This window comes from Bordetella avium, assembly GCF_034424645.1.
Classification (GTDB): Bacteria; Pseudomonadota; Gammaproteobacteria; order Burkholderiales; family Burkholderiaceae_B; genus Bordetella; species Bordetella avium.
Genome location: NZ_CP139969.1, coordinates 3,434,115 through 3,657,889, shown reverse-complemented (window position 1 = coordinate 3,657,889; position 223,775 = coordinate 3,434,115). Strand labels below are relative to the sequence as shown.

Annotated in this window: 223 protein-coding genes and 1 riboswitch (2 of these 224 cut by a window edge); of the genes, 128 read left to right on the top strand and 95 right to left on the bottom strand. The window is 61.8% G+C overall.

Features of this window, described 5'->3' with window-relative positions; all coding sequences use genetic code 11:
• On the top strand, positions 1-214 hold the end of the coding sequence (locus U0029_RS16940; protein ID WP_162790319.1) for an IclR family transcriptional regulator. It extends 530 nt beyond the left edge of the window; the window shows 214 of its 744 coding nt (coding positions 531-744); its start codon lies beyond the left edge, outside the window; its stop codon occupies positions 212-214.
• Positions 215-548: 334 nt separating this feature from the next.
• Here U0029_RS16940 and U0029_RS16935 read toward each other — a convergent pair whose 3' ends face one another.
• Complete coding sequence (locus U0029_RS16935; RefSeq protein WP_012415749.1) at positions 549-1,976, bottom strand: NAD-dependent succinate-semialdehyde dehydrogenase; 1,428 nt, start codon at positions 1,974-1,976, stop codon at positions 549-551.
• A gap of 304 nt (positions 1,977-2,280) precedes the next feature.
• Here U0029_RS16935 and U0029_RS16930 point away from each other — a divergent pair, with 304 nt between their 5' ends.
• The 19 genes from U0029_RS16930 to rplQ all read left to right on the top strand — a co-directional run bounded on the left by U0029_RS16930 (position 2,281) and on the right by rplQ (position 12,420).
• A complete protein-coding gene (locus tag U0029_RS16930; protein ID WP_249037533.1) occupies positions 2,281-3,036 on the top strand; it encodes an aspartyl/asparaginyl beta-hydroxylase domain-containing protein in 756 nt (251 codons plus the stop codon).
• A 413-nt stretch (positions 3,037-3,449) separates the two neighbouring features.
• Complete coding sequence (gene rplN, locus U0029_RS16925; RefSeq protein ID WP_005017313.1) at positions 3,450-3,818, top strand: 50S ribosomal protein L14; 369 nt, start codon at positions 3,450-3,452, stop codon at positions 3,816-3,818.
• A gap of 10 nt (positions 3,819-3,828) precedes the next feature.
• Complete coding sequence (gene rplX, locus U0029_RS16920) at positions 3,829-4,149, top strand: 50S ribosomal protein L24 (protein ID WP_012415751.1); 321 nt, start codon at positions 3,829-3,831, stop codon at positions 4,147-4,149.
• Between the two features lie 12 nt (positions 4,150-4,161).
• Positions 4,162-4,701 (top strand): 50S ribosomal protein L5, encoded by a 540-nt coding sequence (rplE, locus tag U0029_RS16915; protein WP_012415752.1) that lies wholly within the window; start codon positions 4,162-4,164, stop codon positions 4,699-4,701.
• A gap of 9 nt (positions 4,702-4,710) precedes the next feature.
• On the top strand, positions 4,711-5,016 hold the full coding sequence (gene rpsN / locus U0029_RS16910) for a 30S ribosomal protein S14 (protein WP_039051807.1): 306 nt from the start codon (positions 4,711-4,713) through the stop codon (positions 5,014-5,016).
• A gap of 10 nt (positions 5,017-5,026) precedes the next feature.
• Complete coding sequence (rpsH, locus tag U0029_RS16905) at positions 5,027-5,422, top strand: 30S ribosomal protein S8 (RefSeq protein WP_012415754.1); 396 nt, start codon at positions 5,027-5,029, stop codon at positions 5,420-5,422.
• A 10-nt stretch (positions 5,423-5,432) separates the two neighbouring features.
• On the top strand, positions 5,433-5,966 hold the full coding sequence (gene rplF / locus U0029_RS16900; RefSeq protein ID WP_012415755.1) for a 50S ribosomal protein L6: 534 nt from the start codon (positions 5,433-5,435) through the stop codon (positions 5,964-5,966).
• An 18-nt stretch (positions 5,967-5,984) separates the two neighbouring features.
• Complete coding sequence (rplR, locus tag U0029_RS16895; RefSeq protein WP_012415756.1) at positions 5,985-6,350, top strand: 50S ribosomal protein L18; 366 nt, start codon at positions 5,985-5,987, stop codon at positions 6,348-6,350.
• 15 nt (positions 6,351-6,365) lie between these two features.
• On the top strand, positions 6,366-6,887 hold the full coding sequence (gene rpsE, locus U0029_RS16890) for a 30S ribosomal protein S5 (RefSeq protein WP_012415757.1): 522 nt from the start codon (positions 6,366-6,368) through the stop codon (positions 6,885-6,887).
• Positions 6,888-6,890: 3 nt separating this feature from the next.
• Positions 6,891-7,076 carry a 50S ribosomal protein L30 gene (gene rpmD, locus U0029_RS16885; protein WP_012415758.1) on the top strand — a complete coding sequence of 62 codons (186 nt, stop codon included), beginning with the start codon at positions 6,891-6,893 and terminating at the stop codon, positions 7,074-7,076.
• Positions 7,077-7,085: 9 nt separating this feature from the next.
• Entirely contained in the window at positions 7,086-7,526 is a 441-nt protein-coding gene (gene rplO / locus U0029_RS16880) for a 50S ribosomal protein L15 (protein ID WP_012415759.1), read from the top strand.
• 14 nt (positions 7,527-7,540) lie between these two features.
• Positions 7,541-8,866, top strand: a complete 1,326-nt coding sequence (gene secY / locus U0029_RS16875) for a preprotein translocase subunit SecY (RefSeq protein WP_039051808.1) — start codon at positions 7,541-7,543, stop codon at positions 8,864-8,866.
• 9 nt (positions 8,867-8,875) lie between these two features.
• A complete protein-coding gene (gene infA / locus U0029_RS16870) occupies positions 8,876-9,094 on the top strand; it encodes a translation initiation factor IF-1 (protein WP_003806927.1) in 219 nt (72 codons plus the stop codon).
• A gap of 35 nt (positions 9,095-9,129) precedes the next feature.
• Positions 9,130-9,243 carry a 50S ribosomal protein L36 gene (gene rpmJ, locus U0029_RS16865; RefSeq protein WP_003806928.1) on the top strand — a complete coding sequence of 38 codons (114 nt, stop codon included), beginning with the start codon at positions 9,130-9,132 and terminating at the stop codon, positions 9,241-9,243.
• 42 nt (positions 9,244-9,285) lie between these two features.
• A complete protein-coding gene (gene rpsM, locus U0029_RS16860) occupies positions 9,286-9,651 on the top strand; it encodes a 30S ribosomal protein S13 (RefSeq protein ID WP_012415761.1) in 366 nt (121 codons plus the stop codon).
• 15 nt (positions 9,652-9,666) lie between these two features.
• Complete coding sequence (gene rpsK / locus U0029_RS16855; protein ID WP_003806930.1) at positions 9,667-10,068, top strand: 30S ribosomal protein S11; 402 nt, start codon at positions 9,667-9,669, stop codon at positions 10,066-10,068.
• An 11-nt stretch (positions 10,069-10,079) separates the two neighbouring features.
• Positions 10,080-10,703 carry a 30S ribosomal protein S4 gene (rpsD, locus tag U0029_RS16850; protein WP_012415762.1) on the top strand — a complete coding sequence of 208 codons (624 nt, stop codon included), beginning with the start codon at positions 10,080-10,082 and terminating at the stop codon, positions 10,701-10,703.
• Between the two features lie 172 nt (positions 10,704-10,875).
• Positions 10,876-11,862: a DNA-directed RNA polymerase subunit alpha gene (locus U0029_RS16845; protein WP_012415763.1), complete on the top strand. Its 987-nt coding sequence runs from the start codon at positions 10,876-10,878 to the stop codon at positions 11,860-11,862.
• A 162-nt stretch (positions 11,863-12,024) separates the two neighbouring features.
• On the top strand, positions 12,025-12,420 hold the full coding sequence (gene rplQ / locus U0029_RS16840) for a 50S ribosomal protein L17 (protein WP_012415764.1): 396 nt from the start codon (positions 12,025-12,027) through the stop codon (positions 12,418-12,420).
• Positions 12,421-12,467: 47 nt separating this feature from the next.
• On the opposite strand, the gene U0029_RS16835 is transcribed toward rplQ, so the two are convergent.
• Entirely contained in the window at positions 12,468-12,902 is a 435-nt protein-coding gene (locus U0029_RS16835) for an HIT family protein (RefSeq protein ID WP_012415765.1), read from the bottom strand.
• A gap of 90 nt (positions 12,903-12,992) precedes the next feature.
• Here U0029_RS16835 and cutA point away from each other — a divergent pair, with 90 nt between their 5' ends.
• Together cutA and dsbD are read left to right on the top strand one after the other, a co-directional pair.
• A complete protein-coding gene (gene cutA / locus U0029_RS16830) occupies positions 12,993-13,328 on the top strand; it encodes a divalent-cation tolerance protein CutA (protein WP_012415766.1) in 336 nt (111 codons plus the stop codon).
• Between the two features lie 20 nt (positions 13,329-13,348).
• Positions 13,349-15,229 (top strand): protein-disulfide reductase DsbD, encoded by a 1,881-nt coding sequence (gene dsbD, locus U0029_RS16825; RefSeq protein ID WP_370510834.1) that lies wholly within the window; start codon positions 13,349-13,351, stop codon positions 15,227-15,229.
• 81 nt (positions 15,230-15,310) lie between these two features.
• Here the strand turns inward: dsbD and hemB are convergent, their stop codons facing one another.
• On the bottom strand, positions 15,311-16,327 hold the full coding sequence (hemB, locus tag U0029_RS16820; RefSeq protein ID WP_012415768.1) for a porphobilinogen synthase: 1,017 nt from the start codon (positions 16,325-16,327) through the stop codon (positions 15,311-15,313).
• Positions 16,324-16,947, bottom strand: coding sequence for a ribosome biogenesis GTP-binding protein YihA/YsxC (gene yihA, locus U0029_RS16815; protein WP_114851570.1), 624 nt, complete (start codon positions 16,945-16,947; stop codon positions 16,324-16,326). Before yihA ends, hemB begins: the two co-directional genes overlap by 4 nt.
• Before the next feature lie 183 nt (positions 16,948-17,130).
• Between yihA and U0029_RS16810 the strand changes: the two genes are divergently transcribed.
• The 3 genes from U0029_RS16810 to ccsB all read left to right on the top strand — a co-directional run bounded on the left by U0029_RS16810 (position 17,131) and on the right by ccsB (position 21,294).
• Positions 17,131-17,805 (top strand): c-type cytochrome, encoded by a 675-nt coding sequence (locus U0029_RS16810; protein ID WP_114851571.1) that lies wholly within the window; start codon positions 17,131-17,133, stop codon positions 17,803-17,805.
• Between the two features lie 82 nt (positions 17,806-17,887).
• A complete protein-coding gene (locus U0029_RS16805; protein WP_114851572.1) occupies positions 17,888-19,969 on the top strand; it encodes a cytochrome c biogenesis protein ResB in 2,082 nt (693 codons plus the stop codon).
• Complete coding sequence (gene ccsB, locus U0029_RS16800) at positions 19,966-21,294, top strand: c-type cytochrome biogenesis protein CcsB (protein ID WP_012415772.1); 1,329 nt, start codon at positions 19,966-19,968, stop codon at positions 21,292-21,294. The genes U0029_RS16805 and ccsB overlap by 4 nt, the downstream gene beginning before the upstream one ends.
• Before the next feature lie 40 nt (positions 21,295-21,334).
• Here ccsB and lysA read toward each other — a convergent pair whose 3' ends face one another.
• Both lysA and lptM read right to left on the bottom strand, forming a co-directional pair.
• On the bottom strand, positions 21,335-22,624 hold the full coding sequence (gene lysA / locus U0029_RS16795; protein WP_012415773.1) for a diaminopimelate decarboxylase: 1,290 nt from the start codon (positions 22,622-22,624) through the stop codon (positions 21,335-21,337).
• A complete protein-coding gene (gene lptM / locus U0029_RS16790; RefSeq protein ID WP_039051810.1) occupies positions 22,621-22,815 on the bottom strand; it encodes an LPS translocon maturation chaperone LptM in 195 nt (64 codons plus the stop codon). Before lptM ends, lysA begins: the two co-directional genes overlap by 4 nt.
• 31 nt (positions 22,816-22,846) lie before the next feature.
• Between lptM and cyaY the strand changes: the two genes are divergently transcribed.
• On the top strand, positions 22,847-23,176 hold the full coding sequence (cyaY, locus tag U0029_RS16785; RefSeq protein ID WP_012415774.1) for an iron donor protein CyaY: 330 nt from the start codon (positions 22,847-22,849) through the stop codon (positions 23,174-23,176).
• 10 nt (positions 23,177-23,186) lie between these two features.
• Here the strand turns inward: cyaY and U0029_RS16780 are convergent, their stop codons facing one another.
• Entirely contained in the window at positions 23,187-25,631 is a 2,445-nt protein-coding gene (locus tag U0029_RS16780; RefSeq protein WP_012415775.1) for a penicillin-binding protein 1A, read from the bottom strand.
• 114 nt (positions 25,632-25,745) lie between these two features.
• On the opposite strand from U0029_RS16780, the gene U0029_RS16775 reads away from it, so the two are divergent.
• Genes U0029_RS16775 through U0029_RS16765 form a run of 3 tightly spaced genes read left to right on the top strand, consistent with a single transcriptional unit; the run spans position 25,746 to position 28,607 of the window.
• On the top strand, positions 25,746-26,375 hold the full coding sequence (locus U0029_RS16775) for a shikimate kinase (protein WP_012415776.1): 630 nt from the start codon (positions 25,746-25,748) through the stop codon (positions 26,373-26,375).
• On the top strand, positions 26,372-27,454 hold the full coding sequence (gene aroB / locus U0029_RS16770) for a 3-dehydroquinate synthase (protein ID WP_012415777.1): 1,083 nt from the start codon (positions 26,372-26,374) through the stop codon (positions 27,452-27,454). Before U0029_RS16775 ends, aroB begins: the two co-directional genes overlap by 4 nt.
• Positions 27,455-27,479: 25 nt before the next feature.
• Positions 27,480-28,607: a deoxyguanosinetriphosphate triphosphohydrolase gene (locus tag U0029_RS16765; protein ID WP_039051811.1), complete on the top strand. Its 1,128-nt coding sequence runs from the start codon at positions 27,480-27,482 to the stop codon at positions 28,605-28,607.
• A gap of 143 nt (positions 28,608-28,750) precedes the next feature.
• Here the strand turns inward: U0029_RS16765 and U0029_RS16760 are convergent, their stop codons facing one another.
• The 3 genes from U0029_RS16760 to uvrA all read right to left on the bottom strand — a co-directional run bounded on the left by U0029_RS16760 (position 28,751) and on the right by uvrA (position 33,493).
• A complete protein-coding gene (locus U0029_RS16760) occupies positions 28,751-29,824 on the bottom strand; it encodes a helix-turn-helix transcriptional regulator (protein WP_012415779.1) in 1,074 nt (357 codons plus the stop codon).
• 127 nt (positions 29,825-29,951) lie between these two features.
• Complete coding sequence (locus U0029_RS16755) at positions 29,952-30,611, bottom strand: glutathione S-transferase family protein (protein WP_114851573.1); 660 nt, start codon at positions 30,609-30,611, stop codon at positions 29,952-29,954.
• A gap of 23 nt (positions 30,612-30,634) precedes the next feature.
• On the bottom strand, positions 30,635-33,493 hold the full coding sequence (uvrA, locus tag U0029_RS16750) for an excinuclease ABC subunit UvrA (protein ID WP_114851574.1): 2,859 nt from the start codon (positions 33,491-33,493) through the stop codon (positions 30,635-30,637).
• A gap of 180 nt (positions 33,494-33,673) precedes the next feature.
• On the opposite strand from uvrA, the gene U0029_RS16745 reads away from it, so the two are divergent.
• The 11 genes from U0029_RS16745 (at position 33,674) to U0029_RS16695 (ending at position 46,734) form a co-directional block, all read left to right on the top strand.
• Positions 33,674-34,852, top strand: a complete 1,179-nt coding sequence (locus U0029_RS16745) for an MFS transporter (protein ID WP_114851750.1) — start codon at positions 33,674-33,676, stop codon at positions 34,850-34,852.
• Between the two features lie 254 nt (positions 34,853-35,106).
• Positions 35,107-35,607, top strand: a complete 501-nt coding sequence (gene ssb, locus U0029_RS16740; RefSeq protein ID WP_012415783.1) for a single-stranded DNA-binding protein — start codon at positions 35,107-35,109, stop codon at positions 35,605-35,607.
• Between the two features lie 225 nt (positions 35,608-35,832).
• Complete coding sequence (locus U0029_RS16735; protein WP_012415784.1) at positions 35,833-37,302, top strand: lipopolysaccharide biosynthesis protein; 1,470 nt, start codon at positions 35,833-35,835, stop codon at positions 37,300-37,302.
• 37 nt (positions 37,303-37,339) lie between these two features.
• On the top strand, positions 37,340-38,734 hold the full coding sequence (locus U0029_RS16730) for an ArnT family glycosyltransferase (protein WP_127811888.1): 1,395 nt from the start codon (positions 37,340-37,342) through the stop codon (positions 38,732-38,734).
• Complete coding sequence (locus U0029_RS16725; RefSeq protein WP_012415786.1) at positions 38,731-39,759, top strand: hypothetical protein; 1,029 nt, start codon at positions 38,731-38,733, stop codon at positions 39,757-39,759. The genes U0029_RS16730 and U0029_RS16725 overlap by 4 nt, the downstream gene beginning before the upstream one ends.
• A gap of 9 nt (positions 39,760-39,768) precedes the next feature.
• Complete coding sequence (locus U0029_RS16720; RefSeq protein WP_114851575.1) at positions 39,769-41,088, top strand: oligosaccharide flippase family protein; 1,320 nt, start codon at positions 39,769-39,771, stop codon at positions 41,086-41,088.
• Positions 41,085-41,696, top strand: a complete 612-nt coding sequence (locus U0029_RS16715; RefSeq protein WP_012415789.1) for a YdcF family protein — start codon at positions 41,085-41,087, stop codon at positions 41,694-41,696. Before U0029_RS16720 ends, U0029_RS16715 begins: the two co-directional genes overlap by 4 nt.
• A 248-nt stretch (positions 41,697-41,944) precedes the next feature.
• Positions 41,945-42,895, top strand: a complete 951-nt coding sequence (locus tag U0029_RS16710; RefSeq protein WP_012415790.1) for a glycosyltransferase family 2 protein — start codon at positions 41,945-41,947, stop codon at positions 42,893-42,895.
• Between the two features lie 79 nt (positions 42,896-42,974).
• The gene (locus tag U0029_RS16705) at positions 42,975-44,918 is read left to right on the top strand and encodes a hypothetical protein (protein WP_114851576.1); all 1,944 of its coding nucleotides are present in this window, start codon (positions 42,975-42,977) and stop codon (positions 44,916-44,918) included.
• 5 nt (positions 44,919-44,923) lie between these two features.
• Positions 44,924-45,691 carry a polysaccharide deacetylase family protein gene (locus U0029_RS16700; protein WP_012415792.1) on the top strand — a complete coding sequence of 256 codons (768 nt, stop codon included), beginning with the start codon at positions 44,924-44,926 and terminating at the stop codon, positions 45,689-45,691.
• Positions 45,692-45,693: 2 nt separating this feature from the next.
• A complete protein-coding gene (locus U0029_RS16695) occupies positions 45,694-46,734 on the top strand; it encodes an acyltransferase (RefSeq protein WP_114851577.1) in 1,041 nt (346 codons plus the stop codon).
• Here the strand turns inward: U0029_RS16695 and U0029_RS16690 are convergent.
• The 9 genes from U0029_RS16690 to U0029_RS16650 form a co-directional block, all read right to left on the bottom strand.
• Entirely contained in the window at positions 46,687-48,615 is a 1,929-nt protein-coding gene (locus tag U0029_RS16690) for a polysaccharide biosynthesis protein (RefSeq protein WP_114851578.1), read from the bottom strand. The two genes, U0029_RS16695 and U0029_RS16690, sit on opposite strands and share 48 nt — an antisense overlap.
• Positions 48,616-48,680: 65 nt before the next feature.
• Positions 48,681-49,907: a hypothetical protein gene (locus U0029_RS16685; protein WP_114851579.1), complete on the bottom strand. Its 1,227-nt coding sequence runs from the start codon at positions 49,905-49,907 to the stop codon at positions 48,681-48,683.
• Between the two features lie 107 nt (positions 49,908-50,014).
• Positions 50,015-51,223, bottom strand: coding sequence for a glycosyltransferase family 4 protein (locus U0029_RS16680; RefSeq protein WP_012415796.1), 1,209 nt, complete (start codon positions 51,221-51,223; stop codon positions 50,015-50,017).
• Between the two features lie 89 nt (positions 51,224-51,312).
• The gene (locus U0029_RS16675) at positions 51,313-51,912 is read right to left on the bottom strand and encodes a sugar transferase (RefSeq protein ID WP_039051813.1); all 600 of its coding nucleotides are present in this window, start codon (positions 51,910-51,912) and stop codon (positions 51,313-51,315) included.
• Complete coding sequence (locus U0029_RS16670; protein WP_012415798.1) at positions 51,909-53,087, bottom strand: DegT/DnrJ/EryC1/StrS family aminotransferase; 1,179 nt, start codon at positions 53,085-53,087, stop codon at positions 51,909-51,911. The genes U0029_RS16675 and U0029_RS16670 overlap by 4 nt, the downstream gene beginning before the upstream one ends.
• Positions 53,088-53,231: 144 nt before the next feature.
• Complete coding sequence (locus tag U0029_RS16665) at positions 53,232-54,428, bottom strand: glycosyltransferase family 4 protein (RefSeq protein ID WP_012415799.1); 1,197 nt, start codon at positions 54,426-54,428, stop codon at positions 53,232-53,234.
• 17 nt (positions 54,429-54,445) lie between these two features.
• Positions 54,446-55,546 (bottom strand): DegT/DnrJ/EryC1/StrS family aminotransferase, encoded by a 1,101-nt coding sequence (locus U0029_RS16660; protein WP_114851580.1) that lies wholly within the window; start codon positions 55,544-55,546, stop codon positions 54,446-54,448.
• A 10-nt stretch (positions 55,547-55,556) separates the two neighbouring features.
• Positions 55,557-56,126: an acyltransferase gene (locus U0029_RS16655; protein WP_012415801.1), complete on the bottom strand. Its 570-nt coding sequence runs from the start codon at positions 56,124-56,126 to the stop codon at positions 55,557-55,559.
• A 7-nt stretch (positions 56,127-56,133) separates the two neighbouring features.
• Positions 56,134-57,180, bottom strand: coding sequence for a Gfo/Idh/MocA family protein (locus U0029_RS16650; protein WP_012415802.1), 1,047 nt, complete (start codon positions 57,178-57,180; stop codon positions 56,134-56,136).
• 361 nt (positions 57,181-57,541) lie between these two features.
• Between U0029_RS16650 and U0029_RS16645 the strand changes: the two genes are divergently transcribed.
• The 6 genes from U0029_RS16645 (at position 57,542) to U0029_RS16620 (ending at position 65,490) form a co-directional block, all read left to right on the top strand.
• Entirely contained in the window at positions 57,542-58,213 is a 672-nt protein-coding gene (locus U0029_RS16645) for a response regulator transcription factor (protein WP_012415803.1), read from the top strand.
• On the top strand, positions 58,200-60,674 hold the full coding sequence (locus U0029_RS16640) for a sensor histidine kinase (RefSeq protein WP_039051814.1): 2,475 nt from the start codon (positions 58,200-58,202) through the stop codon (positions 60,672-60,674). Before U0029_RS16645 ends, U0029_RS16640 begins: the two co-directional genes overlap by 14 nt.
• A 125-nt stretch (positions 60,675-60,799) precedes the next feature.
• On the top strand, positions 60,800-61,891 hold the full coding sequence (locus U0029_RS16635; protein ID WP_012415805.1) for an ABC transporter substrate-binding protein: 1,092 nt from the start codon (positions 60,800-60,802) through the stop codon (positions 61,889-61,891).
• A 90-nt stretch (positions 61,892-61,981) separates the two neighbouring features.
• Positions 61,982-63,760: an ABC transporter permease gene (locus tag U0029_RS16630; RefSeq protein WP_012415806.1), complete on the top strand. Its 1,779-nt coding sequence runs from the start codon at positions 61,982-61,984 to the stop codon at positions 63,758-63,760.
• Positions 63,753-64,820, top strand: coding sequence for an ABC transporter ATP-binding protein (locus tag U0029_RS16625; RefSeq protein ID WP_012415807.1), 1,068 nt, complete (start codon positions 63,753-63,755; stop codon positions 64,818-64,820). Before U0029_RS16630 ends, U0029_RS16625 begins: the two co-directional genes overlap by 8 nt.
• Before the next feature lie 211 nt (positions 64,821-65,031).
• Positions 65,032-65,490: a hypothetical protein gene (locus tag U0029_RS16620; protein ID WP_012415808.1), complete on the top strand. Its 459-nt coding sequence runs from the start codon at positions 65,032-65,034 to the stop codon at positions 65,488-65,490.
• Here U0029_RS16620 and U0029_RS16615 read toward each other — a convergent pair.
• From U0029_RS16615 to U0029_RS16600, 4 genes are all read right to left on the bottom strand, one after another.
• Positions 65,474-67,630: a malate synthase G gene (locus U0029_RS16615; protein WP_012415809.1), complete on the bottom strand. Its 2,157-nt coding sequence runs from the start codon at positions 67,628-67,630 to the stop codon at positions 65,474-65,476. The two genes, U0029_RS16620 and U0029_RS16615, sit on opposite strands and share 17 nt — an antisense overlap.
• Positions 67,631-68,070: 440 nt before the next feature.
• The gene (locus U0029_RS16610) at positions 68,071-68,451 is read right to left on the bottom strand and encodes a DUF4148 domain-containing protein (RefSeq protein ID WP_012415810.1); all 381 of its coding nucleotides are present in this window, start codon (positions 68,449-68,451) and stop codon (positions 68,071-68,073) included.
• Between the two features lie 229 nt (positions 68,452-68,680).
• Positions 68,681-69,637, bottom strand: a complete 957-nt coding sequence (gene ubiA / locus U0029_RS16605) for a 4-hydroxybenzoate octaprenyltransferase (protein ID WP_049794104.1) — start codon at positions 69,635-69,637, stop codon at positions 68,681-68,683.
• 44 nt (positions 69,638-69,681) lie between these two features.
• On the bottom strand, positions 69,682-70,881 hold the full coding sequence (locus U0029_RS16600; protein WP_012415812.1) for an aminotransferase-like domain-containing protein: 1,200 nt from the start codon (positions 70,879-70,881) through the stop codon (positions 69,682-69,684).
• 140 nt (positions 70,882-71,021) lie between these two features.
• On the opposite strand from U0029_RS16600, the gene U0029_RS16595 reads away from it, so the two are divergent.
• The 9 genes from U0029_RS16595 to clsB all read left to right on the top strand — a co-directional run bounded on the left by U0029_RS16595 (position 71,022) and on the right by clsB (position 81,244).
• Positions 71,022-71,510, top strand: a complete 489-nt coding sequence (locus U0029_RS16595; protein WP_012415813.1) for a GAF domain-containing protein — start codon at positions 71,022-71,024, stop codon at positions 71,508-71,510.
• Positions 71,511-71,784: 274 nt separating this feature from the next.
• Complete coding sequence (gene dapA, locus U0029_RS16590) at positions 71,785-72,714, top strand: 4-hydroxy-tetrahydrodipicolinate synthase (RefSeq protein ID WP_114851581.1); 930 nt, start codon at positions 71,785-71,787, stop codon at positions 72,712-72,714.
• Positions 72,715-73,163: 449 nt separating this feature from the next.
• Positions 73,164-74,786: a GMC family oxidoreductase gene (locus U0029_RS16585; RefSeq protein ID WP_114851582.1), complete on the top strand. Its 1,623-nt coding sequence runs from the start codon at positions 73,164-73,166 to the stop codon at positions 74,784-74,786.
• 93 nt (positions 74,787-74,879) lie between these two features.
• Positions 74,880-76,142 carry a putative Na+/H+ antiporter gene (locus U0029_RS16580; RefSeq protein WP_114851583.1) on the top strand — a complete coding sequence of 421 codons (1,263 nt, stop codon included), beginning with the start codon at positions 74,880-74,882 and terminating at the stop codon, positions 76,140-76,142.
• 172 nt (positions 76,143-76,314) lie between these two features.
• Positions 76,315-76,623, top strand: a complete 309-nt coding sequence (locus U0029_RS16575; protein ID WP_012415817.1) for an FmdB family zinc ribbon protein — start codon at positions 76,315-76,317, stop codon at positions 76,621-76,623.
• Between the two features lie 2 nt (positions 76,624-76,625).
• Positions 76,626-77,261 carry a DUF502 domain-containing protein gene (locus U0029_RS16570; protein WP_039051815.1) on the top strand — a complete coding sequence of 212 codons (636 nt, stop codon included), beginning with the start codon at positions 76,626-76,628 and terminating at the stop codon, positions 77,259-77,261.
• 39 nt (positions 77,262-77,300) lie between these two features.
• A complete protein-coding gene (aspS, locus tag U0029_RS16565; protein WP_012415819.1) occupies positions 77,301-79,091 on the top strand; it encodes an aspartate--tRNA ligase in 1,791 nt (596 codons plus the stop codon).
• Between the two features lie 102 nt (positions 79,092-79,193).
• Positions 79,194-80,054 carry an endonuclease/exonuclease/phosphatase family protein gene (locus U0029_RS16560; RefSeq protein WP_012415820.1) on the top strand — a complete coding sequence of 287 codons (861 nt, stop codon included), beginning with the start codon at positions 79,194-79,196 and terminating at the stop codon, positions 80,052-80,054.
• Complete coding sequence (gene clsB / locus U0029_RS16555; protein WP_039051816.1) at positions 80,051-81,244, top strand: cardiolipin synthase ClsB; 1,194 nt, start codon at positions 80,051-80,053, stop codon at positions 81,242-81,244. Before U0029_RS16560 ends, clsB begins: the two co-directional genes overlap by 4 nt.
• Before the next feature lie 6 nt (positions 81,245-81,250).
• On the opposite strand, the gene U0029_RS16550 is transcribed toward clsB, so the two are convergent.
• From U0029_RS16550 to U0029_RS16540, 3 genes are all read right to left on the bottom strand, one after another.
• Positions 81,251-82,138, bottom strand: coding sequence for a DMT family transporter (locus U0029_RS16550; protein ID WP_012415822.1), 888 nt, complete (start codon positions 82,136-82,138; stop codon positions 81,251-81,253).
• A gap of 11 nt (positions 82,139-82,149) precedes the next feature.
• Positions 82,150-83,496 (bottom strand): MFS transporter, encoded by a 1,347-nt coding sequence (locus U0029_RS16545; protein WP_039051817.1) that lies wholly within the window; start codon positions 83,494-83,496, stop codon positions 82,150-82,152.
• An 87-nt stretch (positions 83,497-83,583) separates the two neighbouring features.
• Entirely contained in the window at positions 83,584-84,147 is a 564-nt protein-coding gene (locus tag U0029_RS16540) for a CoxG family protein (protein ID WP_012415824.1), read from the bottom strand.
• A gap of 198 nt (positions 84,148-84,345) precedes the next feature.
• Between U0029_RS16540 and U0029_RS16535 the strand changes: the two genes are divergently transcribed.
• A complete protein-coding gene (locus U0029_RS16535; protein ID WP_162790320.1) occupies positions 84,346-86,076 on the top strand; it encodes a two-partner secretion domain-containing protein in 1,731 nt (576 codons plus the stop codon).
• A gap of 35 nt (positions 86,077-86,111) precedes the next feature.
• Here the strand turns inward: U0029_RS16535 and U0029_RS16530 are convergent, their stop codons facing one another.
• Positions 86,112-87,374, bottom strand: coding sequence for an O-antigen ligase family protein (locus tag U0029_RS16530; protein ID WP_012415826.1), 1,263 nt, complete (start codon positions 87,372-87,374; stop codon positions 86,112-86,114).
• A gap of 219 nt (positions 87,375-87,593) precedes the next feature.
• Between U0029_RS16530 and rfbD the strand changes: the two genes are divergently transcribed.
• The 4 genes from rfbD to U0029_RS16510 all read left to right on the top strand — a co-directional run bounded on the left by rfbD (position 87,594) and on the right by U0029_RS16510 (position 91,475).
• Positions 87,594-88,469: a dTDP-4-dehydrorhamnose reductase gene (rfbD, locus tag U0029_RS16525; RefSeq protein WP_012415827.1), complete on the top strand. Its 876-nt coding sequence runs from the start codon at positions 87,594-87,596 to the stop codon at positions 88,467-88,469.
• A gap of 29 nt (positions 88,470-88,498) precedes the next feature.
• On the top strand, positions 88,499-89,071 hold the full coding sequence (gene rfbC / locus U0029_RS16520; protein WP_012415828.1) for a dTDP-4-dehydrorhamnose 3,5-epimerase: 573 nt from the start codon (positions 88,499-88,501) through the stop codon (positions 89,069-89,071).
• Between the two features lie 115 nt (positions 89,072-89,186).
• Positions 89,187-90,194: a lipopolysaccharide heptosyltransferase I gene (gene waaC / locus U0029_RS16515; protein WP_012415829.1), complete on the top strand. Its 1,008-nt coding sequence runs from the start codon at positions 89,187-89,189 to the stop codon at positions 90,192-90,194.
• Positions 90,195-90,203: 9 nt separating this feature from the next.
• Complete coding sequence (locus U0029_RS16510) at positions 90,204-91,475, top strand: 3-deoxy-D-manno-octulosonic acid transferase (RefSeq protein WP_169507396.1); 1,272 nt, start codon at positions 90,204-90,206, stop codon at positions 91,473-91,475.
• Here U0029_RS16510 and U0029_RS16505 read toward each other — a convergent pair.
• Genes U0029_RS16505 through U0029_RS16495 form a run of 3 tightly spaced genes read right to left on the bottom strand, consistent with a single transcriptional unit; the run spans position 91,472 to position 93,266 of the window.
• Positions 91,472-91,648 carry a hypothetical protein gene (locus U0029_RS16505; protein ID WP_012415831.1) on the bottom strand — a complete coding sequence of 59 codons (177 nt, stop codon included), beginning with the start codon at positions 91,646-91,648 and terminating at the stop codon, positions 91,472-91,474. The genes U0029_RS16510 and U0029_RS16505 overlap by 4 nt on opposite strands.
• A 14-nt stretch (positions 91,649-91,662) precedes the next feature.
• Positions 91,663-92,442, bottom strand: a complete 780-nt coding sequence (locus U0029_RS16500; RefSeq protein ID WP_012415832.1) for a type III pantothenate kinase — start codon at positions 92,440-92,442, stop codon at positions 91,663-91,665.
• Positions 92,439-93,266 carry a biotin--[acetyl-CoA-carboxylase] ligase gene (locus tag U0029_RS16495; protein ID WP_012415833.1) on the bottom strand — a complete coding sequence of 276 codons (828 nt, stop codon included), beginning with the start codon at positions 93,264-93,266 and terminating at the stop codon, positions 92,439-92,441. The genes U0029_RS16500 and U0029_RS16495 overlap by 4 nt, the downstream gene beginning before the upstream one ends.
• Positions 93,267-93,355: 89 nt before the next feature.
• On the opposite strand from U0029_RS16495, the gene U0029_RS16490 reads away from it, so the two are divergent.
• The 10 genes from U0029_RS16490 (at position 93,356) to lipA (ending at position 101,941) form a co-directional block, all read left to right on the top strand.
• A complete protein-coding gene (locus U0029_RS16490; RefSeq protein ID WP_012415834.1) occupies positions 93,356-94,489 on the top strand; it encodes an MlaE family ABC transporter permease in 1,134 nt (377 codons plus the stop codon).
• Positions 94,489-95,313 carry an ABC transporter ATP-binding protein gene (locus U0029_RS16485; protein WP_114851585.1) on the top strand — a complete coding sequence of 275 codons (825 nt, stop codon included), beginning with the start codon at positions 94,489-94,491 and terminating at the stop codon, positions 95,311-95,313. The genes U0029_RS16490 and U0029_RS16485 overlap by 1 nt, the downstream gene beginning before the upstream one ends.
• Positions 95,300-96,226 carry an MlaD family protein gene (locus U0029_RS16480; protein WP_012415836.1) on the top strand — a complete coding sequence of 309 codons (927 nt, stop codon included), beginning with the start codon at positions 95,300-95,302 and terminating at the stop codon, positions 96,224-96,226. Before U0029_RS16485 ends, U0029_RS16480 begins: the two co-directional genes overlap by 14 nt.
• Positions 96,227-96,230: 4 nt before the next feature.
• Positions 96,231-96,821, top strand: a complete 591-nt coding sequence (locus U0029_RS16475; RefSeq protein WP_012415837.1) for an ABC-type transport auxiliary lipoprotein family protein — start codon at positions 96,231-96,233, stop codon at positions 96,819-96,821.
• 32 nt (positions 96,822-96,853) lie between these two features.
• Positions 96,854-97,501 carry an alpha/beta hydrolase gene (locus tag U0029_RS16470; RefSeq protein WP_012415838.1) on the top strand — a complete coding sequence of 216 codons (648 nt, stop codon included), beginning with the start codon at positions 96,854-96,856 and terminating at the stop codon, positions 97,499-97,501.
• Between the two features lie 132 nt (positions 97,502-97,633).
• Positions 97,634-98,893 carry a D-alanyl-D-alanine carboxypeptidase family protein gene (locus tag U0029_RS16465; protein WP_012415839.1) on the top strand — a complete coding sequence of 420 codons (1,260 nt, stop codon included), beginning with the start codon at positions 97,634-97,636 and terminating at the stop codon, positions 98,891-98,893.
• 151 nt (positions 98,894-99,044) lie between these two features.
• Positions 99,045-99,911: a D-amino acid aminotransferase gene (locus U0029_RS16460; RefSeq protein ID WP_012415840.1), complete on the top strand. Its 867-nt coding sequence runs from the start codon at positions 99,045-99,047 to the stop codon at positions 99,909-99,911.
• Between the two features lie 51 nt (positions 99,912-99,962).
• Complete coding sequence (locus U0029_RS16455; protein ID WP_012415841.1) at positions 99,963-100,235, top strand: YbeD family protein; 273 nt, start codon at positions 99,963-99,965, stop codon at positions 100,233-100,235.
• A gap of 3 nt (positions 100,236-100,238) precedes the next feature.
• Entirely contained in the window at positions 100,239-100,892 is a 654-nt protein-coding gene (gene lipB, locus U0029_RS16450) for a lipoyl(octanoyl) transferase LipB (protein ID WP_012415842.1), read from the top strand.
• A gap of 53 nt (positions 100,893-100,945) precedes the next feature.
• Positions 100,946-101,941 (top strand): lipoyl synthase, encoded by a 996-nt coding sequence (lipA, locus tag U0029_RS16445; protein WP_012415843.1) that lies wholly within the window; start codon positions 100,946-100,948, stop codon positions 101,939-101,941.
• Between the two features lie 60 nt (positions 101,942-102,001).
• Here the strand turns inward: lipA and U0029_RS16440 are convergent, their stop codons facing one another.
• Entirely contained in the window at positions 102,002-102,565 is a 564-nt protein-coding gene (locus U0029_RS16440) for a cob(I)yrinic acid a,c-diamide adenosyltransferase (RefSeq protein ID WP_114851586.1), read from the bottom strand.
• A gap of 122 nt (positions 102,566-102,687) precedes the next feature.
• Between U0029_RS16440 and U0029_RS16435 the strand changes: the two genes are divergently transcribed.
• Positions 102,688-102,993 (top strand): copper-binding protein, encoded by a 306-nt coding sequence (locus U0029_RS16435; RefSeq protein ID WP_012415845.1) that lies wholly within the window; start codon positions 102,688-102,690, stop codon positions 102,991-102,993.
• A gap of 107 nt (positions 102,994-103,100) precedes the next feature.
• Here the strand turns inward: U0029_RS16435 and hslU are convergent, their stop codons facing one another.
• The 5 genes from hslU to U0029_RS16410 form a co-directional block, all read right to left on the bottom strand.
• Complete coding sequence (gene hslU, locus U0029_RS16430; protein ID WP_012415846.1) at positions 103,101-104,435, bottom strand: ATP-dependent protease ATPase subunit HslU; 1,335 nt, start codon at positions 104,433-104,435, stop codon at positions 103,101-103,103.
• A 26-nt stretch (positions 104,436-104,461) separates the two neighbouring features.
• Positions 104,462-105,001, bottom strand: coding sequence for an ATP-dependent protease subunit HslV (gene hslV / locus U0029_RS16425; protein WP_012415847.1), 540 nt, complete (start codon positions 104,999-105,001; stop codon positions 104,462-104,464).
• A gap of 281 nt (positions 105,002-105,282) precedes the next feature.
• Complete coding sequence (dksA, locus tag U0029_RS16420; protein ID WP_012415848.1) at positions 105,283-105,747, bottom strand: RNA polymerase-binding protein DksA; 465 nt, start codon at positions 105,745-105,747, stop codon at positions 105,283-105,285.
• A gap of 118 nt (positions 105,748-105,865) precedes the next feature.
• Positions 105,866-106,963, bottom strand: a complete 1,098-nt coding sequence (locus tag U0029_RS16415) for a CobW family GTP-binding protein (RefSeq protein ID WP_012415849.1) — start codon at positions 106,961-106,963, stop codon at positions 105,866-105,868.
• A gap of 340 nt (positions 106,964-107,303) precedes the next feature.
• Positions 107,304-107,795, bottom strand: coding sequence for a Fur family transcriptional regulator (locus tag U0029_RS16410; protein ID WP_012415850.1), 492 nt, complete (start codon positions 107,793-107,795; stop codon positions 107,304-107,306).
• A 223-nt stretch (positions 107,796-108,018) separates the two neighbouring features.
• On the opposite strand from U0029_RS16410, the gene U0029_RS16405 reads away from it, so the two are divergent.
• The 6 genes from U0029_RS16405 to U0029_RS16380 all read left to right on the top strand — a co-directional run bounded on the left by U0029_RS16405 (position 108,019) and on the right by U0029_RS16380 (position 114,205).
• Positions 108,019-108,732 carry a metal ABC transporter ATP-binding protein gene (locus U0029_RS16405; RefSeq protein ID WP_012415851.1) on the top strand — a complete coding sequence of 238 codons (714 nt, stop codon included), beginning with the start codon at positions 108,019-108,021 and terminating at the stop codon, positions 108,730-108,732.
• Positions 108,729-109,610, top strand: coding sequence for a metal ABC transporter permease (locus U0029_RS16400; RefSeq protein WP_012415852.1), 882 nt, complete (start codon positions 108,729-108,731; stop codon positions 109,608-109,610). Before U0029_RS16405 ends, U0029_RS16400 begins: the two co-directional genes overlap by 4 nt.
• Positions 109,611-109,612: 2 nt before the next feature.
• Complete coding sequence (locus tag U0029_RS16395; protein ID WP_039051819.1) at positions 109,613-110,539, top strand: metal ABC transporter substrate-binding protein; 927 nt, start codon at positions 109,613-109,615, stop codon at positions 110,537-110,539.
• Positions 110,500-111,165 carry a DUF1007 family protein gene (locus U0029_RS16390; protein WP_039051820.1) on the top strand — a complete coding sequence of 222 codons (666 nt, stop codon included), beginning with the start codon at positions 110,500-110,502 and terminating at the stop codon, positions 111,163-111,165. The genes U0029_RS16395 and U0029_RS16390 overlap by 40 nt, the downstream gene beginning before the upstream one ends.
• Positions 111,162-112,079, top strand: coding sequence for a nickel/cobalt transporter (locus U0029_RS16385; RefSeq protein ID WP_012415855.1), 918 nt, complete (start codon positions 111,162-111,164; stop codon positions 112,077-112,079). The genes U0029_RS16390 and U0029_RS16385 overlap by 4 nt, the downstream gene beginning before the upstream one ends.
• A gap of 95 nt (positions 112,080-112,174) precedes the next feature.
• Entirely contained in the window at positions 112,175-114,205 is a 2,031-nt protein-coding gene (locus tag U0029_RS16380; protein ID WP_012415856.1) for a TonB-dependent receptor domain-containing protein, read from the top strand.
• Here the strand turns inward: U0029_RS16380 and xerC are convergent.
• From xerC to U0029_RS16355, 5 genes are read right to left on the bottom strand one after another with little or no spacing between them, the layout of a single operon-like run.
• Positions 114,199-115,176: a tyrosine recombinase XerC gene (gene xerC / locus U0029_RS16375; RefSeq protein ID WP_114851588.1), complete on the bottom strand. Its 978-nt coding sequence runs from the start codon at positions 115,174-115,176 to the stop codon at positions 114,199-114,201. The genes U0029_RS16380 and xerC overlap by 7 nt on opposite strands.
• The gene (locus tag U0029_RS16370; RefSeq protein WP_114851589.1) at positions 115,176-115,850 is read right to left on the bottom strand and encodes a DUF484 family protein; all 675 of its coding nucleotides are present in this window, start codon (positions 115,848-115,850) and stop codon (positions 115,176-115,178) included. Before U0029_RS16370 ends, xerC begins: the two co-directional genes overlap by 1 nt.
• A gap of 32 nt (positions 115,851-115,882) precedes the next feature.
• Positions 115,883-116,779 (bottom strand): diaminopimelate epimerase, encoded by an 897-nt coding sequence (gene dapF, locus U0029_RS16365; RefSeq protein ID WP_114851590.1) that lies wholly within the window; start codon positions 116,777-116,779, stop codon positions 115,883-115,885.
• Positions 116,780-116,817: 38 nt separating this feature from the next.
• Entirely contained in the window at positions 116,818-117,711 is an 894-nt protein-coding gene (locus U0029_RS16360; protein WP_012415860.1) for a lysophospholipid acyltransferase family protein, read from the bottom strand.
• Complete coding sequence (locus U0029_RS16355; RefSeq protein ID WP_012415861.1) at positions 117,708-118,550, bottom strand: lysophospholipid acyltransferase family protein; 843 nt, start codon at positions 118,548-118,550, stop codon at positions 117,708-117,710. The genes U0029_RS16360 and U0029_RS16355 overlap by 4 nt, the downstream gene beginning before the upstream one ends.
• Before the next feature lie 262 nt (positions 118,551-118,812).
• Here U0029_RS16355 and metK point away from each other — a divergent pair, with 262 nt between their 5' ends.
• The 10 genes from metK (at position 118,813) to U0029_RS16305 (ending at position 126,341) form a co-directional block, all read left to right on the top strand.
• On the top strand, positions 118,813-119,976 hold the full coding sequence (metK, locus tag U0029_RS16350; protein ID WP_114851591.1) for a methionine adenosyltransferase: 1,164 nt from the start codon (positions 118,813-118,815) through the stop codon (positions 119,974-119,976).
• A gap of 197 nt (positions 119,977-120,173) precedes the next feature.
• Positions 120,174-120,398, top strand: a complete 225-nt coding sequence (locus U0029_RS16345) for a DUF1289 domain-containing protein (protein WP_012415863.1) — start codon at positions 120,174-120,176, stop codon at positions 120,396-120,398.
• A 76-nt stretch (positions 120,399-120,474) separates the two neighbouring features.
• Positions 120,475-121,512 (top strand): glycosyltransferase family 4 protein, encoded by a 1,038-nt coding sequence (locus U0029_RS16340; protein ID WP_012415864.1) that lies wholly within the window; start codon positions 120,475-120,477, stop codon positions 121,510-121,512.
• A 50-nt stretch (positions 121,513-121,562) separates the two neighbouring features.
• Positions 121,563-121,665: riboswitch (S-adenosyl-L-homocysteine riboswitch) on the top strand.
• A 94-nt stretch (positions 121,666-121,759) separates the two neighbouring features.
• Positions 121,760-123,181 carry an adenosylhomocysteinase gene (gene ahcY, locus U0029_RS16335; protein ID WP_039051844.1) on the top strand — a complete coding sequence of 474 codons (1,422 nt, stop codon included), beginning with the start codon at positions 121,760-121,762 and terminating at the stop codon, positions 123,179-123,181.
• Positions 123,182-123,241: 60 nt separating this feature from the next.
• The gene (locus U0029_RS16330) at positions 123,242-123,577 is read left to right on the top strand and encodes a phage holin family protein (RefSeq protein ID WP_012415866.1); all 336 of its coding nucleotides are present in this window, start codon (positions 123,242-123,244) and stop codon (positions 123,575-123,577) included.
• Positions 123,577-124,419, top strand: a complete 843-nt coding sequence (gene metF / locus U0029_RS16325; protein ID WP_012415867.1) for a methylenetetrahydrofolate reductase [NAD(P)H] — start codon at positions 123,577-123,579, stop codon at positions 124,417-124,419. The genes U0029_RS16330 and metF overlap by 1 nt, the downstream gene beginning before the upstream one ends.
• A 171-nt stretch (positions 124,420-124,590) precedes the next feature.
• The gene (locus U0029_RS16320; protein WP_039051822.1) at positions 124,591-124,875 is read left to right on the top strand and encodes a hypothetical protein; all 285 of its coding nucleotides are present in this window, start codon (positions 124,591-124,593) and stop codon (positions 124,873-124,875) included.
• On the top strand, positions 124,860-125,669 hold the full coding sequence (locus U0029_RS16315) for a DUF692 domain-containing protein (RefSeq protein ID WP_236824187.1): 810 nt from the start codon (positions 124,860-124,862) through the stop codon (positions 125,667-125,669). The genes U0029_RS16320 and U0029_RS16315 overlap by 16 nt, the downstream gene beginning before the upstream one ends.
• A gap of 8 nt (positions 125,670-125,677) precedes the next feature.
• Positions 125,678-125,905: an HvfC/BufC family peptide modification chaperone gene (locus tag U0029_RS16310; RefSeq protein ID WP_231838554.1), complete on the top strand. Its 228-nt coding sequence runs from the start codon at positions 125,678-125,680 to the stop codon at positions 125,903-125,905.
• Positions 125,868-126,341, top strand: coding sequence for a DoxX family protein (locus U0029_RS16305; RefSeq protein ID WP_039051824.1), 474 nt, complete (start codon positions 125,868-125,870; stop codon positions 126,339-126,341). Before U0029_RS16310 ends, U0029_RS16305 begins: the two co-directional genes overlap by 38 nt.
• On the opposite strand, the gene U0029_RS16300 is transcribed toward U0029_RS16305, so the two are convergent.
• Positions 126,338-127,003 (bottom strand): 5-formyltetrahydrofolate cyclo-ligase, encoded by a 666-nt coding sequence (locus U0029_RS16300; protein WP_114851592.1) that lies wholly within the window; start codon positions 127,001-127,003, stop codon positions 126,338-126,340. The two genes, U0029_RS16305 and U0029_RS16300, sit on opposite strands and share 4 nt — an antisense overlap.
• Positions 127,004-127,047: 44 nt before the next feature.
• Here U0029_RS16300 and U0029_RS16295 point away from each other — a divergent pair, with 44 nt between their 5' ends.
• On the top strand, positions 127,048-129,129 hold the full coding sequence (locus U0029_RS16295) for a lytic transglycosylase domain-containing protein (RefSeq protein WP_012415872.1): 2,082 nt from the start codon (positions 127,048-127,050) through the stop codon (positions 129,127-129,129).
• The gene (locus tag U0029_RS16290) at positions 129,126-130,193 is read left to right on the top strand and encodes a tRNA CCA-pyrophosphorylase (protein WP_012415873.1); all 1,068 of its coding nucleotides are present in this window, start codon (positions 129,126-129,128) and stop codon (positions 130,191-130,193) included. The genes U0029_RS16295 and U0029_RS16290 overlap by 4 nt, the downstream gene beginning before the upstream one ends.
• Here the strand turns inward: U0029_RS16290 and U0029_RS16285 are convergent.
• The 5 genes from U0029_RS16285 to U0029_RS16265 all read right to left on the bottom strand — a co-directional run bounded on the left by U0029_RS16285 (position 130,190) and on the right by U0029_RS16265 (position 135,728).
• Positions 130,190-131,368 carry a class I SAM-dependent methyltransferase gene (locus U0029_RS16285; protein ID WP_114851593.1) on the bottom strand — a complete coding sequence of 393 codons (1,179 nt, stop codon included), beginning with the start codon at positions 131,366-131,368 and terminating at the stop codon, positions 130,190-130,192. The genes U0029_RS16290 and U0029_RS16285 overlap by 4 nt on opposite strands.
• A gap of 75 nt (positions 131,369-131,443) precedes the next feature.
• Entirely contained in the window at positions 131,444-133,063 is a 1,620-nt protein-coding gene (locus U0029_RS16280; RefSeq protein ID WP_162790321.1) for a DEAD/DEAH box helicase, read from the bottom strand.
• A gap of 260 nt (positions 133,064-133,323) precedes the next feature.
• The gene (locus tag U0029_RS16275; protein ID WP_012415876.1) at positions 133,324-134,082 is read right to left on the bottom strand and encodes a uracil-DNA glycosylase; all 759 of its coding nucleotides are present in this window, start codon (positions 134,080-134,082) and stop codon (positions 133,324-133,326) included.
• 42 nt (positions 134,083-134,124) lie between these two features.
• Positions 134,125-134,898, bottom strand: a complete 774-nt coding sequence (locus tag U0029_RS16270; protein WP_114851595.1) for a 5'-methylthioadenosine/adenosylhomocysteine nucleosidase — start codon at positions 134,896-134,898, stop codon at positions 134,125-134,127.
• A complete protein-coding gene (locus U0029_RS16265; RefSeq protein WP_039051827.1) occupies positions 134,856-135,728 on the bottom strand; it encodes a LysR family transcriptional regulator in 873 nt (290 codons plus the stop codon). Before U0029_RS16265 ends, U0029_RS16270 begins: the two co-directional genes overlap by 43 nt.
• 87 nt (positions 135,729-135,815) lie before the next feature.
• Here U0029_RS16265 and U0029_RS16260 point away from each other — a divergent pair, with 87 nt between their 5' ends.
• Positions 135,816-137,291 carry an MFS transporter gene (locus U0029_RS16260; RefSeq protein WP_012415879.1) on the top strand — a complete coding sequence of 492 codons (1,476 nt, stop codon included), beginning with the start codon at positions 135,816-135,818 and terminating at the stop codon, positions 137,289-137,291.
• A gap of 176 nt (positions 137,292-137,467) precedes the next feature.
• On the opposite strand, the gene nhaA is transcribed toward U0029_RS16260, so the two are convergent.
• The 12 genes from nhaA to U0029_RS16200 form a co-directional block, all read right to left on the bottom strand.
• A complete protein-coding gene (nhaA, locus tag U0029_RS16255) occupies positions 137,468-138,640 on the bottom strand; it encodes a Na+/H+ antiporter NhaA (RefSeq protein ID WP_114851597.1) in 1,173 nt (390 codons plus the stop codon).
• A 158-nt stretch (positions 138,641-138,798) separates the two neighbouring features.
• A complete protein-coding gene (locus U0029_RS16250) occupies positions 138,799-139,263 on the bottom strand; it encodes an HIT family protein (protein ID WP_012415881.1) in 465 nt (154 codons plus the stop codon).
• Positions 139,260-139,709 (bottom strand): GNAT family N-acetyltransferase, encoded by a 450-nt coding sequence (locus tag U0029_RS16245; protein WP_012415882.1) that lies wholly within the window; start codon positions 139,707-139,709, stop codon positions 139,260-139,262. The genes U0029_RS16250 and U0029_RS16245 overlap by 4 nt, the downstream gene beginning before the upstream one ends.
• On the bottom strand, positions 139,706-141,208 hold the full coding sequence (gene pap / locus U0029_RS16240; protein ID WP_012415883.1) for a polyphosphate:AMP phosphotransferase: 1,503 nt from the start codon (positions 141,206-141,208) through the stop codon (positions 139,706-139,708). Before pap ends, U0029_RS16245 begins: the two co-directional genes overlap by 4 nt.
• A gap of 79 nt (positions 141,209-141,287) precedes the next feature.
• Positions 141,288-142,130: an MBL fold metallo-hydrolase gene (locus U0029_RS16235; protein ID WP_012415884.1), complete on the bottom strand. Its 843-nt coding sequence runs from the start codon at positions 142,128-142,130 to the stop codon at positions 141,288-141,290.
• Positions 142,131-142,204: 74 nt separating this feature from the next.
• Positions 142,205-143,470 (bottom strand): phenylacetate--CoA ligase family protein, encoded by a 1,266-nt coding sequence (locus U0029_RS16230; RefSeq protein ID WP_012415885.1) that lies wholly within the window; start codon positions 143,468-143,470, stop codon positions 142,205-142,207.
• A 25-nt stretch (positions 143,471-143,495) separates the two neighbouring features.
• Positions 143,496-144,320, bottom strand: a complete 825-nt coding sequence (locus U0029_RS16225) for an ABC transporter ATP-binding protein (RefSeq protein WP_114851598.1) — start codon at positions 144,318-144,320, stop codon at positions 143,496-143,498.
• Between the two features lie 47 nt (positions 144,321-144,367).
• Positions 144,368-145,699 carry an ABC transporter substrate-binding protein gene (locus U0029_RS16220; protein ID WP_012415887.1) on the bottom strand — a complete coding sequence of 444 codons (1,332 nt, stop codon included), beginning with the start codon at positions 145,697-145,699 and terminating at the stop codon, positions 144,368-144,370.
• Between the two features lie 65 nt (positions 145,700-145,764).
• A complete protein-coding gene (locus U0029_RS16215; RefSeq protein WP_012415888.1) occupies positions 145,765-146,829 on the bottom strand; it encodes a branched-chain amino acid ABC transporter permease in 1,065 nt (354 codons plus the stop codon).
• Positions 146,830-146,841: 12 nt separating this feature from the next.
• Positions 146,842-147,771 carry a branched-chain amino acid ABC transporter permease gene (locus tag U0029_RS16210; RefSeq protein ID WP_114851599.1) on the bottom strand — a complete coding sequence of 310 codons (930 nt, stop codon included), beginning with the start codon at positions 147,769-147,771 and terminating at the stop codon, positions 146,842-146,844.
• A 17-nt stretch (positions 147,772-147,788) separates the two neighbouring features.
• Positions 147,789-148,589 (bottom strand): ABC transporter ATP-binding protein, encoded by an 801-nt coding sequence (locus U0029_RS16205; RefSeq protein ID WP_012415890.1) that lies wholly within the window; start codon positions 148,587-148,589, stop codon positions 147,789-147,791.
• Positions 148,590-148,591: 2 nt separating this feature from the next.
• The gene (locus tag U0029_RS16200) at positions 148,592-150,556 is read right to left on the bottom strand and encodes an AMP-dependent synthetase/ligase (RefSeq protein ID WP_039051937.1); all 1,965 of its coding nucleotides are present in this window, start codon (positions 150,554-150,556) and stop codon (positions 148,592-148,594) included.
• Positions 150,557-150,723: 167 nt separating this feature from the next.
• Here U0029_RS16200 and U0029_RS16195 point away from each other — a divergent pair, with 167 nt between their 5' ends.
• Positions 150,724-151,422, top strand: coding sequence for a Crp/Fnr family transcriptional regulator (locus U0029_RS16195; RefSeq protein ID WP_012415892.1), 699 nt, complete (start codon positions 150,724-150,726; stop codon positions 151,420-151,422).
• A 277-nt stretch (positions 151,423-151,699) separates the two neighbouring features.
• On the opposite strand, the gene U0029_RS16190 is transcribed toward U0029_RS16195, so the two are convergent.
• The gene (locus tag U0029_RS16190) at positions 151,700-152,338 is read right to left on the bottom strand and encodes a LysE/ArgO family amino acid transporter (RefSeq protein ID WP_012415893.1); all 639 of its coding nucleotides are present in this window, start codon (positions 152,336-152,338) and stop codon (positions 151,700-151,702) included.
• Between the two features lie 121 nt (positions 152,339-152,459).
• On the opposite strand from U0029_RS16190, the gene U0029_RS16185 reads away from it, so the two are divergent.
• From U0029_RS16185 to U0029_RS16175, 3 genes are all read left to right on the top strand, one after another.
• Positions 152,460-153,374: a LysR family transcriptional regulator ArgP gene (locus U0029_RS16185; protein ID WP_012415894.1), complete on the top strand. Its 915-nt coding sequence runs from the start codon at positions 152,460-152,462 to the stop codon at positions 153,372-153,374.
• A gap of 287 nt (positions 153,375-153,661) precedes the next feature.
• Positions 153,662-154,378 (top strand): TonB-dependent receptor plug domain-containing protein, encoded by a 717-nt coding sequence (locus U0029_RS16180; RefSeq protein ID WP_236824188.1) that lies wholly within the window; start codon positions 153,662-153,664, stop codon positions 154,376-154,378.
• Positions 154,351-155,886: a TonB-dependent receptor domain-containing protein gene (locus U0029_RS16175; RefSeq protein WP_236824189.1), complete on the top strand. Its 1,536-nt coding sequence runs from the start codon at positions 154,351-154,353 to the stop codon at positions 155,884-155,886. Before U0029_RS16180 ends, U0029_RS16175 begins: the two co-directional genes overlap by 28 nt.
• A gap of 4 nt (positions 155,887-155,890) precedes the next feature.
• On the opposite strand, the gene U0029_RS16170 is transcribed toward U0029_RS16175, so the two are convergent.
• Positions 155,891-156,856, bottom strand: a complete 966-nt coding sequence (locus U0029_RS16170) for a Bug family tripartite tricarboxylate transporter substrate binding protein (protein WP_012415896.1) — start codon at positions 156,854-156,856, stop codon at positions 155,891-155,893.
• Between the two features lie 100 nt (positions 156,857-156,956).
• Positions 156,957-157,655: a YggS family pyridoxal phosphate-dependent enzyme gene (locus U0029_RS16165; RefSeq protein ID WP_012415897.1), complete on the bottom strand. Its 699-nt coding sequence runs from the start codon at positions 157,653-157,655 to the stop codon at positions 156,957-156,959.
• Positions 157,656-157,874: 219 nt separating this feature from the next.
• On the opposite strand from U0029_RS16165, the gene U0029_RS16160 reads away from it, so the two are divergent.
• A complete protein-coding gene (locus U0029_RS16160; protein ID WP_012415898.1) occupies positions 157,875-159,107 on the top strand; it encodes an aminotransferase-like domain-containing protein in 1,233 nt (410 codons plus the stop codon).
• A gap of 136 nt (positions 159,108-159,243) precedes the next feature.
• Positions 159,244-160,260, top strand: coding sequence for an amino acid ABC transporter substrate-binding protein (locus U0029_RS16155; RefSeq protein WP_114851601.1), 1,017 nt, complete (start codon positions 159,244-159,246; stop codon positions 160,258-160,260).
• 77 nt (positions 160,261-160,337) lie between these two features.
• Here the strand turns inward: U0029_RS16155 and U0029_RS16150 are convergent, their stop codons facing one another.
• From U0029_RS16150 to U0029_RS16130, 5 genes are all read right to left on the bottom strand, one after another.
• A complete protein-coding gene (locus U0029_RS16150) occupies positions 160,338-160,793 on the bottom strand; it encodes a hypothetical protein (RefSeq protein ID WP_114851602.1) in 456 nt (151 codons plus the stop codon).
• Positions 160,794-160,803: 10 nt separating this feature from the next.
• Positions 160,804-161,712, bottom strand: coding sequence for a hydroxymethylglutaryl-CoA lyase (locus tag U0029_RS16145; RefSeq protein WP_012415901.1), 909 nt, complete (start codon positions 161,710-161,712; stop codon positions 160,804-160,806).
• Between the two features lie 39 nt (positions 161,713-161,751).
• Positions 161,752-162,873, bottom strand: coding sequence for a DNA-processing protein DprA (gene dprA / locus U0029_RS16140; protein WP_114851603.1), 1,122 nt, complete (start codon positions 162,871-162,873; stop codon positions 161,752-161,754).
• 75 nt (positions 162,874-162,948) lie between these two features.
• Entirely contained in the window at positions 162,949-163,572 is a 624-nt protein-coding gene (locus U0029_RS16135) for a response regulator (RefSeq protein WP_012415903.1), read from the bottom strand.
• A gap of 170 nt (positions 163,573-163,742) precedes the next feature.
• Complete coding sequence (locus U0029_RS16130) at positions 163,743-164,234, bottom strand: Lrp/AsnC family transcriptional regulator (RefSeq protein WP_012415904.1); 492 nt, start codon at positions 164,232-164,234, stop codon at positions 163,743-163,745.
• A gap of 138 nt (positions 164,235-164,372) precedes the next feature.
• On the opposite strand from U0029_RS16130, the gene kynU reads away from it, so the two are divergent.
• The 3 genes from kynU to fmt all read left to right on the top strand — a co-directional run bounded on the left by kynU (position 164,373) and on the right by fmt (position 167,292).
• Positions 164,373-165,623, top strand: a complete 1,251-nt coding sequence (gene kynU / locus U0029_RS16125; RefSeq protein WP_012415788.1) for a kynureninase — start codon at positions 164,373-164,375, stop codon at positions 165,621-165,623.
• Between the two features lie 103 nt (positions 165,624-165,726).
• A complete protein-coding gene (def, locus tag U0029_RS16120; RefSeq protein ID WP_012415905.1) occupies positions 165,727-166,239 on the top strand; it encodes a peptide deformylase in 513 nt (170 codons plus the stop codon).
• 117 nt (positions 166,240-166,356) lie between these two features.
• Positions 166,357-167,292 (top strand): methionyl-tRNA formyltransferase, encoded by a 936-nt coding sequence (gene fmt, locus U0029_RS16115; RefSeq protein ID WP_114851604.1) that lies wholly within the window; start codon positions 166,357-166,359, stop codon positions 167,290-167,292.
• On the opposite strand, the gene U0029_RS16110 is transcribed toward fmt, so the two are convergent.
• The 6 genes from U0029_RS16110 to U0029_RS16085 all read right to left on the bottom strand — a co-directional run bounded on the left by U0029_RS16110 (position 167,289) and on the right by U0029_RS16085 (position 172,576).
• The gene (locus U0029_RS16110) at positions 167,289-167,915 is read right to left on the bottom strand and encodes a pyridoxamine 5'-phosphate oxidase family protein (RefSeq protein WP_012415907.1); all 627 of its coding nucleotides are present in this window, start codon (positions 167,913-167,915) and stop codon (positions 167,289-167,291) included. The two genes, fmt and U0029_RS16110, sit on opposite strands and share 4 nt — an antisense overlap.
• A gap of 11 nt (positions 167,916-167,926) precedes the next feature.
• A complete protein-coding gene (locus U0029_RS16105) occupies positions 167,927-168,562 on the bottom strand; it encodes an HAD family hydrolase (protein WP_012415908.1) in 636 nt (211 codons plus the stop codon).
• A 63-nt stretch (positions 168,563-168,625) separates the two neighbouring features.
• Entirely contained in the window at positions 168,626-169,201 is a 576-nt protein-coding gene (locus U0029_RS16100) for an LOG family protein (protein ID WP_012415909.1), read from the bottom strand.
• Between the two features lie 344 nt (positions 169,202-169,545).
• Complete coding sequence (locus tag U0029_RS16095; protein ID WP_012415910.1) at positions 169,546-170,736, bottom strand: CaiB/BaiF CoA transferase family protein; 1,191 nt, start codon at positions 170,734-170,736, stop codon at positions 169,546-169,548.
• A 124-nt stretch (positions 170,737-170,860) separates the two neighbouring features.
• Positions 170,861-172,189 carry a 30S ribosomal protein S12 methylthiotransferase RimO gene (gene rimO / locus U0029_RS16090; RefSeq protein ID WP_114851753.1) on the bottom strand — a complete coding sequence of 443 codons (1,329 nt, stop codon included), beginning with the start codon at positions 172,187-172,189 and terminating at the stop codon, positions 170,861-170,863.
• Between the two features lie 147 nt (positions 172,190-172,336).
• Entirely contained in the window at positions 172,337-172,576 is a 240-nt protein-coding gene (locus tag U0029_RS16085; protein ID WP_012415912.1) for a helix-turn-helix domain-containing protein, read from the bottom strand.
• Between the two features lie 475 nt (positions 172,577-173,051).
• Between U0029_RS16085 and U0029_RS16080 the strand changes: the two genes are divergently transcribed.
• From U0029_RS16080 to U0029_RS16050, 7 genes are all read left to right on the top strand, one after another.
• A complete protein-coding gene (locus U0029_RS16080; RefSeq protein WP_114851605.1) occupies positions 173,052-174,401 on the top strand; it encodes an MmgE/PrpD family protein in 1,350 nt (449 codons plus the stop codon).
• The gene (locus U0029_RS16075) at positions 174,398-175,168 is read left to right on the top strand and encodes an IclR family transcriptional regulator (RefSeq protein WP_114851606.1); all 771 of its coding nucleotides are present in this window, start codon (positions 174,398-174,400) and stop codon (positions 175,166-175,168) included. Before U0029_RS16080 ends, U0029_RS16075 begins: the two co-directional genes overlap by 4 nt.
• Before the next feature lie 140 nt (positions 175,169-175,308).
• Positions 175,309-176,058 carry an SDR family NAD(P)-dependent oxidoreductase gene (locus U0029_RS16070; protein WP_012415915.1) on the top strand — a complete coding sequence of 250 codons (750 nt, stop codon included), beginning with the start codon at positions 175,309-175,311 and terminating at the stop codon, positions 176,056-176,058.
• A gap of 37 nt (positions 176,059-176,095) precedes the next feature.
• On the top strand, positions 176,096-177,064 hold the full coding sequence (locus U0029_RS16065; RefSeq protein WP_012415916.1) for a Bug family tripartite tricarboxylate transporter substrate binding protein: 969 nt from the start codon (positions 176,096-176,098) through the stop codon (positions 177,062-177,064).
• A 13-nt stretch (positions 177,065-177,077) separates the two neighbouring features.
• Positions 177,078-177,917, top strand: coding sequence for an alpha/beta fold hydrolase (locus tag U0029_RS16060; RefSeq protein ID WP_114851607.1), 840 nt, complete (start codon positions 177,078-177,080; stop codon positions 177,915-177,917).
• Between the two features lie 15 nt (positions 177,918-177,932).
• Positions 177,933-179,432 (top strand): flavin-containing monooxygenase, encoded by a 1,500-nt coding sequence (locus tag U0029_RS16055; protein ID WP_114851608.1) that lies wholly within the window; start codon positions 177,933-177,935, stop codon positions 179,430-179,432.
• On the top strand, positions 179,429-180,328 hold the full coding sequence (locus tag U0029_RS16050; protein ID WP_114851609.1) for a 3-hydroxyacyl-CoA dehydrogenase family protein: 900 nt from the start codon (positions 179,429-179,431) through the stop codon (positions 180,326-180,328). The genes U0029_RS16055 and U0029_RS16050 overlap by 4 nt, the downstream gene beginning before the upstream one ends.
• A 257-nt stretch (positions 180,329-180,585) precedes the next feature.
• Here U0029_RS16050 and U0029_RS16045 read toward each other — a convergent pair whose 3' ends face one another.
• The 3 genes from U0029_RS16045 to U0029_RS16035 are packed head-to-tail and all read right to left on the bottom strand — an operon-like array spanning position 180,586 to position 183,330.
• Positions 180,586-181,566: a tripartite tricarboxylate transporter substrate binding protein gene (locus tag U0029_RS16045; protein ID WP_236824192.1), complete on the bottom strand. Its 981-nt coding sequence runs from the start codon at positions 181,564-181,566 to the stop codon at positions 180,586-180,588.
• A 38-nt stretch (positions 181,567-181,604) separates the two neighbouring features.
• Entirely contained in the window at positions 181,605-182,573 is a 969-nt protein-coding gene (locus U0029_RS16040; protein ID WP_114851611.1) for a ketopantoate reductase family protein, read from the bottom strand.
• A gap of 4 nt (positions 182,574-182,577) precedes the next feature.
• Positions 182,578-183,330: a class II aldolase/adducin family protein gene (locus U0029_RS16035; protein WP_012415922.1), complete on the bottom strand. Its 753-nt coding sequence runs from the start codon at positions 183,328-183,330 to the stop codon at positions 182,578-182,580.
• Between the two features lie 120 nt (positions 183,331-183,450).
• On the opposite strand from U0029_RS16035, the gene U0029_RS16030 reads away from it, so the two are divergent.
• On the top strand, positions 183,451-184,362 hold the full coding sequence (locus U0029_RS16030; RefSeq protein ID WP_012415923.1) for a LysR family transcriptional regulator: 912 nt from the start codon (positions 183,451-183,453) through the stop codon (positions 184,360-184,362).
• 52 nt (positions 184,363-184,414) lie between these two features.
• Here the strand turns inward: U0029_RS16030 and U0029_RS16025 are convergent, their stop codons facing one another.
• Genes U0029_RS16025 through U0029_RS16010 form a run of 4 tightly spaced genes read right to left on the bottom strand, consistent with a single transcriptional unit; the run spans position 184,415 to position 188,539 of the window.
• Complete coding sequence (locus U0029_RS16025) at positions 184,415-185,170, bottom strand: GntR family transcriptional regulator (protein WP_012415924.1); 756 nt, start codon at positions 185,168-185,170, stop codon at positions 184,415-184,417.
• Positions 185,171-185,181: 11 nt separating this feature from the next.
• The gene (locus U0029_RS16020) at positions 185,182-186,756 is read right to left on the bottom strand and encodes an AMP-binding protein (RefSeq protein WP_012415925.1); all 1,575 of its coding nucleotides are present in this window, start codon (positions 186,754-186,756) and stop codon (positions 185,182-185,184) included.
• Positions 186,757-186,768: 12 nt separating this feature from the next.
• Positions 186,769-187,809, bottom strand: coding sequence for a cyclase family protein (locus tag U0029_RS16015; protein ID WP_012415926.1), 1,041 nt, complete (start codon positions 187,807-187,809; stop codon positions 186,769-186,771).
• A gap of 16 nt (positions 187,810-187,825) precedes the next feature.
• On the bottom strand, positions 187,826-188,539 hold the full coding sequence (locus tag U0029_RS16010) for an SDR family oxidoreductase (protein WP_039051985.1): 714 nt from the start codon (positions 188,537-188,539) through the stop codon (positions 187,826-187,828).
• Between the two features lie 202 nt (positions 188,540-188,741).
• Here U0029_RS16010 and U0029_RS16005 point away from each other — a divergent pair, with 202 nt between their 5' ends.
• The gene (locus tag U0029_RS16005; RefSeq protein ID WP_012415928.1) at positions 188,742-189,692 is read left to right on the top strand and encodes a tripartite tricarboxylate transporter substrate binding protein; all 951 of its coding nucleotides are present in this window, start codon (positions 188,742-188,744) and stop codon (positions 189,690-189,692) included.
• 2 nt (positions 189,693-189,694) lie between these two features.
• A complete protein-coding gene (locus tag U0029_RS16000) occupies positions 189,695-190,858 on the top strand; it encodes an acyl-CoA dehydrogenase family protein (RefSeq protein ID WP_012415929.1) in 1,164 nt (387 codons plus the stop codon).
• On the opposite strand, the gene U0029_RS15995 is transcribed toward U0029_RS16000, so the two are convergent.
• The gene (locus U0029_RS15995) at positions 190,843-191,454 is read right to left on the bottom strand and encodes a LysE family translocator (RefSeq protein WP_114851612.1); all 612 of its coding nucleotides are present in this window, start codon (positions 191,452-191,454) and stop codon (positions 190,843-190,845) included. The two genes, U0029_RS16000 and U0029_RS15995, sit on opposite strands and share 16 nt — an antisense overlap.
• Before the next feature lie 89 nt (positions 191,455-191,543).
• Between U0029_RS15995 and rsmB the strand changes: the two genes are divergently transcribed.
• The 7 genes from rsmB to U0029_RS15960 all read left to right on the top strand — a co-directional run bounded on the left by rsmB (position 191,544) and on the right by U0029_RS15960 (position 200,936).
• Positions 191,544-192,872, top strand: a complete 1,329-nt coding sequence (gene rsmB, locus U0029_RS15990; RefSeq protein ID WP_012415931.1) for a 16S rRNA (cytosine(967)-C(5))-methyltransferase RsmB — start codon at positions 191,544-191,546, stop codon at positions 192,870-192,872.
• A 42-nt stretch (positions 192,873-192,914) separates the two neighbouring features.
• The gene (locus tag U0029_RS15985) at positions 192,915-193,499 is read left to right on the top strand and encodes a DUF4390 domain-containing protein (RefSeq protein ID WP_012415932.1); all 585 of its coding nucleotides are present in this window, start codon (positions 192,915-192,917) and stop codon (positions 193,497-193,499) included.
• Positions 193,496-195,793, top strand: coding sequence for a sensor histidine kinase (locus U0029_RS15980; RefSeq protein ID WP_012415933.1), 2,298 nt, complete (start codon positions 193,496-193,498; stop codon positions 195,791-195,793). The genes U0029_RS15985 and U0029_RS15980 overlap by 4 nt, the downstream gene beginning before the upstream one ends.
• An 11-nt stretch (positions 195,794-195,804) precedes the next feature.
• Positions 195,805-196,488, top strand: a complete 684-nt coding sequence (locus U0029_RS15975) for a response regulator (RefSeq protein WP_012415934.1) — start codon at positions 195,805-195,807, stop codon at positions 196,486-196,488.
• Positions 196,485-197,864, top strand: coding sequence for a Trk system potassium transporter TrkA (trkA, locus tag U0029_RS15970; protein WP_012415935.1), 1,380 nt, complete (start codon positions 196,485-196,487; stop codon positions 197,862-197,864). Before U0029_RS15975 ends, trkA begins: the two co-directional genes overlap by 4 nt.
• A 23-nt stretch (positions 197,865-197,887) precedes the next feature.
• On the top strand, positions 197,888-199,357 hold the full coding sequence (locus tag U0029_RS15965; RefSeq protein ID WP_012415936.1) for a TrkH family potassium uptake protein: 1,470 nt from the start codon (positions 197,888-197,890) through the stop codon (positions 199,355-199,357).
• A gap of 367 nt (positions 199,358-199,724) precedes the next feature.
• The gene (locus U0029_RS15960) at positions 199,725-200,936 is read left to right on the top strand and encodes a YbdK family carboxylate-amine ligase (RefSeq protein WP_012415937.1); all 1,212 of its coding nucleotides are present in this window, start codon (positions 199,725-199,727) and stop codon (positions 200,934-200,936) included.
• A 6-nt stretch (positions 200,937-200,942) separates the two neighbouring features.
• Here U0029_RS15960 and U0029_RS15955 read toward each other — a convergent pair whose 3' ends face one another.
• Positions 200,943-201,872, bottom strand: a complete 930-nt coding sequence (locus tag U0029_RS15955; protein ID WP_012415938.1) for a methyltransferase domain-containing protein — start codon at positions 201,870-201,872, stop codon at positions 200,943-200,945.
• Positions 201,873-201,925: 53 nt separating this feature from the next.
• Between U0029_RS15955 and U0029_RS15950 the strand changes: the two genes are divergently transcribed.
• Entirely contained in the window at positions 201,926-202,693 is a 768-nt protein-coding gene (locus U0029_RS15950; protein WP_367158537.1) for a ComF family protein, read from the top strand.
• Positions 202,694-202,743: 50 nt separating this feature from the next.
• Complete coding sequence (locus tag U0029_RS15945; RefSeq protein WP_114851613.1) at positions 202,744-203,214, top strand: tRNA (cytidine(34)-2'-O)-methyltransferase; 471 nt, start codon at positions 202,744-202,746, stop codon at positions 203,212-203,214.
• A 14-nt stretch (positions 203,215-203,228) separates the two neighbouring features.
• Here U0029_RS15945 and U0029_RS15940 read toward each other — a convergent pair whose 3' ends face one another.
• The 5 genes from U0029_RS15940 to U0029_RS15920 all read right to left on the bottom strand — a co-directional run bounded on the left by U0029_RS15940 (position 203,229) and on the right by U0029_RS15920 (position 206,655).
• Positions 203,229-204,218 carry a Bug family tripartite tricarboxylate transporter substrate binding protein gene (locus U0029_RS15940; RefSeq protein WP_114851614.1) on the bottom strand — a complete coding sequence of 330 codons (990 nt, stop codon included), beginning with the start codon at positions 204,216-204,218 and terminating at the stop codon, positions 203,229-203,231.
• A 36-nt stretch (positions 204,219-204,254) separates the two neighbouring features.
• On the bottom strand, positions 204,255-205,319 hold the full coding sequence (locus U0029_RS15935) for an NAD(P)H-dependent glycerol-3-phosphate dehydrogenase (RefSeq protein WP_012415942.1): 1,065 nt from the start codon (positions 205,317-205,319) through the stop codon (positions 204,255-204,257).
• A gap of 16 nt (positions 205,320-205,335) precedes the next feature.
• Positions 205,336-205,854: a protein-export chaperone SecB gene (secB, locus tag U0029_RS15930; protein WP_012415943.1), complete on the bottom strand. Its 519-nt coding sequence runs from the start codon at positions 205,852-205,854 to the stop codon at positions 205,336-205,338.
• Between the two features lie 56 nt (positions 205,855-205,910).
• The gene (gene grxC / locus U0029_RS15925; protein WP_114851754.1) at positions 205,911-206,168 is read right to left on the bottom strand and encodes a glutaredoxin 3; all 258 of its coding nucleotides are present in this window, start codon (positions 206,166-206,168) and stop codon (positions 205,911-205,913) included.
• A 64-nt stretch (positions 206,169-206,232) separates the two neighbouring features.
• Complete coding sequence (locus U0029_RS15920) at positions 206,233-206,655, bottom strand: rhodanese-like domain-containing protein (RefSeq protein WP_039051984.1); 423 nt, start codon at positions 206,653-206,655, stop codon at positions 206,233-206,235.
• Between the two features lie 183 nt (positions 206,656-206,838).
• Here U0029_RS15920 and gpmA point away from each other — a divergent pair, with 183 nt between their 5' ends.
• The 6 genes from gpmA (at position 206,839) to U0029_RS15890 (ending at position 213,595) form a co-directional block, all read left to right on the top strand.
• Entirely contained in the window at positions 206,839-207,591 is a 753-nt protein-coding gene (gene gpmA, locus U0029_RS15915; RefSeq protein WP_012415946.1) for a 2,3-diphosphoglycerate-dependent phosphoglycerate mutase, read from the top strand.
• A 4-nt stretch (positions 207,592-207,595) separates the two neighbouring features.
• On the top strand, positions 207,596-209,182 hold the full coding sequence (locus U0029_RS15910; RefSeq protein ID WP_012415947.1) for a murein hydrolase activator EnvC family protein: 1,587 nt from the start codon (positions 207,596-207,598) through the stop codon (positions 209,180-209,182).
• Between the two features lie 27 nt (positions 209,183-209,209).
• The gene (locus tag U0029_RS15905; protein ID WP_039051983.1) at positions 209,210-210,658 is read left to right on the top strand and encodes a S41 family peptidase; all 1,449 of its coding nucleotides are present in this window, start codon (positions 209,210-209,212) and stop codon (positions 210,656-210,658) included.
• Entirely contained in the window at positions 210,655-211,404 is a 750-nt protein-coding gene (locus U0029_RS15900; RefSeq protein ID WP_012415949.1) for a HesA/MoeB/ThiF family protein, read from the top strand. Before U0029_RS15905 ends, U0029_RS15900 begins: the two co-directional genes overlap by 4 nt.
• 79 nt (positions 211,405-211,483) lie before the next feature.
• Positions 211,484-212,176: a FadR/GntR family transcriptional regulator gene (locus U0029_RS15895; RefSeq protein ID WP_039052000.1), complete on the top strand. Its 693-nt coding sequence runs from the start codon at positions 211,484-211,486 to the stop codon at positions 212,174-212,176.
• A 6-nt stretch (positions 212,177-212,182) separates the two neighbouring features.
• Positions 212,183-213,595: an FAD-binding oxidoreductase gene (locus U0029_RS15890; protein ID WP_114851615.1), complete on the top strand. Its 1,413-nt coding sequence runs from the start codon at positions 212,183-212,185 to the stop codon at positions 213,593-213,595.
• 18 nt (positions 213,596-213,613) lie between these two features.
• On the opposite strand, the gene U0029_RS15885 is transcribed toward U0029_RS15890, so the two are convergent.
• Positions 213,614-214,585, bottom strand: a complete 972-nt coding sequence (locus tag U0029_RS15885) for a TerC family protein (RefSeq protein ID WP_012415952.1) — start codon at positions 214,583-214,585, stop codon at positions 213,614-213,616.
• Between the two features lie 107 nt (positions 214,586-214,692).
• Between U0029_RS15885 and U0029_RS15880 the strand changes: the two genes are divergently transcribed.
• Complete coding sequence (locus tag U0029_RS15880; protein ID WP_114851616.1) at positions 214,693-215,574, top strand: LysR family transcriptional regulator; 882 nt, start codon at positions 214,693-214,695, stop codon at positions 215,572-215,574.
• A 90-nt stretch (positions 215,575-215,664) separates the two neighbouring features.
• Here U0029_RS15880 and thiC read toward each other — a convergent pair whose 3' ends face one another.
• On the bottom strand, positions 215,665-217,578 hold the full coding sequence (gene thiC, locus U0029_RS15875) for a phosphomethylpyrimidine synthase ThiC (RefSeq protein ID WP_012415954.1): 1,914 nt from the start codon (positions 217,576-217,578) through the stop codon (positions 215,665-215,667).
• Positions 217,579-217,868: 290 nt separating this feature from the next.
• Between thiC and U0029_RS15870 the strand changes: the two genes are divergently transcribed.
• Positions 217,869-218,423 (top strand): SecDF P1 head subdomain-containing protein, encoded by a 555-nt coding sequence (locus tag U0029_RS15870; RefSeq protein ID WP_012415955.1) that lies wholly within the window; start codon positions 217,869-217,871, stop codon positions 218,421-218,423.
• A gap of 18 nt (positions 218,424-218,441) precedes the next feature.
• Here U0029_RS15870 and U0029_RS15865 read toward each other — a convergent pair whose 3' ends face one another.
• Positions 218,442-218,837: a helix-turn-helix domain-containing protein gene (locus U0029_RS15865; RefSeq protein WP_082011715.1), complete on the bottom strand. Its 396-nt coding sequence runs from the start codon at positions 218,835-218,837 to the stop codon at positions 218,442-218,444.
• A 146-nt stretch (positions 218,838-218,983) separates the two neighbouring features.
• On the bottom strand, positions 218,984-219,394 hold the full coding sequence (locus U0029_RS15860) for a helix-turn-helix domain-containing protein (RefSeq protein WP_082011714.1): 411 nt from the start codon (positions 219,392-219,394) through the stop codon (positions 218,984-218,986).
• An 87-nt stretch (positions 219,395-219,481) separates the two neighbouring features.
• Between U0029_RS15860 and U0029_RS15855 the strand changes: the two genes are divergently transcribed.
• Positions 219,482-220,255, top strand: a complete 774-nt coding sequence (locus U0029_RS15855; RefSeq protein WP_012415958.1) for a response regulator transcription factor — start codon at positions 219,482-219,484, stop codon at positions 220,253-220,255.
• Between the two features lie 16 nt (positions 220,256-220,271).
• On the opposite strand, the gene proB is transcribed toward U0029_RS15855, so the two are convergent.
• The 4 genes from proB to rplU form a co-directional block, all read right to left on the bottom strand.
• Positions 220,272-221,405 carry a glutamate 5-kinase gene (gene proB / locus U0029_RS15850; protein WP_012415959.1) on the bottom strand — a complete coding sequence of 378 codons (1,134 nt, stop codon included), beginning with the start codon at positions 221,403-221,405 and terminating at the stop codon, positions 220,272-220,274.
• Positions 221,406-221,483: 78 nt separating this feature from the next.
• Complete coding sequence (gene obgE, locus U0029_RS15845) at positions 221,484-222,602, bottom strand: GTPase ObgE (protein ID WP_114851617.1); 1,119 nt, start codon at positions 222,600-222,602, stop codon at positions 221,484-221,486.
• Between the two features lie 182 nt (positions 222,603-222,784).
• Entirely contained in the window at positions 222,785-223,045 is a 261-nt protein-coding gene (gene rpmA, locus U0029_RS15840) for a 50S ribosomal protein L27 (protein ID WP_012415961.1), read from the bottom strand.
• Between the two features lie 32 nt (positions 223,046-223,077).
• A complete protein-coding gene (gene rplU / locus U0029_RS15835; RefSeq protein WP_005016713.1) occupies positions 223,078-223,389 on the bottom strand; it encodes a 50S ribosomal protein L21 in 312 nt (103 codons plus the stop codon).
• A 344-nt stretch (positions 223,390-223,733) separates the two neighbouring features.
• On the opposite strand from rplU, the gene ispB reads away from it, so the two are divergent.
• Positions 223,734-223,775, top strand: the 5' portion of a protein-coding gene (ispB, locus tag U0029_RS15830) for an octaprenyl diphosphate synthase (protein ID WP_114851618.1). The gene runs 924 nt beyond the window's last position; 42 of the gene's 966 nt are visible here — the first part of the coding sequence; the start codon lies at positions 223,734-223,736; its stop codon lies beyond the right edge, outside the window.

The following is a 223,775-nucleotide window of genomic DNA, read 5'->3' as shown; positions in this document are numbered from 1 at the left end:
TGCCACCAGCCTCGGCGCATTGGACCCTCATAATGCAGGCATAGCAATTGCCCTAGAAGTTCCAGACCAATCTATTTATGCAGGGCTGGGTTTGGTGATGTCGTCTGAGCGCTTTCGCTTGCTTGAAACAGAAAAAGCAGCGGAGTGGCTAAAACAATGCAGCAAACAAATTTGCCACCGCTTGGAAATACCACCTGCGCGGTATATTGCCTAGCGAAGAGAGGTTAATCAGATGCAAACCTTGGGCCATTCGCTGCGATAACGTTCGCCCTGCCTATCGTCCAGTTTGCGGCTGTCTGGCCTATCCGGCTCCAATGCCGTCTGCCTGGCGCAGCACAAGGCCTATGCGGAACGGTTCAAGACGATCTTCGGAATGCCGGTTCCGGTATCGCAGGGATGATCCTGCCCAGCGCCATCTAGCATATGGGGCGCTAGGGAGGACGAGCGCTCGATGATGGCCTTGGGCGGATGTATCCCAAACGGCGGACCACGCGCGAGTTCCGGGCCGGCCTGCCCATCACTCGCGCCTGGACTTATCGCCCAGTCGGTCAGACGTGGGTGATGTACTTGGTCACCAGGTAACCATCAAAGGTTTCCTGGCCGCCTTCGCTACCGATACCGCTATCCTTGACACCGCCAAAAGGCGTTTCGGCCAGGGCGCTGCCAAAGTGGTTGATATTGACCATGCCGGCCTCCAGCGCATTGGAGACCTTGGTGGCCGTTTTCAGCGATTCCGTGAACACATACGAAGACAGGCCGAAGGGCAGGCTGTTGGCGCGTTTGATGACTTCGTCGGTGTCTTTGAAACGCACAACGGGCGCCAGCGGGCCGAAGGGTTCTTCGGTCATCAGCATGGCGTGGTCGGGCAGATCGGTGATCACGGTGGGGCTGAAGAAAAAGCCCTGGTCGGAGGGGGCGTCGCCACCGAGCAAAACCTTCCCGCCGTGCTTGCGGGCATCATCCACGAATTGGGTCATGGTGGAGACGCGGCGTTCGTGCGCCAGCGGGCCCATTTCCACGCCTTCGTCTAGGCCATTACCGACCTTGATGCCGGCCAGCACCTCGGTGAATCGAGCCACGAATTGGTCGTAAGCGCCTTCCTGAACATAAAAGCGGGTTGGCGAAACGCAGACCTGGCCGGCATTGCGGACCTTGAAACGGGCCAGCAGTTCAGCCGCGCGGTTGACATCGGCGTCGTCAAAGACCAGCACCGGCGAGTGACCGCCGAGTTCCATCGTGACCCGCTTCATATGGGCGCCGGCCAGCGCGGCCAGATGTTTGCCCACTGGCACCGAGCCGGTGAACGATACCTTGCGCACGATGGGCGAGCGGATCAGGTAGTCGGAAATTTTGGCGGGTTCGCCCCAGACGATATTCAGGCAGCCCTTGGGCAGGCCGGCTTCATGGAACAGACGGGCAATGGCCATCACTGCGCTGGGCGAATCTTCCGGGCCTTTGAGCACCATCGTGCAGCCTGCGCCCAGCGCCGCGCAGATTTTGCGGATGGCCTGGTTGTACGGGAAGTTCCAGGGCGTGAAGGCGGCGCAGACGCCGATGGGCTCGCGCACAACCAGTTGGCGGGCATCGGGGTTGCGGGGAGGCACGATGCGACCGTAGATGCGGCGGCATTCTTCTGCGTGCCAATCGGCATGTTCCGAGCAGCCCATCACTTCACCCACTGCCTCGGCGAGCGGCTTGCCCTGATCCAGGGTCATGTTGCGCCCGATGTCCTTGGCGTGTTCGCGCGATAGCGCACCCACTTTGCGCAAAATGGCCGCGCGCTCCATCGGCGAAGTGCGTTTCCAGGTTTCAAAGGCGCGCGCGGCCGCTTCCAGGGCGCGGTCCAGGTCGGACTGGGTGGCGTGCGGTAGCTGGCCCAGTACTTCGCGCGTAGCGGGGTTGATCACGTCCTGGGTTTTACGGCCGTCTCCGGCCAGAAACTCACCATCGATATACAAAGCCAGCTGTTCGTACATGCCAGTCATTCCTTGGGGGGCAAAAGTGGGTATAAGGTGAAGCGGAAGAGGGTGAAACAGCATGGGCGCGCGCCGCGCCCGCGAGATAGGACGAGTCTAAACTAGCTTGGCCTGATGCGCAGGGGCCACTCCGGCTTTACATGAGGGAGCCAATAGGGCGCAATGCCGCGAGGCGGCGGGTGCGTCTACCACTCAGCGCCTAACTCGGTATGATCTTTGACCGAGCTACCGTAAAGCAGAGAATGGGGTCCGCGCCAGACGCCTGGCCGGGAATAACAACAACTTTGTCAGCCGACGTCAGACCGTGCAGCCAGCATCCCAAAGCAGCCAGAGCTTTTTTTCCAGAATTCTTTTCCGTTTCATTGATTATTTGCGTGTACGGATTGCCCGGGCCTCCAAAGTTGGCGACAGGCCCATTTTCGATAACCGTCAGTTCCCTTGGGTGTCGGCGCTGGAAGCGCAGACACCCGCGATCCAGGCCGAGCTGGATGCGCTGCTGACTGAGCGGGATCGCTTGCCGGCTTTCCATGAAATATCGCCAGATGTCGGCATGATCACAGACGATGATCAATGGAAAACCTTTGTTTTCATAGGGTATGGCATGCGCTCGGCGCGTAATCTGGCGCGCTGTCCGGCTACTGCGAAGGCCTTGCAGGGTATTCCTGGTATCCGCACTGCCTTTTTCTCCATTCTTGAGGCGGGTAAGCGGATTCCCTTGCACAAAGGGCCTTACAACGGCGTATTGCGTCTGCACCTCGGTTTGCGGGTGCCCGAGCCGCGCGAGCACTGCTGGATTGAGGTGGATGGGCAGCGCTATGTCTGGCGCGAAGGCGAGGCAGTGGTGTTTGATGACTTGTACCCGCACCAAGTCCACAACGATACTCAGGGTTTGAGAGCGGTCTTGTTTGTCGATTTCGAACGGCCCTGCCGCGCGCCCGTGAGCTGGCTCAATCGCCTGGTGCTGGCCGTCGCGCCCATGAGTGATGAGATACGCCGAGGCAAAGCCAATCACGATGCTTGGGAGCAGACCTACTACGCCAAAAAGCGGGGCCGCACTTGATACGGACCGCCGTATTGCAGCCCAGAGAAATCCCCGTTGCAAGGCAGATACAAGCCTTTGTTTTTTCGCCTAAAAGCGGCTTGCATTACTAAGCTTGATGCGATAGAATGAACAGCTTTCCCAAATTGTTGGTTGGGTTGGCTCAGGCCTCACACCAGATAGCCCCGAGAAAACCTTGAGCGTAAAACCTCGAGAGCGCCCAAGGGCAAGGCTGGCAACCCAGGAAGTTTCCTGGGAAGCAAGGCTTGGCGCCGGTTTGACCGACTTGAAGGGAAATCCTCAGCAGGATTTCAACCCAGGGTCGTTGCTGCCAGCAGGCAGCGCGGACCTGACGGGACCAAAACTGGCAGGAAACGCGGGCCTATCCAACCGGGAAAGGACGTGTTTTCAGTTAAGTTGGAACAGGAAAAATCATGATCCAAATGCAGACCACGCTGGACGTGGCCGATAACACTGGTGCGCGTGCTGTCATGTGCATCAAGGTGCTCGGTGGCTCCAAGCGCCGCTATGCCGGTATCGGCGACATCATCAAGGTGAGCGTCAAAGATGCGGCCCCGCGCGGGCGCGTCAAAAAAGGCGAAATCTACAACGCTGTGGTGGTTCGTACCGCCAAGGGCGTACGCCGCAAAGACGGTTCGCTGATTCGTTTTGGCGGCAATGCCGCCGTGTTGCTCAATGCCAAGCTGGAGCCCATCGGCACCCGCATCTTCGGACCCGTTACGCGTGAACTGCGTACCGAGAAGTTCATGAAGATCGTGTCGCTGGCCCCGGAAGTGCTGTAAGGAGCCTACGATGAACAAGATTCTCAAAGGCGACGAAGTCATCGTTCTGACCGGTCGCGACAAGAAGCGTCGCGGCGTTGTGCTGGCTCGCGTTGACGCCGACCACGTTCTGGTCGAAGGCGTGAACGTCGTGAAAAAGCACCAGAAGGCCAATCCCATGGCCAACAACCCCGGTGGCATCGTCGAAAAGACGCTCCCGATTCATATCTCGAACGTGGCACTCTTCAACCCCGCTACCGGCAAGGCCGATCGCGTGGGCTTCAAAGAAGAAGATGGCCGCAAAGTTCGTGTGTTCCGTTCCAATGGTGCCGCTGTCGGCGCCAAGGCGTAAGGGGCGAAAGACATGTCTCGTTTGCAAGATTTCTACAAGAGCAAGGTCGCTGTCGACCTGCAAGCCAAGTTTGGCTACAAGAGCGTGATGGAAGTCCCCCGCATCACCAAGATCACCCTGAACATGGGTGTCTCGGAAGCGGTGGCTGACAAGAAGGTCATCGAGCACGCTGTCTCGGACCTGACCAAGATCGCCGGTCAAAAGCCCGTCATCACCAAGACGCGCAAAGCTATCGCGGGTTTCAAGATCCGTGAAAACTACCCGATCGGTTGCATGGTCACGCTGCGTGGTCAACGCATGTACGAATTCCTGGATCGCCTGGTCGCGATCGCGCTGCCGCGCGTGCGTGACTTCCGTGGTATCTCGGGTCGTGCATTTGACGGCCGCGGCAACTACAACATCGGGGTGAAAGAGCAAATCATTTTCCCCGAAATCGAGTACGACAAGATCGACGCGCTGCGTGGGCTGAACATCAGCATCACCACCTCCGCCAAGACCGACGAAGAAGCCAAGGCGCTGTTGACTGCCTTCAGCTTTCCGTTCCGCAACTAAGGGGCTGACGTGGCTAAACTCTCCCTCATCAATCGCGACATCAAGCGCGCCAAGCTGGCTGACAAGTTCGCCGCTCGCCGCGCTGAACTGAAAGCGATCATCGACGACCAGTCGAAGACTGACGAAGAACGTTACCAGGCTCGGCTGAAGCTGCAACAGCTGCCGCGCAATGCCAACCCGACGCGCCAACGCAATCGCTGCGTGGTGACCGGTCGTTCGCGCGGTGTGTTCCGCAAGTTCGGCCTGACCCGTCACAAACTGCGTGAAATGGCCATGAAGGGCGAAGTGCCCGGCATGACCAAGGCCAGCTGGTAGGAGAACGAATATGAGCATGAGCGATCCCATCGCCGATATGCTGACCCGCATTCGCAATGCGCAGCAAGTTGATAAGACTACGGTGAACATGCCCTCCTCGAAGCTGAAAGTGGCTATTGCCACCGTGCTGAAGGACGAAGGCTACATCGACAGTTTTGAAGTTAAGGGCAGCCAGGCCAAGCCTGAGCTCGAAATCACCCTGAAGTACTACGCCGGTCGTCCGGTTATCGAGCGCATTGAACGCGTCTCGCGCCCCGGTCTGCGTATCTACAAGGGCCGCAGCAACATTCCTCAGGTCATGAACGGCCTGGGTGTGGCTATCGTTTCGACCTCGCGCGGCGTCATGACCGACCGCAAGGCTCGCGCCAATGGCGTGGGCGGCGAAGTGCTGTGCTACGTGGCCTAAGGAGAACCGAATGTCACGTATCGCTAAGTATCCGGTCGAGCTGCCGAAGGGTGTTGAAGCCAGCATCCAGCAGGATCAGATCACCGTCAAGGGCCCCTTGGGCACCTTGGTGCAAGCCCTGACGGGCGACGTCAACATCGTTGAAGACGCCGGCAAACTGACTTTCGCCGCCGCCAACGATTCGCGTCACGCCAACGCCATGTCGGGCACCGTGCGCGCTCTGGTCGCCAACATGGTGACCGGTGTGAGCAAGGGCTTCGAACGCAAGCTGACGCTGGTGGGCGTGGGTTACCGCGCCTCCGTGCAAGGTGAAGCCGTCAAGCTGCAGTTGGGCTTTTCGCACGACATCCTGCACAAGCTGCCCGCTGGCATCAAGGCCGAGTGCCCGACCCAGACGGAAATCGTCATCAAGGGCGCCAACAAGCAAGTCGTCGGTCAGGTGGCCGCTGAAATCCGCGCTTACCGCGAACCCGAACCCTATAAGGGCAAGGGCGTGCGTTACGCCGATGAACGCGTCGTCATCAAAGAGACCAAGAAGAAGTAAAGGCGACAAGGACGAATCATGGACAAAAAAGTTACCCGTTTGCGTCGTGCGGTTCCGACCCGCCGGAAGATTACGCAGCTGGGCGTTCATCGCCTGTCGGTCTTCCGCTCGAACCAGCACATTTACGCCAACATCATTTCGCCGGAAGGCGATCGTGTGGTCGTCAGCGCTTCCACGCTCGAAGCCGAAGTGCGCACGCAGCTGGCTGGTCAGTCCGGTGCGGGTGGCAATGCCGCCGCTGCCGCTCTGATTGGCAAGCGCGTGGCAGAAAAGGCCAAGGCTGCCGGTATCGAACTGGTTGCCTTCGATCGCTCGGGCTTTCGTTACCATGGCCGCGTCAAGGCGCTGGCCGATGCCGCGCGTGAAGCCGGCCTGAAGTTCTAAGCGAGGATCAGTCAAATGGCTAAAGTACAAGGCAAGAACGCCGCGGAAAAAGAGAACGACGACGGTCTGCGCGAAAAGATGATCGCGGTCAACCGCGTGAGCAAAGTGGTCAAGGGTGGTCGCACCATGAGCTTTGCCGCGCTGACCGTGGTGGGCGATGGCGATGGTCGTATCGGTATGGGCAAGGGCAAGGCGCGTGAAGTGCCGGTGTCGGTCCAGAAGGCAATGGAACAGGCCCGTCGCGGCATGTTCAAGGTTGCCCTGAAGAACGGCACGCTGTATCACACCGTGGTGGGCAAGCATGGCGCCTCGACGGTGCTGATTTCGCCCGCCGCTGAAGGTACTGGCGTGATCGCCGGTGGCCCGATGCGCGCTATTTTTGAAGTGATGGGCGTGCGCAACGTCGTTGCCAAGAGCCTCGGCTCGAGCAACCCGTACAACATGGTTCGCGCCACGTTGAACGGTCTGCGCAATTCCCTGACCCCGTCGGAAGTTGCTGCCAAGCGCGGCAAGTCCGTCGAAGAGATCCTGGGGTAAATCATGGCTCAGAAGCAGATCAAAGTTACGCTCGTGCGCTCGGTGATCGGTACCAAGCAATCCCATCGCGACACCGTTCGCGGTCTGGGCCTGCGCGGTCTGAACAGCAGCCGCGTCCTGATTGACACGCCGGAAGTGCGCGGGATGCTCCGTAAGGTTGACTATCTCGTCACCGTTTCGGAAGCCTAAGGAATCACGATGTCGGATATTCAACTCAATTCGCTGAAGCCCGCTGAGGGCGCTAAGCACGCCAAGCGCCGCGTCGGCCGTGGCATCGGTTCGGGTCTGGGTAAGACCGCCGGCCGTGGTCACAAGGGTCAGAAGTCGCGCTCCGGTGGCTTTCATAAGGTTGGCTTCGAAGGCGGTCAAATGCCGCTGCAGCGTCGCCTGCCCAAGCGTGGTTTCACCCCGCTCGGTCAGCATCTGTACGCCGAAGTCCGTTTGTCGGATCTGCAGCGTCTCGACGTCGAGGAAATCGACGTCCAGGCTCTGAAGGCCGCAGGCGTGGTTGGCCAAGGTGTTCGTTACGCCAAGGTCATCAAGTCGGGTGAACTCTCGCGCAAGGTGGTGCTGCGTGGCATCACTGCGACGGCCGGCGCTCGCGCCGCTGTCGAGGCCGCGGGCGGCTCGCTCGCTTGATCGTGAGGTGAAGCGTGGCTAAAGCGCAGGCACTGGGCAAGACGGGTTCCCGATACGGCGATTTGAAACGTCGTCTCGTGTTTCTGGTCCTCGCCCTCGTGGTTTACCGTCTCGGTACACACATCCCTGTTCCGGGCATCAATCCGGACGCGCTGGCGGACTTGTTCCGCCAGAACCAGGGCGGGATCCTGGGCCTGTTCAACATGTTCTCGGGCGGTGCGCTTTCGCGCTTTTCGATTTTTGCCCTGGGGATCATGCCGTATATCTCGGCATCCATCATCATGCAGTTGATGTCGGTGGTGGTGCCGTCGCTGGAAGCGCTCAAGAAAGAGGGCGAGGCCGGCCGGCGCAAGATCACCCAATACACCCGCTACGGCACGCTAGTGCTGGCGCTGGTGCAGGCTGTGGGCATTTCGGTAGCGCTGGAATCACAACCCGGGCTTGTCGTCGATCCAGGCATGTTGTTCCGCTTCACTACGTTGGTGACGCTGGTCACCGGCACCATGTTCGTCATGTGGCTGGGTGAACAGATTACCGAACGTGGTCTGGGCAATGGTATTTCGATCTTGATCTTCACGGGTATCGTCGCGGGCTTGCCCTCGGCTTTGGCCGGGCTGCTGGACCTGGTGCGCACCAACTCTATGTCGGTGGTGTCCGCCCTGTTCATTCTGGCTCTGGTGGTGCTTGTGACGGCGTTTGTGGTGTTCGTTGAACGCGGGCAGCGCAAGATCACGGTCAACTATGCCAAGCGTCAGGTGGGCAACAAGGTCTACGGCGGTCAGAGCTCGCATCTGCCGCTCAAGCTGAACATGGCCGGGGTGATTCCGCCGATCTTTGCATCGTCGATCATTCTGTTCCCGGCTACGATCACCAGTTGGTTCTCCACTGGCGAGCGGATGGTCTGGCTGCGTGACCTGGCTGCTGCGCTCGAACCTCGTCAACCGCTCTACATCACGCTGTACGCGGCTGCGATCATCTTCTTCTGCTTTTTCTACACGGCTCTGGTGTTCAACAGCCGCGAAACGGCAGATAACTTGAAGAAGAGCGGTGCGTTCGTTCCAGGGATTCGTCCCGGTGAGCAAACCGCGCGTTACATCGACAAGATTCTGATGCGGCTTACGCTGGCGGGTGCCCTCTACATCACGCTGGTGTGCTTGTTGCCTGAGTTCTTGGTGATGCGCTGGAACGTACCGTTCTACTTTGGCGGAACGTCCCTGTTGATCATTGTGGTGGTGACGATGGATTTCATGGCGCAGGTTCAGGCCTACATGATGTCTCACCAGTACGACTCGCTGCTCAAGAAGGCTAACTTCAAGGGCTCGAGTTTGCCGATGCGATAGGCAAAGAGAATGTCAAAGGACGACGTCATCCAGATGCAAGGAGAGGTTCTCGAGAACCTCCCCAACGCGACATTTCGCGTCAAGCTCGAAAACGGCCACGTGGTGTTGGGGCATATTTCCGGCAAGATGCGCATGCATTACATCCGGATTCTGCCCGGAGACAAGGTCACAGTGGAGCTCACGCCCTATGACCTGACACGAGCAAGAATTGTTTTCCGCTCCAAGTGATGCGGAACCGGATTACGGAAAATTAGGAGTCAACCATGAAAGTAATGGCATCGGTTAAGCGGATCTGCCGCAACTGCAAAGTTATCAAACGTCACGGCGTGGTACGCGTCATCTGCACCGACCCGCGTCACAAGCAGCGTCAAGGCTAACCCCGGTTAGCTGTACGCAACGGATTAAATCAAGGAACAGTCATGGCCCGTATTGCTGGCATTAACATTCCGCCGCAACAGCACGCCGAGATCGGCCTGACCGCCATTTTTGGCGTCGGTCGTACGCGCGCCCGCAAGATCTGCGAAGCTGCTGGTGTACCCGTTACCAAAAAGGTCAAAGATCTGACCGACGCTGAGTTGGAACGCATCCGTGAACACCTGGGTGTGTTCACTGTTGAAGGCGACCTGCGTCGTGAAGTACAGCTCTCGATCAAGCGTTTGATCGACCTGGGAACCTACCGCGGTATGCGTCATAAGCGCGGTCTGCCCGTGCGCGGCCAGCGCACTCGCACCAACGCTCGCACCCGTAAGGGCCCGCGTCGTGCTGCTGCGTCCCTGAAGAAATAATCGAGGATTTAGATTATGGCGAAAGCTTCCACCAGCGGCGCTTCACGCGTACGCAAAAAGGTTAAGAAGAACGTCTCGGACGGCATCGCGCACGTTCACGCGTCGTTCAACAACACCATCATCACCATCACCGATCGCCAAGGCAATGCGTTGTCTTGGGCGACTTCGGGTGGTGCCGGCTTCAAGGGCTCGCGTAAATCGACCCCCTTCGCTGCTCAGGTTGCCGCTGAAACGGCTGGCCGCGTCGCGATGGAATACGGCATCAAGACCCTCGAAGTTCGCATCAAGGGACCTGGTCCTGGCCGCGAATCCTCGGTGCGCGCTCTGAATGCGCTGGGCATCAAGATCTCGAGCATTGCCGATATCACGCCCGTGCCGCATAACGGCTGCCGTCCGCCGAAGCGTCGTCGTATCTAAGGGGAACCTAAATGGCTCGTTATACTGGTCCCAAGTGCAAACTCTCGCGCCGCGAGGGCACTGATCTGTTTCTGAAGAGCGCTCGTCGCTCGCTGGATTCCAAGTGCAAGCTGGATTCCAAGCCCGGCCAGCATGGCCGTACCTCGGGTGCTCGCACCTCTGACTACGGTCTGCAACTGCGCGAAAAGCAAAAGCTCAAGCGTATGTACGGCGTGCTGGAAAAGCAGTTCCGCAAGTACTTCGCTGAAGCCGAGCGCCGCCGTGGCAACACGGGTGAAACGCTGATTCAGCTGCTGGAATCGCGTCTGGACAACGTCGTTTACCGCATGGGTTTCGGTTCGACCCGCGCTGAAGCCCGCCAACTGGTGAGCCACCGCGCTATCGAACTGAACGGCCACACCGCCGACATCGCTTCGATGCTGGTCAAGGCCGGTGACGTCATCACCGTGCGTGAAGGCGCCAAGAAGCAAGCCCGCATCCGCGAATCGCTGGATCTGGCTGCGAGCATCGGCATCCCCCAGTGGGTTGAAGTTGACTCGAACAAAATGACCGGCACGTTCAAGTCGCCCCCGGATCGTGCTGATGTCGCCCGCGACGTCAACGAATCCATGGTCGTGGAACTGTACTCGCGTTAATCGCCTGTCCGCCGTTTGCCTGCCCTGTGCCTGCAAACGGTTATACTTGCGAACTCAGCCCGCCCAGGCCTGTTTGGCCCTGGCGGGCTTTGCGATGTTTTACATCGCTTGTTTAACTTCCATCAGCCTTATCGGTGTAACGAGCCGAGGGTATTGAAAAGGAAATGCTCATATGTCTACCCAGGGTTTTCTGAAGCCGCGTTCTATCGAAGTCGAACCGGTTGGTCCCAATCACGCCAAGATCGTGATGGAGCCGTTCGAGCGTGGTTATGGCCACACGCTGGGCAATGCCCTGCGCCGCATTCTGCTGTCGTCGATGACCGGCTACGCGCCGACCGAAGTGCAGATGACGGGTGTGGTGCATGAGTATTCGACCATCCCCGGTGTTCGCGAAGACGTCGTCGACATTCTGCTGAACCTGAAGGGCGTGGTTTTCAAGCTGCACAACCGTGATGAAGTCACGTTGATTCTGCGCAAGAACGGTTCCGGTCTGGTGTTGGCCAGTGATATCGAGTTGCCGCACGACGTTGAAATCGTCAATCCCGAGCACCCCATTTGCAATTTGACCGATGCCGGCAAGTTGGAAATGCAGATCAAGGTCGAGAAGGGCCGTGGTTATGTGCCCGGTAACGTGCGCGCCTTGTCGGAAGACCGCACCCACACGATTGGCCGCATCATTCTGGACGCGTCGTTCAGCCCCGTGCGCCGTGTGAGCTATGCTGTGGAAAGCGCTCGCGTCGAGCAGCGTACCGATCTGGACAAGCTGGTGTTGGACATCGAAACCAACGGCGTTATTTCGCCCGAGGAAGCGGTGCGCCAATCGGCTCGCATCCTGATGGACCAGATCTCCGTGTTCGCCGCCCTGGAAGGCGCTGGCGACTCGTACGAGGCCCCGGTCCGCGGCACGCCGCAGATCGATCCGGTTCTGCTGCGTCCGGTCGACGATCTGGAACTGACCGTGCGTTCGGCCAACTGCCTGAAGGCCGAAAACATCTATTACATCGGCGACCTGATCCAGCGCACCGAGAACGAGTTGCTCAAGACCCCCAACCTGGGTCGCAAGTCGCTCAACGAGATCAAGGAAGTCCTGGCCGCACGCGGCCTGACGCTGGGCATGAAGCTCGAAAACTGGCCCCCGCTGGGCCTGGAGCGTCCGTAAGTCATTCGGCGCCGCGGGCCGTAAAGCCTGCGGCTGCCAAACTGAGGCATCTTCGGATGCCATGTTTCACCGGACCGCGCGACGCCAGATTAAAGCGTCCCGATAGAAGAGCCGGCTAACCCGGCGGCGGAAACGCCGTCTTTAGATTCAAAGGAAATCACCATGCGTCACGGTAACGGTCTGCGTAAACTCAATCGCACCAGCAGCCATCGTCTCGCCATGTTCCGCAACATGGCCGTTTCCTTGATCACTCACGAAGCGATCAAGACCACGCTGCCGAAGGCGAAAGAACTGCGCCGCGTCATCGAACCCCTCATCACCCTGGGCAAGGAACCCACCCTCGCGAACAAGCGTCTGGCTTTTGCCCGTCTGCGCGATCGTGATGCCGTGGTCAAGCTGTTCGCTGAAATCGGTCCGCGCTTCGCGAACCGCAACGGCGGCTACACCCGTGTCCTGAAGATGGGCTTCCGTCAGGGCGACAATGCTCCCATGGCCTACATGGAGCTGGTTGACCGTCCGGAAGTGGATGCTTCCGAAGCGGACGGCGCTGCTGAATAAAGCACTGCCTTAAGCGGCAAAAGCGGACCTTCGGGTCCGCTTTTGCTTTATGAATTCAAGCCTTGGCGTAGCTCTTGGGCGGTAGCGCGCAGCGCCTCATCGCTGGCCTGCGGCGGCATGATGAAGGTCAGGTCCTTCTCGGCGATGTATTGCGTGGATGTGATGTCCTGCGTATGGTGCATCGGAACGATATGCGCGTGGGCGTGCGCCACATGGATACCGGTAAAGGCAAACCCGACCCGTTCGACCCCATAGAGCGGTTTCATGTAACGGGCCAGGCGCTGGCCGATATGGGTGATGCGCCCGACCAGATCGACAGGCATGTCTTCGAAATAGGGGTAGTGCTGCTTGGGAATGATGAGCACGTGCCCGCGCCTGACCGGATGAATGTCCAGAAAGGCGAAAATGCGCAGATCTTCGTAAATAGCGTGTGCGGGAAGCTCGTGCCGCGCGATACGGCAGAACAGGCAGTGATCGGGCATGGCGGGTCTCCTGGTGGCTGGTCCTTGGAGGCCGGCCCTTCCCATAAAATACCCTGAGTTGTCGGGCACATGTCTTAATCAGGAGGTCTTATGTTGCGAGACGACGACGTTGTGCTGATCATCAGCAACGCTCCAGACATGCTGCTGGCCAAACGTATTGCGCATGAGTTGGTCAAAGATGGAATGGCGGCCTGCGTGAACCTTGGTCAGCCTGCCTTGTCTGTCTATCGCTGGAAGGACGAAATCGAAAGCGCGGAGGAAATCCCGCTGACCATTAAAACCACCTGCGGCAGGCAGTCGGCGGTCGTGAGCACGTTGCAGCGCCTGCACCCCTACGAGGTTCCCGAAATCATCATGGTTCCCGTGATCGGTGGCGCGTCTTCGTATCTGGACTGGGTGCGTGAACAGGTATCAGTGCAAGATTGACAAGAGGATTTATGCAGGCAATGAATCGCATCCAAAGAACAGAGGTCTTGCTCTGGGGCCTTCTGTTTTCGCTGTGCCTGCTGTTGTCGTTCGGACGCGCGGCTCAGGCGGCATCCGAAGCCGATTTTCTGGCGCCGGAACGTGCTTTCCAATTCAGCGCGACCCAGCCCGAGCCCGATTGGCTGGACCTGCATTTCAAGGTGGCGCCCGGCTATTACATGTACCGGGAGCGCTTCGAGCTCGTCGGGCAACCAGGCATTGACACGGCTGCAGCGGTTTTTCCAGCGGGTGAGGTCAAATACGACTCGACCTTCGAGAAAGACATGGAGGTCTATCACAACGACGTGCTGATCCGTGTCCCGCTTAAGCTGACAGGCGAACCGGCTCGTATGCGCGTAACCAGTCAGGGCTGCGCCGATGCGGGTCTGTGCTATCCCCCGATGTCCCATCTGGTGACCTTGACGCCGCAAGCGGGCGCTTATGCCATTACAAGCTCTCTTATCGAGCCAGGGCAAGAGGAGGCCGCGCTGGCGAGCGCCGTATCCACCGCGCCGGCTACGCCGGCGAAAGGCAGTTTGAGCGCCTTGCTCGATGCGGGCGATCTCGGTCTGGCTGGGGCCATCGGCAGTTTGGGCATTGCGGGAACGGCAGGGGTGTTCTTCCTGCTGGGCCTGCTGTTGGCTTTCACGCCCTGCGTCTTGCCCATGATTCCGATTCTGTCGTCCATCATCGTGGGACGTGGCGAGGCGCCCTCGCGTGGGCGCGGCTTGCGTCTGGCGCTGGCTTATGTCTTAGGCATGTCGGTGGTCTATACGGCCCTGGGCGTAGCGGCCGGCCTGAGCGGCGCAGGCCTGTCTGCCTGGCTGCAAACTCCCTGGGTGCTGACCTTATTCGCCGTCTTGCTGGCGCTGCTGGCGCTGGCCATGTTTGATGCCTACACGCTCCAGTTGCCGGCCTCCTGGCAGGCGGGTCTCTCCGCACGCTCGAATCGCATTCCGGGCGGGCGCTATACCGGCGCTTGGCTGATGGGCGCAATCTCTGCGCTTATTGTGGGGCCCTGCGTGGCTGCGCCGTTGGCCGGCGCTTTGCTCTATATCTCTCAGACCGGCGATGTATTGTTGGGCGGCTCGGCGCTGTTCTCGATGGCCTGGGGCATGGGCGTGCCCTTGCTGGTGGTCGGCGCGTCTTCGGGAGCCTTGCTGCCCAAGGCGGGGCCCTGGATGGATGGCGTCAAGCGCCTGTTTGGCATGTTGTTGCTGGCAACGGCATGGTGGATGCTGATCCCGATCCTGCCTGTGTGGGTCCTGATGTTGGGTTGGGCCTTTCTGGCCTTGGTGGCGGCTGTCATGTTGTGCGCCTTTGAGCCGCTGCCTGCCGCTGCAGGCGCGGTTCGGATGTTCGCCAAGGGTCTTGGTTTGCTGTTGGCATTGGGGGCGCTGGTATGGGTGGTGGGTGTTGCCAGCGGCGGGCGCGATGCCTTTGCGCCCTTGGCCCATCTTGCCGCGCGCGGGCAGGCCGCGCCCGCAGCTACCCCTCATGAGCCGTTCACCCGGATACGTTCGATCGCCGAACTGGATGCCGCACTGGCTGCCAGTACGCGACCGGTGATGCTGGATTTCTACGCTGACTGGTGTGTGTCTTGCCGCGAGATGGAGCGCTTTACCTTTACGGACCCGGCAGTGGCGCAACGCATGGCCGGCATGTTGTTACTGCAAGTCGATGTCACGCAGAACAACGCCGAAGACCGGGCCCTGCTTAAGCGCTTTAATCTGTTCGGGCCTCCGGGCATCATGTTTTTCGCGCCAGGCGGGCGGCTGCTCGAGCAGCCCCGCGTGGTGGGTTTTCAGGATGCAGCGCGCTTTTCCGCCTCGCTCGATGAGGCGCTGGCCGAGGCGCGCTAAGCGCGCGCCAGCAGCGTCTTGGGCGGGGGCGGGTATGAAAATGGCGGCTCGAGGCCGCCATTTTTTGGTTTACCGCCGTCGTTAACGTGTCGTGTTCAACAGCTCGGCGGCCTCGATGGCAAAGTAGGTCAAAATGCCGTCGGCGCCTGCGCGCTTGAAGGCCAGCAGGGCTTCCATCATGACCTTGTCGTGGTCCAGCCAGCCATTGGCCGCGGCCGCTTTGATCATGGCGTACTCGCCGCTGACCTGGTAGGCGAAGGTCGGTACGCGGAAGGCGTCTTTTACGCGGCGCAGCACGTCCAGGTAGGGCATGCCGGGTTTGACCATCACCATGTCGGCGCCCTCGGCGAGATCGCCGGCGACTTCGCGCAAGGCCTCGTCAAGATTGGCCGGGTCCATCTGGTAGGCCATTTTATTGGACTTGCCCAGATTGCTGGCCGACCCCACGGCATCCCGGAAAGGGCCGTAGAAGGCGCTGGCGTACTTGGCCGAGTAGGCCATGATGCGGGTATGGATATGGCCCGTGTCTTCGAGCGCCTGGCGCACTGCGCCGATACGCCCGTCCATCATGTCGCTGGGCGCGACGATATCCACGCCGGCCTGCGCCTGAACCAGGGCCTGGCGCGTGAGGATTTCGACCGTGGGCTCATTCAGGACATAGCCGTCTTCGTCGATCAGGCCATCCTGCCCGTGGCTGGTGTAGGGGTCCAGCGCGACATCGGTCAGCACCCCCAGCTCGGGAAAGCGCGATTTCAACTCGGCCACCACACGCGGAATCAGGCCATCGGGATTCGTGGCTTCGATACCGTCGGGCGTTTTCAGGCTGGGATCGATCACGGGGAAGAGGGCCATGACCGGGATGCCAAGCTGTACGCAGCGTTCGGCGACGGCGAGCAAGGTGTCGGGCGAGTAGCGGACCACACCGGGCAAAGACGGCACTGCCTGCTGCAATCCTTTTCCCTCGGCAACAAAAACCGGGTAGATCAGGTCGTTGACGGTGAGCGCGTTCTCACGCACCAAGCGGCGCGTGAAGTCATCGCGGCGCAGTCGACGCGGGCGGGAGGCAGGGAAAGCAGGCGAAATGATATGGGGAGTCATGGCACTACCTTGGGAGAGATCCAGTTCTCGATCTGTGCAGTGGCGTCTTCGAGGCCAATGCGCTCGGTCGCCGAGAAAGGCACCGTATTGAGGGCACCGATATAGGCCAATTGTTTGCGCACCTCGAATACGGTGCGCACGCGGTGGCCATAAGGCAGTTTGTCCGCTTTGGTCAGCAATGCCAGGACCGGCCGGCCGGTCGGGGCGATGAAGTCTGCAAGACGGCGATCCAGCTCGGTGACGCCGCGCCGGATGTCGATCATCAGCACGATGCCCACCAATGAGCTGCGATCGCGTAGGTAACCGCCCAGAATGTCCGCCCACTTTTCCTTTTCACGGTGGGCAACCGATGCGTAGCCATAGCCGGGCAGGTCAACCAGAAAGCCCAGAGGCTGTTGCGGGTTGAGCGGGTCCGGCAGGCCGAACATATTGATCAGGCGCGTGCGTCCGGGCGTTTTACTGGAGAAGGCCAGGCGGCGCTGATTACACAGCACATTGATGGAGGAGGATTTGCCGGCGTTGGAGCGGCCGACGAAGGCCACTTCGGGCGCGCCGGCGGGCGGCAGCTGATCCAGGCGGGCTGCCGAAACAAAGAAAGAGGCGCGATGGAGAAGGGACACGGATTGTTCTGGGGGGGTGATATCAACCCCTATTGTATAATCGCCCGTTACCGACCGTGGCAATGGCCAATGGCTCTTGGCGGTTCGAACCGCAGCCATCACCGCATCTGGTGGCGTATCGACTCCGCCTGTTCGACACTGAGTTGCCGAGGTCTCCATGAAGCGTATGTTGTCGTGGCTTGTATGTCCTGGCTTGTAAATGGCCTGTTGGGGCTGCTGCTGGTCATTGCAACATCGGCTTTCGCTGCGGCGCCAGCCAAGCCCGATATGGAAAGAGGTGCTCGCCTCTTTGATCAGGGCGATCCCTCCCGAGGTATTGTTGCCTGTGCGTCCTGTCATGGCGCGGGCGGCAACAGTGAAATCCCGGTTTATCCCAATCTTGCCGCGCAGCCTCACGAGTATCTCGCCAGGCAGTTGCATGATTTTCAAATTCGGCCCGGTGCGACGCAGCCTCGGCGTATGGCTGCGGATGGCGAGGTCTCGGTCATGACTCCGATGGTCGAGGCGTTGACCCCGGCCGACATCCAGGACATCGCGCTTTATCTGGCGCAACAAGCCTTGAGCGCGCCGGCCAGCGCGGCCCTGCCTGAGTTGTTCGAACCTGGGCAGAGACTCTGGCGTGCGGGAGCCGCAGATCGGGGTGTACCAGCCTGTGCGGCCTGCCATGGCCCGAATGGCGCGGGTCTGCCAGCGCAATATCCCCGGCTGGCAGGCCAGTTTTCGGACTATCTCAAAGAGCAACTCACATTGTTGCGCAGCGGCGCCCGCTCGAACAGCCCGGTCATGCAGGATATTGCCGGCCGTCTGACCGACGACGATATCAAGGCTGTGGCAGACTATGGGGCAGGCTTGCGTTGATTGACGGTCATCGCATCAGTGTGAGAGCCCGGCCATATCGTCCGCGAGGGTATTCCGTCGGCCCGACCTTTTCCGCATATCGATGACCGCTACTGCTACCCGTACCGCTTCACCCAGCTTGCTGCGCGATTTGTTCGAGCTTCTGGGCTCGATGCGTTTTGCCATCAGTCTCCTGGTTTTCATCTGTATTGCCAGTCTTGTCGGCACCGTGTTGCCGCAGAATCGGCCGGCCAATACTTATATCGATCAATTCGGACCCTTCTGGTACGAGGTGTTCGACAAGTTTTCCCTCTGGCATGTCTATAACAGCTGGTGGTTTCCGCTCACCATGGCGTTTCTGGTGTTATCCACCAGTATCTGTCTGATCCGTAACACGCCCAAGATGCTGCGTGATGCGGCCTCTTTTCGCGAGCATGTGCGTGAGAGCAGCCTGCGCGCCTTTCCCGAGCGGGTGCAACAGATCACCGAGGAAAGCCCGCAGGCGGCCTTGACACGCGTGCGCGCTCTGCTGCGCGGGCAGGGGTATGCCGTGCGAGAGCGCCAGGATGCGGGGGGCGTGCTGCTGGCCGCCAAAAAAGGCAGCAGCAATCGTTTAGGTTATGTTTGCGCGCATGCTGCGCTGATCATTATCTGTATCGGCGGGCTGCTCGACAGTGAGCTGCCGGTGCGTTTGCAGGTCATGTTCGGTGGCAAGCAGCCGATCATCGAGAACATGCTGATTGCACAAGTGCCGCCCAGCGGCCGGCTTTCGCCATCGAACCCGAGTTTCCGTGCCAATGTGCTCGTGCCTGAGGGGGCGGAGCGCAATACCGCGCTGGTCATGGTGGGCGACGGGGCGCTTGTGCAGCCTTTGCCGTTTACGATCAAGCTCAAGAAGTTCGACGTGGAGTATTACTCCACGGGCATGCCTAGCCGTTTTGCCAGCCATGTGGAGGTCACCGATCCCGAAACCGGCAAGACCTTTGAGCGCCTGATCGAGGTCAATGAGCCGCTGTGCTACAAAGGCGTGACGGTCTATCAAGCCAATCTGGCCGATGGCGGCAGCAAGGTCACCCTGACCGGCTATCCCTTGCGTGGTGCCGCCAATGACACGTTCACGGTGCATGGCACCGTGGATGAAGGTAATGATCTGAAGGCCAGTATTGCAGGGCACCAGACTGATAGCTATAAGCTCAACATAACGGCTTTGCGGCCCATCAATGTCGAGGATATCGGCAATGGCGATCCTCAGCCCACTCAGCAAAGCTTTATGGACCATGTCGCGTCCGTGACAGGCAGTGCGGCGGGCCGCAAGAATGAGCGCCTGCGTAATCTGGGGCCTGTTGTCGAATATCAATTGGTGGATGAGGCGGGTCAGTCACGCGATTTCCGGGTGTACATGGCCCCGGTCGAGCTCAATGGCCTGCCGGTCATTTTGGCCGGCGTACGCGACAACCCTTCACAGAACTACGCCTATCTGCGAATTCCCGCTGATGCCGACGGCACGCCAGGCGAATTCATGAAGCTGCGCGCGGCGCTGGCCGATCCGCAGGTGCGGGCGGAGGCGGTACGGCGTTTTGTGGAGCGTAATCTGCCGGCAGGCACCGACCGTCAGGCGCTGACCATTGCGGCCAGCCGGGGTTTGGATACGTTTGCTGCGGGTGGCTTGCGTGCGGTATCCGAGCTGTTGCAGACGGGGGCAGGCCAGGCCGATGCCGAGCGTGCGGCGGGCGTGGTGCTGCGTTTGCTCAACAGCACTTTGTACGATGTGCACGCCATCATGCGCGAGCGCGAGCACTTGCCGCCCCTGCCGGACAGTGGCCCGCAGGCTGAAGCTGCGGCGGCCTGGCAGCAGGCTGCAATGGGGGCGCTTTCAGATCTGTCCTTGTATCCGGCGCCGGTGTTGCTGACGTTGAGCGATTTCCAACAGATTCAGGCCAGCGGGTTTCAGGTTGCGCGTACGCCAGGCAAGAACGCGGTCTATCTGGGTTGCTTGTTGCTGATTCTGGGCATTTTCGCCATGTTCTATATTCGAGACCGGCGGATCTGGGTCTGGATCAAGCCCCATGGGTCCGGCAGCGAGATCCAGGCCGCCATGACGTCGCAGAAGCGCACCCTGGATTTCTTCCAGGAATTCGAACGTTTCCGGGCCATGCTGATTGGCCCCACCCGAGGTGAACGATGAACACCACCACTCGTGGTCAGATGTGGCAGGACGGCTTTTCGCAGACGGGCGACAGCCGCAAGGTGCGGGGCCGTCCCGATTGGACTGATATGGTTTTCTTCCTGCTGCTGGCAGCGGGGGCGGGCTATGCCCTGGTGCAGTTCAGCCAGTCCATGGATTACTACGAGCAAATCATTCTCTGTGGGACCGTGCCCGCACTGACCTGGTTGGGATGGCTGTGGCGTCCGTTGCGCCGTTTGATGATCGCCTGTGCGCTGGCGGCCGGGCTGGCCATCCTGCTCTATCAGCAGGATCTCGGACGCGCCGAGCAGGTTTTCTTCCTGAAGTATCTGTTTTCGTCGCAATCGGCCATTTTGTGGATGAGCGCGCTTTTTCTGCTCGCCACAGCCTGTTATTGGATTGGTATCGTGAGTCCAACGGCCGCCTGGCTGGGCACGGCGCTGACCTGGGGCGCCGTATTCGCCGGTTTGACCGGGCTCTTGGTCCGCTGGCGTGAAGGCCATCTGATGGGGCCTGATCTGGGCCATATTCCGGTCAGCAATCTCTACGAAGTGTTTGTGCTGTTCGCACTGATCACGGCGCTTTTCTATCTCTATTACGAGCGCAAGTACGCGACGCGCGCCTTGGGCGGTTTCGTGTTGCTGGTGATTTCCTCGGCTACCGTGTTTTTGCTCTGGTATGCCTTCACGCGTGACGCCGGCCAGATTCAACCCTTGGTCCCTGCGCTCAAAAGTTGGTGGATGAAGTTGCATGTGCCGGCTAATTTCATCGGCTATGGCACCTTCTCCTTAGCGGCGATGGTGGGCTTTGCCTATCTGGTCAAGCAACATGGGCAAACGGCTTCCTGGGCCCGTCTCGCACCGTTGTTCGTGCTTGGCGTGCTGCTGTGCATAGAGCCGATGGTCTTTCGCACCGACGGGCTGTCAGCGACCTGGATGATTTATGGCGGCGTGAGCGTGGTGGTGGTGGGGGCGATCTTGCTGGCGCGCCGGCCTATTGCGCAAGCCTTGCCCTCGCTGGAGGTGCTTGACGACATCATGTACCGTGCCATCGCCATCGGTTTTGCCTTCTTCACCGTGGCGACGGTGCTGGGCGCGTTGTGGGCGGCCGATGCCTGGGGAGCGTACTGGCAATGGGACCCGAAGGAAACCTGGGCACTCATTGTGTGGTTGAACTACGCGGCCTGGCTGCATATGCGCCTGATCAAGGGCCTGCGCGGCACGATGGCGGCTTATTGGGCGCTGATTGGCCTGTTGATTACTGGTTTTGCCTTTCTGGGCGTGAATATGTTTCTGTCTGGCCTGCACTCTTACGGCGAGCTATGACAACACGGCGCTGCCTTGATCTGGGCAGCGCCGTATTCACTCAGGGCAGCGTGGACTCGCCGCGCAGCAGGTCGTCCAAAGATTCGCGTTGACGCACGACATGATATTGCGCGCCGTCGACCATGACTTCGGCCGCGCGCGCACGGGTGTTGTAGTTGCCCGCCATGACCATGCCATAGGCGCCTGCGGATTCCAGCGCCAGCACATCATCCTGTTCGATCGCGAGCGCGCGTTCCTTGGCAAGCCAGTCGCCGCTTTCGCACACCGGGCCGACGACGTCATAGACGCGTGCTTCGCCCGCGCGCGGCACGACCGGGCGCACACCGTGATAAGCCTGGTAGAGCGTCGGGCGCAGCAGGTCATTCATGGCGGCATCGACTATCGCGAAATTACGGGCGTCGTTGTGTTTGAGGAATTGCACCGTGGTGAGCAGCAGACCCGCGTTGCCGACCAGTGAACGACCCGGTTCCAGCACCAGATGCAAATGGCCGTAGCCACGGGCTTGCAGACGATTGAATACCTCATCGAGCAGAGCCTTGGGCGAGGGCGGCACTTCGTCGGTATAACGGATGCCCAAGCCGCCGCCGAGGTCCAGATGTTCGATGCGGATGCCCGTTTCGGCCATGCGGTCGATGAGGTCGAGCAATTTGTCCAGCGCATCGAAATAGGGGCTGATGTCGGTCAGCTGGGAGCCGATATGGCAATCCACGCCGACGACCTGCAGGCCGGGCAGGCTGGCTGCCGTCTGGTAGGCTGCGAGCGCCTCTTCGATGGCGATGCCGAACTTGTTTTCTTTCAGGCCGGTAGAGATATAGGGATGAGTCTGGGCATCCACATCCGGGTTGACGCGCAGCGACACCCGGGCCACTTTACCCGTGGCCTGCGCGACCTTGGACAGGCGGTGCAGCTCTGCGGTGGATTCGACGTTGAAGCACTTGACCCCGGCTTCCAGAGCCTCGCGCATTTCCCACGCCTGCTTGCCCACGCCCGAGAACACGATCTTGGCAGGGTCGCCACCCACGGCCAGCACGCGTTTGAGTTCGCCGCCCGACACGATGTCAAAGCCTGCGCCCATGCGCGCGAATTCTTTCAAGACAGCCAGGTTGGAATTGGCCTTCATGCCGTAGCAGACCAGAACCGGCCGTTCGCCGATGGCCAGACGATAGCTGTCGTAGGCGGCGCGCAGGGCCGCGCGCGAGTACACATACAGAGGCGTGCCGAGTTTGGCCGCCAGGATATCCAGGGCGACGTCTTCAGCGTGAAGCACGCCATGCTTGTAATGGAAGTGCGGATGGCCAGCCAGTTGGGGCTGAGAGGAGGGCGCGGTCATGGCAGGCTGGGATTGGGAGGGATACGGAGCTGATTTTCGTTGTCGATTTTTTGCGCGTCAGGGTTTTTCGCGCCGGAGTTGCCGGGCGGCATGTACAGCGGTCCTTTGTAGCCGCAGGCCGCGACCAGACTGGCGGCTGCGAGCGTGGCTACAATGCGAAGAACCCTTTGGCTGAAGGCCTTGTGGGACACTGGTAACTCCGTAATCGTTGCAGGTTGGATTATGACCGAAACCGAATTTCTTGCGTTGGTCGAGCAGGTGCTCGACAGCGTTGAACGTATGGCCGATGACTGGGCCGCTGAACAGGATCTAGACATCGAGGCCAATCGTAGCGGCAATGTCCTCACCCTGGTTTTTGAGGATGGCACGCATGTTGTCATCAACAGCCAGGCCGCCATGCAGGAGCTGTGGCTGGCATCGCGCAGCGGTGGCTTTCATTACCGCTTCGACGGTCAGCGCTGGAACGATACCCGCGGCGGCCCGGGTTTTGTCGACGCCTTGTCGCAGGTGTGTTCGGCCGCCGCAGGCGTACCGCTGACGGTACGCCTGTGAGCTTCTGGACTTAGAACTGGATGTTCTGAGTCCAGGGCTGCTGTGAATTGCGTTTGGCGTCTGGCGAGACACGCGGTCCGTCCAGACCATTCAGGAAGTCGCCCAAGGCATCGTTGCCGCTTTGTGGCGGTGTTTGCAGGCCCAGGCTGGCAATCGCCTGCCCAGGCGGGAACTCCGAAAAGTAGTAGTCGCCATTTTCGGCCAGCAGGCCTTCCGGTTTCGGGCGCTGCTTGCCTTCGGGCACGCCTTTGAGCACGTCCTGCATGTAATCAAGCCAGATGGGCATCGCCACGCCACCGCCCGTTTCACGCGAGCCCAGCGACTTGGGCTGATCGAAACCCAGCCAGGCCGTGGCGACCAGGCTCGGCGTATAGCCGGAGAACCAGGCATCGACCGACTCATTCGTCGTGCCGGTCTTGCCGGCCAGATCATTGCGTTTGAGCGTGGCGCGTGCGCGCGCCGCCGTGCCGCTGGTGACCACGCCGCGCAACATGTCGTCCATGACCCAGGCCGTGCGCGGATCAATGGCGCGGGCGGCTTCGTCACCTGCCACCATCGGCCGCGCCTGCATCAGGACTTTGCCGTTGCTGTCCGTCACGCGATCGATCAGGAAGGGGGTGATGCGATAGCCGCCGTTGGCGAACACGGCGTAGGCGCCCGCGAGCTGCATCGGTGTGACCGATCCGGCGCCCAGCGCCAGTGGCAGCACCGCAGGCTGACGGGATTTATCGAAGCCGAAACGCGTCAGGTAGTCCTGCGCATACTGAGGGCCAATGGCTTGCAAAATGCGGATGGATACCATGTTCTTGGACTTGTACAGCCCTTGACGCATGGTAAGCATGGGTTCGTATTGATTGCCGTAGTTCTTGGGATTCCAGGCCTTTGAGCCGGTTTGCGCGGCGGTCAGTTCGAAGGGCTGGTCAGAGATCTGGGTGCCCGGCGTCAGGCCGCGCTCGAGCGAAGCGGCGTAGATGAAGGGCTTGATGTTCGAACCGGGCTGGCGCCAGGCTTGGGTCACACGGTTGAAGTTGCCGCGATAGAAATCAAAACCGCCCACCATGGCGCGGATGGCGCCGTCTTGCGGCGACAGCGCTACGAAGGCGGCTTGCACCGCCGGCATATTGATGACTTCCCAATTGCCGTCGCCAAGTTTGTGGAGATAGACCACCGAGCCGCGCTGCAGGCGCTGTTCGGGCTTGGCCTTGTCATTGAGCGCGCGCGCCACCACTCCCAGGGCTTTTTTGTCGTTGATGGTGATGATCTCGCGCGAACTGCGCGCCACCTTGATTTCGTTAGGCGAGGCCGAGAGCACCAGCCCCGTGAGCAGATCTCCGCTATCGGCGTATTTGTCGAATACCCCGTCCAGAAAGTCGTCCAGCGCCTGCGGGCTATTCTCGATCCCTGCGGGCATGTCGAGCTGGTCTTCGGGGCCTGGGTAAGGCGCGCGCCGAGTGTATTCCAGCACGCCGTCGCGCACGGCGCGATAGGCCGCTTCCTGGTCTTTGGAGAGCACCGTGGTGTAGACGTTGATGCCACGCGAATACAGATCGTCTTGGTAGACCCCGTAGAGCAATTGGCGGGCCAGTTCGGCGACATACTCTCCGTGAACGGCATAACCGCCTGCGGGCGTGCCCTCGGCCGATTTCAAGACGAGGTTCTGCGCCATGGCGGCCTTGTATTCGGGCTCGGTGAGGTAGCCCAGGGAATACATACGGCCCAGCACATAGCGCTGGCGCAGTTCGGCGCGGGGGCGGTTAGAAAGCGGATTGAAGCGCGACGGGGCCTTTGGAATACCCGCCAGCATGGCGGCCTCAGCCGGTGTGACCTGCGACAACGGTTTGCCGAAGTAGGTTCGCGCGGCGGCGGCAAACCCGTAGGCGCGATGACCCAGGTAAATCTGGTTCATGTAGAGCTCAAGGATCTGATCCTTGGTGAGCTCCGATTCGATCTTGAAGGTGAGCAGCAGTTCGTAGAATTTGCGCGAATAGGTCTTCTCGGATGACAGGTAGAAGTTGCGCGCCACCTGCATGGTGATGGTGCTGGCCCCCTGCGTCTTGGACATCTTGACGAGGTTGGTCAGGCCGGCGCGCGCCACGCCTATCCAGTCAATACCGCCATGCTGATAGAAACGGTCATCCTCAGCCGCCAGCACCGCCGATTTCATGACATCGGGAATTTCGTTGAAACGCAGCACGTTGCGGCGTTCTTCGCCGAATTCGCCGATCAACACCTTGTCGGCGGTGTAGACGCGCAGGGGCACACGCGGCCGATAATCGGTCATGGCGTGCAGATCGGGCAGATTGGGCCAGGCCAAGGCCAGCGCCATGCCGGCCAGTACCAGGCCGCACAAGGCCAGGCCGCCCAAAAGAATGCTGGTTTTGACCAGAAATCGCAAAAACATGGAGCCGCCAGGGGCGGGCTGATCCTGCTTGGAAGAATTCGGACGCTTACTCATCGCGGCGATTTTACGGTGATCTGCTGTGAGCCTTCGGCGGTCTGAGCCGAGGCGATGTAACAAAATAATTCTTTGTGGTAAGCGGGCAACTTGCAGCAGTGGGATAATGCCGCCATGACTCTTTCCGTTAACTTATGCTCCGGCGCCGAAGCGCTGCCGACCGAACAAGAAGCGGCCTCGTTGGCCGTCGAATGCATTGAGCCTTTGGCGCAGCTGCCTCATGATCTGCCGATCTTTCTGGTTGGCATGATGGGGGCGGGCAAGACGACGATCGGACGCGGCCTGGCGCGGGCGCTGGGACGCGAATTTATCGATCTGGATCATGAACTGGAGGCGCGCTGCGGTGTACGTGTGCCCGTCATTTTTGAGATCGAAGGTGAGGCCGGCTTTCGCAAACGGGAATCCACCGCTTTGCAAGAGTGTACTCAACGCCGCGGGATAATTCTCGCCACCGGCGGTGGCGCGGTGCTGGCCGAAGAGAACCGCCGCTTACTGCGCGAGCGTGGCATTGTCCTGTATTTGCGTGCCAGCGTCGATGAATTGTTCCGTCGTACGAGTCGTGACCGAAACCGGCCCCTGCTCGCTACCGCCGATCCGCGGGGAACACTGAATGATCTGATGATCAAACGCGAACCGCTCTACAAAGAAGTGGCCGATCTGGTGATCGAAACCGGCGCCATGCCGATCACGACCCTTATCAAGGCCATTCTGCCCAAGTTACAAGCCTACGAGAAAAAGCTATGAATGTCGTTGAGGTTGACACCCCGGGCGGACGCTACCCCATCCGCATCGCGCCCGGGCGCTTGGATCGTCTGGACGAAAGTATTCCGGCTGATGCCACGGCGATCGCCATTGTCACCAACCCCACGGTCGGCGCGCTGTACGCCGAACGGGCTGAGGCGGCGCTGGCGCGCACCGGCCTCAAGGTGTTGCGCATCGAGTTGCCTGATGGCGAAGTCTACAAAGACTGGCAGACCCTGAATCTGATTTTCGACGCCTTGCTCGAGCATCGTCTGGATCGCCGTGCAGTGCTGGTGGCTTTGGGCGGCGGCGTGGTCGGTGACATGACGGGTTTTGCTGCTGCGGTGTATATGCGCGGTATTCGTTTTGTGCAGGTGCCGACCACTTTGTTGGCGCAGGTTGATTCGTCGGTGGGCGGCAAAACCGCCGTGAATCATCCCTTGGGCAAGAACATGATCGGCGCTTTCTACCAGCCGGTGGCGGTCGAGATCGACACCGACGTGCTGGCTACGCTGCCAGCCCGGGAGGTCTCTGCCGGTCTGGCCGAAGTGATTAAGTATGGCCTGATCCTCGATGCGGCGTTCTGGGAATGGTGCGAGTCCCATGTCGGCGAATTGCGGGCCTTGCAACCCGAGGCACTGACCTACGCCATTCGCCGGTCCTGCGAACTCAAGGCGCAGGTCGTGGGCAAGGACGAACGCGAATCGGGTTTGCGCGCCATCCTCAACCTGGGCCACACCTTTGGTCATGCCATCGAATCCGGTCTGGGCTATGGCGAATGGCTGCATGGCGAGGCCGTGGGCTGTGGTCTGGTGCAAGCCGCCGAATTGTCGGCCGAGACCGATGGGTTTGCGCGCGCCGATGTCGTTCGTGTACGCCAATTGGTCGCGGCCATCGGCTGTCCCGTCGTGGCGCCCGATCTGGGGTTCGAACGCTGGATTTCTCTCATGATGGTTGACAAGAAATCTGAAGCAGGTGAAATACGGTTTGTCTTGATGCCGCATATCGGACGGGCCGGTATGCGCACAGCGCCGCAGGAGGCCATCCGCGCGGCGCTCGATAGAACGGTTCAGGCCAGTTAAGGCAAAGGGCGGGACGGCGGTGCAAATGCGGGGATTGGCTTCTTATGCGTGCGACCCGGCCCAAACGCGTGGCAGACAATATATCGAGCCTGCTGCGGGGAACCGCAGTGAGTTCCAGCGCGACCGGGACCGCATTATCCATTGCAGCGCCTTTCGCCGTCTGGAATACAAGACTCAGGTTTTCGTCAACCATGAAGGCGATCTGTTTCGCACCCGGCTCACGCATAGCCTTGAGGTCGCGCAGATCGCCCGTACGCTGGCGCGCAGCCTGCGGCTGTCTGAAGACCTGACAGAAGCCATTTCCTTGGCTCACGATCTCGGGCACACGCCTTTTGGTCACGCGGGGCAGGATGAGCTCAATGCCTGCATGCGCGAGCTTGCGCCACAGGCGGGGGGTTTCGAACACAACCTGCAAAGTCTGCGAGTGGTTGATGAGCTCGAAGAGCGCTATGCCGATTTCAATGGCTTGAATCTTTGCTTCGAAACGCGCGAAGGCATACTCAAACATTGCTCGGTGGCGCATGCGCGCCAGCTTGGCGATGTCGGGGCGCGCTTTCTCAGCCGAACCCAGCCTTCGCTAGAGGCTCAGGTGGCCAATCTGGCCGACGAAATTGCCTATAACAATCACGACATCGACGACGGTCTGCGGTCCGGCCTGCTGACCCTGGAGCAAATGGGCGAGGTGGCTTTTTTCGCTCGTCATTATCACGAGGTTCGTGCCCGCTATCCGGACTTGGCGCCGCGCAGGGCCACCGCAGAAACCGTGCGGCGCATGATCAACACCCTCATCATGGATCTGACGGCGACGTCGCAGGCGCGCATCCAGGATGTCGCGCCTGCCAGCGTTGATGACGTTCGCCAGGCATCGCCGCTGGCCGCTTTTTCCGACCCGGTGCGACGTGAAGCCGAGGCCCTGAAGAAATTTCTCTTCGACAACCTGTATCGCCATTACAAGGTGATGCGCATGACGACCAAGGCGCGGCGCATTGTGCGCGAGCTGTTCGAGGCGTTTTTGGGTGATCCGCGCTTGTTGCCGCCGGATTACCGTCGCGACGATGATCGTGAGCAGGCGCGGGCAATCTCGGACTACATCGCCGGAATGACTGACCGTTACGCGATCAGCGAGCATCGGCGGCTGTTTGAGATGGGCTGAGGGGTTTTGTAGGGGCTTTTCCCCCTAAGGGGGGATGCGTCCGAGTCGGCAAAGCCTTTATATTTGTCTTGCACATTTGCCGTGCTTTCCCGCTTACTGCAATGCGATCCGGGGCAACCGTCGCATTAGAGTTAGCGGGTCTTTTATTTGGCCGGCATGGGATTTTCCAGCGCGCTGACCAGCAGCATCAGGCTTGCCTGACGAGGCGTACCGGTTTTTTGCAGCAAGGCCTTGCTTTGGCTGCGTACGGTTTCCAGCGCAATGCCCAAGTGCCGTGCCGCCTGCGGCAGCGTAGACCCGGTCATCAGCACTTCAAGCAGCCGGTACTCGGCCGTGCTCAGGCCGAACAGCGATTTCAACATGCTTTTTGCCGGCGGCGTGGCATTCAAATGGGTATGAACCAGCACGAGCGCCAGACCTTCACCATGGGTGCTGCGGTAGGCGGGCGGGGCGGGTAAGGCCACGATATGGCTGCCGTCGGCCAGCCGCAGGCCCTCGGCCATGGCGGGACCGATACCGCCCGTGGCGACGGCCAGCACCCGCGCCCATTGCGCGCTGCGTCCAAGTTCGGCGCCATGGCGCGCGTACCAAGACTCGCCGGCCAGATTGGCCAGCAGCAGGCGGCCGGAAGAACCGATGAAGAGCAGGGGGGTGCCAAAGGTATCCAGCACGGCCGAACCCAGGCAGGCGCGGCGTTCCAGCTCGCGCAGGCGCAGACGCAGCTGCAGCGACTTCTGTAGATGCGGGGTCAGCCGCTGTAGCTTCTGTTCGTGTTCGGTGTCGAAAAGCCCGCGATCGGGGCTACGCTGAAAGGCGATAGTCCATTCCATATCGGGCTCACGCAGCGCCTGTGTCAGCATCAGGGAGCCGATATCGTGGCGGTACAGAAAATCGTTGTAGAAGGGCGAGTGGCGGATGGTGCTGGCGTCAATGGCGCGGTGATCCAGCATGCTTGCGCCGGTCTGAACGGCGCGGGCCGCCTGCATGACGTTATCGACGCTGTGATAATACTTTTCGTACTCATCGACCGTGTCGGATTCCAGTCCCGCGTTGTCGACCACCATGATGGCATCCGTGGAGACGCTGCGCGCGAGCACGGCGCAGCGGTCTGTATCTACGGCTTGCGCAGCCAGGTTGAGCGCCTTGTGCCATTGCTCCGTGTCGGCGATGCCTGCGTAGAGCGCACTGGCAATGTGTAATTCCTGATCGGCGTCCATGAGGCGACATGCATGTTGGGCATCGGAATGCCGGCAGGCGCCTGGTGCGGCCCCATTTCAGCTAACCATACTCGATTTCTGCACCAGCTGTAACCGGGTTTACACAGGGGGAAACACCGGCCTGGCCTCAGCGGTGGCTGCGGTAGGGCTCGTCTTGCGCGACGAATGTCGCTTCGGCCAAGGCATCGCGGGTCCACTCGCGCATGGCGGGCAGGGCCTGGATGGCGTCCATATAGTTGCGCACTGGGCCGTTGGCCGCCACGCCATAGGTGGTGAAGCGGGAGACGACCGGCGCAAAAAAAGCATCTGCAATACTGAAGCGGCCAAACAAAAAAGGGCCTCCGTCACCGAACTCGGCGCGTGTGTTCTGCCAGAGGGTTTGAACGCAGGCGATTTCCGGTTTGGCCGCTTCGATGTCGATGTTGGGCAAATGGGCTTCGATATTCATCGGCAACAGCGTGCGCAGCGTGGTAAAGCCGCTGTGCATCTGCGAGGCCAGTGACCGGGCCCGGGCCCGGGCGCGGCTGCACGCTGGCCAGAGGTGGCGATCGGGATGCTGCTCGGCGGCGTACTCGCAAATGGCCAGAGAGTCCCAGATGACCAGATCGCCATCCCGCAGCACGGGCACTAGCCCGGCCGGTGTCAGACTGCCCAGGTGCTGGGAGAAGCTATCGGTAAACAGCGCCAGCTTTTGCTCTTGAAAAGCGATCCCCGCCACGCGAAGCGCCAGCCAGGCCCGTAACGACCAGGAGGAGTAATTTTTGTTGCCTATCCACAGCGTATACATGGTGTCAGCCTGTGCGAGCAGGGTCAGGGGTTTCGATGGCGTGCCAGCACCTGTGCGAGATAGTGGCCGGTATGGCTTTCGGGAGAGGCTGCGACGGCCTCCGGCGTGCCCTGCGCGATGACACGTCCGCCGCCATCCCCCCCCTCGGGACCCATGTCGATCAGCCAATCGGCTGTTTTGATGACGTCCAGATTATGTTCGATGATCAGCACCGTGTTGCCGCTCTCGACCAGCTGATTCAACACGGCGAGCAGCAGTTCGATATCACGGAAGTGCAGCCCGGTTGTCGGCTCATCGAGGATATAAAGCGTGCGGCCGGTGCTGCGGCGAGACAGTTCCAGCGAGAGTTTGACGCGTTGCGCCTCTCCGCCCGACAGCGTGGTGGCGGATTGCCCCAGCCGGATATACGACAGGCCCACATCGATCAGCGTCTGCAGCTTGCGCGCGATGGCCGGCACGGCCTCGAAATAGGTCAGGGCCTGCTCCACGGTCAGGTCTAGGACCTCGCTGATATTGCGGCCGCGGTAGCGGATTTCGAGGGTTTCACGGTTGTAGCGCTTGCCGTGGCAGACGTCGCAGGGCACGTACATGTCGGGCAGAAAGTGCATTTCCACCTTGACCACGCCATCACCCTGGCAGGCCTCGCAACGGCCGCCCTTGACGTTAAAACTGAAGCGGCCCGGATCATAGCCCCGTGTACGGGCCTCGGGCACACCGGCGAACAGCTCCCGAATCGGCGTGAACAGGCCGGTATAGGTGGCGGGATTGCTGCGCGGGGTGCGGCCGATGGGGCTTTGATCCACGCTGATGATTTTGTCGAAATGCTCCAGGCCGCTCAGGCTTTCATAGGGGGCGGCGTCGCCTTGCGCATGGTTGAGCTGTCGTGCGAGCGCGACGGCCAAGGTGTCATTGACGAGCGTGGATTTGCCTGAGCCGGACACCCCGGTCACGCAAACCAGGCGGCCCGCCGGTATGCGCAGATCGACAGACCGCAGATTGTTGCCGGTGGCGCCCTTGAGTTCGAGCCAGGGTTGTTCGAGGCTGACCGGCCGGCGTTCCGGAATGGCGATGGCGCGCCTGCCGCTGAGATATTGGCCAGTCAGTGAGGCGGGGTCGGCCTGCACGGCTGCTGGCGTGCCTTGCGCCACCACCTGGCCCCCGTGTTCGCCTGCGCCCGGCCCCATATCGACCACCCAGTCGGCCAGACGGATCATGTCCTCATCGTGTTCGACCACGATGACGCTGTTGCCCAGGTCGCGCAGGTGCTGCAAGGTGGCGATCAGGCGGTCGTTGTCGCGCTGATGCAGCCCGATGGAGGGTTCGTCCAGCACATACATTACGCCAGTCAGGCCGGAGCCGATCTGGCTGGCTAGCCGGATACGCTGCGCCTCACCGCCGGAAATCGTGTCGGCGCTGCGATCCAGGGAAAGATAGGTCAGGCCCACATTGTTGAGAAAGCTCAGGCGGGCTTCGATTTCACGCACGATGCGTTGCGCGATCTCTTGTTTGGCGCCCGTCAGGCTCAGGGCCTGAAACCAGGCCAGGCAGGCCGACAGCGGCATGGCTTCGACCTCATAGATCGCCCGCCCTTGCTCCTGGCCGCGGCCGGGCTCATCTCCAATCAAGACATGCCGGGCTTCGGCGCGCAGACGTGAGCCGTTGCAATCCGGGCAGGTCTTGATATTGCGGTATTTGCTGAGTTCTTCGCGTACGGTGGCCGAGTCGGTCTCACGCCAGCGCCGCTCCAGATTGGGAATCACGCCTTCGAAGGGGTGGCGCTTGACGTTGCTGCGGCCTTTCTCATTGAGATAGAAGAAAGAAATATCTTCCTCGCCGGAGCCATATAGCACCTTGTCGCGTATCTCCTGAGAGAGCGCTTCGAAGGGCGTGTCGATATCAAATTCGTAATGAGTCGCCAGACTGGTCAGCAGCGAATGCGTGAAGGCGTTGCGCTTATCCCAGCCGCGGATGGCGCCCGCTGCCAAACTGAGTTCAGGAAAGGCGACGACACGCTTGGGATCGAAAAAGCCGACCTGGCCAATGCCATCACAACTGGGGCAGGCGCCCATCGGGTTGTTGAAGCTGAACAGACGCGGCTCGAGTTCGGGCAGGCTATGGCTGCATACCGGACAGGCATAACGGCTGGAGAACACCTGTTCCCGGCCGCTGTCCAGATCCAGCGCCAGGGCGCGGCCTTCGGCTAGTTGCAAGGCCGTTTCGAAGCTCTCGGCCAGGCGTTGCTTGCTTTCGGGACGGGCGCGCAAACGGTCGATCACCACGTCGATGTCGTGCTTCTCGGTCTTTTTCAGGGGCGCCATCTGGTCAATCTCGACCAGTTTTCCGTCCACGCGCAGGCGAACATAACCCTGGGCCTGGAGGCTGGCGCACTCGTCTTCGAAGCCGCCTTTGCGCGCCCGCGCGATAGGCGCGAGCACGGCCAGGCGCGTGTCGGCTGGCCAGCCCAGCACGGCATCCACCATCTGGCTGACGCTTTGCGCCTGCAAAGGCAAGCCATGCTCGGGGCAATAGGGTGTGCCCACCCGCGCGAACAACAGGCGCAGATAGTCGTGAATCTCGGTAATCGTCCCAACCGTTGAGCGAGGATTATGCCCGGCCGCTTTTTGCTCGATCGAAATCGCTGGAGACAGCCCTTCGATGAGATCGACGTCGGGCTTGTCCATCAATTGCAGGAACTGTCGCGCGTAGGCCGAGAGGCTTTCGACATAACGCCGCTGGCCTTCAGCGTAGAGCGTATCGAAAGCCAGCGACGACTTGCCCGAGCCGGACAGGCCCGTAATCACGACCAGTCTGTGGCGGGGCAAATTCAGCGAGACATTCTTGAGATTGTGGGTACGGGCACCGCGTATGCGTATTTCGTCCATCCTCTCGTCCATCCTCGCGTTCCTCCGCAAAATCGGAGGGTTTAAGCAGTTTCAAAGGTCAACTTGGTACTATAGCGCGCCGAGTCATTCCCAGTGATGGCCCCCTGCCGTTAGATGGCCGGGCGCCTCATCTTTTCCAAAATATTCTTCCGTGCCTGCCGGACGCATCACGAAACACACATGGCCCAGAAGCTCAAACTGACATCGCCGGAGCGCCGCGCCAGCATTGCGCTGGCCGGGCTGTTCGCCTGCCGGATGCTGGGTCTGTTCCTCCTCTTGCCGGTCTTTGCCGTGGCAGCCCAGGGCCTGCCGGGCGGAGACGATCCTACGCGTGTCGGTCTGGCGCTGGGCATGTATGGCCTGACCCAGGCCGTCATGCAGATCCCTTTCGGGCTGGCTTCGGATCGTTGGGGGCGCCGCCCTGTGGTCATTCTGGGGCTGCTGCTCTTTATCGCCGGCAGCATCGTCTGCGCCCAGGCCGATGATGTGTTCTGGATCACCATCGGACGCGCCATCCAGGGCGCCGGTGCGATTTCCGCTGCCGTAACGGCCTGGCTGGCCGATGCAACCCGCGATGAGGTGCGCACGCGCACCATGGCTATGGTTGGCGCATCGATAGGCCTGTCTTTCGCGCTATCGCTGGTGCTGGCGCCCGTGCTGGTGGGCTGGTGGGGGCTGCACGGGCTGTTCTGGACCATTGCCTGTCTGGGGCTGGCCAGTCTGGCTGTGGCCCGCTGGGTGGTGCCCGTCGTGCCGCGCACCGGGGCGCGCAGCATGCAGCCCGCACGCGCCGGCGAAGTGCTAAAGCATGTCGAACTGCTACGGCTGAACTTCGGCGTTTTCGTGCTGCATCTGACGCAGGTTGCGCTGTTCGTTGTGCTGCCGGCCATGCTGGCGCGCCTGGGCGGCCTGGATATCCGCGCACTCTGGCATGTTTACCTGCCGGTCATCCTGGTGTCTTTCGTGTGCATGGTGCCGGTGATCTTTCTGGCGGAAAAACGCCGCGCGCATCGCGCCGCGCTGCGCGCGGCCGTGGCCGGTCTGGTGCTAGTCTGCGGCCTGTTGCCGCTGGCTTCGCAGTCCTTTTTCCCCCTGACGCTCGCCTTGACTGGTTTTTTCGTGGCTTTCAACATTCTGGAGGCCTTGCAGCCTTCGCTGGTGTCGCGGGTGGCGCCTCAGGAATACAAAGGTCTGGCCCTGGGTTTTTACAACACCGCTCAGGCGGCAGGGCTGTTTACCGGCGGGGCATTGGGTGGCTGGCTGGCCTCGCGTGGCGGCCCGGATGGCGTGTTTCTGGCCGCTGCCGCGCTATGCCTGGTCTGGCTGGTCCTGACCCGTGGCATGAAACCTTTGCGCTAAGCTTGGCTTTCGCGGTCTGCGACAGCGCGCTGGAACGATTTCCTCACAGCCGCGCATGGCGCAGGCCGCCGTTATCGTCGATAATGCAGGTTACTCCAGGCTTTAACTAGACTTCATCAAGTCATTGTCGGCGCCGGTCCTCTCTGCGGCCGGCGTATTTGTTAAGGTCTTAATTTTTAACGGATTTACGTTGCGTGCTGCCGGGCGCCGCCTTTCGGGGCGGGCTGGCAGGCCACAACAATAGGGGCATCGTCATGGCATCTGTCAACAAAGTCATTCTCGTCGGCAACCTGGGGCGTGATCCCGAAGTTCGCTATAGCCCGGACGGCGCCGCCATCTGCAATCTCTCGCTGGCCACCACCTCTCAATGGAAGGATAAGGCCAGCGGCGAGCGCCGCGAAGAAACCGAGTGGCACCGTGTCGTCATGTACAACCGCCTGGCTGAAATCGCGGGCGAGTACCTGAAAAAAGGCCGTTCGGTCTACATCGAAGGCCGCTTGAAAACCCGCAAGTGGCAAGATAAAGACACGGGCGCTGACCGCTACAGCACTGAAATCGTCGCCGACCAGATGCAAATGCTGGGTGGCCGTGACGGCGGTGAAGGGGGCGGCTTTGGTGGCGGCGGCTACGACGAAGCGCCGCGCCAGCAACGCGCACCCGCGCAACGCCCGGCCCCGCAGCAGCAACGTCCTGCCGCGCCGATGGGTGGCGGTGCGGCCAATCTGGCCGACATGGACGACGATATTCCGTTCTGAAACGGCTTCACGCTCGGTCTGTAAACCTCGGCAGGCCCCCGCTTTCCGAGGTTTTTTATTTGCGAGGCGCTGTGATCTGGCCAGACAGCGCTGCAGGGCACAACGATTTGCCGTCGCTTTTGGCTTGCTGCGGATGCTTGTCATAAAGCGATTCAGCACAGCTTTTAATCAGGTTTCGCGCCGGTTGCGCAGGGGCATCGGCAGCGTTCAATCAAGGAAGGTCTGATGGCCGCAGGGCTCTTGAAGTCCATCGTCACGCTGGCTGGCGTTACTGCGGCTTCGCAGGCGATGGCGATATTGCTGTCGCCGGTTCTGTCTCGTTTGTATACGCCTGCGCAATTTGGCGCCTACGGCGCCATCATTGCTGCCGGGACCTTGTTGAGCATTGTTGCAAGCTTGCGTTTCGAGATGGCTATCGTGATGCCGGAGGATGAACTTGCGGCGCAGAGTATCGCCACGGATACCGCCTATCTGAGTTCATTGCTTTGTTTGGTGCTGGCACTGCTTTGGTGGGCCACTGATGGTCTGGCCGCCTGGGTGCCGGGCGATCCCTTCCCCCTGTGGGTCGGCTATTGCGCAATCCTCTTTGCCTGGCTGACCAATTTTCTGCAAATCGGCAATTTGTATGCAAGCCGGCAACGGCGCTACGGCCGGCTGGCCGTAAGCAATGTCGTGCAGCAGGCCGGAACGGCGCTGTGCTCGATCCTGCTCGGTATGGTGACCCTGCCGCTCAATGGCCTGGTATGGGCGCGTATGGTGACGCAGGCCTTGGCTGCCGGCTTGTTTATTCTCAGCCCCCGGGCCATTGTTGCTTCGATCCGGCGGGTGGGCGCCTTGCCCTGGTCTGTCCGGGCGGCAACGTTGTGGCGTTATCGCGGTTTCGCTTTCTATACGACGCCGGCGACCTTGCTGATCGCGCTTTCACGCGAGTTCTTGATTTTGATCTTCACAGGCTTTGGCCTGCCTGCGGCTGCGGGCGCGTATGCCTTAACCCGTATGGCGCTCCTGGCCTCGCCACAGTTTCTTTCGGCCGCGATAGGGCAGGTTTTTTATCGTGAAGCGATTGCCCGTAAAGAAGATGTGCAGTTTCAGCAACTAACGATTTATTTCTTTCAGGCGCTGGCTACGCTTATCTGCCCATTTCTCGTTCTGCTGATGCTTTGGGGGCCGACACTGTTCGGCTTTGTGTTTGGCGTGCAATGGCGGGAGGCCGGCCTGTACGCGGCCTGGATGGCGCCCTCGGCCCTATTCGCCATTCTGAATAGCTGGTCCGGGCGGATGTTCGAAGCCTGCGGTCAACAAAGACTGGCGTTCAAGATTCAGGTGGCGTTCGACGTGCTGTCCATGCTGGTGGTTATCATCGCCCTGTTTCAGGGAGCCGATGCCGTACTGGTCGTGGCCTTGTATGCGACGTTTCAGCTATTTTATCAACTCACCTTGACTGACGCCATTTTGCGTCTAGTCCGGCCCGATAGAGGGGCTTTCGCAGGCGTGCTGCTGCGCATCCTGGGTCTGGCGGGTTTGATGCTGCCGGTGCATTTTTTGGCCGACAAGCTGACCGCGTTTTCATTGTTGATGCGTCTGGGCCTGGATTTCGGTTTGGCGCTTGTGTTGACGTCTGTGCTGTTGCCGTCGCTTTATCGTCAAGCGCGCCACTTGCTCGACAGCCGTCAGCGTTTTACGACAGGAAGTTAAGTTGCCCATTTTTTCAACGATTTGTTGGTTTGCGGCCTTGGCCATCGCTTATGGCATCGCGCTGACACCTTGGTGGTCCTGTGCCTTGCCGCGTTCGCTACCGCAACGCGGCTTTGTGTTGAGCACGGCGGTCCTGACCACGATTTGCTATCTTTGTGGTCTGGTGTCGGTGGCGGGGCTGGCGCTGTTTCCGCATCGTTCGGATCTGTTCTATCTGGGCTTGCAATTCGCCGTTGCCCTGCTCATATTTTGGGCGGCAAGGCGTTTGCCCGGGGCTGCGCGGGTGGGGCCCACATGGTTTGTGCAGCATGGGCCCTGGCGCCGGCTGGATATCCTGCTTGCCGCTTTGGTGTTTACGGTGGCCCTGGTCCTGGTCGCGATGGCCGTCCTGCTGCCCTTGAGCAGTAATGATCCGCTGGAATACGCCCTGGTGGGCCGCGAGATGTATAGCCTTCGCGCCTTGGCCGACTATCCTTTGCTCAACACGGACACCCCGTCTGGAATGTACGCGCCCTGGACGCATCCGCCGCTGTACATTGGTTTGATTTTCCTGGCCAATGTCATCAGTGGGGGTGCCGAACTGCCGGGCTTGATGCGGCTTGTCGCGCCTATGTTGACGGTGATGAGCACGGCTTTGATCTATTGGCTGGGCTGTGCGGGCGGGCGCCGTGTCGGTCTATTGTCCGCCCTGATTTTTATCACCACCCCCTTTATTTTCGCTCAGGCCATGTACGGCGCGATCGACGCCTTGGTCATCAGCGCCTTGTTGCTGGGTATGGCGGCGGTGTTCGCCTGCCAGCCTGAAACGCTGCGAGGCAGGCTCACCATTGGTGTGGTGATGGGGCTGGGGCTATGGAGCCATTCGCAGGCCATCCTGTTTCCATTCTTATTGGGCGGCAGTTTTCTGGTGGTCTGCGGCGGTTTGAATAAACGCATGCTGACAACCGCGCTTGTGGTGGTCTTGGTGGGCGGGGCCATCGGTTGTTGGCCCTATCTGCGCAATGTCTTGATATTTGGCAGCCCTATTTCCGATAACAACCTGGTTTTCGCCTTGTCCTCCCTGGACTGGCAAGGCTACTTCCGCTTGAGCAGAGGTTACGCCTTGATGGCGGATCGCCTGCAATATGGTTTGTTCAAAGGTTGGTTCACGCTGCATCTCTATGGGCTGACCTGGTGGTGGATGCTGCTCGGATTGATTTTCCTTCCCCGGCGCGGATCGCCTTCTCCCGCTTGGCGGCAGATCACCCATCTTTGCGTTGCCATTATTGCGATTTATCTGGCCGGCATGGGCTTGAGCCTGTTTGCCGGAACGGATCTGATGATCCGCAATGATCGCTATATGTTGGTGCTTATGCCCTATGTCTCGCTGTTGGCGGGCTGGGGCGTTTTTCGCCTGGCGGGTAATCGCCAGGTAACGGCGGAGGCAGCATGACGCGCCGTATTTCCCCCAAGGGTTGCTGGAATGGCCTGATCATGGTTTGTCTGATCGCGGCAGTGATGCTTCCCCTTGCCTGGTTTGTGAAAAACTCGACATTTATTTACTTCAGTGCCGTGCAAAGAAATCAGGGGAGTGCCCCCGTTTTGGTGCCAAGCACGATATGCCGCTTTGGCTTGGTGGATTACCTATCCCACTTGCCCCCTGGGGAGACCGTGCTTGCTTTGCGGCCCTCCGATATGTATTACGCCAAACAGCGCATGATCAGCTATCTGGACCCCCGGCTGATCCCCTTCTATGAGGCAGACAGCAAGCAGGAGGGTTTGCGTATCCTGCGCGCTCTGGGTATCCGTTACGTTCAGGGCATCGCCTATTCGCTTCCCGTGGACTATCACTCGGTGCTGAAGGATATTCTTGCAGACCCCGAGATGGCGAGCGTGGTCATTTCAACCGGCCGCGAAATGCTTTATGAACTCGCGCCGGCCGCGCCCATGCAGTTTGGGCCGCCTGAGCAGGTGGGGCCGACTGTGCAGACATGGAGTGAAGGGTTTGCTTTATCTCTTGCCCCAGGCGTCGTGGTGATGCGGGATGAGCATGAGATGGCCGCAGATTTTTCGCCCAGCGGCCCGGTATATCCGGTGTTTGTGCGGGCGCAGGAGTTTTTTCAGCACAATGATGGGTTCATCAAGATTGATCCCGACTATGAATATCTGATCACCTTCAAGGTAGAGGGAACGGGTTTCGGTAGTTTGATGGCGGTCGAGTACAAAGAGGGCCGTCCCCCTGGCGATGATCCTGATCGGCGTGTCCGTTTGAAAGTCACGCTGGCGCAGACTCATGCCGACAATGACAGCCAGACGGTCACGGTGCGCTTGACGCCATTCGCCGGTGTCAACGAAATCGAGCTTGGCTTGCTGCAGCTCGGTGGCTCCCGCTTGCGGGTGCTCGAGGTCTCGATGCGAAAAGCCTTGCGGAAAATGCCGTTGCCGCCGATGCACATCGATGTGGCCAAGGCCTGTTGAGGATTGACCATGCTTGTTCGTATTAAACAGCTGGTGGGGCGAGTCGCGTCTGGCAAGCTTTCCCTGGATATCGCCTGGAACCTGGGCAGCTTTGCGATTCTTGCCCTCAGCGGCGTGATCATCAATTTCATCATTGCGGCGGTCTGGGGGCCGCAGGCGCTGGGTGTCTTTAACCTGGTTTTCGCTGTCTATATCGTGCTGTCCCAGGTCTTCACGCTGGGCGTGCATTATTCCGTGCTACGTCATAGTGCGCACTATGCCCAGCAGGGCAGGGAATTGGCGCAAATGACCGGTTCTGCCGTGGTGTTGGGGATTGTTGCGGGTGCGTTGGCCGCCGCCGTGGCCTATGCGGGCGCGCCATTGGCGCAGAAACTGTTTTCCAGCGCCCGTGTGGCGGAAGGGCTGCAATGGGCGGCGGGAGGCCTGTTGCTCTTCCCATTGAACAAAATCCTGCTGGGGATGGCGAATGGCCTGCGCCTGATGCGCTTCTTTGCCGTCGCTCAGGCCGCACGCTATCTGGCGATATTGGCCTGGGTCGGCATCGTGGCCGCCGCCGGTATGGACCCGCAGCGCATGGCGGCGGCGTTTGCTATCGCGGAGTTGTTTGTTCTGCTGCTTTGTTTTGCCTATTTGCCTGGCCGCCTGCCGTTCGGGCGGCCTAGCGCGCAGTGGTACCGCCTGCATCTGAGCTTTGGTATTCGCGGTATGCCGGCGGGGATGTTCGTCGAACTCAATTCGCGCGTCGATGTGCTGGTGCTGGGTTTGTTCATGTCCGAGACCGAGGTCGGGATCTATAGTTTCGCGGCCATGTTGGTGGATGGCTATTACGCCATTCTTACCGTCATTCGCAACAATTTGAACCCGCTGCTGGTGCATTGCCTGCGTGACAATGATCAGACCGGCTTGCAAGGCCTGATACGTGGCACTCGGCGCCTTGTCTATCCGGTCATGTTGTTGCTTGGCTTGGTATTGCTCGCCGGTCTGGCTATTCTCGTGCATGGCTTTCTGCCCGAGAGAGGGTTGAGCCAAAGCGTTCCCGTTCTTGCCCTGCTGTTGAGCGGTATATGGCTATGCTCGGCTTTTATCCCGTTGGATAACTTGTTGATGCAATCTGGCCAGCCCGGTTGGCAGACGGTGCAGCACGGTACGCTGGTCATCTCGAATCTGGCCTTCAATCTTTTGTTGATACCGGTATTGGGCCTTTACGGCGCTGCGCTGGGTACCACCCTGGCCTATGTCGCCGGAACGGCAATGCTGTTTTTTCTGGCGCGCAATCGGCTGGGTATCGATATTTTGCGCAGCCGCTTTATCGACCGACCCCTTTCATGAGGCGGGTATTCGCGGCCGGCATAACGCTGGCGCTGCTCAGCGTGCTGGCTGCTGGCGTGTTGTTGGGGTGGTCTGATCGAGAGGACGCCGGCCATCGCCTGGGGCCACTGGATCAGGCCTCGGCTGCAATCGTTTTCTATACGCCAGACGAGGCGGTTCGCGCCACTTATGTGCGCAGAGCCCATGATCTGTATCGGGCGGGGCAGGTGGGCATGATCGTCTGTGTCGGCGGGGCTCGTCCGGGACGGAATTATTTTGGTTCGGCGGTCATGGCCGATGAGCTGGAGCGCAGCGGTGTTCCCGCTGGGGCCTTGCATTGTGGCGATCGCGTGTCCGACGACTCGAGATCCAATATTCAAGCCGCCTGGGCGGTGCTGAATGCGCGGGACTTTCAGGATGCGGTGCTCGTTGCCGACCGGCTCCACGGATTTCGGCTGCGATATTTGGCGCACATGCTGACTGGACAATCGCCTCGCTGGGCGGCGGCTCCTGACTATCTGTCATGGGAGCAGGCGCTGCTTCGCGCTTACTGGGAGCTTCTGGCCTGGGCGGTGGATGTCATGCCGCAACCGCTGCGCCGCTGGGCCATTTCTTCAAGCCGTGGTTGATATATTCGCCAAATCGGCAAGAAAAGGCTGAATCTGAGTTAAAAATCCTACACAATACGCATCTTGATCGCGTTGGCATCGACGCGATTTCTTGCGCCTGTAGCAAGCAACGCCGTGATCCATGGCAATTGTCACCAAGCATAACTAGGTACGGCTTCGTCGCTTAGGTTCGACGCTTTTACCTACTCGATTGTGTATGTGAGTCGTGCCTGCCCAGACAAATAATAGCAATACGCAAATCAATTCATATGTATCGAAATAACAGAATCTCTGTAGTGGTGCCAGCATACAACGAAGAAACGCAGATCAGCAGAGTGATTCTCACGATGCCTGATTTTGTGGATGACATTGTCATTGTCGATGATTGCAGCCCGGACAAGACCTGTGAAGTTATCGAGAGCTATCAACGGGAGCATCCCCGGGTCGTGCTGCTCAGGCACAAAAAGAACCAGGGCGTGGGTGGCGCTATTGCCACGGGTTATGAGTGGGCTCGTGATAACGGTACAGATATTGCCGTCGTGATGGCGGGAGACGGCCAAATGAACCCTGCGGACCTGCCTGGCCTGCTGGACCCGGTTGTCGAGGGGGTGGCCGATTACACCAAGGGCAATCGCCTGGTAAGCGGCGATGCCTTCAGGAAAATTCCCAAGATCCGGTATTTCGGCAATGCCGCGCTTTCTTTGTTGACGAAGATCGCTTCGGGATACTGGAAGGTCGCCGATTCGCAGACGGGTTATACGGCAATCAATCGGGCTGCGTTGACGGCGATTGACTGGCAGACGATGTATAAGCGTTACGGTCAACCCAACGATCTGTTGGTGAAGTTGAACGTTTTCGGTTTTCGCGTCAAGGATGTGCCGGTCGAGCCGGTATACAACATAGGCGAAAAATCAGGTATTCGCGTTCGAAAGGTGATTTTCACCATCGGATGGCTGATCGTGAAATTGTTCTTCTGGCGAATGAAGCAGAAGTACATCATTCGTGACTTTCACCCCTTGGTCATATTCTATGCGGCGGGTTTTCTGCTTGCCGGTTTGTCCGTGCTGATGTTTGTACGGCTGCTTGTGCTCTGGGGAACGCATGGGACAGTGCCAGAAATAACGCTGCTCTTCTGGTTCTTTCTTACCAGCATGGGCTTTCAGTCCACCGTATTCGCCATGTGGCTGGACTATGAAGATAACAAGAAATTAAATACTTGATTTTTAGGGGCGAGTGGCACCGTCGTGGGTATTCAAGCTTTAGTCGTTAGTGGGCAGTCTGGCCCGGAGATTTCATAGCATGTGCGGAATATTTGGTCTGGTCGTTGCCAGGCAATCCACTCTGAAGACCGATGATATTTCGAAGCTGTTGAAGCGGCTGTTCCTGTTGTCGGAGTCCCGTGGCAAAGAGGCTGCCGGGCTTGCCGCGGCTGCCGGACAAACCCTCCGCGTACTGAAATATCCGGTGCCTGCTTCCGAATTGCTCAAGATGCAGGAGTACAAGCGCCAGGTCGAGCAAGCCGTTTCGCAGCGAGACCAGACCGGACTTGGAATCGTTGGTCATGCACGTCTCGTGACGAACGGTCAGCAAGGCGTGGATGCCAATAATCAGCCGGTTGTCCGGGATTCTGTGGTGGTGGTGCATAACGGCATCATCGTCAACGAGGCCGAGATATGGGCCGCCGAGCCACGCTTGAAGAAGCTGGCGCAGGTTGATACTGAAGTCGTGGCTGCGCTGATGAATGATCGTCTGGCGAGAGGGGCTCCGATCGAGCAGGTATGTCGGGAGGTCTTCGGCAAGATTTATGGCGAAGCGTCGCTTGGCGTGTTGTTCGCCGATCGCGATGATCTTCTGCTGGCGACGAACACGGGCTCTTTATATTATTTGCATGCGCCTAAACAGGGTGTGTTTGTCTTTGTGTCGGAATACGTCATCGCCAAGCGTATCCGCGAGGAGATGAAAGAGCACATCGAATTCGGTGATCCGCAGCCTGTTCGTGCCGGACAGGCCATGACCATTCGGATTGAGAGTGCGCAGCCCGGTCCGTTGTTCAGTTTGGGGCTGCCTTATTCACCTGCGGAAACGGCCGCCCCGATTCTGGCGGCGCCGGCGCCCGTGTTGCGCAAGGTGGTCAGCAATGTCGAAGAGCAGCAGCGCCGCTATGCAGGTTTGCGCCGCTGTTCAAAATGTGTGTTGCCAGAAACCATGCCCTTCATCGAGTTCGATGAGCAGGGTGTGTGTAACTACTGCAATAACTACAAGCCGGCCAAGCTGAAGGGCAGGAAGGAACTGGACAAATTATTGGAAAAATACCGTTCCAATAATGGTTCGGCAGATTGCCTGGTGGGTTTTTCAGGTGGCCGTGACAGCAGCTATGGTTTGCATTTGCTGAAAACCGAGCTTGGCATGAATCCCATTGCATACACCTACGATTGGGGGATGGTCACCGATTTGGCGCGCCGTAATCAGGCGCGTTTATGCGGAAAACTCGGCGTAGAGCATATTTGGGTGTCCGCTGATATCAAGCAAAAACGCGCCAACGTGGGTGTCAACGTCAATGCTTGGCTGAAGAACCCGGACCTGGGCATGATTCCGCTATTCATGGCGGGCGACAAGCAGTTCATGTATCACGCCAATCGCCTCATGAAGGAAACCGGTATCAAGTTGATGGTTTATTCCACCAATCATCTTGAGAGAACGGATTTCAAGGTTGGCTTCTGTGGTGTGCGCCCGGCTAGTGCGGGTGTGCAGTTGAACAAGGTTTCAAGCATGCAGAAAGCGCAATTGGCGCTTTACTACATGAAAAATTACCTTGTTAATCCGGGGTATATCAATCAATCGCTGCTTGATACCTTTACCGCTTTTCTCTCGTATTATTTCGTCAACCAGGACTTTCTTTACCTGTTTGACTATCTGGAGTGGGATGAGGCTACGATCAATAAAGTGCTGATCGAGACCTATGATTGGGAGCTCGCGCCCGATACGCCCACCACCTGGCGGATCGGTGACGGCACGGCGCCGTTCTACAACTATATTTATCAAACAGTCGCTGGTTTTACCGAGTATGAGACATTCCGAAGTAATCAGATCCGCGAGGGTGTCATTACTCGGGAAGAAGCTTTTGTGCTGATTGAGAAGGAAAATATTGCACGTATCGACGCCATTCAGGACTATTGCCGGCTGATCGGTGTTGATTTCGATAAGGCGATGCGCGTCATCAATAGCATTCCAAAACTCTACTGAGCGCCATGCCAAATCGCGATTTTACTTTGCAGTCATATATGTCGGTAATCCAGGCCTTGCAAGGCCGTGGCATACCGATATTTGGCGTGCGCGAGTGGTTGGAGCGAGCCCCCTTGACGGGCGCGGTTATCCGGCATGATGTGGATCGCAAGCCGCGTAATGCGCTGCGCATGGCTCAGGCCGAGGCGGCCGCCGGTGTGTCAGCCACCTATTATTTCAGGGTGGTGGGCAGCGCATACGATAAGGGCATCATGCGCGAGGTCGAGGCGCTCGGTCACGAGGTCGGGTATCACTACGAGGATCTCGCACTTACCAAAGGCGATGTCCAGGCAGCCCTGAAGTCATTTGAGACCAATTTGGCAGATCTGCGCCAAGCCGTCTCTGTTGCCACAGTCGCCATGCATGGAAGTCCAATGTCCAGGCACAATAATCTGGATCTCTGGAAACACGCGGACGTAGCGTCTTTTGGCTTGTCCGGCGAAGCATTTCTTACTGTGGACTATACGGGCACCTACTATTTCACCGATACCGGGCGGAGTTGGGGAGCTATTGCGACGAATCTGCGTGACCGTCCTCCCGGGATTCTGGTTCCTGAAGAGATGCCACAGTCCAGCAAACAATTGATTGAGTTCATCGAGAAAACGCATTTTGAGAAGATCGCGCTGTCGGCACATCCGGAGCGTTGGGATAGCTCTCTGCGCGGCTGGATGGTGCAGGGCATGAAGGACCAGCTCATCAATTGCGCAAAAATTGCTGTCAATATGGTGAGGTGAGCATGGCCATACCCATGATAAAAATGGCGGTGATTGGCATTTTGCCGTCACGCTTGAAAGTCGCTTTTTATCGGCTGAGAGGCGCGCGTATCGGTAAAGGCGTAAAAATCGGTTTGTTTTCGGTGCTTCTGGCCGATGACATTGAGATTGGCGACGGAGCAAAGATCGGAGCCTTGTCTTTTGTTCGTTGCCGAAAGCTGCGCCTGGGCAATCGCAGCAAGATAGGTTCGATGGTTGCGATTGATACCGGCGAAGTAAAGCTCGGCCACGATTCGGTCATCATGGAGCAGGTCGTCATTGGCGGAATGCAGACGCCGCGCTCACGCATAGACATCGGTGCCCGGGTAAAGATATTTCCGTATTGTTTTCTGAACCCCACGGAGCCGATTGTTATTGAAGATGAGGTAGGGGTCGGGGGGGCAAACTATCTTTTCACGCACGGTTCCTGGCAATCCGTGCTGGATGGCTACCCCGTGGGATTCGGGCCGATTACGATCCGTAAAGGGGTTTGGTTGCCCTGGCGCGTCTTTATTTTGCCCAATGTGGAGATCGGCGAGTATTGCACGATAGGCGCTGGGGCCATCATCAATAAGAGTATTGCGGCGCACTCATTGGCCGTTGGCGCACCTGCCAAGGTCATTGCCGAGAATGGCGCCTATCGAAAATTGAAAAGCCGGGAAGAGCAGATTGCTCTGGTGCGGACCATTTTGAAAGAAATGGCAGAGTTCTTGCAGTACGAAGGCAAACCCACGCTTTACGAAGAGCGGCCGGACTCCGTCGTGCTCCGGGTTCAGGTGGCGGGTAAAAACAGCGAAATCGTTTTTGTGGAGCAGGTCGCGCACAGCAGCCCGCGCCCCAATGGCGTGCTCATCGCCTTTGACGCAATCCCGGCGGATGTGCGCCAACAGTTGGGTGCGCAACCGTGGTTTGATTTGCAGAGCAAGGATTGCGCTTTTGGCAACGGTTTGCTGTTCGATGAGGTGCGTAATTTCTTCTCACGCTACGGGATTCGTTTTGCGATCGCCGGAGAGCGTGATATCTGAACCCTGGTCCGGGGCGGCATCGTAGGGCTGATATTCCGGAACGATCTGTTTGATGTGCTGCAGAATGTCGCGATGCTCGGCGACATTCAGCATCGACGCCAGGGTTTCGAGTCGTGCATTGAGCACCGCTGGCGGCAGATCGATTTCGTGGGCCTGCATGATGCGAGGGTGTTCGGTTGTTACGGTGTTGCCTGCGATCAGCAGTTCTTCATAGAGTTTTTCTCCGGGGCGTAATCCGGTGATCTTGATTTCAATATCGCCATCGGGTTGTTCGGCACTTCGCAACGTCAGGCCGTACAGGCGGATCATGCGCAGGGCCAGGTCGCGGATATGCACGGGTTCGCCCATATCAAGCACGAAAACGGCGCCCGACTCTCCCATTGAGCCGGCCTGTAGCACCAATTGCGCCGCTTCCGGGATCGTCATGAAGTAGCGCGTGATCTTTTCATGGGTGAGGGTAATGGGTCCGCCCGCCATGATTTGCGCATGAAACAAGGGTACGACGCTACCCGAGCTGCCCAGTACATTGCCAAAGCGCACCATGGAAAAGCGGGTGCCAGTCTGGGTTTTGGCATAGGCTTGCAACACCAGTTCGGCCATGCGCTTTGAAGCTCCCATGACATTGGTCGGCCGTACTGCCTTGTCGGTCGAGATCAGGACAAAGTCGCTGACGTCGCTGTCGATGGCGCATTGTGCGAAGGTCCGTGTGCCAAAGGTGTTGGTACGCAAGCCTTCAGTGATGTTCTCTTCCACGATGGGCACGTGCTTGTACGCGGCAGCGTGATAGACCGTGTGGATATGGTGTTTGCGCATTTGCGCCGTGCAAAGTTCGGCATCCCGTACCGAACCCAGGACACCGGCGATATGGATGCCTTGTTGCCTGCCGAGGGCGCTGAGCTCGCGCTCGATGGCATAAAGTGCTGGTTCGGAAATCTCCAGAAGCACCAGGCTGCGCGGTTTTTGCGCCAGAATCTGGCGGCACAATTCAGAACCGATCGAGCCCCCAGCACCCGAGACCATGACATTGCGGCCAGTCACGCAGCGGCCCAGAAGGCTGGGGATGGGCGCGACGGCATCGCGCCCCAGCAGGTCTTCGACCCGGATATCGCGCAAGCGCGGGCCATTCTGATCCACCAGTTCGCGCAGGCTGGGCACCAGGCGGATACGTAAACGATAGTGTTCGACGGTCTCGACGATTTCACGCAGCCTTGAGCGCGGGATATTGGGCATGGCGATCAGCAACTGGCGCACATCGTATTGCTTGATGAGGTGGTCCAGTGCGCTGACGGGATAAATACGCAGTCCCGCGACGCGCAGGCCCTGTTTGCGCTGGTCGTCATCGATCATGGCGACAGGACGGTAATAGGGCCCGGCCCGCAAAGCGGCGGCCAGCTGCGAGCCTGCGCCTCCACCGCCGTAGATGATGACGGGAATACCGGTGGTTTCGCTTTTTGGATCAAAGCTGAAAAGCAGGCGGCGTCCCAGCCAGCGCAAGCCCAGCAAACCCGAGAGCGCAAGCAGCGCATAAATCGCCAGCACCGCCCGGGACAGACCGACTAATTGCATGAAGGTATTGATGGCCGTCACCAGCATGACGGAGCCGGCCACACCGATCAGGATGCGCAGCACGACATGTTCGTCCATGTAGCGCAGCACGTATTTATACGTGCCCAGCAGCGCTAAGGTGAACAGCCCGCCCGCACAGGCCAGCACGGACAGGATGAGATAAGGCGAGGTCAGATAGAACAGTTCGAATCTGAACCAGAGCGCCAGCTGAAACGCTAGCAACAGGACGAGCGCATCCAGCACCATGTTGAGTGCCTGCTTGGCGCTGCGTGGAAGGTTCAGAAGGCTGCTCTTGAGCAGAAGATGTTTAATCATTACTCCAACGGGTCTGACATGGCCTGCTTGCGGCGGCAGCCGAATTGTAGTGGTGCTGAGAAATATTATGTAAGCAAGGGCTGCCGGCGTGGCAATTGGGCCATCAACACGCCAAGGAATAGCCAAAATGGTTGCAAATAGATAATAGAGCTAGGCGCACAGCCAGCAATGCCTGCGCTGACAAGGCAGATCCGGCCCAGATTATCCAGGCGCAGAAAGAGGTAGCCCAGTAAGAGCAACCAGCCTATGCCGAAATAGAACAGCATTTCGAGCCAGAACATATGAGGGGACGCCCAGGCAGCGCCGGTGTCTGGCCAGGTCAGATTCAATTGCCCGACGCCTTTGCCGGCAATCCACTGCCACCAGGGCATGTGTCTGGCCTGCACATACATCTCGGCGAGGAGTTGCAGCCGCGTGGCCGAGGAGCCGTCGCCGTTTTGCAATGTGATTTGCAGCGGCATAGTCTGGCTTTCGTTCGGGGGCCTTACGGAAGCCGAGGGGGCGAGAGATGGCGCAGGCAGGGGCGCAGCCTCCGCCGCGAGGCCGACTGCCGGCGCGGGTTGCGCGGGCGTGGCGGAGTCGGCTTGCGCTGAACTTGTCGCCAGGGGATTCGTTGCGGGGGGAGGCGAGACCTGTGTGGGCGTTTCCGAGATGGCAGGCAGGGAGAAGCCTTGAAAAGGGCCGGTATGGAGCATCAGGGCGAAAGCGGTGCTGACGATCACGGTCGAGCCTAACCGTAACAACAATTTCAGGCGGTGCTGATCCCGGCTGATCAGCAAATAACCGCCGACGAATACGATAAGACCAAGTAGATCGGCTCGCCGGTTCAGCGCGACGCAGTAGAAACAGGTAATGGCCAGCAAAGGCAGGGAAACTTGGCGCTTTACTAGGGTAAAGATCAAGGTGACCAGGGTCAGTACCGTGGCCATGTCATTGATATTGTCCCAGGGGCCGCCTGTCAGGATGTAGGTGGCGCGGAAACGTTGCGAACCGGTCCAGACATCGAAGATGGGAAAAAGGGCCAGAATGAACCAAAACCCGATCAAGGGCGGCAGCACGGCCAGAAAACGCGAACGGCTGCGCGCCAGCGTTTCGCCGAGCATCATATAGGCCAAGCCAATGGCGAGGATGACGCTGTAGCTGAAATAGCGATTGAGATTGACCGCCCACAAGGCCTGCAGCGCCATCAACAAGACCACGCCGCCAGTGCATTTCAGCGCAAAAGTCTGGCGCAGGGTCGTGCGCAGATCTGGCCCCCGCCATAACGCGAACGCCAGGAAGCACAGGCCCACATGAAATGGGCGCAGTGGCGGGATGATGTAAATGGATGAGCCTGCAAGAGCGAGGGCGAATGCAATTAATGCCGCAGTGTGCGCGGCACTTCGGGAAGCTGGCTGTGTCATGAGCGTGCAGAGGGCGGTGTAGGCGCGCGGCCCGAGTGCTGACCCAGGCCTGCGTTCTCGATGGTGGCCCGATAAGCGGCGAGCATGATGTCTACGCTGTGATTCCAGCTGTACCGTGCATCGACCAGTTGCCGTCCGGCCCGCCCCATGCGTTCGCGCAAAGCGCTATCCATGACGAGTGTGTACAAACATTGGGCGGCGGCCTCGGCATTCTCGCGCGGCACGATGAAGCCGGTGTGCTGGTCTTCAACGATTTCTGCTGGCCCGTCGGCGTCTGATACGACGACGGGCAGCCTACAGGCGCTGGCCTCCAGAATGGCGACCCCGAAGCTGTCTGCCCGGCTGAGCGCCGCGAATATATCCATGCTGCGCAAGGCGTCAGGAACAGCATGGTGCTCAATATGGCCGGCAAACGTGGTGCAATGATCGATGGCAAGATCGCGGGCCTGCTGGCTTAGTGCGTCCAGACGGCTGCCTCGGCCATAAATAAGCAGCTGCAAGCGCTGAGCCAGTGCGGCGTCCTCGGCTTTTATCCGCCGGTAGAGGCGGGCATAGGCTTCCAGGAGGGTGTCGATACCGTAGGTGTCTTCCAGGCTTTTGACGGTGCCGATGCGTAGAGCCTTATCGACATGCCGCTCTGTCAATGTGCCAGGGCTGAACAATTCGGTATCAATGCCGAATGGGGTGATGGTGACGGGAAGCGGGCTTAGCTCTTGCATGCGAGCCGCCATGGCATGGCTGGTGGCGGCCAGACAGGTAGCGCTTTCGAGATTTTTACGCAGCAGCTTTCTGTGCCAAGAACTTCGGGTAGGAAATTCGTAGATGTCGCTACCCCAGGCGGAGAGTAATACGGGGCTAAAGCGCGAGAGTCGGGCCAGCAGGCCATAGCCCGTGGCGTAATGGGCGTTCAGCAGATCCGGTTGCAGACGCTTGAGCAGTTGTCGCAGATAGCGGGCGTTGAGCCGGTAGCCATGCGGGGCTTTCCAGGGCAGGCGATGAAACTCGATGCCATCCGCCAGTGGGCTGTTTGGCGGTTTGATGGAAATCAAGTGGACCTTGAGTCCACGTTGATGCAGGCCATGCACCCATCGCATGGTATGGATGCTGCCGGCGTCGCTTAACAGGGCGACAGAAAGCCGTGAACCAGGCGGAACGTGCAGACTTGCTTGGGATGCGCGCTCGATGCGCTGGTTGTTGTGTGTCATGCAGGTCTGTTTCCCTGAGTCAAGGAAAGCGTGTTCTTCGGGTCTAGTGAAGGTGGTTGCCGTTTGCCGCGCGTCGCCGGGCGCGCTATCTATGCGCTCTTGCCTACGACGGCCGCTACCGTACGCGCCAGAATGACAAGATCGCCGGTAAAACTGCGCTCTCGAACATACTGTGCCTGCAACGCAAGCTTGCGTGGCAGCACCTCTTCGACATAGGCGCGTTCCGGGTCGGCGGCGGCGGCGAGGATGTCGTTCTCGTTGCGAAATACGATAGAAGCCAGATCGGTAATGCCCGGGCGTATGGAGAGTATCGTGCGCCGCATGGCGTCGGGATATTGCGCGACATAGCGCGGCACCTCCGGCCGGGGGCCGACCAAGCTCATGGTGCCTTCAAGCACGTCGATAAGCTGAGCCGTTTCATCGAGTTTCCAGCGCCTGATGTATTCGCCCACTCGTGTAATGCGGCGGTCACCCCCAACCGTGATTTGCGGGCCCGTTCCTGCATCGCTGCGCATGCTGCGAAATTTATGAATGCGAAAAACACGGCCATGCCGGCCGACGCGTTCCTGGCGGAAGAACACCGGACCGGGCGACTCCAGTTTGATGGCGATGGCCAGTATCAAGAATAGCGGCAGGCAAAGCAGCAGCCCGATGCCTGATACCGCAATATCGAAAAGACGCTTGATCACGATTGCAACAAGCTACGTACGGCCTCGATAACGCGATCGACGTCGGCGTCGTTCATTTTGGAGTAGATCGGCAAGCTGACCATGCGCTCATAGGTTGTCTGCGAGGCCGGGAACATGTCAGCGCGCAAGGAATAACGATCACGCCAATAGGGTTGCAGGTGCAACGGCACATAATGCACGCTGCAGCCGATGCCGCGCTCGGACATCCCTGCAATGAAGTCGTCGCGTGCACAGGGGGCATCCGGCGTCAGGCGCAGTACGTAAAGATGCCAAGAATGCAGGTCGCTGGCTTGATAGACGCCACCTGCGGCCAGTTTAGCCGGGCAGGGCGGCAGTTGTACCGGCAGATCGGCGAAAGCGCTGTCATAACGCGCCGCGATGTCGGCACGGCGGTCGCGCATGGCGCGCACTCGCTGCAATTGCACCCGTCCGATGGCAGCGGCCGGATCGGGCAGGTTGTATTTGAATCCGGGCGCGACGATCTCGTAATACCAGGCGGGCTTGCTCGAAGTGAAACGGTCAAAGGCGTCGCGGTCGATGCCGTGCAGACGCATCACGCGGCAACGCTTGGAGAGCTGTGCATTGCGGGTGACCACCATGCCGCCTTCGCCCGTGGCGAGCGTCTTGGTGGCATAGAAGCTGTAGACCGTGGCGTCGCTGCCCAGTTGACCGATCAGCTGGCCGTTCCAGGTACAGGGCAGCGCGTGGGCCGCATCTTCGATGACCCGCAGGCTATGTTTGGCGGCGATCGCCAGAATGGCGCTCATGTCACAGGACAGGCCGCCGTAATGCACGGGGATGATGGCTTTGGTGCGCGGCGTGATGGCCGCTTCGATGGCGGACGGCGAGATGCAGAACGTGGCGGGATCGATGTCAACCAGCACGGGCTCGCCACCCAGATAGCGCACGACTTCGGCACTGGCCGTAAAAGTGTGCGTCGTTGTGATGACTTCATCGCCAGCACCGATGCCGATGGCTTCAAGCGCCAGATGCAGGCCGGCGGTAGCCGAATTGACAGCGATGGCTTCCAGCCCTTCGCCAAGGAATGCGCTGAATTCCTGCTCGAAGGCGCGGGCATTGGGTCCGGTGGTGAGCCATCCCGAACGCATGGCCTGGACGGCGGCGTCGATCTCGGCTTCGCCGATGTCGGGTTGCGCAAAAGGAAGGAATGCCATAACGCCGTATCCGATCAGATGAATAAAGAAAATAGATTGTAGGACATAGCCTGAATAATCGAGACCATGTGCCTAAATCTTATAAGTCAGTGGCTGTTGTTATGTAAGTATTCTTGCTTTCTGGGGCCGGCCTATTTGTATTTATCAGGTGGCAATTTCCAGAAAACGTTGCGCCAGCACCGAGTAGTTGTGATGTTTGAATACAAAATCACGGCCCTTTGCGCCGAGAGCCTGCCGCTCGGCCTCAGGCGTTTCTTGCAGTCGCTGAACGGCCTGAGAGATTCCGGCAATGTCGTTTGAAGCCACAGACAAGCCGCAGCCGGCATCGCGGACCAGGTCATAAGGCGTGTCGGTGGCATGGATGACCGGCAGCCCGGCCAACATATAGTCAAACAGCTTGTTCGGGCTAATCCCGTGGTCGTAAAGCGGGCTATGGCGCCAACCAAGATAGGCCATATCGGCGAGTGCCAGCGCACTGCCGACCTCGGCCTTGGGGACAGGGTCCAGAAAGAGGATGTTCTGCATATCCCGCGCCCGAGTCTGCAAGGCCGATTTTTCCGCGCCCGCTCCCAGCAGGATGAAGCCCGTGGATTGCATTTCGGGCCGCGCGGCGACCTCCAGCAGCACATCCAGGGCGTTGGACACGGCGTGCCCGCCAGCGTAGATACAGGTGCTGCGATACCTGGCTTTGAAGTCCAGTATCTGCTCGCGCAACTCAGGTTTGATCGTTTCCTGCGGCGCTTCGGGGTCGATGCCGTTGGGGATGTGAACAAAGTGCTGCGCCGGCATGCCATGTTGCTGCAAGTAGGCTTTTGTGCCCGGCAAGATGGACACAATGCGGTCTGCGTTGCGGCAGGCGTAGTTCTCCGCCCATTGCATGCTGGCGATCATCGGATGCGCCGCAGAAAAATCGCCCAGCAGCCTGGGCGTTAGCGGCCACAGATCGTGAATTTCATGCACCAGGACCGCGCCAGCCTTGCGTGCGATACGCGCCGCCGGCCAGATATCGTAAGGGTAGGTGGATGAGGCGATGACCATGTGGGGGCGCCAGGCTGCCAGGGCCGGGCCGCGCCGATACACCCCGCCGATAAACTGCGCCATATTCCAGAGCCGGGCGGCACCATTGCCCTGATAAGGCCGTGTGGGGACCCATTGATAGGTCACCCCATCCACATCTTCCTGGGCGGATTGCGGTTGCCGGTAGCGCAGATGGGAGTAATTGCTGGCAAGAATACGGACTTCGTGACCGGACCTGGCCCATTCGCGCGCAAGAAAATACGGCCGGAACTCCATCCCGAGATCTGGCCGTCCTGCGTAGTGATTGATAAGCAGAATCTTCATGGGTCAGGCTAAGCCTGTCATCCGGCGAGGGCCTCGCGCAATACGGCCACAATCTTGTCTTGCGTGGCTTCGTCCAGATCCGGGTGCATAGGCAGGCTGAGCACCTGGTCGGCCAGGAGGTCGGAGTTGGGCGTGCCGTGCTCGCTGGCAAAGTGTTCGTAAGCCGGCTGCTTGTGGATCGGTCGCGGATAGTGGATGGCTGTCGGGATGCCGGCGGCCTTGAGTTGTTCCACGACGGCGGCCCGATTGGGCACGATGACTGTGAATTGCGCCCAAACGCTGTCGCGGTCAGGGCGTACGGTGACCGTGCGCGCGCCGGCTGGCAGATCCGCCAAGAGGGCCTGATAGCGCGCGCCGATGCGTAGGCGTTGTTCGACTTCCCAGTCAAAGCGTTCGAGTTTGCCCAGCACGACCGCGCATTGCAGCGTGTCCATGCGGCCACCCACGCCGATACGGGTGTGATAGTAGCGGGTGGACTGGCCATGTACGCGGATTTCGCGCATGGCCTGGGCGAGCGCATCGTCGTTCGTGAACAGCGCGCCGCCGTCGCCATAACAGCCTAGCGGTTTGCTCGGGAAGAAGCTGGTACAGCCAATGGTGGACAGATTACAGCTCTTCTTGCCCTTGTAGGTCGCGCCAAAGCTCTGTGCAGCGTCTTCAATGACGGTGATGCCGTATTTATCGGCGATGGCGTTGACCTCGTCCATATCGCCGCACTGGCCGTAGAGCGATACCGGAATAATGGCCTTGGTGCGCGGTGTGATGCGCGCTTCGATCTCGTCAACCCGGATATTGCAGGTGTCGGGTTCGACATCGACGAACACCGGCACGGCGCCCAGCAGCGCGATCACCTCGGCAGTCGCCACAAAGGTGAACGACGTCGTGATGACTTCGTCGCCCGCCTTGATACCCAAGGCCATCAAGGCGATGAGCAACGCTTCGGTGCCGGAGGCGACGGTGATGCAATGCTTGGCGCCGGTATAGGCGGACAGGGCCGTTTCGAGTTCTTTGACCTCTGGCCCCATGATGTATTGGCCGTGGTCGAGAACCTGCTGGATGCGCGTGTTGATGGGATCGCGCAGTGCCTGGTACTGTTTTTTCAGATCAATGAATTGCATGAGGGCGTGCTCAGGCCAGTTGGCAGATGCCGTTTTTAAGGAGATAGCGATCGCCTGTATTCGGGCAGACCGTTTCGGCGTCGCCGGTCAGGGGCAGGTCGAGCTGCTCACCGTGGCGGCTCATCCAGCCGATCTGGCGGGCGGGCACGCCCACCATCAAGGCAAAGTCCGGGACGTCTTTGTTGACCACCGCGCCTGCGCCGATGAAGGCGTAGCGGCCAATGGTGGCGCCGCAGACGATGGTGCAATTTGCACCCAGGGTCGCGCCCTGTTTGACCAGGGTGTCGCGGTACTCGTTCTTGCGCTCAATGGCTGCGCGCGGGTTGTAGACATTGGTGAACACCATGCTCGGCCCGCAAAAGACATCATCTTCGATGAAGACATTGTCATAGACCGACACGTTGTTCTGGATCTTGACGCGGTTGCCAATGCGCACGCGATTACCCACGAACACATTCTGCCCTAGCGAACAGTTCTCGCCGATTTCGGCGCCGCCGCAGACGTGAACCCAATGCCAGATCCGGGTGCCTGCGCCGATTTGGGCGCCGGCATCGACAATCGCGCTGGAATGAATGCTCATGTTGACCTCAATCGAGCGGCAGGGGAACGCGCACGCCGTCCCGTGCCGAGCGGTACATGGCGGTGAGCAGCGCCAGCGACTGCAGGCCTTCGCGGCCATCGGTCTCGGGGCTGCATTCGCCGCGCAAGGTGCGAATCACGTTGTCGTAGTACAGGGGATGGCCAAAGCCGTAGACCGAGGTGGTTTCGTAGCTGGCGTCTTTAATCTTTTCGTCATCGGGATGCGGCTCGGCGAATTTCCATTCGTCGATGCGGTTGACGGCCACGCCACCGATTCGAACCGTTCCCTTTTCACCCAGGATGGTGATTGAGCCTTCCAGGTTCTGCGGATAAGTGAGCATGGTCACGTTGATGGAACCCATGGCGCCATGGCGCCAGCGCACTGCCGCGACACCGGTGTCTTCGGCCTCGATGCGCCGAGCCAGCGTGGCGGTATAGGCGTAGACGCTCTCGACGGGTCCGATGAGCCAATCCAGAAGATCGACATAGTGGCTCGCCTGATTCATGAAGGCGCCGCCATCCCATTCCCACTTGCCGCGCCAGCGCGCGGCGTCGTAGTACTCCTGAGGACGGGTCCAGAAGACGTTGACCGTCACCATATAGATGCGGCCGAAGCGATTTTGTTCGACAGCATGTTTGAGCAACTGTAACGTGGCATTGCGGCGATTCTGCTTGACCACGAACAGATGGACCCCGGCATCGTCACAAGCCTTGACCATGCGCTTTCCGTCTTCCCATCGGGTTGCCATCGGCTTTTCGCTGACCACATGGCGGCCGGACTGGGCGACTTCGATGGCCTGCCAGGGATGCAGGCCGGACGGCGTGGCCAGAATGACGGCATCGGCCGTGCTTGCGGCCAGCATTTCAGACAGGGATGAATAGGGTTTGGCGCCGGTGGCTTTAGCGGCGGCGCGCAAGGCGGCCGGGTCCGTGTCGCACACTTCGACCAGTTCGGCGCGCTCATGGTGTTGAGCGATGGCGGCGATGTGATTCTTGGAGATCCGTCCGCAGCCTACCAAGGCAAAACGGATTTTGCGATCAAAAATAGGGGTCATTTGAATGCGATTTTGTATGTATTGTAGGTAACAAGCCTTTTCCGTCGCAGTCAGATTTCTATGGCACGGAATAGCGCGGAATAGTACCGCGAATCAACTATTGTCCCAATAGAGTGAAGGACTGTTCCTTGGTAATAGAAAGAAATAACCCCAGTTGCGCGATCCTATTATCCGCAGTGGTCAGCCTTCATGATGCCCCGGACAGTAATGGGCCACGGCCATGCTTTCGCCACGATGACTCAGGTTTGTGGAGGGTGTCCGGACCTTTGACGCGGCTCTTGTCCACATACCGAGCATGGCTTGTCTGGATGGCGCTGCAAAGTCCTATACTGCGCTCGCTTAGATCAATAAGAGAGGAGACATGCGCATTTTGCTAGTCGAGGACAATCCCGACCTAGGCGATGCCGTGGAGAGCAAGCTGCGCAACGCCGGGCATAGCGTCCAATGGGTGCGCGACGGGTTGGCGGCTGTTCAATGGGGCCAGGCTGAACCCTGGGATGCGCTGTTGCTGGATATTTCACTGCCGGGCAAGGACGGTGATGCGGTGTTGCGTGAGTTGCGAGCGGCGGGTATGGAGTCGCCGGTGCTGGTGATGACCGCGCGCGCCGAGATCGAGGACAAGGTCGATATGCTGGACCTCGGCGCCGATGACTATCTGGTCAAACCTTTTGATCTACGCGAGCTCGAGGCAAGGCTGCGGGCCTTGATGCGGCGTCCCGGCGGCCAGACCTCCAGCGTGGCCATGTTCGGCAATCTGACGCTGGATAGCGCGAACCGGGGTGTATGGGTCAACGGTCAGCCGCTGGAATTGGGCCGCCGCGAGTTCCGCTTGCTGGAGATTTTGCTGACACGGCAGGGACAGACGGTGGCCAAAGAGCGCTTGATGGCTCAGGTGTTTGATGCCGACGACGTTTCGCTCAATGCGCTGGAACTGCTGATTTCGCGCTTGCGTAGAAAACTGGCGGATGCTTCGGTTGACATCGTCACCGTGCGTGGGGTGGGTTATCAGGTGCGTCAAGATGGCGCGGCATGAGGGGTTTTCCATCCGGCGGCGCGTGTTCATCTTGGCCGTCGTGTCTCTGGCTTGCGCATCCATCGCTTTGTTTTTCTTTCTGCGCGCCTACGCGCATCGGGCGGCGGAGCAGGCTTTTGACCGCCTGCTGGCGGCCTCGGCGCTGACTATCGCCGGGTCGGTGCAGATTGACGATGGCGGCGTGACGGTCGAGCCGCCTTATTCCTCTCTGGCCATGTTGCCGCCCCAAGAGCGGGTGTTTTATCAGGTGCTCAATAGTGCAGGCCGGGTGATTACCGGCTATCGCGATCTGGCCCTGAGTCAGCCTTTGGCCGATTCGGCCGTGCCAAGATTTGTGTACGAGCGCTATCACGATGAGCCGATCAGGGTGGCTTCGGTGGGGAGACTTGTCTCGGCCAGCCAGCATGCCGGCTGGGTGACTGTGCGGGTGGCTGAAACCCTGGGTTCGCGTCAGGCATTGGCGGCCGAGATTTTGAATCGCAGCCTATGGCCTTTGATTGTCGTGGTCGGCGTGGCGCTGGCTTTGCTCTGGTTCGGTATTCAGCGGGCCTTTGCGCCCTTGGCCGTGGTCGAGCGCGAGCTGCGCAACCGGGAGCCCGATGATCTGGCGCCGTTGCGCGCGCCGGTTCCGCGGGAGGTGCGGCGCTTATCCGAAGCGCTTAATGCCTTTATGCAGCGGCTATCCACCATGATGGATAGCCTGAATACGCTAGTGGCCGATGCCGCCCATCAGGTGCGCACGCCTTTGGCGTCTCTACGCGCACAGGCCGAGGTGGCGCTCGAAGAGCCGAGCCCGGAACGTCTGCGCGAGCGCGTGGCGCGTATTCACCAGAACGCCACGCAGGCCAGTCAATTGATCAATCAGTTGCTGATGGACGCCACGATCGCGCACCGGCTGGGCCGGGGAGAGCGGCTTGCGGTGGGGGTGGCCGAAACGGTCAATGAAACGCGCCGGCGCATCGGTCCGCTGGACGCGCAACGGCTGAGTATTTCCATCGTGCCAGAGCTTCGCCGGGCGCGCGTCATGGGTGACCGCGTGGCGCTGCGCGAGATGCTGCGCAATCTTGTGGATAACGCCTTGCGCCATGCGCCGGACTCTTTGGTGGAGATCCAGGTTACCCCCGTGGCCGGCTATCGCGTGGCGTTGACGGTGTTAGACCGTGGGCCGGGCATTGCGGCCGGCGATAAAGAGCGGGTGCAGCAGCGCTTCGAGCGCGGATCCAGCCCACAGTCTGGTTCGGGTTTAGGGCTGGCCATTGTGCGCGCCGTGGCGCAGGCCCATGGCGGGGCCTTGGCCTTGCTTGACCGTCCTGGCGGGGGGCTGTTGGCGCGCATTGTGCTGCCGCTGGCCCGGCCGGCTGGGCGTGGCAGGCTGGCGGTGCTGCTGTTGGCCGGCGCGAGTCTTTTCCCTGCGCTTTGGCCCAGCCCGGCGCCGGCGGCCCGCCTCATCCAGGAAAGCCGCTATCCGGCGCCGCGGCCCTCCGGGCGGGTGCTGACGGTGGCGGGGCCGACGGATACCCCTGTGTTCGCGCCACTGGTTGCCGGTTTTCAACAGCAACGCCCGGACGTGACCGTGGTGTACCGTGAAATGGGTAGCCTGGAGTTGTATGAGGCTGCCGTGGCGGGGCAGTTGAAAGATGTCGATGTCTTGATCAGTTCCGCGCCAGATTTGCAGGTTCGCCTGGCCAATGACGGGTATGCCCTGAGCTATGCCTCGCCCTATCTGAGCCAGTTGCCGACCTGGGCGGTTTGGCGCAATGAGGTGTTCGGCTTTACGTTCGAGCCTGCTGTCATCGTCTATAACCCCCGCCGTTTCACGCAGGAGAGCGCACCGCACTCCCGTCAAGCGCTGTTGCGCTTGCTCGAGCGAGAGGGGGCGAGCCTGCGCGGCCGGGTGGCCACCTATGACATCGTAGCCAGCAATGTGGGCTATATGCTGGCCGAGCAGGATGAGCTGGTATCGTCGAATTTCTGGGGGCTGGCCAATGCCTTGGGGCAGGTGGGGGTGCGTCTGTCGCCTAGCACCAATGCGATGCTGGATGCGATTGCGAATGATGAGCTGGACCTGGGCTACAACCTGCTGGGCTCTTATGCGCTGGCCCGTCAGGCGGCAGGTGATCAGATTGGTGTGATTTTGCCGCGCGACTATATGCTGGTGCTGTCGCGTTCGGCTTTGATTGCCCGCAGCGCCCCGAATCCGGATCTGGGCAGGGCGCTGGTCGACTGGCTGTTATCGCCAGCGGGCCAGCAAGTGGCGGCTAGCCATGCCGGCCTGGGCGCCTTGATCCCTGGTACGCCCGGCCCCTGGTCTGCCGATAGCTTGCAGGCGCTTGCGCGCGGCATTGTGCAACCCATCGTCTTGAGTCCGGCGTTGCTGGTTGGGCTGGATCAGCAACGGCAGTCCCGTTTTGTGCAGAACTGGATGCGCCTGGTGACGGACACGCCGGCCGTGCCAAAGTGAGCGGACGGGGGTTTTCCCGGGTGCTCGGCGCGGCGCCATGACAGGACGCTGACAGAGTTCGCCACCTAAGATGCGGACACGCTGGCCGCAGAGCCAGTTCCGATATCTCAATGGAGAAGACAGCCATGTTTGCCAAGTCCTGCGCCGCAACCGCGGTGGCCCTTACGCTGGTGTCTGGCGCGGCCTTCGCGCAGAAGGTCCCTGAAGGCTATCCGGCCGATTATCAGAAGATCATCGATGGCGCCAAGAAAGAGGGCAAGGTCGTGATTTATTCGACGACCGACACCAAGGCGGCCGCGCCTTTGGTTGCGGGCTTCGAAGCCGCATTTCCGGGCGTGAAGGTCGAATACAACGACATGAACAGCACGGAGTTGTACAACCGCTATATCAGCGAACAGGCCTCAGGCAGCGCCAGCAGCGACGTGGTTTGGAGTTCATCCATGGACTCGGCGCTCAAGCTGGCCGTTGATTATGCGATGCAATACAAGTCCGCCGAAGCGCGTTATCTGCCGAGCTGGGCGATCTGGAAAGACAGCGCTTATGGCACGACTTTCGAGCCGGCCGTATTCATCTATAACAAGCGCCTGATTGATGCGGCTGACGTGCCCACCACGCACACGGCTCTGGCCACGCTCATTTCCGGCAATCCTGAGCGTTTCAAGAACAAGGTCACGACCTACGACATCGAGAAATCGGCCGTGGGCTTCATGCTGGCCGTGCAGGATAAGGCCCATCAACCGGATTACTTCAAGAACCTGAGCGAAATCGCCAAGGGCGGCCTGGTCGTGCAGTCGTCGACCGGCACCATGATGGAGCGCGTGTCTTCCGGTGAAAACCTGCTGGGCTACAACATCCTGGGTTCGTATGCCGAAACGCGCGCAAAAAACGATCCGTCCTTGGGTATCTCCTATCCCACCGATTACACCCTGGTGTTGTCGCGCGTGATCTTCCTGAGCAAGAAATCCAAGAACAAGAATGCCGCCAAGCTGTGGCTGGACTATGTTCTGTCCAAGCCGGGCCAGGAAATCCTCGCCAACAAGTCCGATCTGGCATCCATTCGGGATGATATCGAGGGCGATAACGATGTCGACGGCATGACCAAGAAGCTGGGTAAAGCGCTTCAGCCGATTCCGGTCAATGAAACGCTGCTGGAGTATCTGGAGCAAAAGCCGCGCCTTGAGTTCATCAAGGAATGGCGCGCCGCGGCAGCCAAGTAAGACCCACTCAAGCCAGTGGATAGGGGCGGGCGCGCGAGCGTTCGCCCGCGCGGCCGATCGCGCCGCCCATCATCGAAGACAGGATCTTCCATGCAGTCATTGCGCAGAAAATGGCAGTCCTTGCCGCGCGGCATTGTGGTGCTGCTCACGGCATTGGCGATTTACGTGCCGCTTTCCTTCATCATCGTCCAGAGCTTTTTGTCGGCGCCGTTTTTCGCGCCTAGCAAATATTTCAGCCTGGATGCGTTTCGCTTTATTTTCGACGACCCTGATTTCTATAAGGCCTTGAGAACGGGCTTTATCCTCGCCTTCGGTCTGGCTATTATTTCCATTCCCTTGGGCGGGATGCTGGCCTTTCTGATGATACGCACGGATCTGCCCGGCCGGCGCTGGATCGAGCCGCTGATTCTGGTGCCGATTTTCGTCTCGCCTATGGTGCTGGGTTTTGGCTATGTCGTGGCGGCGGGGCCCGTAGGCTTTTTTTCACTCTGGGCGGAACACTTACTGGGCTTTGTGCCCTGGAACGTCTACTCGCTCACCAGCATTGTCATCATTGCCGGCCTGACCCATGTGCCCCATGCCTATCTCTACATTTCCTCGGCCTTGCGCAGCATGGGCTCGGACGTGGAAGAGGCCGCCCGGGTGGCGGGGGCGTCGCCCTTGCGCGTGATGATGTCGGTGAGTTTGCCGATGGTGCGTCCGGCCATGCTGTATGCCACGGTATTGCTGTTCTTTCTGGGCTTGGAAGTGTTCGGCCTGGTGCTGGTGCTCGGCGATCCCGAAGGCAACCTGGTGCTGGCGACCTATCTGTACAAGCTCACCAATAAGCTGGGTATTCCTTCCTACCACTTGATGGCCGCCGTCGCCGTGGTGCTGATCGCCATGACGATTCCGCTGGTCATGCTGCAACGCCGGCTGATGCGTACCGCCAACCGCTTCGTGACCATGAAGGGCAAGGCTTCGCGCGCGCGTCCGCTGCCCTTGGGCCGCTGGCGTTGGGTGGCGGGTGGTGTGGTGGCGTTCTGGCTTCTGGTGACTATTGTCGTGCCCTTGATCGGCGTGTTGTTGCGGGCTTTTGTGTCGAATTGGGGCATGGGGGTTTCGTTGCTGGATGTGCTGTCCTTGGATGCCTTCCGCACGGTGTTTTCGCAGACCAACCTGATCCGCGCCATCGTCAACTCGGTCGCGATCGGTGTGTTCGGCGGCGCGCTGGCCGTGTTCTGCTACCTTTTCATCGGTCTGGCCATGCATCGCAAGCCGGATAACGTGACGCGCTTTCTGGATTACAGCGTGCTGGTGCCGCGCGCCGTGCCGGGCCTGCTGGCGGGTCTGGCCTTTCTGTGGGTATTCCTGTTCGTGCCCATGTGGCTGGAAAATGCGCTTGACCCGGATATGGGCGGCTGGCTGTCCGGTCTGCCTTTTGCCGATTGGGCGCGTGAAAACGTGGTCGAGTGGCTTCGCGCCCTGCGTAGCACCATCTTCAGCGTCTGGCTGGCCTATACGGTGGTGTGGATGGCCTATGGTCTGCGCCTGATTTCGTCCACGCTGTTGCAGGTGGGGCCCGAGCTTGAAGAGGCGGCGCGCAGCACCGGCGCCACGCGCGGGCAGGTGACCCGCCACGTTACGGTGCCGCTGGCGAAATACGGCCTGATCGGCTCCTGGTTGCTGATGTTCCTTATTTTCGAGCGCGAATACTCGACCGGCGTTTACCTGTTGTCGCCCGGTACCGAGACCATTGGTTCCATGCTGGTGTCATTGTGGGCTTCCGGCGCCATCGACATTGTGGCCGCGCTTTCCTTTATCAATATCGTGCTGGTCGTTGTCGGCCTGGGCATCGCTCTGCGTTTCGGAGTCAAACTTCATGATTGAGCTTTCCGTCGAAGATCTGCATCTGGATTACGGCGATAACCCGGTCCTTAAAGGCGTCTCCATGGAGTTGCGCCAAGGAGAGGTGGTGTCGCTTCTTGGCCCATCGGGCAGCGGCAAGACCACGCTGCTGCGTGCGGTTGCGGGCCTGGAAGGGCCCAAGGCCGGCCGCATCAACATTGGCGAGCGTGTGGTGTTCGATGGGGCGAACCGCAAGGAAGTGCCGGCCGAAGATCGCAACCTGGGTTTGGTGTTCCAGTCGTATGCCCTGTGGCCGCACAAGACGGTGTTCGACAACGTCGCCTATCCGCTCAAGTTGCGCGGTGTGCCGGGCGCGGAAGTCCGTCAGCGTGTGCAGGATGTGTTGGATCAGCTTGGCCTGGGCAAACTCGGTCAGCGTCACCCGCATCAACTCTCGGGCGGCCAGCAGCAGCGTGTCGCCATCGGCCGTGCCCTGGTCTACAGCCCGCCGGTCATTCTGCTCGACGAGCCCTTGTCTAACCTGGATGCCAAGCTGCGTGAAGAAGCGCGTGCTTTTCTGCGTGAACTGATCGTGCGCCTAGGCCTGTCGGCGCTCATGGTCACGCACGATCAGAGTGAGGCAATGGCCATCTCGGATCGTATTTTGCTGCTGAACAACGGCAAGATCGAACAGCAGGGTACGCCGCAGGAAATGTACGGTTCGCCCGCCACCCTGTTCACCGCCGAGTTCATGGGCAGCAACAACCGTCTGGACGGCCGGATTACGGAAGTGCGCGATGGCCGCGCCCGCATCGAAGGCAATGGCTGGGTGCTGTGGGGCCATGCTGCCGAGGGCGTCGCCGCCGGCAAGGATGGCACGGCCGTCATTCGCGTTGAGCAGGTACGTCTGCAAGACGACCCGGATGGCAATCATCTGGATTTGCCGCTGATTACCTGCATGTATCTCGGCGATCGTTGGGAGTATCTGTTCCGCGCACAAGATGGCTTGTCTTTGCGCGCCTATGGGCCGCAAGGCCGCCAGCCTGGCACCTGCCGGCTGTCGATGCCTGCGTCCAATGTCTGGGTATTTCCGCGAGACTGAGCGCGAGCGCATCTTGCATCCCCCGGGGAGGGCATCCTCGGGGCGCTTCCCCATTAACCGCCGTCAGGCGGTTTTTTGTTGGAGAAAAGCCTTTCATTTAATAGCGCTTTTCCCTCAAAAACTAGAGATATTCCGAAGAGAAAACGGGAAATAGAAGATAGCCTCTGGCAGGTATGAATTTTAGATTGCGGAACCCACGGGAGTTCCGCCTATGCCCAGTTACCTGTTGCGGCACCATGACCGCCACGGCCTTCCCGGCTATCTGCCGGGCACGATGGAAAGCAGCCAATGGTTTGAGCAGTTGGATTGCGGCAATGTGTTTCGCAATGCGTTCTCCGCCGACTGCTGGATATTGCAGAATAACCAGCGCCCGGTAAGGCAAGCGGGCTACTACGCCAGCGATGTTGTGTTGCAGCAGTATGCGCTGATGAGCACGCGCCATGGTTTCGCGGGTTGTCCGCCACGGCAGCTGCGTTTACAGACCGTGGTCAATGGCAGCGCATTGCGCCTTTTGGGCTGCCCGGGTGTACGTCTTTCGGACTTTCTCAGCGATTGCGAACTGGGCCGCTTCACTGCCCGGGTATTGCAAGGCGCGGGTTTGGTCGCCGATGGCATGGAATGGCGGCCAGACCAGCGCGATTTGCTGCTGTGGCTTAGTGTGCGGCCTTGAATGCGAGGCGGTATTGATGCAATAGCGGCTCGGTGTAGCCGTTGGGTTGGCTGAGGCCCTCAAACACCAGTGCCGTGGCCGCGCGATAGGCATAAGAGGTCGTGAAATGGCCGGCCATCGGCAGATAGCCGGGGTCGCCGGCGTTTTGCTGATCCACCACGGCGGCCATGCGTTCAAAGGTTAGCCGCACCTGGTCCGGGCTGACGACGCCGTGCAGCAGCCAGTTTGCAATATGCTGGCTGGAGATGCGCAGCGTGGCGCGGTCCTCCATGAGGCCTACATTATTGATGTCCGGCACCTTGGAGCACCCCACCCCCTGGTCGATCCAGCGCACGACATATCCCAGGATGCCCTGCACATTGTTGTCGAGCTCATGTTGGATGTCCTGGGCGCTCCAATCGGCCGGATCGCCTACCGGGATGGTCAGCAGGCCGTCCAGCAGCTCGTCGGCCACCTCGGTCAGCCGGGTCTGCTCTAGCGACCGCTGCACGGCCGGGACATCCACTTGGTGATAGTGCAGCGCATGCAGGGTGGCGGCGGTGGGCGAGGGCACCCAGGCGGTGTTGGCGCCGGCCTTGGGGTGCGCGGCCTTCTGTTCCAGCATGGCGGCCATCAGGTCTGGCATGGCCCACATGCCTTTGCCGATTTGTGCCCGGCCGCGCAGGCCACAGTTCAGGCCTACCAATACGTTGTTGCGTTCGTAGGCGGCGATCCAGGCGCTGGATTTCATATCCCCTTTGCGCAGCATGGGGCCGGCCTGCATGACCGAGTGCATTTCGTCGCCCGTGCGATCCAGAAAGCCGGTGTTGATGAAGGCCACGCGGTCGGCTGCAGCGGCAATGCAGGCCTTCAGGTTGAGGCTGGTGCGCCGCTCCTCATCCATGATGCCCATCTTGATGGTGTGGCGCGGCAGGCGGAGCAGGTCTTCGACGCGCGTGAACAAGCTGTCGGCGAAGGCGGTTTCGGCCGGGCCGTGCATCTTCGGCTTGACGATATAGATCGAGCCGGTGCGCGAGTTGCGCCGCTGGGCCAGATCGACCTTGGCGGCTAACGTGGTGATTACGGCGTCCATGATGCCCTCGGGCACTTCGCGGCCATCGCGGTCCAGGATGGCGGGATTGCTCATGAGATGACCGACATTGCGCACAAAAAGCAGGGAGCGGCCAGGCAGCGTCAGGCTTTGGCCATCCGCTGCGGTGTAGCTGCGATCCGCATTCATGCGGCGCGTGAAGGTCTTGCCGTTTTTGGTGACGGATTCGGTCAAGTCACCGCGCATCAGGCCTAGCCAGTTGCGGTAGATATGTGTTTTGTCTTGGGCATCGACTGCGGCGACGGAGTCTTCACAATCCATGATGGTGGTGAGCGCCGATTCCATCAGCAGGTCTTTTACGCCAGCGGGGTCGGTGGCGCCGATGAGATGCTGACGGTCGATCTGGAGCTCGAAATGCAGGCCATTGTGCGCGAGCAAAATGGCCTGCGGCGTGGCGGCGCTGCCTTGATAACCTCTGAATTGCGCGGCCTGTTTCAGTGTGGTTTCACCCTCGGCGGTGGCGATGACAAGCCGTGCATCGCGCACGAAATAGGCGATGGCCTGACGGTGTGAGCCTTGCTCCAGGGGCGCCGCGCTATCGAGAAAGTCCCGGGCGCGTTCAATGACCGCCTGACCGCGCTGGGGGTTGTAGTCCGGTCCGGCACTGCCCGGGATGGCGTCGGTGCCATACAGGGCATCGTACAGGCTGCCCCAGCGGGCATTAACGGCATTCAAGGCATAACGCGCATTGGACATCGGCACGACCAGCTGCGGCCCAGCTTGACGGGCGATCTCGTGATCCACATTCTCGGTTCGCGCACGCACGTCGGCAGGCGGCGCTTGCAGATAGCCGATGTCGCGGAGAAAGGCGCGGTAGGCGGCGGGGTCACGGACCGGGCCCGGGTGGCTGCGATGCCAGCTATCTAGCTCAGCCTGTAAACGATCGCGCTCGGCGAGCAGTTCGCGGTTGCGTGGCCCCAGTTCGTGAATGATGGCCGCAAAGCCTTCCCAGAAAGTCTGGCTGTCCAGGCCGGAGCCGGGTAGGGCTTCGTTTTCGATGAATTGGTAGAGCGAGTTTGCGACCTGAAGGCCAGCGATGCGTGTGGTCATGATGGGAAGAGATGAATGAGTTCAGCCAGATGATCGGCCCTGCTATGGGGCGCTGTCCAGGCATGCGGTGGCTAGTCATAGCAGTTTGTGCGTGGCGGCTGCGCATGATGACCGGGTTTTAGGGTTTTACTTCAGATGCTTGGGATATTGCGACGACCCTGCTGAAAGGCGAGCAACAGCGGTTCATGCCAGTGATGGATTTGCGATGGGAGAGACCAACGGCCTCAGGTGGCCGAAATCGTCGCCGAGCAGTGAGCGGGCGCAGGCCGACCCTGTCAATCGCGTGAGCCAGTGTTTGCACGAGACTGAACCAGAACAAGCGTGTCGGCGCGCGCCACCCTGAGGGCGGGGCCTGAAGCGATGCTGTCCATGAAAAAGCCCGCCTGCGAGCTTGCACTCGAGGCGGGCTTCGCGGGCGCCGAGCTTAGCGGCGCCGTGTATCAGCCATGATGCGGCGGATAGTCCAGGTTGCCGTAGGTCACGAGGCCTTCAGCCTTGGCGTGGGCCAGATCCGCACGGACTTGGGCGCGGGTCAGGGTGCTGTCGCCCGCTTGCGCGGCGGGCGGGTAATCGCCATCAGCGGTGGTGACGAGCCCGGCCTGTTCGGCCTGCGCCAGTTCCTGGCGCACCTGGGCCGAACTGAGCTCGCCATGCTGGACGATGGCGGCAGGGTAGGCTTCTTCGCCGAAAGTGTATTGACCCGAAGCCTTGGCCTGCGCCAGTTCAGCCTGGACCTGAGCACGGGTGGGCTCAATATCCGCAGCCTGGGCGCCGGCCATCACGCCCAAAGACAGTACGACAGCCGTAGCGAGTAACTTCATGGTAATCCTCCGTTAGGTGATTGCGGATGCAAACTGACGGGGCTTTTGGCCCCTTGTTTGTGTCCCGATGAAGTCATTCTCTACCTGTCGTGACCTGGGATAAACCCGGTAAAGTAAAAAACATTATTCCAATTTCATTGGCAATATGCCTAAATTCCGGCGAATAATCCCATATTCATGGGTAGTCCCGCACAGGTTAGTCTGAGGCAGCTTAGGCGGCGCTCAATGTTCAGAGCAGGGTGCCAGCAAGGGCGGAGGCGATTAGCAACACGCCCGTCCAGAGATTGGCGCGGAACAGCATGAAGTTGCGGTCCGGACGGCGCAGATCGAAAACAAGCAGTTGCCATGTCAGGTGCAAGGCCACCAGCGCCATGCCCACAAAGTAGGTCCAACCCATACCCATCGCATAGCCTGCCCAGGCCCACAGCAAGGCCGAGGCCAGGTAAAAACCGCCGATCCAGCGTTTGCCCTGATCGGCGAAACGCATGGCCGTGGAGTGCAAACCCAGTTTGCGGTCGTCGCGCACGTCGACATAGGCATAAATGCTGTCGTAACCGATCTGCCACAGCACCGCGCCCAGCCACATCGCCACGCCAGCCAGGGGCAGGTGGTTTTGCGTGTCGGTCCAGGCCATCAGCATGCCCCAGTTAAAGCACACCCCCAGCACGGCCTGGGGCCAATAGGTGACGCGCTTGCAAAAGGGGTAGATGAACACAAAGGGCAGCACGCCCAAAGCCCACCAGCGGCTTAGATCATTGATGAAAAACAGCAGCGACGCGCAGACCAGCAATTGCCCCAGGAGAAACCAGACCGCCTGGCGCATGCTGAGTTGACCGCTGGTCAGGGGACGGAAACGGGTGCGCTCGACATGTTTGTCGATATCGCGATCCCACATATCGTTGACTGTGCAACCAATGCCCCGCATGAGCAAGGCGCCGAGCGAAAAAATGATCAGGCGCCACACATCCGGCCAGCCGCCGGCTGCCTGCACCAAGGCGGCAATGCAGGGCAGCAGCGTCAGCCAGGTGCCAATCGGGCGATCCAGGCGGCACAGGCGGGCGTAGGGGCGCCAGGAGCGGGGCAGCCATCGTTCGACCCAGTCGTCGAAGACGATGTCACTCAGGTCGGGATGGGAGGTCGCAGTCACTGTAGGCAATACCGTCAAGAAAAGGGGGCGCGGCGGCATGTGCCGCCGCGCCCGACTATAGCGCATGACCGAGCCAGGCGGGGTCAGACGTGTTTATGCAGCAGTTTTCCGAGGATGGCGATACCGGTGTTGATCTTATCTTCAGGCACCGTAGCGAAGCTCAGGCGCAGCGTGTTGCTACGTGGTGTGCCGGTGTAGAAGGGGCCACCGGGGACGAAGGCCACATTCTGTTCGATGGCTTGCGCCAGCAGCTTAGTGCTGTCGACATGTTCGGGCAGCGTGACCCAGAGGAACATGCCGCCTTCCGGTTTCGTCCAGTGAACACTGGCCGGGAATTCGCGCGTAACGGCTTCCAGCATGCAACTGCCTTGGCGGCGATAGATCTCACGCACGTTGGGCAGATGTTCGTCGAGAAAGCCGTCTTTGATGATTTCGTAGACCGCCATCTGCGTGAGGGTGGGCGTGTGCAGGTCCGTGGCCTGCTTGGCCTGGGTCAGCTTATTGATGATTTTGCGGGGCCCGGCGATATAGCCCAGACGCAGGCCGGGTGCGAGCACCTTGGAGAAGGTGCCCAGGCGGATCACCGTCGCGCCGAACTCCTCGCCGAGGGCTTGCAGCCCGGGCTGAGGCTCTCCCGCATAGCGCAGCTCGCCATAGGGATCATCTTCGATGATGGGCAGGCCCAACGCGGCGGCGCGCTGCACCAGTGCCACGCGGCGTTCGCGGTTCATCGTGCGGCCAGTCGGATTCTGGAAGTTAGGCAGGGCGTAGAGAAAGCGCGCGCCGTCGGCCAACTCAGGGGTGATCAACTCGGGAATCAGGCCGCCGTCGTCGGTCGGCACGGGCACGTAGCGCGGCTGGTAAAGGCTGAAAGACTGTAGGGCGCCCAGGTAGGTGGGGTCTTCGACGAGCACCTTGCTGTCTTTGTCGATCAGGACTTTGCCCAGCAGATCCAGCGCTTGCTGCGAACCCGATACGATGAGGATCTGATCCGCCGTCACGTGCGCGCCTGTGCGGCTCAGGTCATCGGCCAGCCATTGGCGCAGCGGCGCATAGCCTTCGGTCGGGCCATATTGCAGGGCCGCCCGGCCATTGGTGGACAACACCTTATCGAAGGCTGCGCGTACTACCTCGATGGGAAAACCGCCAGGCGCGGGCAGTCCGCCGGCGAAGGAAATCACCTCGGGGCGCTCGGTGATCTTGAGGAGTTCACGGATGGCGGAACTGGTCAGTTGTTGCGCGCGTTCCGAGAAGGTGCACGTGGGTTCGAAGGGCTTGTCCATGGGGTGTTACGGATAAATAAAGAAACGTGCTTGATATTTTTTATTGTGGCACAGGGCGCCGTATGTCCGAGGCAGGCCTAAAATCACCGCGCACGATTTCTTCCTGTACAGTAAATTTAAGTTACAAAACGGTAGCCGCCATGTTCCAGGCCAGTACGCTTTCGACCGACTTCAAGCCTCAGTTTTATCAGGAGCTGGCCGCCCAGGCGCGCGCGCTGCTCGATGGCGAGCATGATCGTATCGCCAATGCGGCCAATTTCGCGGCCTTGATCTGGCAGTCTGTGCCGGACATCAATTGGTCGGGCTTTTATTTCTTTGATGGCCAGGAGCTGGTGCTAGGCCCTTTTCAAGGCAAACCCGCTTGCGTGCGCATCGCCTTGGCGCGTGGCGTGTGCGGCGCGGCGGCCAGCCTGCGCCAGACCCAGGTTGTGCCGGATGTGCATGCATTTCCCGGCCATATCGCTTGCGATGCGGCGTCGCGTTCTGAAATCGTGGTGCCGCTGTTGCGGGATGGGCAGTTGTTGGGGGTCTGGGATGTGGACAGCCCCACGCCGGGCCGTTTCGATGACGCCGACCGCGAGGGGATGGAAGCCCTATGCCAGGTTTTCCTCCATAGCCTTGCGCGTTGACAAGCTGCGCATCGCCGCGTAGATTTGCGGCGCTGCCTTTCTTTTTTTCCTGTTTTATATGAACCAGGCCCAAACCTTCACTGCCATTACCCGCGCTCAATGCGCGGTGGCGGTGTTTGGCCTGAAATCCAAAAAACAGCGGCTCATCTGACCGGAGCAGGCTGTTCCGTCAGATGGGCGACGGAACAGCGGCAGAGCCGGCTGCGCGACACGCGCAATCCCATTCTCCCTCTCGACATCGCACTTCTGCACGGGCTTACCGAAGGAGTGAATCATGTCGAGCATTACCGAAGTCGAACCCCTTAACACCGCCTCCCGCACCGCATCCTTTCAGGGTGTTTGGGTGCCCCTCGTCACGCCGTTTGACGAAGAGGGTCCTGACCTGTTTTCCCTGCGCCGTCTGATGCGGCAGTATCGCGATGCCGGTGTCGATGGCGTGGTGGTCTGCGGCAGCACGGGCGAAGCTGCCGCGATGGATGAATACGAGCAACTGGCCGTGTTGGATACGGTGCTCGATGAAGCGGGAGCCTTGCCGGTCGTGATGGGCTTGGCAGGCAATCATCAGCGCGATGTCTTGCGCCGCCAGGCGGTGTTCAACACGCGGGGGCTGGCCGGACTGTTGACGCCCGCGCCTTACTACGTGCGTCCGGGCCAGGCGGGTCTGGCCGACTATTTTCGGGCGCTGGCCGATGCGTCGGCGGTCCCGCTCATTCTCTACGACATTCCTTATCGCACGGGCGAGCATATCGATATCGATACGCTGCTGGTTTTGGCCGAGCATCCCAATATCCGCGCCGTGAAGGACTGCGGCGGTTCGCTCGATAAGACGCAGGCTTTGATCGCACATGGCGGTTTGCAGGTCTTGGCGGGCGAAGATATGCAGATGCTGGGTACGCTGGCGATGGGGGGCAGCGGTTTGATCGCGGCGTCGGCCCATGTGCGGGCGGATCTTTTCGTGGCCATGTATCAGGCCATGCAGGCGCAGCAGGTGGCGTTGGCGCGTCAGATTTATCACGCGCTCGCACCCGTCATGCGCCTGCTGTTCGCCGAGCCCAATCCCGCGCCCCTGAAGGGTTTGCTGGCGCGTCAGGGCGTGTTGCGTGAGCACTTGCGCGCCCCGATGGCGCCGGCTAGCCTTGCGCTCATCTCGCAGCTTGAGGCGGCGGTGGCGGAGCTCGACCGGCGTTATCCTCGCGCGCTTTAGGCGGCGACAGCGCGCCGGTCGGTCGCGGCTTAGCGCGTAATGCGGGTGCGCCGGTCCCGTTAAGGGTGGACAGGGCCGTCGCGCAGATGAGCAGGCTCGGCGATGCGGCTATCGCCCGAGCCTGGGTTGATGACGGGGCGCAGGGCTTCCCCCGCCATCAACCGCCTGTGCGCGAACGTTCAGGCCGGCTGCCGATCTGAGGTGGATGGTGGCAGTAAGAAATCAAGGTTTTATGGATAATAAAAAGAAAGTAAGTATTTGCTAACAATACCTTAAGGGGGGCGCTATCCGCATCGTTTTCAACGCTTAATGGGCGGGTATATGCCGCCTGGCATAAAGCAGGAAGATGCCGCTCTTGGGGGCGATCCGGGTTGGCAGGGTTGTCTGGGTGATCTACAACTGCGCCATCACCGCAGGCGCTGGAGCGCCCCTCATTGGAGACAGCCTCTATGACCGCGTCCGTCGGCACGAATGATCTGGTTTTCGACTACATCATCGTAGGAGCGGGTTCGGCAGGCTGTCTGCTCGCCAATCGTTTGTCTGCCGATCCGGCCTTGCGGGTGTTGCTGATCGAGGCCGGCGGCGAAGACAATTGGCATTGGATACATATCCCGGTTGGCTACCTCTATTGCATCGGCAATCCCCGTACAGACTGGTGCTATCGCACACAGGCCGATCCGGGCCTCAATGGCCGCAGCCTGGTTTATCCGCGCGGCCGGGTGCTGGGAGGCAGCTCTGCCATCAACGGCATGATCTATATGCGCGGACAGCAGGCCGACTACGACGGTTGGGCGGCTCTGGGTAATACCGGTTGGGCCTGGGATGATGTCTTGCCCTATTTCAAGTCCTGCGAAGACCATCACGCGGGCGCCAGCGCGTTTCATGGCGCGGGCGGCGAGTGGCGCGTGGAGCGCCAGCGCCTGTCCTGGGATTTGCTGCAAGCGTTTCGTCTGGCTGCTGCACAGACCGGTATCGCGTCGGTTCAGGATTTCAACCAGGGCGACAACGAAGGCTGTGATTATTTTGAAGTGAATCAGTACCGCGGCGTACGTTGGACTGCCGCCAAGGCCTTTCTGCATCCGGTGCGGCGGCGCCCCAATCTGACCGTCATGACCGGGGCGCGCGCCGAGCGCATTGTGTTCGAACAGCGCCGTGCCGTGGGGCTGCAATTCTTGAACGATGGCGGCCAGCGCCGCTTGGCCCAGGCCCGCGTCGAGGTCGTGCTGTCCGCGGGCGCCATTGGCTCCGCCCAACTGCTGCAGCTGTCGGGCGTGGGGCCGGGGGCGCATTTGCAGTCTCTGGGTTTGCCGCTTGTGCATGATGCGCCGGGGGTGGGAGGCAATCTGCAAGACCACCTGCAATTGCGTCTTATCTACCGGGTGTCGCATGCCCGCACCCTGAATACGATGGCGGGCAGTTGGTGGGGCAAGGCCGCGATGGCGGCGCAATACCTTTGGTCGCGCAGCGGGCCACTAAGCATGGCCCCTTCGCAATTGGGCGCGTTTGCGCGCTCCAGCGCGGAGCAGTCCAGAGCCAATGTGCAGTACCACGTGCAGCCCCTCTCGCTGGATCGCTTTGGCGAAGCTTTGCATGGTTTTCCTGCCTTCACCGCTTCTGTGTGCAATCTGAGGCCGACCAGCCGTGGCCGCGTGCGGATTGTGGCAGCGGATGCGCAGACCCCGCCAGAGATTCTGTGCAACTACTTGTCCACTGAGGAAGACTGCCAGGTGGCGGCCGACAGCATCCGGCTGACCCGGCGCATCGTGGCTCAGCCTGCATTGCGGGCCTATCAACCACAGGAGTACAAGCCTGGCATCCAGGCGCAGTCCGCCGAGGATCTGGTAAACGCCGCCCGCGAAATCGGCACCACTATTTTTCATCCGGTGGGCACTTGCCGGATGGGTGTGGATGAGGCCGCCGTGGTGGACCCGCAATTGCGGGTGAAAGGCGTAAGCGGCTTACGGGTGATCGATGCCTCCATCATGCCGCTGATCACCTCGGGCAACACCAATTCGCCCACCATCATGATTGCCGAGAAGGGGGCGGCTCTGCTGAGGCGGGCTTACCCTTAGCTTAAGCATCGGCCCGGCCCGCTTTCTTCGGTATGGCCTGCGTTATATTTCGGCTCTTGTTCAAAGTTGGCGGGGCGGCCCCCTGAGATTGCCATGACTCAGCCTATCGAGATAATCGCCACGCTGCTTTTCGCGCTGGCGGTGCTGCACACTTTTTCGGTGCCCGTCTTTGCGCGTCTGGCGCATCGCAATGGGCCGCATGCCGGCATCTGGCATCTCCTGTCGGAGGTCGAAGCGGTCTTTGGCGTTTGGGCTTTCGCCCTGATCGCCGTGATGGCGGCCTTGCAGGGCAGCCACGCCGCCGTGGCTTACATGGACACGCGCAATTTCACCGAACCCCTGTTCGTGTTCGTGATCATGGTGGTGGCATCCAGCCGGCCTATTCTCGAACTCGTGAACATGCTGGTGAAGGTGATCGCACGCGCTTTGCCCGTGCGGCGCGAGTTGGCCACGTTTTTTGTCGTGATGTCGGTGGTGCCTTTGGGCGGCTCCTTCATTACTGAACCGGCCGCGATGACGCTGGCGGCGCTATTGCTGCGCGACGGGTATTTCCGTGTGCAGGGACGGGCCGGATTCAAGTATCTTGCCTTGGGTGTGCTGTTCGTCAATGTGTCGATAGGCGGGGTGCTGACTTCTTACGCCGCGCCGCCTGTGCTGATGGTGGCGTCGACTTTCGAGTGGAATACCGCTTTCATGGCGGCGAACTTCGGCTGGCGCGCCGCGATCGCCGTCTTTCTGAATGCCGCCGTGCTGACCTTGGTGTGCCGCGAGGCGCTGCTGGCCGGTGACGCCAAGGCGCCCGATGGCGAGGCGCGCGCGCCCGTGCCCTGGCCTGTCATGCTGGTGCATGTGCTGTTTCTGGTCGGCGTGGTGCTCACGGCCCACCATCCCGCGGTGTTTCTTGGCCTGATGATGATGTTCATCGGCTTTGCCGAAGCTTACAAGCGCCACCAGAGCCGCCTGCTCGTCAAGGAAGGTCTGATGGTGGGGTTTTTTCTGGCCGGTCTGGTCGTGTTGGGCGGCCTGCAGAAATGGTGGTTGCAGGATTTGTTGGGCGGGCTGGAGCCCTGGGTCTTGTTCTGGGGGGCAACCGTTCTCACGGCGATTACGGACAATGCCGCACTGACTTATCTGGGGTCTCTGGTTGAAGGCAGCAGCGCCAGCTGGCGTTATATGCTTGTGGCGGGCGCCGTGACGGGCGGCGGTCTGACCGTGATCGCCAATGCGCCCAATCCAGCCGGTTTCGCCATTTTGAAAAGCCATTTCCCGGATGGCAGTATTTCTTCCGGCAAGCTGTTTCTGGCTGCCTTGGTGCCCACCTGTGTCGCGGCTGCGCTTTTCCTTTTGCCGACATAAAGGGGTCGCATCCTTAGGGGCTGTGCAAGCGGATGCCGGGAACGTTCGTAAAAACCGCTAAAATTCAAGACTTTCCCGTATTTTTCGGCTGGGCTCAGGGGCTTCCTCATGTTTTCTTGGGGGTGCGCCGGGCCTGAAACACTTTGCCGGTGCGGCTGGGAGCCTTCATTTCATGCCTATTTACGCTTATAAATGCAGTAGCTGCGGCTACGCGAAAGACGTGCTGCAGAAAATGTCCGATGCGCCACTTACTGTCTGTCCGGAATGCGGCCACAACACCTTCAACAAGCAGGTGACAGCCGCCGGTTTTCAGCTCAAGGGATCGGGCTGGTACGTAACCGATTTCCGCAATAACAGTGCGAGCAACGCTGCCACCGGCAAGGCGGCGCCTGCCGAAACCGCCAGCGCGCCGAGCAGCGGCGACGCTGCGGTGAGTGCGAGTCCGCCTGCGAGTCCGCCCACCTCAAGCACTTCCGATTAATCGTGTTCAAGAAGTATTTCATCGCCGGCCTGCTCATCTGGGTACCTCTGGCCATCACGATCTGGGTACTGGGGCTGCTGGTCGCCACCCTCGAAGGCTTTGTGCCAGGGTTTCTGTCGTCAGAATCATTGTTTGGCGTCGAGATTCCCGGTTTCGGCTTCGTGCTGGTGATCGTGGTGGTGCTGCTTACCGGCGTGTTGGCAGCCAATTTGATCGGGCGTAGCCTTTTTGACCAGTGGGAACGTATTCTTGGACGCATCCCGCTGGTACGCTCTATTTACAACTCGGTCAAACAAGTCAGCGACACCGTACTCGCCCCCAATGGGCGTGCATTCCGGCAGGCGGTGCTGATCCAGTACCCGCGTGCCGGTTCCTGGACCATTGCCTTTCTGACAGGTGCCCCGAGTGGCGAGGTCGCCCAGCATCTGCCGGGTGAACACCTGAGCGTGTACGTCCCGACTACGCCCAACCCGACCTCGGGCTTTTTTCTCATGATGCCGCGCAGCGAAGTGGTCGATCTCGACATGTCGGTCGACGCGGCATTGAAGTACATCGTTTCCATGGGCGTGGTGGCGCCGCCGGATCATTCCGGCATGCACCCTCACCCGCCGGCAGAGGCGCATCGCGCCGAACCGTAACCTTTTTACGCTTACAAGCCTATAACGGAGTTATCCCGCATGCGTACCTGCTACACCGGTCAGGTTTGCCGTGACCATCTCGGCCAGACTGTCACCCTGTACGGCTGGGTGAACCGCCGCCGCGACCACGGCGGGGTGATTTTTATCGACCTGCGCGACCGCACGGGGCTGGCCCAGATCGTGTTTGATCCAGACAATGCCGGCGCCTTTGGCACTGCCGAGCGTCTGCGCAATGAGTTTTGCGTACGCGTGACCGGGCTGGTGCGCGAACGTCCCCAGGGCACGACCAACGCCGAGCTGGCCTCGGGCGAGGTGGAAGTGCTGTGCCGTGACGTCGAAATCCTGAATCCCTCGGTGACGCCGCCGTTCCAGCTCGACGACGACAACCTCTCCGAGACCACCCGTCTTACGCACCGTGTGCTGGACCTGCGCCGTCCGCAGATGCAGCGCAACCTGATGCTGCGCTACCGCGTCTCCATCGAAGTGCGCAAGTTTCTGGATCAACTGGGTTTCATTGATATCGAAACCCCCATGCTGACCAAGAGCACTCCTGAGGGCGCCCGTGACTACCTCGTGCCTTCGCGCGTGAACGCCGGACATTTCTTTGCCTTGCCTCAGTCGCCCCAGCTGTTCAAGCAGATGCTGATGGTGTCGGGCTTTGACCGTTACTACCAGATCACCAAGTGCTTCCGCGACGAAGATCTGCGCGCTGACCGTCAGCCTGAATTTACCCAGATCGACTGCGAAACCTCGTTCCTGACCGAAACCGAGATCCGCGCCGTTTTCGAAAGCATGATCCGTCATGTCTTCAAGGTGGTGCAGAATGTCGATCTGCCCGATCCCTTCCCCATCATGACCTGGACCGAAGCGATGGCGCGCTTTGGTTCCGACAAGCCGGATATGCGCGTGAACCTCGAGTTCACCGATGTGGCCGACATCATGCGCGACGTGGACTTCAAGGTGTTCGCCTCTGCGGCCACCACGCAGGGCAGCCGTGTAGTCGCCCTGCGCGTGCCGGGTGGCGGCGAGCTTTCTCGCAGCGAGATCGATGCGTACACGCAGTTCGTCGGCATCTATGGCGCCAAGGGGCTGGCCTACATTAAGGTCAATGACGTGGCCAAGGGCCGTGAAGGCCTGCAATCGCCCATCGTGAAGAACCTGCACGACGCGGCTCTGGCTGAACTGGTCAAGCGCACGGGTGCTCAGGATGGCGACATCATTTTCTTCGGCGCAGACCGCGCCAAGGTCGTCAACGATGCCCTCGGCGCGTTGCGCGTGAAGATCGGCCATAGCGAGTTCGGCAAAAAAACCGGCCTGTTCTCTGGCGGCTGGCGTCCGCTGTGGGTGGTGGACTTCCCCATGTTCGAATACGACGAGGAAGAAGGCCGCTACACCGCTGCTCATCATCCCTTCACCAGCCCCAAGGACGGCCACGAGGACTTCCTCGAAACCGATCCGAGCCAGGCTTTCGCCAAGGCTTACGACATGGTGCTCAATGGTTGGGAAATCGGTGGCGGCTCGGTGCGTATCCACCGTGAAGAAGTGCAGAGCAAGGTGTTCCGCGCGCTCAAGATCGGTCCTGATGAGGCCCGCGAGAAGTTCGGCTTCCTGCTGGATGCGCTGCAATACGGCGCTCCCCCGCACGGCGGCATTGCCTTCGGCCTGGATCGCATCGTCACCATGATGACCGGCGCGGATTCCATCCGTGACGTGATCGCCTTCCCGAAGACGCAGCGCGCGCAGGATCTGCTCACGCAAGCGCCTTCGTCGGTTGATGATAAGCAGTTGCGCGAATTGCATATTCGCCTGCGTAACACCGAAGTGAAATGAAGTAAGCTAAGACACAGCGGCGCCTGTTGCGCCGCTGTGTCGGCCCGATGCTTTCCCTGAGGGCACGGGCGCTTACTCAACAGATGAGGCGCCATAGGATTTATGTCGCTTATTCGCGTCGTCAGTTACAACATCCACAAAGGCCGGTCGTCCCTCGGGCGGCATGAGTCGCTCAATGACCTGCGCCTGGGCCTCTATGGCCTGCGTCCTGATCTGGTGTTTCTTCAGGAAGTTCAGGGCCGTAATGAAACCACGTCCATGTTGCATGCCCAGCACGAGTCGCTGGCGGCGGCTTTGCGCCTGAACGTGGCTTATGGATGCAATGCGGTTCGCGCCGCCACCGATCACGGTAATGCGCTGCTGTCGCGTTACGACATCGTGGATCACGTCAATCAGGATATTTCCGATCATCGCCTGGAGCAGCGTGGGCTGCTGCATGCGCGCATCGACGTGGGGGGCACCGAGGTGCATTGTCTGGTGGTGCATCTGGGCCTGTTCGCCAGCAGCCGTCAGCGGCAGATTCAGGCGCTGACCGAGCGGATACGCGCCGAAGTGCCGGATGGCGCGCCCTTGATCATCGCGGGCGATTTCAACGATTGGGGAGACAAACTCGCCCCGCAGTTCGTGCAGCAACTGGGCTTGTACGAGGTCTTTTCCCATGCCCCCCGTACCTCTGGCGGCGAGCTGCCGCGTCTGCGCGATTCTCTGCGCAGGCTGACGGCTGCGTTGCGCGGCGTGCCGGGTAATACCGTGGTTCTGGAACGGGGCAATCAGCTCGGCATGGATGGCACTTACTGTCCTCTGCCGCCGCCGCGCACGTTTCCGGCGGTGTTCCCCTGGTTTCGCCTCGATCGCATTTATCAGCGTGGCTTCGCGGTGCGCAGCGCCCGCGTATTGCGTGGCCGGCAATGGGCCAAGCTCTCTGATCACGCGCCGCTGCTCACGGAGCTGGAGCTGCCGTGAGGGTTGGCCGGCTGTCCTGGACAGACGGAAACACGATACGCCTTTTGCAGACGGGGGCGGAGTTCTTTCCCGCGCTATGCGCCGCCATTGATCAGGCGAAACAGAGCGTGCACCTGGAAACCTATATTTTCGTGCTCGATCGCACGGGCGAGCGGGTGCTGGATTGCCTGGAGCGTGCGGCGCGGCGCGGCGTGCGTGTGCGGCTGGTGCTAGATGGTTTTGGCAGCGCCAGCGAGATTCCGGACATTGCTCGCCGCATCCAGGAGGCCGGAGGCCTGTGCCGCATTTATCGGCCCGAGCCACGCTTTCGTCTGGCTTTTTCGCGCAGCCGTTTACGCCGCCTGCATCGCAAGGTGGCTGTCGTCGATGACGACAGTGCGTTTGTGGGGGGGATCAATATCGTCGATGACTACGATGACCTGGACCCCACCGATGATCTGAGCGGCCCACGCTTTGATTTCGCGGTGCGTGTCGAGGGCCCTCTGGTGCAGCAGATTCGCGCTATGCAAGACCTGCTGTGGCTGCGTTTGAACCTGTCCAGCCTGCGGCGTCATCCCGAAGCGTTGCGGCAGCTGCGCTTGCGCCGCCCTCGCTATGCGCCGACGGGCGGTGGCCTGCGCGCCGCGCTGGTGTTGCGTGACAATTTGCGCTTTCGTCAAACCTTTGAACGGGCCTATCTGCATTGCATTGAACAGGCTCGCCATGAAGTGCTGATTGCCAATGCCTATTTCTTTCCTGGCAGGCGGTTTCGGCAGACCTTGGCCCAGGCGGCCGCCCGGGGGGTGCGCGTACGCCTGCTGCTCCAGGGCAAACCTGATCATTACCTGCAATATTTCGCGACCCGTGCCTTGTATGACCAGCTGCTGCGCGACGGTATCGAGATTTATGAATATATGCCTGCCTATCTGCACGCGAAAGTGGCCGTGATGGACGGTATCGCGGCAGTCGGCTCATCAAACCTGGACCCGTTCAGCCTTTTGTTGGCGCGTGAGGCGAATGTCTTGGTGGATGACGCCGCATTCGCCGGGGATTTGCAGGCGCGCCTGGAAAGCGCTATTGCCGAGGGCGGGCATGGCATCCGGCCGCTTGATTATCAGCGTCGGGGGTGGGGCCGCCGGCTGCTCGACGCGCTGGCCTATACGGCCCTGCGCGTCGGTGTAGCCCTGACCGGCCGCTCTGATAAATACTAAGGCGTATCAGCGGGCTTTGGCTAAGGGGGGTTTTGGACCGATGAGGCCCAGCGCCAGAGCCGTACCTGCCAGGATGATGCCGGCGCCGCCCATCATATTAGCCGTGAGTGCCTCGCCCAATAGCGTGACGCCCCAGAGCATGCCAAACAGGGGCACTAGAAAGGTGACGCTGACGGCTGCGGTCGGCCCGATCGTCGCGATCAAACGGAAAAACACGACATAGGCAATGCCGGTACACAGCACGGCTAGCAAAATCGTAGCCGACCAGGCTTGCAGCGAGATGGCTTGTTCAGGCCAATGCGCAATGGCCAGCGGCAGCAGCACCAGCGCTGCGGCCAGCATGCTGCCCGTGGCATTGCTCAGCGCATCCACGCCGCTCAGATAGCGTTTGGTGGCGTTGGCGGCAATGCCATAGAACAGCGGCGCGGAGATGGCCGCCAGCACGGCCGGGCCTGTGCCACCCTGCTGGAAGTCCAGTTTGTCCCAGGCCAGCACGACGATGCCCAAAAAGCTGATCATCAGGCCCAGGGTACGCATGAAAGGCAATTTATCGCGAAACCAGATCCAGCCAAAGACCGCGCCCCAGACTGGGGTGACCGCATTGGAGACGGAGAGAAAGCCGGCACCCAGTGAGGATGCCGCGTAGGCATACATCAGAAAGGGTAGGGCGGCGTTGAAAACGCCGACCAGCAAAATGGCTTTCCAATGGCGCAGCATAATACCCAGGCGGCCACGCGCGATCACCAGGGGCAACAGCATCAAGGCGGCCAGGCCGACGCGTAATTCAATGAGTGCGGCAGGGCCGAATTCGGGCACCGCGATCTTCATGAACATGAAAGAGCCGCCCCAGACGGCAGCCAGGACAAGCAATTGGGAAAAATCTTGGCGTTGCATGAAAAAAGGGTTCAGGAGCGGCGGGTCACAGCGTTTTTCATCTTGACTCTGTGTGCGATCACGGCCGCGAAGAGGGACAGCACGACGCATAGTGTAAGACCAATGCGTACACCGGTCGCGACGGAGGTATGCGAAATGGCGATGCCGACCAGCGCTGTGCCGGCCGCGCTGCCGACGGCGCGGGTCGTCTGTACCAGGGCGGACGCGACGCCGACGTCGCGACGTTCGCTCAGCATTTGCATGAACAGGGTCAGGTTGGGCAGTAAGAAGCCCAGCGCGACGCCGTTGACCGCGAAGGCCGAAATAATCCACCAGGGCGACGTGCCTTGGCTGAAGCCCAGCACCATGGCCGAGCCGGCCGCCAGGAGTAGCCCGCCAAATACCATCAGGCGTTGCGGTTCGTTTTGTTTGGGGAACATGTGGCCATTGATGATGCTGCCCAGCGAAATGGCCGCTACCAGGGGTGTGAGCAGCAGTCCGGCCTCGCTGGGGCTGTACCCCAGTTCTTGCTGCAGGATCAAGGGGCTGTAGAACACCAGGATGAACATGGTGGCGCCCACCATTACGGCGGCCAGGTTCAGCAAGCGCGGCTCCGGGCCCGCGAGAATGCGCATTGGAAAAATCGGCGATGCGAGCCGTCGTTCATAGCGCGGCAAGCAGCAGGCCGCAATCACGGCCGCGATCGCCAATACCGCCGCCAGTCCGGGGCGTGCGTCGTCGCCTGGCGCGAAAGCCAGCTCCATCGCTGCGAGCGGCGCGCCAACGATGATGATGAGCAGAATGCTGCCTATCCAATCGACTTTGCCGCTTTGGGCTGGCTTTATGCGTGGGAAATAGCGCGCCAGCAGAAATAGCGCAATCGCCGCGGCGATGGGCGCAATGAAGAAGGCGGCGCGCCAGCCCAGCGCCTGGGTCGCGATGCCGCCAAGTGCGGGCCCGATACCGCTGGCCATGGCGAATGCAGCGGATACCAAGGCCATCCAACGCACCCGTTCTCGTGCATCGGGAAACAGATCCGCAGGCGCGGCGAAGGCGGTGGCGATCATCATGCCGCCGCCCACCCCCTGTAGGGTACGGAACGCGATCAACTGCTCCATGGACTGCGCCAATCCACAGGCAATGGAGCCTAGCGCTACCAAAGAAACCGATAGCAGCATCAGCGGCTTGCGCCCGAACATATCGCCCAGGCGGCCGAAGATGATAATGGATACTGCCGTGGCAAGCAGGTAACCCGTGCCGACCCAGGCATAAAGCGCCATACCGTTCAGGGCTTGGGCTACACGCGGCAGCGTCGTGCTGACGATGGTGGAGTCAAACGCCGCCAACACTACAGTGGCGGATACTCCCACCATGGCCATTAGCAATTCATGGCGAGAACTTGGAGAAGAGGCCGATTCTTTTGTGGGCGATGTCATGCAAGAAAGGATAGCACCGGCGCATGCTGCCTATTTGAATAAGGTGTGATAGCCCACCAGTACTGCGATGACCGCGATGGCCAGGGCCCATGACCAGCGTGATGTCGCCAGCGCACGCGGCTCAGGCGCTGGCGCTGGAGGGGCCAGCCTGGGCTGGCCCGCCATGTAGTCGATGAAACCGCCGAAGAATTTCTCCACGATTTTCCCGCCCGCTTTCAGGATGGCGGGTTCGCCCAGGGCCGCCAGTTTGCCGCCCGTCATCGCTGCCACTGTATAGGAGAGGCGTGTGCCGTTTTCCTTAGGTGACAGGTTGATCTGAGCGGTGCCGATGGCCAAACCGGCCGCGGCGCCCTTGCCGTCAAAGGCCAGCGAGCAGCTTTCGGAGGGCGTGATATCGGAGACCAGAAGTTCACCCTCGTATTCGGCGTCGATACCGCCGACTTTGGCACGCACCGTGATGGCGTACTCGGTGTCAGTGAGGCGGATGACCCGTATGCATCCAGGCAAACAGCGCTGCAACACCTCGGGGTCGAAGAGCGCGTCCCACGTTTGATGGGGCGGGGAAGGAATCCATTGGGCATCGGCAATGCGCATGGTTGTCTCCTGGCTGTTTCTTACGATTGTGCGCTCAAAATCGTTATATGTCATGCAATGTAAGGAAAACAACCGCTCATGTTGCACCACGTTAGGTCTGTTTTCTGGCTCAGGAAGGCAAGTGGGGTCTACATGTGGATAGGCTTATTCATCAATCTCTGACGTGCTACACGGAGGTCACGGTAAATGAGCCAAATTATGAAACCCTTTTCACTCGCACGGCTCAAGCGGCTTTCCTGTGCTCTGAGCATTGGCGCTTATGTATTGAGTGGCGCCGGCCTTGGTCTTGCCGCCATGCCGGTTCAGGCCGCAGATGTCATCAATATCGCAGCGCCCAATCAACATGGTCTGTCGATCAACAAGGTTGGCAGCTTTAATGTCGGTGCCGCCGGGACGGTGCTGAACAACAGCACCGTGGCTGGCCAATCGCAGTTGGCGGGCCATTTACAGGCCAATCCGAATCTCGCGGGCGGCCAGGCTGCCAAGAATATCTTGATTCAATCGCAGGGCATCGGGCAGTCCCGCCTCAACGGTGCGCTGGAATCCTTTGGCGGGAATGCTGGGGTGATTATTGCTAACCCCAACGGCATTTCGGTAAACGGTTTGCGCCCCATCAATATCAATTCGCTGACACTGACCACGGGTGATTATCAGGCAGGCCAGGCAGGCGATGCGGTATTCGATGTCAAGCGTGGCACGATCTCGGTTGGCCGGCGCGGCGTGGACACCAGCGGGCTGGGTTATTTTGACCTTGTCGCGGATACCATCAGCCTGAACGGCGTTATTGGTGCCCCCAACAAGGGCAAGAGCACAAACATCACGCTCCTGGGCGGGCAGAACCGGTATCACGTTCAAGACGATCTGGCTGGCAAGGGCCGTAAGCGCAGCTATACCGCACTGAACGGCAACAAGCGCGAACGTGTTGTCGTCATGGGCACGGCGGCAGGCTCCATGTATGGCTCGAATATCTCCCTGCTGGCCTCGGGGCGGGGTGTCGGTGTCAAGATGCAGGGCCTGATCTCATCGGCGAATGACATTCAGATCGATGCCAGCGGTGATGTCTCGCTGAACAAAGTGGCGGCCGATGGCTCTGCGATCGTCAATGGCGGCAAGCTGGTCAGCATCAAACACGGCGTGGCCGAAGGCGATTTCCTTGTCACGGGCAAAGGCGACATCCAGCTTGATTCCCTCCGCACCGACAACCGCCTGGTGGCCACGGCTGGCGGCGATCTGGACGCCGGGGATGTCAAGGGTTCCCAGCTTGTTTTGACCGCCAAGAACCTGCGCGGCGACACCCTCGAAAGTGAGGGCGATGTCACGATCAGCGCGCGGCATGATGCCGAGCTTTCCCATGTGCAAGCGGATGGGATGGTAACCGCCAGCGTCGGGGATAACGTCACGATTGCCGATGCGCTGCAGGCCACTGGCGATGTCACGATCAATGCAGGCCATACGGTGCGCAATCAGGGGGTGCTGCTGGGTGACAACCTATCCATCTCGGCCAAGGATATTCATAATGCCGATGGCGCTCAGATCACGGCTGATCGCAATATTTCCCTGGTTGCGGGCAGAAATGTGTCCAATGGCCGGGGTGCAAAAATTGCGGCCGGAAATGATCTCGACATTGTTGCGGGTAAAGAAATTCGCAACGTCGGTGGCTGGCTGACTGCCGGGGGGCAGCGTAACTTGGTGGCTCCGATAGTGATTGACCAGCCGCCGGGTTCCCAAGCTGCGGTCAAGCGTGGTAAATCCGGCAGTGATCAGAGTAACCGCGGCGGCAGCACTAGCAACAATGGTGCTGGCACGGGCAATGTCGGCAGCTTCAACCACTATGCCAGCGGCTACGGTGACAGCTATGGCAACTACGGCTACGGCAGTGCGGGCTGGGGTCAGCCCAGCTATTCAAGCTACTACGGCGGCTGGTATTGATCTGCGCTAGATTGTTGTAGTCCGAGCAGCCCTGGTTATGAACCGGGGCTGTTTTTTTTCGATGCCCTGGCCCCGTTCGCGGCGCTCGACAGCACGGCGAACAAGGCGATCAAGATGACATACAAACCCAGGGTGCGCATGCCTCGGAACATCAGCTCGGTAAGGCCGAAGGCAGCAAACCCCAAAGACGTTGAGGCGCCCATCGCTGCTGCGGCACGGACTTGTTGCGGCAAGTCATACGCCAGACGCCGCAGAAAGAACACAGCAGGTATGGCGTACAACAGCAACAGCGCTAAGCCGCCTGGAATGCCATAGAGCGCCAGCGCGTCAAGCATGTCGTTGTGAGGCTCTCCGAAGTCTTCTGCGACATAGGGTGAAACTTTGCCTTCAGCAGCCATTTTTTGTAGCGCAGGCGAAAAGCCGGATGCGCCGACGCCCTTGATCGGGTTGTCGAGCATCATGCCCCAGGCCGCTCGCCAGAGCTGCAGCCGCACGCATATCGAGGAATTGACCAGCGGGTTGGCTTCGCATTCAGTGAGTTGCTGACGGCCAAGCTCGACGCGCTTGACGAGGGCGGGGCTGAGCGAACCCACGGCGATCAAGCCGGCCAACACGACGATCAGCGCGGCGAACAGGCGCAAGGGATGGCGGAAGCGGGCATAGACCAATAAGGCCAGCGCTACGAAAATGGGCAGGGCGAGCCAGCCGCTGCGAGTCTGGGTAATGATAAAGCCGGCAAAGGTGACCAGCGTCGTCAGCAGCTTGAAAGCGATTTCGCTGCGCCGGTACCGAGTGAGCGGCCAGCTCAGCGAAAAGAGGTTGATGACGCCAAAGAGCAGCAGCAGATTGCCATAGCTGACGGCGTTGTATTCCGGGGTAAGCGGGCGTTCGCTTAAATGGGTGCCAATCAGGGCGATCAGGCTGACGATGGCGACCCAGCCGGCCGCCAGCGTGCCCCAGAGCACATGTTTCAGGCGTTGCGGGCCGGTTGCCTGCAAGCCGGCCAAAAGCAGCGGCATGCCCAGGGCCAGCCGCAGTCCGCGCTCAAGGTTGATGCTGCTCAAACTGCCGTGCAGCACGGCGATCAACAACATCGCCGCCAGCGGCAAACAGGCCGCTACGATCAGCTTGCGGTAAGCGCTCAGGTCAAGCGCTTGTTCGCGGCAGCCCAGCGCGGCGATGCTCAGCAACAAGGTGAGGTAAAAAGCAGTGCTGCCTCCGCTCGCGGTAATGAGCAATAGTGTGGGGGTTGCGGCAAGCACCGCAACCAGCAGCCAGGAAGGCAAACGTTTGAGCATGATGTCGGCAAGAACTCGCCGGTCTGGGAAACCGGGCGCAGGGCGAGCTGGAAGTAGCGCGTGGGATGAAAAAGCGCGCCAATTATAGGAGATACTTCGTCAAATTTTGGTCAACAGATGCTCATTCCCTGAGGGCTGACACGCGGATGGGAAAAGGTCCCGGCTGCGGTGCTTTCTTGGGGCCGAGTATCGCTGTTGCCCCGTACTACTGGAGATCACATGAAAATCCTGCTGTTGGGCAAGGATGGCCAAGTGGGGCGGACGCTGTGCCGGGCGCTGGCTCCCCTGGGCGAATTGCTCGCGCTGGGACGAAGGCCGCAACCGCAAGGGCATGTCGATCTATCTGATCTGGCCTCACTGAGCCGTCTTGTGCGTGAGGTCAACCCCGATGTCATCGTTAATGCGGCGGCATTTACCGCCGTGGACCAGGCAGAGCGCGAGCCAGACCTGGCGTTCCGAATCAATGCCGAGGCGCCAGAAATCCTGGCGCGGGCCATGCGTGAGAGGCAGGGCTGGCTTGTGCATTATTCGAGCGAGTATGTGTATGACGGCAGCGGCAGCGAGTTCCGTACCGAAGACAGCCCCACCGCACCCCTGAATGTCTATGGTCTCAGCAAGCGGGCGGGCGACGAGGCCATCTGCCGCAGCGGTGCGCACCATCTGTTGTTGCGCACTTCCTGGGTCTATGGTTCACGGGGAGAGGGGTTTCCACAGACCGTGCTGCGTCTGGCGGCAGCCTCGGGAACATTGCGCATGGTGGATGATCAGGTCGGCGCGCCGACCGGGGCGGATCTGCTGGCAGATGTCAGCGCTTTGGCGCTATGGCAGGCTTGCAGACGTCCGGCGGTATCCGGTCTGTATCATGTCGCCGCGGCCGGCGCGGTGTCGCGCGCTGACTATGCGCGCCACGTGTTGAATCAGGCCCGGTTGGCTTGTGCCACGGCGCCCATTGCCAGTGTGGACTACCCCACGCCAGCGCAGCGGCCATTGAACTCGCGGCTCGATTGCACGCGTTTGCAGCGTGTTTTCGGTTTGCGCCTGCCGGATTGGCGCGACGGTCTGGACAGGGCGTTGGCGTCGATGCGTGTGAATTGAATGATCCGGGTTTTACAGGGAAAGAGGCCATGAATTTCTCCCCCACCACCTTGCCGGGTGTCGTGTTGCTGGACCCTAAGGTTTTCGCCGATGCGCGCGGCTGGTTTGCCGAGCGCTTTCGGCAGGATGTCTTCGAGGCGGGGCTGCGGGCATTGGGGCTGCCTGTTCCGGCGCCCTTTGTGCAAGAGAACCATTCCTGCTCTCGACAGGGTGTGTTGCGCGGTCTGCATTACCAACTGGCGCCTCATGCCCAGGGCAAATTGGTAAGCGTGGCCGTGGGTGAAATTTTCGATGTGACGGTCGATATCCGGCCAGACTCTCCCACCTTCGGACGTTGGCAGGGTGTGACGCTCTCGGCAGTCAATCGGCGCAGTCTGTGGATACCGGCAGGGTACGCACATGGCTTTTTATCCTTGAGCGGGCCCAGTGAGGTGCACTATAAAACTACCGCCTATTACTCTCCTGCGCACGAACGCAGTCTGCGGTGGAATGATCCGTTTATGGGCATCGTCTGGCCCGCTGAGGTCAGCTTGCTGTCAGAGCGTGATGAACGCGCGCCTGGCCTGCAAGAGGCTTTGGCAAGTGGTCAGCTTGACGGCTAAGTGCAGGGGCGCGGGGCTTTCTCCACGGGTCTGTCGGCTGAAGATCGTTAATTGTTGTAAATTCCGAGGATTTACAAGATCCAGCGCCCGGCTTGCCCGGGTGCGTCCCGCGTTGATGCCTACCCGCATATTGATCGTTCGCACGTCCTCTCTGGGCGATCTGGTGCACATGTTGCCCGCAATTTCCGATATTGCCCGCCATGTGCCGGATGCCCAGATAGATTGGATAGCGGAAGAAGCGTTCGCCGAAATTCCCGGTTGGCATCCGGCCGTCCGCACTGTCATCAAGGTGGCTCATCGCCGTTGGCGCAAGGCCTGGTGGTCGGATCAGGTGCGCCAGGAACGGCGCGCTCTGGCTGATCGCCTGCGCAACGAGCCTTACGACATCGTGCTCGATATGCAGGGCTTGCTGAAGTCAGCCTGGCTAGTGCGTCAAACACAGGGTATGCGCCATGGGCTGGACTGGCGTTCGGCCCGAGAGCCGCTCGCTTCGCTGTTCTATAACGTGCGGCATCGTGTCGAGTTCTGGCAGCCGGCCGTCATTCGTCAGCGCAAACTGGCCGCCCAAACCTTTGGTTATAGCTATTCGGGTGCGCCGGATTTCGGTTTGCAGGCGTTTTCTCGCCCTGCTGAAGCCGAGCATCCCCTTGTCGAAGAGGGGCGTCGTCTGCACCACCTTAATACGGATAGGGGCTATGCCGTCATCATGCCCTCGGCCAGCCGTGAGGACAAACTCTGGCCCGAGGAAGACTGGCGCGCGGTGTTCCGCCGCTTGCAGGATGCGGGTTGTGCCTTGCGCTTGTTGGCGGGTAATGAGCAGGAAGCTGCCCGTGCCCGTCTGCTGGTGGCGGGCATGGAGGGGGTCGAGGTGCTGCCGCGCATGGATCTGACTTCTGTCGCACGTGTCTTGGCGGGTGCCCGTTTGATGGTGGGCCTGGACAGCGGCTTAACCCATTTGTCGGCGGCGCTGGGGCGTCCGACCATCGGTATTTACCGCGCCTCCACGCCGGTGCGCACACCGTTGGTTGGCTCCAATTACACCGCCAGTCTGGGCGACCGGGGGGCATCGCCTTCGCGTGAGGCCGTCATGGCCTCCGTAGAGCAGGCTTTGGCGGCGCACTGACGCAAGCCTATGCGGCGCAGCCTCTATACCGTCCTGCTGTACACACTCGCTCCACTATTCTGGCTCGGCTTGTGGCGCCGCGCCCGGCGCGTGCCCGGGCAGTGGGATGTCCTGGCGCGCACGCGTTTCGGTCATCCCGAGGCCGATCCTTTGCGAGGCGCAATCTGGATGCATGCGGTCAGCCTGGGTGAGACCCGTGCGGCTCAGCCCCTGATAGACGCTTTGCTTGCGCAGGGGCTGCCCATTTTGCTGACGCACATGACTGCGACGGGCCGCGCCGAAGGGGCGCGGCTGTTTGGCGACGCTATTGGCCGCGGGCAGTTGCGCCAGGTTTGGCTGCCCTACGATTTTCCTGGCGCCGTCGGGCGCTTCTTCGATGCCTACGAGCCGCGTTGCGGTCTGATTGTCGAGCGTGAAATCTGGCCTAATCTGCTTGCTGCCGCAAATGCGCGTGGTCTGCCCCTGGCCTTGGTCAATGCGCGTTTTTCCGCCAGCTCGCTACGGACATCGCTGCGCCTGGGCCGGGTGATGCGCGAAGCGATGTCAGGCCTGGACCTTGTGCTGGCCCAGAGCGAAGCGGATGCGCAGCGGCTGCGTGAGGCCGGGGCGCGAAACGTGCAGGTCACGGGCAATCTCAAATTTGATGTCAGTTTGCCTGAGGCATTGTTGCGGGAAGGCCGGGCCTGGCGTGAGGCGGTGGGCCGGCCGGTCGTGGCGATTGCCAGTACCCGTGAAGGCGAGGATCTGATGTTTTTGCAGGCGCTGGGCGAATTGCCGACGCCTCGGCCGCTTTATTTGCTGATTCCGCGTCATCCTCAGCGTTTTGACGAAGCCTGGGCCCAGGCCGAGGCGACCGGTTTGCGCGTAGGGCGGCGTTCGGCGGGCGCGGCGGGCGCCGAGCTGGATATCCTGGTGGGCGATAGCCTGGGTGAAATGCCGTTTTATTATGCGGCCGCCGATGTGGCCGTGATTGGCGGTAGTTTTGCGCCTTTGGGCGGCCAAAACCTTATTGAAGCCTGCGCGGCGGGCACGCCTGTTATCACGGGGCCACATACCTTTAATTTTGAGCCGGCCACGAGCGACGCCATCGAGGCGGGCGCGGCGCAACGTGTCGAGACTGCCCGGCAGGCTTTGCAATTAGCCGATCAATGGCTAGCTGATCCCGAGCTGCTGCGTCAGCGCGCCCAGGCCGCGCTTGCATGGACCGCGACGCATAAAGGCGCGGTGGCGCGCAGCATCGATGCCCTGGCGCATCGTCTCAAGGTGGGCCGGCAGGTCTAGCCGGGCAGGCCGGGTTTCGTGGCGGGCTTGAGCGTGATCTGTCCGGCGTTCAATTCCCGATTCAATTGGCGCGGGTCGCGCCCCTCGTCGTCGGGTCTTGGCCCCAACCAGCCTTGTCCCAGGCTGTAGGCCCATATATTGGCCAGCAAAATCACGAGAAACAGAATGCGCATGGCAGTTTCGCTAATCAGAGGGCGCTGGCCAGCGCGGCCAGTCCGTCGAGCACGGGTGTTTGCAAGATAACGGGCACGGGCGCCACGCCGAAGGGGGCGCCCACCAGTTGTAGCAGACGTTCGATTTCGGGCCGGACTTCAGTCCAGCCGCCTCCCGCGACATAGACTTCGGGCGGCTGACCGTAACGTTCCTGGCCGGCCAGCCACTGGCGCGCCAGCGCGCCGGCCTGGGCGGCGGCAATGCCGGTGGCAATGGCTTCGTGGGTTTCGGTCGGATACAGGGTGACCGGGCCTTCGGCCAGCGGCAGGTTGGCGGTGCCATGCACCAGCGCACCGCGCATCATGGTCGGGCCGGGGAGGATCAGGCCACCCGCGAATTCATTGTCCGGCCCCAGCGTATCCAGGGTGGTCGCCGTACCGAAAGACGCCAGCAGCGCGGGCGGGTGGCCTTCTGGCAGACGCATGCGCAAGCCCAGCATCGCGGCCCAGCGGTCTGCGCCTAACTGCGCCTGGTTGCGGTAGGCATTGGTCATACCCAGAACTTCGCGGCGCGGCCGCATCCATTCGATGCTGCACCCGCATTGGGCCAGGATGGCTGCGATCGCCTCCCCCCGCGCCTGCCCGGCCACGTTGACCCCGATCGCCCGCGTCGGACGCGGCCTTAGGGTTTGCAGCCAGCTCGCCAGGGCTTGCAGGTCAAGGTTGTCGAAGGCGGCGGGTTCAGGCTCGCGCGCGCCGCTGCGCAGCCAACCCAGCTTCAGACGGCTATTGCCGGAGTCGATAAGCAGCATCATGGGTGGGCACGCACGGAGATTTCACCTGCCGATACGGCGACCAGACCGGCGTCGGTGTGAACTTGCAGACGGCCCAGGGCGTCCAGGCCGGCCGCCTGGCCGCTGTGAATGATCTGGCCTCGGTCTATCACGTTGACGGCGCGCTCGGCCAGGGCATCGGCCTGTGCGAAGCGCGCCACAAAGGCGGCAAAGCCGTCACGCTCCAGGTCGGCGATGGCCGTCTGCCAGGCCAGTGCGCTGGCGCGCACGATATCAGCCGCGTCTTCGACCGCTGCGCTGCCTTCGATCTGGCTCCAGTCGGCGATGGCGCGACCCAGGGTGGCCGACAGGGTATCGGCGTCGCGCAGATTCAGCCCCATGCCGATGACAACGGTATAGCCGTCGCTATCCGGGTTGCGGGTGGTCTCTGCCAGCACGCCGGCCAGCTTGGCGTCGTGCCATTGCACGTCGTTGGGCCATTTCACGCAGACGCCGTCATGGCCGCATAGGCTGCGCAGCGCCTCACAGGCTGCCAGCCCGGCCAGAGGCGAAATGGCAGGTAATTGCGCGGCAGGCAACCGCACATTGAAGGCGCAGGAGAACATCAGCGTGGCGCCGCTGCGGTTTTTCCAGGGCCGCCCGGCGCGGCCTCGGCCGGCCTCTTGCAGATGTGCGCCCAGCAACCAGGGTTTGGGAGCACAGGTCTGGCGCGCGCGCGCCAATAGATCGGCATTGGTCGAGCCGGTGCTGGCCACCCATTGCACATGGGTGAAACTGGGCAGGCGCGCCTGGACGGCGCGCTCTAGCGCCTCAGGCGCGGGCAGAGCGATAGCTTGAGCAGACATGGGGCGAATTGTAGGGCAACGCGGTCTATCATCTTGTCGTTATATGATGTGCCACCATCAGAAATACTGTTCTCGCCACGTCACGCTTCATGCATCAGCAACCACTGCCCGACCGCGACAGTCAGGCGCCGCTCATTCAGAGGGACGGCGACGTCGTCTATCTTGGAGGCGATTGGAGCCTGCAAGCCCTGGCGGTGCGCGGCCAGGTGCAAGCCCGGCGCGATGCGCTGGCGCAGACGCACGCCCATACCCGCTGGGATCTGCGCGGTATTCAGCGTCTGGACACCATCGGTGCAAATCTGCTGTGGCGGCTGTGGGGAGAGCGTCTCCCTGAGCGCGTGCGCCTGACCGACGGCCAGCGCGAGGTGTTTAACGCGCTGGCCGTCAACCCTGGGGCCGTGGCGCCCGCGCCGCCCGTGACGGATCGGTTGAGCTGGGTGCGCGCGATCGGGCAGGCGATTTTCGATGCCGCTCACAACGGCATCATGCTGTTGCGCATGCTGGGTCAACTGGTGCTGGATTTCATCGGTCTGTTGCTACGGCCTTCGCGCGGGCCTTGGCGGGAAATTTCCGCTCAGATTTATCGGACGGGTGCCCAGGCACTGGGTATCACGGCGCTGGTGGGCTTTCTGATTGGTGTGGTGCTGTCTTATTTGTCGGCGCAGCAATTGCAGATGTTCGGGGCAGACCGCTTCATTGTGCGCCTGCTAGGTGTGTCCATTGTGCGCGAGCTGGGCCCGGTACTGGCGGCCATTCTGGTGGCAGGCAGGTCAGGTTCGGCTATTACGGCCCAGATCGGCGTGATGCGTGTGACACAGGAGCTGGATGCCATGAGCGTGATGGGCATTTCGCAAAGCCAGCGCCTTATCTTGCCCCGTGTCGTCGCGCTGGCCATCACTATGCCGCTGCTGGTGTTATGGACGGATGCGATGGCGCTGTTGGGCGGCATGCTGGCGGCTCAGATGCAATTGGGTATTTCGGCCCAGTGGTTTCTTGAGTCCCTGCCCAATGCCGTCACGATTACCAATTATTGGATAGGCATGGTCAAGGGCGTGTCCTTTGGTGTTTTGATCGCGCTGGTGGCCTGCCATTTCGGCCTGCGGATCAAACCCGATACCGAAAGCCTGGGGCGCGGCACGACGACCTCGGTGGTGACCTCGATCACCGGCGTGATTCTGGTTGATGCGCTATATGCCGTGATTCTGAGCGGGATGGGGATCTGATGGCGGCGACGCTTAACGATGATGGTCTTACCTTGACCCCGGTGATCTCGGTGTCGGGCCTGCGCACGGCGTTTGGCGACCACGTCGTTCACGATAATCTCAACCTCACGGTTTATCCGGGCGAGATTCTCGTGCTGGTCGGTGGTTCCGGGTCGGGCAAGACGGTATTGTTACGCCAGATCATCGGCCTGACGCGGCCAGCCCGTGGCGAAGTGCGCATACTGGGGCATGACATCACCAAACTGACGGGCGCCGAGCGCCGCCGGCTGTCGGAACGCTGGGGCATGCTGTTTCAGTCGGGAGCCCTGTTTTCCGCCCTGACGGTATTCGACAATATTGCGTTGCCCCTGCGTGAGCTGCGCACCCTGCCTGAAGACCTCATCCAAGACGTGGTGATGTGCCGGCTCGATATGGTCGGGCTGAATGCCAAGGATGCCCTGAAGAGCCCGTCCGATCTCTCCGGCGGCATGGTCAAGCGGGTTGCCCTGGCGCGCGCTCTCGCGCTGGACCCCGAATTGTTGTTTCTGGATGAACCCACTGCCGGCCTGGACCCTTTGCGCTCTGACGACTTTGTCGATCTGGTGCAGAGCCTGCACCGGCAACTCGGTTTTACGGTGGTCATGGTCACTCACGATCTGGACACGTTGCTGGCATTGGCCACCAGGGTGGCGGTACTGGCGGACAAGCGTGTCATCGCCTGCGATACGGTGCCCGAGATCCTGAAGATCAATCATCCCTTTATCAAAAGTTTTTTCCTCGGCGAGCGGGGCAGGCGTGCGCTCGGGGATCTCGCACCAAAGGAAGCGGGCAATGGAAAATCGTAGTCATGCTTTGCTGGCCGGGGTTTTCACCCTGGTTTTGCTGGTCGCCGCCGCGCTGGTCGCCGTCTGGGTAGGCCGCGATCGAACGGCCTTCAAATTCTATGACATCGTTTCGTCAACACCGGTCAGCGGGCTAACCGCCCAATCGGCCGTGCGTTATCAGGGGGTGCCGGTCGGCAAGGTTCAATCTCTGGTGCTCAACCCCCATAAACCGGGCGAAGTCCGCATTCGTATCGGTGTTGCGCCCACCACGCCCATCACCGCTTCGACCTGGGCCGAAATTGGTGTGCAGGGGGTAACGGGGCAGGCCAACATCGAGCTGCGCGATAACGGTTCATCCAAGGAGTTGCTGGTTGCCCGCGGCGACCAATTGCCCGATATTCCGCTGCGACCCGGTTTCTTTGATCGCTTGGAGCAGCGCGGCAATGCCCTTATGGCCAAATTTGAGGATACGGCCGAAGAGCTGCGCAAGCTCATGAGCCACTCGAATGTTGAGGCGCTGGGTGTCACCTTGAAGAATACGGCCGAGATCAGCACGCAGCTCAATCAGGTCAGCCGCGATTTGGCGCCAGCACTGCGCAAAGTGGGTCCGCTGGTGGACTCCCTCGATAGGGCTTCGGCGGATGCTGCGCAGCTGATGCAGGCGGCCAGCCAGTCTCTGGCGCGCCTGAATGCGCCGGATGGCCCGCTGGCCAATGCCGGACGCAGCCTCCAGGATATTGCACGCGCGGCAGCGCGGCTGAACCAGGATACCTTGCCGGCCATGACCGGCATGGCCAACTCGGTGAGTGGCGCCGCGCGCGATGCCCAGACCGTGCTGCGCAACCTGGGCGACTCGCCCCAGTCTTTACTTTTCGGCCCCGCGCCTGTTGAGCCAGGGCCGGGCGAGCCGGGCTTTGCCGGCTTCAGGAGATGAACCCATGAAAAAAAGCTATATCGCCATGGCTGTGGTCCTGACGCTGGCCGGTTGCAGTGTGGGCCGTGTTGCCCCTCAGGCTGCGCGCTTTGACCTCGGGCTTGAAGCGCCTGCGCAACGTCAATTGCCGGCGCGCGTGCCCATCACTCTGTCTTACTCCGCCGTGCCCACGCTGAACGATACCGGCGTCATTTGGCGGGTGGCCGACAGCACGGCGCCCAAGGCCTATGCAGGCTTTCGCTGGAACGAAGCCCCTGCCAGCCTGGTGCGGCAGCGTTTGCAGGAGCGCCTATCCCGTGAAGGCGCAGTGCTGAGCGATAGCGCCAGCCCGGGGGCGCCGCAGTTGCGCGTTGAACTCACGCGCTTTGAGCAGGTTTTTGCCCCTGATGGCCGCTCCAGCCAGGGGCAGGTCGTGCTGCAGGCCTTGGTACTGCAAAACGGCAAGCTGCTGGGTCAGCGGCGCTTTGCACGCCAGGCGGATGCGCCGACACAGGACGCGGCCGGCGGTGTGACGGCCTTGCGACAGGCCACGGACGGGGCTGCCGAGGACCTCGCGGCCTGGCTTGCCGACCTGTTGCCGCAAGCCGCCGGTTAACATCGCGGTTTTGCGTCTTTCCGGATGGGCCCATGTCCGCACGTACTGAAATTCTTGCCTTTTCCGGCGCTGCCGGCCGTATCGATTGCGCCTTCGACTACCCCGACGGCGAGCCGATAGGCTGGGCCCTGGTGCTCCATCCCCATCCCTTGCACGGGGGCGCGCGCGACAACAAAGTGGTTACCACGATTGCCCGTGCCTGCGCGAATGCCGGCCTGATCGTGGTGCGGCCCAATTTTCGCGGCGTGGGCGATTCCGAAGGCGGGTTTGATCGCGCTGTCGGTGAAACCGAAGACATGCTCGGCCTGATCCCGCAAATCCGGCAGACCTTGCCAGAACTGGCGGACGCGCCCTGGGTGCTGGGCGGTTTTTCCTTTGGCACGGCAGTGGCGGCGCAGGTTTATGCCATGCTGGCCGAGCAGGGCGCAGCGCCTCAGGCCTTGATGCTGATGGGGCCGGCCGTGGCGCGTTTTCAGTTCCGCGCAGTCGAACTGCCGGAAGATACGCTGGTCGTGCATGGCGAAGTGGACGAGGTGGTGCCGCTGGCCGAAGCCATGGACTGGGCGCGGCCGCTCAAATTGCCGGTAGTCGTCATTCCCGGCGCCTCGCATTTCTTCCACGGCAAGCTCCTTAGCTTGCGCAATCTCGTTGCACAACGCCTGAAGCTGGCATTGGGCTGAATTCCCGGTGGCGTTGCATCACGTTGCATGTTCGGTGCATGATGGGAACGTTCCTCGGTAAAGCGGGTCGGATAGGCTGCCTATAATGTTGTGCCGCTGCTTGCCGGCGGCCTTCTGTGAACCTTCTAGCCGATGAAGACCTTGTCCCAATCTGCCTTTGCCCCCTCCGTTTTTTCCCGTCGCGTGATTTCGAGCGCCGTGTTGGCCGTGATGCTTGCCGCCTCGCTGCCGGCCGCTGCTCAACAGCAGGCTCCCGCGGCGGCAGCGCCCGCGACCTCTACCCCCGCGCCGGCTACGGCGGCGGTGGCCACAGTAGGCGAGCTGGCCGCCGTGCCTGCGCCCACTATCGCGGCGCGCGCCTGGATTGCCATCGACGTCAACAGTGGCCAGGTGCTGGCGGCTTCCAACCCTGATCAGAAAGTCGAGCCGGCCTCGTTGACCAAGGTCATGACGGCCTATGTGGTTTTCAACGCGCTCGATGAAAAACGTCTTACGCTCGACCAGCAGGTTCCGGTGTCGCAGCACGCCTGGCGCACAGGCGGCTCGCGCATGTTCATCGAGCCGCGCAAGCCCGTGACGGTCGATGAGCTCATCCAAGGCATGATCGTGCAGTCTGGCAACGACGCTTCGGTGGCGCTGGCCGAGGCCGTGGGCGGCAGCGAGACGGCTTTTGCGGCGCTCATGAACGAGCAGGCCGAACGCTTGGGCATGAAGGGCACGCACTTCATGAACGCCACGGGATTGCCTGATCCGCAGCACATCACCACGGTGCGCGATCTGGCCACGCTGGCCACGCATCTGGTGTCCGACCATCCCGAGTACTACCACTATTACAAGCAAAAAGGTTTTACCTACAACAAGATTACCCAGCCCAACCGCAATCGCCTCTTGTGGGCGGACCCGTCGGTCGATGGGATGAAAACCGGTCATACCGATTCGGCTGGCTATTGCCTCATTTCTACGGCCTTGCGCGGTGACCGCCGCGTGCTCACCGTGCTGGTCGGTGCCGATAGCGAGGCCACGCGCGCTGAAGAAAGCCTCAAACTCCTGAACTGGAGCTTCCAGAATTTCGACACGGTCAAGCTCTATGACAAGAGTCAGCCGGGTCTGGATGCCCGCGTCTGGGAAGGTAAGGCCGAGAACGTCAAGCTGGGCCCACCCAATCCGGTCTGGTTGGCCGTGCCGCGTGGCAAGGGCAATGAGATCAAGCCGATCGCGCAACGCACCGACCCGCTGGTGGCGCCGCTAGCCAAGGGCCAGCAAGTCGGCACCCTGGAATTCACGCTGGACGGTAAAGTGCTGCGCACCGAACCCCTGGTCGTGCAGGAAGATGTCGAGCGCGCCGGCTTTTTTGGCCGCATGACCGACACCGTCAAACGCTGGTTTCATTAAGTCTTCGCACTGAACTGTCCTCCAAAAATGGGTCCAAGCCCACTTTTTTGGGGACAGTTAACTCGCGGGTGTAAGCTATCCGGGCATGATGACCCGCGAATGACCCTTCGTTCGCGGCCCAAGCGGCTATTTTCCTCTTTAGGAGCTGTTCATGATTCCGGGCATGCCAGGCGATAGTCTGGTGTATCTTAATGGCGAGTACACCCGCGCAGACCAGGCCAAGATTTCGGTTCTGGATCGCGGTTTTATTTTTGGTGACGGCATTTATGAGGTCGTGCCTGCCTACCGTGGCAAGGCCTTTCGCATCACCGAACACCTTAACCGGCTCGAACGCAGCCTGGCGGCTATCCGCATCGCGATGCCGATGGACCGCGCCGCGCTCACCGCGTTGATCGAGCGTTTGATCGCAGGCGCGACGACGCCGGAGTGCATGGTTTATTTGCAGGTTACGCGTGGCGTCTACAAACGCGATCACGCCTTTCCGGCCGAGGCCATTGCGCCCACCGTCTTCGGTATGGTCACGCCCATGACGCCACCCTCGGCCTTGCAGCGGGAGCAGGGCGTGTCGGTCGTCTCAATCAAGGACGAGCGTTGGCTGCATTGCGACATCAAATCGGTATCTTTGTTGGGGAATGTGCTTGCCCGTCAGCAAGCCGTCGAGGCGGACGCTGATGAAGTCATTCAGTACCGCGATGGTTACCTGACTGAAGGTTCGTCGAGCAATATCTGGATCGTGCGCGATGGCAAGCTGCTTGCGCCGCCCAAGAACAACCTCATCCTCGAAGGCATCCGCTATGGCCTCATGGCCGAGCTGGCGCAGGAAGGGGGGGTGGTTTTCGAGGCAAGGCCCATCTCGCGGGCCGAAGTCGAGACGGCCGACGAAATACTCATCACCTCGGCCACCAAGGAAGTTCTGCCCGTGCTCAAGCGGGATGGTCAGGTGGTAGGGGATGGCAAGCCCGGCCCTGTTTATCGCCTGTTACGCGCGGGGTATGATGCCCGTATCGCGGCGCTCTGATGGTAGCGTGGATGGCCTTAGGGCCATCCGGCAGCAACATACAACGTACCAATGCAAATTCCTCCCGAAGATTCCCTTATCGAATACCCGTCTGACTTCCCCATCAAGGTGATGGGCAAGCAGCATCCGGAGTTCGCCCAGACCCTCACCGAGGTCGTGCTCCAGTTCGATCCCGATTTCGATCCCGCTAAGCTTGAGATGCGTCCTAGCAAGGGCGGCAATTACCTGGGTCTGACCTTTACCGTGCGTGCGACCTCGCGCGAGCAACTGGACGCGCTTTACCGCGCATTGCATGGCCATCCCATGGTGTCTATCGTTCTGTAGGCCATGAGCATGAATGTCGCATGGCTTAGCCCCGGAGCGGCTTACGCCGATGTCTGGGAAGCCATGAAGGCTTTCACGGCCAGCCGTGGCCCGGCCACGCCGGATGAAATCTGGCTTTGCGAGCATGCGCCCGTCTATACCCTCGGGCAGGCGGGGCTGCCGCAGCATGTGCTCAATCCGGCCGATATCGCTGTCGTGCGTTCGGATCGCGGTGGTCAGGTGACCTACCATGGCCCGGGCCAGATCGTGGTCTACTGCCTGTTCGATCTGCGCCGTGCCGGCATGTATGTGCGCGATTATGTCGCCTTGCTCGAAGAGACGGCCATCGCTGTACTGGGCAGGGCGGGCATCGTCGCACAACGCAAGCCAGGCGCGCCGGGGGTCTATGTCGAGCAGCCCGGTCAGACGCTTGCTAAGATCGCCGCCCTCGGGATCAAAATACGCAAGGGCTGCGCCTATCATGGGCTGTCCCTCAATGTGGCGATGGACTTGACGCCGTTTCACGGTATCAACCCCTGTGGCTACGAGGGTCTGCAAACCACCGATATGGCTTCCTGCGGCCTGTCCTGTAGCGTGCATGAAGTGGGTCAGGCCTTGGCCGACGAGCTTGTCCGGCGTCTGAGCGCGTATCAGGGCAGCCTGTCCTCAGGGGAGTAAAATGTTTCTTTTGTTCGACATTGCCGCATCAGAGGCGGTTCAGAAGGTGTCTCATGTCCACCCAGCTTGATGCTAGCCAGCCCTCGAACGATGTCGCCTCGCCTGCGGCCTACGATCCGACGCAGAAGCAAAAATCGCAGGCCAAGACGGCCCGTATTCCCATCAAGGTCATTCCGGCCGAACGCCTGAAGAAACCGGAATGGATTCGTGTGCGCGCCGCCGCGCCGGGTTCACGCTTCTACGACATTAAACGTATCCTGCGCGAACATAATCTGCACACGGTCTGTGAGGAGGCTTCCTGCCCGAATATCGGCGAATGCTTCGGCAAGGGCACGGCCACCTTCATGATCATGGGCGACAAGTGCACCCGCCGCTGTCCGTTCTGTGATGTCGGCCATGGCCGTCCCGATCCGCTCGACGCGCAAGAGCCGGAAAACCTGGCCCGCACCATCGCAGCCCTCAAGCTTTCTTATGTAGTCATCACCTCGGTCGATCGTGATGACCTGCGCGATGGCGGTGCGGCGCATTTTGTCGAGTGCATCACCAAGATCCGTGAGCTGTCGCCTATCACGCGTATCGAAGTGCTGGTGCCGGACTTCCGCGGCCGTCTCGACCGCGCGCTGGCCATTCTCAATGCCGGTCCTCCCGATGTGATGAATCACAACCTGGAAACCGTGCCTCGCCTCTACAAGCAGGCGCGTCCCGGCTCTGACTATCTGCATTCGCTAAAGCTATTAGCTGAGTTCAAGGCATTGCATCCCGATGTGCCTACCAAGTCCGGCCTGATGCTCGGTCTTGGCGAGACCGACGAGGAAATTCTCGAGGTTATGCGCGACATGCGCGCGCACAACGTCGATATGATCACCATCGGTCAGTATTTGCAGCCTTCGGAGCATCATCTGCCGGTGCTGCGTTATGTGCATCCCGACACCTTCGCCATGTTCGAGCGCGAAGCCTATGCCATGGGATTTAGCCATGCGGCGGTCGGTGCAATGGTGCGTTCGTCTTACCACGCTGATGAGCAGGCTCACGCAGCCGGCGTCAACTGAGTCTGGCGACCATGAAAAATCCGGACACCACATGGTGTCCGGATTTTCTATCTGGCGTTCTCAGGCGCCGCTGACGCGTGAATGTCGGCTGCTCCAGTAGATATCGGCCTGACCCTGAGACTGGTTCAGATAGCGGGCCAAAACGAACATCAAGTCCGAGCTGCGGTTCAGATACTGGCATAGCGGGGCGTTGACGGCCGCCTGCGCCGCCAGCGCGATGACTGAACGTTCGGCACGGCGCGCCGCCGTACGCGCCAGATGGGCGAGGGCTGCCGCCCGGGTACCGCCCGGCAGAATGAATTCGCGCAGCGGGGGCAGGGCGGCGTTGTAGAAGGCTAGACGTGCATCCAGATAGGCAACCTGCTCATCGGAAAGCGCGGCATGGCCGGGGATGCACAGCTCCGTACCCATATCGAACAAATCGTGCTGTATGGTCAGCAGATCGGCCGACACCTCGTCAGGCAGCGCTTCGCAGCGTAACAAGCCCAGTGTGCTATTGAACTCGTCGACATCGCCCAAGGCCATAATACGAGGGTCATCCTTGGGGACGCGGCTGCCGTCGCCGAGTCCGGTGCTGCCATCGTCACCGGTACGTGTTGTGATGACGGAAAGGCGATTTGCCATGTCAGGAGTCCTTGTTAATTGATGAGAAAGGCAGGCGGCGCTCAGCGATGCCAGTATCGCCGCGTAGCGAACAGGTTATGCTGTAGCTTAGCCTTCCGAGGCCATTGCAGGAGAGTTGAATCATGGCGTTCTTACGCAAACACACGATGCCCGCGGTCATGGCGACGGCTGCGGCTTTCGTCAGCCTCGCCAGCCCTCAGGTGTTGGCGCAAACCGCCCAGGCCAGCGGAGAAGTCCGGCGGATCGATGCAACGGCAGGCACGGTCACGCTCAAGCATGACGCGATTGCCGCGCTGGACTTGCCCGCTATGACGCTGGTGTACCAGGCCGCGCCCGCACTGCTCACCAACATCAAGCCTGGCGACAAAGTGCGTTTTACGGCCACGCGCCAGGACGGCAGATACGTCGTGACGGCCATCAGCAAGTAAAACCCCATGCTGTGCCGCAGGCACAGGCCTGTTTGCGGCGCTCTGGAGGTTTTGGTCTGGCGACGGGACCATTCCAGACAGAATGGCCCCGTTTGCATCTCCGTAGTCTAGAGCACGTAGCGCGCCAGATCCTGGCTGGATGCGGCTTCCGACAGTTGCGCATCAACATAGGCAGCATCGATCGTTACGCTCTGACCGCTGCTGGCGCCCGCATCGAAAGACAGCTCTTCGAGCAGTTTTTCCATCACGGTGTACAGGCGGCGCGCGCCGATATTTTCCGTGCGCTCATTGACCGAGAAGGCCAGCTCCGCCAGACGCTTGATGCCGTCTTCGGTGAATGCTAGCTGCACGTCTTCAGTGGCCAGCAACGCCGTATATTGTTTGACCAAGGACGCGTCGGTTTCGGACAAAATACGTACAAAATCATCTGCCGACAGGGAATCCAGTTCGACGCGAATCGGGAAGCGGCCCTGGAGTTCAGGGATCAGATCCGAGGGGCGCGATAAATGGAAAGCGCCCGAGGCGATGAACAGGATGTGGTCGGTGCGCACCATGCCATAGCGGGTGTTGACCGTCGTGCCTTCCACCAGAGGCAACAAATCGCGTTGTACACCTTGACGCGACACATCCGCGCCGCCACTTTCCTGGCGGGCGGCGATTTTGTCGATTTCGTCCAGGAAAACAATGCCGTTTTGCTCGACGTTCGCGATGGCGGCGGCACGCAGGTCATCCTCATTGACGCGCTTGGCGGCTTCTTCCTCGATGATGAGTTTGAACGCCTCCTTGACCTTGATTTTCTTGGGCTTGGTCTTGTCGCGTGCTAGGCCGGCGAACATGCCGCGCAACTGCTCGGCCATTTCTTCCATGCCCGGAGGCGTCATGACGTCGAGCTGAGGCGTGGCCTGGGCGATGTCGATTTCAATTTCGAGATCGTCCAACGAGCCTTCGCGCAGGCGTTTACGAAAAGTCTGGCGCGTGGTGTTGCCATCATCGCGCTGGGGTTCGCCCATGGCATTGCGCGCCGGCGGGACCAGTACGTCGAGAATGCGGTCTTCAGCAGCATCTTCGGCGTGGCTGCGCACGCGGCGCATTTCCAGTTCGCGTGTCTGTTTGATCGAGAACTCGGTCAGGTCGCGGATGATGGTATCGACGTCGCGGCCCACATAGCCCACTTCCGTGAACTTGGTCGCTTCGATCTTGATGAAGGGCGCATTGGCCAGCTTGGCCAGGCGGCGGGCGATCTCGGTCTTGCCGACGCCCGTCGGGCCGATCATGAGAATATTTTTCGGATGAATCTCGTGGCGCAGGGGGTCGGCGACCTGCTGGCGGCGCCAGCGGTTGCGCAACGCGACAGCGACGGCACGTTTGGCGCGGTTTTGGCCGATGATGTATTTATCGAGCTCGGAGACGATTTCTCCGGGCGTCATGGTCGATGCAGACATGGCTTGAATCCTTGGATGGCGCGGCCTTAGCCGCCCAGCGTCTCGATCACGTGATTCTGATTGGTGTAAATGCACAGGTCGCCGGCGATTTCGAGCGACTGTTTGACGATGGTCTCGGGGGGCAGCTCCGTGTTGCGCAGCAAGGCAAGCGCAGCCGATTGAGCGTAGGCGCCGCCAGAGCCGATGGCCGCCAGGCCGTGTTCCGGCTCGAGTACGTCACCGTTGCCGGTCAGCACCAGGGTGTGTTCTGCGTCGGCCACGATCAGCATAGCTTCCAGGCGGCGCAGCACCCGGTCTGTGCGCCAGTCGCGCGTGAGTTCGACGGCAGCACGCATCAGATGGCCCTGGTGTTTTTCCAGTTTGGCCTCGAATCGTTCTTGGAGCGTGAACGCATCGGCGGTGGCGCCTGCGAAGCCCGCGAGCACTTTGTCGTGGTAAAGGCGACGTATTTTGCGCGCCGTGCCCTTGATGACGATATTGCCCAGAGTCACCTGGCCGTCGCCGCCCAGGGCAACCCGGTTGCCTCGGCGGACACACACAATGGTGGTGGCGTGAAATTGTTCCATGCTTTCCTTCCTTTGAAGGGTCTATCTGAGGCCGATCGTCTCATATTTCAAGAGGGGGGGTGTGTTGCCCCCCACGCTGCGCAGGCTTGTCGCCTGCTTGCTGCCCCCCCGCCTTGGGGCGGCCCGGCGGCGGGTGTGTTGCCCCCTACGCTGCGCAGGCTTGCCGCCTGCTTGCTGCTTCTCCGAGTAAGGGATGGCTCATAGACAGGAGGAGGGCGAAAGAAAAAGGGCCATGCATGGTCGGCATAGCCCTTTTGTCCTACGGCGCGGGTGAGTGCGCTTTAGTCGCCGTACAGCTTCTGGCGCATTTCGCGGCGCTCTTGCGCCTCGAGTGACAGGGTGGCGGTTGGGCGGGCCAAAAGGCGTGGGACGCCGATGGGTTCACCGGTTTCTTCACACCAGCCGTACTCGCCGCTGTCGATGCGGACGATGGCCTGCTGCACCTTTTTCAGGAGCTTGCGCTCACGATCACGGGTACGCAATTCCAGGGCGTGTTCTTCCTCGATGGTGGCACGGTCGGCCGGATCGGGCACGAACTGGGTTTCACGCAGGTGCTCGGTGGTTTCCCCGGCGTTGGCCAGGATGTCCTGTTCGAGTTGTTTGAGCCGCTCTTTGAAGAACGCCAATTGACGTTCGTTCATGTAGTCGGACTCGGGCATGGCCAGCAACTCTTCTTCGCTGGGCAGATCAATCGCCGTATCGCTCGTCGACTTGCTTGATTTTTTGGTTACTGCCTTCGTAGCCATGAAAACACTCCACTATGAATCGCTCCGTACCGGCATCCGGAGATACCGCGCGGCGGCCTTTATGTACTGGCGCTAAGCTTTCCTCGCAGTACGGTTTTACTTGTGTGCGCAGTGGGCATCAGCCCACCAGGCACTGTTCAAGGCCGCGGGTGAAAATCTCCTGCGGCAGTTTGCGGCCAATGAAGACCATTTTGGTCGACGGCTTTTCGGCCGCCGTCCAGGGTTTGCCAGGTTCGGCGCCCATCATCATGTGCACACCCTGGAACAACATGCGGCGGTTGATGCCTTTCATGTACAGGATGCCTTTGTAACGCATCAGATCCGGGCCGTACACCTGAACCACGCCACCCAGGAATTCTTCCAGGCGCGCGGGATCGAAAGGCTTGTTGGAACGGAACACGAAGGCGCCGATTTCATCATTGTGTTGATGATGATGGTGGTGGTGCGCATGATCGCAGTGCGCGCCGCATTCGCCAGCATGCTCGTGATCGTGGTGATCATGGTCATGATCGTGCGCGTGTTTGGCGTCTGGATGCTCGTCGGCCAGAAAGTCCGGGTCGATGTCCAGAATGGAATTCAGGTTGAAGCCGCTGATGTCGATGATGGACTTCAGTTCGACTTCGCCGAAATGCACCGGCGTGATGGGCGCGCGCGGATTGATGCGCAGCAGGCGGGCGCGCAGGGCTTCATAATCCGCGTCGTTGACCAGATCGCGTTTGGAAACCAGGATGCGGTCGGCAAAACCCACCTGTTTCTGAGCCTCTTCTTGCGCATCCAGCGTGGCCATCCCGTGCTTGGCGTCGACCACCGTCACGACCGCGTCCAGGCGGTAGTAGTCGGCGATGTCGTCGTCCATGAAGAAGGTCTGGCACACCGGACCGGGGTTGGCCATGCCGGTGGTTTCGATGATGACGCGCTCAAAACTGAGCTGACCGGCCTCGCGCTTGACGCGCAACTCGTTCAGCGTGCGCATCAGATCGCCGCGCACGGTGCAGCAGACGCAGCCGTTGGACAGTTCGATGATTTCTTCATCGCTGTCTTGCACGAGCAGATCGTTGTCGATGCTTTCGGGTCCGAACTCATTTTCAATGACCGCGACACGGCGGCCGTGAAACTCGGTAAGGATGCGTTTCAGCAGGGTGGTCTTGCCCGCACCGAGGAAGCCGGTGAGGATGGTGACGGGAACCATTTTGTCCAAACTGCGCGGGGTATTCATGGCGATGCTGGTGCTTTAATCGGCTGCGATTGGGGGCAAGTGCTCAGACTGGCGCCAACCATATCTATAGGGGCCGCGGCCGGCGCGCCGGGATGGGTGCATCCCGGATGGTGCTCGTGGCAACTCGCGGCTTGTTTGGTGCTGCCGGGATTGGCTTGCATAGCGCTGCCAATCGTGACCGGACGCAGGATTACAGCACAGTCGGCTGTCAGGGGCAAACCCTGTGGCAGCCTGAGTCGTCCTTTTTGGCGCAGATGACAGCCCTTAAGCGATTAATCTCGGGTAATCCCTGGAAATGGGGCCAAGTTCTGTAGGTTCAATAGGGACGGAACCGGACGATTTAGTGATGGTGGTGGGCTGCCGGGGCGTTTTTCTGGCATTGCGGACAGAGCGCGCGGATTTCGGTTTCGTGGGTGGCCAGGGCAAAACCGGTTTGGGCGACCCGCTCGGCCAGCAGGCGGCTCATTGCCGGATCGCTGATTTCGGCGACTGCGCCGCAGCCTGTGCACACGACTAGCAGGTCGTGCGGCGCACCGGCGGCGTCATGACAGGCGGTCCAGGCGTTGACGGCGTCCAGGCGGTGGATCAGGCCTTCGTCCATCAGGAAGTCCAGCGCACGGTAGACGGTCGGAGGCGCGGCGCCCGGATGCACGGCGCGCATGGCATCGAGCAGTTCGTAGGCTTTCAGGCTGCGCCCGTGGGTGAGCAGCAGCTCCAGGACTTTGCGCCGGATGGGGGTCAGACGCCGGCCGCGCTCTGCACAGAGCGATTCGGCCAGGCGCAGTTGCTCGCCGACGGCGTCGGCGCGGCTGGTGCGGGCAGGGGCTGACATGGTGTTTTCGGAATAAGCCGGTTCAGAAATGAGGCGAAGGTATCAGAAAACAAGCCATTCTGGGACTTAAGCTCTTGTTTGTTATGATATAACATAATAAAAAGAAAGTTCTCATTACCGCCATGCCCATGTTTTCTTCATCTTCTTCCGCTTTGCGTCATGGCGCGCTCTGGCGCATGGCTTGGGCCTTGGGTGCCAGCCTGTTTATCTGGAGCCTGCTCACATGGGCCATGTCGTGACACCTGCCGCCATCGAACTCGAGAGCGTCACTTTCGGCTGGCGGGGCCAGCCTGCGGTGCGCGACGTCAGCGGACGATTCGCACCCGGCTGCATGACCGCCATCATCGGTCCCAACGGCGCGGGAAAATCCACCCTGGTCAAGGGCTTGGCCGGGGTGTTGGCCCCGATGAGCGGCCGGCTGCATCGTGATAGCACCTCGGTCGCTTGGCTGCCACAGGCGGCCGAATTGGATCGAGACTTTCCCATCTGCGTGCTGGATGCCGTGGTGTTGGGCGGCTGGCGGCGCATCGGCGCTTTGCGCGCCGTTGATGGCGACGAAACCGCGAGAGCGCGTCTGGCGCTGCGCCGGGTCGGGTTGGAGCAATTGGCCGAGCGGCCCTTACAGGCCTTGTCAGGCGGACAGTTGCAAAGAGTGTTGTTCGCCCGTCTCTTGATGCAGGATGCGCCGGTACTGGTGCTCGACGAGCCCTTTGCGGCCGTTGACGGGCAGACCACGCGGGTGCTGATGGCCTTGCTGTGCGCCCTGCAGGCAGAGGGCCGCAGCATCATCGCGGTACTGCACGACATGGCGCTGGTGAAGGAATACTTCGCCCAGGCGCTGCTTTTGTCAGGCCGCGTGCTCGCGTGGGGGCCTACGGCCGACGTGCTCTCTCCTGAACGCCTGGCGCACGGCCAATTGCATCTGGGGTACGCATGACGCTGTGGCAGGCGCTGTGCGCACCCTTTTTTGATTTCAGTTTCATGCGGCGCGCGCTGGCTGGCGCCGTGGCGCTGGCTTTTGGCGCTGCACCGCTCGGCGTGTTTCTGGTGCTGCGTCGCATGAGCCTGATGGGCGATGCGATGTCGCATGCCATTTTGCCGGGCGTGGCGGCGGGTTATCTGCTCGCCGGCCTGTCTCTAGGCGCGATGATGGCCGGCGGCATCGTCACCGGTCTGGTCGTGGCGCTTTTGTCCGGCCTGGTCACACGGCTGACCTCGTTGCGCGAGGACGCCAGCTTTGCGGCCTTTTATCTGATTTCGCTCGCCTTGGGTGTGCTGCTGGTGTCTTTGCGCGGCTCCAATGTCGATCTGCTGCATGTGTTGTTCGGCACGGTCTTGGGCCTGGGCGATGACGCGCTGTTGTTGGCGGGCCTGGTCAGTACCCTGACGCTTTTCAGCCTGGCGCTTATTTATCGCCTGCTGGTGGCCGAGTGTTTCGATCCTGGTTTTCTGCGTGCGGCAGGCGGGCGTGGCTGGCTGGCGCACTTCGGGTTTCTGGCCTTGGTCGTGATCAATCTGGTGGCGGGCTTTCAGATTCTGGGCACGCTGATGGTGGTCGGCATGATGATGTTGCCGGCGCTGGCGGCGCGCTTCTGGGCTCGTCGGGTGGCGGCGCAACTGCCTTTGGCCGTGGTGTTGGCGGCGTTGGCGTCCTGGTGCGGCCTGCTCGCTTCCTTCCATTTTGATCTGGCGGCCTCGCCCGCCATCATTCTGGCCGCTGGCCTGATCTATCTGCTTTCCATGGTGTTGGGCCCGCAAGGCGGGCTACGCACCCGTCTGCGCTGGCCCAGGCCGGCGCTTTCCAAAGAGGTGTGAACATGAAGCTTGTCTGGGCGCGTTGCGCGGCAATCGCCGTTCTGTCTATCCTGCCTGCGGTTGCTGTCTGGGCGTCACCCGTTAAGGTGGTGACGAGTTTTTCCATTTTGCAAGATATGGCTCGTGAAATCGGGGGGCCGGATGTCGAGGTGCAGACGCTGGTCGGTCCGGACGGCGATGCGCATGGTTTCGAGCCCAGCGCGGCCGATTCGCGCAAGCTGGCGGGTGCCGATCTGCTGGTGATTAATGGCCTGGGTTTCGAGCCCTGGCTGCCCCGTCTGGTCGAGGCTTCAGGATTCAAGGGGCGGGAGGTCCGGGCTTCGGATGGCGTCAAGCCGCGCGCTTTTGCCGAGGCTCTCGATCACGAAGACCATGACCACGGTCACGACCATCACCATGATGTCCAGGACCCCCATGCCTGGCAGGATCTGCGTAATGGCATGATTTATGCACAGAATATCGGCCGTGCTCTCGAGCAGCTTGATCCGGCCCATGCCGCGCAATACCAGCAGCGTACCCGTGCTTATGTGGCCAAGCTTGAAGCCTTGCAGGCCAAAGTAGAGAAAACCTTCGCCGCCATCCCCGCCGAGCGCCGCAAAGTGGTTAGCACCCATGATGCTTTCGCTTACTTCGGCGAGGCCTACGGCGTGCGCTTCATTCCGGTGGCGGGCTTGTCTACCTTGTCCGAGCCGTCCGCGTCTGGTTTTGCCGAGGTGGTAAAACGGGTCAAGCGCGAGCACGTGCCGGCCCTTTTTATTGAAAATATCGGCAACCCGCGTCTGGCTGAGCAAATCGCACGTGAAACGGGCGCCAAGGTGGGCGGTACGCTGTATTCCGACGCCTTGTCTGCGCCGGGCAAACCGGGTGCTACCTATTTGGGAATGTTTGAATGGAACGTGCAGCAATTGGCCGCTGCCTTGCAGCCCTGACCCTGGTGATTCTGCCGATATCCGCGCTGGCGCATCCGCATATGTGGGTGGATGCGCAGGCTGAAGTGATGTTTGATGACCAGGGGCGGGTTGCCGCCCTGCGTCAGGTCTGGCTATTCGATGAAATGTTTGGGGCTTATGCCACACAAGGCTTGCCAAGAGCGGCGGATGGCGGCCTGGCCGAGGACACTCGTAAAACCATGGCGATCGATTGGATGAAGGCGCTGGGTGAGCCCATTTCGCATTACTTCACGCGCGTCACGCGTGAAGGCGCAACCCTGGCCTTCGGCGCGCCGCGCGACGCGCAGGTTCAATGGGATGGCCAGCGTTTGTCTCTGGCCTTCACCTTGCCGCTGGCGCAGCCGGTCGCGCCCGGTCCGCAGGGTCTGGCGATCGACGTTTTCGATCCCACCTATTTCGTCGCCTACGCCTTTGACGCGCCCAAAGCCTGGCGACTGAGCAATGCGCCCGCGAATTGCCGCCAGACCTATCGTCCGCCCCAGCCGCTGGACTGGAAAACGATGCAACAATTGGCCGCCATTCCCTCCAATGTCGATACGCTGCCCGATGAGCTGTTCGCCATCACCAAAGGTCTGACGCATCGCAACGAGTTGCGTTGTCCATGAGGTCGGCAGCGCGGATCGTGCCATGGATGCTGGTCTTTGCCTTGGCGCTGGCGGCCGGGCAGGTCTGGGCGCAGTCCCATCCTTTCGCGGTGCCCGAGGCGGGCGGGTCCCCTTGGCTGGCGCAGATTTCGGTCTGGCAATCCCATTTCTATCGCCAGTTGACGGGCGCTGTACGCGCCTGGCGGGATGACGGCTCATGGCTCTTGGTCGGGCTGTCGTTTGCCTATGGGGTGTTTCATGCCTTGGGGCCGGGTCATGGCAAAGCCGTGATATCGGCCTTCGTGCTCGCCAATCATCAAAGCGCGCGCAACGGGGCGGTGCTGGCGCTCTTGTCTGCGCTGGTTCAGGCTTTGGTGGCCATCGCCCTGGTGGCGCTGCTGGCTGCTGTGTTCAATGTCACGGCCCAGGTCATGAACGCCGGCACACGCTGGCTGGAAATGGCCTCTTATCTGATGATTGTGGCGCTGGGTGTCTGGCTGTTGTGGACCAAGGCGCTCAGGCCTTGGCTGCGGCCTGGCCGCCGCCATTTGCATCACGCCGCCTGCGGGTGCGGGCATGTGCCCCCGTTGTCGCTCATGAGCGGGCGGCTGGATTGGCGCCGTGCCTGGACTGCGGTCGTGGCCGTGGGTTTGAGGCCATGCAGCGGCGCGCTCATTGTGCTGGTGTTCGCGTTGTCGCAAGGCCTTTTTGCTGCGGGCGTGGTGGCCACGCTGGCGATGGGGCTGGGGACCGGTCTGACGGTTGCGCTATTGGCCATGACCGCCGTCTGGACGCGCAACGCGCTGACTAACAGCAGCTATCTGTCCCCAAAGTGGGCGGCAAGACTCCGTTATGGCATCGAGTCTGTGGCGGCATTGGCGGTGCTGTTGCTAGGCCTGCTGTTATTGGGCGGGCAGGTCGCCGGCGCAGCGTAAAAAAGAATTCGGACAGGGGCACTTGCGTCGTAATTGATATGTTATATCATTCCTTTCTCATCAAAATGCAATGTTATAACATTTAGGAAAGAGGAATGAGGTTTACTTCGCGCCCCAGTCATGCCGCGCTTGCGATGGCGTTTGCCGCTGCTCCCGTATTTGCCGCCGAACCCGAGGCGGTCACTCTGACTCCCATCACGATCTCGGCGGACCCGCTGGGACAAAACCAGAACAGCACGGCCTCGCCGGTTACCGTGCTCGATGGCCAGGCGCTGGTCGAGCGCCGCCAAGGCACGCTGGGCGACACCCTCAATGGCCTGCCGGGTGTGCATTCGGATACTTTCGGTGCCGGCGCCAGCCGCCCGGTCATTCGCGGCCAGACTTCGCCGCGCGTCAGTGTGCTTTCCGATGGCTCATCGCTGTTGGACGCTTCAGCCATTTCGCCCGATCACGCGATCACCATCGAACCGCTGCTGGCGGATCGGATCGAGGTGTTGCGCGGACCGGCCACGCTGCGTTTTGGCGGAGGTTCGATAGGCGGCGTGGTCAATGTGCTGGACAAACGCATCCCCACTGAAAAACCCGAGGGTGGCCTGGCGGCCGAGGCAGAGTTGCGCGGGGCGACGGGCACCAAGGAGCGTGCGGGCATCATCGGCATTACGGCTGGCACGGACAGCTTTGTTGTGCGTGTAGAGGGGCTGAAGCGCCGCAGCAGCGATTACGCCGTGCCGCATTGGTCTAGCGGCAAGCTGGCGGGTTCGTACAGCGAATCGACGCAAGGGTCGGTGGGCATGTCCTGGATTGGCCCGCGAGGCTATATCGGGCTGGCTTTCACGCATATCGAAAGCGAGTATGGTTTGCCCGGGCATAACCACGAATACGAAGGTTGCCATCCGCATGGTACGCACTTGCACTGCGGTCATCATGACCACGATCACGACCATGATGATCATGCCCACGAAGAGGGGCAGGTGCCCTATGTACGCCTGCGCAGTAATCGCACCGATCTGCGCGCTGAGTATTCCGACCCGCTTCCCGGTTTCAGCAAATTGCGTCTGCGCGGCGGTTTCACCGATTACCAGCACGATGAAATCGAAGGCGGCCAAGTCGGCACCACATTCAAGAATCAGGGCTTTGACACCCGTCTTGAGCTAGAGCACAAACCCTGGATGGGCTTGCGCGGCGTGATCGGTCTGCAAACCGCTTTCAGCGATTTTCGCGCGCAAGGCGAAGAGGCTTTCTTGCCGCGCAGCAAAACGCGCAGCAATGGCCTCTTCCTGCTGGAGGAGTACCGCCTGAACGACTGGCGTTTTGAAGCAGGCGCCCGCCAGGATTGGCAGAGCATATCGCCGGAGGGCGGCTTGAAAAAATCACGCTTGTCGGGCACCTCGCTGTCAGCTGCCGCGATCTGGGACTTTGCGCCGAGCTACTCCGTGGCGCTGTCGCTCTCGCGTTCGCAGCGCATGCCCTCGGCGCAAGAGCTCTATGCCGACGGCGTGCACCTGGCAACCAATACCTACGAAATCGGCAACGCCGGCTTGACGCGGGAAACCTCGCGCAACATCGACCTGACCTTACGCAAGCACGAAGGCGACACCACATTCAGCCTGAGCGCCTTCCACAACCGGGTCAACAACTATATCTATGCCAATACGCTGGACCGTTTCGAGGACTTCCGCCTGATTGAGTACACCCAGAAAGATGCCGAGTTCGTCGGTATCGAGGGTGAGCTCAAGCATCAATTCACCCCTATTCTGTCTGCCGGTGTATTCGGTGATTACGTGCGGGGCAAACTGACGGGTGGGCAGGGTAATTTGCCGCGCATTCCCGCAGCCCGTCTGGGCGCGCGCGCCAATTTCAAGTGGCAGGCGTGGTCGGGCGGCCTTGAGTACGCTTATGTGTTTCGCCAAAAAGACATCGCCAGCTATGAGAGCGAAACACCGGGTTATGCCCTGGTCAACGCAGTACTGAGTTATCGATTTAAGGCGGCAGGGGCTCAGTACGACGTCTATGTGCGCGGCAACAATCTGCTGGACAAGCTGGCGTACAACCACGCTTCTTTCCTGTCTTCGGTCGCGCCGCTGCCGGGCCGTTCGGTGATGCTGGGTGTGCGGATGAGCTATTGATCGCTGTTGTCTTCAGGTTTGCGATTGGCTCTGGGGTGCGCCTGGTCATAGACTTTGGCCAGGTGCTGGAAGTCCAGCCGCGTGTAAACCTGAGTCGTGGCGATATTGGCGTGTCCGAGCAGTTCCTGCACAGCGCGCAGGTCCTGGGCCGATTGCAGCACATGGCTGGCGAAGCTGTGGCGCAGCACGTGCGGATGCACATGGGCGGGCACGCCTGCTTGCTGTGCCAGCCGGGCCAATTGCAATTGCACGACGCGCGGCGAAATCCGCGCGCCGCGCGCGCCAAGAAACAGGGCGTAGCTATCGGCCGACGGGGTGGCTGCCGATAGCAGTGTTGGCCGGGCTTGCAGCCACTTGTCCAGCGCGGCGAGGGCGGCGCTGCCCACCGGCACGATGCGGCGTTTACCGCCTTTGCCAAGCACGACCACCTCGGCCTCGGCGCGATTGAGCCAGCCGGCCGGCTCTTCGCTGCCTGTGTGGCGGTGGTAGTGCGTGTCCAGGGAGACCAGTTCAGATAGCCTCAGGCCGCTGGAGTACAGCAGTTCTGAAATGGCGTGATCGCGCAGACCGACAGGATCGGTGCTTAACTGTGCGGGCGCGTGGTCGAGCATGGCTTGCGCTTGATCGACGGACAGGGCCTTGGGCAGGGCGCGGGGCGCCTTGGGGGCGCGCACACCCGCGACCGGATTGCGGGCCAGGCCGATATGGGGCGCCCACCATTGATAAAACCCCCGCCAGGCGGCCAGGCGGCGAGCCAGGCTGCGGGGGCCGAGGCCTTGCGCATGCAAACGGGCAATCTGCTGGCGGATATGGGAGACGCTGAGGTCTTGCAGGGCAAGGCCGGCCTGGGTCGCCAGTGCCGCCAGCGATTCGAGGTCGTGGCGGTAGGCGGCCAGGGTGTGGCTTGAGTAGCGTCGCTGCGTCTGTAGATGTTGCAGCCAGTCCTCGAGCGGCGGTGCGAGGAGACTCATTACGCTGTGGCCAGCCGCCCTAAGGCGGCCGAAGCGAGCCGGCCGATGGTTTCCAGAAAGGCTGTGCCCATCTCGGGGGTAAAGCGTGCGGCGTCATCGGAACCCAGCACCAGCAGGCCGATACTGGGTAATTCGGGTGCCAGGCGCAGCGCGATCAGGGCCAGCGATTTCGGCGTGCTATCCAGCCAGCGCACGGCTTCGAAACCGGTGTCATTGCCGCAGTAAGGTGTTTTCAGGCTATCGGCGAAGGTACGCACGTCGTCGGAGACATCGGCGCCGTAAGCGTGCTCGCCCGTCCGGGGCAGACCGGCCAGATTCCACAGCCGTAAACCAGAGTGGTCGAGATTGAACTGCTCGGCCAGGCCCAGCGCAATTTCACCCGGCAGGCGCGTGGTATCGGTTTCGCGTAGCAGGCGCTCTGACCAGAGGGTGATTTGCTGGCTGATTTTCTCATTGTCGCCCGCATTGCGTACCAGCTCGTTCAAGCGCCATTCGAGGCTGCGGTTGCGCTCGCGCAGGGTGAGAATCTGGCGTTCGGCTAGAGAGATCGCTCGCCCGCCATGCGGATTGGGTATATGCAGATTGGAGAAAATCGCTGCATGCTCGTCGAAGAACGAGGGGTGCTCCTGCAGGTAGCGCGCGATGTCCTCCGCGCTCGGGTCGATGGTCGTCATGTCGCTTTGATAGACAGCGGTTGGCGGCGCGATCAGCGGTTGAGCGCCAGGGAAAGAACCAGTTTGTCGATGTCGACCTGGCCACTGAATACGGACTCGGCCGGGCCGGTCATACGCAATTGCTCGCCGTTCCAGGCGATGGTCAGTGCGCCACCGCGGGTTTGGACACGCACCGGGCTGTCGAGCAGGCCACGGCGGATGCCGGCCGCGACGGCTGCGCAGGCGCCGGTGCCGCAGGCCAGGGTTTCACCCGCGCCGCGTTCGTAGACGCGTAGACGGATGTTGTGGCGATCTTGGATTTGCATGAAACCGGCGTTGACGCGCCGCGCAAAGCGCGGATGCGATTCGATGTGTGCTCCGACTTCGCTGACCGGGGCCTGATCGACGTCGGCCACTACCTGCACGGCATGCGGGTTGGAGATCGCCACAGCCGACAGCTCGATCTCGCCGCCGGGCAGCGGCAATACATAGAGGGTGTCCTGGCCTTGCTGACGTTGCGTCAAGCCGCTGACGTCGAATGGCAGGGCGGCCGGGTCGAAGCGGGTCGTGCCCATCTCGACGGTGACTTGTTCGTCATCGCCTTCGTCGAGCACGATAAGGCCGCTGACGATTTCGGCGCGCAAGGGGTTTTTGCTGGACAGGCCTTGCTCGTGCACAAAGCGCACGAAGCAGCGAGCGCCATTGCCGCAGTGCTCGACCTCGCTGCCGTCATTGTTGAAGATGCGGTAGCGGAAGTCGGCATCCGGGCGTGTGGCGGGTTCGACCAGCAGAATCTGGTCGGCGCCTACGCCGAAATGGCGGTCACCCAGGGCGCGGGCGCGCTCCGGGGTCATGTCGATGGTTTGACGCACGCCGTCGAGCACGACGAAGTCGTTGCCAGCGCCATGCATTTTGGTGAAATTCCAGATCATGCAAGGATTATCACCCATTCCGCCCGTTCTGGCAGCCCGTGCCCTGGGGGGCTGTTTCAATAGAGTTTGGGGCTGCCTTCGGGGCGCGTTTTGAAGCGGCGGTGCACCCAGTAGTATTGGCTTGGGCAGCGGCGAATCCAGCCTTCCAGTTCGCGATTCAGGCGTGCTGTGGCGTCTTCCAGGCTCTCTTCGCCCGGGAAGTCTGCCAGGGGCGGTAACACCTCGACGTGATATCGGCCGGTGGTGGGGTTCCAGAAATCCAGAATGGGCAGAACGGCGGCATTCCATTTGCGCGCTAATTGGGCGGTGGCCACCAGGGTGGCTGCCGGCACGCCGAAAAAAGGCACGAACACCGAGCCATTGCGTCCAAAGTCCATGTCTGGCAGGTAATAAACGGGCCGGGCGGCGCGGAAATGACGGATCAGATCGCGCACGCCATCCTTGCGGCTGACCAGGAATACCTCGTTAAACCTTGCCCGGCCGGCCCGCACGATGGCATCGACGGCAGGGTCGCGCTGGGGCGTATACATGGTGGCGCCGCTGGGCACCTCCATGGTGAGGCGGGTCGCGGCGACATCCAGACCGATGAAGTGCGGTGCCAGCAGAATGACCGGCCGACCGGAAGCGGCCAGCGCATTGATGGTGTCCGCGCCGCTGACCGAGGCCATCTCGCGGATGGCCTCGGCGCTGCCATACCAGAGCACACCTCGGTCCACGATGGATTGGCCCAGCGCACGGAAGTGCTCCCGCGTCCATTTTTCTCGCGTTTGGGGGCTTTCGCCAGGAAAGCAGATCTCCAGATTGCGGCGCACGATGCGGGCACGGGATTTGGCCAGATGCAGGGCCAGCCAGCCGACTACGGCGCCGGCGCGCTGGCGCGCGCGGGGGCTCATGCGGCCGAACCAGCTCAGCAGTCCGGTCAGGGCGCGAGTCTTGTAGTCTTTTTTCATGGTGCAGGCGGTGCGCCGCGCGGCGTTTTGTAGCGGTTGTAGCCCCAGAGGTATTGCTCGGGAAAGCGCCGGATCAGCGTTTCCATACAGGCATTGAGCAGGGCGGCCTGGGCCTGCGCATCGGCGGGAAGAGGATCGGGTACACGGGTGAAGTGCAGTTTCCAGCCGCGGCCCATGGGCAGGCGCTGAGCTGCGCAGAGGATGACCGGCACACCCGTCTGGCCGGCCAGTTTGCCTGGCAGGGTAACGGTGTAGGCCATGCGGCCGAAGTAGGGCGCCCATACGCCTTCGCCCTCGCCGGGAGCCTGATCGGGCAGCAGGCCCACGGCCTCGCCGCGCCGCAAGGCGCGCACGAATTCGCGCACGCCTTGCATCGTGGCGGGCACGGCGCGCACCTTGGCGTTGTTGCGGGCGCTTTCCAGCAGCGGCGCCAGGATGGCTTTGCGCGGTGGCCGGAACATGACCGTCAGGGGGATTTTGCGCGCCAGATAACGGGCCACGACTTCATAGCAGCCCAGGTGAGGCGTGAGGAATACGACGCCACGCTTCTCGGCGATGGCGGCATCCACGACATCCGTGTCCTGCCCCGGATCGAGTTTCTCCAGGCTGGCGTCCTCATGGAACCAGACCTTGGGTGTTTCGAGAATCATGGCGCCGATCTGACCGGCCGAACGGCGAGCGAAGGCCGCCTCCGGATAGCCGGCTTGTGTGGCGTTGGCGCGCAGGCGCCGGCCATATTTGCCTGGCAGGGCGTAGGCCAGCCTGCCCAGCACCTGCCCGAGCGTCTGTAGCACAGACAAGGGTAGAAAGGCGAGTAAACGGAAGAAGGCGAGCAGCATGTTATTGGCGTGGGGAGGTCCGTGATGAAAGCGTCTGCAAAACACCGCTTCGAGAATGGGTTCTCCGACAAGTGCTGCATTTTCGCCTAAAATCAGAGAGGTCGCCGAGTTAACCGACAACTTGCGGAGCGACGATGCGGCGTCAGCCGTTTCAAATCCGCTAAAGCGTCGCGCCCAGATGTCCTCTATATTCAGGGAGATCCGGGGCGCAGCGCGCCTCGTTCAACCTGATAGGCGGTCTTATCGCCGCAAGGACGCATCCGTGGCTAACAACGATTTTCTTTTTACTTCCGAATCGGTCTCTGAGGGTCACCCCGACAAGGTCGCTGACCAGATCTCCGATGCCATCCTAGACGCCATCTTCACGCAAGATCCCAATGCGCGTGTGGCCGCCGAGACGTTGTGCAATACCGGTCTGGTCGTGCTGGCCGGTGAAATCACCACCAGCGCCAACGTCGATTACATCCAGGTCGCGCGCGACACCATCCGCCGCATCGGCTACGACAACACCGAATACGGTATCGACTACAAGGGTTGCGCAGTGCTCGTCGCCTACGACAAGCAGTCGCCCGATATCGCTCAAGGCGTGGACCGCAGCTCCGAGGACTACCTCAATCAGGGTGCGGGCGATCAAGGCCTGATGTTCGGCTATGCCTGCGACGAAACGTCCGACCTCATGCCGGCTCCGATCTGGTATGCGCATCGCCTGGTGCAGCGCCAGAGCGAGTTGCGCAAGGACGGCCGCCTGCCCTGGCTGCGTCCCGACGCCAAGTCGCAAGTCACCTTCCGTTATGTCGATGGCCGTCCGGTCGAGGTGGACACCGTCGTGCTGTCCACCCAGCATGCCCCGGAAATCTCGCAATCCGCGATCCGTGAAGCCGTCATCGAAGACATCATCAAGCCTTGCTTCCCTGAAGGCCTGATCACGCCGCAAACCAAGTTTCTGGTCAACCCGACCGGCCGCTTCGTCATCGGCGGTCCGCAAGGCGATTGCGGTCTGACCGGCCGTAAGATCATCGTGGATACCTACGGCGGTGCTTGCCCGCACGGCGGCGGCGCTTTCTCGGGTAAAGATCCTTCCAAGGTGGACCGCTCGGCGGCTTATGCTGCGCGTTATGTGGCCAAGAACATCGTGGCTGCCGGTCTTGCTCGTCAGTGCCAGGTGCAGGTGAGCTACGCCATCGGGGTGGCCGAGCCCATCAATATCACGGTTTATACCGAAGATACCGGCGTTATCCCCGACGACCAGCTTGCCAAGCTGGTGCGCGAGCACTTCGATCTGCGCCCCAAAGGCATTGTCAACATGCTGGATCTGCTGCGCCCGATCTACACCAAGACGGCTGCCTATGGCCACTTTGGCCGCTCGGAACCGGAATTCTCGTGGGAAGCGACCGACAAGGTGCAGGCCCTCAAGAAAGCGGTCTGATCGCGAACGGTCAGCGTCCGAACCCTTCCCTGCGCTAAGGCATGGAAGGGTTTTGTCGGGCCGCTTCGGCGGCGCTCTCAGCGGCGATAGACACAGCCGGCCGGGTGCTCGAGCAGGCCCTGGCTGCTGTCAAGGAATAGCCCGGCCCGGATAGGGCTATGCAAAAAGGGACATACGCCGGGTGCTAAGCTTGCGCCATGAGTACCCGAGACCCTTCCGCCGAGCCCGCCGCGCCGGGCGCTTTTACCGCCTCTGATTCTCCCTGCGTGGCAGTGTGTTCTACCCTGTTTGATGATATCTGCCGGGGTTGCGGGCGCACGGCGATAGAAGTCGCCAACTGGGTCTTCATGAACGAAGAAGAAAAACGCGAAGTCTGGGTGCGCATTCGCGCTCAAGGCTATCCCCGGCGCAACAATCCCTGAGCCGGCCAGGCCTGTCTTCGCCCTGTCATACAGAGCGGGCTTAATCGAAGACACATTGTCTCGACGGGGCCCAACCATGCGTATCGCTCTTGTGACGGATGCCTGGCATCCGCAAGTCAATGGCGTGGTCCGAACCTGGACCGCCATGTGCCGCTTGTTGACCCAATGGGGTCATGAGGTCAGAGTCATCAGCCCTGAGGGCAGCCGTACAGTGCCTGCGCCTTCAGAGCCGGCGTTGCGGCTCTGCTTCACCCCGCGCCGTCACCTGCGTCAGCTGATGGGAGATTGGGTGCCGGACGCACTACATATCGCCACCGAAGGACCGCTGGGATGGGCGGCGCGCAGTATGGCGCTTAGGCGAGGCTGGCAGTTCACGACCTCGTTTCACACCCTGTTTCCGGATTATCTGCGCGCCCGCATGGGCATTCCCGCCGGGCTGCCCTGGCGCTATATGCGCTGGTTTCATCAGCCTGCTCAGCGTGTGCTGGTGCCCACACCCACCGTGGCGTCCATTTTGGCGCGGCGCGGGCTGGTCAATCTGAAGGTTTGGTCGCGCGGTGTGGATGCCTCCTTGTTTCAGCCGCTTTCCACCGAGATGCTGGCCCATTTACCCAGACCGATCTGGCTGTCGGTCGGTCGGGTAGCGCGAGAGAAGAATCTGGATGCCTTCCTGGCCCTGGATCTGCCAGGCAGCAAGGTGGTGGCCGGCGCCGGACCGGATTTGCCGCGTTTGCGGCACGCGTTTCCAGAGGCGTATTTTCTCGGCGCTCAAGACGACGGGAAATTGCCAGCGCTCTACAGCGCCGCCGACGCCTTTGTTTTCCCCAGTCTGACCGATACCTTCGGCCTGGTAATGTTGGAGGCGATGGCCTGCGGCACGCCGGTGGCGGCCTTTCGCAGCGAGGCGCCCATGGCTGTCGTGCGCGCGGGAGAGACGGGGGCGTTGGATGATGATCTGGGCCGCGCCTGCCTGGCGGCGCGCCAGCTCGATCGGCGCGCGGTACGGGATTGGGCGCTGACACGCAGTTGGGATGCTGTCGCGCAGGATTTGTTGGCGGCGCTGGTGCCTATCGGCGGCATGGCGCCGGCCCGCAGCCAGGCATTGAGCGTTTGAGCCCGAGCGGGGGTTTCCCGTGGCTTGTCCGACCCGCTACAATGCTCGCCATCCCTGAGGAGCGCTGCGACGAACGCCGGATACGGCACGCCAGGCTCAGGAATCCTTGTCCGGGCGCCGCATGCGGCGCCTTTGCAACGGCGCTCACCTTAGCCGCTGGGCCGGCGAGGGCGAGCGCCATGTTTCATGGTTTTTCGCGTCGGCTGGCCAAGTGTGCGCCCGTCATTCTTACGTGGAGATCTACACCGTGAACGCAGTGTCCGACAACGCTTTTTCTGATTACATCGTCGCCGACATGAGCCTGGCCGGCTGGGGCCGCCGCGAACTGGCTATCGCCGAAACCGAAATGCCCGGCCTGATGGCCATTCGTGACGAATACGCTGCGGCGCAACCGCTCAAGGGCGCCCGCATCGCGGGCAGCCTGCACATGACCATCCAGACAGGCGTGCTGATCGAAACGCTGGTGGCGCTGGGCGCTGAAGTGCGCTGGGCTTCGTGCAATATCTTTTCCACCCAGGACCACGCTGCTGCGGCCATTGCTGCGACCGGCACGCCCGTGTTCGCCGTCAAGGGCGAAACCCTGGAAGAATACTGGCAGTACACCCACAAGATCTTCGAGTGGCCGCAAGACCGTCATGCCAACATGATTCTCGATGACGGCGGTGACGCCACCCTGCTGCTGCATCTGGGCACCAAGGCCGAAAGCGACCCCTCTGTGCTTGCCAATCCGGGCAGCGAAGAAGAACGCGTGCTGTTTGCCGCCATCAAGGAAACGCTGGCGCGTGACCCCAAGTGGTATTCGACCCGTCTGTCCCAGATCAAGGGCGTGACCGAAGAAACCACCACGGGCGTGCATCGCCTGTATCAGATGTCGCAAAAGGGCGAGCTGGCCTTTGCCGCCATCAATGTCAACGACTCGGTGACCAAGTCCAAGTTCGACAACCTCTATGGTTGCCGTGAGTCGCTGGTTGACGGCATCAAGCGCGCCACCGACGTGATGGTGGCCGGCAAGATCGCCGTGGTCGCGGGTTATGGCGACGTGGGCAAGGGTTGCGCCCAGGCGCTGTCGGCTCTGCGCGCTCAGGTCTGGGTTACCGAAATCGACCCGATTTGCGCGTTGCAGGCCTCGATGGAAGGCTACAAGGTTGTCACGATGGAAGAGGCCGCCGCTCATGCCGATATCTTCGTGACGGCTACCGGCAACTACCATGTGATCACCCGTGAGCACATGAACGCCATGAAGGATCAGGCCATCGTCTGCAACATCGGTCACTTCGACAACGAAATCGATGTTGCCTCGCTCGAGAAGGATTGCCAGTGGGAAGAAATCAAGCCCCAGGTCGATCACGTCATCTTCCCTGATGGCAAGCGCATCATTCTGCTGGCCAAGGGCCGTTTGGTGAACCTGGGTTGCGCCACGGGCCACCCCTCGTTCGTGATGTCGTCGTCCTTCGCCAACCAAACGATTGCTCAGATCGAGTTGTTCACGCGTAATGGCGACTACACCCGTGGTCAGGTCTATGTGCTGCCCAAGCACCTGGACGAGAAGGTCGCCCGTCTTCATCTGAAGAAGCTCGGCGTCAAGCTCACGACCCTGTCGGCGGCGCAAGCCCAGTATATCGGCGTGCCGGTCGAAGGCCCCTTCAAGCCGGGCCACTACCGCTACTAAGCCAGTAGAGGTAGCATGAGGTGGCTCCTGCGGGAGCCCCCTTTTTCACAGGAGATCAATATGGCACTGATTCTGGTCTGGATCTTGAACGCCGTAGCGCTGCTGGCAGTGGCCTATATCTTGCCTGGCATCACGGTCGCCAGCTTTGGTTCGGCATTGGCTGCCGCGCTGATACTGGGTTTGCTCAATATGCTGGTCAAGCCGGTCCTCGTGCTTTTGACGCTGCCCATCACCATCGTCACGCTCGGTCTCTTTCTTATCATCTTGAACGGGCTGTTGTTCTGGCTGGCAGGTTCCATTCTGCGTGGCTTTCAGGTCAATGGCTTCTGGTGGGCGGTAGCGGGTGCTATTTTCTACAGCATCATCTCCGGCCTGCTTTCCAAACTTATACCGTGATGACCGACTCAACCTCTCCTGCAATCAGCCTGGAGTTTTTCCCGCCGCGTGATATCGCGGCCCAGGAACGCCTGGTGCGCGCGGCCAAGCAGATGCTGGCTGTCCAGCCGAGCTATGTGAGCGTGACTTTCGGTGCGGGCGGCTCCACGCGTGCCGGCACCGAAGAGACGGTGCGCACCCTGACCAATCTTGGCTGTGATGCCGCACCGCATCTATCCTGCATCGGGTCTTCGCGCGAGCAATTGCGCAGCATCCTCGACCATTATCGCGAGGCGGGTGTGAGGCGCGTCGTTGCCCTGCGCGGCGATCTGCCTTCCGGCATGGGCGGTGACGCGGGCGAGCTGCGTCATGCCGTGGATCTGGTGCGTTTCATCCGCGAGGAAACCGGCGATTGGTTCCATATCGAAGTGGCGGCCTACCCCGAGATGCACCCCCAGGCCACCAGCCCGACGGCGGATCTCGGGCACTTCGTGTCCAAAGTGCAGGCCGGCGCCAATGCCGCAATCACACAGTATTTCTTTAATGCCGATGCCTATTTCGACTTCGTCGACCGGGCGCAGGCGCGTGGCGTGACCATCCCTATCGTGCCGGGCATCATGCCTATCACCAACTACAGCCAGCTCTCGCGTTTTTCGGAGATGTGCGGCGCAGAATTGCCACGCTGGATACGGTTGCGCCTGGCCGAGTTCGGTGACGACAAGGCATCCATCCGCGCTTTCGGTGTCGATGTCGTGACCAAGCTGTGCCAGACCCTGCTCGACCATGGCGTGCCGGGCTTGCATTTCTATACGCTGAACCAGTCGGAAGCGACGCTGAGTATCTGGAAAAACCTCCAGCGTTGAGTCTTTGCGGCGGCAACCATCGTGGCGGTTTCACGGGGGTTGGCCGCCCGATCGGCGAGTGTCTGAAATCCGGAGAGCCGGCAAGAAAATGCCGGGGGCAATGAGAGCATAGGGCTCCTACCCACCTGTCAGAGCCATCGCGGCTCTGCTGTCTTGTCCAGGAGTTCTCCTATGTCTGATGCTTCCCCCATATCTCTGAAAATGGCAACGATGTTGGCCACGACATTGCTTGCCTCAACGGCGGCGGTCGGGCAGACCGCCGACCAAGGTTGTGGCGCCGGCACATGCGGGAAGAAGTCTTCCGCTCAGCCCAAAGAGGGGGATGACCCCAAAAAGAAGCGCGAGGAGAAGCGCGAGGCAGAGCAGAAAAAAGGCGACGCGGCCGCTTCGTCTACCGCTGCTGGTCAAACTGAGGCCGGTTGCAGTAAGAAGGAAGCCGGGTGCGCCAAGCGATAAGCGGCCTGGGCCTGGGCTATCGCCGTGAGATGGCGGCCTGGGACATGTCCAAGATCAACGCTGGCTTTTTCGAGGTTGCCCCTGAAAACTGGCTGCGCCGCGATCGTACGCCTTTGCATCGCTTGCGCGCCCTGGGGCGTAGCATCGCCCTGCATGGCGTCTCTCTCAACCTCGGGGGTGAGGCGCCGCTTGATGCGGCGTTTCTGCGTTCGGTGGGGGCGCTCATGCGCGAATTGGGCTCGCACTGCTACTCCGATCATCTCGCCGCTAGCGGTGATGCGCACCAGCTCTACGATCTTTTTCCGATTCCGTTTACGTCTGCGCAGGTGCTGCGCGTGGCCGGCCGTATCTGCCGCGCACAAGACATCCTCGGGCAGCGCATAAGTATCGAAAACAGCACTTGGTATACCAATATCGGAGACATGCGCGAGGCCGATTTCCTGGCCGAGATCGCCGAGCGTGCCGACTGCGGCGTTTTGCTCGATCTCAATAATATCGACGTCAATCACAAAAATCATGGCGGCGACGATATCCCCGGCTATCTCGCGCGTCTTGACCTTGCCCGCGTCTGCTATCTGCACGTGGCGGGCCATGAGTTTGACCCCCGCTTCGGGCTGTATATCGATACCCACAGCCGGCCGGTGGCGGGCGTTACGGCGCGATGGGCGCGGCATCTTCAAGCAGAGCATGGGCTGGCTGTGCTGCTCGAGTGGGACAACGATATTCCCAGCCCCGAGCTCATCAACCGGGAGCTTTCTTGTCTTCAGACTTTTATGACTACGTCAGAGGCGTGAGCGAGCGTATGCCGGCCGGATACAGCGCGGCAGGCATGCGGGTGTATCGCCATCTGGTCTATCTGGGGGCCAGCCAGATGATCGAGGCGGGCTTTCCGCAGTTGCGTGAGGGCATGGGCGAGCAGGCCTGGCGCGTTCTGATCGAAGGTTTTGTGCGGCAGTCCGCCTGGACCTCGCCTTTTTACGGAGATCTGCAAAATGAGTTTCGCCTTTTTCTCGCGCGTGAGAGCGCATGAGCCTGCGTTGGCCCTGCTCTTGTTGCGGCTGTGGGCTGGTTGGGAGTTTGCGCGCGCGGGCTGGATCAAGCTGAGCGGAGGCTGGCAGGCGCCGCAATGGTTCAGCGGTCTGGACATGCCGGTGCCGCAGGCCTGGTTGCCGGCGGACTTGAACTGGATCGCGGCCGGCGGGCTGGAGCTGTTCTGCGGGCTGGCTTTGCTGCTTGGCGTATTTACCCGATGGGCAAGCGCCATCTTGATCTATGTGACCATCGTGGCGGTGTATGCCGTGCACTTTGATCTGGGCTGGGCAGGCTGGAACCAGATCGACACCGCAGATGGCCTGGGTTTCAAAGTGCCGCTGATGTTGGGGCTGATGCTGTTTGTGTTGTTTGCCTGCGGTCCGGGCGATTACGCCCTGGACCGCGTGGCAAACCGTGCAGGCAAGCGTGCCTAGCTCAGCGTGTGCGAGAACACGCTGCCGCGGCCTGCCGTCGTGCCGCCGGTTTCTAGTGGCGCTGTGGGTGTCCAGCCCGAAGGCGTGAGGATGGCGGCCAGCCGCATATCGTGTGCTGCGGCCTTGTAGTCCTCTGGCAGCAGGCCTTCGTCCCAGGCTACTCCAATGGCCGTGTGCGGATGCCCGGCAGCCGTCAAGGCCGCCAGAGTACGGTCGTAATAGCCGCCGCCGTAACCCAGCCGGTCGGCTTGGGCGGTGTATCCCAGCGTGGGTACCAGCAGCACGTCGGGCGTGATGCGCTCGCTGTCTTGCGGTTTTGGAATGCCATAGGCGCCCGTCTGCATGGGGGTTTCGGGCGTCCAGCGGTGAAATTCCAAGGGTGCGCCGCGTTCGCGCACATGGGGCAGGCATACGATGATGTCTGCTTCTGCCCATTGCCGCAGCAGCGGCAGCAGATCGGGTTCGCCTTCCAGGGGCCAGAAGCCCGCCACGCTGCGCAGCGGCTGGCCGCGTTCGCGAGCCATATTGAGCCAGGTGAACAGCCGGCCGCGCATCAGCAGGGCGCCGCGGCTGCGCTGGTTTTCGGGTAATTCGGCGCGTTCGAGGCGCAATCGCGCTCGCAACGCGACTGCGGTATTCTGTCCGGTATATGGGGTCTGCATACAGGTGGGCCTAGCTAAGCGGTTTATGCGTGAGGGGACGGGCGATGAAGCCGACAGTATTCGCGGGGCGTCAATCCCAACGGTATCAGAATTCTTTGGCAGCGGGGTTGCGGCGGCTATTGCCGCTGTTGGCAATGTGGGTGGCGGCCTGTGCGCCGGTCGATGCGCAGCAGCGCGCCGCCGAGGCGCTGCCAAGCGCGCCGGCGGCGCCAGTGCAGCGCGCGCTGCAAACCGGATTGCCTGCCTCGCCGGACTCGGTGGCGCGGCAGGCGGTGGTCTCGGCACGGGATGCCATGAATGCCAAGCAATGGTCGGTGTTGGGCGCCTTGGCGCCCCAGGCCCAGACGGATATGTTGGGGATTTATCCCCAATACTGGCTGTTGCGTTATCAGTTGTCTGCGCCGCCTAACGGGGTGCGGCCCGATGCCGAACTGAAGCAGTTCCTGGCTGCCAATGCGGGCAGCTATCTTGAGGACCGCTTGCGCGCCGACTGGATACTGGCTGCCGCACGCAGCGGCGACTTTGAAACCGTGCGCAGGCTGGCGCCGGTCAAGGCAGCGAATGCCCAGGTGAACTGTGCGGTGCTGAATGCACGCCATATGACGGGCAAGCGCGCCACGGCCCAGGAGGCCTTGAGCGTATTTGCGGCGGGCGGCGCGTGCTGGTCGTTGTACGACCAACTCGTGGCGGATCACACCCTGGGCTGGGACGAGCTTTTGCCGCAGTTGCGCGACGCGATCGAGGCGAATCGGACGGCCGATGCGCGCCGTCTGGTGCAGTACATCTTCGAGCCCAGGGATTTGAAAACCTATGACCTGATGATGCGCGATCCCATGAAATGGTTGGTGCGCCAGGACAAGTCGCCGGTGGGACGTAATGAAAAAGAACTGGTGACGCTGGCCCTGGCCCGGCTGGCCCGCGCGGATGTGAATGTCGCCAACTCCTATCTGGAGCGTGAATGGGCCCAGCACTTGCCGCCTTCGCATCTGGCCTGGGTGCGCGGGCAGTATGCCTTGGCGGCCGCCTTGGCTTTGAACCCGCAGGCCAATGACTGGTATCGCGCGGCAGGCCATATTCGTATGACGGATTACAACCATTCCTGGAAAGTGCGCGCCGCACTGCGCCAGCAGAAGGTGGATTGGAAATGGGTCGTAGCCTCCATCGATGAAATGCCGCCCGCGCAACGCGCCGAGGAGGTCTGGGTGTATTGGAAGGCCCGGGGTCAGGCGGCGCAGGGCCAGACCGCCGAGGCGCAGCGTGCTTACGCCAGCATTGCCGATCAGTTTAATTTTTACGGCCAGTTGGCGACCGAAGAGCTAGGGCGCCGGATCAGCTTGCCGGCGCAGGCGCCGGCGGTCACGCAGGCCGAAATGATCGAGGCGCGTGCCAATCCGGGTTTGGTGCGTGCAGTGCATCTCTTCCGTTTGGGTTGGCGTGCCGAGGCGGTGCCCGAATGGAATTTCGCGCTGCGCGGCATGAGCGATCGCCAATTGCTGGCGGCTGCCGAGCTGGCCCGCGCAGAGGGCATTTATGACCGCGTGGTTCATACGTCGGAGCGCACCGCGCGCGAGTTTGATTTCACGCAGCGCTTTATCGCGCCGTTCGAAGGCCGCGTGTCCGCCAGGGCCCGTGCGCTGGAGGTGGATCCTGCCTGGGTCTATGGTCTGATCCGCCAGGAGTCGCGTTTCATCATGGATGCCCGCTCTCATGTGGGTGCGTCGGGGCTGATGCAATTGATGCCTGCTACCGCGAAGTGGGTGGCGGGCAAAATAGGCATGACGGATTTCACGCCCGCCCGCGTGAACGATTTCGAGGTCAATACCGAGTTGGGCACGCAGTACCTCAATATGGTGCTGCGTGATCTGGATGGCTCGCAGATGCTGGCCAGCGCGGGTTATAACGCCGGGCCGGGCCGGCCGCGCAATTGGCGCTCGACGTTTAATTTCCCGGTCGAAGGTGCGGTGTTCGCCGAAACCATACCGTTTACCGAGACCCGTTTATACGTCAAGCACGTCATGTCCAACGCGGTGTATTACGCCGCGATGTTCTCGGGCCAGCCCCAGTCGCTCAAGGAACGTTTGGGCACCGTCATGCCGTCTGCCGCCGTGGCGGCTAAGTCGCCATGAGCGCCGATGCTGCCGTGGCGGGCCTGAATGCTTATATTGTGGGCGGCGCGGTGCGCGACGCCTTGCTGGGTTTGCCTGCAGGTGACCGCGATTGGGTGGTCGTGGGCGCGACACCCGAAGAGATGGCGCGGCGCGGTTTTATTCCGGTGGGTGGCGATTTTCCGGTGTTTTTGCATCCGCGTACCAAAGAGGAGTACGCGCTGGCGCGCACGGAGCGTAAGTCGGGGCGCGGCTATAAGGGGTTTACCTTTTATACCGGCAGCGACGTGACGCTTGAGCAGGATTTGCGGCGGCGCGACTTTACCGTCAATGCCATTGCGCGGGCTCCTGGCGGCGAACTGATCGATCCGCTGGGCGGCCAGGCGGATTTGCGTGCGCGGTGTTTCCGTCATGTGGGCGAGGCCTTTGCCGAAGATCCGGTGCGCATCTTGCGTCTGGGCCGTTTCGCAGCCCGGTTTACGGATTTCGATATCGCGCCCGAGACCCTGGCATTGTGCCGCCAGATGGTCGAACAGGGCGAGGTAGATGCGCTGGTGCCTGAACGGGTATGGAAAGAATTGTCCCGGGGTCTGATGGAAACCATGCCTTCGCGCATGCTGAGTGTCTGGGCCCGATGCGGGGCATTGGCGCGCGTGATGCCGCAATTGCGTCAATGGGAAACCGTGGCGCCGGATCTTGATGAGGCGGCGAGGCGTGGGCTGGCCTTGCCTGGCCGCTACGCCTTGCTGTCGCGCTTGAGCACGGAACCTCTGGCTTTGCGGGTGCCGGCCGATTGCGCGGATATGGCGCGCTTATTGCCCGAATGGTTGCGGGCGCTGCCTGCGCCCTTGCCGGCGCAACGGCTGGATCTCATCGAGCGTTGTGACGGTTTGCGTAAACCCGAGCGTTTTATGGCGCTGGCCGAAGCGGTGGCGGTGGTGGCCGAGGTCGATGCGCAGGCCTGGCGCCGCGATCTTGATGCGGTGCGAGGCGTGGACGCCGCTGCGGTTGCCCGCCAGTGCGCCGGAGACCCGGCCCGTATCAAGCCCGCCCTGCGCCAGGTACGCCTGGATACGCTGGTTTAAAGGTAGGCGCGCCGGTCGCCCCGTGCGAAACCCTGGGAGAGACAGGGCAGGTCACGGCCGATGGCGATGACTTTGAAGAGTTCGCCCATTTCGGCTTCTGAGAGCAGCTTTTGCACTGGCGCGGTGGCCTGGGCATAGGTTTTGACATCGGATGGGTCGAGCTGGCCAAGCAAATCCAGCAGGCCGGCGTTCATCAGAAAGCGCGCCTGCGAGGTGTAACCCAGCACATCCAGGCCGCCTTCCAGTGCCGCATCGGCGATGGCGGTGAAGTCCACATGTGCCGTGATGTCCTGGATGCCCGGTGCCACGAAAGGATCGGCATGGGCATGATGGCGCAGATGGCACATCAAGCTGCCGCCGGCCCGCTGCGGGTGGTAGTACTCCCGCCGCGGAAAGCCGTAGTCGATCAACAAGGCCGCGCCGCGTTTGAGCCAGCGCCCCATTTCGCGCACCCAGGCCTCGGCTTGCAGATTGATTTCAGACATATAGCCCGGCAAGGCCGGCAGCCTGGCGCGCACGGCCTCGGCCAGCGTGGCGTCTGCGGGACGGTCGCGCCAGACAAAACCTTGATCCCAACTGACGCCGCGCTCTTGCACCTGCCCATTTTCGTCGTAGCGAAATAGACGGACCGGCATCGCGTCCAGCACCTCGTTGGCGAGCACGACGCCCTCGAAGGCCTGCGGCAGATGGTCCAGCCATTGCATCCGGCTGCCCAAGGGGGCGAGGCGGGCTTGCTGCCGAGCGCGCAGATCGGCCGAGACTTCGACGATGGCGTATTCGACGGATAGCCCCAGGCGGCCGAGTTCGGCCATCACGCCTTCGGCCAGCGCGCCGGTGCCGGCACCGAACTCCAGTACGCGGTGGGTTTGCGTGGCCTGCAACCATTGGGCCGCCTGGCGTGCCAGGGTATGGGCAAAGAGTGGGCTGAGTTCGGGGGCCGTGATGAAGTCGCCTGCCGCTAGGCCAGCCTGTCCGGGATCGGATGCCAGTTTGACCGCGCCTGCCGTGTAATAACCCAGGCCGGGCGCATAGAGGGCCTGCGCCATCCATTGTTCAAAGGAGAGCCAGCCACCCGCAGCGGCGATACGGTCGCGCAGGTGTTCGATGAGGGCCGCGCTATGCGCTTGCGCGGTGGCGTCCAATTCGGGCAGGGATGAGGCGAGAGTCGATTGCATGGCGTTATTTTCCCATGCTGGCACGAAAAAAGCCGGGCGATGCCCGGCTTTCGTATGTCAATCAAGCGCGTTCAATCAGCCGCGGCGGTCGCCAGCCGGTTTGCTAAAGCGCTTGCCCGGCGCGGCGCGCTGGGGGCGGTCACCAAAGCTGCGCTGGGGACGGTCGCCGAAGCTGCGTTGAGGACGATCGCCAAAATCGCGTTGGGGACGATCGCCCTGGGGGCGGTCGCCGAAGCTGCGTTGGGGACGATCACCGAAATCGCGCTGGGGGCGGTCGCCGAAGCTGCGCTGGGGACGATCGCCGAAATCACGTTGCGGACGGTCGCCGAAGCTGCGTTGGGGACGATCGCCGAAATCGCGCTGGGGACGGTCGCCGAAGCTGCGCTGGGGGCGGTCACCGAAGTCGCGTTGGGGACGGTCGCCGAAGCTGCGTTGGGGACGATCGCCCTGGGGACGGTCGCCGAAGCTACGTTGGGGGCGATCACCGCCGAAGCGTCGGCCATCGGGACGCTTGCCGCCGTTGCCACGCGGGCCGCCACTGCTGGGACGCGGGCTGCGTTGCGGTTCCAGGCCGGCAATGGTTTCCGGCGTGATGGTCTGACCGATGTAGTGTTCGATGCGGCGAACCTTATGGCGCTCGGAGTGCACGGCCAGCGTGTAAGCCAGACCGTCACGGCCAGCGCGGCCGGTGCGGCCGATACGGTGTACGTAATCTTCGGCTTGCAGGGGCAGGTCAAAGTTGACGGCATGGCTGATGCCCTGCACGTCGATGCCGCGGGCGGCTACGTCGGTGGCGACCAGCACGCGAACCTGGCCGCGTTGCAACTGGGTCAGGGTGCGGGTGCGTTGGCGTTGGTTCATGTCGCCGTGCAGGGCGGCGGCAGAGAAACCCTGTTCGCTCAGACGGTCGGCCAGGTCGTCGGCGCCGCGCTTGGTGGCGGTAAAGACGATGGCTTGGTCCAGGCGCGTATCGCGCAGCAGGTGATCCAGCAGACGCATCTTGTGCGAGGCGTCGTCGGCGTACAGCAGGCTTTGCGTGATGTTGGCGTGTTTGTCGCGGTGGCCGGCGATTTCGATACGCTCGGGTTCGCGCATCATTTTTTCGGCCAGGCGGGCGACGCTGCCGTCCAGGGTGGCCGAGAACAGCAGGGTCTGGCGGCTTTGCGGCAGACGTTCGATGATGGTTTCGATGTCTTCGATGAAGCCCATGTCGAGCATGCGGTCGGCTTCGTCGAGCACCAGCGTGTGCACGGTGTTCAGTTTGACGCGGCCCGCCTTCAGGTGGTCGATCAGGCGGCCAGGCGTGGCGACGAGCACGTCAACGCGGCGCGACAGCGCCTTGAGCTGGGCGCCGTAAGGCACACCGCCCACCACGGTCGTGGTGCGCAGACCCGGCAAATTGGCGCCGTAGGTCGCGGTTGCGTCAGCCACTTGCAAGGCCAGTTCGCGGGTGGGGGTCAGTACCAGGATCTGCACGCCAACGCCTTTGTTGGGCGACTGGCCTGCGACACGGTTCAGGGCGGGCAGCATGAAAGCGGCCGTTTTTCCACTACCGGTTTGCGAGGACACCATCAGATCGGCGCCAGCCATGGCGCGCGGAATGGCGGCAGCTTGCACCGGCGTGGGCTCGGAGAAACCGGTAGCTTCGATTGCGGAGAGAATGGTGGGCGAGAGGCCCAAGTCTGCGAAAGACATAACTTTTCCTTGCCACGCAGGGTGGCGCAGATGCATGGGCAGCGGGCAGCGAAAAACAGCCCCGGAACCAGGCAGCGGTTGATGGAAGCATCGTGCCGACCGAATCAACCGTTGCGCATCAGTGCAGGATGTGCCTGCGGGGCGAAAGGAAAGAGGTCAGGAATCGATGAAGTTCGGCATGGAGCCCTGTCAGGGGGCGTTGACTGCAAGTCGCGTTTAGGCGATAGAAAATGCCGAATCTATTTGGTGCAGTGCAAGGATCATAACCGAAATTCAGCTTGGGCGGGGATTTTTTTAAAAGTTGCCGTCCAGTCAATCAGGGTTTGACCTTGTTTCTCCAGCCATTCATTGGTCAGGCGGAAGTGGCCGCAACCGATAAAAGGGGTGGGCGCACGGGTGGCCGACAAAGGGGATGGATGATTGGCGCTCAAGACAAGGTGGGCGTGGCCTGGCGGGAGCAAGGCGGCTTTGGCCTGGGCGTGCGCGCCCCAAAGAAGAAACACTTTGGGTGTCGGGTCTTGGGCGACTTGCGTGAACAGGGCGTCCGTAACGGTTTCCCAACCGCGTTTGGCATGGGAGGCGGGCTGGCCGTCTTCGACGGTGAGTGCGGTATTCAATAGCAATACGCCCTGTTTGACCCAGGGGGTCAAGTCGTGGCCTGGCTTGCCGTCCAGGGCATAATCGCGCCCGATTTCCTTGAAGATATTGCGCAGGCTGGGCGGGCATTTGCAGTCATCGGGCACGGAGAAGGCCAGGCCCTGGGCCTGGCCCGGGCCGTGATAGGGGTCTTGCCCGAGGATCACCACCCGCACCTCGGACGGCGCCAGCGAAGACAGGGCGCGCAAAGGCGTGGCCGGATAGACCGTGGCGCCCGCGGCTAGCCGGGCTTCGACGTGGTTGATGATGTGGTCCAGCGCCTGCGCGACGCCAGGGGCAGCCAGGGCTTGGGACCAGGCAGAGGGCAGGGCAGCCGCCTGAGCGGCCAGGGTGTTGGGGAGCAAGCGATTGTCGATAGCCATGGTTGTCACAAGGGGGGGTCACAAGGGGTTTGGGCGGCGCCTCTAACGCGCCAGCGGCCAGGTTTGCAGATAGTGGCGCAGGATGCCACTGGAGTAGACGCTGGCGACCTCGCGCAGAAAGCGTAGAAAATCAATGTCGGCATGCGAATCGGCGTGATCGGAAATGGTGCGCAGCACCGCCCAGGGAATGCCGAACTCATGGCATACCTGGGCCACGGCCGCGCCCTCCATTTCGACGCATAAGGCGTCGGGCAGGCGTGCGCGCAAATCATGGCCGGTTTCGGTGTTGCCCACGAACTGGTCGCCGGTCGCGATCAGACCCCGATGCACCTGGCTATCGCGTTCTGCCAGAAAGCGCAGGGCGCAGTGCTCAAGCTGCTGACTCAGTTCCGGGTCTGCCGTCAGCCGCGATACCCCCAGCAGGGGGACTTCGTAGCGCGGGAAAAGCGGCCGCGCATCCATATCGTGTTGCAGGGTTTCGCTGCCGATCACCACGTCGCCCACTTTGACGCCCGCGTGGATGCCGCCGGCCACGCCGGTGAAAATGACACGTGTGATGGCAAAGCGCTGTAACAGCGTGGCGGTGGTCGCGGCGGCGGCGGCCTTGCCGACACGCGTTAGCGCGATCACGCATTCATGGCCGTAAAGCACGCCCTCGTGATAGTCGCGCATGCCGATGCGGTGGACCTTCGCGCCCGGTTCCATGGCGTCGATCAGGTCGCGGATTTCGTCGGCCAGCGCGGCCAGGATGCCTATTGCGATGATGCTCTCCTTCAGTCTGGGTGCAGTAATTCTTCGACCCGTCGTTGCGCCCATACGGCGACCGGCCCCGGCACACTGCCCTGGCGCCATAGCGCCCGCAGGCCTGCCGGGGGCAGACTCAGGTCACGGCAGGGCGCTTGCACCAGATGGCTGCGGTAGCCGTGATACTCGGCGATATTGAGCGGCAGAATCGCCCAGCCCAGGTTGTCGGCCACCATGGCCGCGATATTGTAGAAACTGTCGGCCCGCCAGATGTAGGGGCTCAGAATCATATCCACCCTGTCTTCCATATGCATCACTAACTGCCGGTGGCGGGCCAGATCCTGGGTACTGATATCGGTCTGTGCCGCCAGTGGATGGCGGTGCGAGACATAAATGCCCTGCCGCACGCTGCCTAGATGGCGGTAGACCAGGGTGGCGGGCAGTTCGGCGCGGTCGAAATGGATGCCCATCGCCGCGCGGCCGCTCTCGACATAGGCGGCCACTTCGGCCGCCGTTCCAGAGAGCAGGGTCAGCTCAAGAGCGGGAAAACGCCGCGATAACTCATTGAGCATGGCGTCCATCACCAGATCGGGCAGGGCTTCGTCCACGGCCAACACCAGCCGGGCCTGTTCGCCCGCCGAGAAGGACAAAGCCCGCTGTTGCAGGTGAGCCGCCTGGCGCAGCAGTTGTTGCGCCTCCAGCAGCAGCACCTCGCCGGCCTCGGTCAGCACGGGGCTGCGCTTGCTGCGGTCGAACAGTTCCACACCGAGATCGGCTTCCAGCAGGCCGATCGCGGTGCTGACCGCCGATTGCGCACGTCCCAATTGCCTTGCGGCGGCGGAAAACGAACCGGTTTCCGCCGCCGCAATGAAATGGCGCATTTGCTCCAGCGTCCAGTTCATATCTGAATCCATCTATTTAATAGATGGATTTTAACTTTTAACTGCCAATATGACAGATGAATAATGGCGGCCTAGGAGTTAGTAACCATGTTAAGTCATAACCAATCTCTCGACAGCCGCCGCTGGCTGGTGCTGGGTGTTGTGTCCACCGCTTTGCTTTTGATCGTGGTGGATATGACCGTGCTCTATACCGCATTGCCGCGTTTGACGCATGACCTTGCCGTCTCTGCCTCGGCCAAACTCTGGATCGTCAATATCTACGGCCTGGTGGTTGCGGGGCTGTTGCCCGGCATGGGCACGCTGGGCGACCGCCTGGGCCACAAACGTTTGTTCATGTCGGGCCTGGCCGTTTTTGGTCTAGCCTCGCTCGCGGCCGCCTATGCGCCGGGTGCGGGCGCCTTGATCGCCGCTCGCGTGTTGCTGGCCTTGGGCGCGGCCATGATGATGCCTGCGACGCTGTCGATTATTCGCCTTACGTTTACCGATTCTCGCGAGCGTGCTCTGGCGATTGGCGTTTGGGCGTCGATCGCGTCGGGCGGCGCGGCCGTCGGGCCGGTGCTGGGCGGTTTTCTGCTGGAGCATTTCTGGTGGGGCTCGGTCTTTCTGGTCAATGTACCCATCGTGTTGCTGGCTTTGCCGCTGGCTTGGCGGCTTATTCCGCGCGGCGAACCGTCGGTCGGCAAACCCTGGGACCTGAGGGGGTCGTTGCAGGTGATGGCAGGTTTGGTGTTGTCCGCCTATGCCCTCAAAGAGCTGGGCAAGCCGGCGCCATCCCTGACGGAGGCTGCCTTGGCGGCGGTGGCCGGTCTGGGTCTGCTCTGGGTATTCATGCGTCGCCAACGCCGCCTGCACTATCCGCTCATCGATTTCAGCCTGTTCCGCAATGCCACCTTCTGCGCTGCTGTTGCGGCTGCGGTGTTTGCCGCGGCGGCGCTTTTGGGCATGGAGCTGGTGTTCATACAGCGTTTGCAATTAGTGCTGACGTTTTCGCCGCTTGAGGCCGCCATCTTCATCCTGCCCTTGCCGATTGCCGCCTTTCTTGCCGGGCCGCTGGCCGGTTGGGCGCTGCCGCGAGTCGGGGAGCGCCGGATGCTGGCAGGGGCCTTGCTGATTTCCGGTCTGGGGGCGGGCGGGCTGTTGTGGGGGTATGACGGCGCGCTGGTCTGGCAGATCAGCACATTGGCCGTGATGGGCATAGGCATAGGCGCCACGATGACGGCCGCCTCCAGCACCATCATGCAAAGCGCACCGGCCGATCGTGCCGGTATGGCAGCCTCTATTGAGGAGGTGTCGTATGAGCTGGGTGGTGCGCTGGGCGTCACCTTGATGGGTTCTTTGCTGTCTGCGGTGTATACCCGCTCTTTGCCGACAGACATTCCGCAGGCGGCGCGTGGCAGTCTCGATGATGCGCTGGTGCAGGCGGACCAATTGCCGATGGAGATGGGGCGGCATCTGGCCGCTCTGGCCAAACAAGCCTTTGATAGCGGCTTTATTGCCGTGATGCTGGCTGTCACCGCCCTGTTGCTGGGCACGGCCTTGCTGGTGGCGCTTTACCGCCGTTAGGGCTGGCCGCCTGTTTGCTCGCTGCCGATGTCCCGGCTCCGGGTTCAGGGGGCAATCGTGGCCTGGCGGCGGTGGACGTTGCCACGTGGCTCAGGCTGATCGCTTGGCTCGCAACCGATGTGGGCGCTGCGGCCCCTGTGGTGGCCGCCCGCCTGGATTATGGCGTGGGCCATGCCTTATTGGGCGGGGCGGCTAAAGCGTAATAAGAGATAGCCGGCCACCGCCGAACACAGCGTACCTGCCAGCACGCCGATTTTGGTGGCGTCTATGATTTGCGGCTTGTCGAAGGCCAGCGCGCCGATGAACAGGCTCATGGTGAAACCGATGCCGCACAGCAGCGCGACACCATAGAGCTGCCGGTAGCTGGCTTGATGTGGCAGGCGGGCGATGCCCGCCTTGATCGCCAGCCATGACAGGCCGAAAACGCCCAGTTGCTTGCCCAGAAACAGGCCCAGCGCGATACCCAGCGGCACGGGCGAGGTCAGCGCATCCAGGCCCAGGCCAGCAAAAGAAACGCCGGCATTGGCGAAGCCAAAGACTGGGATGATGAGAAAGGCCACGGGGCGGTGCAAGGCGTGTTCCAGCTTGTGCAGGGGTGAAGCGTGGCGGCGCAGCGGGATGGTCAGGGCCAGCGCGACGCCCGCCAGTGTGGCGTGCACACCGGATTTCAGTACGAAATACCAGAGCAGCGCGCCGAGGATCAGATAGGGGAAAAGCGCGGTGACACCCAGCCGGTTGAGGAGGATCAGGCCGAGCAGCAAGAGCCCGGCCGCAGCCAGCGCAGCCCCATTGAGCTGCGCGGTATAAAACAGCGCAATGATGATGATGGCGCCCAGGTCATCGAGAATGGCCAGGGCGGTCAGGAAAACCTTGAGCGAGGCGGGCGCCCGGCTGCCCAGCAGGGCCAGAATGCCCAGCGCGAAGGCGATATCGGTGGCGGCGGGAATGGCCCAGCCGCGCAGACCCTCGGGGTTGCCGCTGTTGATGGCCAGATAGATCAGGGCCGGCGCAACCATGCCGCCCAGGGCGGCGATGCCCGGCAGCGCGATGCGCGAGAGGCCGCGTAACTGGCCGTCGAGCATTTCACGCTTGATTTCCAGGCCCACCAGCAGGAAGAACACGGCCATCAAGCCGTCATTGATCCAGTGTTGTACGGTTTCGCGCAATGCGATGGGGCCGGCATGAAACCCCACCTTGCTGCCGAGCACGTCAAAATAGACGGGCGCCCAGGGAGAATTCGCGACCCCGAGCGCCAGCAGCGCTGCGAACATCAGGATATAGCCGCCGAGCGCCTCGGAGGCGAAGAAGGCGTGTAGAAAGGATTTGGCTTGGGGAGCGGCAGGGGACACGGGACTCGCTTTCAGAGTTGAAGAAGGCGGCCCACTCTGAGTGCAAGGCCACCTTCTTACACAGCACGATAAGGTAGCTGAATTTTAGCTGAATGTGTCGGACCGAATCCGAGGTTTGGCAGAAAATAAGACGGAAATAATGTTTTTTACGCTTTGAATCAATGCCAAAGCAGGGCGTTCATGTTTTCGATCAGGCGATCGTGATAGCGCTGACGCCGCGAGGCGAGCGCTGCGCGGCGGGCCAGAAAATCGGCAGGCTCTTGGCCTGTGGCGAAACGCGGCGCCGCCCAGACGGCGCCGGGAAAATGCCTGTCCTCGCGCCAGCGTGGGATGATGTGCCAATGCAGATGCGGCACCATATTGCCAAGCGCAGCCAGATTGATCTTGTCGGGCTGCAGGATGTCATGCTGCGCCTGCTCCACTGCGTATACCGCCCGCATCAGCAAATCGCGGCCGCGGGTGGATAGGCTGGTCATTTCAGGCAGATGCGCGGTCCAGATGATGCGGGTGAACCCCGGGTAGTCGGGGTCCTGGGCATCGATGACCCGCAGATGCGCGCCCTGCCAGATCAGTTCGCCGCCATCGGTCTGGCATAGCGGGCAATTCGGGTCACGCGCGCTCATGCAAGCACCTTGCGGTATTGGATAAAGCCCGAGCGGTCGGCGATGCGGTCGTAAAGCTGCATGGCGTCCTGGTTGCTTTCATGGGTGAGCCAATACACCCGCGCGGCCTGGTTGGCCGCTGCATCGCGGTAGACGTGTTCGATCAGGGCGCGGCCGGCGCCTTGGCCGCGCACGTTCTGCGACACGAACAAATCCTGTAGATAGACGTAGGGCCCCGCCGTCCAGGTGGAGCGGTGATAGATCCAGTGCACCAGCCCGATCGCGCGGCCCTGATCAAAGGCCAGCGCCACATGCATCGGTTCGGCCGGGTCGAGCAGGCGTTCCCAGGTGAGGCGGGTGACTTCGTCAGCGATGCTGACCTTGTAGAAGTCTTGATAGCCTTTCCAAAGCGGCAACCAAAGGTCGAAATCTGCGGCTCCGGCGCAGCGGATGTCAATTGAACTCATAGGGATCTCCTCCGTGCCAGGCCGATGGCCTCAGCATCGTCTTTTTCGAGGGCGTCTACGATGTGGCGCAACACCTGTAGACGGGCGTAGCGTTTGTCGTTGGCCGGGATGGGGTACCAGGGCGCGTGAGGCAGATCGGTGCGGGCCAGCATTTCATTGGTGGCCTGTGCGTAATCCTGCCATTTTTCGCGGTTGCGCCAGTCTTCGGGCGTGATTTTGTAGCGTTTGAAGGGGGTGTTCTCGCGTTCTTTGAAGCGCTCGAGCTGCACGTCCTGCGTGATGGCCAGCCAGAACTTCAGCACGATGGCGCCGTTCTCGACGAGCTGGCGTTCAAAGTCGTTGATCTCGCCGTAGGCGCGCCGCCACAGGCCCGGCGGCGTGAGCTTTTCCACGCGCTCGACCAGCACCCGGCCATACCAGGTCCGGTCAAAAATCGCGATACGGCTGCGGCGCGGCACCTGGCGCCAGAAACGCCAAAGATAGGGGCGGGCCTGTTCGTAAGGGGCCGGGGCTGCAACGGGTGTGATGTCGTAACGGCGCGCGTCCAAGGCTTGCACGATGCGCTGAATGGCACCGCCTTTGCCCGCTGCGTCCTGGCCTTCGAAGGCCAGGATCAGTGAGCGCTTCTGGAATTTTTCGCTGCGCACCGCTTGGGCCAGCCGGCCTTGCAAGAGGCCCAGTTCGCGCTCGTAGTCGTGCTTGTCTTCGTGGGCATCGTAATCCAGGTCACCCAGACGGTCGGGCACAGGGCCCAGACGGGGGCGGTCCATGGCGGCCCGCGCTACGATGGGAATGGCCCGTCGCTTCATGGTGGCCAGCACGGTTTCGGCAGTGCGGATAACCCGCATATTGTCGTCGGCGCTGGGAATGACCACCCAGGGCGCGTGATCTTGGTCGGTGAGGGCCAATGCGATATTCGCGGCGTCGCACAGGCGGTCATAGCGTTTGGCCACCCGGTAGTCGTCGGGCGAAACCTGCCAAGAGGTTTCGGGGCTGGATGTCAGCCTTTCGATGCGCTCGACCTGAGCTTTGGCCGACAGGTGATACCAGAGTTTGACGATTTGCACCCCTTCGGCGGTCAGCATGGCCTCGAAGCGGCGGATTTGCGCGCCGATGCCTTCTATGCGGTCGGGACGCGTTTTTTTTCGGTAGCACTCGCGCAACAACTGGCTGTACCAGGAGCCGAACACAATGCCGGTCTGGCCCTTGGCCGGGATGGCGTTCCAGTAACGCCAGAGGGGGGGGAACTGCGCCTCGATCTCATCCGGCTCGCCAAAGGCTGCGGTGTGAATATGGCGTGGGTCCATCCAGTCGTTGAGCTGGTTGATGGTCTGCCCTTTGCCCGCGCCGTCTATCCCGGCGACCACGATGAGCAGGCTGCGGTCAGCGCGGTTCAGACGCTCGTATTGGGCCTTTAGCAGCGCCGTGCGCAACTGATGCTCGCGCGCCTTGTAATCCTCTTTCGGGTATACAGGATCGCTTTGCGCTTCGATGAACATCTTGATCAGCTCCAGTCCGACTTTTTGACTGGCTGATGTTGCGGGATAACGGGCGGGCGCGCAAGCGCCACGAGGCGCTTTACAGGCGATCCAGCGGAATCTTCAAATAACGCGTGCCGTTATCTTCTGGCTCGGGCAAGGCGCCAGCCTGGATATTGACCTGAATCGCCGGCAGCATGAGGGTGGGCATGGCCAGGCCCGCGTCGCGTTGGCGGCGCATGGCGACAAACTCGGCCTCGCTCACGCCGTCGCGCACATGGATATTGGCTTGGCGCTCTGCAGCCACGGTGGTCTCCCAAGCCGGCTGGCGGCCTTCGGGCGGATAGTCGTGGCAGACAAACAAACGGGTGGCGGGCGGCAGATCCAGCAGGCGGCGGATGGAGCGGTAGAGTTGCGTCGCGTCGCCGCCCGGAAAGTCGCAGCGCGCCGTGCCCACGTCAGGCATGAAGAGCGTATCGCCCACGAACACCGCGTCGCCGATCCGATAGGCCATGTCGGCCGGCGTGTGGCCGGGCACATGGATTGCCTGCGCTTGTAGGCTGCCAATCATGAAACGCTCGTCGGGCGTGAACAGGTGGTCAAACTGTGAGCCATCCGTTTCCAGCGCCAGATTGAAAATGGGTTTGAAAACGGTTTGCACCTCGCGGATGGCCTGGCCGATGGCCAGTTTCCCGCCCAGTTGACGCTGTAGATAGGGAGCCGCCGACAGATGGTCGGCATGGGCATGGGTTTCGAGTATCCACTGGCAGCGCAGCCCTTGAGCGCGCACAAAGGCGGCGATCGCATCGGCGCCGGCCGTCGAGCTGCGGCCCGAGCGCGCATCGAAATCCAGCACGGGATCGATAAGGGCGCAATCGCGCCCGTCGTGGACTACATAGCTGACCGTGCCAGTCACTGGGTCGAAGAAGGCGGCAGGCTGCATGGAGACTCCTGGATCTTGCCGTTGCAAAACACCAGTTTATAAAAAAGGCGGACCCCCTTTGCACTGCGAGCCGCCTAGTCGTAGCGGCGGACATCCTCGATGACCTTGCCGTCATTGGGCAGAGACCCGGGTTCGGCGCGCCTGACGTCGGCGCGCAGCTTGGTGATGTCGCGCACCGTTTCGACCAGCCGGCGCGCCAGGTCGGCTGGCAGCGCGGCCGCTTCCACATGCAGCATCATCTGCTCGGCGCCGGTCGTGCCGCTGATCACCAGACGGGCGCGTCCGGCCTCCGGGTGGCGGCGTAGCACCTCGGCCACCTGCGAAGGGTGAACGAACATGCCGCGCACTTTTGTGGTCTGGTCCGCGCGGCCCAGCCAACCCCGGATGCGGGTATTGCTGCGGCCGCAGGGAGAGCGGCCTGGCAGGACGGCGGAGAGATCACCCGTGCCAAAGCGCACCAGCGGATAATCGGGATTGAGGGTGGTGATGACGACTTCGCCGACTTCGCCGTCGGGCAGGGGTAGGCCCGTGCCCGGGCGCACGATTTCCAGAATCAGGTCTTCGCCCAGCACCAGGCCTTCACGGGCCGGTGTTTCAAAAGCGATCATGCCGAGATCGGCGCTGCCATAGGCCTGATAGCCCGCGATGCCGCGCGCGGCCAGCCAATCGCGCAGAGAGGGCGGAAAGGCCTCGCCCGACACCAGCGCGCGCTTGAGCGAGGTAAGCGGGATGCCCAGTTCGTCGGCTTTCTCAAGAATGATCTTCAGAAAACTGGGGGTGCCGGTGTAGCCGGAGGGCGCAAGATCCTGAATGGCGCGCACCTGCTGCTCGGTCTGGCCCGTGCCTCCGGGAAACACCGCGCAACCCACGGCGTGGGCTGCGGTCTCCATCATGGAGCCGGCCGGGGTGAAATGATAGGAGAAGCAGTTGTAGGCGAGCTCGCCGGCGCGAAAGCCTGCGGCATATAGCGCCCGCGCGAAGCGCCAATAATCGGGGCGGGGGGTCTCAGGCTCGTAAATGGGGCCGGGCGAGGCGAAGACGCGCGCGATCTCGCTCCAGCCCACCGCGGAAAATCCGCCGAAAGCCTTGAGCGCGCCGGCCGGTTCGGCACTGTCGCGGCGCTGCTGTTGCAGCGCCAGCAGTTCGTGCTTGCGCAATACCGGCAGCGTGGCCAGCGCCGCCCGGCTAGTGATGGACGCGGCATCGACGCCGCGCAGTTGCTCCGCGATGGCGGCAGACCGGGCCTGTGCGTGGGCGATCGCATCCGGCAGCGCCTGCATGAGGGCGCGCTCGCGCGCGGCGGGATCGCGTGTTTCCAGGGTATCGAAAAACTCGGACATGGGTGTGCGCTCTTGCGATGTCGGATCAGGCCAGCCAACGCTTGCGGCGGCGGTAGAATTTCTGGTCGCGGAAGCTTTTGCGCTCGCCGCTGGAGATGCCCAGATAAAACTCTTTGACGTCCTCGTTCTGCGCCAAATCGGCAGCCGCGCCGTCCATCATCACGCGTCCGTTTTCCAGGATGTAGCCGTAGTCGGCGTAGCGCAGCGCAATATTGGTGTTTTGCTCGGCCAGCAAAAAGCTGACGCGTTCGCGTTGATTGAGGTCGCGCACAATCTCGAAAATTTCCTCCACGATTTGCGGCGCCAGGCCCATCGACGGTTCGTCGAGCAAAATCATGTTGGGGCTGGCCATGAGGGCGCGGCCGATGGCCGTCATTTGCTGCTCGCCGCCCGAGGTGTAGCCGGCCTGACTGCCGCGCCGTTGTTTGAGGCGCGGGAAATACTGATACACGCGATCGAGCGCGGCGCTCACATCGCCGCGCGACAGCTTGCGGGTGTAGGCGCCGGTCAACAGGTTCTCTTCGATGGTCAGGTGGGCGAAGCAATGCCGCCCCTCCATGACCTGCACTACGCCCCGCTTGACCAGTTCTGCGGGCGAGAGCTTTTCGATACGTTCGTCGCGGTATTGGATATAGCCCTTGGTGACGTCGCCGCGCTCTCCCTTGAGCAGATTCGACACGGCGCGCAGGGTGGTGGTCTTGCCCGCGCCGTTGGCGCCAAGCAGGGCCACGATGCTGCCCTCGGGCACACGCAGCGACACGCCCTTGAGCACCAGGATCACATGGTTATAGATGACCTCGATGCCGTTGACATCGAGCAGCGCCTTGGGCGCAGTGGAAGAGACTGTCATGGCGTTTCCTGGGAAAAGGCCGCCGGCCGCAGCCGGCGGCCGGGGCATCAGCCTTCGCAATTGCGTGGCGTGATCTTCTTTTCCTGGGCGTACTTGGCCGCCCCTTCTTTGACCAGCGGATCGACCAGCGACTTATCGGCTTGATACCAGTCGGACACAACCTTGAACTGCTTGCCATCCCATTGCACGATACGGGCCCAGTCGTCGCCCATATGGTTGGCGCAGCTCGTTTTGACAGGGCGCATGATTTCACCGAAGCCCAATTCGTTCAGCCTGTCCTGCGTGAGATTCAGGTTCTCGAAGCCCCAGCGCACCTGTTCCGGGGTCAGGGCCTTGCCTTTGCCGAATTTCTCTTGCGCGGCGCGTATGGCTTCGACTTGCAGCATGGAGATCATCATGCCTCGGGTATGCGCGATCGTGCCCAGCGTGGTGTTGCCGGACTTGTCGGCGCCCTGGCCCTTGTCGTAGACGTATTTCTTGAGGTCGTCATAGACCTTGCCGGTCGCGGCGCTATTGTGGATGGTGATGGCGTTATAGCCCTTGGCCACGTCGCCCAGATCCTTCACGTCGCCTTCCGAGCCGGCCCACCAGATGGCGTACATTTTGTCGCGCGGGTAACCGCTGGCCTGCGCTTCGCGGATGGCGGTGGGCGTCATGATGCCGGCGCTCCAGAGCAGCACATAGGCCGGCCGTTGCTGGCGTATTTGCAGCCAGGTGGATTTCTGCTCCACGCCGGGCGCGGTGACCGGGTAAAGCAGCAGTTCAAAACCCGCCTGGGCCGCGCGTTTTTGCAGCAAGGGGATAGGCTCCTTGCCATAAGGCGAGTCATGGTAGACGAGCGCAATTTTCTTGCCCTTGAGCTTGTCGATGCCGCCTTCTTTCTTGGCGATGTCCTGGATCATCACGTCTGCGGCGGTCCAATAAGTGCCCAGCAGCGGGAAATTCCATTCGAATACGCGGCCATCGACCGATTGCGACAGGCCATAGCCCATTGTTTCAACGGGCACCTTGTCCACCATGGCCTTATCGGTCACGGCAAAGGTGATGCCGGTGGATTGGGTGTCAAAGCCTGAGGCGCCCGTGCCTTTGCGCTTGAGGCGTTCGTAGCATTCCACGCCCCGGTCAGTGGCGTAGGCGGTTTCACATTCTTCGTAGGCGATCTTCACGCCGTTCACGCCGCCATCGCGCTCATTGACCAGCTTCAGATAGTCGAGTTTGCCATCCGCCCAGGGAATGCCCAGGGGTGCAAAAGACCCAGTGCGATAGACCAGCAGCGGCACGAATTGCTCCTCGGCGGCGCTGGCCGGGGTGGCGATGATGCTGCCGGATGCGGCGATCAGGGCCGCGGCCAATTTCAAGTTAAGACGCTTCATCTCCATTTACCTCCTGCGTGGTGTCTGAACACCGGGGTTGGCCCGGTCTGTCGCCGGGTGTTGTGTGTGGATCAATGCGGGAAAGGCCAGATGCGCAGCTTTTCTTTGCCTATGCTCCAGAGACGCGCCAGGCCGTGAGGCTCGGCGATCAGGAAAAACACGATGAGCGCCCCGAACACCATGTGTTCGATGTGAGCGGCGGTATCGACCGACAGCGTCAGACCTAGCAGATGGGGGACATTGGTCAGGGCCACCGGCACCAGCACGATGAAGGCTGCGCCGAAGAAACTACCGATGATGGAGCCCAGACCGCCGATGATGATCATGAACAGCAGTTGAAAAGAGCGGTTCAGATCGAAGGCCAGCGGTTCCCAGGAGCCCAGATGGATAAAGCCCCACAAGGCGCCTGCCACGCCGACGATGAAGGAGCTGACCGCAAAGGCCGAGAGCTTGGCGTATACGGGCCGGATGCCGATCACTGCGGCGGCCACGTCCATGTCGCGGATCGCCATCCATTGGCGGCCGATGGCTCCGCGCACCAGATTCTTGGCCAGTAGGGTGAAGACCACCACCAGAATCAGGACAAAAAGGTATTTTTCCAGCGCGCTTTGCACCGGAATGCCGAACGCCGTCAGCGGTGGCACGGAGACATTGCCCGAGGAGGAGTAGTTAGTAAAAAAAGGAATGCGCAGGAAGGCCCAGTCGATGAAGAACTGCGCGGCCAGCGTGGTGACAGCGAGATAGAGGCCACGGATGCGTAGGCTGGGGATGCCGAAAACAATGCCGACCAGGGTGGCGAAGCCGCCGCCGATCAAAATCTGCAACAGCAGCGGCGCACCCGGAAAGCGCACGCCGATATTCCAGGCGGCGTAGGCGCCGACCGCCATGAAGGCGCCTGTGCCCAGCGATATCTGACCGCAATAGCCCACCAGAATATTCAGGCCCACTGCGGCTAGCGCCAGGATCAGAAAGGGAATGAGAATGGCCCGCAGCAGATAGTCGCTGGCCAGGGCGGGTACGGCCACGAAGGCCACCGCCATGAGCAGCAGGAAAAAGAGGCGGTCCTGCCGGATGGGAAAGATCTGTTGGTCAGCGCGATAGCTGGTCTTGAATTGGCCGTTTTCGCGGTAGAGCATGGTGGAATCCCCTCAGACCCGGTCTATGATTTTTTCGCCGAACAGCCCTTGCGGACGGAACAGCAGGAACACCAGCGCCAGTACGTAGGCGAACCAGATTTCGATGCCGCCACCGACCAGCGAGCCCAGGTAGACTTCCGACAGTTTTTCGCCCACACCAATGATGAGGCCGCCGATGATGGCGCCCGGCACCGAGGTCAGCCCGCCCAGGATCACCACTGGCAAGGCGCGCAGGGCGGCGGTCGAGAGCGTGAACTGCACGCCGAACTTCGAGCCCCAGATGATGCCGGCGACCAGGGCCACCAGGCCAGCCACGCTCCAGACAATGACCCAGATGCGATTGAGCGGGATGCCGATGGATTGCGCGGCCTGATGGTCATCGGCCACGGCGCGCAGTGCGCGGCCGGTCGAGGTGAATTGAAAGAACAGGGCCAGCGCGGCGACCAGCAGGGCGGCGATCAGCGCGGCGCTGAGATCTTCGAGGTTGATGAGCACCCCGCCGTCAAAGACCGAGTCCAGGACCAGCCAGGGCTCCTTGGGCATGCCTACATTGATGGAGTAGACCGAACTGCCGAAGGTGATCTGGCCCAGGCCATCGAGAAAATAGCTGATGCCTAGCGTGGCCATGAGCAGGGTGGTGAGATCCTGGTTGACCAGATGGCGAAGCACCAGCTTCTCGATCAAGACGGCCAGCAAAAACATGAGGGCCGCGCTCACGATGAAGGCCAGCACATTGGCCAGCAGCATGCTTTCAAAGCCCAGCCAGCGCGGAATCCACTCTGAGAAGCGAGCCATAGACAGGGCGGCTACCAGCACCATCGCGCCCTGCGCGAAGTTGAAAACGCCCGATGCCTTGAATATCAGCACGAAGCCCAGGCCGATGAGCGAATACAGCATCCCGCTCATCAGACCGCCCAAAAAGGTTTCCAGAAAAAATCCCATTTCCGTATCCCGTCCGTTCAGTCGTTGGTTACGCCGAGATAGGCGCGGATCACGTCCGGATTGCTCCGCACTTCGCTGGGCGTGCCATCTCCAATCTTCTTGCCGTAGTCCAGCACGACGACGCGGTCGGAGATATCCATCACTACGCCCATGTCGTGTTCGATGAGCACGATGGTGGTGCCGAACTCATCGTTCACATCGAGGATGAAGCGGCTCATATCCTGCTTTTCCTCGATGTTCATGCCGGCCATTGGCTCATCCAGCAGCAGCAGGCGCGGCTCCATCGCGAGCGCGCGGCCGAGGTCGACACGTTTTTGCAGACCGTAGGGCAGGCGGCCCACGGGGACTTTTCGATAGGCCTGTATTTCCAGGAAGTCGATGATGTTCTCGACAAACTCGCGGTTGGCGATTTCCTCTCGCTCCGCCGCACCCAGGCGGAAAGCCTGCGCCAGCAGGCCGCTTTTCATGCGCAGATTGCGTCCGGTCATGATGTTGTCCAGCACGCTCATGCCCTTGAAAAGCGCGAGGTTCTGGAAGGTCCGCGCGATACCCATTTCGGCGGCACGCCTGGGATTCATGCGCGAGAATCGTTCGCCGCGCAGCAGAATGGCGCCTTCCTGCGGCGTGTAGACGCCATTGATCACATTGAGCATGGAGCTCTTGCCGGCCCCGTTGGGGCCGATGATGGCGCGGATTTCGTGTTCGCGCACATTGAAAGAGATGCGGGTCAGCGCCTTGACGCCGCCAAAGGACAGCGAGATATCTTGCATGTCCAGCATGACCTCGCCGATCTGTTGCTCGCGGGTAGTTGTCGTCATGGTTAGGCGGCCCGTGCAGAGATGGCGGGATAGGTATCGGCGGGGCTGATACGCAGATCGGCGGAAATCCGCCCTACGCGGCCGTCCTCGAACTTCACCTCGGTTTCAATGAACTGGCTGTCCCGGCCGCTATAAAGCGCGTCGATCAGCACGGCGTATTTCTGGGCGATGAAAGCCCGCCGCACCTTGCGTGTACGGGTCAGCTCATCATCATCCGGGTCCAGCTCTTTGTGCAGAATAAGAAAGCGGTGAATCTGCGAGGCCGCCAAACGCGGATCGCTCGCCAGATCGGCATTGATCTTCTGCACGCAGTCGCGGATCAGCGCATAAACCTCGTCCTTGCTGGCGAGATCGGTGTAGCCCGCATAGGGCAGGCCACGGCGCTCGGCCCAATTGCCAACGGCCTCCAAGTCGATATTGATGAAGGCGCAGGCCTCGGCCTGGTCTGCGCCGAAGGCGACCGCTTCTTTGATATAGGGGAAAAACTTGAGTTTGTTTTCGATGTACTTAGGGGCGAACAGACTGCCGTCAGCCAGCTTGCCCACATCTTTGGCGCGGTCGATGATCTTCAATTGGCCGTCCTTATCCAGATAGCCCGCATCGCCGGTGCGGAACCAGCCATCGGCATCGCGCGCTTCTGCCGTGGCGGCGGGGTTGCGGTAATACTCTTTGAACAGGCCCGGGCTTTTGACCAGAATCTCGCCGTTGTCGGCGACGCGGATTTCCACCCCGTCCACTGGCGGGCCGACGGTGTCATCGCGCACCTGGCCGTCGGCTTGCACGCACACGAACACCGAGGTTTCGGTGGAGCCGTAGAGCTGCTTGAGGTTGATGCCGATCGAGCGATAGAACACGAAGAGGTCGGGCCCGATGGCTTCGCCTGCCGTGTAGGCCACGCGGACCCGGCTCATGCCCAGAGCGTTGCGCAGCGGGCCGTAAATCATGATGTCGCCCAGTTTGTAGCGCAGCCGGTCCCAGGCGGATACGGCTGCGCCATCCAGGATACGGGTGCCGACGCGCCGGGCCAGATTCATGCAGGCATGAAACAATTTGCGCTTGAGGTAGCCCGCATCTTCCATACGTATCATGACGTGGGTCAGTAGACCCTCGAGCACGCGGGGCGGGGCGAAGTAATAGGTCGGCCCGATATCGCGCATATCAATGGACACCGTATCCGGTGACTCGGGGTGGTTGACCGTAAAGCCGGACACCAGCAGTTGGGTGTAAGAGAACATGTTCTGGCCTATCCAGGCGGGCGGCAGATAGGCCAGCACGTCCTCCTTGTCGGTAAGACCCTCCATCGTGGCGACGGCTCGGGCGCGGTCGATCAAGGCATGGTGCGTCAACACGACGCCCTTGGGTTTGCCGGTGGTGCCCGAGGTATAGAACATCGCAGCCGTGTCTTGCGGCTGCACGGCTTGGGCCGCGGTCAGATAGAAATCGGGATGCTGTCCGGTATGTTCGCGGCCGGCGTCTTCCAGGGCTTCAAAGGATTGCAGCATGGCGTCGTGGTAATTGCGCATGCCGCGCGTATCATCGTAGATCACATGTTGCAGCGCCGGGCACTGCTCGCTGATCTCGAGCATCTTGTCGACCTGCTCCTGGTCTTCGACCACTGCGACACGGATGGCCGCATCCTGGAGCACATAGGCCATCTCTTGAGCGACCGCGTCCTGATAGAGCGGCACGGGAATGGCGCCCAGCGCCTGCGCCGCCATCATGGCGATATAGAGCCTGGGCCGATTCTCGCCAATGACCGCGATGTGATCACCGGGGCCGATGCCCAGCACGGTCAGTCCATGTGCCGTGAGGCGCACATGTTCAGCCACTTCTGACCAACTCAGGGTTTGCCAGATGCCCAGGTTTTTCTCGCGTATCGCAGCTTGCGATGGACGCAGGCGGGCGTGGTCAAGCAAGAGCGCAGGAAAGGTCTGCGGCTGTCTGGCCGAGGGCGGGGAATGCGCCACGTTGTCTCCTCCGGTTTGGGCTGCAGCGGAAGGCGCATGGCGAGCCAGGCTTCCTGCTGCTTGCTTGACCAGTTCGTTTTAGATTTACGGCAGAACTTAAGGTATAAGGTTGGGTCGCCACCAACTGTCGCGATCACGACATTCAAAGGTTTTCTAGGGTATTCCCGATGCAGCTTGCCGATTCGCTACATCTCGCCGCCGCATGGTTTCGCGTGCTCGATGCCGAGCAGCGCGAACGCGTGGAGCGCGATGTCTCGGTGCAGCATGCGCAGGCGGGAACGATCATAGAACGCAAGGGCGAATTGGCCCAGGCCTGGATAGGCGTGCTGGCGGGTTTGGTGAAAGTATCGGTCGGCAACGCGGATGGCAAGCTGGCCTCGCTGACCGGCGTGCCGGCGGGCGGCTGGATCGGCGAGGGCTCGCTGCTCAAGCGTGAGATCCGTAAATACGATGTGGTGGCTTTGCGAGATTCGGTCGTGGCGCGCCTGCCTGCGCCCACCTTTGAATGGCTGCTCGATTCCAGTATTCCGTTTAACCGCTATCTGCTGCATCAACTCAACGAGCGGGTCGCGCAGTTTATCGGCAAGGCCGAGCACGATCGTCTGCTGGACCCCGATGCGCGTGTCGCGCGCTGCCTGGCCGAGCTGTTCAATCCCTTGCTCTATCCGGGCATGGGCATGCGGCTTGCCATCACTCAGGAAGAGGTTGGCTATCTCGCGCGCGTGTCGCGTCAGCGTGCCAATCAGGCCTTGCGCAAACTGGAGGAGGCGGGTTTGCTCAAGGTTGAGTACGGCGCCGTGCGCGTCATGGACCTGGATGGCCTGAAATCTTATGGCGCCGATGCGGTTTGCGCGGACGAAGACTGACAGGCCTCTTGCTTTAGCCATTCCGGCCGTGGGCCTGCCCCTGCAATCCATAGCCCGCCCGCGCCCAGGCCGGCGCAAGATCGGCGCTCTGCGCGACAGGCTTAGTTGCAGCGGTAAAGCTTGAGGTGGTGCAGCGCGCCAAACCTCACTGGCCACCGCGCGCCGCTGCTTCGAAGGTTTGAATGGCGGCCAGGGAGGGCAGGCCTTGTTCTCGGTTGCCGAGCCTGGCAGGGGGGGCGCTAAGTGGTCACCCTCCCCATGATGGAGAGGAGGGGGCTCAGGCGCCGCTGCCCATGCTGCCAGCCGCCAGCGACCAGGCCAGACCCAGCATGACCAGGGCGATCAGGCCGTCGAGCACGCGCCAGGCGCGGGCATCGCTGAACAGGGGGGCGAACAGGCGCGAGCCCAGGCCAAGCACCGCCAGCCAGATCAGGGAGGCGGTCAGGGCGCCGGCGGCGAAAGCCAGGCGGGCATCGGAGAAACCATTGGCGAGCGAACCCACGACGACCATGTCGAGCCAGAAATGCGGGTTGAGCAGGGAAAAGCCTAGCGCACCGAGCAAGGCGGCGCGGCGCGAAGGCGCGGCTTCACGGCAATGCGCCAGCGAGCCGCCACGCCAGGCGCGGCGCGCAGATTGCAGGCCATACCAGACCAGAAAGGTCACACCGAACCACAGGATGGCTGTTGTCAGGCCGGGCAGCCAGGTGAGCAGCGTTTGCAGGCCCAAGACGCTGCCGAAGATGAAGACGGCGTCGATCAGGGCGCAGGTTGCCAGCACAGTCAGCAAATGCGCTCGCATCAAGCCCTGGCGCAGAATGAAGGCGCTTTGCGCGCCGACCACGGCGAACAAACCCATGCCAGTGGCGGTGCCGCTGACCCAGGCAGTAAAGAAGGCGGGAGAGGTGAGAGTGAACATAGGTGCAGCCTGGAATAGAAACTGGCCGGACAGGTGCCCAGGCCAGTACCCGCACATTCTGTCTTGCCATCATTATGAAATACAGCTAATTTTAATAAACCATAATTAGGAAAACTTAATCTTGAAGCTGGATCATGATCATTTGCGTGCACTGGCCGCGGTCGTGCGCGAGGGGAGCTTCGAGCGGGCGGCGGCGGCGCTGCATGTCACGCCCTCGGCGGTCTCGCAGCGCATCAAGGCGCTGGAGGACCGCAGCGGCCGTCTGCTGGTGATGCGCACCATGCCGGCGCGCGCCACGCCCGATGGGCAAGTCCTGGTGCAACTGGCCGAGCAAACCGCCCTGATGGAGCACGACGCCTTGTTGCGTCTGGGTGTGGCTGAAGATGAGCTTACGCAGGCCAGCATCGCGGTGGCCGTCAACCATGACAGCCTGGAAACCTGGTTTGTCGACGCGGCCGTGCGTTTCGCCGCCCGTTCGCGGGCGACGCTGGACATGCAATCGGAAGACCAGGATCACACGGCGGCGCTGCTGCGCAATGGCGCGGTGCTGGGGGCAGTGACCGCGCTGGCCGAGCCAGTGCAGGGTTGCCGTATCCATCCCCTGGGCGGCATGCGCTACGTGGCGACCTGTTCGCCGGCTTTTCAGGCGCGTTATTTTTCTCAAGGGGTGAACGCCCGCAGTCTGGCCCAAGCGCCTGTGCTGGCTTTCAACCGCAAGGACGATTTGCAGGGCCGGTTTGCGCGCCGCATCATGGGGCGGGAGCCCTGGCAGCCGCCAGTCTGGTGGGTGCCGTCCAGCCGTGCCTTCGTGCAGGCGACGCTGAATGGCCTGGGCTGGGCCATGAATCCCTTGCCCCTGATCAAGGAGGAACTGGACAGCGGCCGTCTGGTGCCATTGCGCGCCAGGGCCTGGGAAGACGTGCCGCTGTTCTGGCAGCACTGGCGAGTCAACTCGCAAGCCATGTTGATCCTGACCGACTCTGTTCTTGCCGCGGCCCGGACTCTGGTGCGCAAACGGCAGGGGGCGCAGGCCTAGCTGGCCTATCGCTGTTGTCGAGGCGGGAAGGCGCCGTCACCGTGTCCGTTGAGGCTTGCCCCGCGTGCTGACGCGCAGGGTCCATAATGAAACGAAGGCTGAGCAAGGTTCCCTGAAATGGTCTGATTCAAGGTGGTCTTGCGCCGCCTTTTTCTGTTTTCCCGCATTGTGCGTGGCAGTTTCCTGCCGCTGTCTGCATCGGCACTCGGTCAACCGCAATAGGCGCATGGCAATCTTCCCTCATCCCTCTGGCATGTCCTGTCGCTTTTTCTGGAGCACAGGACATCATGTCAGCACGGTTTGCATTTTCCACCCTCTTGCTCGCCACGCCGGCTCTGGCTGACGAACCCTCCCCTCAGGCCTGGGAGCTTGAAACCATTCAGGTCGAAGGCCAGGCCGAAGACCCCTCCACCAATGTGCGTGATGCGGCCCAGATGAGCCGTGACAACGTCTTTGACGCCCGCGATCTGGTGCGCCATATGCCCGGCATATCCGTGTCCGAGGGCGGCCGGGCCGGCAGCAATGGTTATGCCATGCGTGGAGTCGACCGCGATCGGATTGCCGTTACGGTGGATGGCATGCCACAGGCCGAGTATTTTTTGCCGGAAGTGTATCTGGGCTATGGCTACCTCAATGGCAATCGCAACAGTGTCGAGCTGGAGCATATGAAGCGTGTCACGTTGCACAAAGGCGCCGACTCTTACAGTTCGGGCAGCGGCGGCATCGGCGGCTCGGTGCAGTTTGTCACCAAGGATATTGACGACTATGTGGCGCCCGGCAGGGTTGCCGGCGCGGTCGGCAAGCTGGCCTATGCTTCGCGCAGCCGGGAGTGGTTGGGGATGGCGGGAACCGGCGTGCGGCTAGGCACTTTGGGCAGCATTTTTTCCTGCAATACACGCGCCGCTCGGGGCATGAAATCAAGCATTACGGCGGCGGCGCCGATATCAGGGGGGGCGAGCGCGGCCGGCCTGATCCCGTGGATGCGAGCACCCAGGCCTGGTTGAGCAAGCTGGATCTCTGCGTGGTGCGCGGGCATTGCCTGCAACTGTCGCACGATGAGCGGGCCGAGCGGCGCATGACCGATGAGCGCAGCTATTCCGCGATATTCGGCCAGACGCGGGTGGCTTGGGATCATTCCCCTTACAAGCGGCAGGCGGTGATTTACCGCTGGACGCCCGCAGATGGGCCGATCGAGTTTCTGAGCGCCGGTCTGCATCGACAGCAGGTCACCCAGCGCGCGCTCACGGAGAACCGTGATCGCGATGATGGCTTTCTTGAGCAGCGCTATGACCGCCGCACCCGGCAGCGCGATCGCCGCTGGCGATTGGAAACGGTAGCCCGGCCCTGGTTGTCCGCTTGGGGAAGCCACCAGTTTTCGGGCGAACTGGCCTGGGCGCAGCGCCAATTGGTCAACGACAACATCGATCGTCTTTTCTTCAAACGAGGCCCGGGCGGCGAGCGCTCATACGGCATTATCGACCCTGTACGCACACGCAGTCTTTCCTTCAAGCTGATGGACGCTTTTCAACTGGGGCCAGACTGGAGCGGCGAGGCGGGCTGGCGCTTCGACCACTATGGCCATCGGCCCAAACCGGGCGCCGCGGCCTCGGCTTCCCGTAGCTTTTCGGCCAGCACGCTATCGGGCCAGCTCAGCTACCGCCTGACGGGCGACATGCGTCTGAGCTATGCCGTGGCGCAGGGTTTTCGCGCGCCTTCCGCCCAGGAACTGTATTTTCAATTTCGACGCGGTCTCAGCGCCTTCGTGGCCAATCCCGATCTGAAGGCCGAGCGCGCCCTGAATCAGCAGATCACGCTCGCGAGCGGCGGGAGGGCCGGAGCCTGGGCCTTGTCCGTGTTCCAGACCCAGTACCGGGATTTCATTGCAGAGCGCCATTCGCAGCGCGAAGTGCCCAATGTGTATTACGACCCCGACAGGCCTGGCAGCGGTAAACCCACCTTGATCGAGGATGTATTCCGTTCTGAGAACATTGATCGCGCCAAGGTATGGGGTATCGAACTCAAGGGCGAGCTCGACGCACATGGCGCATTTGGCGCGCCGCGAGGTCTGGGGGCAGATGTGCGCGCCAGCTTTATGCGCGGGCGCACCGGACAGGGCGACGGCATGCGCGCCTTGCAACCGGCGCAACTCGTGACCGGCGTGTTTTTTGATTCGCCGCGCTGGGGGGCGCGCGCGGATCTGGTCTATCACGGCGCCAAGCGTGCGCGCGATACCCTGCAAACCACCTATAGCCATCGTGGCGCTGTCCGGCGGCCAGCGCGGTATCTCAGCCCGGCGGTCTATCTGGTGGACTTGAGCGCCTATGTGCGTATGGGAAAGCACATCACCCTGAGCGGCGGGGTCTATAACCTGTTCGATCGCCGTTATCACAGCTGGGATACCTTGCGGTCTCTGGCTGAGTTCGGCACAACCGGACGGGTTCGCGGAGACGGGCTGAACCGATACACTGCGCCGGGGCGCAATGTGTCGCTCAGCCTCGCGCTCCGTTACTGAGGCCTCATTCGAGACGGATGTCGGCCTTTTTGATGACTTCCGCCCAGGTGGCGCGTTCGCGTTCGGCGAAAGCCTTGAAGTCCGCCGGGCTCATGGGCATGGGCTCGACGCCCATGTCCGCCAGCTTTTGCGTCACGGCCGCCGATTTGATGGTTTGTTCCAGGTCGGCGGACAGCTTGTCCACGATGGGCTTGGGGATGCCGCCGGGTCCGACCAGCCCTTGCCAGGCATAGGCGGTGAAGTCCGCCACGCCCTGTTCGGCCATCGTGGGCGCGTCCGGCAGCGCGGTCAGCCGCGCCGGGGTGGCCGAGGCCAGCACGCGCAGCTTGCCCGCCTTCACATTGGGCAGGCCGGCGGCGAGGTCGATGAACATCACGTCCACCTGGCCGCCCAGCAGGTCCTGGATGGCCGGCGCAGCGCCCTTGTAAGGCACATGCAGGATATTGACGTTGGCGCGTTGTTTGAAAAGTTCCAGCGCCAAATGGTGGGGCGAACCGGCACCCGCCGAGGCGGCGCTGAGCTTGCCTGGTTCTTTGCGGGCGGCCTGCACCACGTCGTCCACTGTTTTGAACGGCGAGTTGGCATTCACGGCCAGCAAGAGCGGAAAGCGCGCGATGCCGCCGATATAGGTGAACTTGGACGGGTCATACGCCAGTTTGGCGTACAACGAGGGGTTGAAGGCCAGCGTGCCGGAGTCGGCGGTGCCTATCGTGTAGCCGTTGGGCTCGGACTGGGCAATCGCAGTCGCGCCGATGATGGTTGCTGCGCCAGGGCGGTTCTCGACGATGATGGTCTGACCCAGCGGTTTTTCGAGGCCGTTGGCCACGGTGCGGGCGACGACATCGGCGCCGCCGCCTGCCGGATAGGGCACGATCCAGCGCAGGGGCTGGGTCGGCCAGGTTTGGGCCGCGGCCGTCGCGGCAAAGCTCAGGGCGGCAAAGGCCAATAGGCGCTTCGCATGCTTGTGCATGGTTATCTCCTCTGCAGGGAATTTGTCGTTATCAGGCGCTAGTGTGCGCCTTTTACGGGGCGTATTATGCCCCCGCCCCGCAGGGCTGTCTTGCACCGCGTCAAACCGGATAGTTGCGCGCGCCGAAGAGGGCGCTGCCGATGCGGACCTCGGTTGAACCCTCTTCGATGGCGATTTCGAAATCCCCGCTCATGCCCATCGACAGGCGTGCGAGCGGCACGGCCGAACTGGCGTGCTGATCGCGCAACTCGCGCAGGCGGCGAAAGCAGGCGCGCACGGCCGCATGGTCTTCCGAGTTGATCGCCATGGTCATCAGGCCTTGGACGCGCAGCGCCGGACAGGCCTGCCGCAGATGGGTCAGCATGGCGGGCAGTGTTTCCGGGGGCAGGCCAAACTTGCTGGGTTCCGGCGATGTCTTGACCTGAATCAGGACGTCCAGCTCGCGCCCGGCGGTTTCCAGGCGGCGTTGCAGCGCATCGGCCAGCTCCAGGCGGTCCAGGGACTGCACTTCAGCCACGTCGCGCGCCACATCCTTGACCTTGTTGGTCTGGAGGTGGCCGATCATGACCCAGGACAGTCCGAGGTCCGCGAGCGGGTCGGCCTTTTGACGAATTTCCTGAGTTTTGTTTTCGCCGAAACGCCGTAAACCCAGAGCGGCTGCCTCGCGCACGGCTTCGGCGCTGAAGGTTTTGCTGACGGGCAGCAGCGTGACGCTGCCGGCCGGACGCGCGGCGCGTTCGCAGGCCTGCGCAATGCGGTGTTCGATCGCGGCCAGGCGCGCGGACATGGAGTCAGTCATGAGGGGCTTCTCTTGGTTGGCGGGCCGTCTTGCGGCCTCTCATAGTTTAGGCTGGGCCGGGCGCAGCGTCGCTGCCTGCTCGTTGCCGGGTATCGCGCCCGGGCATAGAATCGACGAAAATATCCTGCTTGAAGAATAAAGCATCGTTGCTTGGCGCCTCGAAAGCGCGGCCAGGGGTGGCCGTGCCGCTACGCGATGCGACGCGGAACCCTCGCCCTCATGTCCACTGAGTACTTGTTCGCCCCGCCTTTTCAGACGCCATACATTCCGCCTATCCGTTCGCTGATGCCCTATGCCCTGCGGCCAGGCACGATTTCAATGGCGGGCGGCTATCCGGCCCAGGAGCTGTTTGACGTTGATGGCTTGTCTGCGGCCTCCACCCAGGTCTTGGGTCGTCTGGGCAGCTGTCTGCAATATTCGAATATCGACGGCCAGGCCAGTCTGCGCCAGCAGCTTGCCCGCTTGAGCGCCGAGCGCGGGGTGCAATGCAACCCGGACACCGAGCTGGCGGTCACGGGCGGTTCGCAGCAAGCCCTGGCGCTCTTGACGCGCGTCATGTTGCAAAAGGGCGATAGCGCCATCATCGAAAGCCCTTCCTTTCCGAATTCGGTGCAGGCCATGCGCTACACCGGCGCAACGGTGCATACGGTAGCCTCGGGCCCGCAAGGCATCGATCTCGACGCGCTCGACGCGCTGGCCGCGCAGGTTAAACCCAAGATGGTCTGTGTCGTGGCCTCGTTTTCCAACCCTTGCGGCGCCACGCTCACCCGTGAGCGCCGTGTCCGGCTGCTGGAGCTGGCGGTCAAACACCGCTTCTTGATCGTCGAAGATGATCCTTACGGCGAGCTGCGTTTCTCCGGCGATACGGTGCCGCCCATTGCCGCGCTGGCCGAGGGCGAGCAGCGGCAGTGGGCTGTGTATATCTCCAGCATGTCCAAGACCATGGCGCCTGGGCTGCGCATCGGCTGGTTGGTGGCGCCGGCCGAGGTGCGCCGCCGTTGCGTGAGCGCCAAGGCCGCCGACGACATGGCCTGCTCGGCCTGGATTCAGGAAATCGTGGCGCAGTATCTGGCCGATGGGCATTATGCCGAGCATGTGCCGCGTATCCGCGCCGCCTACGGTCTGCGTTGCGATGCCTTGGCCGCAGCCCTGACGCGGGAATTGCCGGGCCGGGTCACTTTCGCCAAACCGGAAGGCGGCATGTTTTTCTGGGCGCGCCTGAGTGGCGATATCGATGCCACTCGCCTTTTGCCCTACGCCATCGAAAAAGAAGTCGTCTATGTGCCGGGCAAGGCCTTCTATGCGGATGAATCTCAGGCCGATCTGCATGCCATGCGCATGTCCTTCGCAACCATGAATGAAGAAAAGATTGCTTTGGGCGTGAAGCGCTTGGCGCTGGCTCTGGATGCTTGTCAGGCCAACGCGCCGGTATCGGTGTCGCTGGAGGGCTAGGCGCTGATACAGGGGTTTAGACCTGTCGCTTATATCGATGTGCGCGCAGCTTATTTTGCCGGTGCTTCGGTTGTCGTTACGCTTGCGGACTTTCTGGTGCCGCGGGCGCCATGCTGGGTAAAGAGAGGAGTTCGGAATGAAGATCGCGAGTCTGGTGGCGTTGGCCGCCCTTTCGTTGACGGGCCTGCAAAGCGCGCAAGCTGGCACCCTGGATGTGGTCAAGAATCGTGATGCCGTGGTGTGCGGCACCACGACCGGTTTTGCCGGCTTCTCGGCGCCCGATGCACAGGGCGTATGGCGCGGCCTGGACGTGGACCTTTGCCGCGCCGTGGCTGCGGCGGTGCTGGGCGACGCCAACAAGATCAAAATCGTGCCCCTGAATTCGCAGCAGCGTTTCACCGCATTGCAATCGGGTGAGGTTGACGTGCTTACGCGCAATACCTCGGTTACGCAGCAGCGCGACACGGCGCTTGGCATCATTCATGCCGGCATCAACTTCTATGATGGCCAGGGATTTCTGGTGCCCAAGAAGCTGGGCGTCAAGAGCGCCAAAGAACTGAACGGCGCCACCATCTGTTTGCAGCAAGGCACCTCGAACGAAAACACGCTGGCTGACTGGGCGCGCGCCAATAATGTCCAGTACACGCCTGTCGTGATCGAGACCTTTAACGAGGTCGTCAATGCCTTTGCTGCGGGTCGTTGCGATGTGTTCAGCACCGATGCCTCGGGTTTGGCTTCCATCCGTATTTCCAAGCTGGAAAAGCCCGATGACTATATCGTGTTGCCCGAAGTGATCTCGAAAGAGCCCTTGGGCCCCTTTGTGCGCCAGGGCGACGATAACTGGCTCAATATCGTGTATTGGACGCTGACGGCCATGATCGAGGCTGAAGAGTATGGCCTGACCTCGGCCAATGTCGACGAGCAGCTTAAAAGTGAAAATCCTAACGTTTGCCGCATTCTGGGCGTGGTGCCGGGCGCAGGTCCGAATATGGGGTTGAACGACAAATGGGCCTATAACATCGTCAAGCAGGTGGGCAACTACGGCGAGAGTTTCGACCGTAACGTGGGTAAGGGCAGCCCTTTGAAGATCGATCGCGGCTTGAACGCGCAATGGACCAAGGGCGGCCTGATGTACGCCTTGCCGATCCGCTAATTTTTTTGCCGCCTTGCACCCTGGTGACGGATTCCGTCACCAGGGTGTTTTTTCGTGGTCGGCGGCTGTTTTGATTGTTATTCGGCACGGTCCCGGTACAACTGGGCGATTTTTTCGAAGGCGTGGCGCAGCTCTCGCGTGCCCCCTTGAAACACCAGGGCCCGCCCCTGGCGCGTGATGATGAGCAGACGCTTGGACAGGGGCAGAGACAGATAGCGCGCACATCGGATGTCCTGCCAGGCGACTTCGCGGCGCTTGATCCAGCTCTGACGCAAACCCTGTTCATCAATCGTGGTGATAGACACCTGCATATGCCAGGCCAGCGTGATCAGCACCAGGAAACACAGCACAATACCCACCACCAACACCGGGCTCAGGGGATCGGCCTGGATGGCTTCGAAGGCGAGTTGCGCGCCAGCGATGGCAAGAATGATCCAGGTCAGGATGCGCACACCATCGGTCCAGGCCTGGGCTGAGAGTGGGAGTGGTCCGATTTCCCGTAACAGCGCGGCTTGGTTTTCGGGCGCCATCATGTCAGGCCTCTCAGGCGTCACGTTTGGCGGCAATGGCATTGCCCGCGCGGCTTGAGCCCTTGCGCTGGAGTTGGGCGGCCATCCATTGGCCGATGTCCACCACGGCGTCGAAATCGATGCCTGTGTCGATATCGAGCCCGCGCAACATATACAGCACATCTTCGGTCGCCACATTGCCGGTGGCGCCCTTGGCGTAGGGGCAGCCGCCCAGGCCCGCGACCGAGCTATGGAAAATAGCGATGCCGGCTTCCATGGCGGCCAGAATATTGGCCAGCGCCTGCCCATAGGTGTCATGGAAGTGACCCGACAGCCGCGCCGGATCGATAAGCGCGCTGACGGCGGCCATGACGTCTCGCACCTGGCGCGGAGTGCCGACGCCGATGGTGTCGGCAATATCGATTTCATCGCAACCCAGCGCCTGGAAGCGGCGGGCCACATCCACCACGCTTGCGACCGGCACGTCGCCCTGATAGGGGCAGCCCAGGGAGCAACTGATGCTGCCGCGCAGGCGCAGGCCGGCCGCGCGGGCGGCCTCGGCCACGGGTTCGAAACGGGCGATGGATTCGGCAATCGAGCAGTTGATGTTTTTTTGCGAAAACGCCTCGCTCGCCGCGCCGAAGATGACAATTTCGTCGGCGTGGGCGGCGAGGGCGCCTTCCAGCCCTTTCAGGTTGGGCGTGAGCACCGAGTAGAGGGTTTGCGGCCGCCTTTGGATACGCGCCATGACCTCAGCGCCATCGGCCATCTGAGGCACCCATTTGGGCGACACGAAGGAGGCGGCCTCGATATTGGGAAAACCGGCCGCGCTCAAGCGGTTGATGAGTTCGACTTTGATGTCTGTCGGAACGAAGTCTTTTTCGTTCTGCAAGCCATCTCGGGGGGAGACTTCGACGATTTTGACGCGGGAGGGCAAAGACATGTCTCTTCCTGTTTGGACGGCGCGGCCTAGCCTGTGCGCTTAAGTGTAGATCAGCTGGTAGCGCCCGTCGTCCAGCCGTGCGATCCAGCCGGCCACTTCCAGTTCGGTGAGCTGGGCGCCCAGGGTGGCGGCATCCAGCCCGCTTGCGGCCGCCAGGCTGTCGGCGTGCTGCGGATCATGGCCCAGGGCGGTCAACAAGGCTTGGGTGCCTGGCGGTGGCTCGGCGCGAGGTTGGGCCGGCGGACTGGGGGCCGGCTGTCGCGGTGAGCTGAGTTCGTCCGTGATGTCCTGGGCGGTTTCGACCAGTTTGGCGCCCTGGCGTATCAGCGCATGGCAGCCGCGCGACAGGGGCGAATGGATGGAGCCGGGGATGGCGAAGACTTCGCGGCCGCTTTCGCTGGCCAGCCTTGCGGTAATGAGCGAGCCGCTTTGCCGGGCGGCCTCGACGACCAGCACGCCGCGCGCCAGGCCTGCCACCAGGCGGTTGCGCTGTGGGAAGTGATGCGCTTGAGCGCCGGTGCCTAGCGGGAACTCTGACAAGAGGGCGCCGTTGGCGGCAATGGCATGGGCAAGTTGCCGGTTGCTGGCGGGATAGACGCGGTCAAGGCCTGTGCCCAGCACCGCAATCGTGCCGCCGCCGGACGATCCGGCAGCGAGTGCGCCTTCGTGGGCCGCCGCGTCGATGCCCTGCGCCAGCCCGCTCACCACACACCAGCCGTGCGCGGCCAGATGGCGGGCGAAAGCCCGTGCGTTCTGCGCGCCCATCGGGGTGGCATTGCGTGCGCCGACTACGGCTAGCGCGGGGCGGTTGAGAAGGTCTGGCCTGCCCTTGAGGTAGAGCAGCACGGGCGGATCATTGATGCTGAGCAAGGCCTGGGGATAGCCTGGATCTGCCAGGGTCAGCAGGTGGTGGTCTGCGGCCTCGGCCCATTCGAGCGCGCGCGCGATGCGGTCCGCCATGTCTGGTGGGGGCGGGGCGGCGAGCTGGCTGGCGAGCGCCTGCGGGACTTGCCGCATCAGGGCGCTGGCACGTTGGGCGTATAGTGCCTGGGGCAGGCCGAATGCGCGCAGCAGCCCGCAGGCCGTCACAGGGCCGACGCCAGGTTCCAGGGACAGGCGCAGCCAGGCAGCGAGTTCTTCGGGGTCGTGTTGCAAGGGCATGGTTCAGGGCAAGATAGAGCGCAGGCCCAAGCGTAGCAGGCGCTGGAGGGGGGCGGTGAGACAGGCGGGCCGCGCTCAGGGCCGGCGGTGTTCAATCGCGTATTTGATGAGGTCTGCCCGGCCGCCGATGTTCAGTTTGCGTTTGAGGGTGTGGCGGTAGGTTTCCACGGTGCGTACCGATAGATCCAGCGTCTGGGCGATTTGCCGGTTGGTCATCCCCATGCCGATGCCTTGCAGGATATCGCGCTCGCGTTGCGTGAGCAGGGGGGCGTGGTTCTGGGTCAGCTTGAGCGACACCTGCGGGCTGAAGCCGGTCTTTCCGGCAGCAACCCTTTTGATGGCGGTCAGGAGGTCTGCGGTCGCCTCAGTTTTGAGCACATAACCGCGCACGCCGGCCGCTATGGCTTGCCGCATGGACTCGACGTTGTCGTGCATGGATAGAATCAGCACTGCAATCCGGGGGTAGCGTTCATGCAGTATTTTCGCCAGTTCCAGGCCGTCTGCGTCTTGCAGGGACAGGTCCAGCAGCACCAGATCGGGCCATTCTTCCGGTTGACCGCGGGCCAGTAGATCCAGCGTGGCGCGGGCGCTTTCGGTTTCGCCCATGACGGTAAGGGACGGGATGGATTGCAGATGGAGTTTCAGGCCATCGCGCACCAGGGCGTGGTCATCGATCAAGAGCAGGCGGGTCAATCTCATGCACAGATATCCTCGGCGGGCAGGGGAAAGTTGGCGCGGCGCAGGTGCCGCATCGTGCATCCGCTTTGGATATCGAGCGCCAAGTCAGGAAGTGATGCCTCATATTGTGCAGAGCGATAGCCTGGCGAGTGGCCTGACGTGCGGCCATTCGGATCAAAACCCTGAGGCGGTCAGCGATTTGATCCGGCTTGGTTTATCGGATCTGCGGCTGGGGCGATCCCCGGCGCTTTGACTTTGCGCATGACGATGTGCGAGCAGATTTCGCGTACGCCATGCACCCGGTTGAGTTTATCCACCACAAAGTTTGAAAACGCAGCCAGATCGCTGGTGCGGACTTGCAGCACATAATTGCTGGCGCCGGTGACGATGCTGGCTTCATGCACTTCGGGCCATTGCGCCAAGCAGGCCACAAAGGCTTCATGCCAGCCGGGTTGCGACTGATCCAGCGATACATGCACCAAGGCTTCAAAGCCCAGCCCGAGCCGGGCCGGGTCGATGACGGCCTGATAACCCAGAATCACGCCGCCGTCTTCCAGCGCACGCAGACGCCGCAGGCAGGCCGAAGGCGAGAGCGCCACGCGCTCGGCCAGCAGCTGGTTGCTGATGCGTCCTTCCTTTTGCAGCAGGGCCAGTATCCGGCAGTCAATCGTATCCAGGGTCATTTTTCGCAGATTCTGCTTTTTTGATAGATTTTCTTCGCATAATCCTGCAAATCAGGAGGTTTGTCATCCTGTCTTTGCAATACGGCGTGGGCCTGCCGCTGCTAGTATGAAGCCATCTTGTCTCTCCTGCCCTGACCTATGCAAACCCGTGAAGACTGTCTGGCCGCCGATCGGGCCGACCCGCTCGCTTCAATCAAAGCCGAGTTCGACCTCCCCGCCGGCGTGCTGTATCTCGATGGCAACTCCCTAGGGGCCAAGCCCCGCGCCGCCGCCGCGCGGGCGCAGGCCGTGGTGCAGGAGGAATGGGGGCAGGGCTTGATCCGCAGCTGGAATACGGCCGGCTGGTTTGACCTGCCTGCGCGCCTGGGCGCCAAGCTTGCCCCCTTGTTGGGCGTGGCGGGTGAAGAGGTCGTCGTGACCGACAGCACCTCGCTTAATCTTTTCAAGGCGCTGGCCGCCGCCTTGCGTATACAGGGCCGCGACGCGCCCGCTCGGCGTGTCATCGTCTCCGAGCGGGATAACTTTCCTACCGATCTCTACATGATCGAAGGCATGATGGACTTTCTCGACAAGGGCTATGAGCTGCGCCTGATCGACGAGCATCTGCCGCTGGAGGCCGCGCTGGATGACAACGTGGCTGTCCTGGCCTTGTCGCACGTGAATTACCGCAGCGGGGCCATGTATGACATGGCGGCGGTTTCCGCGTTGGCCCACGAGCATGGCGCGCTGGTCATCTGGGACCTCGCTCACGCTGCGGGCGCCGTGCCCCTGTCGCTGTCGGCCGATGGCGCGGACTTCGCCGTGGGCTGCACCTATAAATATCTCAACGGCGGTCCGGGATCGCCGGCCTTTATCTGGGTGGCGCCGCGTCATCAGGATGCCTTCTGGCAACCCCTTTCGGGCTGGTGGAGCCACAGCCAGCCTTTCGCCATGTCGGACCGCTATGCGCCGGCGGCGGGCATACGGCGCTATCTTTGCGGCACGCAGCCGGTGACCTCGCTGGCCTTGGTCGAATGCGGGCTGGATATCGCTGCGCAGGCCGATATGTCGGAGGTGCGGCGCAAATCCCTGGCGCTCGGCGATCTGTTCATCGCGCTGGTGCGCGACCGTTGCGCCTCGCATCCGCTCACGCTCATCACGCCCGAGGCGCATGCGCGGCGCGGCAGCCATATCAGCTTTCGCCATCCCGAAGGCTATGCGGTCATGCAGGCCTTGATCGCGCGCGGCGTTATCGGCGATTACCGCGAGCCCGAGGTGCTGCGCTTCGGGCTCACGCCGCTTTATCTGGGCTATGCGGATGTCTGGGATGCGGTGGAAATTCTGCGCGACGTGCTGGACACGCGCGCCTGGAGCCGTCCCGAATTTCAGACCCGCTCCGCCGTGACCTGAACCCGGGGCGCAGGGTATGGGGGAGTTAGTAGAAAACTATTAGAAATCATGTTTCTAATGAACTATCATATAGCCTTAAGCCGTTCTGTTTTACCGACTTTTCATGGCCCTGCTTCCCATCCTGCGCTATCCCGATCCTCGCCTGCACAAGGTGGCCAAGCCGGTCGCGGTCGTGGACGACCGCATCCGGCAACTCGTGAAAGACATGGCCGAGACCATGTACGACGCGCCGGGCGTTGGTCTGGCCGCCACCCAGGTGGATGTGCATGAGCGCGTCATCGTTATCGATGTCTCCGAAGACGGTAATGAATTGCGCGCCCTGATCAATCCCGAGATCACCTGGATGAGCGAAGAGCTCCAGGTCTATGAAGAAGGCTGTCTGTCGGTGCCGGGCATCTACGACGAAGTCAAACGCGCCGCTCGTATCCGCTGCAAAGCGCTGGATACCGATGGCAAGGTTTTCGAGTTCGAGGCCGAGGGTCTGCTGGCCGTGTGCGTGCAGCACGAAATCGACCATCTGGACGGCAAGGTGTTTGTCGAATACCTGTCTGTCCTGAAGCAAAACCGTATCAAGACCCGCCTGAAGAAAGCCGAGCGCGAAGCTCAGCGCGCCTGAGCGCAGCGTCGTCTGAAGGGCCCGCCGCTTTGGCGGGCTTTTGTCGCGGCGGTAGTCACAATACGGCTTTGCACAACCCCCGCCCGCTGTTTGCGGGCCCGTAATGGATAGCTCCCGATGCGCTTAGTTTTCGCCGGCACCCCTGAATTCGCCCGTCTGGCCCTGGAGGCATTGCTGGCCGCGGGGCATGAGATTCCTTTGGTTTTGACGCAGCCCGACAGGCCTGCTGGCCGGGGCCTGAAACTCACGCCCAGCCCGGTCAAGGAGGCGGCGCTGGCCGCCGGCATCGAAGTGGCGCAGCCGCGCAGCCTGCGTCTGGACGGCCGCTATCCCGATGAGGCCCTGGCCGCTCAGGCTCGATTGGTCGCTGTCGCGCCCGAGGTCATGGTGGTGGCGGCCTATGGCCTGATCCTGCCGCGCTGGACGCTGGCGCTGCCCGCGCGCGGTTGCCTGAATATCCACGCCAGCCTTTTGCCACGCTGGCGCGGCGCGGCACCCATTCAGCGCGCTATCGAGGCGGGCGATGCGCGCACCGGCGTGACCATTATGCAAATGGACGACGGCCTGGATACCGGCGATATGCTACTCGAGCGCACGGTGCCCATCGGCGCGGAGACGACGGCGGCCGTCTTGCATGATGATCTCGCCCGCGTGGGCGCCGAGGCCATCGTGGCGGCATTGGCCGACCTGCCGGCGCTCGCGCCGCGCAAACAACCCGAGCAAGGGGTGACCTATGCCGCCAAGCTCGACAAGGCCGAAGCCGCCCTCAAGCTTGACGAAAGCGCCGAGTTGCTGGCGCGGCGCATCCGCGCCTTCAATCCCGTGCCGGGCGCGAACCTGCGCCTGCCGGGCCTGAATGAACCGGTCAAGGTATGGCAGGCCGAGGCCTTGCCAGAATCCAGCCCTGCGGCGCCTGGCACGGTGTTGCGCGCCAGCGCGCAAGGTGTGGACATCGCCACCGGCCAAGGCGTGCTGCGTTTGCTGGAACTGCAAAAAGCTGGAGGCAAGCGCCAGTCCGCCGAGGTATTCGTGCGCGGCTGGCAGCCGGCCTAATACAGCGTTTTCTTCATGCGTTCAGGCAGATCGCGGTCGTAGGCCGCGCCGTCGATTTCGCCTGCGCTGACATCGGCCAGCATGCGGCCCGTGCTGGGCAGGCTGTCGCGGGCGACCTGTTTGGCCGGGTCCCACAGGCCGGAGCGCACGATGGCGCGGGCGCACTGAAAATACACTTTTTCGACATGCAGAATCAGCACCGAGCGCGCCGGTTTGCCGTCCATGGCGAAACGCGCCAGCAGCGCCGGGTCCACGCTGATTTCGGCGCGGCCGTTCACGCGCAGCGTTTCGCCCACGCCTGGAATCAGGAACAGCAGCGCCACGCGCGGGTCTTCCAGCACATTGCGCAGGCTGTCGATACGGTTGTTGCCGCGCCGGTCGGGCAGCAGCAGGGTGCGGTCGTTTTCCACCACGACGAAGCCGGCCGGGTCGCCACGCGGCGAAGCGTCCAGGCCCTGCGCGCCGCTGGTGGCCAGCGTGGCGAAGGGCGACGCTTCGATGAAGGCGCGGTAGTGGGGATGCACATAATCCAGCTCTTTGGCCAGCGAAGCCTGGCCCGGTTCGCCATAGAGCTCGGCCAGGGCTTGCGTGTCAGTGATGAGATAGCGGGGATCGGGAGTCATGGGCGAAGTCGTCAGGCAGAGGGGAGCAGAGTCCGGGCGAGGTCTTGCACATCGGTAAAGACAAAGTCGGGCGCTTGTTCGCGCAGCACCTGTTCGCGGTTATAGCCCCAGGCCACGATTCCGCTGGCCACGCCGACTTTGCGCGCCGCTTCAATATCGCGGATTTCGTCGCCAATCAGGATAGCCTGGGCCGCCTCGGTCTGGGTGGCGCGCAGCAAATGCTCCAGCTTGGCGGGCTTGCCGAACAAATCGCTGCCGCAGGCAAAGTCGTGGATCAGGGCGGATAGCTCCGGCCCGAGCACCCGCTGCACATTGGCTGTCGAATTGGAGCTGACCACGGCCAGACGGGCGCCGCTGGCGTGCAGGGCGCGCAGCATGGCGTCGATGCCGGGAAACAGCGCCACCTTGGGTACCGCCTCTTCCATGGACTGGCGCACAAAGCCCAGAATGGCGGGCGCCTTCCAGATGGGGATACCCAATTGCTTCATGATGTCGAAAGCGTTGTGCTGGCGCAGTTGCGCCCGTTCTTGGGCATCCGGTTTGCGAAATCCGAACTTCTCCGCCACATCGTGAAGAATGGATTCCATCCAGGGCAGCGTGTCGGCGAGTGTGCCGTCGAAATCGAAAGCGATGAGGGCGTATTTCATGCGGGATGAGCCGTGCCGGCATTCATTTTTTTTATGGGGGCGCTGCAGAAACGCAGTGCGCCCTTATTTGATCCACTTGGGAACGGTGGGCGCGACGTAGTTGGCGAAGCGGTCCAGTAGCAGGGCAGGATCTGCCTCAATGGAGAGCATGGCGCGGTGCTGCGGCTGCATGAAAGCCTCGTCGGCGACATGGTCCAGAAAAGTCGCCAGAGCGTCGTAATAGCCGGCGATGTTCAGCAGGCCGCAGGGTTTTTGGTGCATGCCCAGTTGCGCCCAGGTCCAGGCCTCGAAGAGTTCTTCCAGTGTGCCGGCGCCACCGGGCAGCGCGACAAAGCCGTCGGCCTTTTCGGCCATCATGGATTTGCGCTCATGCATGGTTTGCACGACGTGCAGTTCGGTCAGGCCGCGATGGGCCAGTTCTTTTTGCATTAGCCGCTCGGGAATGATCCCGATGGCGCGGCCGCCCGCCTCGATGACGGCATCGGCCACGGCGCCCATCAGGCCGACGGCGGCGCCGCCGTAGACCAGGCCGATATCACGTTTGACCAGTTCGCGGCCAAAGGCGCGGGCCTGTTCGATGTATTCGGGTTGGCGGCCATTGTTGGAGCCGCAATACACACAGATTTGATTCAAAGACATGATGGTGTCGCATGGCCTGAGCGGGCCGGATCGATAACCGCAATAGTGTACGCAATTGCTTGCGGCCCGCTCAGGACGGGGACCGGCATACGCCGTGGCGCAGGAAACGGCGGCTAAGGTGGGGAGGGTGCTTCGGGCTGCGCCAATGGCGGCCGCCTGTCCGGGCAATGCCGCTTGCGTGCAGGGTAGGAATCGCCTTGGGCCAGGTGCAGAAGAGGGCGGCTGTCTTGGCGAAACTGCGTGGTGAGGGCTTGTCGATGGACGATGCTGTCCTCGATAAGCGGCTATTTATTCCTGCGCGTGGCCTGGGAGGCAGTTGTGCTCCCGGGCGCCACGATGTCTGTTCAGATGAGGCCGCGCGCGCGCCATTGCGCGCGCTGTTCGGCGTTCACACCCAGGCTTTCCAGCACCTCGTCGGTGTGCTGCCCGAGCGCGGGCGCCGGGCTGGCGATTTCGCCCGGGGTGCCCGACAGCTTGGGCACGATGCCGGGAACCTGGATGGCCGTGCCATCCGGCAGGGTGGTGTCGACGATCATGCCGCGCGCGCGATAGTGCGGATCGGCGGCGATGTCGGCCACATCGTAGATTTTGCCGGCCGGGATCTGGCCCTGGTTGAGCGCGGCGAGCACCGCCTCTTGGCTGTGACGGCCGGCCCAGTCGGAAATCGCGGCATCCAGCATGTCAACATGTTTGACCCGGCCGCTATTGCTGGCCAGTTCGGGCAGTTCGGCCAGATCGGGGCGGCCAATGACGGCCATCAGGCGCTTGAAGATGCTGTCGCCGTTGCCCGCGATCAGCACATATTTGTTGTCTGCACAACGATAGGCATTGCTGGGCGCGATGCCGGGCAGGCTGCTGCCGGCGGGTTCTCGCACTTCCTGAAATACGGCGTACTCGGGCAGCAGGCTTTCCATCATATTGAAAACGGATTCGTACAGGGCCACGTCGATCATCTGGCCTTGGCCGGTGGCGTCGCGCGAGCGCAGCGCCATCAGAATGCCGATCACGCCATGCAGGGCCGACAGTGAATCACCGATGGAGATGCCGACCCGCACCGGCGTGCGACCCGGTTCGCCGCTCAGGTGGCGCAGGCCTCCCATGGCCTCGCCGATTGCGCCGAAACCGGGCAGATCGCGGTAGGGGCCGGTCTGGCCGTAGCCCGACACCCGCAGCATGACCAGACGCGGATTGATGGCGCGCAGGTCTTCCCAGCCCAGACCCCAGCCTTCCATCGTGCCGGGCTTGAAGTTCTCGATGACGACATCGACCTCGGCCACCAGCTTGCGGATCAGGTCCTGGGCTTCCGGCTGGCGCAGGTCCAGGCTGACGGATTTCTTATTGCGCGACTGCACCTGCCACCACACCGAGGTGCCTTCGTGGAGGAGGCGCCAGTTGCGCAGCGGATCGCCTTTGCCTGGCGGTTCGATCTTGATGATTTCGGCGCCGAATTCGCCCAGCATCTTGGCTGCAAAGGGGCCGGCGATGAGCTGACCCAGTTCGAGAACACGGATGCCGCTTAATGCTTTCGATGACATGCTATTCGCCTCGCGATTGCTTGGGTTTGCCCGCCAGCACCGTCTCTGTCCTGGGTCCTGCCGTCGTTGAGCCGATAGAGACTTTGCCTCAGCCAGCCAACGCTTGCAGACGGGGATGCGGTGATCAGAGGCGGTCAGCCCAAAGATCGTATTCATCGGCGTCCGTGACGCGCACGCGCACCATGTCGCCGGGCTTGACCGGGGTGTCGCTCGACACATAGACACAACCATCGATCTCGGGTGCGTCGGCGCTGGAGCGGCCGACGGCGCCGTCCTCATCGACCTCGTCGATCAGCACATCGATTTCCCGGCCGATGCGGGTTTGCAGGCGGGCAGCGGAAATGGCCTGCTGATGCTCCATGAAGCGTTCCCAGCGCTCCTGCTTGACCTCGTCGGGCACGATGCCGGCCAGTGCATTGGCCGGTGCGCCCTCCACCGGCGAATACTGGAAACAACCCACGCGGTCGAGTTGGGCTTCGCTCATCCAGTCCAGCAGATATTGGAAATCTTCTTCCGTCTCGCCAGGGAATCCGACGATGAAGGTGGAGCGGATCGTGAGGTCCGGACAGGCGGCCCGCCATTGGTGGATGCGCGCCAGCGTCTTGTCTTCGAAGGCGGGACGCTTCATCGCTTTCAGGATGCGCGGGCTGGCGTGCTGGAAGGGAATGTCCAGATAGGGCAGCACCTTGCCCTCGGCCATCAGGGGGATGATGTCGTCCACGCTGGGATAAGGATAGACGTAATGCAAACGCGTCCAGACGCCCAGCTCCGAGAGCGCATCGCACAGCTCGGTCATGCGGGTCTTGACCGGGCGGCCGTTCCAGAAACCGCTGCGGTACTTCAGATCGACGCCATAGGCGCTGGTGTCTTGGGAGATCACCAGCAGTTCCTTCACGCCGGCCTTGACCAGGCGCTCGGCTTCGTTGAGCACATCGCCCACCGGGCGGCTCACCAAGTTGCCGCGCATCGACGGGATGATGCAGAAGCTGCAACGGTGATTACAGCCCTCGGAAATTTTCAGATAGGCATAGTGGCGCGGCGTGAGTTTGACACCTTGCGGCGGCACCAGATCGACATAGGGATTGTGATCCTGGCGCGGCGGCGCGGCGCTGTGGACCGCCTGCACGACCTGTTCATATTGCTGCGGGCCGGTCACGGCCAGCACGCTCGGGTGCACCGAGCGGATGGCGGACTCTTCGACGCCCATGCAGCCCGTTACGATGACCTTGCCGTTTTCCGCCAGGGCTTCGCCGATGGCGTCCAGCGATTCGGCCTTGGCGCTGTCGATGAAGCCACAGGTGTTTACGACCACCACATCGGCGTCGTTGTACTCGGGCGTGACTTCATAGCCCTCGGTGCGTAGCTGCGTCAGGATGCGCTCCGAATCGACCAGGGCCTTCGGGCAGCCGAGTGAGACAAAGCCCACCCGTGGCGCACGGCCGGTTTTGGACACGGCGGCCGTAATGGCGTCTAGCGTCGAGCTGCCGCCCTCGTTGGCGGTCGTGCCCGGGCCTTTGCCGGGCCGGGAGTGTTCGAGAATTTCCAATCTAATTCACCGTAAGTTCGCGCGCACGTCGTGGTAGTTGGGTCGCGGGTGGTTTCAGGCCGGTTCGTCCATGGGCGGCAGGTCACGCAAGGTCTCCGGGTGGAGAATGGCCACCCGAAGCAGGGTCTGGGCCGCGCCCGAAGGGTTGCGCCGGCCCTGCTCCCAGTCTTGCAGGGTGCGCACACTGACGCCCAGCAAGTCGGCGAACTCTGCCTGAGGCAGGCCGACGCGGTTGCGGGCTTCACTGATGCGCGACGCCGGCCACCGGCGTGCCGGCAGGGCTGCTGTTTTCATGACTTGGTCTGTTCACGGGCGAGGGGCATGCCCTCGCGGCCTGGGCCGCCGCGCCAGAGGCGGCAGCCGAAGATGCGCGATTATACGGCAATGCCGTAGGCGATGTTGGGGGGCGTGCGGGGAGGGATTTTCCAGTGCCCGATGGCAGCAAGGTTGATCGTCCTGCAAGACCGCGCCCTGGTATGAAATCTTGTTTTTACGATGATCTCTGACGAGGTCGCAGCTTGAGGGAAGCAGCAAGCGCTAGGCGGTGTGGTGCAGGCTTTGCTGTCTTGAGGGGGGGATGCAGGGGCAGTGTGCTGGGGGGGGGGCAGGGCCAAGGATGGGAAGGCATGCTTGCGGTTGGCGTCTCAGTGATGGGCATCATTTGTTCACATTGTGACGAAAGAGCGGGTCTCGTCTTGACCCTGTTTTGGCCAGGCGCCATTGTGGGCTTGCGCCGGGCTTGCTGCCCGGCATCACTGCTTAGGTCACGATGTCCGCTGTGTCGACGATTCCGCTTGCCCGCCAGTATGTAGACCAGGCCTATTCCTGGCGTTTTGCGGATGCGCCCGAACCGGTACGCCAGGTGCTGCGTAACTGCCTGCTGTACAACCTGACCATGGGGCTGGCGGTGGACCCCGCCGATGATCCGTTGGACGATATCTTGGCCGGCCTTGCACAGGAGTCTGGCGGCAGCTCTCTTCTTGGTGGGCGCGGGCGGCGCAGCCCTCGGGACGCGGCCTTCATCAATGCCGGGCTCATCACGGCACGCGGGCAGAACGACACCCATCCGGAGGTGGTGACGCATATCGGTTGCGTCGTCATCCCGGCCGTCCTGGCGTTGGCCGAGGCCTGCGCGCCCGAGGACCTATGGGATGCGCTGTTGCTGGGCTATGAACTGATCCCTCGTTTGGCGCTCGGCTTGGCGGATGAGACCAGCCGCCGGGGTTTCCGGGCCACCCCGCTTTACGGAGTGCTGGGCGCGGCCGTGGCCTGCGCCCGCGTCTTGCGCCTGCCGGCGTCCCAGGCCGTGTCGGCCCTGGCCATCGCGGCGCAGCATGCTTCGGGAACCTTGCAGCCCTGGGCAGACGGCTCTCAGGAATGGCGTTTGCAAGTGGCCAAGGCCAGCCGCGATGCTGTGGTGTCGGCCCTGTTGGCGCGTGCGGGCATGCAGGGCGCGCCGGCTTGCCTAGAGGGCGCAAGCGGTTTCTCCCGTGCTTACGCGGGCCGTAGCGCCATGGCGCAGGGAGCAGGGCTTCAGGACTGGCAGCTGCCCCGCATGACCTTTAAACCCTATCCAGGCTGTGCCTTTAATCAGTCGCCGGTGCATGCTTTGCGCGCGCTGTTGGAACGTATCCCTGCGGATCAGGTCGTTGCGCTAGAGGTGGCGATGAATCCGCAGGATGCCGCCTATCCCGGGATTGACGCCTATGGCCCCTTCGCCTCGCCATCGGGCGCCATCATGAGCGCGCCCTTTATGCTGGCGGCCACCCTGCAAGATGGCCAGCCCGGCATGGCGCATTTCACCAGGCAGTTCGCGGCCGGACCCTTGCACGCGCGTTCGGCCATGGTGAGGGTGCGCGCCTGCGCTACCCTGGATCGATGGGCCTGCCGGCTGTCATTGACCCTGGCAAGCGGCGCAGTCTATGCGGGGGCGCATGATGGCAATTTTGTCTTGGACCGCAAGCAGACCCTGGCTCTGTGCCAGGGCCTAGCCCGAGAGTGGCCAGAAAGGCGAGTCAGCGTTGAGGCGCTGGCTGCCGCAGTGGAGCGGGATGCCTGGCAGGCCTGGCGCATCGCCGCGTATGATCACGATGTGATTATCCCGTCTCCCCTTTCATGACCGCCTCCACCAAGGGCGCGCAGGCCGTGTTTCGCGCGCTTAGCCTCCTGCGCCTTATCTCGCGCTGCCACCCGCAGGGCATAGGGATTGCCGAGCTGGCCGCCGAAGCCGGGCTGGACCGCTCTACCGCTTACCGGCTGGCTTCCAGTCTGGTTGAGTTTGGCCTGGCCGAGCGCGATCCGATGCGCAATTACCGCTTGGGCGTCGAGGCCATGCAGCTGGGCTTGGCGGCCATGCGTTCTGCGCCCGTCGTAGAGCGTCTGCGGCCCATCATGCGCCGGCTGGCGCGGCGCACCGAAGACACGGTTTTTCTGGTCGTGCGCAATGGCGACTATGGCCATTGCCTGCATTGCGAAGAAGGCAGTTACCCCGTCAAAGCCTTGGTATTGCGGGTGGGCGGCATGCGCGTGCTGGGTATCGGTTCTGCGGGCATCACCCTGTTGTCGAATCTGCCCGACGATGAGATCGCTGCGCTGTATCAACGCCACCAGGACGAATTCGATCCGCGCGGGCTAAGCCTGGGTGATTTGCGCAAGCTGGTGCAGCAGACCCGCCGGCGCGGCCATGCCGATACCGCCGATCTGGTGGCTGACGGTGTGAGCGGGGTGGGCATGCGTTTTGAGTTCGCCAGCGGCAGTCAGGCCGCGATCAGCGTGGCCGCCATCCGCAGCCGCATGTCTGCCGAGCGCAAGAGCTGGATCGCGCAGCTGATTGCCGAAGAACTGCAACAGGGCGACTTCATCCCCACTTTCGTTCATAGGGATTGAGGCCTGCGCCGATTCTCCTGTCTTGTGAACAGTTTGTTCATATTGTGATTAAAGCGTGAATTCGCACTAACGTCGCGCCGCCTGCCAGGCTCACACTGTAACCATGACAACGGCATATCAAGCCGGGCATGCGAGGTGACATGGACTTGGGTATCGAGAATCAGGTGGCGCTCGTTACGGGCGCGGGCAATGGGATAGGCCTGGCCTGCGCTCGGGCCTTGGCGCGCGAAGGCTGCCGCGTCGTGGTGGCGGATATCGATGCTGCGGCAGCCGGGTCCGCCGCCCAGGACATCACGCGAGCGAGAGGCCAGGCCCTGGCCCTGGCTCTGGACGTGAGCCGGCCCGAGCCGGTGCGCCAGGCCGTGGCCGAGGTGTTGGCGCACTGGGGCGGCATCGATATTTTGGTCAATAACGCAGGATTTTCGCGCGATGGTCCTATCGGCGTCATGAGCGACGCGCAATGGGCCGATGTCATGAACGTCAATCTGACAGGCCAGTTTCACTGCATTCGCGAGATCGCGCCGCACATGGCCGCACGCGGCTATGGCCGCATTGTGAATATGGCTTCACGGGCGCACTTTGGCGATGTCAACAAAGCGAACTATGCCGCGTCCAAGGCGGGCGTCATCGGCCTGACCCGCGCGCTGGCGATCGAGTTGGGCCAGAGCGGCGTGACCGTCAACGCCGTGGCGCCGGGCATTATCCAGACCGAGCGATTGAGCCGACTGCCTCAGTTCGCGGACATTCGGGCGCGGTCACTGGCCGGCATGCCGATCAAGCGCATGGGTCAGCCCGAAGAAGTCGCCGACGCGGTGGTTTTTCTGGCGTCGGCGCGAAGCGGTTTCATCACAGGCGAAGTCCTGCATATCAGCGGCGGGCGTTACGGCTGAGCCTCAGCCGCTGTCGTCAACTAAAAATGGAGACATCATGATCAAAGCTTTGGGAGCGGTCTTGGGGACGGCGGCCTTGCTGCTGGGAGCGGCACAGGCAAGCGCGGCGGACTGGCCGTCGCAGCCGATACGGATGGTGATTCCCTTCGCGCCTGGCGGCACGACGGACATCCTGGGCCGCATGATGGCCGAGGGCCTTGGCAAGGAACTGGGCGTGACCGTCATTGCCGAGAACATTGCCGGCGCCAACGGCAATCTGGGCGCTCAAACGGTATTGCGCGCCAAGCCGGACGGCAACACCTTGATGCTGGGCACGCCGGGTCCGATGATCGTCAACAAATACGTGTACAAAAACCTGAGCTTCGACCCCAAGACGGCCTTCGCGCCCGTGATTCTGGTGGCCGCACTTCCCAATGTGTTGATGGTCGGTCCCAAGTCGGGAATCAAGAGCGTGGCCGAACTCATTGAACAGGCCCGGGCCAAGCCGGCGGGCCTGACGTTTGGCAGCCCCAGCGTGGGTTCCAGCGGCCATGTATCGACGGAACTCTTCAAGCTGAAGTCGCAGATCGACGCTGTGCATGTGCCGTACAAGGGCAGCTCGCCCATGCTGGTCGATCTGATGAGCGGCAACACGGATTTCACCATAGACCAGATATCGTCAGCGCTGGCTTTCATCCAGGCCGGCAAATTAAACGCCTTGGCTGTCACCTCGCGTCAGCGCTCGCCGCAATTGCCCGATGTGCCCACGCTGCGCGAGGCAGGTTTTCCCGATTACGAGGTGTCGGTGTGGTTCAGTGTCGCCGCGCCTGCCGAGACACACAAAGACAGGGTAAGCAAGCTGAATGCGGCCCTGAATAAGGTGTTGGCCGACCCTGCCGTGAAAGCGCGCATTGTTGCGCTCGGCGCCCAGCCCTTGGGCGGCTCACCAGATGATCTCAAAGCCCAAATTCTGGCCGAAGAAAAAAATATCCAGGCGGTCACCCAGGTCGTCAATTTTGAAAACTGATGGGTTTGCATTCATGACTTTGATGAAAGATGTATATACGGGCAGTGTGCGGGTGGACGATGTCCCTGTCACTTACCATGACTCCGCGCCCGCCGCCGCCGATGCCGCAACGATTGTGTTGCTGCATGGCACGGGCGGGTCGGCGCAAAACAATTTCTGGGCGCTCTTTCCCATGCTGGCTATGCGTCATCGCGTCGTGGCGCTGGACTTCGTCGATCCCGAACTGCCCGAGGCCCAGCCCTATCTAGACCAGGTGCTCGCGGTCGTGGAAGCTTGCTGCGGCAGCCGTCCTGTTCACCTCGTGGGCTATTCCTTCGGCGCGGTTATCGCCGCGCTGCTGGCGGCGCGTCACGGGCGCCGGCTGGCCTCCCTGACGCTGGTGGCAGGGTGGCTGAAAACCGACACTCAGCAAAAGCTGCGCAACACGATATGGCGCAGTCTTTATGAAAGCGGGCATGAGGCCATCGCGCCGTTTTCGGTATTCACCAACTTCAGCTCAAGCTTTCTCAATGCCAAGAACGAGGCTGAGCTTGAAGCCTTGATCCAGGCGGTTCGTACCGGACCCGATCGGTCGCGCAAAATGGCGTTCAATCGTCAGGTCGATATCGGCGACGAGGTGGCCACCATCGACGTGCCCAGTCTGGTCATCGGCTGCAAGCATGATCAGATGGCGCCCATACGGCATTCGCGGCTGTTGTTCGGCAGTATTAAGAATTGCCGTTACGCCGAGATTAATTCCGGCCATGGCGTCGTCCACGAGCGGCCCTCAGAACTCTTCACCATGATCGACAACTTTGTGCGGCAGCCCGATGGCTGGCCGGCCGGGCATGTCGTGCAGAATAGCCACGCCTGAAAGCGGGAGACAGAAATGAAAGCAAATCACGCGGCGCCGCGCACTGAAACCGAGGTCTTGATCATTGGATCGGGATTCTCCGGCCTGGGTATGGCCGTGGCGCTCAAGCGCCAGGGCAAACATGATTTCCTCGTGCTGGAACGCGCCAACGACGTGGGCGGCACCTGGCGCGATAACGCCTATCCAGGCGCCGCCTGCGATATCCAGTCCCATCTCTATTCCTATTCCTTTCGCCCCAATCCGCGATGGAGCCGCGTGTATGCGCCCCAGTCGGAGATTCATCAATATCTGCGCGATACGGCAAGCGATGAGGGGATAGGGGAACACCTGCGCTTTGGCGCCAACGTCACCCAGGCTGTCTGGGATGCGCAGGCGGGGGCCTGGATGGTGGACACCACGGCGGGCGGCTTCAAGGCGCGCGTACTGATCTCGGCGGCGGGTCATCTCTCTGATCCTTCCTATCCCGATATCGAGGGGATGGATACCTTCAAGGGGCGGACCTTCCACTCGGCCAAATGGGATGCCGGCTATGACTTCTCGGGCAAGCGCATCGGGGTCATCGGCACGGGCGCATCGGCCATTCAGATCGTGCCCGAGCTGGCACGCGAGGCGGCGCAGCTGACGGTATTCCAGCGCTCGGCGCCCTATGTGATCCCGCGCCGCGACCACGTCTACAGCGAGGCCGAGAAAGGCCTGTTCGAACGCTTTCCCGAAGCGGCGCAGGAGCTGCGCGATGAGCTGTTCTGGGGCAATGAAAGCCGCTTTCCGCAGCGCCGTCAGGTGCCCGCCTTCATTGATCAGATTACCGCGATGGCCCTGGGGCATCTGCGCCAGCAAGTGCCGGACGCCGCATTGCGCCAGAAACTGACGCCGCATTACGCCATCGGCTGCAAGCGCGTGCTGATTTCCAATGATTACTATCCCACGCTACAGCGTTCCAATGTCGCGTTGGAAACAGCGGGCATTGCGCGCATCGATGCCGATGGCGTCATTCTCAAGAACGATGAGCGCGTGGATCTGGACCTGTTGGTGGTGGCTACCGGCTTTGAAGCCACCGAGCTGCCCATCGCTCAGCTCATCCGTGGTCAGGGGGGCGTGTTGTTGGCCGATCAGTGGCAGGCGGGCGGGCAGGCGTTCGCCTGCACGGCGGTCTCGGGCTTTCCCAACCTCTTTCTCATGTTGGGGCCCAACACGGGTTTAGGCGCGGGGTCCATGGTTTTCATGATTGAAACCCAGATCAACTACATCCAGGGGGCGGTCGACTTCATTCTGGATTCCGGCGCGGTGGTGGACCCCGACCCGCAGGCGCAACAGGCCTATGTCGAAAGCATTTACCGACGCAGTGCCGGCACAGTCTGGCTAGAAGGCGGGTGCAGCAGTTGGTATCTGCATCCGGAAAGCGGCAGGCTTACCGCCTTGTGGCCGGACTTCATGACCCAGTTCCGCAAGGAAAACGGCAGTTTCTCTGCGCAGGGCTACCAGGTGTCGCCGGCCTGCCAGGAGCAAGGCGCATGAGCGCGCGTATCGCCGTCATCGGCGCCGGCCTCATGGGGCACGGCATTGCCCAGACCTTTATGGTTGCCGGTTTCGAGGTGTCCATCTGGGACCCGGCAGAGGCGGCTCGGGCATCCGTCAAAACGCGTATCGCCGAGCATCTGGCCTTGATGGGGCTGGCGCATCAGCCGGTCGAGGTCCGGGTGTGCGACAGCCTGGAGGCCTGTGTGGAGGGCTGCGATCTTCTGATCGAGGCCGTGCCAGAAAAAATGGACATCAAGCGCGCCCTTCTGGCCGCCGTCAATGCCCTGCATCCCGAGTGCATCATCGCTACCAATACCTCGGTGTTACGCATCACTGAAATCGCCGAAGGCAGCCTGCATCCCGAGCGTGTGGTCGGCACCCATTGGTGGAACCCGCCCTATCTCATTCCGGTGGTGGAAGTGGTGCGTGGCGAGCAGACCAGCGAGGCGGTGGCCCAGCAGGTGTCGGCCTGGCTCACCCAGGCGGGCAAGACACCGGTGGATGTGTATCGCGATGTGCCGGGATTTGTCGGTAACCGCATGCAGTTCGCGCTCATGCGCGAAGCGGCCTACCTGGTCGAGGAGGGCATTTGTTCGGCCGAGACCGTGGATCTGGTGGCGAGCTTGACCTTCGGTCGCCGGATGGCTGCCGTGGGCCCGCTGCGCAATGCCGATTTCATTGGTCTGGACCTGGTGTGCAACATCATGGATTACCTCTCGCCTAGCCTGTCGGACGCCAAAACGGCGCCTGCGCTGTTCCGTGAACGCGTCGCGGCAGGGCAATTGGGCGCCAAGTCGGGCGCCGGGGTGTACGCATGGGCGGGGTCGGATCGCGACGAGACGGAAAAACAGTTGCTCCTGCATTTGATTGCCGCAGAGCGCGCAGCGTCTTGAAAGACCGGGCCGTCTCTGTTTTCAGACGGCTGGCAAGCCTTCGCATGTTGTCCGGCATGCGAAGGGTTTTTTGTGTGGCGGACGCTACCGCCCCGCCAGATACACGGCATGAGCAGGGGGGGCCTCGCTGTTTTCAAGCCATGGCCCGCCGATTTTCCAGGTTATCCTCCATCGTCTGCGCAAAGGGAACAAAAAACCCCAGGCCGAAAAACCTGGGGCCGCTCGAGACAGGGGCCGCCTGTCTCGATTCAGCGGTTTCAGTCCAGCGCGATGGTGCCGGCTTCTTTGATGACGGCCTCCCATTTGCTGCGATCCTGTTTCATGAATGCGCCGAATTCCTCCGGTGTGCTGAAGCTCGGTTCCAGGCCCATGTCGAAGAAGCGCTGTTTGAGCTTGGGATCTTCTGCCATGCGGCGCAATGAGGTGCTCAGTGTCGCCACAACCTGATCGGGCACGTCGGCGGGCACCACGAATCCCAGCCAGGGCGTAGCGCTGAAATTGACCAGGCCTGATTCGCCGACCGTGGGCAATTGGGGCAAGAGCGGCGAGCGCTTGGCCGTGGTGACGGCGAGCGCCTTCACCTTGCCGCCTTCCATGAAGGACTTGGCCGCCGCCAGATCGACGAACATGAAATTGACTTCGCCCGCGGCAATCGCGCTCAAGGCCGGCACGCTGCCCCGGTAAGGGATGTGATTAGGCCGCACGCCGGCATTGGAAGAGAAGAGTTCACCTTCCAGATGGTTAGAGGTGCCGGGTCCGGATGAGCTGTAGTTGGTCTTTTTGCCATCGCCGGTTTTCAGGAATTTGACCAGGGATTCCACATTATCGACGGGCAGCGAGGGCGTCACCACCAGAATATGCGGAACCGCCGCCAGCAGGGACAGCGGACGGAAATCCTTCTCCGGATCGTAGCCGGCTTTTTCTTTGTACAGCGCCGGCGCAACAGCGAAGGTCGACGCCGCCATCAATACCGTGTAGCCGTCGGGAGCAGAGCGGGCCACATGGTTGGTGGCGATGGTTGTGCTGGCGCCCGGCTTGTTGACCACGATGACAGGAACCTTGAGGTCATCTTGAAGCTTGGCGGCCACCAGCCTCGCCATCACATCGCTCACGCCTCCGGGTGAGAACGGGACGATGATATTGATGGGTTTCTCGGGATAGTTCGCCGTATGCGCGGCCGCCATGGGTAGGGCCAGCGCCGCAGCCAGTAGCGTGTGTTTAATCCATCTTAGTCTCACGGTTTCCTCCTTGGGGGTGTTGTTGTTCTATGGGTTTGTCATGAGCCTGGCTGGCCGCTTGGGAGAGGGAAGCGGCTGTGCAACAGAGCCCAGATGCTATCGAGTATCGGGGTCGGGATGTGCAGATGGGCGGCGATGCGTGTGACGATGCCCACCAGCGCCTCGCTTTCCAGGGGCCGGCCGGCCGAGGCGTCTTGCAGCATGGAGGTGCGCGCATGGCCTGCTGATTCGGCCTGCCGCAGCCGGCCTTCCACGCCCTGCGCCTCCTGATAACCCAGCGCCGCGCCCACCGCCATCAGTTCGGCGATCAGACGCGCGCAAAGCTGGCGTAGATCCGCATGGGTCAGCATTTGCTGCATCGTGGCGTTGGCCAGCGCGCTGACCGGGTTGAAGGTGGCGTTGCCGAGCAGCTTGTTCCAGATGTCGGCCTCGATATGCTGGCTTACCTTGCATTGCAGCCCGCCCGCATTGAGCGTAGCCGCCAGTGCCTCGGTGCGTGCGCGGGGTGGGCCGTCGATCTCTCCCAGCGCCAGCGCGTCCCGGCCGCCTTGCTCCACATTGGCGGCGTCGCGCATCCGCGCCGGGATATAGACCACCGAGCCAAGCACGCGCGATAAGGCGACGGCCGGAAAGCTGGCATAGAACTCGCCCCAGCCGCTCTGCCCGCGCAGCCGTGGGTGGCGCTGCAACAGCCACCAGGGTATGCCGTTAATTAGCGGGATCAGCGGCGCATCGCCGAGCGCCGTGAAGGTGCGCAGCGCCTGGGGCAGGTCGTACTGTTTCACGCACAGGAGAATGGCGTCCCAACTGCCCTGGGGCTGAGTCAGGATGGGCAGATGGCGCCTGCCCATGTCTTGGCCGTCGCGCCATAGCGTCAGGCCCTGTCGTTCTAGAATCTCTGCGCGCTCGCCCCGCGCCAGCAAGGCCACCGAGGCCCGCGTGCCGGCCAAGTGCCAGGCAAGCGTGCTGCCGACGGCGCCAGCGCCAACAATGAGTATGCGGTCCATGGGGCTATTGCCGGTACTCGGGCTTGAGCCGCTCAAGCATGCGCAGCAGGGGCGGCCAGTGCTTGTCGCGCGAGGGCCGGCCAGGCCGGTCGAACTGTGCGGCCACACGGGCGGCTACGGCGTCGGATGCTTCGATGAGCGCTTCGCCGCCGGACTGCGCCGCGATCTGAATCTGACAGGCCCGCTCCAGGTAGTACATCTGATCAAAGGCATCGCTGATGCTTTCGCCGCACACCAGCAGGCCATGGTTGCGCAGAATCAAGGCATTGTGCGCGCCCAGGCTGCGCGTGATGCGCTCCTGCTCGTCCATGTCCAGCACCACGCCTTCGTAATCGTGATAGGCGAGCTTGCCGTAAAAGCGCATTGCCTGTTGCGACAGCATGCGCAGACCGCTTGCCTGGGCTGACACCGCCACGCCGGCCTGGGTATGGGTGTGCATCACGCACATGGCGTCATGGCGGTGCGCATGAATCGCGCTGTGAATGACAAAACCCGCCTGGTTGATACCCAGGCCTGTTTGGTCCAGCAGAATATCGCCAGCCAGGTTGACCTTTACGAGATTGGAGGCCGTCACTTCGTCAAAGGTCAGCCCGTAGGCATTAAGCAAAAAATGTCCGTCCTCATCTGCAATGCGCGCCGAAATATGGGTGTAGATGTGATCGGTCATGCGATGCAGCGCGGCGAGCTGGTAGGCGGCGGCCAAGGCTTCGCGGGTCTGCCATTCGGTTTCGGAAACGCGTTCGCGTAGGGAATTCATGTCTGTTTTTCAAGTGAGACGGCCATTGCCTGTGCGGGCATTGTGCGAACTCGAGACTCATAAATCCAGGCAAAGTTTTTTATCAAAAAACATCAGATTTATTGATGTATAGTCGGCGACATGACAAGACCCAATCTCATGCATGCGGAAACGCTGTGCTGGATTGCCCGCTTGGGCACTTTCGCGGCGGCGGCCGAGCGCATGCACGCGACGCAACCCGCCATCTCGGCGCGGATGAAGGAGCTGGAGAGCGCCCTGGGATATCCCCTGTTTGAGCGGCGTGGGCGTCGACTGGAACTGACGCTGCAGGCCCGGCGTTTCGTCGAGCGCATCGCGCCCCTGCTGCGCGAAGTGGAAGATCTGTTCAATGACACGGAGGCCGCCCTGTTGCCGGCCGGCACGGTGCGGCTGGGCCTGGGCGAGGTGTCCATGACCTGGTTGGGCGGTCTCATGCCCATGTTGCGCCGCGCGCTGCCTCATGTCACCTATGACATTGAGTTGGATCTCGGGGTCAAATTGCGCGAGCGGCTGGTGGCCGGTACGCTGGACGTGGCCCTGGTCGCCAATAGCCGCGAGACCGCCGGGCTGGCTTACACGCCCTTGGGCAAGGTGCCCATGGTCTGGGTGTGCGCGACGTCCCTGTTGTTCACGCCTGAGGGTCGTAGCCGCTCGCTGGAAGAACTCTTGCGCCGCGAGACCCTGTGGTGCGTGTCCAAGCCATCCGACTTCTTTGCGCCGGCCTACAACGAGCTGCGCGCTGCGGGCGCGGATATGAGCAGGTTGTGCTCGTGCAACAAGGTCAAGGGGCTGATCGACGCGGTGACAGCGGGCGGCGGTATCGCCCTCTTGCCGCGGACCATGGTGGCCCGTCAATTGCAATCAGGCGAGCTGGCACTGTTGCCCGGCGGTTTGGCCGGGCAGACCCTGGATTTTGCGATCGCCTTGCATTGCAACCAGTCTCAGCCCGCCGTGCTGGCCCTGGTCGCCGAATTGTTGCGCCTGTCACGCCTGTCGCCTATCGGCTCGCCCTGAGCCTGGCGGCGGCTTGGGGTCTGCGGCGCTAAGGCTGTGCGTTAATCCGCGCTCAAGGGCAGAGGTCGAACTCCAGCTTCACGAACTTGGTGGGAAATTCCAGGCGGGCGTAATAGATCAGTTTTTCTTTGTCGCAGGCGTAGCGGCGCACTTCGGCCACGCTGTCGTCCACGTTCAGGTTGAGGGCGCGCGCCGATTCGATGCCAGCACCTGAGATGGTGATCTTCTGCCGCGCTTCATGGATCTTCAGGCCTGGAATACGGGCGATGACCGATGCGGCCGCGGCCTTCAGAAAAGCAGCCTTGTGCTGCTTGAATAGGTCTTCGGCTAGATAAACCTCGCTGAAGCAATAGGGCACGCCATCTTTGACGTGCAGGCGGCAAAGATGCCGGTAGGCCTTGGCGTATTGCCCCGAGAATTTCATGCCCAGGTCGGGCAGCGAGGCAATGGCGTGTTCGCCATCGGCGATGCTCTCTGTGCCCAGCAGATCGCTCAGCGCTACGGTTTCTTCCCAGTTGGACGGAATTTGCAGTTCCGTCACATTGGGAATATTGCGTTGAACAAAGGTGCCCTTGCCCCGGCCGCGCCGGATGTAGCCCTCTTCTTCCAGGATGCCGATGGCGTTGCGCAGCGTCATGCGGGCCACTTGATACTGGGCCATCAGCGCTTCCAGAGACGGGATCTGCTGGTCCGGCATCCAGATGCCTTGAGCGATATTGCGCCGGAATTCTGCCGCCAGTTGCAGATAAAGCGGCAGCTTGCTCCGCGAGAGAACCTCAGAAGCGTTGGGCAGGAAGGGCTTGGCCATGAGGGTAGGGGCTATTGGCCGTCCAGCATGGCTTGAGCTTGCTGGCGCAGCACGTGCTTTTGAACCTTGTTGGAATTGGCGCTTTGCACCATGGGGAAGTCCTCCACGAAGATCACGCGTTGCGGAACCTTGAATTTCGCCATGGCGCTCTGGCAGGCGCCAATGATAGCGCGCTCGTCTGTCTGCACGCCGCTTTGCGGGCGCACAAAAGCCACCGGCACGGTCTTGCCCTCATGCTGTGCGCCCACTACCTGTGCCCCCGCCACGCCGGGCAGGCCCTCAAGGAATTGTTCGATCTCCAGCGGCGCAACCAGAAAACCGCCCAGCCGCAGATGGTCGCCGTCGCGGCCCTGGAAGATAAACAGGCGTTCGTGCACCGTATAACCCAGATCGCCGGTGCGGAAATAGCCGTCGTCGCTGATGGCTTTGCGGGTGGCTTCCGGGTTGTCCAGATACTCCGACATGAGGCTGGGCGCCTTGATCTCTATCTGGCCAATGGCACCATGGGGCAGTACAGCGCCGCTGTCGGAATCGACTGCCCGCACGCGGCCTTCGGGTGAGGCGATGGTGCCACCCGCCACGCGCCGGTGCCGCCAGTCGGTGTCAAGGGTGTGGCCGGCCACCAGGGCTTGCAGCTCGCTGGAGCCGTATAAGCCGGCGATGGGCATGCCGGCCTGCAAAGCGCGTTCCGGCAAATCGTCCATGGCGGGCGAGAAACTTGCGAACCCCACGTAGCGCAGCGAGGGGTAGGCAGGGCTGCGGCCTTCGGCCTGCTTGAGGATCAGGTCGAGGAACTCGTTGTTGGCGAAGGTGTGGGTGACGCCATGCTCCAGGATCTGGCGCGCGGTTCGCGCTGCGTCAAAGACCGCCAGCGACACCAGGGTTGCGCCTTGCGTCAGTCCGCCCAGCAGGGTGGAAAATCCGAAGGCGCCGCACATCGGCGAGGCCAGCAGCACGACGCTATCGGCGCTGATGCCATAGGCGCGCGCAGCAATATGGCCATGGTGGATGAGACCTGCCTGGCGGTGCAAAACCAGCTTGGGCGCCGATGTCGTGCCCGAAGTGGTGTACACCAGGGCCCCATCGCTTTCCTGGCCGGGCTCGCTGATCGCGCCTGCATGCTCGGCCTGGGCCTCGAAGGGCACGGCAGCAGGCAGTGGGGCGGGCAGCGCGGCGTTGTCGCCCACGGCGAAAATACGGCGCACGCCTCGCAGCACCTCTGGGTCGATACCTTGAAGAATCTCGACGAAAGGCAGGCCCTTGAAGGCCGGCCACATCGCCATCCAGGTGCAGCGCCCTCGCGCCAGTAGCTGGCCCACCTCATGTTCTCGAAAGCGCGTGTTGACCGCGATGACGGTCACGCCCAGGCGGGCGCAGGCCAGAAAGGTCACCAGCCATTCGATGCAATTGGGCATCCACAGCGCTAGGCGGTCGCCACGGCGCACGCCCTGTTCTTGCATCAGCGCCGCGAGGCGGTCTACCTCGGCCAGCAGCCCGGCGTAATCCAGCACGCGGTCTTGATCCTGGAAGGCGATGTGGGCGGGCCTGCCTGCGGCATGGCCTTGTAGCAGCGTGTAGAAATCCATGGTTGGGGCGCCTCAGAGGGTGGCGATAGGCGTGACAGGAGAGCCGACGGCGCCCGGCAGGCGCAGCGGCGGCGCAGTCAGCAGAAAGCGGTTGCGGCCTTCCTGATGCAAGGCTTCGGCCAGGTCCTTCAGATACCAGAGTTCGGCCAGGGGCAGTCCCAGTTTGAACAGACAATGATGGTGCAGCGGCAGGAGGGATTTCTTGCCCTCGCGCTCGCGCGCTGGGTAGGCCTCGACCGCGTAATTGTCTGCGCAGATGGCGCTGATGCCGCTTTCAGTGATCCAGGCCAGCAAGTCTTCGTCGGCGCCATCCAGCACGCAGCAGGCCTTGTGCAGGGCTTCGGGGTCTGGTTTTCCCGCCATCTCGGTGACGACTTCGGCAAAGCCGGTGCGCAGCACCAGCATGTCGCCGGCCTCGACCCGCACGCCGTCTTTTTCCATCACCTCCATCAGCTCGCGATAGCCGATCAGCTTGCGGTCGCGGCCGTAATGACGCGTGAAATCGACCAGCACCCCGCGTCCCTGCATGCCTTTGACGGCGAAATGTTCGATACCCAGCTTGAGCGCGCCCAGCGCCTGTTCGCCGCTGCCGCAACAATCCCCATGGCCGCTGTCCTCCGCACCGAGCACATCTTTGCCCGCTTCATAGCCGTTGTAATAGACCTTGCGTGGTGTGCCGCTGCCGTCGATATCGAAATAGGCGCCGACATGGGCCAGCGCATCCCATTGCGTGGAATACTGCAGCGACATCACGACCTGATCGTCGCTCAACACATCGATGGAGGAGGGATCGAGTTTCTCCATCGGAAAGTTCATATACGGCACGCCATCGCGCTCGGTTCCGCTTAAGCGGGGCGGTTTGCGGCGCGGGTTCAAGGCCATGCCGCCGGGCAGATCCAGCGGTAAAGACAGGCAGAACACCTTGCCCTGCCGGACTTCCTGCACGCCCTTCAAGACCTGTTCCTGGCCTAGCAGATTGACGCGTCCCAGTTGGTCGTTTTCGCCGAAGTCTCCCCAGGTGGAACCTGCCGGCCGTTGTTTCCAGCGTTTCATGTACTCCCCTTTTCTGTCAGGCGTTGCCGACGGTCATGCCGCCGCAAACGAAATGCGTCTGTCCGGTCACGAAACCGCAGCGCTCATCCATGAAGTAGGCGACCGCATGGGCCACGTCCTCGGGGCGGCCCATGCGGTTAACCGGGATGCTGGCCAGTAGCGCACGCGTGCGTTCGGCATCATTGGCGCCGGCGAAAAAATCGGTTTCGATCGGGCCCGGCGCGATAGCATTGACGGTAATGCCGGCGGGGGCCAACTCCAGCGCCCAGGTGCGCGTCATGCCGATCAGCCCGGCCTTGGTCATGCTGTAGATGCTGCGCTCGGTCTTGCCCAGGGCGGCTCGTGAGGCCATGTTCAGCACGCGGCCAATGCCTTGCGCGCGCATCCCGGGGACCAGCGCCTGCGTGAAGCGCAAGGCCACTTCGATATTGAGCTGCACGGCGCGGTATAGCGCCTCGGCGCTGACCGTCTCCAGATTGCCCACGGGCACCATGCCTACGTTATTCACCAGGCCATAAAACGGTTGTTGCGCGGCCTCGCCGGCCAGAAAGCGGTTTACCGCCTCATTGTCGGCCAGGTCCACGGCGTGAAAAACCATGCCTGCGGGCAAATCGGCGGGGGGGGTGCGCGCCACGCCGACCACTGCGTAACCGTCGGCGGTCAGCCGCTCGCAGATCGCACGGCCAATTCCTTTGCTGGCGCCTGTCACCAGCACGCGCTTGCTGTTCACTTTGCTGTCTCCTGGCCGCCTTGTTTCGCAGCCTTGTTTTGATGTGCCAGGGGAGCTTATCGCCGCCTATCCTTAAAGTGCATTAGTACAAACATCTATATATATGAACTTTTTAATATGCAAAATGAGCGTGCCGGTGTAAGCGCCGGTCAGCCATAAGAAGCCGGCATCAGCCGCTCAAATCAATGGAGACAAACAAAAAATGAAGCACCTCCTCATCAAGCCGATGGTGGCCAGCCTCGCGCTTTGCCTGGGCACGGCCGCGTTCGCCGCCGACTATCCCAGCAATCCGGTCAGCCTGGTCGTCGGGTACGGCGCGGGCGGCGGCACCGACGTTTGCAATCGCGTGCTGGCCCAGGACGTGGGCAAGCGGATCGGCCAGACCCTGGTCATCGAGAACAAGCCCGGCGCAGGCTCATCGCTATCGGTCAGCTACATCACGCGTCAGCGCCCGGATGGCTATAGCATCGCCTCGCTGTCGACGGGAGGCGTGCTCAACCAGGTGCTGAATCCGGGCAATAAATACGATGTGGTCAAAGACCTCACGCCGATTGCGATGGTGGCGCAATACCAAGTGGGCCTTTTGGTGCGTGCCGACTCTCCGCACAAAAACCTGGCCGATCTGGTGGCGGCCGCCAAGCGCAAATCCCTGAGTTACAGCACGGCAGGCATCGGCACACCACAGCATCTGACGACCGAACGGCTCGGGCAGGCCATCGGCTCGCGGTGGGTGCACGTACCCTACAAAAGTGGCCCGGAAACCATCTCGGCGCTGATGCGCGGCGATGTGGATTTCATGGCGCAGACCGCTGAATGGGTGCCTTATGTGCGGGATGGCCGCCTGCGCCTGTTGGCGGTCTACACCGATGAGCGCATGCAGGGTTTTGATGCGCCGACGCTCAAAGAGCAGGGCTATGACCTGGTCGCGCCCAGTTTGTTGGGCATTTCAGGCCCGGCCGGCATGGACCCGGCCATCGTCAAGCGCCTGCAGGATGCTTTTCAGGGCGCCACGGCCACCCCCGAGTTTGCCCATTGCGCGGATCAGTTCGGCCTCAAGGTGGACTTTCGTGACGCCGCCGGCTTTGGCGATTATGTGAAAAATACACTGGTGAACTGGACCCCGTTGTTGCAACAATTTGCAGGCAAGGAATAAGCATGAGCGCGCGGCAAGCCTGGTTGCAATGGCCTTTTCTGGACGAGCGTCATCGTATTTTGGGGCGCGAACTCGATGCCTGGTGCCATACGCATCTAAGCGATATTGACGAGGCCGATGTGTATGCGGCTTGCCGCCGCCTGGTGCAGGCATTGGGGGAGGGCGGCTGGTTGCGCTACAGCGTGCCCCAGGAGGGCGCGGCCACGCTGGATGCCCGCAGTCTTTGCGTGATTCGGGAAACCTTGGCCAGCCATCATGCTCTGGCGGATTTCGCCTTCGCCATGCAGGGTCTGGGAAGCGGTGCGATCTCGCTGGCGGGCAGCGCCGCCCAGCGGGCGGCCTATCTGCCGGAGGTCGCCAGCGGGCGCAGCATTGCCGCCTTCGCGTTGTCGGAGCCCGAGGCCGGCTCCGATGTGGCGGCTCTGTCCTGCCGGGCTGAGGCGCAGTCCGACGGCTTTGTGCTCAATGGTCATAAAACCTGGATTTCGAATGGCGGGCTGGCCGATTTTTATTGCGTATTTGCCCGCACGGGCGAGCCGGGATCGCGCGGCATCTCGGCCTTTATCGTCGATGCGGACACCCCGGGCCTGGTCATCGAAGAGCGGATCGACGTGATGTCGCCTCATCCGCTGGCCTTGCTGCGTTTCGATCGGTGCCGGGTGCCGGCCAGCCAATTGCTGGGCGATCTGAATCAGGGATTCAAACTGGCCATGCGCACGCTGGATGTATTCCGGATTTCGGTCGCGGCGGCGGCGCTGGGTTTTGCCCGCCGGGCGCTGGCCGAAGGCCTGGATTACGCCAGTCAACGCAAAATGTTCGGGCAGACACTGGCCGATTTCCAGCTTACACAGGCGGCCTTTGGTGAGGCCGCGACCGAGATAGACCAGTCTGCCCTCCTGACCTACCGGGCAGCCTGGGTGCGCGATGTGCCGCAGCAATCTTCAACCATGGAAACCGCGATGGCGAAAATGGCCGCCACCGAATCCGCTCAGCAGGTCATCGATCGGGTGTTGCAGATGTTCGGCGGCCGGGGCGTGGTGCGCGGCAATGTGCTGGAGCGGCTATACCGGGATATCCGCTCATTGCGTATCTACGAGGGTGCAACCGAAGTACAGAAACTCATCATCAGCCGCGAGCTGATGCGCCGCCATCAAGAGCGCCGGTAAAGCGCCAGGGTGGCGCCCAGCCCGATGAGGGTGGCGCCGCATAGCCGGTTGAGCCAGCGCAGATGAGGCAGGCCGCGCGCCAGCCGGATGCCCAGGCCGGCGTAGATCAGCATGGCCAGCAGATTGAGCACGGCCAGGGTGGCGGCCAAGGCCAGATACTGCGGCGTCTGAGGCGTTTGTGTGTTGATGAACTGGGGCAAAAAGGCAGACATGAAGATCAGCGCCTTGGGATTGGACAGGGCCACCAGAAAGCTGCGCGTGAAGACCGCCTGCTTGCGGGCCGGGGCGGTGGGGCCGTCGCTTGGCCGCGCGGCGTCCTGGCGAAGCAGACGCCAACCCAGATAGGCCAGATAGGCCGCGCCCACCCATTTGAGGGCCTGGAAGGCGGTTTCGGATGCCGCCAGCAGCACGCCCAGGCCGCAGGCTACGACACTGACCAGGGCCAGATCGGCCAGAATGGCGCCGGCCATACCCCAGGCCGCCATGCGCCAGCCATGGCGCGCGCCATTGGTCATCGCCAGCAAAACGGTAGGGCCGGGCGTGGCGATAATCACGGTCGAGGCAAGGGCGAACAGCACAAGGGTGGATAGGTTCATGGCGGGCTCCGGCGAGCGTCTAGTGTGACGCGAGCGGTCAATACCGTCCAGAGCGGCTACCATAGTGCCTGTTAAATTGGGAATTTCGCATGGCTTTCGCTTCCGAGTCGGGCACACTCGCCCCTCCGCTTTCCGCCGTTCTGCTGTCCGCTGCCGCCGCTGTGCAGGCCGTGGACGAGGGCCGTTCACTGACCGAGGCTCTAGCCGAATCCGAGGCGGGCCTGCGGCCTGCCACGCAGGCGGTGTCGTTTCATGCCATGCGTTACATGGGGTGGGCCGATACGATTGCCAACCGTTTGGTGCCGCGCGAACCCGCGCCGCTGGCGGGCGCGCTGCTGCGCGTGGCGCTGTCTTTGCTGAAAGAGGCGCCGGGCGCCGACCCCTTGCCCGGCATGCCGGTCTATGCGCCGCATACCGTGGTGGATCAGGCCGTGACGGCTGCGGCAGAGCACCGGCGCCTGGCGGGTTTCAAGGGCTTGATCAACGGCAGCCTGCGGCGCTTTCTGCGCGAACGCGAACAATTTGAAGCGCAGCTGGCCAATGATCCGGTGGTGCGCTGGAACCATCCTCAATGGTGGATCAAGACGCTGCGCCAAGCCTATCCGCAGCAATGGCAAAGCCTGCTCGCCGCGGCCAACGTGCCTGCTCCCCTGACTTTGCGTGTCAATCGCCGCCGGGCCAGCCGTGAGCAGGTGCTCGATGCATTTTCCCATGCGGGCCTGCCGGCCCGCGAGGCGGGCGAATGGGGCGTGGTGGTGCTGGAGCCCAGGCCTGTTGCGCAATTGCCCGGCTTTGCCGAAGGCTGGTGGTCGGTTCAGGACGCCGGCGCGCAATTGGCCGCGCCGCTGCTGCCGCTGGCCGATGGCATGCGGGTGCTGGACGCCTGCGCCGCGCCGGGCGGTAAAACCGCCCATATGCTCGAAATCGCCAATCTCGATCTGGTGGCCCTGGATTCCGACGCCAGCCGCTTGGAGCGTGTGGGTCAGAATCTGGCCCGTCTCGGCCTGAGTGGGGCGAGTCTGGTGGCCGCCGATGCGGCCAAACTGGATAGCTGGTGGGACGGCAAGCCCTTCGATGCCGTCTTGGCCGATGTGCCTTGCACGGCGTCTGGCATTGTCCGGCGCCACCCCGACATCCGCTGGCTGCGGCGCGCCCCGGATGTGGCGCGCACCGCCGCCTTGCAGGCCCGTATTGCCGATGCGCTTTGGCGCGTCGTGGCTCCTGGCGGCCACCTGCTCTATGTGACCTGTTCCATTTTTCCTGCTGAAGGTCAGGCTCAGGCACAGGCGTTCGCGGCGCGTCATGCCGATGCCATCGTCTTGCCGGCCCCTGGCCAGCTGCTTCCTGTTGCGCTAGATGCAACACCTGAACGTCAGCACGATGGTTTTTTCTACGCCTTGTTTGCCAAGCGGCGCTGAATCGCCAAGAATAGGGACAAAGCGCGCCCTTGTTGAAAGTTCATGATCGTTCGCCTATTTGTCGCCTTTGTGCTGGCTATCTCCCCGTTTTTTGCAAATGAGGGAGGGCAGGCTTACGCTGCGGAACCGCGCGTGACAACGATCGATCCCATCATCCAGGACGGGCGTCTGGCCATCAATGCTGATGTCGATTTTCCGCTGAACGATCAATTGCGCGACGCCGCACAACGGGGGCTGCCGCTTTATTTCACCGCCGACATCAAAATAAGCAAGGCGCGCTGGTGGTGGTTCGATCGCAGTATTGTCGATACCAGCCTGACCTGGCGGTTGAGTTATAACGCCTTGACCCGGCAATGGCGCGTCGGGCAGGGGGAGCTCTCTCTCAATGTCGCCTCACTCGACGAGGCCATGAATCTGGTGCGCCACATCCGTGACTGGAGGGTGGCCGACGCCGACGAATTCGAGGCCGGCGAGGTGTACACCGGGCAGTTGCGCCTGCGTCTGGACACCTCTTTGCTGGCGCGTCCCTTTCAGGTCAATGCCCTCAACAGCAGCGCCTGGACGGCGGGCACGCCCTGGCGTGATTTCTCCTTTACCCTTACCGAACCGGCGCGGAATCCCTCATGAGATTGTTGTTGCGCCTGGCCCTGGTGATCGGCGCCATCAGCGGCCTGTCATTGCTGGGCCTGTTGGCCTGGTCTACCGGCAACGCCTCGCGGCTGGCGCGCTATTACGACTTGCTCTTGGTCGTCAACGGTGTCTTCGCGCTGGCCATGTTCGTCTGGGTGGTCGCCCTCACGGTCCGCCTGGCGCGCCAGATCCGGCGCCGGCAATTCGGCGCCCGTCTGACGGCCCGTTTCGCTTTGGCTTTCGCCCTCATTGGCGTGGTGCCAGGGGCGCTGATCTATACGCTGTCGGTGCAGTTTCTGTCGCGCTCGATCGAGTCTTGGTTCAACGTCCGCGTCGATAATGCGCTCGAGGCCGGCCTGAATCTCGGCCGCGCGGCCCTGGATAACCAGTTGGCCGATCTGGATGCCAAGGCGCGTTCGATGGCCTCCGAGCTGAATAATCTGCCCGACGCCGAACTGTCTTCAGCCCTGAACCGCCTGCGTGAATCCAATGGTGTGCAGGAGGCCTTGGTGTTTACGGGCGGCGGACGTCCGCTAGCCTATTCCACCAACAAGCTGGGTCAGCTGGTGCCGCCCACGCCGCCTTCCGCCGTCATGAACCAACTGCGTCTGTCGCGGGGCTATTCCGCCGCCGAGGCTGACGAGCCCGGCATTCCCGGTTCCGAAGACGGCCTGCACCTGCGTGTCATCATTCCCCTGAATGCGCCGGTGCGCTTTGACAGCTCACTGGTGGGCGCGGGTGAGCCGCGCTGGTTGCAACTGGTGCAAAACGTACCCGAGCAGATTGCTCACAATGCCAACCGGGTACAGCAGGGCTTCCGAGACTACCAAGAACTTGCGTTATCGCGCACAGGTTTACGCAAGCTTTACGGCATTACGCTGACGCTAGCCCTGTTGTTGGCAGTCTTCGCGGCCATTGCGGTCGCGCTCTCGCTGTCCAAACGACTGGTGCGGCCGTTACTGACGTTGGCGGCGGGGACACAGGCCGTCAGCGTGGGGGACTACCGGCCGCTTCCCGAGCCGCCCGCCAACGACGAAATCGGCCATCTGACCCGCTCCTTCAATGCCATGACCCGCCAGCTCGATGAAGCGCGCCTCATGGTCGAGAGCAACCGCCGCCAGCTTGAACGCTCCAATGTCTACCTGGAAAGCGTGCTGGCCAACCTGTCTTCGGGGGTCGTGGCTTTTGATGAGTCCTTCCGCGTGACGACGGTGAACCAGGGCGCGCAGGATATTCTTCAGGCCGATTTGCGCTCCGTCGTCGGCCGGCCGCTGGAAACCATCGATGGCATGCTGGAGTTCGCCCACATTGTTCGCGATGCCTTCTCGGCCCATGCGGCGGTGGGTTCAGAGCGCCAGCACTGGCAGCAGCAATTCGAGATCACGCCGGGGCAGCCCGGAGCGCAGCCGCTTATTCTGCTGGCGCGCGGCACGCATCTGCATGTGGACGGTCGGGGCAACGGCTATCTGGTGGTGTTTGACGACATTACCGAGGTCATCTCCGCGAATCGCACCATGGCCTGGGGTGAAGTTGCGCGGCGCCTGGCGCATGAAATCAAAAATCCGCTCACGCCGATTCAGTTGTCCGCCGAGCGTCTTGCCATGAAGTTGGCCGGCCACCTGCCGCCGGCCGAAGCCCAGATGCTTGCGCGTGCGACCAATACCATCGTCAACCAGGTGGGCTCGCTCAAGCAGATGGTGGACGATTTCCGCGAATATGCCCGCACCCCCCCTGCCGTCATGCAGCCGATTGATTTCAATGGGCTGGTGGCCGATGTCCTATCCCTCTATGGTTGGGACCCGGCTGATGGGCAGCCGCGCCATGGCGGGCCGAAGTTCGAGGTGTCGCTGGCCGAGGGCTTGCCCGTGATTGAGGGCGACAGCACCCAGTTGCGCCAGGTCATCCACAACCTTCTGACCAATGCCCGGGATGCCGTGAGCGACAAGGCTGAAGCGGCGATAATTCGCGTTGTCACCCAGTTGACCCCTATCCCGAATTCGGATGGGTCTGAAACTGCAGCGCTGCGTTTTACCGTCGCTGACAATGGCGCGGGCTTCCCGCCGCAGGTTATGCAGCGTGCTTTTGAGCCGTACATCACCACGAAAGCACACGGGACTGGGTTAGGATTGGCAATTGTGCGTAAGATCGTGGAAGAGCATGGCGGGCGAATTGATCTCGCCAATCGCAAAGAAGGTGGCGCCAGGGTGTCTATCTTGTTGACCCGCCTGGCGAGAGCGTCCGATACTATGGACGAGACCTTGCAACAAAAGCATAATGCGGCTACGCAATAGGTGAAAGGTTTATGGCCAGAATTCTGGTGGTCGACGATGAGGTTGGCATTCGCGAACTGCTGTCGGAGATTCTTTACGACGAAGGACACACTGTCGAATTGGCGGAAAACGCGGCCCAGGCCCGTGCCGCCCGCTTGCGGTCGCGCCCGGATCTGGTTCTGCTGGATATCTGGATGCCCGACACCGATGGGGTGAGCCTGCTCAAAGAATGGGCGTCTCAAGGTCTGCTCGACATGCCCGTCATCATGATGAGCGGTCATGCCACGATCGACACGGCCGTGGAGGCCACGCGCATCGGCGCGATGGATTTCCTCGAAAAACCCATTACCTTGCAGCGTCTGCTCAAGACCATCGCTGCAGGTTTGGCGCGTGGCCGAGTGCCCGGGCCTTCATCGACGCCCGCGCTCAACACGATGCCTGCGGCCGTTCTCACCGACGAACTGGACCCGGCGCCAGCCCTGGCTCATCCCGTCGCGAGCGAGACCGCCAGCAACGGCCAGCTAGGCAGCATTTCGCTCGATCAACCGCTGCGCGAAGCCCGCGATGAGTTCGAGCGCATCTATTTCGAGTACCACCTGGTGCGCGAGAACCACAGCATGACTCGCGTGTCCGAGCGCACTGGTCTCGAACGCACCCATCTCTACCGCAAGCTCAAGCAACTCGGCATCGAATCCGCACGCAAGCGGAGCTCATGAAGATCCTCATCGTTGGTGCCGGCCGTGTCGGAACCAGCCTGGCCGAAAACCTGGTATCGGAGGAGAACGACATCACTGTGGTAGATATCCACGGTGGTCAGCTCCGCTATCTTCAGGATCGTTTCGATCTGCGCGTCGTCCAGGGCGACGCCACGCAGGTGTCCGTGCTGGAAAGCGCCGGCGCGGCCGATACCGACCTCTGCATCGCTTGCGCGGCCTCTGACTCGATCAATATGGTGGTCTGTAAGATCGCCAGGCAGTTGTTCAATGTGCCGCGCCGTATCGCCCGTATCCGCATGCCGGAATTCGCCGAGCATCCTGAACTGATGGGCGATGAGGGCTTTTGCATCGATGCCCTGATCAGCCCCGAGCGCAGCGTCACGACCTATCTGCACAGCCTCATCGAGTTTCCCGAGGCGCTGCAAGTCGTGGAATTTGCCGAGGGCAAGCTCAGTGTGGTGACGGCGCGCGTGGGCAGCGGCAGCCCGATGGCGCACACGCCTGTCGATAAGCTGCGTGAAGTGTGGCCTGACGTCACGGCACGCATTATCGAAGTGCTGCGCGACGGCCGGCCCTTGCATGCGGGGCAGCGCACGGTCATCGCCCCGGGCGATGAGGTGGTGCTCATGGTCGATAGTCGTCATGCTCGCCGTGCCGTGCGCAAGCTGCGTGAGGCCGAGAAGTCCGTGCATCGCGTCATGATCGCCGGCGGCGGTAATATCGGCCTGCGTCTGGCCCGCCAACTTGCCGAAGAAAACTACAGCGTGCGCATCATCGAACGTGACGCCAAGCGTTGCGAACACCTGGCGGCCGAACTCCCTTCCAGCGTTCTGGTTCTGCATGGCAGCGGCACCGACGAATCCCTGCTGGAGCGCGAGAACATCCAGGATATGGACACCTGGCTGGCTCTCACCAGCGATGACGAAGACAACATCATGTCTTCGCTGCTGGCCAAGCGTTTGGGCGCGCGCAAGGTCGTGGCGCTCATCAACCGCCCGGCCTATGGCGAACTCATGCAGGGCAGTCATATCGACATCGCCGTGTCGCCCTCGCAGGCCACCATTAGCGAACTGCTGCGCCATGTGCGCCGGGGCGATGTGGTTGCCGTGCACCGTCTGCGCCAGGGCGTGGCCGAGGCGCTGGAGGCCGTCGCGCACGGCGATCGCTCGACATCCCGGGTGGTGGGGCGGCGGGTCGGTGACATCAGCCTGCCCAAAGGGGCCCTCATTGGCGCACTGGTGCGTGAGGACGAAATTCTGCTGCCTGATGCGGATACGGTCATTGAATCGGACGACCATGTGATTGTCTTCGTCCCGAGCCGGCAGCAAATGGCGCGGGTGGAAAAGCTGTTCCAGGTATCCGCTTCCTTCTTTTAATTTCTTCGCCCCTGCCTCCCACCATGAAGCGTCTGCTGGCGACCTGCTATGTGCTTGGATTGACCATGGTGGTGTTCGCGCTCACCATGCTGATCCCTTTGGGGCTGGCCGTCTGGGAGAACGACGCCGGACAGCAGGCGTTCGCCAGGGGTTTCGCCATCGCCATCGGCAGCGGCTTAGCCGTCTGGCTGCTGGCGCGCCGTTGGCGCAGCGAATTGCACGCGCGCGACGGTTTTTTGCTTGTTTCGGTCGTATGGGCGGCGCTGCCGCTCCTGGCGGCATTGCCTTTGCTGCTGTATTTCCACGATGTCGGTAAGCCCCTGTCGTTTACGCACGCCTATTTTGAGGCGATGTCCGGACTGACGACTACCGGTGCAACCGTGCTCACGGGCTTGGACGAGTTGCCGCATTCCGTCAACCTCTGGCGCGTGACCCTGATCTGGATCGGCGGCATGGGTATTTTGGTGCTGGCGGTGGCGATTCTGCCGCTGCTGGGGGTTGGCGGCCAGCAGGTGGTGCGCGCTGAAACACCCGGTCCCATGAAAGACGAGCGTCTGACGCCTCGCATCGCCAGCACGGCCAAGGCGCTGTATGCCGTCTATTTCGGTTTCTCCATTCTCTGCTTTCTGGCCTACCGGGCCGTCGGCCTGCCCTGGTTCGACGCCTGGGCGCATATGGCGACCACCATGGGGCTCGGCGGATTCTCTATCTATGACAGCGGCTTTCTCAAATTCGACTCGGTATCGGTCGAGATGGTCGCCATCGTATTCATGCTGATTTCGGGCATTAACTTCGCCACGCACTTCAATGCCTTGCGTCAGCGCAGCTTTAAACCCTATCTATCCTGCCCGCAGACCCTACCCTATCTCACTGTCGTGCTGGGCGTGGGTCTGCTCATCTCGGCTTATCTCTACATTCGGCACGTTTATACCGATCCGCTGCAAGCGCTGCGTTACGGCATGTTCAACACCGTGTCGGTTGCGACCACGACGGGCTTTGCCAACACGGATTACGCCACCTGGCCGCTGTTTGCGCCGCTGACCATGCTGTTATTGGGAGCCTTCGCCACGTCCGCAGGGTCTACCGGCGGGGGGATCAAGATGATCCGGGTCATTCTGCTGGTAAAGCAGGCTCGCAATGAACTCATCACCATGTTGCATCCCCATGCGGTCAGTCCGGTGCGCATCGGCAGCCGTATCGTCGATCAGCGCGTCATGTTTTCGGTGCTGGCGTTTATGCTGGTCTACGGCTTGTCCATCGGGGTGGTGAGCAGTCTGCTGCTGCTCTCGGGGCTCGATCTGAGCACGGCCTTTTCCGCCGCGATGGCCATGATCAACAACATCGGGCCTGGTCTGGGCATACTGGGTCCCATGGGCAACTACGGTGTCCTGAGCGACTTCCAGATCTGGGTCTGCACCTTTGCCATGCTGATCGGCCGACTGGAGTTGCTGACAGTGCTGGTCCTGTTCACTCCCTGGTTCTGGCGGAAATAGGTCGGCTGTTACAAACGGCCAGAAAACCCGTCCGGAGACGGCCAAAAGAGCGGGAATCTTCACAGGATAACCCTAATCTAGGGTTATCCCTTGCACTGTGTAAACCCAATATTGGCGCGGGTCGGCGCCTTGCGCCGGGCGCTTTCCCGCGTCAATGCTCGAGTGTGAGCGTTCGCTTTCATTCCTGGCAGAGGGAAAAATTCTTCTTGCTGCCAACTTGCTGACAAATGTCACGAATTTCACCCTTTTCTGTCGTAAATCAGCGGCTATCATGCAAGCGCTAGACGCCGTTTATCACCCCCTGGCTTGCTTCCAGGCCTCAAGGTCATACGGCGCTCTTCTCAACAGTCTTCACAAGGAGCCGGAGATGGAACAGATTCCGTTTGTATCCTCGTCCCCCAACACCTTGGGCATTGAGCTGGAACTTCAATTGATCGATCCTGCGGGTTTCGATCTGGCGGCGGCCTCGGATGAGCTGCTGGCTCAACTGGCCAATCATCCTGTGGCCGACCGTATCAAACCCGAAATCACCCGCTCGATGATCGAGCTGAATTCTTCGGTTCATGAGCACCCTGCTGGTCTGCTGGCCGAGATGCGTGAAATGCGTGATGCCCTGTGCGAGGCCGCGGATGCCGTAGGGGTGTCCGTCAGCGGTGGCGGCACCCATCCCTTTATGCGCTGGCAGGAGCGCACCATCTCCGATACCCCCCGCTTTCAATACCTGGCCGAAATGTACGGTTATCTGGCCCGCCAGTTCACCGTATTCGGCCAGCATATTCACCTCGGTGTGCCGTCGGGTGATGCCGCTGTGCGCCTGGTGCATGGCCTGTCGCCCTATGTGCCGCATTTCATCGCCCTGTCGGCTTCTTCGCCATATCGGGAAGGGGTGGACACCCTGTTTTCCTGCGCCCGTCTCAATGCCGTCAATAGCTTTCCGCTGGCCGGACATCTGCCACCCGAGGTGGCCGATTGGTATCACTTCGAGGCGCATATCGCTCAGTTGCGCGCCAGCGGCCTGGCGGAAAGCATCAAGGATCTTTACTGGGACATCCGTCCCAAGCCGGAATTCGGCACCGTCGAAATCCGCGTTTGCGACACCCCGCTGACGGTCGAGCGGGCCTGCCAGTTGGCGGCTTTCGCTCAGGCGCTGGCGGTGTTGCTGGAGCGTGAGCCTTCGCCGCCCACTCAGGCCTGGCTGGCTTATCGCAGCAATCATTTCCAGGCCTGCCGTTTCGGGCTGCATGGCAGCTATGTCACGCCGGGCGGCCAGCGGGTGCGTTTGGCTGACCATCTGAAAGCCCTGTTTGTCCGCCTGATGCCTGTGGCCGAAGAGCTGGGCACCACGGATATATTGCAGTCCTTGCGCGATGAGATGCAGCGCGGCGGCAATGACGCTCGCTGGCTGCGAGCGCAATTCCATCGCACGCGGGAATTGTCCGGCACGGTCGAGGCCATGACACAGGTGTTCCGGGGCGAGTCCGCTGCTCAGCGGCGTGCGCCGCAGGCCGCGCGCCGCCGCATCCGGGCAAGTTCCGAGCCGCTTGGCCCGATGTCAATGTGGCCGGAACGTCTGCACTGAGCAGGCTCAGAGCGTTTCGCTGCGCCGCCCGCCGATGGCACTGACCGACAACCGTGTTTCGCCGGGCGCGGCTCTGTGGGTGGCCGCCCGCCAGGCGTGGCCGTAAGCCACTTCGATCGTCAGAGAGATACGTCCATCCGGGCCGCGCAAGGCTTCCAGCGCGTCGCAAAGACGGGTGCGCCAGGCGCGGCTAGTCAGCCCGGCTCGCCGGCCACGGGCGGGGTTGCCGCCCAGCGCGCGCACATCTTGCAGCAGTTTGTCGGGGGTGGCATAGGTCAGGGTCAGGATTTCCTGGTCCATTACTGGATCAGCAAAGCCGTTCTCGACCAGCAGATCGCCAAAATCATGCATGTCCACGAACGCCGGTGTTGCGGTGGCCAGTCCGGCGTCGTCCAGCGCCTGGCGCAACTCGCGCAGCGTGGCGGGTCCCAAACAGGAGAACATGGCCAGGCCGCCTACGCGCAAAATACGCCGCCATTCGACCAGCACGGCATGGGGGGTCGGATGCCAATGCATGGCCAGATTGGACCAGACCAGGTCGAACGACTCCGGTGCCAGCCCCGTCGCGGCGAGATCGGCCTGCGTGAATTGCACGGGCGACTTGCCCCGGCCGGTGAGCTTGCCCACCAAGGCCGACAGCCCCGCAGGCTGAAAGCGCTGGCGAGCGATGGCCAGCAGCGGCGCGCAATGATCCAGCCCGGTGTAACTGGCCTGGGGGTAGCGTTCTCGCAGCAGCGGCAGGTTGTCGCCCGCGCCGCAACCGGCATCGAGCAGAGCTTGGGGCTGTAGGCGGATATAACCCAGTCTGCCCATCATGCGGCGGGCGATTTCACCGTAGAGAAACTGCGCTTCAGATAGATCGCCACGCCGCGCGAACTGGCGGCTGACATCCAGAGAGCTGAGAGGAAGGTCGGGAAGGGGCGTTGACTGGGACATGGGCGTGCAATGACGCGCCACGCAGGCGCGCCGATATGATGAGATGACGGACCGTGCCCGCCAACGACATTATGGCCTATCAGCTACCTGTCCCCTGCTATAACCCCTGCCGGCTGTCATGGCGTTGGCCCACCCGCTGTCCCTTGTGTGATAGCCATGCCCGCGGCGGACGGCTTTGCGGGCCTTGCGCGCGGGATGTCACCGCCACCATGCGCGGCGCCGCGCCGCGCTGCCCCGCCTGCCGCGCACGCCTGCCGGCGGCGGCGGGCCTCTTGTGCGCCGGCTGTTTGCGGCGCAAGCCCCGCTGCGGCCAGGTTGTTGCGGCTTTCGACTACGAGCTGCCCGGCGACAGCCTGATCCGGGCATACAAGGGGCAGGGCCGCTTGAGCCTCACCCCTGCGCTGGGCGCGCTCATGGCGATGGCCTGGCGCGCCCGCGGCCCAGATCTTCCCTTGCTGCTGGTGCCGATGCCGGCCTCACCCGCCGCTTTGCGGCGGCGCGGCTTCAATCCGGCAGCCGAGCTGGCCGCCGTCGTGGCGCAATGCCAGCGCCTGCCCTTATCGCGGTATGGCCTGCGGCGCACCCGGATACGGACGTCTCAAACCGGGCGCGGCCGGCGGGCTCGCTGGCGCGGTTTGCGAGGTTTGTTTGTGGCCGATGCGGCCCTGGCTGGTCGCGATGTCTTGCTGATCGATGACGTCATCACCACCGGAGCGACCGCTCATGCTGCCGCGCTGGCCTTGCGCCGCGTGGGTGCCCGCTGCGTGGGCGTACTGGCGGCGGCGCGCACGCCGGCGCCAGGCTGGCAAAATACGCCCTAGATTCCCTAGACCCAGCGCCTGGTCACTCCAGGCTCGCCCGTTCAAACGCCATGTTTCACGTCATTCTTGTCTGCCCCGAAATTCCGCCCAATACGGGCAACGCCATCCGGCTTTGCGCCAATACCGGCGCGCAGCTGCACCTGGTGCGGCCGCTGGGCTTCGAGCTGGACGACACGCGCTTGCGCCGCGCCGGGCTGGATTATCACGAATGGCAGCCCATGAAAGTCCACGACGATCTGCCCGCCGCCCTGGCCGCCACGGGCGCGCCGCCCGAGCGCATTTTCGCTTTGACGACGCAGGGCGCACGTAGCGCCGCCGGTATGCAGTATCAGCGGGGTGATGTTTTTGTGTTTGGCCGGGAAACCGCAGGCCTGTCGCCGGAACATGTGGCGCTGTTTGCGCCGGGCCAGTGCTTGAGGCTGCCCATGCGGCCCGGGCAGCGCAGCCTCAATCTGTCCAATGCCGTCGCCGTGACGGTGTTCGAAGCCTGGCGTCAGCAAGGCTATGAAGGCGGGGAGTAAGCCCGCCGCCGGCATCAGTCGAGCGACAGGTTCAGGCTGTCGATCACGCGGTCCCAGCGCGCTTTCTCGCTGCGAATCCGCTGCGTCAGCGCTTCAGGGGTCGAGGGGGCCGGTGTGAAATACTGCAAAAGCATCTGCTTGCGCACGGCATCGCTGTTGATAATGCGCGCCAGTTCGCTGTTCAGGCGTTCGATGATGGGCGTGGGCGTGCCGGCCGGGGCCAAAACGGCATTCCAGGAAATGGCTTCGAACCCCGGATAGCCTTGCGAGGCCATGGTCGGGATACCGGGCAGCGCTTCGCTGGGCTCCAGGCTGGTGATGGCGAGCGCCTTGACGCGTCCATCCTTGGCTTGCGGCATGGCGATGGCGGGCACCATAAAGGCGGCCTGGATGTCTCCGCTGATAATGCCCGCGATAACCTGCGGGAAGCCCGGATAGGGGATCTGCGTCAGGTCGATCTTGGCTTCCTGCTTGAACATCTCCATGGCGAGGTGGGCCGAACTGCCTGGGCCGACCGAGCCGTAATTCATCGAGCCGCCACGCTGGCGGGCCAGCTTCACGAACGCTTCCACGTTGTCCACGCCCAGGCTGGCAGGCACGGTCAGCACATTGGGGCTGGTGGCCACCAGCGTGATGGGCGCGAGGTCTTTCAGCGGGTCATAGCCCAGCGTGCGCTTGTACAGCGTGGGCGCGGTCACCAGCGGACCATTGATGGTATACAGCAAGGTGTAGCCGTCGGGCTTGGCTTGCGACACCAAGCGCGTGCCGATATTGCCGCCTGCGCCGGGTTTGTTGTCGACCACGATGGGCTGTCGCAGGGCTTGAGACAGCGGCTCGGCAATCGTGCGCGCCAGCAGGTCGGGCGACGAGCCGGGCGGGAAGGGCACCACCAGATGAATCGGGCGGTCGGGCCAGGATGCATGGGCGGCTACGGGCAGCAGGGCGCTGATCAGGCCCAGGCCCAGACCGCGTTGCAAGCGGTTGAACAGGCGTGCGAAAGACATGGAAAAGGCTCTCCTCGGGTTTGTGTGCAGGCCCTGTCAGGGCTGAACGTCGGTGCTGCCTTCTTGGCGCGCTTCGCGCGCCAGCAGCGCGGAGACGGCGGTCATGGGGGCGACGCCCTCGAACAGTACCGCGCAGACGGCTTCGGTGATCGGCAACTCAACGCCCAGCGAGTGGGCGCGCGCCAGTGCGGCGCGCGCGCAGCGCACGCCCTCGGCGGTAACGCCGCTGGCGAGAATATCGTCGAGCTTGCGGCCCGCGCCGATCTCCAGGCCCACGCGCCGGTTGCGTGACAGTTCGCCGGTTGCGGTCAGCACCAGGTCGCCTAGACCGGTCAGTCCGGCGAAGGTATCGGCGCGGGCGCCCAGCGCCAGGCCAAATCGGGTCATCTCGGCCAGGCCTCGTGTGATGAGCGCGGCGCGGGCATTGGTGCCCAGGGCCAGGCCATCGGAAATGCCACAGGCCACGGCGATGACATTTTTCAGAGCGCCGCCCATTTCCACGCCCGGCACATCCTGGCTGGCGTAGACGCGCACGGCCGCGCCATGCAAGGCGGCCGTGACGGCACGGATGACGCGCTCATGGCGGCTGGCCACCGTGAGGGCCACAGGCAAGCCTTGAGCGACTTCGCGGGCGAACGAGGGGCCGGACAGCACGCCGCAGGCCATGCCAGCCAGCTCGCCGACGCTGGCGTGCACGATCTCGTGCGGCAGACGGGCGCTGTCGGTTTCAAAACCCTTGCAGGTCCAGACGATGGGGGTGCGGATCATGCCGCGCAAGGGCAGGCGTAAGGCCAACTCGGCCATGATGCTGCTCATGCCGGCGACGGGCACGCCAAGAATGATGAGCGCCTGATCAGGATCGGTGCCCAGAAAATCCAGGGCTTGATCCAGATCGGCACTGAATCGCAGCGCAGCCGGTAAGGCTACGCCAGGCAGATATCGGGTGTTTTCGCGTTCGATGCTCAGGCTGGCTGCCTGAGCCGCGCCGCGCGCCCACAGCAGGGTGGGGTGGCGGCGTGAGGCCGCCGCCGCCAGGGCCGTGCCCCAACTGCCCGCACCGAGAACGGCGATGCGCAAGGAAGGGGCATTGGTCGTGACCATGGCGGCTGGGGAGGTATTACTGGCGGGTGGCGCTGGGCGGCAGGATGATGCCGGAATCAGCGCTTTGTTCCTGCTGCTGAGCCATTTCAGCCAGACGTTGCTCGTACAGAGCCTGGAAATTGACCTCAGTCAGGTGCAGCGCGGGCAGCGAGGTGCGCGTGATGGCATCGGCGACGTTGGCGCGCAGGTAGGGGTAGAGCATGGTCGGGCAAACGATGCCCAGGATGGGGTCCATTTGCTCGGGCGGGATGTTGGCCAGTTCGAAAATGCCGGCCTGGGTGCCTTCAACCAGATACAGCACCTTGTCGTTGACACGGGTGGTCACGGTGACAGTCACGGTCGATTCGAACACGGTTTCGGCCAGACGCTGGCCACCGACATTGATGGTCACTTCGACTGCCGGACCTTCCTGCTCCAGGAAGATATGCGGCGCATTCGGCATTTCCACCGACAGGTCTTTCAGATATACGCGCTGCAGATTGAAGGCAGGCGCTTCGGAGCCGGTTTGTTGGGTGTTTTGGTCTTGGTCGGCCATGAGAGACTCCGGTTTGGAAGGGTAAGGCGTTGAAGGAGCTGTAGCGCTTTGCGCGATCAGCCGTTTAGCAAGGGAAGCAGGCCGCCTGAGCGGTCCAGCGCCTGAAGGTCGTCGCAGCCGCCCACATGGGTGTCGCCGATGTAAATCTGCGGCACGGTGCGGCGGCCTGTACGTTCGATCATGACGTCGCGCTGAGCGGGATCGCGATCGATCTGGATTTTCTCGATTTCGGTCACTCCGCGTTGACGCAGCAGCGCTTCCGCCCTGGCGCAATACGGGCAGTAATCCTTGCCATACATAACGACTTTTTGCATGAGCATCCCTTAATCGAAAGCAGAATAGGACCAGGGGTTGAATCTTAGTCCTAAGTGGAGGGTTTTAGCCTTTTTGCGTGACAGGCAAATTAGCGGCGTACCAGGCGCGCATGCCACCTTGCAGCGTTCTCACATCGGTCAGGCCCAGCGCCGCCAGGCGTTTGGCGATGCGCGGCGAGGTGCGGCCCTGTTCGCAGACCACGATGAGCGGCTTGTTCTTAGGCAGCGCGGCGGCTTTCTTTTCCAGATCATCGGCCGGAACGCTGCGGGCCTGGGCGATATGGCCGGCCTGGAATTGTTCAGCCGGGCGTACATCTACCCAGACCGCTTGCTGATGGTTGACCATCTGGATGGCCGCGCCGGTGTCCAGCGCCGCGCCGGCACCGCCCTTGCGCAGGCCGGACACGAGGAGCATGAGGCCAGAAACCACGGCCACGGCCACGATAAAGATATTGTTCTTGTCGATCAAAAATTGCAGAAAATCCACGGAACATCCTGAAGTGCGGCACCCCGAAACCCGGACCGGAAACCCGGTTCAAGCGGCTGGGGAGCCAGATGGCGACGGCCAGGCGACAAATCGCGCCGGAAAGGCAAAGCCTGGGGCAAAATCACTCAATTATAAAATGACCCCATTGTTCAACTCCAACCCGCGCGAATTGCGCCCCTAATCATGTACAAACTCGTCCTCATGCGCCACGGCGAAAGCCAGTGGAATCTGGAAAACCGTTTCACTGGCTGGACTGACGTCGACCTGACCGAAGTCGGTCGCGAGCAGGCCCGCCGTGCCGGCGAATTGCTCAAGCGTGAAGGTTATACCTTTGACCTGGCCTATGCTTCGGTCCTCAAGCGCGCCATCCGCACCCTCTGGATCGCCCTGGACGCCATGGACGCCATGTACACCCCGGTAGGCCTGAACTGGCGGCTGAATGAACGCCACTACGGTCAGCTCCAGGGCCTGAACAAGGCCGAGACGGCCGCCAAGTACGGCGACGAACAGGTGCTGATCTGGCGCCGCGCCTACGCCATCGCGCCCGAGCCTCTGGACATCGACGATCCGCGTCACCCGCGCTTTGACAGCCGCTACGCCAAGATTCCGGCTGAGCAACTGCCCGCCACGGAATGCCTGCGCGACACCGTCGCCCGCGTGCTGCCCTTCTGGAACGAATCCATTGCGCCGGCCATTCGGGCCGGCCGCCGCGTGTTGGTCGCCGCTCACGGCAACAGCTTGCGCGCCCTGATCAAGCACCTGGACAATATCTCTGACGACGCTATCGTCGAACTGAATATCCCCACCGGGCAGCCGCTGGTCTATGAGCTGGATGAAAATCTGCGCCCGATTCGCCATTACTATCTGGGCGATGCCGCCGAGATTGAAGCGGCGATGGCGGCCGTTGCCGCTCAAGGAAAGGCAAAGAAGGACTGATCGCATGCGGTTCGCAGCGGGTTTGCTGAGTTTGGCTGTGGCGGCGCTGGCGCCGGCCGCAGTGCAGGCGGCGTCGGCCGATTTGGCCAACCGCCAGTCGGAAGCCGAGCGCCAGCAGGCCGCGCTGCGCACACGTATCGATTCTTTACAAAAGACCATCGATGAGCGTGAGGCCGCCCGCAAAGAGGCGGCCGATGCCCTCAAAGTCTCGGAGTCGGCGATTTCCTCGATCAACCGGCGTCTGCGCGAGCTGGCTGACAGCGGCCGTCAGGCCGAGAGCGATCTTGCCTCGCTTGAAAAGCAGGCCGCCAGCCAGACCGCGGTCTTGCAAGAGCGCCGCGCGCAATTGGCGGACCAGCTCAAGGCGCAGTATCAGAATGGCCTGTCGCCCTGGACCGAATTGTTATCCGGGGGCGATCCCCAGGAGCTTGGCCGCAATCTGGGCTATCTGGAGTATGTATCTAAGGCCCGGGCCCAGGCGGTGCGGGAAGTGCGCCAGGACATCGACCGCCTGGCCGCGCTGCAAAAGCGGGCCGATGCCCGCCGCACGGATCTGCAGCGGCTCTTGGCAGAGACGGATGTCGAGAAGGCGGCCCTGCTCACGCAACAGAAAGAACGCGCCACCTTGCTGGCAAAATTAGAGGGACAGATCGAGGCGCAGCGCGCCGAGGCGGCACGCCTGGGGCGCGATGATCAGCGCCTGTCTCATCTGATTGACGACCTCGGTACCGCGATTGCCCGTCAGGCGGAAGAAGAGGCCCGCCGGCGCGCGGCCGAAGAGGCCCGCCGCAAAGCGGAAGAAGCGCGCAAGGCCGAAGAAATTCGCAAGGCCGAGGTCGCTCGTAAAGCCGAGGCCGTTCGCAAGGCAGAGGAAGCGCGCAAAGCAGAGCAAGCCCGACGGGCCGAAGCGGCGCGCCAAAGCCAGGAGGCCCAGCGTAGCCAAGACGCCAAGGAGGCGGCTCGTGTGCGCGAGCAGGCCGAAGCGGCGCTGGAGCGCGGGCGCGGGCCCGGGCCTGCGGTGGTGGCCGATCCTGAGGCGGCGGGTTTGCGGCCTGCCGAGGCCGCGCATCCGCGTTTGGTAGAAACTCGAGAACCCATTGTTGAAAAAGCGGTCCAAGCTCCTAAACAGGACGCCGTCAAGCCGGCGGAGCCGGCCAAGCCTGCCGCCGCTCGCGAAGACACCCGCCCGCTGGTGGGCGGTGGCAATGGTTTACGACGTGGTTTGCCGCCGCCCGTCAAAGGTCAGATTCAAGGCCGATTTGGTGTCGGCCGGCCGGAGGGCGGCGTTTGGAGAGGTATCGTCTTGCGCGCTGCGGAGGGTACGCCGGTCAAAGCGGTTGCTCCGGGCACCGTGGTTTATGCAGAATGGCTGCGGGGCTTCGGTAACCTCATTATTGTTGATCACGGGCAGGAATACTTGACCGTCTACGCCTATAACCAGAGCTTGCTCAAGCGGGTGGGCGATCGCGTCGCAACGGGCGATACTATTGCTACCGTCGGCGCAACCGGCGGCCAGGTGGAATCGGGCCTATACTTTGAAATTCGCCATCGTGGCGCTCCGGTGGACCCAGCTCAGTGGCTGGCCCAGTAACTCCGGCATCAAATTCAGGATGTGTGCATGAGCACTCGCAAGTTTCGCGGTTTCGGTCTGGTCGCCACGGGCGTCGTGGCAGGCGTACTGTTAAGTGTGGGCGTGACTGCCGTCGCACAGCGCGGCAATCCGCTTCCGCTCGATGAGTTGCGCCAACTGACCAATGTCTTTTCGGCGATCAAAAACAACTATGTCGAGCAGGTCGACGACAAGGCGCTGATCGGTAATGCCATTTCGGGCATGGTCTCCAACCTAGATCCGCACTCGGCCTACCTGGATGCTGACGCCTTCCGCGAGATGCAGACCGCCACGCAAGGCGAGTTTGGCGGCCTGGGTATTGAAGTCGGCGCCGAAGACGGCTTCGTCAAGGTGATTTCACCCATCGAAGATACTCCGGCCGCGCGCGCGGGCATCATGGCGGGCGACCTCATCATCAAGATCGACGACACCCCGACCAAGGGCATGTCGCTCAATGACGCCGTCAAGCTCATGCGCGGTAAGCCCAAGTCGCCCATCACCCTGACCATCGTGCGCGCGGATCATCCGCAACCCATCGTGGTTAAGATCGTGCGCGACGTCATCAAGGTGCGCAGCGTGCGCAGCAAGATGCTCGATGACGGCGTGGCCTATGTGCGTATCGCCCAGTTCCAGGAAAAAACCGGTTCCGATCTTGCCCGCCACCTGCGCGAGCTGGGCGCCAAGGGCGCGCCCAAGGGCCTGGTCCTCGATCTGCGCAATGATCCGGGCGGCCTCCTGACCAGCGCCATCGGCGTGTCGGGTGCTTTCCTGCCGGCGGATTCCTTGGTGGTCTCCACGGACGGCCGCACCCCGGACTCGCGTCACAAATATCTGGCCACGCCCTCGGAGTTCGCTCGCGGCGAAGGCAATTACCTGGCCGACCTGCCCGAATGGACCAAGACCGTGCCCATGGTGGTGCTGGTGAACGTCGGCTCGGCTTCGGCCTCCGAAATCGTGGCTGGCGCCCTCCAGGATCACAAGCGCGCCAAGGTTCTGGGCAACCGCACCTTCGGCAAGGGTTCCGTGCAGGTTATTCTGCCGCTGTCCGAAAGCACGGCGGTCAAGCTCACGACCTCGCGCTACTTCACGCCCAGCGGCCGCTCCATTCAGGCCACGGGTATCGAACCCGACTATGTCGTGGCCGATACGGCCGATGGCGATTTGTTCCGTCTGCCGCGTGAGGCCGATCTTCAACGCCATCTGTCCAACCAGCAGACCAGCTCCGAAGTGAAGTCCAACCCGAACGACAACACCGAAGCGCCCGTGGGCAAGGTGTTCGAGTTCGGCGGCAAAGATGATTTCCAATTGCAACAGGCGATCAATGTTCTGCAAGGCAAGCCGGTGCAGAAAGGGTCGGCCCGCGCTCAGGCCAAGGCCGATATCAAGCCCAATGTGTCTGGCAAGACCGAGCGCTTGACGATCACGCCGTCCGGAGTCGAGCCCGCTGGCAAGCAATGAACGATCAGCAACTGCTGCGCTATGCCCGGCACATCCTGCTCGATGACCTCGGCGTCGAAGGGCAGGAAGCCTTCCTGGCGACCAAGGTACTGATCATCGGCGCGGGCGGCCTGGGCTGTCCCGCCGCGCTTTACCTCGCCACGGCGGGCATCGGCCATATCACGCTGGTCGATGATGACGTCGTCGAGCTATCCAATCTTCAGCGCCAGATTCTGCACACGACTGCCAGCCTCGGGCGGCCCAAGGCCGAGTCCGGCCGTGACATGCTGGCGGCCTTCAACCCCGAGGTCGTCGTCACGCCTAGGGTCGAACGCCTTGAAGGCGAAGCGCTGGCCGAAGCCGTGGCGGCCGCCGATATCGTGCTCGATTGCTGCGACAACTTTGCCACGCGCCACGCCATCAACCGCGCTTGCGTGCGGCATCGCAAGCCACTGGTTTCCGGCGCGGCCATCCGCTACGACGGCCAGATCAGTACCTATGATCTGCGGCGCGACGACACCCCCTGTTATCACTGCCTGTTTCCCGAGGCGGATGAGGCGGAAGAAATAAGTTGCGCCACCACGGGTGTTCTGGCGCCCCTGGTGGGCATCATCGGCGCCATGCAGGCTGCCGAGGCGCTCAAGCTGGCTTGCGGTCTGGGCGAGACGCTGGCGGGCCGCCTGCTTCAGCTCGATGTGCGTAGCATGCAATGGCATAGCGTGAACGTGCCGCGCGACCCGGATTGCCCAGTCTGTCGTCAGCGCTGACTTCCGTGCGCGCTCCACACCTGCCTGTGGTCGATAAAAGTTATCAGATAACCTGAATAATTTGGCCTATAATCCGGCCATGCAGACTCAGACCTTGACCGAACAAGTCGCTCGCCAGCTCGCCGATGCCATTGGGCAGGGCGTGTATCCCGTGGGTGACAAACTGCCCTCCGGGCGTGCCCTGGCCGAACATTATGGGGTCAGCGCAGCGGTCATCCGCGAGGCGACTGAACGGCTGCGTTCGCAAGGCCTGGTGCGCACCCGTCAGGGTTCGGGCTGCACGGTCATTGCCCGCACGGGCGTGCAAGGTTTTCAGGTGCCGCCAGGCATGGACCGCGCAGCATTGGGGGCAGTCTATGAACTGCGCATGGATCTTGAGGCTGGCGCGGCGGCGCTGGCGGCTCAACGCCGCGACAGCGCGGATCTGCGCGCCATGGATAACGCTTTAGCGACGCTGGGCCACCATCTGGAGGACCCGGTCCAGGGGGGGGAGCACGATGTCGCCTTTCATCTGGCGGTGGCCAGCGCGACCCATAACGATCATTACCAACGCCTGCTGCAATACCTCAATCTGCAACTGCGTCAGGCCGTCACCACCGCCCGCGCCAATACGGCCCGCCAGCAGGGTTTGGCGCGCGCCGTGCATGACGAACACATCGCTGTTTTCGAGGCTATCCGCAATGGCGATGCCGACGCGGCCCGTATCGCTGCGCTGCGTCATCTGCGCAACGCTGCCTCCCGTTTGCAGCTCGACTTTTCTCTCACTGATTGACCTCTCATGAGCCAGAACACCTTTGCTGAACGCCTGACCCAAGCCCTCGGCCCCGATGTGGTGCTGACCCGTCCGGAAGATATTGCGCCGTGGCTGTCCGACTGGCGTGGCCTCTATCAGGGCCAGGCCCAGGCGGTGGTGCGCCCGCGTACGACCGAAGAGGTCTCGCGTTGCCTGGCGCTTTGCCAGGCCGAGGGCGTGCCGGTTGTGCCGCGTGGCGGTAACACGGGCTTGTGTGGGGCCGCGACCCCGGACGCCTCGCCCGTCAATGTGGTGTTGAGTCTGGATCGCATGAATGCCATCCGTTCCGTGGACACCATCGCCAACACCATGGTGGCCGAAGCGGGTTGCATCCTCGGCAACCTGCGCCGCGCTGCCCAGGACGCCGGCCGCCTGCTGCCCTTGAGTCTGGCCGCCGAGGATTCCAGCCAGATTGGCGGCAACGTCGCCACCAATGCGGGCGGCGTCAATGTCGTGCGTTACGGTATGACCCGCGAACTGGTGCTGGGTCTGGAAGTCGTGCTGCCTACCGGCGAAATCTTTCATGGTTTGCGCACTTTGCGCAAAGACAATACCGGCTATGACCTGAAACAGCTATTGATCGGCTCCGAAGGCACCCTGGGTGTGATTACTGCGGTTGCGCTACGCTTGTTCCCTCGCACGGATGTGCGTTCGGTCGTGCTGGCGGCTGTCGAGTCGCCCGCTCAGGCGCTCTCGCTTTACGAACTATTGTTCCAGGCCTGCGGGGCCCGTTTGCAAGCCTATGAATTCTTCACGGGTGATTGCCTCGACCTGGTTTTGCGCCACGCCGAAGGCGTACAGGAGCCTTTCCCGCAGCGCTATCCGGCCTATGTGCTGATGGAGCTGGCCGATACCGAGGACGAAAACGCCCTGAATGAATTGCTCGAACGCGTGATCGGGCGTGCCCTGGAAGAGGGCCTGTGCCTGGATGCCGCCGTATCCGCCTCGCTGGCGCAATTGCAGGCGCTGTGGAAACTGCGCGAAGAAATCTCGGAGGCCCAGCGCGCCGATGGACCGCACCTCAAGCACGATGTGTCTTTGCCGATCGAGAAAATTCCGGAATTCATGCAGACGGCTCAGCAACGCGTGAAAGCGCTCGATCCGAACATCCGGCTGTATATCTTTGGCCATTTTGGCGATGGTAATTTGCACTACAACCTGTCCCGTCCCGAAGGGGCGCCGCGCGAATGGGCCGCAGCGCAAGGCGCTCGCGTGACCGATGTCGTGCTCGACGAAGTGCACCGTTATGGCGGCAGCATCAGCGCCGAACATGGCATCGGTCAACTCAAGCGCGAGCATTTCCTTCACACCAAGGACCCGCTCGAACTGCGTGTGATGGCCGGTATCAAGCGTCTGCTCGATCCGGCCGGCATCATGAACCCTGGCAAGTTGCTCTGATGTCTGGGCAGGCCGGTTTTAGCCGGCCTGCTCCTGCGCCCGGGTCTTCCACAGCGAATACAAAATGCCTGCGGCGATCAGGCCGAACGTAACCGAGAGCGACAGGACGGCGGGCACTTTACCGATCAGACCGTGCAGGAAGATCTTGCCGCCGATGAACACCAACACAAGCGCCAGCGCATACTTCAGATAATGAAAGCGGTGTATCAGCGCCGACAGGGCGAAGTACAAGGCGCGCAGACCCAAAATGGCGAAGATATTGCTGGTGTAGACAATGAAGGGGTCGGTCGTGATGGCAAAAATGGCCGGCACCGAGTCCACCGCGAACAGCAGATCGACAAATTCGATCAAGACCAGGGCTAAGAGCAAAGGCGTGGCGAAACGTGTTTTGCGTTGCGTGACCGGGTCGGTTTCCACGACCGTGAAGGCATTGCCGCGCAGATCATCCGTCACCCGCATGCGTCGCTTGAGAAACTTCAGGATGGCATTGTTGGCAATGTCCGGTTCCTCGTCCACCATGCGCCACATCTTGACGCCGGTGTAAACCAGAAACGCGCCGAATACATACATCACCCAGCCGAACTGGCTCACCAGCGCGGTGCCCAGGCCGATCATCAAGGCGCGCAGCACAATCACGCCCAGAATGCCCCAAAAGAGCACGCGATGCTGATAGCGGCGAGGTATCGCAAAATACGAAAAAATCAGCGCGATCACAAAGACGTTGTCCATGGATAGCGATTTTTCGATCAAAAAGCCGGTGTAATAGGCCATGCCGCTTTCGGCGCCCATCTGCCACCATATCCCGCTGCCAAACAGCAATGCGGCCGCGATATAGCCGGCCGAGAGCAACAGGCTCTCACGCACGCCGATTTCGCGCTCATCCTTGTGCAGCACGCCCAGGTCAAAAGCCAGCAAGGCCACGACGACGCTGAGAAACAGCAGCCAGCTCCACACCGGCGTGCCGAGAAAGTCATTCATAAGAAACGTCATGAGGCGTATCCCGTTGGTGATCGAAGTGCGCATCATCCCTGTAGTGAGCTGATCTATAAATCAGCAATAAATTGAGTTATGGTTCGTAAAAACCGAAGTAAAAACTCATGCTCAACTACCGCCATCTTTACTATTTCTGGGCAGTTGCCAAAGAGGGCGGATTCGCCCGGGCAGCCGAGCGTCTGGATATGGCTATCCAGACCATTAGCGCGCAGGTGCGCGAACTGGAGCGCAGCCTGGGCCATCAATTGCTCAAGCCGCATGGGCGTGGCGTGGCGCTCACCGAGGCTGGCGAGGCCGCTTTTGCACGGGCCGAAGAGATTTTTCAGATCGGTCAGTCTTTGGCTGACGAGGTGCGGGCGGCCGCCAGCCGGCCCATACAGCGGCTGGCTATCGGCCTGTCAGACGGGATTTCCAAGCTCGCCGTGCATGCCTTGCTACAGCCTGTGCTCGATACGCCGGACTTACGGTTGATCTGTCACGACGGCGAGGTCGACGAATTGCTGGGTGAACTGGCGCGCCATCATCTCGATCTCGTACTGACCGGGCAAGGTGCGCCGCCGAATCCGAATCTGCGCTTGAGCAGCGAACGTCTAGTGTCCTCGCCGGTGGACTGGTATGGCCCGGTGCGCTGGACGCGGCGCAATGATGTCAGCGGCTTTCCGCAGACGCTGGCACGCCTGCCCGTGCTCTTGCCGACCCGCCATGCCGTCTTGCGGCAGACGCTGGATCGTTGGTTCGAAGAGCAGGGCATCGTGCCGCATGTCGTCGGCGAATTCGAGGACAGCGCGCTCATGGCCGTATTCGCCGTAAGAGGGCTGGGCGTTTTCCCGCTCAGCCGTCTGGGGGGCGAAGGGCTGCTCAATAACTTGCGCCTCTTGGGGCGCTGTGACGGTGCGCATGAAGAGATTCATGCCATCCGCAATCGGCGCGGCCAGCGGCATCCGCTGGTGCAGCGCATTCTTGAGCAGGCAGCGACTTCCTCCTGAACCGCCTGGCAGCACATGGCTCATGTTGCCGGCCCCCGCGTCATCCTTGGCCCGGCGCCTGCTTGCCGGGCTGCGGCCTCGGGGCCGAGTCTAGCTCCGGTGATACACCTCGGCGCCCTTTTTCACGAACTCGATCGCCTTTTCCTGCATGCCCTGTGTCAGGGCCTGCTGCGCCGAAACCCCCTGGCTGGCCGCGTACTCCCGCACGTCCTGCGTGATCTTCATGCTGCAAAAGTGCGGTCCGCACATCGAGCAAAAGTGTGCCACCTTCATCGAATCCTTGGGCAGGGTTTCGTCATGGAATTCCTTGGCGGTATCCGGGTCCAGCCCCAGGTTGAACTGGTCATCCCAGCGGAACTCGAAGCGTGCCTTTGACAACGCGTTGTCGCGCACGGCAGCGCCCGGATGGCCCTTGGCCAGGTCGGCGGCATGGGCGGCGATTTTGTACGTGATGATGCCGTCCTTGACGTCTTTCTTGTTGGGCAGGCCCAGGTGTTCCTTGGGCGTCACGTAACACAGCATCGCGGTGCCATACCAGCCGATGAGCGCTGCGCCGATGCCCGAAGTGATGTGGTCGTAGCCTGGAGCGATATCGGTTGTCAGAGGGCCCAGCGTATAGAAGGGGGCTTCATGGCAGTGCTCTAGCTGCAGCTCCATGTTCTCCTTGATCATCTGCATCGGCACATGGCCCGGGCCTTCGATCATCACCTGCACATCGTGTTTCCAGGCCACCTGAGTCAGTTCGCCCAGCGTCTTGAGTTCGGCGAACTGGGCTTCGTCATTGGCGTCATAGCCCGAACCGGGACGCAGGCCATCACCCAGCGAGAAACTCACATCGTAGGCTTTCATGATTTCGCAGATTTCCTCGAAACGCTCATAGAGGAAGCTCTCCTTGTGATGCGCCAGACACCACTTGGCCATGATGGAGCCGCCACGCGACACGATGCCCGTCATGCGGTCGGCCGTCATGGGAATGAAAGGCAGACGCACGCCGGCATGGATCGTGAAATAGTCCACCCCCTGTTCGGCCTGCTCGATAAGCGTGTCGCGGAAAATCTCCCAGGTCAGCGCTTCGGCCTTGCCATCAACCTTCTCCAGCGCCTGATAGATCGGCACGGTGCCGATTGGCACAGGCGAGTTTCGGATAATCCATTCGCGGGTTTCATGAATATGCTTGCCGGTCGACAAGTCCATCACCGTGTCGCCACCCCAACGAATGGCCCAGGTCATTTTTTCGACCTCTTCACCAATGCCCGAACTCACGGCCGAGTTGCCGATGTTGGCGTTGATCTTGACCAGGAAATTGCGGCCGATGATCATCGGCTCGACTTCCGGGTGGTTGATATTGGCCGGGATAATGGCGCGGCCGCGCGCGATCTCATCGCGCACGAACTCCGGGGTGATGGCCGCAGGGATCGCGGCGCCGAACGATTGCCCCGGATGCTGGCGCAGCAGACGGCGCGCCATTTTTTCGCCCTCGGGACCGCTGGCGCGCAAAGATTCGATGTAGTGCTCGCGGCGCAGGCTTTCGCGTATGGCCACGTATTCCATCTCGGGTGTCACGATGCCGCGGCGTGCATAGTGCATCTGCGTCACGTTGGCGCCGTCCTTGGCGCGGCGCGGCGGGCGGCGCAGATCAAAACGCATGGCCGTCAGTTGGGGGTCTTGCAATCGTGCGCGGCCATAGTCGCTCGTCGGACCTGCCAGCAGTTCGACATCGCCACGTTCCTCGATCCAGGCGCGGCGCAGTTCCGGCAGGCCCCGGCGGATATCGATATGAGCCTGCGGATCGGTATAGGGCCCGCTGGTGTCGTAAACCGTCAGCGGCGGATTCCGTTCCCCACCGAACATGGTCGGCGTATCTTGCTGTTCGATTTCGCGAAAGGGGACGCGGATATCCGGGCGTGAGCCGGTCTCATAGATCTTGCGCGATTTCGGGAGGGGGGCGACGGCGGCTGCGTCAACTTCAGCCGTGGCGGCGAGGAATTTGGGATTGGCGTTCATGAAAGCTCCAAAACAAAAATGGAGCCGAATAGGGATGGCTTACGCGCGGGCAGGCCGCGACTAAGACGCTCCCAGCATCGGCATTATCCGTACTGGTACAAAGGGACTCTCTCAACACGCACGCCGTTTGGCGTGCGAGTACCCCTGCATGACCCGGAGTATAGGCGGTATTGCCCCTTTACATCTGGAAGCAGTAAGCCGTGAAGGCGCATACTATGACTTAGTACACTGTCCCCGACACGTCAGACCCCCGCTTCTGGCGTCAATACCCACTATTCAAGGAATCCATCATGACACTGACTATGCGAAAACTTGCGCCGGCGGCTCTGATCGCGGTTCTGGCTCTGGCCGGATGTGCGGCTCCCAAAAGCGGAGACAAACCCGCTGCTTCTAATGCCGGACAGCCTCCGCAGGCTCAGGCTCAGGCTCAAACCCCGGCGCCAGCGCCTGCGACCAGCCCGACGGTCGAGTTCTACATCGCTACCACCACGGCGGACCCCTCCCTGGTCGCCGTTCCGGTGGCCGACGGCACGCTCTACATGCAACGCACGCCGGTGCTCACGCGCGCCGACCTGAGCGAAGCTCAGGCCCTCGACGACCGCAGCGGCCAGAACTATGTCGGTCTGCGCTTTAACGAGGCCGGCGCGCGCAAACTAAGCGACATCAGCACCCAGAACCAGGGCAAGATCCTGGTGCTGGTCATTGACCGCGAACTGGTCGCCGCGCCACGCCTTACCGAACCCTTGACGCGAGGCGTGCTCGCCTTTGGCGTCCCGTCGGCACAGGCTGCTGTCGCCATCGCCGCCAAGATTCGCGGTGACGCGGCCGCTGCACCCAAACCCTGACGCGATCGTCGCACCCGCTCAACGGCCCGCCTCATCGGCGGGCTTTTTCTTGCTCGCGGCCGCCCGATGGGCATGATCGATGCAGGCGGTAATGTAGGTGCGGATCAGCTGCTCGAGAATGGAGCGCTCGTGGGGCTGCAGGATCTGTAACTGCGCTTCCTCTATGCAATAGCTTGTGGCGTCCTGCAGCAAGAAAGACGGTGAAGCATCGCGCGGCCCCTGGCCGGTCTCCAACCAGTCCAGTCTCACGCGCAGCACACGCGCCAGCTGGCGCATGGCGCGGCTGCTCTGCCGACGCCCAGACTCATAGCTGGCGATGGCACTCTGGGATAAGCCCGCTACACGCGCCAAGGACTGCTGCGTGTAACCGCGTAATACGCGTGCTTCTCTCAAACGGTCTGAAAAGGTGTTCACGCTGGAATTGAAACGTGAGCCCCGCTTACCTTGGTACTGAAATTAAGCACATATGTACTTAACGAGGGTGTGACATGGCATATGTCAGACAGGGGTCAGACATGCATCATTGTTCAGACGCATGCGGGAAGATGCCTGCGGTGATCTCAGCGCGGGCGGCGTGTGCGCCGGTTTTGGGGGCCGGCGGGTTCGGCCTGACATGCCTCGATAAAACTGCGTATGGTGTTTTCCAGAAGCAGCAGGTCACGCTGCGACAGTGCTTCGACATGTTCGGGCGCCACGCTGCGAAATGGCCAGGGCGTTTCGCAGCCTTCCCGCGTGGGCGGCGGTTCCATCAAGGAAGCGGCCGGTCCCATGGGGCCCTGGCCCATTTCGAGCCAGTCCAGGCTGACGTTCAGCGCCAGGGCCAGTCGTCGTATCGAACGGCTGCTGAGCCGTTGGCCAGTCTCGTAGCTGCCGATCGCGCTTTGCGACAAACCGCATATACGAGCGAGATCCTGCTGGGTGTAACCCCGCAATACACGAGCTTGTCTCAATCGGTCTGAAAAAGTCTTCACCGCCTGATTGAATCGTGGGATTAAATTACTTTGGTATTTATTTTAATTACTTAAGTGATCAGATAACATCACTGGAACAGGTTCACCATGGTGCAATCAGCTCAAGGTCTGGAGGACACAACGCTATCATCCCGGAATGCCGAGAATCCCGGCCATGTGCAAATGGTGCGTGCTCCGGTTCTCTTGCTGATCACTTGCCAGGACGCCTCCCTCTCTCCAAGCGATCAGGAATACCTCGAGATGAGCGTAAGGCGCGGGGGATGGCAAGTCCATACCCTCTGCGCGACTAGCGCCTGGGAACGGAAACTGGGCGAGCTCTCGCCAGACGTGCTCCTGGTGCGCAGCGGGCCCGCTGGGGCCGGTACGGTCACCAAAATTATCAGACTCGTTAAAGCACGTGGGCAGGGCATCTGCGTTGCGGTTCAGTATGGCGATGTCGCTCCGGGTCTGCGCATTGCCGCCCTGAAAGTCGGCGCGGATATCTGCTTCAGCATGCCGCAAAGTGGCGGCCCCTGGCTTGCTGCCGAATTGCTGGCCATCCTGGATGCGGCACGCCGCTCGCGCAGCTTGGGCCTGTCACGCGGTTGGAGCCTGAGCGATTCACGCCGCATGCTTTTCGGACCGCAAGGCGTCAGCCTGCCTCTCACCCCGATTGAGGGGAAGTTCCTCGCAGGTCTGTTTTCCTCACCGGGCTGCTGTGTCAGACGTGGAGAAAATGCCCGGGGAATTCAGTCCCGGCGGCTGGATGTCATGGTCTCGCGGCTGCGCAGCAAGGCGCGCGAGGCCGGGGTAGACCTGCCGCTGCGCGCCGTGCGCCACTGGGGCTATATTTTCCTGTCCGAGTTGACGGAGCGGCCTTGAGCGCCTCGGGGCGGCGCTACTCCGTAATCACCAGATTGTCACGGTGCATCAATTCAGGGGCGGTCATGCTGCCCAGGATCTGCGTGATCTCCGAAGACGGATGACGCATGATGCGGCGGGCATCCGCCGAGGCGTAGTTGACCAGACCCCGGGCGCACTCGCGACCGGAGGCATCCACGCAAGCCACCACGTCGCCACGCTCGAAGTCGCCCTGCACCTCGGTCACCCCGATGGGCAACAGGCTCTTGCCTTCGTTGAGCAGAGCCTGGACTGCGCCTTCGTCCAATACCAGACGTCCGCGCAGGCGCAGATGATCGGCCATCCACTGCTTGCGCGCCGACCACACCGGCAACGTTGCCTGGAGTTCGGTACCGATGCATTCGCCCTGAGCCAGGCGGGTCAGCACATTACGTTCGCGGCCTGAGGCAATCACGGTATGGGCGCCGCTATGCGCGGCCCGCTTGGCGGCCAATATCTTGGTCAGCATACCGCCGGTGCCCACACCGCTGCCTGCGCCGCCCGCCATGGCTTCCAGTGCGGTATCGCCCGCCTGTGCGTGCGAAATAAAACGAGCATCCGGATTTTTGCGGGGATCGGCTTCGTAGAGACCGCGCTGGTCCGTCAGGATGATGAGCGAATCGGCCTCGATCAAATTGGTGACCAGCGCGCCCAGCGTGTCGTTGTCGCCCAGGCGGATTTCATCGGTGACGACCGTGTCATTCTCGTTGACGATAGGCACGACGCCCATACGCAGCAAGGCGAAGAGCGTCGAACGCGCATTCAGATAGCGATGACGGTCAGCAAGGTCTTCATGCGTTAGCAGAATCTGCGCCGTGCGCAGCCCATGTTCGGCGAATGCCGCCTCATAGGCTTGGCACAAACCCATTTGTCCGACGGCGGCGGCAGCCTGAAGCTCGTGCATGACGGAAGGACGCTTGCGCCAGCCCAGGCGGGCCATGCCTTCGGCGATGGCGCCGCTGGAGACAAGCACGACCTGGCGGCCCTGCTTGTGCAGCGCGGCGATCTGCGCCGCCCAGTGGGCGACTGCGGCGCGGTCAAGGCCGCGGCCTTCATTGGTAACGAGCGAGGAGCCGACTTTGGCAACCAAACGGTTTGCCGATGCAATAACCGAGATAGGGGAGGCAGTCATGGCGATGACCGGTACGAGGCATTTTCCAAGGCCGGCCGTCCCGGGGGAGGGAGGCCGGTGACACAAAACGATGAGAACTTAGTCCTTACCGCTGGGCGGCGCGTCGCGCGTCGTGTCAAAACGCGGATCTTCGTGGACATAGCTACCGTCAGCCTTATCCTGGGTGATCTGCTCTTTGCGTTTTTTGGCGTCGAGATAGTCTTGCAAGGCCCAGATCAACTCCTGGGTGCCTTCACCATTGAGGCCTGAAATGCAGAAAACCGGCCCTGTCCAGCCGAATGCTTCACAAAAGCGCTGTTGCACGGAAGCCGGGTCCGGCACCATATCGAGCTTGTTCAGCACCAACCAACGGGGCTTCTCGGCCAGTTCGGGGTCATAGCGGCGCAGTTCCTCAACAATGGCGCGGGCGTTCTCTACTGCGCTCTCGATGGGGTCGGCATCGGGGTCAGGGCTGGAAACATCGACCAGATGCAGCAGCACACGGGTCCGAGCCAAATGGCGCAAAAACAAATGGCCCAGACCGGCGCCTTCCGAAGCGCCCTCGATCAGGCCGGGGATGTCGGCCACCACGAAGCTGCGCGAGGGCGATGTGCGCACGACGCCCAGATTCGGATGCAGAGTCGTGAACGGATAGTCGGCGATTTTGGGGCGCGCATTCGAAATGCGGCTGATCAGCGTGGACTTGCCCGCATTGGGCAGGCCCAGAAGGCCCACGTCGGCCAGCACTTTCAGTTCCAGACGCAGGCGGCGCTGCTCGCCTTCCTTGCCCGGCGTCCATTGACGCGGAGCACGGTTGACGCTGGACTTGAAATGAATATTGCCCATGCCACCCTGGCCGCCTGCGGCCAGCGTGACCGTCTCGCCATGGCGGTTAAGGTCGAACAGCACCTCGCCGGTATCGGCGTCATGAACCACGGTGCCCACGGGCACACGCAGAGTGATGTCTGGTGCGGCGGCGCCGTATTGATCCGAACCCCGGCCGTTTTCACCGTTCTTGGCGCGGTGCAAACGTGCGTAGCGGAAATCGATCAGCGTATTGATATTGCGGTCAGCCACGGCAAAAATACTGCCGCCGCGTCCGCCATCGCCGCCGTCCGGGCCGCCTCGGGGGATGAATTTCTCGCGGCGAAAGCTCGCCACGCCATTGCCGCCTTTGCCGGCGATCACTTCGATGGTGGCTTCGTCAACGAATTTCATGGGTATGTATACGGAAGGGTGGTCGGCATAAGCCGTATGAAGATGTATTCTGCCTGAAAACGGCCGACCCCATTGCATGGCCATGCCGTGGGCCGGTGCCATGGGCTTTTCCCGGGGGCATGCCAGCAAAAAAGAAGGCCCTGCCATATCGGCAGGGCCTCGCCTTCTGGTGGAAGCGCCGATTAGTTGGCGGCTTCGACCCAGACGGTGGCTTTGTTCAGAGCACCCTTGGTGCCGAACTTGACCTTGCCGTCAGCCAGGGCGAACAGGGTGTGGTCCTTGCCCACGCCCACATTCACGCCGGGGTGAAAACGGGTGCCGCGCTGGCGCACGATGATCGAGCCAGCCAGGATTTCCTGGCCACCGTACACCTTGACGCCCAGGCGCTTTGATTCTGAGTCGCGGCCGTTGCGAGTTGAGCCGCCGCCCTTTTTCTGTGCCATGTTTTAGCTCCTGCTAAAAAACCGGAAATCCATTAAGCCGTGATGGCTTCGATGCGGATTTCGGTGTAGTTCTGACGGTGGCCCTGACGCTTCTGATAGTGCTTGCGACGGCGCATCTTGAAGATCTTGACCTTGTCGTGCCGGCCATGCGCAAGAACCGTAGCCTTGACCACAGCGCCGGCGACGAGAGGCGTACCAACTTTCAGTTGGTCGCCTTCGCCCACGGACAGCACTTGGTCCAGGGTGATTTCTTGCCCAATGTCAGCAGGTATCTGTTCTACCTTGAGTTTTTCGCCAGCGGCAACGCGATACTGCTTGCCACCGGTTTTTACGACCGCGTACATGGGGTTTTCCTTGAGAAGAAAGACAGAATGAGGTTTATCCCTCACCTGATTCGGCTTCATTGAAACGGGAAAGCCGAGCCATAAATTCTAGCCCGGCAGGTAAGGAAAGTCAAAAATTGCTTTCAGGCTAAGGGCTTAGGCGTGGCTCAAGGGACATATGAGCCCAGTTTGGAAGGGGCGGGCCCGCCTGGCGCTTGCAACAGCGTTTGCGCACCGGAGTTCCGGTTTGTGGCAGGGTGCGGGGCAGCTTCCTCGGACACCTCGTATAATCCGGCAGAACTTATCGCCGCCAGGCCAACGGTAAGAGCCGCTGCGCGCGGCTCGCTTCACAACCCGGATACGTCTTGAATCTCCCCGCGCTCATTGCCCCTATTACTGACGATATG

Bases quoted from the DNA above. Each gene is read 5' to 3' on its own strand.
- U0029_RS16935 (WP_012415749.1), bottom strand. From the start codon at position 1,976: ATGTACGAACAGCTGGCTTTGTATATCGATGGTGAGTTTCTGGCCGGA.
- rplN (WP_005017313.1), top strand. From the start codon at position 3,450: ATGATCCAAATGCAGACCACGCTGGACGTGGCCGATAACACTGGTGCG.
- rplX (WP_012415751.1), top strand. From the start codon at position 3,829: ATGAACAAGATTCTCAAAGGCGACGAAGTCATCGTTCTGACCGGTCGC.
- rplE (WP_012415752.1), top strand. From the start codon at position 4,162: ATGTCTCGTTTGCAAGATTTCTACAAGAGCAAGGTCGCTGTCGACCTG.
- rpsH (WP_012415754.1), top strand. From the start codon at position 5,027: ATGAGCATGAGCGATCCCATCGCCGATATGCTGACCCGCATTCGCAAT.
- rplF (WP_012415755.1), top strand. From the start codon at position 5,433: ATGTCACGTATCGCTAAGTATCCGGTCGAGCTGCCGAAGGGTGTTGAA.
- rplR (WP_012415756.1), top strand. From the start codon at position 5,985: ATGGACAAAAAAGTTACCCGTTTGCGTCGTGCGGTTCCGACCCGCCGG.
- rpsE (WP_012415757.1), top strand. From the start codon at position 6,366: ATGGCTAAAGTACAAGGCAAGAACGCCGCGGAAAAAGAGAACGACGAC.
- rpmD (WP_012415758.1), top strand. From the start codon at position 6,891: ATGGCTCAGAAGCAGATCAAAGTTACGCTCGTGCGCTCGGTGATCGGT.
- rplO (WP_012415759.1), top strand. From the start codon at position 7,086: ATGTCGGATATTCAACTCAATTCGCTGAAGCCCGCTGAGGGCGCTAAG.
- infA (WP_003806927.1), top strand. From the start codon at position 8,876: ATGTCAAAGGACGACGTCATCCAGATGCAAGGAGAGGTTCTCGAGAAC.
- rpmJ (WP_003806928.1), top strand. From the start codon at position 9,130: ATGAAAGTAATGGCATCGGTTAAGCGGATCTGCCGCAACTGCAAAGTT.
- rpsM (WP_012415761.1), top strand. From the start codon at position 9,286: ATGGCCCGTATTGCTGGCATTAACATTCCGCCGCAACAGCACGCCGAG.
- rpsK (WP_003806930.1), top strand. From the start codon at position 9,667: ATGGCGAAAGCTTCCACCAGCGGCGCTTCACGCGTACGCAAAAAGGTT.
- rpsD (WP_012415762.1), top strand. From the start codon at position 10,080: ATGGCTCGTTATACTGGTCCCAAGTGCAAACTCTCGCGCCGCGAGGGC.
- U0029_RS16845 (WP_012415763.1), top strand. From the start codon at position 10,876: ATGTCTACCCAGGGTTTTCTGAAGCCGCGTTCTATCGAAGTCGAACCG.
- rplQ (WP_012415764.1), top strand. From the start codon at position 12,025: ATGCGTCACGGTAACGGTCTGCGTAAACTCAATCGCACCAGCAGCCAT.
- U0029_RS16835 (WP_012415765.1), bottom strand. From the start codon at position 12,902: ATGCCCGATCACTGCCTGTTCTGCCGTATCGCGCGGCACGAGCTTCCC.
- cutA (WP_012415766.1), top strand. From the start codon at position 12,993: ATGTTGCGAGACGACGACGTTGTGCTGATCATCAGCAACGCTCCAGAC.
- dsbD (WP_370510834.1), top strand. From the start codon at position 13,349: ATGAATCGCATCCAAAGAACAGAGGTCTTGCTCTGGGGCCTTCTGTTT.
- hemB (WP_012415768.1), bottom strand. From the start codon at position 16,327: ATGACTCCCCATATCATTTCGCCTGCTTTCCCTGCCTCCCGCCCGCGT.
- U0029_RS16810 (WP_114851571.1), top strand. From the start codon at position 17,131: ATGTCCTGGCTTGTAAATGGCCTGTTGGGGCTGCTGCTGGTCATTGCA.
- U0029_RS16805 (WP_114851572.1), top strand. From the start codon at position 17,888: ATGACCGCTACTGCTACCCGTACCGCTTCACCCAGCTTGCTGCGCGAT.
- ccsB (WP_012415772.1), top strand. From the start codon at position 19,966: ATGAACACCACCACTCGTGGTCAGATGTGGCAGGACGGCTTTTCGCAG.
- lysA (WP_012415773.1), bottom strand. From the start codon at position 22,624: ATGACCGCGCCCTCCTCTCAGCCCCAACTGGCTGGCCATCCGCACTTC.
- cyaY (WP_012415774.1), top strand. From the start codon at position 22,847: ATGACCGAAACCGAATTTCTTGCGTTGGTCGAGCAGGTGCTCGACAGC.
- U0029_RS16780 (WP_012415775.1), bottom strand. From the start codon at position 25,631: ATGAGTAAGCGTCCGAATTCTTCCAAGCAGGATCAGCCCGCCCCTGGC.
- U0029_RS16775 (WP_012415776.1), top strand. From the start codon at position 25,746: ATGACTCTTTCCGTTAACTTATGCTCCGGCGCCGAAGCGCTGCCGACC.
- aroB (WP_012415777.1), top strand. From the start codon at position 26,372: ATGAATGTCGTTGAGGTTGACACCCCGGGCGGACGCTACCCCATCCGC.
- U0029_RS16765 (WP_039051811.1), top strand. From the start codon at position 27,480: ATGCGGGGATTGGCTTCTTATGCGTGCGACCCGGCCCAAACGCGTGGC.
- U0029_RS16760 (WP_012415779.1), bottom strand. From the start codon at position 29,824: ATGGACGCCGATCAGGAATTACACATTGCCAGTGCGCTCTACGCAGGC.
- U0029_RS16755 (WP_114851573.1), bottom strand. From the start codon at position 30,611: ATGTATACGCTGTGGATAGGCAACAAAAATTACTCCTCCTGGTCGTTA.
- uvrA (WP_114851574.1), bottom strand. From the start codon at position 33,493: ATGGACGAAATACGCATACGCGGTGCCCGTACCCACAATCTCAAGAAT.
- U0029_RS16745 (WP_114851750.1), top strand. From the start codon at position 33,674: ATGGCCCAGAAGCTCAAACTGACATCGCCGGAGCGCCGCGCCAGCATT.
- ssb (WP_012415783.1), top strand. From the start codon at position 35,107: ATGGCATCTGTCAACAAAGTCATTCTCGTCGGCAACCTGGGGCGTGAT.
- U0029_RS16735 (WP_012415784.1), top strand. From the start codon at position 35,833: ATGGCCGCAGGGCTCTTGAAGTCCATCGTCACGCTGGCTGGCGTTACT.
- U0029_RS16725 (WP_012415786.1), top strand. From the start codon at position 38,731: ATGACGCGCCGTATTTCCCCCAAGGGTTGCTGGAATGGCCTGATCATG.
- U0029_RS16720 (WP_114851575.1), top strand. From the start codon at position 39,769: ATGCTTGTTCGTATTAAACAGCTGGTGGGGCGAGTCGCGTCTGGCAAG.
- U0029_RS16715 (WP_012415789.1), top strand. From the start codon at position 41,085: ATGAGGCGGGTATTCGCGGCCGGCATAACGCTGGCGCTGCTCAGCGTG.
- U0029_RS16710 (WP_012415790.1), top strand. From the start codon at position 41,945: ATGTATCGAAATAACAGAATCTCTGTAGTGGTGCCAGCATACAACGAA.
- U0029_RS16705 (WP_114851576.1), top strand. From the start codon at position 42,975: ATGTGCGGAATATTTGGTCTGGTCGTTGCCAGGCAATCCACTCTGAAG.
- U0029_RS16700 (WP_012415792.1), top strand. From the start codon at position 44,924: ATGCCAAATCGCGATTTTACTTTGCAGTCATATATGTCGGTAATCCAG.
- U0029_RS16695 (WP_114851577.1), top strand. From the start codon at position 45,694: ATGGCCATACCCATGATAAAAATGGCGGTGATTGGCATTTTGCCGTCA.
- U0029_RS16690 (WP_114851578.1), bottom strand. From the start codon at position 48,615: ATGATTAAACATCTTCTGCTCAAGAGCAGCCTTCTGAACCTTCCACGC.
- U0029_RS16680 (WP_012415796.1), bottom strand. From the start codon at position 51,223: ATGACACACAACAACCAGCGCATCGAGCGCGCATCCCAAGCAAGTCTG.
- U0029_RS16670 (WP_012415798.1), bottom strand. From the start codon at position 53,087: ATGGCATTCCTTCCTTTTGCGCAACCCGACATCGGCGAAGCCGAGATC.
- U0029_RS16665 (WP_012415799.1), bottom strand. From the start codon at position 54,428: ATGAAGATTCTGCTTATCAATCACTACGCAGGACGGCCAGATCTCGGG.
- U0029_RS16660 (WP_114851580.1), bottom strand. From the start codon at position 55,546: ATGCAATTCATTGATCTGAAAAAACAGTACCAGGCACTGCGCGATCCC.
- U0029_RS16655 (WP_012415801.1), bottom strand. From the start codon at position 56,126: ATGAGCATTCATTCCAGCGCGATTGTCGATGCCGGCGCCCAAATCGGC.
- U0029_RS16650 (WP_012415802.1), bottom strand. From the start codon at position 57,180: ATGACCCCTATTTTTGATCGCAAAATCCGTTTTGCCTTGGTAGGCTGC.
- U0029_RS16645 (WP_012415803.1), top strand. From the start codon at position 57,542: ATGCGCATTTTGCTAGTCGAGGACAATCCCGACCTAGGCGATGCCGTG.
- U0029_RS16640 (WP_039051814.1), top strand. From the start codon at position 58,200: ATGGCGCGGCATGAGGGGTTTTCCATCCGGCGGCGCGTGTTCATCTTG.
- U0029_RS16635 (WP_012415805.1), top strand. From the start codon at position 60,800: ATGTTTGCCAAGTCCTGCGCCGCAACCGCGGTGGCCCTTACGCTGGTG.
- U0029_RS16630 (WP_012415806.1), top strand. From the start codon at position 61,982: ATGCAGTCATTGCGCAGAAAATGGCAGTCCTTGCCGCGCGGCATTGTG.
- U0029_RS16625 (WP_012415807.1), top strand. From the start codon at position 63,753: ATGATTGAGCTTTCCGTCGAAGATCTGCATCTGGATTACGGCGATAAC.
- U0029_RS16620 (WP_012415808.1), top strand. From the start codon at position 65,032: ATGCCCAGTTACCTGTTGCGGCACCATGACCGCCACGGCCTTCCCGGC.
- U0029_RS16615 (WP_012415809.1), bottom strand. From the start codon at position 67,630: ATGACCACACGCATCGCTGGCCTTCAGGTCGCAAACTCGCTCTACCAA.
- U0029_RS16610 (WP_012415810.1), bottom strand. From the start codon at position 68,451: ATGAAGTTACTCGCTACGGCTGTCGTACTGTCTTTGGGCGTGATGGCC.
- ubiA (WP_049794104.1), bottom strand. From the start codon at position 69,637: ATGCCGCCGCGCCCCCTTTTCTTGACGGTATTGCCTACAGTGACTGCG.
- U0029_RS16600 (WP_012415812.1), bottom strand. From the start codon at position 70,881: ATGGACAAGCCCTTCGAACCCACGTGCACCTTCTCGGAACGCGCGCAA.
- U0029_RS16595 (WP_012415813.1), top strand. From the start codon at position 71,022: ATGTTCCAGGCCAGTACGCTTTCGACCGACTTCAAGCCTCAGTTTTAT.
- dapA (WP_114851581.1), top strand. From the start codon at position 71,785: ATGTCGAGCATTACCGAAGTCGAACCCCTTAACACCGCCTCCCGCACC.
- U0029_RS16585 (WP_114851582.1), top strand. From the start codon at position 73,164: ATGACCGCGTCCGTCGGCACGAATGATCTGGTTTTCGACTACATCATC.
- U0029_RS16580 (WP_114851583.1), top strand. From the start codon at position 74,880: ATGACTCAGCCTATCGAGATAATCGCCACGCTGCTTTTCGCGCTGGCG.
- U0029_RS16575 (WP_012415817.1), top strand. From the start codon at position 76,315: ATGCCTATTTACGCTTATAAATGCAGTAGCTGCGGCTACGCGAAAGAC.
- aspS (WP_012415819.1), top strand. From the start codon at position 77,301: ATGCGTACCTGCTACACCGGTCAGGTTTGCCGTGACCATCTCGGCCAG.
- U0029_RS16560 (WP_012415820.1), top strand. From the start codon at position 79,194: ATGTCGCTTATTCGCGTCGTCAGTTACAACATCCACAAAGGCCGGTCG.
- U0029_RS16550 (WP_012415822.1), bottom strand. From the start codon at position 82,138: ATGCAACGCCAAGATTTTTCCCAATTGCTTGTCCTGGCTGCCGTCTGG.
- U0029_RS16545 (WP_039051817.1), bottom strand. From the start codon at position 83,496: ATGGCCATGGTGGGAGTATCCGCCACTGTAGTGTTGGCGGCGTTTGAC.
- U0029_RS16540 (WP_012415824.1), bottom strand. From the start codon at position 84,147: ATGCGCATTGCCGATGCCCAATGGATTCCTTCCCCGCCCCATCAAACG.
- U0029_RS16535 (WP_162790320.1), top strand. From the start codon at position 84,346: ATGAAACCCTTTTCACTCGCACGGCTCAAGCGGCTTTCCTGTGCTCTG.
- U0029_RS16530 (WP_012415826.1), bottom strand. From the start codon at position 87,374: ATGCTCAAACGTTTGCCTTCCTGGCTGCTGGTTGCGGTGCTTGCCGCA.
- rfbD (WP_012415827.1), top strand. From the start codon at position 87,594: ATGAAAATCCTGCTGTTGGGCAAGGATGGCCAAGTGGGGCGGACGCTG.
- rfbC (WP_012415828.1), top strand. From the start codon at position 88,499: ATGAATTTCTCCCCCACCACCTTGCCGGGTGTCGTGTTGCTGGACCCT.
- waaC (WP_012415829.1), top strand. From the start codon at position 89,187: ATGCCTACCCGCATATTGATCGTTCGCACGTCCTCTCTGGGCGATCTG.
- U0029_RS16510 (WP_169507396.1), top strand. From the start codon at position 90,204: ATGCGGCGCAGCCTCTATACCGTCCTGCTGTACACACTCGCTCCACTA.
- U0029_RS16505 (WP_012415831.1), bottom strand. From the start codon at position 91,648: ATGCGCATTCTGTTTCTCGTGATTTTGCTGGCCAATATATGGGCCTAC.
- U0029_RS16500 (WP_012415832.1), bottom strand. From the start codon at position 92,442: ATGATGCTGCTTATCGACTCCGGCAATAGCCGTCTGAAGCTGGGTTGG.
- U0029_RS16495 (WP_012415833.1), bottom strand. From the start codon at position 93,266: ATGTCTGCTCAAGCTATCGCTCTGCCCGCGCCTGAGGCGCTAGAGCGC.
- U0029_RS16490 (WP_012415834.1), top strand. From the start codon at position 93,356: ATGCATCAGCAACCACTGCCCGACCGCGACAGTCAGGCGCCGCTCATT.
- U0029_RS16485 (WP_114851585.1), top strand. From the start codon at position 94,489: ATGGCGGCGACGCTTAACGATGATGGTCTTACCTTGACCCCGGTGATC.
- U0029_RS16480 (WP_012415836.1), top strand. From the start codon at position 95,300: ATGGAAAATCGTAGTCATGCTTTGCTGGCCGGGGTTTTCACCCTGGTT.
- U0029_RS16475 (WP_012415837.1), top strand. From the start codon at position 96,231: ATGAAAAAAAGCTATATCGCCATGGCTGTGGTCCTGACGCTGGCCGGT.
- U0029_RS16470 (WP_012415838.1), top strand. From the start codon at position 96,854: ATGTCCGCACGTACTGAAATTCTTGCCTTTTCCGGCGCTGCCGGCCGT.
- U0029_RS16465 (WP_012415839.1), top strand. From the start codon at position 97,634: ATGAAGACCTTGTCCCAATCTGCCTTTGCCCCCTCCGTTTTTTCCCGT.
- U0029_RS16460 (WP_012415840.1), top strand. From the start codon at position 99,045: ATGATTCCGGGCATGCCAGGCGATAGTCTGGTGTATCTTAATGGCGAG.
- U0029_RS16455 (WP_012415841.1), top strand. From the start codon at position 99,963: ATGCAAATTCCTCCCGAAGATTCCCTTATCGAATACCCGTCTGACTTC.
- lipB (WP_012415842.1), top strand. From the start codon at position 100,239: ATGAGCATGAATGTCGCATGGCTTAGCCCCGGAGCGGCTTACGCCGAT.
- lipA (WP_012415843.1), top strand. From the start codon at position 100,946: ATGTCCACCCAGCTTGATGCTAGCCAGCCCTCGAACGATGTCGCCTCG.
- U0029_RS16440 (WP_114851586.1), bottom strand. From the start codon at position 102,565: ATGGCAAATCGCCTTTCCGTCATCACAACACGTACCGGTGACGATGGC.
- U0029_RS16435 (WP_012415845.1), top strand. From the start codon at position 102,688: ATGGCGTTCTTACGCAAACACACGATGCCCGCGGTCATGGCGACGGCT.
- hslU (WP_012415846.1), bottom strand. From the start codon at position 104,435: ATGTCTGCATCGACCATGACGCCCGGAGAAATCGTCTCCGAGCTCGAT.
- hslV (WP_012415847.1), bottom strand. From the start codon at position 105,001: ATGGAACAATTTCACGCCACCACCATTGTGTGTGTCCGCCGAGGCAAC.
- dksA (WP_012415848.1), bottom strand. From the start codon at position 105,747: ATGGCTACGAAGGCAGTAACCAAAAAATCAAGCAAGTCGACGAGCGAT.
- U0029_RS16415 (WP_012415849.1), bottom strand. From the start codon at position 106,963: ATGAATACCCCGCGCAGTTTGGACAAAATGGTTCCCGTCACCATCCTC.
- U0029_RS16410 (WP_012415850.1), bottom strand. From the start codon at position 107,795: ATGTCAGCCCCTGCCCGCACCAGCCGCGCCGACGCCGTCGGCGAGCAA.
- U0029_RS16405 (WP_012415851.1), top strand. From the start codon at position 108,019: ATGGGCCATGTCGTGACACCTGCCGCCATCGAACTCGAGAGCGTCACT.
- U0029_RS16400 (WP_012415852.1), top strand. From the start codon at position 108,729: ATGACGCTGTGGCAGGCGCTGTGCGCACCCTTTTTTGATTTCAGTTTC.
- U0029_RS16395 (WP_039051819.1), top strand. From the start codon at position 109,613: ATGAAGCTTGTCTGGGCGCGTTGCGCGGCAATCGCCGTTCTGTCTATC.
- U0029_RS16390 (WP_039051820.1), top strand. From the start codon at position 110,500: ATGGAACGTGCAGCAATTGGCCGCTGCCTTGCAGCCCTGACCCTGGTG.
- U0029_RS16385 (WP_012415855.1), top strand. From the start codon at position 111,162: ATGAGGTCGGCAGCGCGGATCGTGCCATGGATGCTGGTCTTTGCCTTG.
- U0029_RS16380 (WP_012415856.1), top strand. From the start codon at position 112,175: ATGAGGTTTACTTCGCGCCCCAGTCATGCCGCGCTTGCGATGGCGTTT.
- xerC (WP_114851588.1), bottom strand. From the start codon at position 115,176: ATGAGTCTCCTCGCACCGCCGCTCGAGGACTGGCTGCAACATCTACAG.
- U0029_RS16370 (WP_114851589.1), bottom strand. From the start codon at position 115,850: ATGACGACCATCGACCCGAGCGCGGAGGACATCGCGCGCTACCTGCAG.
- dapF (WP_114851590.1), bottom strand. From the start codon at position 116,779: ATGGGTGATAATCCTTGCATGATCTGGAATTTCACCAAAATGCATGGC.
- U0029_RS16360 (WP_012415860.1), bottom strand. From the start codon at position 117,711: ATGAAAAAAGACTACAAGACTCGCGCCCTGACCGGACTGCTGAGCTGG.
- U0029_RS16355 (WP_012415861.1), bottom strand. From the start codon at position 118,550: ATGCTGCTCGCCTTCTTCCGTTTACTCGCCTTTCTACCCTTGTCTGTG.
- U0029_RS16345 (WP_012415863.1), top strand. From the start codon at position 120,174: ATGAGTACCCGAGACCCTTCCGCCGAGCCCGCCGCGCCGGGCGCTTTT.
- U0029_RS16340 (WP_012415864.1), top strand. From the start codon at position 120,475: ATGCGTATCGCTCTTGTGACGGATGCCTGGCATCCGCAAGTCAATGGC.
- U0029_RS16330 (WP_012415866.1), top strand. From the start codon at position 123,242: ATGGCACTGATTCTGGTCTGGATCTTGAACGCCGTAGCGCTGCTGGCA.
- metF (WP_012415867.1), top strand. From the start codon at position 123,577: ATGACCGACTCAACCTCTCCTGCAATCAGCCTGGAGTTTTTCCCGCCG.
- U0029_RS16320 (WP_039051822.1), top strand. From the start codon at position 124,591: ATGTCTGATGCTTCCCCCATATCTCTGAAAATGGCAACGATGTTGGCC.
- U0029_RS16310 (WP_231838554.1), top strand. From the start codon at position 125,678: ATGCCGGCCGGATACAGCGCGGCAGGCATGCGGGTGTATCGCCATCTG.
- U0029_RS16305 (WP_039051824.1), top strand. From the start codon at position 125,868: ATGAGTTTCGCCTTTTTCTCGCGCGTGAGAGCGCATGAGCCTGCGTTG.
- U0029_RS16300 (WP_114851592.1), bottom strand. From the start codon at position 127,003: ATGCAGACCCCATATACCGGACAGAATACCGCAGTCGCGTTGCGAGCG.
- U0029_RS16295 (WP_012415872.1), top strand. From the start codon at position 127,048: ATGAAGCCGACAGTATTCGCGGGGCGTCAATCCCAACGGTATCAGAAT.
- U0029_RS16290 (WP_012415873.1), top strand. From the start codon at position 129,126: ATGAGCGCCGATGCTGCCGTGGCGGGCCTGAATGCTTATATTGTGGGC.
- U0029_RS16285 (WP_114851593.1), bottom strand. From the start codon at position 131,368: ATGCAATCGACTCTCGCCTCATCCCTGCCCGAATTGGACGCCACCGCG.
- U0029_RS16280 (WP_162790321.1), bottom strand. From the start codon at position 133,063: ATGTCTTTCGCAGACTTGGGCCTCTCGCCCACCATTCTCTCCGCAATC.
- U0029_RS16275 (WP_012415876.1), bottom strand. From the start codon at position 134,082: ATGGCTATCGACAATCGCTTGCTCCCCAACACCCTGGCCGCTCAGGCG.
- U0029_RS16270 (WP_114851595.1), bottom strand. From the start codon at position 134,898: ATGGGCGCAACGACGGGTCGAAGAATTACTGCACCCAGACTGAAGGAG.
- U0029_RS16265 (WP_039051827.1), bottom strand. From the start codon at position 135,728: ATGAACTGGACGCTGGAGCAAATGCGCCATTTCATTGCGGCGGCGGAA.
- U0029_RS16260 (WP_012415879.1), top strand. From the start codon at position 135,816: ATGTTAAGTCATAACCAATCTCTCGACAGCCGCCGCTGGCTGGTGCTG.
- U0029_RS16250 (WP_012415881.1), bottom strand. From the start codon at position 139,263: ATGAGCGCGCGTGACCCGAATTGCCCGCTATGCCAGACCGATGGCGGC.
- U0029_RS16245 (WP_012415882.1), bottom strand. From the start codon at position 139,709: ATGAGTTCAATTGACATCCGCTGCGCCGGAGCCGCAGATTTCGACCTT.
- pap (WP_012415883.1), bottom strand. From the start codon at position 141,208: ATGTTCATCGAAGCGCAAAGCGATCCTGTATACCCGAAAGAGGATTAC.
- U0029_RS16235 (WP_012415884.1), bottom strand. From the start codon at position 142,130: ATGCAGCCTGCCGCCTTCTTCGACCCAGTGACTGGCACGGTCAGCTAT.
- U0029_RS16230 (WP_012415885.1), bottom strand. From the start codon at position 143,470: ATGTCCGAGTTTTTCGATACCCTGGAAACACGCGATCCCGCCGCGCGC.
- U0029_RS16225 (WP_114851598.1), bottom strand. From the start codon at position 144,320: ATGACAGTCTCTTCCACTGCGCCCAAGGCGCTGCTCGATGTCAACGGC.
- U0029_RS16220 (WP_012415887.1), bottom strand. From the start codon at position 145,699: ATGGAGATGAAGCGTCTTAACTTGAAATTGGCCGCGGCCCTGATCGCC.
- U0029_RS16215 (WP_012415888.1), bottom strand. From the start codon at position 146,829: ATGCTCTACCGCGAAAACGGCCAATTCAAGACCAGCTATCGCGCTGAC.
- U0029_RS16210 (WP_114851599.1), bottom strand. From the start codon at position 147,771: ATGGGATTTTTTCTGGAAACCTTTTTGGGCGGTCTGATGAGCGGGATG.
- U0029_RS16205 (WP_012415890.1), bottom strand. From the start codon at position 148,589: ATGACGACAACTACCCGCGAGCAACAGATCGGCGAGGTCATGCTGGAC.
- U0029_RS16195 (WP_012415892.1), top strand. From the start codon at position 150,724: ATGCAGCTTGCCGATTCGCTACATCTCGCCGCCGCATGGTTTCGCGTG.
- U0029_RS16190 (WP_012415893.1), bottom strand. From the start codon at position 152,338: ATGTTCACTCTCACCTCTCCCGCCTTCTTTACTGCCTGGGTCAGCGGC.
- U0029_RS16180 (WP_236824188.1), top strand. From the start codon at position 153,662: ATGTCAGCACGGTTTGCATTTTCCACCCTCTTGCTCGCCACGCCGGCT.
- U0029_RS16170 (WP_012415896.1), bottom strand. From the start codon at position 156,856: ATGCACAAGCATGCGAAGCGCCTATTGGCCTTTGCCGCCCTGAGCTTT.
- U0029_RS16165 (WP_012415897.1), bottom strand. From the start codon at position 157,655: ATGACTGACTCCATGTCCGCGCGCCTGGCCGCGATCGAACACCGCATT.
- U0029_RS16160 (WP_012415898.1), top strand. From the start codon at position 157,875: ATGTCCACTGAGTACTTGTTCGCCCCGCCTTTTCAGACGCCATACATT.
- U0029_RS16155 (WP_114851601.1), top strand. From the start codon at position 159,244: ATGAAGATCGCGAGTCTGGTGGCGTTGGCCGCCCTTTCGTTGACGGGC.
- U0029_RS16150 (WP_114851602.1), bottom strand. From the start codon at position 160,793: ATGATGGCGCCCGAAAACCAAGCCGCGCTGTTACGGGAAATCGGACCA.
- U0029_RS16145 (WP_012415901.1), bottom strand. From the start codon at position 161,712: ATGTCTTTGCCCTCCCGCGTCAAAATCGTCGAAGTCTCCCCCCGAGAT.
- dprA (WP_114851603.1), bottom strand. From the start codon at position 162,873: ATGCCCTTGCAACACGACCCCGAAGAACTCGCTGCCTGGCTGCGCCTG.
- U0029_RS16135 (WP_012415903.1), bottom strand. From the start codon at position 163,572: ATGAGATTGACCCGCCTGCTCTTGATCGATGACCACGCCCTGGTGCGC.
- U0029_RS16130 (WP_012415904.1), bottom strand. From the start codon at position 164,234: ATGACCCTGGATACGATTGACTGCCGGATACTGGCCCTGCTGCAAAAG.
- kynU (WP_012415788.1), top strand. From the start codon at position 164,373: ATGCAAACCCGTGAAGACTGTCTGGCCGCCGATCGGGCCGACCCGCTC.
- def (WP_012415905.1), top strand. From the start codon at position 165,727: ATGGCCCTGCTTCCCATCCTGCGCTATCCCGATCCTCGCCTGCACAAG.
- fmt (WP_114851604.1), top strand. From the start codon at position 166,357: ATGCGCTTAGTTTTCGCCGGCACCCCTGAATTCGCCCGTCTGGCCCTG.
- U0029_RS16110 (WP_012415907.1), bottom strand. From the start codon at position 167,915: ATGACTCCCGATCCCCGCTATCTCATCACTGACACGCAAGCCCTGGCC.
- U0029_RS16105 (WP_012415908.1), bottom strand. From the start codon at position 168,562: ATGAAATACGCCCTCATCGCTTTCGATTTCGACGGCACACTCGCCGAC.
- U0029_RS16100 (WP_012415909.1), bottom strand. From the start codon at position 169,201: ATGTCTTTGAATCAAATCTGTGTGTATTGCGGCTCCAACAATGGCCGC.
- U0029_RS16095 (WP_012415910.1), bottom strand. From the start codon at position 170,736: ATGTCATCGAAAGCATTAAGCGGCATCCGTGTTCTCGAACTGGGTCAG.
- U0029_RS16085 (WP_012415912.1), bottom strand. From the start codon at position 172,576: ATGAAAACAGCAGCCCTGCCGGCACGCCGGTGGCCGGCGTCGCGCATC.
- U0029_RS16080 (WP_114851605.1), top strand. From the start codon at position 173,052: ATGTCCGCTGTGTCGACGATTCCGCTTGCCCGCCAGTATGTAGACCAG.
- U0029_RS16075 (WP_114851606.1), top strand. From the start codon at position 174,398: ATGACCGCCTCCACCAAGGGCGCGCAGGCCGTGTTTCGCGCGCTTAGC.
- U0029_RS16070 (WP_012415915.1), top strand. From the start codon at position 175,309: ATGGACTTGGGTATCGAGAATCAGGTGGCGCTCGTTACGGGCGCGGGC.
- U0029_RS16065 (WP_012415916.1), top strand. From the start codon at position 176,096: ATGATCAAAGCTTTGGGAGCGGTCTTGGGGACGGCGGCCTTGCTGCTG.
- U0029_RS16060 (WP_114851607.1), top strand. From the start codon at position 177,078: ATGACTTTGATGAAAGATGTATATACGGGCAGTGTGCGGGTGGACGAT.
- U0029_RS16055 (WP_114851608.1), top strand. From the start codon at position 177,933: ATGAAAGCAAATCACGCGGCGCCGCGCACTGAAACCGAGGTCTTGATC.
- U0029_RS16050 (WP_114851609.1), top strand. From the start codon at position 179,429: ATGAGCGCGCGTATCGCCGTCATCGGCGCCGGCCTCATGGGGCACGGC.
- U0029_RS16040 (WP_114851611.1), bottom strand. From the start codon at position 182,573: ATGGACCGCATACTCATTGTTGGCGCTGGCGCCGTCGGCAGCACGCTT.
- U0029_RS16035 (WP_012415922.1), bottom strand. From the start codon at position 183,330: ATGAATTCCCTACGCGAACGCGTTTCCGAAACCGAATGGCAGACCCGC.
- U0029_RS16030 (WP_012415923.1), top strand. From the start codon at position 183,451: ATGACAAGACCCAATCTCATGCATGCGGAAACGCTGTGCTGGATTGCC.
- U0029_RS16025 (WP_012415924.1), bottom strand. From the start codon at position 185,170: ATGGCCAAGCCCTTCCTGCCCAACGCTTCTGAGGTTCTCTCGCGGAGC.
- U0029_RS16020 (WP_012415925.1), bottom strand. From the start codon at position 186,756: ATGGATTTCTACACGCTGCTACAAGGCCATGCCGCAGGCAGGCCCGCC.
- U0029_RS16015 (WP_012415926.1), bottom strand. From the start codon at position 187,809: ATGAAACGCTGGAAACAACGGCCGGCAGGTTCCACCTGGGGAGACTTC.
- U0029_RS16005 (WP_012415928.1), top strand. From the start codon at position 188,742: ATGAAGCACCTCCTCATCAAGCCGATGGTGGCCAGCCTCGCGCTTTGC.
- U0029_RS16000 (WP_012415929.1), top strand. From the start codon at position 189,695: ATGAGCGCGCGGCAAGCCTGGTTGCAATGGCCTTTTCTGGACGAGCGT.
- U0029_RS15995 (WP_114851612.1), bottom strand. From the start codon at position 191,454: ATGAACCTATCCACCCTTGTGCTGTTCGCCCTTGCCTCGACCGTGATT.
- rsmB (WP_012415931.1), top strand. From the start codon at position 191,544: ATGGCTTTCGCTTCCGAGTCGGGCACACTCGCCCCTCCGCTTTCCGCC.
- U0029_RS15985 (WP_012415932.1), top strand. From the start codon at position 192,915: ATGATCGTTCGCCTATTTGTCGCCTTTGTGCTGGCTATCTCCCCGTTT.
- U0029_RS15980 (WP_012415933.1), top strand. From the start codon at position 193,496: ATGAGATTGTTGTTGCGCCTGGCCCTGGTGATCGGCGCCATCAGCGGC.
- U0029_RS15975 (WP_012415934.1), top strand. From the start codon at position 195,805: ATGGCCAGAATTCTGGTGGTCGACGATGAGGTTGGCATTCGCGAACTG.
- trkA (WP_012415935.1), top strand. From the start codon at position 196,485: ATGAAGATCCTCATCGTTGGTGCCGGCCGTGTCGGAACCAGCCTGGCC.
- U0029_RS15965 (WP_012415936.1), top strand. From the start codon at position 197,888: ATGAAGCGTCTGCTGGCGACCTGCTATGTGCTTGGATTGACCATGGTG.
- U0029_RS15960 (WP_012415937.1), top strand. From the start codon at position 199,725: ATGGAACAGATTCCGTTTGTATCCTCGTCCCCCAACACCTTGGGCATT.
- U0029_RS15955 (WP_012415938.1), bottom strand. From the start codon at position 201,872: ATGTCCCAGTCAACGCCCCTTCCCGACCTTCCTCTCAGCTCTCTGGAT.
- U0029_RS15945 (WP_114851613.1), top strand. From the start codon at position 202,744: ATGTTTCACGTCATTCTTGTCTGCCCCGAAATTCCGCCCAATACGGGC.
- U0029_RS15940 (WP_114851614.1), bottom strand. From the start codon at position 204,218: ATGTCTTTCGCACGCCTGTTCAACCGCTTGCAACGCGGTCTGGGCCTG.
- U0029_RS15935 (WP_012415942.1), bottom strand. From the start codon at position 205,319: ATGGTCACGACCAATGCCCCTTCCTTGCGCATCGCCGTTCTCGGTGCG.
- secB (WP_012415943.1), bottom strand. From the start codon at position 205,854: ATGGCCGACCAAGACCAAAACACCCAACAAACCGGCTCCGAAGCGCCT.
- grxC (WP_114851754.1), bottom strand. From the start codon at position 206,168: ATGCAAAAAGTCGTTATGTATGGCAAGGATTACTGCCCGTATTGCGCC.
- gpmA (WP_012415946.1), top strand. From the start codon at position 206,839: ATGTACAAACTCGTCCTCATGCGCCACGGCGAAAGCCAGTGGAATCTG.
- U0029_RS15910 (WP_012415947.1), top strand. From the start codon at position 207,596: ATGCGGTTCGCAGCGGGTTTGCTGAGTTTGGCTGTGGCGGCGCTGGCG.
- U0029_RS15905 (WP_039051983.1), top strand. From the start codon at position 209,210: ATGAGCACTCGCAAGTTTCGCGGTTTCGGTCTGGTCGCCACGGGCGTC.
- U0029_RS15900 (WP_012415949.1), top strand. From the start codon at position 210,655: ATGAACGATCAGCAACTGCTGCGCTATGCCCGGCACATCCTGCTCGAT.
- U0029_RS15895 (WP_039052000.1), top strand. From the start codon at position 211,484: ATGCAGACTCAGACCTTGACCGAACAAGTCGCTCGCCAGCTCGCCGAT.
- U0029_RS15890 (WP_114851615.1), top strand. From the start codon at position 212,183: ATGAGCCAGAACACCTTTGCTGAACGCCTGACCCAAGCCCTCGGCCCC.
- U0029_RS15885 (WP_012415952.1), bottom strand. From the start codon at position 214,585: ATGACGTTTCTTATGAATGACTTTCTCGGCACGCCGGTGTGGAGCTGG.
- U0029_RS15880 (WP_114851616.1), top strand. From the start codon at position 214,693: ATGCTCAACTACCGCCATCTTTACTATTTCTGGGCAGTTGCCAAAGAG.
- thiC (WP_012415954.1), bottom strand. From the start codon at position 217,578: ATGAACGCCAATCCCAAATTCCTCGCCGCCACGGCTGAAGTTGACGCA.
- U0029_RS15870 (WP_012415955.1), top strand. From the start codon at position 217,869: ATGACACTGACTATGCGAAAACTTGCGCCGGCGGCTCTGATCGCGGTT.
- U0029_RS15855 (WP_012415958.1), top strand. From the start codon at position 219,482: ATGGTGCAATCAGCTCAAGGTCTGGAGGACACAACGCTATCATCCCGG.
- proB (WP_012415959.1), bottom strand. From the start codon at position 221,405: ATGACTGCCTCCCCTATCTCGGTTATTGCATCGGCAAACCGTTTGGTT.
- obgE (WP_114851617.1), bottom strand. From the start codon at position 222,602: ATGAAATTCGTTGACGAAGCCACCATCGAAGTGATCGCCGGCAAAGGC.
- rpmA (WP_012415961.1), bottom strand. From the start codon at position 223,045: ATGGCACAGAAAAAGGGCGGCGGCTCAACTCGCAACGGCCGCGACTCA.
- rplU (WP_005016713.1), bottom strand. From the start codon at position 223,389: ATGTACGCGGTCGTAAAAACCGGTGGCAAGCAGTATCGCGTTGCCGCT.